Annotated in this window: 216 protein-coding genes, 5 pseudogenes and 1 other annotated feature (2 of these 222 only partly in view); of the genes and pseudogenes, 32 read left to right on the forward strand and 189 right to left on the reverse strand. The window is 48.7% G+C overall.

Annotation, left to right across the window (positions count from 1 at the left end; translation table 11 throughout):
• The 29 genes and pseudogenes from L6442_RS20800 to L6442_RS20940 all read right to left on the reverse strand — a co-directional run.
• Window positions 1-204 carry the 5' end (the start) of a glycosyl hydrolase family 8 gene (locus L6442_RS20800; protein WP_237100023.1) on the reverse strand. 4,059 nt of this gene lie to the left of the window's left edge, so 204 of the gene's 4,263 nt are visible here — the first part of the coding sequence; its start codon is at window positions 202-204; its stop codon lies beyond the left edge, outside the window.
• 1,116 nt (window positions 205-1,320) lie between these two features.
• Window positions 1,321-1,845, reverse strand: coding sequence for a DUF6886 family protein (locus L6442_RS20805; RefSeq protein WP_212980860.1), 525 nt, complete (start codon window positions 1,843-1,845; stop codon window positions 1,321-1,323).
• Window positions 1,842-2,333 (reverse strand): GNAT family N-acetyltransferase, encoded by a 492-nt coding sequence (locus L6442_RS20810; protein WP_373871855.1) that lies wholly within the window; start codon window positions 2,331-2,333, stop codon window positions 1,842-1,844. Before L6442_RS20810 ends, L6442_RS20805 begins: the two co-directional genes overlap by 4 nt.
• Window positions 2,334-2,397: 64 nt before the next feature.
• Window positions 2,398-2,796 carry a GNAT family N-acetyltransferase gene (locus L6442_RS20815; RefSeq protein ID WP_212980893.1) on the reverse strand — a complete coding sequence of 133 codons (399 nt, stop codon included), beginning with the start codon at window positions 2,794-2,796 and terminating at the stop codon, window positions 2,398-2,400.
• Between the two features lie 261 nt (window positions 2,797-3,057).
• Window positions 3,058-3,375, reverse strand: a pseudogene (locus L6442_RS32865) (NUDIX hydrolase); the annotation flags it as partial.
• Between the two features lie 48 nt (window positions 3,376-3,423).
• Window positions 3,424-3,729: pseudogene (locus L6442_RS20825) on the reverse strand (antibiotic biosynthesis monooxygenase family protein).
• A 13-nt stretch (window positions 3,730-3,742) separates the two neighbouring features.
• Window positions 3,743-4,198 (reverse strand): DUF4830 domain-containing protein, encoded by a 456-nt coding sequence (locus L6442_RS20830; protein ID WP_212980861.1) that lies wholly within the window; start codon window positions 4,196-4,198, stop codon window positions 3,743-3,745.
• Between the two features lie 299 nt (window positions 4,199-4,497).
• On the reverse strand, window positions 4,498-5,499 hold the full coding sequence (locus L6442_RS20835; protein WP_212980862.1) for a homoserine kinase: 1,002 nt from the start codon (window positions 5,497-5,499) through the stop codon (window positions 4,498-4,500).
• A gap of 176 nt (window positions 5,500-5,675) precedes the next feature.
• Window positions 5,676-6,104 (reverse strand): VanZ family protein, encoded by a 429-nt coding sequence (locus L6442_RS20840; protein ID WP_212980863.1) that lies wholly within the window; start codon window positions 6,102-6,104, stop codon window positions 5,676-5,678.
• 17 nt (window positions 6,105-6,121) lie between these two features.
• Window positions 6,122-6,382 (reverse strand): DUF2164 domain-containing protein, encoded by a 261-nt coding sequence (locus tag L6442_RS20845; protein ID WP_212980864.1) that lies wholly within the window; start codon window positions 6,380-6,382, stop codon window positions 6,122-6,124.
• A 64-nt stretch (window positions 6,383-6,446) separates the two neighbouring features.
• On the reverse strand, window positions 6,447-7,451 hold the full coding sequence (locus L6442_RS20850) for a serine hydrolase domain-containing protein (protein ID WP_212980865.1): 1,005 nt from the start codon (window positions 7,449-7,451) through the stop codon (window positions 6,447-6,449).
• Between the two features lie 48 nt (window positions 7,452-7,499).
• On the reverse strand, window positions 7,500-7,988 hold the full coding sequence (locus L6442_RS20855; protein ID WP_212980866.1) for a GNAT family N-acetyltransferase: 489 nt from the start codon (window positions 7,986-7,988) through the stop codon (window positions 7,500-7,502).
• A gap of 35 nt (window positions 7,989-8,023) precedes the next feature.
• Window positions 8,024-8,455 carry an NUDIX hydrolase gene (locus tag L6442_RS20860; protein WP_194235018.1) on the reverse strand — a complete coding sequence of 144 codons (432 nt, stop codon included), beginning with the start codon at window positions 8,453-8,455 and terminating at the stop codon, window positions 8,024-8,026.
• 174 nt (window positions 8,456-8,629) lie between these two features.
• Window positions 8,630-8,794, reverse strand: a complete 165-nt coding sequence (locus tag L6442_RS20865; protein ID WP_237100024.1) for a hypothetical protein — start codon at window positions 8,792-8,794, stop codon at window positions 8,630-8,632.
• 24 nt (window positions 8,795-8,818) lie between these two features.
• The gene (locus tag L6442_RS20870) at window positions 8,819-9,127 is read right to left on the reverse strand and encodes a hypothetical protein (protein ID WP_237100025.1); all 309 of its coding nucleotides are present in this window, start codon (window positions 9,125-9,127) and stop codon (window positions 8,819-8,821) included.
• Window positions 9,128-9,301: 174 nt separating this feature from the next.
• A complete protein-coding gene (locus tag L6442_RS20875) occupies window positions 9,302-9,739 on the reverse strand; it encodes a GNAT family N-acetyltransferase (RefSeq protein WP_212980867.1) in 438 nt (145 codons plus the stop codon).
• A 48-nt stretch (window positions 9,740-9,787) separates the two neighbouring features.
• Entirely contained in the window at window positions 9,788-10,336 is a 549-nt protein-coding gene (locus L6442_RS20880; RefSeq protein ID WP_212980868.1) for a 2'-5' RNA ligase family protein, read from the reverse strand.
• A gap of 50 nt (window positions 10,337-10,386) precedes the next feature.
• The gene (locus tag L6442_RS20885) at window positions 10,387-10,788 is read right to left on the reverse strand and encodes a DUF6508 domain-containing protein (RefSeq protein WP_212980869.1); all 402 of its coding nucleotides are present in this window, start codon (window positions 10,786-10,788) and stop codon (window positions 10,387-10,389) included.
• A gap of 182 nt (window positions 10,789-10,970) precedes the next feature.
• Window positions 10,971-11,495, reverse strand: coding sequence for a GNAT family N-acetyltransferase (locus L6442_RS20890; protein WP_212980870.1), 525 nt, complete (start codon window positions 11,493-11,495; stop codon window positions 10,971-10,973).
• A gap of 75 nt (window positions 11,496-11,570) precedes the next feature.
• Window positions 11,571-11,740: pseudogene (locus tag L6442_RS20895) on the reverse strand (alpha/beta fold hydrolase); the annotation flags it as partial.
• Window positions 11,741-11,753: 13 nt separating this feature from the next.
• Window positions 11,754-12,287, reverse strand: coding sequence for a histidine phosphatase family protein (locus tag L6442_RS20900; protein WP_212980871.1), 534 nt, complete (start codon window positions 12,285-12,287; stop codon window positions 11,754-11,756).
• Between the two features lie 90 nt (window positions 12,288-12,377).
• On the reverse strand, window positions 12,378-12,851 hold the full coding sequence (locus tag L6442_RS20905) for an SRPBCC family protein (RefSeq protein ID WP_212980872.1): 474 nt from the start codon (window positions 12,849-12,851) through the stop codon (window positions 12,378-12,380).
• 102 nt (window positions 12,852-12,953) lie between these two features.
• A complete protein-coding gene (locus L6442_RS20910) occupies window positions 12,954-13,262 on the reverse strand; it encodes a hypothetical protein (RefSeq protein WP_237100026.1) in 309 nt (102 codons plus the stop codon).
• Window positions 13,263-13,354: 92 nt separating this feature from the next.
• Window positions 13,355-14,404: a sensor histidine kinase gene (locus tag L6442_RS20915; RefSeq protein ID WP_212980873.1), complete on the reverse strand. Its 1,050-nt coding sequence runs from the start codon at window positions 14,402-14,404 to the stop codon at window positions 13,355-13,357.
• Window positions 14,401-15,075 (reverse strand): response regulator transcription factor, encoded by a 675-nt coding sequence (locus tag L6442_RS20920; protein ID WP_212980874.1) that lies wholly within the window; start codon window positions 15,073-15,075, stop codon window positions 14,401-14,403. Before L6442_RS20920 ends, L6442_RS20915 begins: the two co-directional genes overlap by 4 nt.
• 78 nt (window positions 15,076-15,153) lie before the next feature.
• Window positions 15,154-16,716 (reverse strand): MDR family MFS transporter, encoded by a 1,563-nt coding sequence (locus L6442_RS20925; RefSeq protein WP_212980875.1) that lies wholly within the window; start codon window positions 16,714-16,716, stop codon window positions 15,154-15,156.
• 353 nt (window positions 16,717-17,069) lie between these two features.
• The gene (locus tag L6442_RS20930; protein WP_212980876.1) at window positions 17,070-17,654 is read right to left on the reverse strand and encodes a GNAT family N-acetyltransferase; all 585 of its coding nucleotides are present in this window, start codon (window positions 17,652-17,654) and stop codon (window positions 17,070-17,072) included.
• A 113-nt stretch (window positions 17,655-17,767) separates the two neighbouring features.
• The gene (locus L6442_RS20935; RefSeq protein WP_212980877.1) at window positions 17,768-18,136 is read right to left on the reverse strand and encodes a glyoxalase superfamily protein; all 369 of its coding nucleotides are present in this window, start codon (window positions 18,134-18,136) and stop codon (window positions 17,768-17,770) included.
• A gap of 170 nt (window positions 18,137-18,306) precedes the next feature.
• A complete protein-coding gene (locus tag L6442_RS20940; RefSeq protein ID WP_237100402.1) occupies window positions 18,307-19,473 on the reverse strand; it encodes an MFS transporter in 1,167 nt (388 codons plus the stop codon).
• Window positions 19,474-19,818: 345 nt separating this feature from the next.
• On the opposite strand from L6442_RS20940, the gene L6442_RS20945 reads away from it, so the two are divergent.
• The 3 genes from L6442_RS20945 to L6442_RS20955 all read left to right on the forward strand — a co-directional run bounded on the left by L6442_RS20945 (window position 19,819) and on the right by L6442_RS20955 (window position 22,410).
• Window positions 19,819-20,400, forward strand: a complete 582-nt coding sequence (locus tag L6442_RS20945; RefSeq protein ID WP_212980879.1) for a TetR/AcrR family transcriptional regulator — start codon at window positions 19,819-19,821, stop codon at window positions 20,398-20,400.
• Between the two features lie 245 nt (window positions 20,401-20,645).
• Entirely contained in the window at window positions 20,646-21,563 is a 918-nt protein-coding gene (locus L6442_RS20950; RefSeq protein ID WP_212980880.1) for an aldo/keto reductase, read from the forward strand.
• Window positions 21,564-21,864: 301 nt separating this feature from the next.
• Window positions 21,865-22,410 carry a 50S ribosomal protein L25 gene (locus L6442_RS20955; protein WP_212980881.1) on the forward strand — a complete coding sequence of 182 codons (546 nt, stop codon included), beginning with the start codon at window positions 21,865-21,867 and terminating at the stop codon, window positions 22,408-22,410.
• A 122-nt stretch (window positions 22,411-22,532) separates the two neighbouring features.
• Here L6442_RS20955 and L6442_RS20960 read toward each other — a convergent pair whose 3' ends face one another.
• The 3 genes from L6442_RS20960 to L6442_RS20970 form a co-directional block, all read right to left on the reverse strand.
• Entirely contained in the window at window positions 22,533-23,015 is a 483-nt protein-coding gene (locus L6442_RS20960) for an SAM-dependent methyltransferase (RefSeq protein ID WP_212980882.1), read from the reverse strand.
• 170 nt (window positions 23,016-23,185) lie between these two features.
• Window positions 23,186-23,728 carry a hypothetical protein gene (locus L6442_RS20965; protein ID WP_212980883.1) on the reverse strand — a complete coding sequence of 181 codons (543 nt, stop codon included), beginning with the start codon at window positions 23,726-23,728 and terminating at the stop codon, window positions 23,186-23,188.
• A 165-nt stretch (window positions 23,729-23,893) separates the two neighbouring features.
• Window positions 23,894-25,252 carry a DUF6138 family protein gene (locus tag L6442_RS20970; RefSeq protein ID WP_237100027.1) on the reverse strand — a complete coding sequence of 453 codons (1,359 nt, stop codon included), beginning with the start codon at window positions 25,250-25,252 and terminating at the stop codon, window positions 23,894-23,896.
• Between the two features lie 80 nt (window positions 25,253-25,332).
• Here L6442_RS20970 and L6442_RS20975 point away from each other — a divergent pair, with 80 nt between their 5' ends.
• Both L6442_RS20975 and L6442_RS20980 read left to right on the forward strand, forming a co-directional pair.
• Complete coding sequence (locus L6442_RS20975; protein ID WP_237100028.1) at window positions 25,333-26,010, forward strand: helix-turn-helix domain-containing protein; 678 nt, start codon at window positions 25,333-25,335, stop codon at window positions 26,008-26,010.
• Window positions 25,989-26,888 (forward strand): IS3 family transposase, encoded by a 900-nt coding sequence (locus tag L6442_RS20980; protein ID WP_272880345.1) that lies wholly within the window; start codon window positions 25,989-25,991, stop codon window positions 26,886-26,888. Before L6442_RS20975 ends, L6442_RS20980 begins: the two co-directional genes overlap by 22 nt.
• A 42-nt stretch (window positions 26,889-26,930) precedes the next feature.
• Here L6442_RS20980 and L6442_RS20985 read toward each other — a convergent pair whose 3' ends face one another.
• The 8 genes from L6442_RS20985 to L6442_RS21020 form a co-directional block, all read right to left on the reverse strand.
• A complete protein-coding gene (locus L6442_RS20985) occupies window positions 26,931-27,239 on the reverse strand; it encodes a DUF6138 family protein (protein WP_237100029.1) in 309 nt (102 codons plus the stop codon).
• Between the two features lie 287 nt (window positions 27,240-27,526).
• Complete coding sequence (locus L6442_RS20990) at window positions 27,527-28,762, reverse strand: MFS transporter (RefSeq protein WP_212981310.1); 1,236 nt, start codon at window positions 28,760-28,762, stop codon at window positions 27,527-27,529.
• Window positions 28,763-28,930: 168 nt separating this feature from the next.
• On the reverse strand, window positions 28,931-29,398 hold the full coding sequence (locus L6442_RS20995) for a MarR family transcriptional regulator (RefSeq protein ID WP_194235038.1): 468 nt from the start codon (window positions 29,396-29,398) through the stop codon (window positions 28,931-28,933).
• Window positions 29,399-29,536: 138 nt separating this feature from the next.
• The gene (gene secA2, locus L6442_RS21000; RefSeq protein ID WP_212981311.1) at window positions 29,537-31,819 is read right to left on the reverse strand and encodes an accessory Sec system translocase SecA2; all 2,283 of its coding nucleotides are present in this window, start codon (window positions 31,817-31,819) and stop codon (window positions 29,537-29,539) included.
• 541 nt (window positions 31,820-32,360) lie between these two features.
• Complete coding sequence (locus L6442_RS21005) at window positions 32,361-34,067, reverse strand: S41 family peptidase (protein ID WP_212981312.1); 1,707 nt, start codon at window positions 34,065-34,067, stop codon at window positions 32,361-32,363.
• An 89-nt stretch (window positions 34,068-34,156) separates the two neighbouring features.
• Window positions 34,157-35,524 carry a HAMP domain-containing sensor histidine kinase gene (locus tag L6442_RS21010; protein ID WP_212981313.1) on the reverse strand — a complete coding sequence of 456 codons (1,368 nt, stop codon included), beginning with the start codon at window positions 35,522-35,524 and terminating at the stop codon, window positions 34,157-34,159.
• Window positions 35,521-36,198, reverse strand: coding sequence for a response regulator transcription factor (locus L6442_RS21015; protein WP_212981314.1), 678 nt, complete (start codon window positions 36,196-36,198; stop codon window positions 35,521-35,523). The genes L6442_RS21010 and L6442_RS21015 overlap by 4 nt, the downstream gene beginning before the upstream one ends.
• Before the next feature lie 262 nt (window positions 36,199-36,460).
• Window positions 36,461-37,405, reverse strand: a complete 945-nt coding sequence (locus L6442_RS21020) for an MBL fold metallo-hydrolase (protein WP_212981315.1) — start codon at window positions 37,403-37,405, stop codon at window positions 36,461-36,463.
• A 190-nt stretch (window positions 37,406-37,595) separates the two neighbouring features.
• Between L6442_RS21020 and L6442_RS21025 the strand changes: the two genes are divergently transcribed.
• Window positions 37,596-38,009, forward strand: a complete 414-nt coding sequence (locus L6442_RS21025; RefSeq protein ID WP_212981316.1) for a MerR family transcriptional regulator — start codon at window positions 37,596-37,598, stop codon at window positions 38,007-38,009.
• 244 nt (window positions 38,010-38,253) lie between these two features.
• Here L6442_RS21025 and L6442_RS21030 read toward each other — a convergent pair whose 3' ends face one another.
• On the reverse strand, window positions 38,254-38,970 hold the full coding sequence (locus L6442_RS21030) for a DUF4386 domain-containing protein (RefSeq protein ID WP_194235044.1): 717 nt from the start codon (window positions 38,968-38,970) through the stop codon (window positions 38,254-38,256).
• A 94-nt stretch (window positions 38,971-39,064) separates the two neighbouring features.
• Between L6442_RS21030 and L6442_RS21035 the strand changes: the two genes are divergently transcribed.
• Window positions 39,065-39,934, forward strand: a complete 870-nt coding sequence (locus L6442_RS21035) for a helix-turn-helix transcriptional regulator (RefSeq protein ID WP_212981317.1) — start codon at window positions 39,065-39,067, stop codon at window positions 39,932-39,934.
• A gap of 279 nt (window positions 39,935-40,213) precedes the next feature.
• Here L6442_RS21035 and L6442_RS21040 read toward each other — a convergent pair whose 3' ends face one another.
• The 7 genes and pseudogenes from L6442_RS21040 to L6442_RS21070 form a co-directional block, all read right to left on the reverse strand.
• Window positions 40,214-40,876, reverse strand: coding sequence for a TetR/AcrR family transcriptional regulator (locus L6442_RS21040; RefSeq protein ID WP_212981318.1), 663 nt, complete (start codon window positions 40,874-40,876; stop codon window positions 40,214-40,216).
• A 480-nt stretch (window positions 40,877-41,356) separates the two neighbouring features.
• Window positions 41,357-42,346, reverse strand: a complete 990-nt coding sequence (locus L6442_RS21045) for a hypothetical protein (protein WP_212981319.1) — start codon at window positions 42,344-42,346, stop codon at window positions 41,357-41,359.
• 868 nt (window positions 42,347-43,214) lie between these two features.
• Entirely contained in the window at window positions 43,215-43,832 is a 618-nt protein-coding gene (locus L6442_RS21050; protein ID WP_212981320.1) for an FMN-binding negative transcriptional regulator, read from the reverse strand.
• A gap of 350 nt (window positions 43,833-44,182) precedes the next feature.
• Window positions 44,183-45,376: a winged helix-turn-helix domain-containing protein gene (locus L6442_RS21055; protein WP_212981321.1), complete on the reverse strand. Its 1,194-nt coding sequence runs from the start codon at window positions 45,374-45,376 to the stop codon at window positions 44,183-44,185.
• A gap of 192 nt (window positions 45,377-45,568) precedes the next feature.
• On the reverse strand, window positions 45,569-46,036 hold the full coding sequence (locus L6442_RS21060; RefSeq protein ID WP_212981333.1) for a DinB family protein: 468 nt from the start codon (window positions 46,034-46,036) through the stop codon (window positions 45,569-45,571).
• Window positions 46,037-46,399: 363 nt separating this feature from the next.
• A pseudogene (locus tag L6442_RS21065) lies at window positions 46,400-46,612 on the reverse strand (GNAT family N-acetyltransferase); the annotation flags it as partial.
• Complete coding sequence (locus L6442_RS21070; protein ID WP_237100030.1) at window positions 46,512-46,949, reverse strand: hypothetical protein; 438 nt, start codon at window positions 46,947-46,949, stop codon at window positions 46,512-46,514. The pseudogene L6442_RS21065 and the gene L6442_RS21070, both read right to left, overlap by 101 nt.
• A 654-nt stretch (window positions 46,950-47,603) precedes the next feature.
• On the opposite strand from L6442_RS21070, the gene L6442_RS21075 reads away from it, so the two are divergent.
• From L6442_RS21075 to L6442_RS21090, 4 genes are read left to right on the forward strand one after another with little or no spacing between them, the layout of a single operon-like run.
• Window positions 47,604-48,701, forward strand: coding sequence for a FecCD family ABC transporter permease (locus L6442_RS21075; protein ID WP_212981323.1), 1,098 nt, complete (start codon window positions 47,604-47,606; stop codon window positions 48,699-48,701).
• 2 nt (window positions 48,702-48,703) lie between these two features.
• Window positions 48,704-49,519: a heme ABC transporter ATP-binding protein gene (locus L6442_RS21080; RefSeq protein ID WP_212981334.1), complete on the forward strand. Its 816-nt coding sequence runs from the start codon at window positions 48,704-48,706 to the stop codon at window positions 49,517-49,519.
• A gap of 31 nt (window positions 49,520-49,550) precedes the next feature.
• Window positions 49,551-50,573: an ABC transporter substrate-binding protein gene (locus L6442_RS21085; protein ID WP_194230357.1), complete on the forward strand. Its 1,023-nt coding sequence runs from the start codon at window positions 49,551-49,553 to the stop codon at window positions 50,571-50,573.
• A 40-nt stretch (window positions 50,574-50,613) separates the two neighbouring features.
• A complete protein-coding gene (locus L6442_RS21090; protein ID WP_237100031.1) occupies window positions 50,614-51,543 on the forward strand; it encodes a ferrochelatase in 930 nt (309 codons plus the stop codon).
• A 171-nt stretch (window positions 51,544-51,714) separates the two neighbouring features.
• Here the strand turns inward: L6442_RS21090 and L6442_RS21095 are convergent, their stop codons facing one another.
• Entirely contained in the window at window positions 51,715-52,878 is a 1,164-nt protein-coding gene (locus tag L6442_RS21095) for a YhgE/Pip domain-containing protein (protein WP_212981324.1), read from the reverse strand.
• A gap of 292 nt (window positions 52,879-53,170) precedes the next feature.
• On the opposite strand from L6442_RS21095, the gene L6442_RS21100 reads away from it, so the two are divergent.
• Entirely contained in the window at window positions 53,171-54,238 is a 1,068-nt protein-coding gene (locus L6442_RS21100) for a helix-turn-helix transcriptional regulator (RefSeq protein WP_212981325.1), read from the forward strand.
• Between the two features lie 225 nt (window positions 54,239-54,463).
• Here L6442_RS21100 and L6442_RS21105 read toward each other — a convergent pair whose 3' ends face one another.
• From L6442_RS21105 to L6442_RS21135, 7 genes are all read right to left on the reverse strand, one after another.
• Window positions 54,464-54,991 (reverse strand): HAD-IIIA family hydrolase, encoded by a 528-nt coding sequence (locus L6442_RS21105; protein ID WP_212981326.1) that lies wholly within the window; start codon window positions 54,989-54,991, stop codon window positions 54,464-54,466.
• 130 nt (window positions 54,992-55,121) lie between these two features.
• Complete coding sequence (locus L6442_RS21110) at window positions 55,122-56,093, reverse strand: phosphotransferase family protein (RefSeq protein WP_212981327.1); 972 nt, start codon at window positions 56,091-56,093, stop codon at window positions 55,122-55,124.
• A gap of 169 nt (window positions 56,094-56,262) precedes the next feature.
• Complete coding sequence (locus L6442_RS21115) at window positions 56,263-57,144, reverse strand: glycosyltransferase family 2 protein (RefSeq protein WP_212981328.1); 882 nt, start codon at window positions 57,142-57,144, stop codon at window positions 56,263-56,265.
• 363 nt (window positions 57,145-57,507) lie between these two features.
• Window positions 57,508-58,905: a Fe-S cluster assembly protein SufB gene (gene sufB / locus L6442_RS21120; RefSeq protein ID WP_194230363.1), complete on the reverse strand. Its 1,398-nt coding sequence runs from the start codon at window positions 58,903-58,905 to the stop codon at window positions 57,508-57,510.
• A 109-nt stretch (window positions 58,906-59,014) separates the two neighbouring features.
• Window positions 59,015-60,325, reverse strand: a complete 1,311-nt coding sequence (sufD, locus tag L6442_RS21125) for a Fe-S cluster assembly protein SufD (RefSeq protein ID WP_212981329.1) — start codon at window positions 60,323-60,325, stop codon at window positions 59,015-59,017.
• A gap of 17 nt (window positions 60,326-60,342) precedes the next feature.
• Entirely contained in the window at window positions 60,343-61,122 is a 780-nt protein-coding gene (sufC, locus tag L6442_RS21130; RefSeq protein WP_212981330.1) for a Fe-S cluster assembly ATPase SufC, read from the reverse strand.
• An 84-nt stretch (window positions 61,123-61,206) separates the two neighbouring features.
• A complete protein-coding gene (locus L6442_RS21135; RefSeq protein WP_212981331.1) occupies window positions 61,207-61,668 on the reverse strand; it encodes a CBS domain-containing protein in 462 nt (153 codons plus the stop codon).
• 344 nt (window positions 61,669-62,012) lie between these two features.
• Between L6442_RS21135 and ilvD the strand changes: the two genes are divergently transcribed.
• Entirely contained in the window at window positions 62,013-63,707 is a 1,695-nt protein-coding gene (gene ilvD, locus L6442_RS21140; protein ID WP_212981332.1) for a dihydroxy-acid dehydratase, read from the forward strand.
• Window positions 63,708-63,906: 199 nt separating this feature from the next.
• Here the strand turns inward: ilvD and ltrA are convergent, their stop codons facing one another.
• Both ltrA and L6442_RS21150 read right to left on the reverse strand, forming a co-directional pair.
• Window positions 63,907-65,298 (reverse strand): group II intron reverse transcriptase/maturase, encoded by a 1,392-nt coding sequence (ltrA, locus tag L6442_RS21145; RefSeq protein ID WP_237100032.1) that lies wholly within the window; start codon window positions 65,296-65,298, stop codon window positions 63,907-63,909.
• Between the two features lie 472 nt (window positions 65,299-65,770).
• Window positions 65,771-67,312, reverse strand: a complete 1,542-nt coding sequence (locus L6442_RS21150; RefSeq protein ID WP_212980154.1) for a 2-isopropylmalate synthase — start codon at window positions 67,310-67,312, stop codon at window positions 65,771-65,773.
• A gap of 876 nt (window positions 67,313-68,188) precedes the next feature.
• On the opposite strand from L6442_RS21150, the gene L6442_RS21155 reads away from it, so the two are divergent.
• Window positions 68,189-68,854, forward strand: a complete 666-nt coding sequence (locus L6442_RS21155; protein ID WP_212980155.1) for a GntR family transcriptional regulator — start codon at window positions 68,189-68,191, stop codon at window positions 68,852-68,854.
• Window positions 68,855-69,066: 212 nt separating this feature from the next.
• Here L6442_RS21155 and L6442_RS21160 read toward each other — a convergent pair whose 3' ends face one another.
• Entirely contained in the window at window positions 69,067-70,491 is a 1,425-nt protein-coding gene (locus L6442_RS21160) for an aminotransferase-like domain-containing protein (protein ID WP_212980156.1), read from the reverse strand.
• Window positions 70,492-70,715: 224 nt separating this feature from the next.
• Between L6442_RS21160 and L6442_RS21165 the strand changes: the two genes are divergently transcribed.
• The 3 genes from L6442_RS21165 (at window position 70,716) to L6442_RS21175 (ending at window position 73,374) form a co-directional block, all read left to right on the forward strand.
• Entirely contained in the window at window positions 70,716-71,645 is a 930-nt protein-coding gene (locus tag L6442_RS21165) for a DMT family transporter (RefSeq protein WP_212980157.1), read from the forward strand.
• A gap of 654 nt (window positions 71,646-72,299) precedes the next feature.
• Window positions 72,300-72,857: a helix-turn-helix domain-containing protein gene (locus tag L6442_RS21170; protein WP_194230372.1), complete on the forward strand. Its 558-nt coding sequence runs from the start codon at window positions 72,300-72,302 to the stop codon at window positions 72,855-72,857.
• A gap of 40 nt (window positions 72,858-72,897) precedes the next feature.
• A complete protein-coding gene (locus L6442_RS21175; protein ID WP_212980158.1) occupies window positions 72,898-73,374 on the forward strand; it encodes a YbaK/EbsC family protein in 477 nt (158 codons plus the stop codon).
• Between the two features lie 107 nt (window positions 73,375-73,481).
• Here the strand turns inward: L6442_RS21175 and L6442_RS21180 are convergent, their stop codons facing one another.
• The 5 genes from L6442_RS21180 to L6442_RS21200 form a co-directional block, all read right to left on the reverse strand.
• Entirely contained in the window at window positions 73,482-73,928 is a 447-nt protein-coding gene (locus L6442_RS21180) for a GNAT family N-acetyltransferase (RefSeq protein WP_212980159.1), read from the reverse strand.
• A 230-nt stretch (window positions 73,929-74,158) separates the two neighbouring features.
• Window positions 74,159-74,917: a class I SAM-dependent methyltransferase gene (locus L6442_RS21185; protein ID WP_212980160.1), complete on the reverse strand. Its 759-nt coding sequence runs from the start codon at window positions 74,915-74,917 to the stop codon at window positions 74,159-74,161.
• A 631-nt stretch (window positions 74,918-75,548) separates the two neighbouring features.
• Entirely contained in the window at window positions 75,549-76,412 is an 864-nt protein-coding gene (gene erm / locus L6442_RS21190; protein WP_212980161.1) for a 23S ribosomal RNA methyltransferase Erm, read from the reverse strand.
• 299 nt (window positions 76,413-76,711) lie between these two features.
• Window positions 76,712-77,194, reverse strand: coding sequence for an NUDIX hydrolase (locus L6442_RS21195; RefSeq protein ID WP_212980162.1), 483 nt, complete (start codon window positions 77,192-77,194; stop codon window positions 76,712-76,714).
• A gap of 27 nt (window positions 77,195-77,221) precedes the next feature.
• Window positions 77,222-77,707 carry a GRAM domain-containing protein gene (locus L6442_RS21200; protein ID WP_212980163.1) on the reverse strand — a complete coding sequence of 162 codons (486 nt, stop codon included), beginning with the start codon at window positions 77,705-77,707 and terminating at the stop codon, window positions 77,222-77,224.
• A gap of 238 nt (window positions 77,708-77,945) precedes the next feature.
• Between L6442_RS21200 and L6442_RS21205 the strand changes: the two genes are divergently transcribed.
• A complete protein-coding gene (locus tag L6442_RS21205; RefSeq protein WP_212980164.1) occupies window positions 77,946-78,440 on the forward strand; it encodes a nitroreductase in 495 nt (164 codons plus the stop codon).
• 99 nt (window positions 78,441-78,539) lie between these two features.
• Here L6442_RS21205 and L6442_RS21210 read toward each other — a convergent pair whose 3' ends face one another.
• From L6442_RS21210 to L6442_RS21300, 19 genes and pseudogenes are all read right to left on the reverse strand, one after another.
• Window positions 78,540-79,589 carry a hypothetical protein gene (locus L6442_RS21210; RefSeq protein WP_212980165.1) on the reverse strand — a complete coding sequence of 350 codons (1,050 nt, stop codon included), beginning with the start codon at window positions 79,587-79,589 and terminating at the stop codon, window positions 78,540-78,542.
• Window positions 79,590-79,662: 73 nt separating this feature from the next.
• Window positions 79,663-80,046, reverse strand: coding sequence for a hypothetical protein (locus L6442_RS21215; RefSeq protein ID WP_212980166.1), 384 nt, complete (start codon window positions 80,044-80,046; stop codon window positions 79,663-79,665).
• Between the two features lie 31 nt (window positions 80,047-80,077).
• Entirely contained in the window at window positions 80,078-80,518 is a 441-nt protein-coding gene (locus tag L6442_RS21220; protein WP_212980167.1) for a helix-hairpin-helix domain-containing protein, read from the reverse strand.
• 167 nt (window positions 80,519-80,685) lie between these two features.
• The gene (locus L6442_RS21225; protein ID WP_212980168.1) at window positions 80,686-81,642 is read right to left on the reverse strand and encodes a phosphotransferase enzyme family protein; all 957 of its coding nucleotides are present in this window, start codon (window positions 81,640-81,642) and stop codon (window positions 80,686-80,688) included.
• A 236-nt stretch (window positions 81,643-81,878) separates the two neighbouring features.
• Window positions 81,879-82,421, reverse strand: a pseudogene (locus tag L6442_RS21230) (AAA family ATPase).
• Window positions 82,422-83,114 (reverse strand): HAD family hydrolase, encoded by a 693-nt coding sequence (locus L6442_RS21235; protein WP_212980169.1) that lies wholly within the window; start codon window positions 83,112-83,114, stop codon window positions 82,422-82,424. It abuts the pseudogene before it with no gap.
• 292 nt (window positions 83,115-83,406) lie between these two features.
• On the reverse strand, window positions 83,407-84,471 hold the full coding sequence (locus L6442_RS21240) for an ABC transporter permease (protein WP_212980170.1): 1,065 nt from the start codon (window positions 84,469-84,471) through the stop codon (window positions 83,407-83,409).
• Window positions 84,472-84,496: 25 nt separating this feature from the next.
• The gene (locus L6442_RS21245; protein ID WP_212980171.1) at window positions 84,497-85,495 is read right to left on the reverse strand and encodes an ABC transporter permease; all 999 of its coding nucleotides are present in this window, start codon (window positions 85,493-85,495) and stop codon (window positions 84,497-84,499) included.
• Window positions 85,492-87,039 (reverse strand): sugar ABC transporter ATP-binding protein, encoded by a 1,548-nt coding sequence (locus L6442_RS21250; protein ID WP_212980172.1) that lies wholly within the window; start codon window positions 87,037-87,039, stop codon window positions 85,492-85,494. Before L6442_RS21250 ends, L6442_RS21245 begins: the two co-directional genes overlap by 4 nt.
• 18 nt (window positions 87,040-87,057) lie before the next feature.
• Entirely contained in the window at window positions 87,058-88,116 is a 1,059-nt protein-coding gene (locus L6442_RS21255) for an autoinducer 2 ABC transporter substrate-binding protein (protein ID WP_212980173.1), read from the reverse strand.
• Window positions 88,117-88,169: 53 nt separating this feature from the next.
• Window positions 88,170-88,991 carry a BtpA/SgcQ family protein gene (locus L6442_RS21260; RefSeq protein ID WP_212980174.1) on the reverse strand — a complete coding sequence of 274 codons (822 nt, stop codon included), beginning with the start codon at window positions 88,989-88,991 and terminating at the stop codon, window positions 88,170-88,172.
• A gap of 80 nt (window positions 88,992-89,071) precedes the next feature.
• Window positions 89,072-90,172 (reverse strand): M42 family metallopeptidase, encoded by a 1,101-nt coding sequence (locus L6442_RS21265; protein WP_212980175.1) that lies wholly within the window; start codon window positions 90,170-90,172, stop codon window positions 89,072-89,074.
• 49 nt (window positions 90,173-90,221) lie between these two features.
• Window positions 90,222-91,751 (reverse strand): FGGY-family carbohydrate kinase, encoded by a 1,530-nt coding sequence (locus L6442_RS21270; protein WP_212980176.1) that lies wholly within the window; start codon window positions 91,749-91,751, stop codon window positions 90,222-90,224.
• Between the two features lie 57 nt (window positions 91,752-91,808).
• Entirely contained in the window at window positions 91,809-92,561 is a 753-nt protein-coding gene (locus tag L6442_RS21275; RefSeq protein ID WP_194230389.1) for a DeoR/GlpR family DNA-binding transcription regulator, read from the reverse strand.
• A 544-nt stretch (window positions 92,562-93,105) separates the two neighbouring features.
• Window positions 93,106-93,483 carry a DivIVA domain-containing protein gene (locus tag L6442_RS21280; RefSeq protein WP_212980177.1) on the reverse strand — a complete coding sequence of 126 codons (378 nt, stop codon included), beginning with the start codon at window positions 93,481-93,483 and terminating at the stop codon, window positions 93,106-93,108.
• Between the two features lie 218 nt (window positions 93,484-93,701).
• The gene (locus tag L6442_RS21285) at window positions 93,702-94,061 is read right to left on the reverse strand and encodes a replication termination protein (protein ID WP_194230391.1); all 360 of its coding nucleotides are present in this window, start codon (window positions 94,059-94,061) and stop codon (window positions 93,702-93,704) included.
• A 1,036-nt stretch (window positions 94,062-95,097) separates the two neighbouring features.
• Complete coding sequence (locus tag L6442_RS21290) at window positions 95,098-96,297, reverse strand: acyltransferase (protein ID WP_212980178.1); 1,200 nt, start codon at window positions 96,295-96,297, stop codon at window positions 95,098-95,100.
• 123 nt (window positions 96,298-96,420) lie between these two features.
• Window positions 96,421-97,194 carry a pirin family protein gene (locus tag L6442_RS21295; protein ID WP_212980179.1) on the reverse strand — a complete coding sequence of 258 codons (774 nt, stop codon included), beginning with the start codon at window positions 97,192-97,194 and terminating at the stop codon, window positions 96,421-96,423.
• A gap of 163 nt (window positions 97,195-97,357) precedes the next feature.
• Entirely contained in the window at window positions 97,358-97,744 is a 387-nt protein-coding gene (locus L6442_RS21300) for a DoxX family protein (RefSeq protein ID WP_212980180.1), read from the reverse strand.
• 251 nt (window positions 97,745-97,995) lie between these two features.
• On the opposite strand from L6442_RS21300, the gene L6442_RS21305 reads away from it, so the two are divergent.
• A complete protein-coding gene (locus L6442_RS21305) occupies window positions 97,996-98,223 on the forward strand; it encodes a hypothetical protein (RefSeq protein WP_212980181.1) in 228 nt (75 codons plus the stop codon).
• 24 nt (window positions 98,224-98,247) lie between these two features.
• Window positions 98,248-98,544, forward strand: a complete 297-nt coding sequence (locus tag L6442_RS21310; protein ID WP_212980182.1) for a hypothetical protein — start codon at window positions 98,248-98,250, stop codon at window positions 98,542-98,544.
• Between the two features lie 86 nt (window positions 98,545-98,630).
• Here the strand turns inward: L6442_RS21310 and hrpB are convergent, their stop codons facing one another.
• Entirely contained in the window at window positions 98,631-101,120 is a 2,490-nt protein-coding gene (gene hrpB / locus L6442_RS21315) for an ATP-dependent helicase HrpB (RefSeq protein WP_212980183.1), read from the reverse strand.
• A gap of 181 nt (window positions 101,121-101,301) precedes the next feature.
• Here hrpB and gluQRS point away from each other — a divergent pair, with 181 nt between their 5' ends.
• Window positions 101,302-102,258: a tRNA glutamyl-Q(34) synthetase GluQRS gene (gluQRS, locus tag L6442_RS21320; RefSeq protein WP_212980227.1), complete on the forward strand. Its 957-nt coding sequence runs from the start codon at window positions 101,302-101,304 to the stop codon at window positions 102,256-102,258.
• Between the two features lie 159 nt (window positions 102,259-102,417).
• Here the strand turns inward: gluQRS and L6442_RS21325 are convergent, their stop codons facing one another.
• The 12 genes from L6442_RS21325 to L6442_RS21380 all read right to left on the reverse strand — a co-directional run bounded on the left by L6442_RS21325 (window position 102,418) and on the right by L6442_RS21380 (window position 115,990).
• The gene (locus tag L6442_RS21325; RefSeq protein WP_194230397.1) at window positions 102,418-102,795 is read right to left on the reverse strand and encodes a DnaJ family domain-containing protein; all 378 of its coding nucleotides are present in this window, start codon (window positions 102,793-102,795) and stop codon (window positions 102,418-102,420) included.
• Between the two features lie 123 nt (window positions 102,796-102,918).
• The gene (locus tag L6442_RS21330) at window positions 102,919-103,725 is read right to left on the reverse strand and encodes an SDR family oxidoreductase (protein WP_194230398.1); all 807 of its coding nucleotides are present in this window, start codon (window positions 103,723-103,725) and stop codon (window positions 102,919-102,921) included.
• Window positions 103,726-104,247: 522 nt separating this feature from the next.
• Window positions 104,248-105,054: a hypothetical protein gene (locus L6442_RS21335; RefSeq protein ID WP_237100033.1), complete on the reverse strand. Its 807-nt coding sequence runs from the start codon at window positions 105,052-105,054 to the stop codon at window positions 104,248-104,250.
• 12 nt (window positions 105,055-105,066) lie between these two features.
• Window positions 105,067-105,822 (reverse strand): vWA domain-containing protein, encoded by a 756-nt coding sequence (locus L6442_RS21340; protein WP_194230399.1) that lies wholly within the window; start codon window positions 105,820-105,822, stop codon window positions 105,067-105,069.
• A 38-nt stretch (window positions 105,823-105,860) separates the two neighbouring features.
• Window positions 105,861-107,918, reverse strand: coding sequence for a hypothetical protein (locus tag L6442_RS21345; protein WP_212980184.1), 2,058 nt, complete (start codon window positions 107,916-107,918; stop codon window positions 105,861-105,863).
• 159 nt (window positions 107,919-108,077) lie between these two features.
• Window positions 108,078-108,353 carry a WXG100 family type VII secretion target gene (locus L6442_RS21350; RefSeq protein WP_194230401.1) on the reverse strand — a complete coding sequence of 92 codons (276 nt, stop codon included), beginning with the start codon at window positions 108,351-108,353 and terminating at the stop codon, window positions 108,078-108,080.
• A gap of 98 nt (window positions 108,354-108,451) precedes the next feature.
• On the reverse strand, window positions 108,452-108,733 hold the full coding sequence (locus L6442_RS21355; RefSeq protein WP_194230402.1) for a DUF4176 domain-containing protein: 282 nt from the start codon (window positions 108,731-108,733) through the stop codon (window positions 108,452-108,454).
• 136 nt (window positions 108,734-108,869) lie between these two features.
• Window positions 108,870-109,538: a hypothetical protein gene (locus L6442_RS21360; RefSeq protein ID WP_212980185.1), complete on the reverse strand. Its 669-nt coding sequence runs from the start codon at window positions 109,536-109,538 to the stop codon at window positions 108,870-108,872.
• A 20-nt stretch (window positions 109,539-109,558) separates the two neighbouring features.
• Window positions 109,559-110,749 carry a WXG100 family type VII secretion target gene (locus tag L6442_RS21365; RefSeq protein WP_212980186.1) on the reverse strand — a complete coding sequence of 397 codons (1,191 nt, stop codon included), beginning with the start codon at window positions 110,747-110,749 and terminating at the stop codon, window positions 109,559-109,561.
• Window positions 110,750-110,771: 22 nt separating this feature from the next.
• Window positions 110,772-111,584, reverse strand: coding sequence for a hypothetical protein (locus L6442_RS21370; protein ID WP_212980187.1), 813 nt, complete (start codon window positions 111,582-111,584; stop codon window positions 110,772-110,774).
• A gap of 16 nt (window positions 111,585-111,600) precedes the next feature.
• Complete coding sequence (gene essC / locus L6442_RS21375) at window positions 111,601-115,587, reverse strand: type VII secretion protein EssC (protein ID WP_212980188.1); 3,987 nt, start codon at window positions 115,585-115,587, stop codon at window positions 111,601-111,603.
• Window positions 115,588-115,657: 70 nt separating this feature from the next.
• The gene (locus L6442_RS21380) at window positions 115,658-115,990 is read right to left on the reverse strand and encodes a hypothetical protein (RefSeq protein WP_194230407.1); all 333 of its coding nucleotides are present in this window, start codon (window positions 115,988-115,990) and stop codon (window positions 115,658-115,660) included.
• A gap of 362 nt (window positions 115,991-116,352) precedes the next feature.
• On the opposite strand from L6442_RS21380, the gene L6442_RS21385 reads away from it, so the two are divergent.
• On the forward strand, window positions 116,353-116,592 hold the full coding sequence (locus tag L6442_RS21385) for a hypothetical protein (protein ID WP_194230408.1): 240 nt from the start codon (window positions 116,353-116,355) through the stop codon (window positions 116,590-116,592).
• 246 nt (window positions 116,593-116,838) lie between these two features.
• Here L6442_RS21385 and L6442_RS32870 read toward each other — a convergent pair whose 3' ends face one another.
• From L6442_RS32870 to rsgA, 3 genes are all read right to left on the reverse strand, one after another.
• Entirely contained in the window at window positions 116,839-116,970 is a 132-nt protein-coding gene (locus L6442_RS32870) for a hypothetical protein (protein WP_265589731.1), read from the reverse strand.
• Between the two features lie 92 nt (window positions 116,971-117,062).
• Window positions 117,063-117,590, reverse strand: a complete 528-nt coding sequence (locus tag L6442_RS21390) for a hypothetical protein (RefSeq protein ID WP_212980189.1) — start codon at window positions 117,588-117,590, stop codon at window positions 117,063-117,065.
• Window positions 117,591-117,709: 119 nt separating this feature from the next.
• On the reverse strand, window positions 117,710-118,801 hold the full coding sequence (gene rsgA, locus L6442_RS21395; RefSeq protein ID WP_228100913.1) for a ribosome small subunit-dependent GTPase A: 1,092 nt from the start codon (window positions 118,799-118,801) through the stop codon (window positions 117,710-117,712).
• Window positions 118,802-119,464: 663 nt separating this feature from the next.
• Between rsgA and L6442_RS21400 the strand changes: the two genes are divergently transcribed.
• On the forward strand, window positions 119,465-120,460 hold the full coding sequence (locus tag L6442_RS21400) for a YpdA family putative bacillithiol disulfide reductase (RefSeq protein WP_212980190.1): 996 nt from the start codon (window positions 119,465-119,467) through the stop codon (window positions 120,458-120,460).
• A 54-nt stretch (window positions 120,461-120,514) separates the two neighbouring features.
• Window positions 120,515-120,958, forward strand: a complete 444-nt coding sequence (locus L6442_RS21405) for a DUF441 domain-containing protein (RefSeq protein WP_212980191.1) — start codon at window positions 120,515-120,517, stop codon at window positions 120,956-120,958.
• Between the two features lie 129 nt (window positions 120,959-121,087).
• On the opposite strand, the gene L6442_RS21410 is transcribed toward L6442_RS21405, so the two are convergent.
• On the reverse strand, window positions 121,088-121,261 hold the full coding sequence (locus L6442_RS21410; RefSeq protein WP_194230412.1) for a hypothetical protein: 174 nt from the start codon (window positions 121,259-121,261) through the stop codon (window positions 121,088-121,090).
• A gap of 322 nt (window positions 121,262-121,583) precedes the next feature.
• Here L6442_RS21410 and ytaF point away from each other — a divergent pair, with 322 nt between their 5' ends.
• Window positions 121,584-122,216, forward strand: a complete 633-nt coding sequence (gene ytaF, locus L6442_RS21415) for a sporulation membrane protein YtaF (protein ID WP_194230413.1) — start codon at window positions 121,584-121,586, stop codon at window positions 122,214-122,216.
• Window positions 122,217-122,526: 310 nt separating this feature from the next.
• Here ytaF and L6442_RS21420 read toward each other — a convergent pair whose 3' ends face one another.
• The gene (locus tag L6442_RS21420; RefSeq protein ID WP_212980192.1) at window positions 122,527-124,275 is read right to left on the reverse strand and encodes an ABC transporter ATP-binding protein; all 1,749 of its coding nucleotides are present in this window, start codon (window positions 124,273-124,275) and stop codon (window positions 122,527-122,529) included.
• A 214-nt stretch (window positions 124,276-124,489) separates the two neighbouring features.
• Between L6442_RS21420 and L6442_RS21425 the strand changes: the two genes are divergently transcribed.
• On the forward strand, window positions 124,490-125,005 hold the full coding sequence (locus L6442_RS21425; RefSeq protein WP_194230414.1) for an ADP-heptose synthase: 516 nt from the start codon (window positions 124,490-124,492) through the stop codon (window positions 125,003-125,005).
• A gap of 323 nt (window positions 125,006-125,328) precedes the next feature.
• On the opposite strand, the gene L6442_RS21430 is transcribed toward L6442_RS21425, so the two are convergent.
• Together L6442_RS21430 and L6442_RS21435 are read right to left on the reverse strand one after the other, a co-directional pair.
• Entirely contained in the window at window positions 125,329-125,793 is a 465-nt protein-coding gene (locus L6442_RS21430; RefSeq protein WP_194230415.1) for an NUDIX domain-containing protein, read from the reverse strand.
• 36 nt (window positions 125,794-125,829) lie between these two features.
• The gene (locus tag L6442_RS21435; protein WP_212980229.1) at window positions 125,830-126,150 is read right to left on the reverse strand and encodes a HesB/YadR/YfhF family protein; all 321 of its coding nucleotides are present in this window, start codon (window positions 126,148-126,150) and stop codon (window positions 125,830-125,832) included.
• Between the two features lie 710 nt (window positions 126,151-126,860).
• Here L6442_RS21435 and L6442_RS21440 point away from each other — a divergent pair.
• The 4 genes from L6442_RS21440 (at window position 126,861) to L6442_RS21455 (ending at window position 133,134) form a co-directional block, all read left to right on the forward strand.
• Window positions 126,861-128,630, forward strand: coding sequence for an ABC transporter ATP-binding protein (locus L6442_RS21440; RefSeq protein WP_212980230.1), 1,770 nt, complete (start codon window positions 126,861-126,863; stop codon window positions 128,628-128,630).
• The gene (locus L6442_RS21445) at window positions 128,620-130,686 is read left to right on the forward strand and encodes an ABC transporter ATP-binding protein (RefSeq protein WP_212980193.1); all 2,067 of its coding nucleotides are present in this window, start codon (window positions 128,620-128,622) and stop codon (window positions 130,684-130,686) included. Before L6442_RS21440 ends, L6442_RS21445 begins: the two co-directional genes overlap by 11 nt.
• Before the next feature lie 418 nt (window positions 130,687-131,104).
• Window positions 131,105-132,103 (forward strand): Gfo/Idh/MocA family protein, encoded by a 999-nt coding sequence (locus L6442_RS21450; RefSeq protein WP_212980194.1) that lies wholly within the window; start codon window positions 131,105-131,107, stop codon window positions 132,101-132,103.
• An 86-nt stretch (window positions 132,104-132,189) separates the two neighbouring features.
• The gene (locus L6442_RS21455; protein ID WP_212980195.1) at window positions 132,190-133,134 is read left to right on the forward strand and encodes an aldo/keto reductase; all 945 of its coding nucleotides are present in this window, start codon (window positions 132,190-132,192) and stop codon (window positions 133,132-133,134) included.
• Window positions 133,135-133,284: 150 nt separating this feature from the next.
• On the opposite strand, the gene L6442_RS21460 is transcribed toward L6442_RS21455, so the two are convergent.
• From L6442_RS21460 to L6442_RS21510, 11 genes are all read right to left on the reverse strand, one after another.
• Entirely contained in the window at window positions 133,285-135,126 is a 1,842-nt protein-coding gene (locus tag L6442_RS21460; protein WP_212980196.1) for a cache domain-containing sensor histidine kinase, read from the reverse strand.
• Between the two features lie 2 nt (window positions 135,127-135,128).
• Window positions 135,129-136,691, reverse strand: a complete 1,563-nt coding sequence (locus L6442_RS21465) for a response regulator (protein ID WP_212980197.1) — start codon at window positions 136,689-136,691, stop codon at window positions 135,129-135,131.
• Window positions 136,692-136,815: 124 nt separating this feature from the next.
• On the reverse strand, window positions 136,816-138,498 hold the full coding sequence (locus L6442_RS21470; protein WP_212980198.1) for an extracellular solute-binding protein: 1,683 nt from the start codon (window positions 138,496-138,498) through the stop codon (window positions 136,816-136,818).
• Window positions 138,499-138,582: 84 nt separating this feature from the next.
• Entirely contained in the window at window positions 138,583-139,479 is an 897-nt protein-coding gene (locus tag L6442_RS21475; protein WP_212980199.1) for a carbohydrate ABC transporter permease, read from the reverse strand.
• A 48-nt stretch (window positions 139,480-139,527) separates the two neighbouring features.
• Window positions 139,528-140,418 carry an ABC transporter permease gene (locus L6442_RS21480; protein ID WP_373871839.1) on the reverse strand — a complete coding sequence of 297 codons (891 nt, stop codon included), beginning with the start codon at window positions 140,416-140,418 and terminating at the stop codon, window positions 139,528-139,530.
• Between the two features lie 378 nt (window positions 140,419-140,796).
• Window positions 140,797-141,747 (reverse strand): protease complex subunit PrcB family protein, encoded by a 951-nt coding sequence (locus L6442_RS21485; protein ID WP_212980201.1) that lies wholly within the window; start codon window positions 141,745-141,747, stop codon window positions 140,797-140,799.
• 138 nt (window positions 141,748-141,885) lie between these two features.
• Window positions 141,886-142,374, reverse strand: a complete 489-nt coding sequence (locus L6442_RS21490) for a hypothetical protein (protein ID WP_212980202.1) — start codon at window positions 142,372-142,374, stop codon at window positions 141,886-141,888.
• Between the two features lie 119 nt (window positions 142,375-142,493).
• Window positions 142,494-143,204, reverse strand: a complete 711-nt coding sequence (locus L6442_RS21495) for a hypothetical protein (RefSeq protein ID WP_212980203.1) — start codon at window positions 143,202-143,204, stop codon at window positions 142,494-142,496.
• Window positions 143,205-143,228: 24 nt separating this feature from the next.
• The gene (locus L6442_RS21500; protein WP_237100403.1) at window positions 143,229-144,131 is read right to left on the reverse strand and encodes an ATP-binding cassette domain-containing protein; all 903 of its coding nucleotides are present in this window, start codon (window positions 144,129-144,131) and stop codon (window positions 143,229-143,231) included.
• A gap of 32 nt (window positions 144,132-144,163) precedes the next feature.
• Entirely contained in the window at window positions 144,164-145,858 is a 1,695-nt protein-coding gene (gene argS, locus L6442_RS21505) for an arginine--tRNA ligase (protein ID WP_212980205.1), read from the reverse strand.
• Between the two features lie 118 nt (window positions 145,859-145,976).
• Window positions 145,977-146,232, reverse strand: a binding site (T-box leader).
• Between the two features lie 81 nt (window positions 146,233-146,313).
• Entirely contained in the window at window positions 146,314-147,330 is a 1,017-nt protein-coding gene (locus L6442_RS21510; RefSeq protein ID WP_212980206.1) for a CobW family GTP-binding protein, read from the reverse strand.
• A 164-nt stretch (window positions 147,331-147,494) separates the two neighbouring features.
• On the opposite strand from L6442_RS21510, the gene L6442_RS21515 reads away from it, so the two are divergent.
• On the forward strand, window positions 147,495-148,007 hold the full coding sequence (locus tag L6442_RS21515; protein WP_194230431.1) for a MogA/MoaB family molybdenum cofactor biosynthesis protein: 513 nt from the start codon (window positions 147,495-147,497) through the stop codon (window positions 148,005-148,007).
• Between the two features lie 305 nt (window positions 148,008-148,312).
• Here the strand turns inward: L6442_RS21515 and L6442_RS21520 are convergent, their stop codons facing one another.
• From L6442_RS21520 to L6442_RS21660, 29 genes are all read right to left on the reverse strand, one after another.
• On the reverse strand, window positions 148,313-148,819 hold the full coding sequence (locus L6442_RS21520) for a hypothetical protein (RefSeq protein ID WP_212980207.1): 507 nt from the start codon (window positions 148,817-148,819) through the stop codon (window positions 148,313-148,315).
• Window positions 148,820-148,925: 106 nt separating this feature from the next.
• Window positions 148,926-149,921 carry an acrylyl-CoA reductase family protein gene (locus L6442_RS21525; protein ID WP_212980208.1) on the reverse strand — a complete coding sequence of 332 codons (996 nt, stop codon included), beginning with the start codon at window positions 149,919-149,921 and terminating at the stop codon, window positions 148,926-148,928.
• 233 nt (window positions 149,922-150,154) lie between these two features.
• Complete coding sequence (locus tag L6442_RS21530) at window positions 150,155-151,606, reverse strand: nicotinate phosphoribosyltransferase (protein WP_212980209.1); 1,452 nt, start codon at window positions 151,604-151,606, stop codon at window positions 150,155-150,157.
• 30 nt (window positions 151,607-151,636) lie between these two features.
• A complete protein-coding gene (locus tag L6442_RS21535; protein WP_228100914.1) occupies window positions 151,637-152,434 on the reverse strand; it encodes an NUDIX domain-containing protein in 798 nt (265 codons plus the stop codon).
• A gap of 97 nt (window positions 152,435-152,531) precedes the next feature.
• Window positions 152,532-152,933 carry a PaaI family thioesterase gene (locus L6442_RS21540; RefSeq protein WP_212980210.1) on the reverse strand — a complete coding sequence of 134 codons (402 nt, stop codon included), beginning with the start codon at window positions 152,931-152,933 and terminating at the stop codon, window positions 152,532-152,534.
• A 36-nt stretch (window positions 152,934-152,969) separates the two neighbouring features.
• Entirely contained in the window at window positions 152,970-153,440 is a 471-nt protein-coding gene (locus L6442_RS21545) for a GNAT family N-acetyltransferase (protein WP_212980211.1), read from the reverse strand.
• A gap of 168 nt (window positions 153,441-153,608) precedes the next feature.
• Window positions 153,609-154,022 carry a YlbF/YmcA family competence regulator gene (locus L6442_RS21550; RefSeq protein ID WP_194230545.1) on the reverse strand — a complete coding sequence of 138 codons (414 nt, stop codon included), beginning with the start codon at window positions 154,020-154,022 and terminating at the stop codon, window positions 153,609-153,611.
• 65 nt (window positions 154,023-154,087) lie between these two features.
• Complete coding sequence (miaB, locus tag L6442_RS21555) at window positions 154,088-155,650, reverse strand: tRNA (N6-isopentenyl adenosine(37)-C2)-methylthiotransferase MiaB (RefSeq protein ID WP_194230436.1); 1,563 nt, start codon at window positions 155,648-155,650, stop codon at window positions 154,088-154,090.
• Between the two features lie 493 nt (window positions 155,651-156,143).
• Window positions 156,144-156,716, reverse strand: coding sequence for a phosphate propanoyltransferase (gene pduL / locus L6442_RS21560; protein ID WP_212980212.1), 573 nt, complete (start codon window positions 156,714-156,716; stop codon window positions 156,144-156,146).
• Window positions 156,717-156,829: 113 nt separating this feature from the next.
• Window positions 156,830-157,696 carry a 2-oxoacid:ferredoxin oxidoreductase subunit beta gene (locus tag L6442_RS21565; protein ID WP_212980213.1) on the reverse strand — a complete coding sequence of 289 codons (867 nt, stop codon included), beginning with the start codon at window positions 157,694-157,696 and terminating at the stop codon, window positions 156,830-156,832.
• 2 nt (window positions 157,697-157,698) lie between these two features.
• On the reverse strand, window positions 157,699-159,453 hold the full coding sequence (locus L6442_RS21570; protein ID WP_212980214.1) for a 2-oxoacid:acceptor oxidoreductase subunit alpha: 1,755 nt from the start codon (window positions 159,451-159,453) through the stop codon (window positions 157,699-157,701).
• 202 nt (window positions 159,454-159,655) lie between these two features.
• Window positions 159,656-160,660 (reverse strand): dipeptidase, encoded by a 1,005-nt coding sequence (locus tag L6442_RS21575; protein ID WP_237100404.1) that lies wholly within the window; start codon window positions 160,658-160,660, stop codon window positions 159,656-159,658.
• A 420-nt stretch (window positions 160,661-161,080) separates the two neighbouring features.
• Window positions 161,081-161,341, reverse strand: a complete 261-nt coding sequence (locus L6442_RS21580; protein ID WP_006286829.1) for a stage V sporulation protein S — start codon at window positions 161,339-161,341, stop codon at window positions 161,081-161,083.
• Window positions 161,342-161,547: 206 nt separating this feature from the next.
• Window positions 161,548-162,342, reverse strand: a complete 795-nt coding sequence (locus L6442_RS21585; protein ID WP_212980231.1) for a TIGR00282 family metallophosphoesterase — start codon at window positions 162,340-162,342, stop codon at window positions 161,548-161,550.
• Window positions 162,343-162,495: 153 nt separating this feature from the next.
• Window positions 162,496-164,037 (reverse strand): ribonuclease Y, encoded by a 1,542-nt coding sequence (rny, locus tag L6442_RS21590; protein WP_212980216.1) that lies wholly within the window; start codon window positions 164,035-164,037, stop codon window positions 162,496-162,498.
• 276 nt (window positions 164,038-164,313) lie between these two features.
• Window positions 164,314-165,042 (reverse strand): regulatory protein RecX, encoded by a 729-nt coding sequence (locus L6442_RS21595; protein WP_212980217.1) that lies wholly within the window; start codon window positions 165,040-165,042, stop codon window positions 164,314-164,316.
• A 231-nt stretch (window positions 165,043-165,273) separates the two neighbouring features.
• Entirely contained in the window at window positions 165,274-166,335 is a 1,062-nt protein-coding gene (recA, locus tag L6442_RS21600) for a recombinase RecA (RefSeq protein WP_212980218.1), read from the reverse strand.
• A 265-nt stretch (window positions 166,336-166,600) separates the two neighbouring features.
• Window positions 166,601-167,851: a competence/damage-inducible protein A gene (locus L6442_RS21605; RefSeq protein WP_212980219.1), complete on the reverse strand. Its 1,251-nt coding sequence runs from the start codon at window positions 167,849-167,851 to the stop codon at window positions 166,601-166,603.
• A gap of 131 nt (window positions 167,852-167,982) precedes the next feature.
• Complete coding sequence (gene pgsA / locus L6442_RS21610) at window positions 167,983-168,570, reverse strand: CDP-diacylglycerol--glycerol-3-phosphate 3-phosphatidyltransferase (protein WP_194230444.1); 588 nt, start codon at window positions 168,568-168,570, stop codon at window positions 167,983-167,985.
• A 182-nt stretch (window positions 168,571-168,752) separates the two neighbouring features.
• A complete protein-coding gene (locus L6442_RS21615; protein ID WP_194230445.1) occupies window positions 168,753-169,244 on the reverse strand; it encodes a YajQ family cyclic di-GMP-binding protein in 492 nt (163 codons plus the stop codon).
• 165 nt (window positions 169,245-169,409) lie between these two features.
• Window positions 169,410-169,571: a hypothetical protein gene (locus L6442_RS21620; RefSeq protein WP_194230446.1), complete on the reverse strand. Its 162-nt coding sequence runs from the start codon at window positions 169,569-169,571 to the stop codon at window positions 169,410-169,412.
• A 428-nt stretch (window positions 169,572-169,999) separates the two neighbouring features.
• A complete protein-coding gene (locus L6442_RS21625) occupies window positions 170,000-171,076 on the reverse strand; it encodes a helix-turn-helix domain-containing protein (protein ID WP_212980220.1) in 1,077 nt (358 codons plus the stop codon).
• A 27-nt stretch (window positions 171,077-171,103) separates the two neighbouring features.
• Window positions 171,104-171,850: a DUF3388 domain-containing protein gene (locus L6442_RS21630; RefSeq protein WP_194230548.1), complete on the reverse strand. Its 747-nt coding sequence runs from the start codon at window positions 171,848-171,850 to the stop codon at window positions 171,104-171,106.
• A gap of 275 nt (window positions 171,851-172,125) precedes the next feature.
• Window positions 172,126-172,377: a DUF3243 domain-containing protein gene (locus L6442_RS21635; protein WP_212980221.1), complete on the reverse strand. Its 252-nt coding sequence runs from the start codon at window positions 172,375-172,377 to the stop codon at window positions 172,126-172,128.
• Between the two features lie 106 nt (window positions 172,378-172,483).
• Window positions 172,484-173,257, reverse strand: a complete 774-nt coding sequence (ymfI, locus tag L6442_RS21640) for an elongation factor P 5-aminopentanone reductase (protein WP_212980222.1) — start codon at window positions 173,255-173,257, stop codon at window positions 172,484-172,486.
• Window positions 173,257-174,537 carry an EF-P 5-aminopentanol modification-associated protein YfmH gene (gene yfmH, locus L6442_RS21645; RefSeq protein ID WP_212980223.1) on the reverse strand — a complete coding sequence of 427 codons (1,281 nt, stop codon included), beginning with the start codon at window positions 174,535-174,537 and terminating at the stop codon, window positions 173,257-173,259. Before yfmH ends, ymfI begins: the two co-directional genes overlap by 1 nt.
• Before the next feature lie 3 nt (window positions 174,538-174,540).
• Complete coding sequence (gene yfmF / locus L6442_RS21650) at window positions 174,541-175,824, reverse strand: EF-P 5-aminopentanol modification-associated protein YfmF (RefSeq protein ID WP_212980224.1); 1,284 nt, start codon at window positions 175,822-175,824, stop codon at window positions 174,541-174,543.
• A 132-nt stretch (window positions 175,825-175,956) separates the two neighbouring features.
• On the reverse strand, window positions 175,957-176,760 hold the full coding sequence (sleB, locus tag L6442_RS21655; RefSeq protein ID WP_212980225.1) for a spore cortex-lytic enzyme: 804 nt from the start codon (window positions 176,758-176,760) through the stop codon (window positions 175,957-175,959).
• Between the two features lie 373 nt (window positions 176,761-177,133).
• The gene (locus L6442_RS21660; RefSeq protein WP_194230453.1) at window positions 177,134-177,529 is read right to left on the reverse strand and encodes a winged helix-turn-helix transcriptional regulator; all 396 of its coding nucleotides are present in this window, start codon (window positions 177,527-177,529) and stop codon (window positions 177,134-177,136) included.
• Window positions 177,530-177,662: 133 nt separating this feature from the next.
• Between L6442_RS21660 and L6442_RS21665 the strand changes: the two genes are divergently transcribed.
• A complete protein-coding gene (locus L6442_RS21665; RefSeq protein ID WP_212980226.1) occupies window positions 177,663-178,928 on the forward strand; it encodes an MFS transporter in 1,266 nt (421 codons plus the stop codon).
• Between the two features lie 486 nt (window positions 178,929-179,414).
• Here the strand turns inward: L6442_RS21665 and L6442_RS21670 are convergent, their stop codons facing one another.
• From L6442_RS21670 to L6442_RS21895, 46 genes are all read right to left on the reverse strand, one after another.
• Window positions 179,415-180,635: an IS110 family RNA-guided transposase gene (locus tag L6442_RS21670; protein ID WP_237100035.1), complete on the reverse strand. Its 1,221-nt coding sequence runs from the start codon at window positions 180,633-180,635 to the stop codon at window positions 179,415-179,417.
• Between the two features lie 313 nt (window positions 180,636-180,948).
• The gene (locus L6442_RS21675; RefSeq protein WP_237100036.1) at window positions 180,949-183,582 is read right to left on the reverse strand and encodes an FtsK/SpoIIIE family DNA translocase; all 2,634 of its coding nucleotides are present in this window, start codon (window positions 183,580-183,582) and stop codon (window positions 180,949-180,951) included.
• Window positions 183,583-183,660: 78 nt separating this feature from the next.
• Window positions 183,661-183,879 carry a YlzJ-like family protein gene (locus L6442_RS21680; RefSeq protein ID WP_212980603.1) on the reverse strand — a complete coding sequence of 73 codons (219 nt, stop codon included), beginning with the start codon at window positions 183,877-183,879 and terminating at the stop codon, window positions 183,661-183,663.
• Entirely contained in the window at window positions 183,876-184,613 is a 738-nt protein-coding gene (locus L6442_RS21685; protein WP_272880357.1) for a ClpP family protease, read from the reverse strand. The genes L6442_RS21680 and L6442_RS21685 overlap by 4 nt, the downstream gene beginning before the upstream one ends.
• 212 nt (window positions 184,614-184,825) lie before the next feature.
• The gene (locus L6442_RS21690) at window positions 184,826-185,251 is read right to left on the reverse strand and encodes a CBS domain-containing protein (RefSeq protein ID WP_212980601.1); all 426 of its coding nucleotides are present in this window, start codon (window positions 185,249-185,251) and stop codon (window positions 184,826-184,828) included.
• Between the two features lie 576 nt (window positions 185,252-185,827).
• On the reverse strand, window positions 185,828-187,507 hold the full coding sequence (locus tag L6442_RS21695) for a ribonuclease J (protein ID WP_194230459.1): 1,680 nt from the start codon (window positions 187,505-187,507) through the stop codon (window positions 185,828-185,830).
• A 385-nt stretch (window positions 187,508-187,892) separates the two neighbouring features.
• On the reverse strand, window positions 187,893-188,774 hold the full coding sequence (dapA, locus tag L6442_RS21700) for a 4-hydroxy-tetrahydrodipicolinate synthase (protein WP_194230460.1): 882 nt from the start codon (window positions 188,772-188,774) through the stop codon (window positions 187,893-187,895).
• A 55-nt stretch (window positions 188,775-188,829) separates the two neighbouring features.
• Window positions 188,830-190,047 (reverse strand): aspartate kinase, encoded by a 1,218-nt coding sequence (gene dapG, locus L6442_RS21705; protein ID WP_194230461.1) that lies wholly within the window; start codon window positions 190,045-190,047, stop codon window positions 188,830-188,832.
• A gap of 411 nt (window positions 190,048-190,458) precedes the next feature.
• The gene (locus L6442_RS21710; RefSeq protein ID WP_194230462.1) at window positions 190,459-191,055 is read right to left on the reverse strand and encodes a dipicolinate synthase subunit B; all 597 of its coding nucleotides are present in this window, start codon (window positions 191,053-191,055) and stop codon (window positions 190,459-190,461) included.
• Complete coding sequence (dpsA, locus tag L6442_RS21715; RefSeq protein ID WP_194230463.1) at window positions 191,052-191,951, reverse strand: dipicolinate synthase subunit DpsA; 900 nt, start codon at window positions 191,949-191,951, stop codon at window positions 191,052-191,054. The genes L6442_RS21710 and dpsA overlap by 4 nt, the downstream gene beginning before the upstream one ends.
• Window positions 191,952-192,097: 146 nt before the next feature.
• Complete coding sequence (gene dut / locus L6442_RS21720; protein ID WP_194230464.1) at window positions 192,098-192,541, reverse strand: dUTP diphosphatase; 444 nt, start codon at window positions 192,539-192,541, stop codon at window positions 192,098-192,100.
• On the reverse strand, window positions 192,519-193,787 hold the full coding sequence (locus tag L6442_RS21725) for a M16 family metallopeptidase (RefSeq protein WP_212980600.1): 1,269 nt from the start codon (window positions 193,785-193,787) through the stop codon (window positions 192,519-192,521). The genes dut and L6442_RS21725 overlap by 23 nt, the downstream gene beginning before the upstream one ends.
• 77 nt (window positions 193,788-193,864) lie before the next feature.
• Window positions 193,865-194,854, reverse strand: coding sequence for a polysaccharide deacetylase family protein (locus tag L6442_RS21730; protein WP_212980599.1), 990 nt, complete (start codon window positions 194,852-194,854; stop codon window positions 193,865-193,867).
• A gap of 199 nt (window positions 194,855-195,053) precedes the next feature.
• Complete coding sequence (gene pnp, locus L6442_RS21735) at window positions 195,054-197,150, reverse strand: polyribonucleotide nucleotidyltransferase (protein ID WP_212980598.1); 2,097 nt, start codon at window positions 197,148-197,150, stop codon at window positions 195,054-195,056.
• Window positions 197,151-197,407: 257 nt separating this feature from the next.
• Window positions 197,408-197,677 (reverse strand): 30S ribosomal protein S15, encoded by a 270-nt coding sequence (gene rpsO, locus L6442_RS21740; protein ID WP_036706983.1) that lies wholly within the window; start codon window positions 197,675-197,677, stop codon window positions 197,408-197,410.
• Between the two features lie 152 nt (window positions 197,678-197,829).
• Entirely contained in the window at window positions 197,830-198,777 is a 948-nt protein-coding gene (locus tag L6442_RS21745; protein WP_212980597.1) for a bifunctional riboflavin kinase/FAD synthetase, read from the reverse strand.
• A 226-nt stretch (window positions 198,778-199,003) separates the two neighbouring features.
• Window positions 199,004-199,921: a tRNA pseudouridine(55) synthase TruB gene (gene truB / locus L6442_RS21750; RefSeq protein WP_212980596.1), complete on the reverse strand. Its 918-nt coding sequence runs from the start codon at window positions 199,919-199,921 to the stop codon at window positions 199,004-199,006.
• Entirely contained in the window at window positions 199,918-200,895 is a 978-nt protein-coding gene (locus tag L6442_RS21755; protein WP_194230470.1) for a DHH family phosphoesterase, read from the reverse strand. The genes truB and L6442_RS21755 overlap by 4 nt, the downstream gene beginning before the upstream one ends.
• 23 nt (window positions 200,896-200,918) lie before the next feature.
• Entirely contained in the window at window positions 200,919-201,272 is a 354-nt protein-coding gene (rbfA, locus tag L6442_RS21760; protein WP_194230471.1) for a 30S ribosome-binding factor RbfA, read from the reverse strand.
• A gap of 18 nt (window positions 201,273-201,290) precedes the next feature.
• Entirely contained in the window at window positions 201,291-203,918 is a 2,628-nt protein-coding gene (infB, locus tag L6442_RS21765) for a translation initiation factor IF-2 (RefSeq protein WP_212980595.1), read from the reverse strand.
• A complete protein-coding gene (locus L6442_RS21770; RefSeq protein ID WP_194230473.1) occupies window positions 203,911-204,234 on the reverse strand; it encodes a YlxQ family RNA-binding protein in 324 nt (107 codons plus the stop codon). The genes infB and L6442_RS21770 overlap by 8 nt, the downstream gene beginning before the upstream one ends.
• Window positions 204,227-204,535, reverse strand: coding sequence for an RNase P modulator RnpM (gene rnpM, locus L6442_RS21775; RefSeq protein ID WP_194230474.1), 309 nt, complete (start codon window positions 204,533-204,535; stop codon window positions 204,227-204,229). Before rnpM ends, L6442_RS21770 begins: the two co-directional genes overlap by 8 nt.
• 28 nt (window positions 204,536-204,563) lie before the next feature.
• A complete protein-coding gene (gene nusA, locus L6442_RS21780) occupies window positions 204,564-205,661 on the reverse strand; it encodes a transcription termination factor NusA (RefSeq protein ID WP_194230475.1) in 1,098 nt (365 codons plus the stop codon).
• A gap of 249 nt (window positions 205,662-205,910) precedes the next feature.
• Complete coding sequence (rimP, locus tag L6442_RS21785; RefSeq protein WP_194230476.1) at window positions 205,911-206,372, reverse strand: ribosome maturation factor RimP; 462 nt, start codon at window positions 206,370-206,372, stop codon at window positions 205,911-205,913.
• Between the two features lie 221 nt (window positions 206,373-206,593).
• Entirely contained in the window at window positions 206,594-210,910 is a 4,317-nt protein-coding gene (locus L6442_RS21790) for a PolC-type DNA polymerase III (RefSeq protein WP_212980594.1), read from the reverse strand.
• A gap of 176 nt (window positions 210,911-211,086) precedes the next feature.
• Window positions 211,087-212,535, reverse strand: coding sequence for a proline--tRNA ligase (gene proS / locus L6442_RS21795; RefSeq protein ID WP_212980593.1), 1,449 nt, complete (start codon window positions 212,533-212,535; stop codon window positions 211,087-211,089).
• Window positions 212,536-212,596: 61 nt separating this feature from the next.
• Entirely contained in the window at window positions 212,597-213,868 is a 1,272-nt protein-coding gene (rseP, locus tag L6442_RS21800) for an RIP metalloprotease RseP (RefSeq protein ID WP_212980607.1), read from the reverse strand.
• Window positions 213,869-214,147: 279 nt separating this feature from the next.
• Window positions 214,148-215,287 carry a 1-deoxy-D-xylulose-5-phosphate reductoisomerase gene (locus L6442_RS21805; protein ID WP_212980592.1) on the reverse strand — a complete coding sequence of 380 codons (1,140 nt, stop codon included), beginning with the start codon at window positions 215,285-215,287 and terminating at the stop codon, window positions 214,148-214,150.
• A 20-nt stretch (window positions 215,288-215,307) separates the two neighbouring features.
• On the reverse strand, window positions 215,308-216,108 hold the full coding sequence (locus tag L6442_RS21810) for a phosphatidate cytidylyltransferase (protein WP_194230480.1): 801 nt from the start codon (window positions 216,106-216,108) through the stop codon (window positions 215,308-215,310).
• Window positions 216,109-216,128: 20 nt separating this feature from the next.
• Window positions 216,129-216,896: an undecaprenyl pyrophosphate synthase gene (locus L6442_RS21815; RefSeq protein WP_194230481.1), complete on the reverse strand. Its 768-nt coding sequence runs from the start codon at window positions 216,894-216,896 to the stop codon at window positions 216,129-216,131.
• 72 nt (window positions 216,897-216,968) lie between these two features.
• Entirely contained in the window at window positions 216,969-217,523 is a 555-nt protein-coding gene (gene frr / locus L6442_RS21820) for a ribosome recycling factor (RefSeq protein ID WP_212980591.1), read from the reverse strand.
• Window positions 217,523-218,251 carry a UMP kinase gene (gene pyrH, locus L6442_RS21825; RefSeq protein ID WP_194230483.1) on the reverse strand — a complete coding sequence of 243 codons (729 nt, stop codon included), beginning with the start codon at window positions 218,249-218,251 and terminating at the stop codon, window positions 217,523-217,525. The genes frr and pyrH overlap by 1 nt, the downstream gene beginning before the upstream one ends.
• A gap of 316 nt (window positions 218,252-218,567) precedes the next feature.
• Window positions 218,568-219,218, reverse strand: coding sequence for a translation elongation factor Ts (gene tsf, locus L6442_RS21830; RefSeq protein ID WP_194230484.1), 651 nt, complete (start codon window positions 219,216-219,218; stop codon window positions 218,568-218,570).
• 201 nt (window positions 219,219-219,419) lie between these two features.
• Window positions 219,420-220,118: a 30S ribosomal protein S2 gene (gene rpsB, locus L6442_RS21835; protein ID WP_160497016.1), complete on the reverse strand. Its 699-nt coding sequence runs from the start codon at window positions 220,116-220,118 to the stop codon at window positions 219,420-219,422.
• A 303-nt stretch (window positions 220,119-220,421) separates the two neighbouring features.
• Window positions 220,422-221,039: an endolytic transglycosylase MltG gene (locus tag L6442_RS21840; protein WP_212980590.1), complete on the reverse strand. Its 618-nt coding sequence runs from the start codon at window positions 221,037-221,039 to the stop codon at window positions 220,422-220,424.
• Window positions 221,036-221,623 carry a DUF6115 domain-containing protein gene (locus L6442_RS21845; protein ID WP_212980589.1) on the reverse strand — a complete coding sequence of 196 codons (588 nt, stop codon included), beginning with the start codon at window positions 221,621-221,623 and terminating at the stop codon, window positions 221,036-221,038. Before L6442_RS21845 ends, L6442_RS21840 begins: the two co-directional genes overlap by 4 nt.
• A gap of 79 nt (window positions 221,624-221,702) precedes the next feature.
• The gene (locus tag L6442_RS21850) at window positions 221,703-222,014 is read right to left on the reverse strand and encodes a hypothetical protein (protein WP_228100928.1); all 312 of its coding nucleotides are present in this window, start codon (window positions 222,012-222,014) and stop codon (window positions 221,703-221,705) included.
• A 65-nt stretch (window positions 222,015-222,079) separates the two neighbouring features.
• On the reverse strand, window positions 222,080-223,489 hold the full coding sequence (locus L6442_RS21855; RefSeq protein WP_212980588.1) for a FapA family protein: 1,410 nt from the start codon (window positions 223,487-223,489) through the stop codon (window positions 222,080-222,082).
• A gap of 31 nt (window positions 223,490-223,520) precedes the next feature.
• On the reverse strand, window positions 223,521-224,309 hold the full coding sequence (locus L6442_RS21860; RefSeq protein WP_194230489.1) for a FliA/WhiG family RNA polymerase sigma factor: 789 nt from the start codon (window positions 224,307-224,309) through the stop codon (window positions 223,521-223,523).
• 14 nt (window positions 224,310-224,323) lie between these two features.
• Window positions 224,324-224,731: a hypothetical protein gene (locus L6442_RS21865; RefSeq protein WP_194230490.1), complete on the reverse strand. Its 408-nt coding sequence runs from the start codon at window positions 224,729-224,731 to the stop codon at window positions 224,324-224,326.
• 2 nt (window positions 224,732-224,733) lie between these two features.
• The gene (locus L6442_RS21870; RefSeq protein WP_212980587.1) at window positions 224,734-225,231 is read right to left on the reverse strand and encodes a chemotaxis protein CheD; all 498 of its coding nucleotides are present in this window, start codon (window positions 225,229-225,231) and stop codon (window positions 224,734-224,736) included.
• The gene (locus L6442_RS21875) at window positions 225,224-225,817 is read right to left on the reverse strand and encodes a chemotaxis protein CheC (RefSeq protein ID WP_373871849.1); all 594 of its coding nucleotides are present in this window, start codon (window positions 225,815-225,817) and stop codon (window positions 225,224-225,226) included. The genes L6442_RS21870 and L6442_RS21875 overlap by 8 nt, the downstream gene beginning before the upstream one ends.
• A gap of 36 nt (window positions 225,818-225,853) precedes the next feature.
• Entirely contained in the window at window positions 225,854-226,315 is a 462-nt protein-coding gene (locus tag L6442_RS21880) for a chemotaxis protein CheW (RefSeq protein ID WP_194230493.1), read from the reverse strand.
• A 39-nt stretch (window positions 226,316-226,354) separates the two neighbouring features.
• Window positions 226,355-228,439: a chemotaxis protein CheA gene (locus L6442_RS21885; RefSeq protein ID WP_212980585.1), complete on the reverse strand. Its 2,085-nt coding sequence runs from the start codon at window positions 228,437-228,439 to the stop codon at window positions 226,355-226,357.
• A 33-nt stretch (window positions 228,440-228,472) separates the two neighbouring features.
• On the reverse strand, window positions 228,473-229,783 hold the full coding sequence (locus L6442_RS21890; RefSeq protein WP_212980584.1) for a protein-glutamate methylesterase/protein-glutamine glutaminase: 1,311 nt from the start codon (window positions 229,781-229,783) through the stop codon (window positions 228,473-228,475).
• Window positions 229,784-229,817: 34 nt separating this feature from the next.
• Window positions 229,818-230,686: the 3' portion of a MinD/ParA family protein gene (locus tag L6442_RS21895; protein WP_212980583.1), read on the reverse strand. The gene runs 28 nt beyond the window's last position; 869 of the gene's 897 nt are visible here — the last part of the coding sequence; its start codon lies off the right edge, out of view; the stop codon is at window positions 229,818-229,820.

Raw genomic sequence — 230,686 nt, forward strand, 5'->3', positions numbered from 1 at the left:
GGCAAGATGAACGCCTTGCTCTCCCTTGTCCGTAAACTTCCACTCGGCTAAAACTACGGCATTTTGCTTTACCGTGCCGCTCCCATTTTTATCCGCCGCGCCTGCATGGATATTCCCCTGAAGCGGCCAGGCAAGCAGCGCCAAAGCAGTCATGAATATAGCCGCTTTGCTCCACATGGTTCTGCTTCTATTCCTTGTCCTCATTTTGTTACCCCTTCCTCCCAATAATTAAAGCGCTTTAATTTTCAGTCAAAAAGGATCCGTATCTACCGATAAGCGACACTCCCTTCCGGTGGCAGGACGGCAAACATCCCGTATCATTAATATAGCGCATGTATTCCTCCCGATTCTCGATATATCTTTTTCAGTTACAGAACTTTTCTACGTTTATTGTCTTTATTTCTGAAAAATGAAGATTTTGTAAAAATCCAAAAACACGTTATAGCGCACAAGGTAAACTCCGCACTCATAATGAGGTGCAATTCGCACTCATTGACGCGATGCTGTTCGCACTCATAACACGAGCATAGGCCATCAAAAGGACGTGATGCTATTCGCACAAAACTCTAACGGACACAGCAGCCGCTATTGATGGCATTTTCGAGCATTTTGATTTTTAACGGACACAGATGCAGCTATTTGGTGATAAAACCTCGTTTGGCGCTGGTTTGGGGGCAATTAAGCGCTGTGGTGTCCGTTACATTTTCAAAATGGCTATTTTTAGCCAATTAGCGGCCGTGGTGTCCGTTAGAATCAAATACGGAGGGGTTGTCGCTTTTCGTATGTTCATCATAGCTAGAATGTAGCTGAAGTAATTTTCAGGAGGGAAGTTACATTTTAAAAACCGTACTTATAGCGAAATTACCTCTATGATGTCCGTTAAATATTCTCGCACGATTCCCCAAAGGCCAAAAATATCAGCATAGAGCAGGCGCAAATGGTGGCAGCGATTTGAGGCCATCGGACGCTCCGGAGGTGGAATAATAACCAAAACTCATGCCATCGTAAATGCACAGCGCCTGGAATCGTACCTCAGATAATCCTGAAAAAAAAGCTGCGACAATACAGCCGCTAGGCAATACAACCGCTGGGCAGTAGAGCCACTAGTCAGTACAGCCACTAGTCAGTACAGCCACTAGGCAATACAGCCACTAGGCAATACAGCCACTAGGCAATACAGCCGCTAGGCAGTAGAGCCACTAGGCAATACAACCGCCAAACAATACAGCCGCTAGGCAATACAACCGCTAAGCAGTACAGTGCTAGACAATACAGCCGCTAGCTTTCCTTCATAATCTGACCACGGAAACTGGCACAACTTTAAAACTCTGCTGCGCCTATCGCATATTCAAAACGGTGAATGCCAAAATCCTTAAGCGATGATCTCAGGATTGCGTCCTTTAACGGATGAAGATCCGGCGTAAACCGGAAATCGATCCCCAAGCTTAATAAACGCTGCAAAGAATCGCGTATTTCCGTTTTTCCGACCGGCTCTACCATTTCCCTGGAAATATAATAACCGGCGATCTCATCAAAACATTCAAAAGATTCCGGCGGCAGCTCATACCGGTATAAAGGTGTTTCAATCATTTTGTTGTACCAGCGGGTTTCCATCGTCATAACGATATCAGCCGAAGTATGCCCGAAAAAACGGATCTCATCTTCCTCCGACATCCCCTCATGTCTTGTATATACAATTCGCGGACAATTCCTCGGCACAAAAAACGTAAACTGATGCTCTTCATCAATCGCCCAGACGACAGGCGACATATCCGTCCGGTTGGCTTTAACGCGCGGATGGAATACTTCGATCCGGGCTTCCTCGCTAAAATGATAAAGTTTCATGTTCCCTCACCCTGGCTTTCCACTGTACGATTGAATTCCATGCTGATGAAGTCGTAATGCCCTCCGTTCGTTTCCTGAATAAACTCCCTTACTTTATGAAACCCCGCACGCTCATATACCCGAATCGCTCTTTGATTAAAAGCCGCTACGGATAAAACAAATCGTTTGGGGGCATATATTTTGTCCGCAAACTCAAGTCCAGATTGAAGAAAAAGGATTCCTTCCCCTTGACCGGTCCTGCCCGGCTTCATTCCCAACCCAAGCGCAACCGTTCCGTCCTCTTTCGCGTCGAATGAAAAGAATCCGACTAAATCCCCTTCTATGAACACGCTAAAATGGGAATCGCCCCGCTCTAGCGGGTCCAGGAACTCTTTCAGATCTTCCTCATCCGCCGTTATATCGTAAAATGCGTATTCGCCCTCGTAATGCCAATGATAGGCAATCTCTTCCGCCTGCTCTTGGGTCATCGGCATAAATTCGTATCCCACGAACTTCGTCCCCTTTTTCCACATTTGATCATAATCCGTTTGCTGCGGCTTCTTTTTCTATCATCTACCAGATCTTTCCGACATGCACCACGCCGAACATCCCGGTCATGCCTTCATGCCGGTTAAAGCCGAACTTTCGGTAAAAATCCTCTTTTCCGTGGGAAGCAAACAGACCGACAAATGCTTTATCCGGCGCATGCCCGCGTATATATCCGGTGATCGATTCCAAAATGGCCCTGCCCAACCCTTTGTTCTGGTGTTCAGGCACAACGATGATATCCTGTATATAAAAATAGATCGCCCCGTCTCCGACAATCCTTCCCATACCCGCTAATTCGTTTCCGTGCAGCAGAGTTACCCCGTAAAGTGACTGCCGAAGGGATTGTTCCGCTGCAGCAAAGTTCATCACTTCTTCCCACCCCACCGCGGTACAAAGGTGAATGTATTCCTCTAAAGTCGGCATTTTTTCCACAAGCGTATAACCCTCAGGCAGCACGATATTTTCTCCCCCATATGTATGCCAAGATCCGCTCTTTGAACAGGATAGATCGGTCATGTTTTCAATATCCGGTTCGATTCGAACGGATTCATGTTTCAGTAATTCACCGTTTTTATAGGTGCAGATATGTTCATAGCAATGTTCATCAAACAAAATTGTCTCGATGCTCTTCGGGATATTATAAGCAACACCCCGGTTTTCCGGATGCAAAATCCATGAAAGCTCTTTCCAGTCCAAAATCCCCTCGTCCGTTGGGAGAGGCGCCGGATACTCGGCATCCGCGGGCAATTCAGCAGCATACACGTACATACCGCCTGTTTTGACACCGTCCGTTACCCAAGTGACCACGCCTTTAAAATAAAGCCGTTCAGGCACAACGCCCGTCTCTTCCTTCAGCTCTCTCAGCATGGAATCCCTGGGCGTTTCCCCGGGCTCCAGCTTGCCGCCGACGCCGTTCCACGCGCCCATCCAGCTCGGCTTATTCCGGTTCAACAAAAGCACCCGGTCCCCTTGGCGGATAAAACAAATATTATACTTAATCATACGTTGCGCACTCCCATAGTTGATAGAATGATTTTGTAAAAAGCTAGATCACAAAATGCTATTTTCATCGACAAGCTCATAATGCTCAACCGCCGGAAAAGGGTCGTAATAATGATCCAGCAGAGCTTTCCATTCCTGGTATTCCGCCGATCCCCTGAAATCAACGGTGTGAGCCTCCAACGTCTCCCATTTCACCAGCAACACATATTTATTAGCTTCCTCGATGCATTTTGGAGCTTATCCCCGATATATCCCTTTATGCCGGAGATGATTGCTGAGGCCTTGGCGAAGCTTTTTTTCGAAATCGGTCTCCCGTCCGGGAATCACTTGTAAAATAGCAACTTCGAATATCATTTTATTATCACCTCTAGTCTTTCTCGGGAATACCGGATTGCAAATTTTGAACCATTTCATCCGTAAAACCGTCACCGATCTGATAGACTCCACTTTTATCCATTGATAGCTGATTGTTTACCAAGTAGCTTCCAACAATGCTGCCACCGCTTTCAAAGATGTATGCGATAATCTGATTGTAATCGGGCTTGAACTCCCGGAGAACATAACCTGTTTCGATGATTTCCTGGTCGGTATAAGAACCTAAATCAACCTTGCCTTTCGTCTTCACTTCTTGCATATGGCGAGAAAAAGACTGGAAAGTCCCTGAAGCATATTTGGTCTCCGATGCGAAGCGGTCGATACTCCAGCCGTACCGTTTCAAAAAATCGACGTGACTTTGTTTATAAATTACCACTTCTTTCGGTTTGTCATCGCTGCAGCCCATCACTAGAACCAAAAGAATTATACCAATCCATTTGATCTTCATAAGCCCTCCAGTTTTCCATTAAATGGCCTGTATACGATAAACCTAATACCACTTTGGGGCCAACTATAAGCCATAATGCTTCCTCAATTAACCCATAAACACCTCAGGATATCTTAGCTCCCCTTGAATGCGGTTTAGTGCGGCGCCTGAAGCTCGTATACCATAAACACATCATCCGGCACATTGAACTAGGTACATTTTAGTCCATAGGACCGGCAGGCTCGAATCCAAATTTCGGATAATATTCTGGATGGCCGATCCAATTTCATCAGCTTTATACGCTATAACGATCTTAGGTTTTATGCGCTGATATCATCCTTTAAGATCGATAAGCTTTTAAAATAGTCCAACTTCTCGTCAATAAAGTCATCGCCGCTATCGATGCTGCCCATAATATGCGGGTCCATCATGCATAATCCAAATAACCACAGCTGACGGATCGCGACAAACACCGGTACGGCCCGAAGATCATTTTCACTCAAAGTGCGGACGGATTGGTAGCCTTTAAGAAAAGCGTTCCAAAGCAGCTCCAGCTGCTGCGGATCATGCCCCAGCCTCACTTCCCTGGCCAGCCGGAATTCCGCGATATCATAAGCACGCCAGCCATATCCGCACAGATCGAAGTCATAATGCGTCATTGAACCGTCATCCCTGTAGCTGACATTCGTATTTCCGTGAAGATCCCTGTGGCAGACGCCCCAATCCAATGTATCCAGCCCGATATCATGCAGCAATTCTTCCAACTTGCCTGCAAGCCCTTGCAGCTCCCGGAAATCCTGTTCGCGATGAGTCATGCGCGGGTGGATGAAGTCCAAAGCCTGGCTGATTAAATAATCCAGATTTAGTTCCTGCCTGGTGTTGCTGCTGTGGAAAGAGGCGCTATGCAAGTGAATGCCGGCAACGTCCTTACCGAAACGTTCGCTTATCTCTTCCGAATCGATTCCCCGCTCTTCCCCTTCCGCAAAAGTGAAAAGCACGGCAAACCGCGTTCCTTCCGGCGCTTGCAGCTTTTGGATGATGTTTCCCTGCCGGTCCGGAATCGGCAACGATACAGAAATCCCCTGCTTGTCCAAATGCTGCAGCAGTTCCATCTCAAAAACAATTTCCGACTCGTTTGTCCGCCAATCTCCGCGATACACCCGGAACACGTATTTCTGCCCGGCTGTCGTGACCAAATATGTATCATTCATGCCTCTAAGGAGATACCCCGTACGCGCAGTGCCGTCAAGACCATACTGATTTTTTAAAAATTCATTGATTGCTTGATCTGATAAGGTTGAATAAGAAACCGGAAAAAACAATTATGCACACCCCTTTTTAAATGTCGATAACCTTGCTGCTTCCAAGTCAGGATGATCACTCGATTGACTACTGCTAAGCCCAACAAAGATAATTGCAAAAGTTGCGCCAATAATTCTTACATTTTTTATGCCCTACCAGATCACTTCCACTAAGCCAAGTCTGATATAGCGTGCGTTCAAGCTTTGGATGCAAAAAAGCGGTACGAAATAAATCCGGCGGATGCGCCAATCACATTTAAAATGGCGTCATCGATGTCGCCCGTACCTACCTTAAGGACTATCTGCAAAATTTCCAGAACCACGATGGAACCGGTAAAGAATGCAATAAATAGACCATAACTTTGGAGCCTTTGAAACAGATAGGGAAGCACCATCCCAAATGGAATAAAAACCCCAACGTTGCCTACTAGATTAATGATCGTCGTTCCTATATTTTGCTGGTTCATGTTGAATATATAACCGAAGATGGTTTTGAACGGCACCGGATTCGCCCGGAATTCCGTCTGCGTGGTCCGGCCGAATCCCCGAAACATCCAATACAATATACAAATGCCGTATCCGATTAAAAATATCCAGGCGAGGATTTTGAGCCTTTTGCGGTTCATGTTCATTCCGCTCAGCGTTATCTTCTCGGATGCTGCACAGGCTTCTCCAGCGTGTACAGTTCATCATCGATTTGTGCCATTTTTTCCGTTATTAAAGCTCTGGCATCGGCAACCGCCTGGTTATAAATATGCGGGCCCAGCTCCGTGATCATAAAATCAATCAGCTGCTCCGCCCCCAGCTGTCCGATGCTTTCGGAGCGTTCCTCCTCAAAAAAGGCCTGAACATGCTGTGCGATTTCGGCTTTTTGTTCTCTGGATAATTTTATGGACATGTACATCGGTCAAATCCTCCTATGGGTAATGCCAGGTTATTAATAAAATACGAATTGCATCTTTCAAAATTTACTTAGAAGCTAAAACCGCCTCGTGTAAAATAGGCCGCAGTTCTCTAAAGACATTAAGGCTCTCTCTGCCGTAATGCACCGCATTGGTCAGGAATACGACGCTCATTTTGTCTACAGGATTAATCCAAAGACTGGTTCCTGTATATCCCGTATGCCCAAAGCTTCCCGCCGGCCAATGCGGACCGCAGGAAAGCGTTACGCCAGGACTCCCCTGCACCTGCCAGCCGAGACCTCTCCCGTCAAAAACCGATGTGATGCAAGTTTCTACCGTCTCCTTGGTTAATAGCGAACATTGCTCGGGATACAGCCAAGCCCCTGCATACTCGGACAAATCCTCAGCCGTGGTAAATAGTCCGGCACTGCCTACCGCGCCTCCCAAGCGATAACTTGTTTCATCATGCACCTCTCCCAGGATATACTTGCTTCCATCCCATTCCGTAGGCGCAATGCGTTTATGTAAAGCCTGAGACGGATTAAAACAACTATCCTTCATACCAAGCGGCGTAAAAATCGCATCCTGCGCGAATGAATCGAGACTTTGGCCGGTAAGGCGGGAAATGATCCAGCCGAGCAGGATAAACCCGAGATCGCTGTAATTCACCCGTTCGCCCGGAGCCGCTTCAAGGTCCACTTCAAAAATCTGCTGCATCGCATCGACAGTGCTGTACCGTTCCTCGAAATCCGGAATCCCGGCAGGAAGGCCGGAGATATGTTTTAAACAATGTTCAATTGTCACTCCGCCGTGACGGAACTCCGGAATATATTTTTGCACCGGATCTTGGAGCGATAATTTGGACGATTCTACCAGCATCATGATTCCCGGCAAGGTTACGGCAACTTTCGTTAGCGAAGCAACGTCAAAAATCGTATCAAGCGCGGCCGTGCCGTAAGCGGCTTGCCATTTCATCCGATCGCCGATCCGGACGTCTACAACGGCTCCAGGTATTTTTTTCTCAGCAACCCAGCTCTCGAGCAATTGATGAGCCTTTTCGATTCCTCTCAAATCAGCCACCATCTTTCTCATAAATTGTCGTTAGGAGATTTGCCTGTTCTACTTCGTGCTGAAGAACTGAAAGTACATCTTTCTATCATCCCGATAGTTTTCTGTGTATTTGCCATTTGTGATATCATGAATCACTTTTCTCCAAAAGGAAATGGCGCCCTTATTCGCCTCCATCTGTGCAAGCTTCCAATTAGCCTGATAAAGCTCAAACGTCTTGCATGCGGCGGTGTATCCGATTCCTTGTCTTCTATATTTTTTCAAAATCATAAAATCATAGACAACATGGTCCGGATCCGGATTCAAATCCATATCTTCCAGAAGTACAACAACGAAACCTGCCACGTTTTCAGATACTTTAATGAAATATGGCCTCCACCTGCCATCGCCTTCCCAATAATAATCGATGCTCACCGCATACCTGCCATCTTTATCGATATCAAGTTTCGTATATTCGCTGAAATCATACTCATACAGCTGGTACAAATTTTCCAAAATATGTTTTTCGCTTCGCTTCACTTGAACTAATTCGATGCTCATCATATCTCCTCGCCCAACAGCTCATTTTACATGCCTTATATTTTGCCTTCGTAAAAATAGTTTATCTCAATGTTATTTCTCGCAATGGAGGAAATCCCGTCGATGTAATAAGGCATCCGCTTATCCGCTTGTTCCAACTCGACCCATGCCACTTCGGATATTTCGTCCGGTCTGACAATCTCCTCGCGCCCCCCGGTAATTTCAGCCCTAAACGTAACCAGAACGAGATGTTCATCCGATTCCTCAATAAAAAGCTCGTTTACGGCTACGATGCCATGCACCTTGATATCCAACCCCGTTTCTTCCTTGGCTTCTCTAACCGCCGCTATTTCAAGCGTCTCGCCTTCTTCAACGGCACCGCCCGGCAAGGTCCAGCGCCCCTGATCCTTGTCCTTGTTATTAACCATCAATACTTTGGTCCTGTCTTCATTTGTTATTAAGGAATAAACGATGTCTACGCGCCGCATCTAAAATCCTCCTTTATATGAGTACACATTGTCACGCCCCAAGGCTTGGCTGATCCGGGCCATATGGCGCCGGTTATGCCAATCAATCTTTGAAGCGCCTGCATCCAAAGTGATCTCTCCCAGTACACATCCTCCGTTAGCGCCATTTTGAATCTTATGTATGCGTTCATGTCATTATCGGCCATGTGATGGATTGCTTGTATCGTATTCCGCGAAAAAGAAATCCCCTTCCAATTCAAGCCGCGTATCTGGCTTACTGCCGTCATAATAATTCACGTCCATCGTCAGCCCGCTCCAGCGGACATGGAAAAAACCGTTCCCCTTGTATTCGATTCTCACCTTGTTATGGTAAACTTCCTGATGTTAAAAATAATACAGCCTTGCATCCAAACTGGTACCATCTTCGTTGTACCCTGATTCAATCTCGAATTCCCGGACTCCAAAACATTCCAGGTCCAACTGATCGAGATAAACCGTAATTTCGGCGCTGGGGTTATTTTGCAATTCATCCGGGTCGGGCAAACGGACCAGTGGCTCCGGATCGGTTTCCGTTTCAAACCATAACATGATTTTCCGCTCATCGCCCTCTCCTTTGCGGGTTGCATAAGCCTGGGCTTCAGCCAGCTTGTGAGTCTCCGTACCGTTAAAACGAAATAATGTCAGCGTACCCAAAACATCTTCCCCTTTTCATGTATATCCTCACCTACAGATTGCGCCGGCCTTTTCGAAGGTTCATTGTCCAATTGATGCGGGCCTTTCCATATTTTTCTCATTTATTATATTGACGCCGCTTGTCCCCGGATAGTTGCGAAATCCTGTCGATTGATGACTGAATTTTCCATATTCCTAATGCAAATGCTTGCGGAATCCCTCAACCTTTTCATCCCGGTAGCCCAGCTGTTCATAAAATACATGCGCTTCCTTGCGCTGCTCTCCGGATACGAGAATGATATAGCCGCAGCCGTTCTCCCGCGCGATTTTCTCGATTTCTTCCATCAGCTTCTTTCCAATGCCTTGTCTGCGGATCCGGTCCGATACAATGACATTTTCAATCACCATAAACGGCTTGCAAGCGCCGATAAAATCAAGACATACGATACCCAAAAGCGATCCAGCCAGTTCTCCTTCGTAAAAAGCTCCTATTAGATGATAATTTCCGCTGCGCTCCGCAGATTTGAATACCTGCCGCATCTGATCCACGTTGGTGTGGATTTCCATTAATTCCTCATACAAACGGCCAAGCGCCGGAAGCTCTTTTTCTTGGATGTGTCTGATGGTAACCATAACAACCCTGCTTTCTAATCGATTTTGTTTCGAATCCGGTACCCGGTCTCATAATAGTTTTTGCGAAAAAATTGCGGGAGCGCTAACGCATTGATTATCTTTATATAGCAGCTTAATGATAGAGATTTCAACTACTTCCGCAGTCAAAACCTGCAATTTGCCCGTACAGTACTGCAAACCTTCCGCCAGCTTCTGCCCATTCAGCCTGTTTGCGATGGTGCAATGCGGAATCCACATTCCGGGTGCATACAACGAGTTGGAGAATCCGGTATATTCTTTGAAATGATCGTGATGATCTGCATGTAACTCGATGAGCTCCAGCGTTGGAGTCGGCGCAAGAAACAATGTCCCTGATTGAAGAAATGTACCCAGCACCCCGAGTGTCAGTGTGAATTTCGTTTTTGAGGAATAAAAAGCACGAAACATCTCTGTAAAAGTCTTCTCGTCCAGCTCCGAATAATCCGCTAAAGTAATATGCGGTCTCCGATCCGGGATTTCTTCCGCATAATGGGAGATTTCTAGTCCGTCAAGTTCCTTCCACAGTTTGACAATCTTCTGTTCCGCATCCGAATCCAAATGGAGCACAACTCCATACATGATACCGCTCCTTTCCTTATTTGCGTTTGGCCATTCAACTAGGGTAATAGCTATTCCGGCAATGAACTTCGAAGCTCCTTTAATCTTTCCAGAATCTGAACGACCTTGCCGTTTGTGACGACTTCGACAAATAGCCCCTCCGAAAAACGGTCTCCACGAACATAACTTGTCAGCAGTTTCCTTAACGTCTCCACATCGGAACTCATGATGTGCGGTTGAATATTTTGGCGGACATCTTTATACATTTCATGTTCCCTGATCCATGACTTCCAATCGAACACCATTAAGAAACCCGTTTCCTCCAGCTCTTTTCTGAAAGCCCCAATAGGCTCCGCTTCACAAATATAACCGTTCACTTGCGTATACAAGGTTTGGCCGGGATCTTGAAAGATCTCCAGGTAAGGAAGTAAACGATCCGCCTCTTTTTGGGTGATCACTGCATCATAAGGCAACGGCATTGCCTCCTTTTTCTATTTTATTAGCTTGCCACTTTGACCATCGCATTTTTTTGCAAAAAAATGGCTGCCGATTACGATCTATCGATCAAACTTTCCACATGCGTTTTTATGTGATTCTGACGCCAAATTCGATTGCCGAATAAAAAGAACGCCTGTATGTTTTGTAATCTCATTTACTAACGTTCGAGCATTTGACGCTGCTTATATTCACTGGCGAGCATCCCCATAATAACTAAAGACTCATATACCCCGTTGGTATGAATGCACTCTCTTAATGTCCCTTCCATAGTAAAACCGGCGGATTCATATACATGCCTTGCCCGGGCATTGTCCTCCTTCACATCCAACCACAGACGGTGTGCATTCAGCCTATTGAAAACAAAGTCTTGTATCAAGCTGATGGTTTCTTTTCCATACCCTTTATTTTTGCTCACCATGTTGATTCTCGTTAATTCAATGCAATGATGTTCATTGCGCAGCCCCGCCAAAATGATATATCCGAGCTTTTCGCCGGCCATATTTTCAATGATGATATGTAATTGGTCATCGTTGTCCATGGCGAATTCATGCTTTTCTCTTGGCCATGTAAACACAAACCGGCGGCTGTCTTCAACCGCTTCCGTGTCGAGCACGAAATCCAGATCTTCCGCTTGGGTGCGGCGCAGCAAAATTTGATCGGATTTGATGATGTTCCCTGACATTCAACCATCCCCCAAAAATCAATAAATTGTGTTGCCACCTGAGACTTTGATTCGTTCACACTTTTGATTCATTCCGATTAATTTGATTAATTCTTCCGCGCTCCCTTTATTGAAAAATTCATTTCATCATTGTTTAGCCCATGTTCAGGCAGATCCGGAACAATGCAATGATAATGGGTGAAGGATTGAATTTGTTTATCCCACATCCAACCGCTCACTCCGCCACCGTGTAAAAATAATATCAGGGGAGGAGTCCTATCACCCTCTTACTTTGTTCAGCTCGATAATATGAGCATGTGGAATTTCCTCTATCGGATACTGGGTGCGGAAAAGCATACCATGCCCAGCTACGATCACATGCTCATAATACAGGTATTTGCTGATAACCCCTTCCATCCGGGCCTTCATCATTGGTTGGGATTCCCATAAACGCGTCTCCCCTTCGGGATAAATCCCGTTATGCAGATCATAATCCGCACCCAACTCTTGCAGCTGCTTCATTGTATCGTATTGAAACGACAAATCTGGTTGCCACTCTCTGAGATCAAATTCCACCTGAATTTCAAGCTGTAATTCTTTGGATAAAATAGCCGCGGTTTGCAAGGCCCTAGTGTATGGCGAGGATATGATCAATTGGGCATTCTTTAATCTGTCATCTCTGGAAGCTTCATAAACTTGCTTTATTCCGAGTGGCGTAAGCGGAACTAAATCCCGCCCGTGTCCCCGCAGCTTATATCTTTCATTAATCGTCCATTCCGGTTCACCGTGACGGATTAGATAAAAGGTGGTCATGGGCCCTCACTCCAGTCTTTAATAATTTCACTTCGTGTAAAAAAACGCCGGGCAGCCATGCTCCCAGCGTCTTATATTTCCATGCGTCGGTCAAGCTTCTGTTCCCATCATGCGCTGATCCAGCTGTTCAAGCACAAACGGCCATGCCTGCTCATGCCCTTGTTTGGATTCTTCATCCGGGAACCCGGCATGCGTCAGCTTGAGGAGCGTTCCGCTTCCATGAGGTTCCAGAGTAACCGTAACCACCGTTTCCGCGCCTTTCGTTCCCCCTTCGCCCGTTACCCAAGTCAGTTCAACGAGACGATCCTGTTCCATTTTTAAAAACCTGCCGTAATGCGGATGACGTTTCTCTTCACGATCGGGACTTGGCTTAAACACCGTTTCGAAAAAGAAAGGCGTATTAACTTTCCCCTCCATCAAAACCGTCCCCGGCGCCGCAAACCAACGATCGAACTGCCTTGTCCAAGCTTGATAAAGAACCTCCGGCGAGGTTTGCATTTCACGCTCCACGCGCAAAGATAACGGTCTTGCCGACAGATCCGGAATACGAATAGGCTTTTCCATCTCGTATGCATCCCTTCATTTCGTTTTTAATCTTGATTTATGAATCTTACCTTTATTCTTTCCATTATAGTCATTGGGTAATGGGCTGCATCGTATTCAAAGTTAATCCCGGTCCGAATTCTTCCGCCGGAAAATGGAGATGCTTCCAAATCCGCTAATAATTGCAATATAAAAACCCAAATCATACCACCATCCGGAATTATTCATCTCATATACCCGGATGTGAGACTTAAAAAGGCCGATAATCAATGAAATCGGCGCAATCCAACCATGCCAGATCCCCCAAAAAAATCCGGCTTCATGTTCAGGCGTATTCGTGCCGTCGCCGGGGACGCAGCCGGACAAAAGACTCATTGCGAAGCATAATAACAGGAAGGCCCAAACGTATTTCATTTTCGTTTTCCTTTTCATTTTCAAACACCACCCTCATTAATAATTTCGCGCTCATATTATTCTATACACAAATATACCATTACCTGCACAATCAGGTAATGGTATATTTGTTACGATGATATTGGAAGCGTGACGGTAAAAACCGCCCCTTCTCCTATGCTGCTGTTCACAGTAATGCCGCCATGATGCATATCGATGATTTTTTTGACGATCGACAGTCCCAGGCCGCTGCCGCCAGCCTCGCGATTGCGGGATTTATCGGCTTTATAAAAACGGTCAAACACGTATGGTATATCTGCCTTGCCAATTCCACACCCGTTATCCCGGAAAATGACGACCGATCCTCTTTTCCGCTGCTGCAGCGAAATCGATATGGTGCCTCCCGCCGGAGTAAATTTGATGCTGTTGTTTAATAAATTAATCCAAACCTGATTGAGCGTATCTTCGTCGGCAAAGACGGTGACGCTAGCAAGCTCGATATCCATGTTCAGTTTTTTTTCGACCCATTGCGGCTCACATGCTAGTACAACCGCGCGTAATTGACGATCTAACCGGTAACGTTTCGGCTCAAACGGATATTGCTCTGATTCGAGCGATGTCAGCCTAAGCAAATTGCGGCTCAGTTTGGAGATACGTTTGCTTTCCAGTTCAATAATCTCCAGAATTTCCTTACGTTCTTTATCATCCAGCGTATCATTATCGAGCAGCTCACGCGAAAATCCGCTGATAGACGTTAATGGAGACTGGATTTCATGTGACACGTTGGAGATGAATTCCTGCCTCATCCGCTCCAGCCGGCCAAGATCCTCTGCCATTTGATTAATGCTGCTGGCCACCGGTTCATAAGGTCCGATTCTTTTCGGATCCGTATCAACTTGAACCTTGTAATCACCCTTGCCGATTTGCTGAAGCACCTCCGTCATATTTTGAAAAAAAAGCCGGTGGGTTTTGGGTTTAAGCTTGAAGTAGATAAGCAACACAATGAATTCCAACAGGCCGCCAATAACAAGCGCCAAGCCCTGCCGGACATAATCATTCGCCAAAGATGAAGTTCCGGCTCCACCGTTCAGCCAAAACACCAAAAGAAAACCCATGCTCCAGCATAACAAAAAAACAATAATCAGCGCCAATATCCGCCAAGCTTTTTGCCAGAACATCATTCCAATAGCTCCAATCGGTAACCAAGGCCGCGGATCGTTTGAATCCGGAAACCGGAGTCTTCCGCCGGAAAACGCTCACGAAGGCGATTGATATGCACATCGACCGTCCGTTCATTCCCTTCGTAATCGTAACCCCAGATCCATTCGATGAGCTGCTCTCTGGCAAAGGTTTTTCCAGGGTAACTCGCCAGTTTAAACAATAGCTCAAATTCTTTTAACGGCAAAGTGATTCCATGCCCATCCACTACAGCTTCGAAAGAAGCTTTGTCAAGCGTAAGCCGGCCGACCTGAACAATCCTGGAAACGGCAATCCGGTAACGTTTAAGCAGCGCCTTCACCCGGGCCAGAAGCTCTGCCGCTTCAAACGACTTTACGATATAATCGTCGGTGCCAAGCTCAAAACCTTTGACCTTCTGCTCCGTTTCGCCGATCGCCGTTAACATGAGCAGAGGAACGTCGTAATGCCTGCGCAGTTCCCTGCACAAATCCCATCCGTCCATAGCCGGCATCATAATATCCAAAATGAGCATATCCGGTCTTACCGATTCCAGCATATCCAAGGCATCCGCCCCATTGCCTGCCTCAAGCACATCAAAACCTTCGCCGCGCAAGATCATTTTTACAAGCCTGCGGATATAGGGATCATCGTCAACGATCATGATTTTTGCCATTTCTGCCGCCTCCTCTCTTCAAGAACTTGCCTCTATTATAATGGATACTTGGAATGGCGGGTGTTTTGAAAACTTAGATTAACCACGCGCTTGCGAATCCGGCGATCCTCCTGCCGGCGCCGACGGGCTGGGGACGGACGACTCCATCATTCTCGCATTGCCCATCCAAGCTGCCACGATAAATCCTGCTGCCGCAATCGCGCTGCCGATCACGAATACCAGCCCTGTTCCCTGGGAGAACAAATGCTGAAGCTCATGCAGCAGCCCGGTCGGGAGCGTGGCCCGGATGCTTTCATCAAGCATGATCTGCGGGTCGGTTAATGTTTTGAGCTGATCTGCAGGCAAAGCAGCAAACCTTTCGCTTTGATCCGATATCCCCGATGCCATCCTGCTTGTCATGAGAATCCCCAAAATACTCACTCCCATCGTGCCGCCGATCGAGCGGAAAAACTGAACCAATGACGTCGCAATCCCCCGCCGCTCTTTGCCGATCGCCCCAATAGCTGAAGTATTCAGTGTCGGTATGATCAAACCGATGCCAACGCCGACAAAAATCATATAAATAATGACATTTATCATCGCAGTATCCACGCCCATGGTAGCCAGCAGGCCAAAGCCAATCCCCATAAACGCCATGCCCAGCATATTAAATGTGCGGTAGGCATATTTATGCATCAAACGCCCGCCGATGGTTACGGATATCCCCAAAGCTACCATCATCGGCGTTAAAATATATCCGGCGACGGCAGGGCTTACCCCTATAACTCCCTGAACGTACAGCGGGATGTACGTAACAGCCGCAAACATGCCTGCGCTCATCAAAAAAGCAACTATAAATGCAACGGATAAAATCCGGTTCTTGAACAATTGCAGCGGAACGATCGGTTCCTTGGCTTTGCTCTCGATCCAGAGAAACAAGCCCAATAGGACAGCTCCTGCAGCAAATAACCCAATGACCTGCGGCGAACCCCATTGGTATTTCGAATCGCCTCCCAGAACAAGCGCAAGCAGAATCGCAACAATCGCTCCGCTCATTGACAATGCTCCAAACCAGTCGATGGAGCGCTTGACGGTAAGCTTGCTTTCATTAAGCGCCGCCAAGATAATGATGAGTGCCGCCAACCCGATCGGCAGATTGATATAAAACACCCACTGCCAGTTTAAATATTCGACAAATAAACCGCCTGCGGCAGGCCCGATAATATTGGCCAGCGTTGTCAGAGCAGCGAACATGCCCTGCATCTTCCCCCGTTTCTCCAGCGGAACCAGGTCGCCGATAATCGTCACGGCAAGGGGAATCAATGCGCCGGCCCCAAGTCCTTGAAAACCACGAAAAATAACCAGCTCCGTCATATTTGTCGACAGACTGCATAATACGGAACCAAGCAAAAACAGTACCATACCGGACACGTATACCTTTTTTCTGCCATACAGATCAGCCAGCTTGCCGAATATTGGCATGCTGGTCGTCGAGGTCAACATATAGATGGAGAATACCCAGCTATATAAGGACAAGCCCCCCAATTCACGGGCAACCGTCGGCATTGCCGTCGCCATGATGGTTTGGTCCAGGGTGCTGATCAGCATGCCCAACATCAAGCCGACAAGCACCAATGTTACATTCGTCTTTTGATTTGCCATCTTTACCACTCCTTTGAACCCAACAGTACTCCGGATATATAGACTGAATGTAAACGGAGTGTTAAGAAGAAGCGAGCAAGAGGTAAGAACCTTTAATGCAACAAATAACCCCACAAAGTGTATCGGAAAGAAGTCCGACGACTCTCACAGAGAGGCGCTTTTGCTAAGCAAAAGCACTGAGTGACGCATGACCTTCGAAGCTTTTTCCGATTACTTTGCAGGGACCCCGGAAGTTTTGATATGTCAAAAAAAAAAAGCGGAGTATATCCCCCGCCGTCCATAAACTATTGAAATGACACTTTCTCTTTTGTTTTACCGGATCAATGTTCTATGCCTCTTTCTTTGCTGGTGTCTTATTCGCCTTCTCCTTCCAGCAGTTTAAGGTTACCATCATGAATCATGGAATACAGCTTCAAATCTTCAAATTTTCCTTTTACAAATAAATGTTTTCGCAAAATGCCCTCAAACTCCATTCCGCATTTTTCCATCACCCGGCTGGATCCAATGTTGGGAAGCAGGCACCTCGCCTCGATCCGAACTAATTTCATCGCTTCAAATCCATACTGCATGACTGTTTTGGCGGCTTCACTCATCAATCCCTTATTCCAATGCGCTCTTCCGAGCGCATAAGCCAACTCGGCTCTCGCTTGCTTCGGATGCCAATAGACAAAACCAACCGTGCCGATGATCTTTCCGGTTTCCATGTCCTCAATGCCCCACGGCGCTACGCTGTTTTCTTCATATAACCGGATGACATGATCCACAAACTGTTTCGATTCTTCAAGGGTTTGATGCGGATACCAGCTGACATACCTCGGTACTTCTTCATCGGAGCAGTAATCAAAGACGTCGCCGACATCGTTTGCCGTCAATTTTCTTAAAATCAGCCGTTCCGTTTCCATAACAGGATTGCCGGGATTACGGGTTTCTGGGTCCATATTTATCCCCTTCCTACGCCTTTTCAATAATCTCATGATTTCAGCCAGGCCGCCGGCTTGTTCCTGTCAACATTCATATGTCAGCTCGGTTTCGATCGTGAATTCTTTTAACTTTATTCATCCAGATTCTCATAAAATACGATTCTATTGCTGAAAGGATCGATAACGCAGCATTCCCTTGCATGCCACGGCGTTTCTTCCAATCCAGGTCTGGAATAGTTGTACTGTTTAGCGAGCAGCTTCCGATGGAATGGTTCGAGACCTTTCATTTCGATTCGTATGGCAGCACCCGGACTGCAATCCCCGTAATGTTCGCTGAGATGGATCTGGATGTCATGCATGGAGATTTGAAAATAGAGCGGCAGATCCGGTTCGAAACGATGTTCCCAATCCAGCTTGAACCCGAGGTAATTGAGATAAAACTCTTTTGCTTTCTTCTCGTCGAAGATGCGAAAAATCGGAATGATTCCTTGTGCCGTCATGCGAACCGCCTCCTAGCTCCACAGATTTAATTAAAACTTTATACAAGTGAACCACATTTTTCTAATGATCTCAATTACAATTTCGGATATCTTGGCGTCTATTTATTTACAAACAAAAAAATCCCCGTCAGTTCAAATGAACAATTTCGACGGGGGGTAAATTTACTTCCTCACAAACGGCGGGTGCATGCCCAGAACAAAAGCGCCAGCGCGCTTACGGCTGCCCCAAGCAGGCAGACCCCGTTCCAGCCGAAAGAGGCATATACCGACGTGGAAGCTATGGAACCGGCAGCACTGCCAATCGAATAAAAGATCATGTAACCTCCGGTCAATCGGCTCCTTGCCTCGGGACGAACGTTAAAGATCAAACTTTGATTCGTAACATGCACCGCTTGTACGGCCATATCGAGCAAAATAATGCCTAAAACCAATGCAAGCAAAGAATGCCGCAAAAATCCGATCGGCAGCCAAGAAAGCAGCAATAAAGCAAGCGCGATGCCGGTGGTTTTTTGTCCGAATCCCTGGTCCGCCAGACGCCCGGCCCTTGCCGCAGCAAGCGCTCCCGCGGCGCCTGCAAGACCGAAAGAACCGATTGCCGTATGGGAAAGAGATAGGGGCGCACTGCTTAAAGGCAGCACAAGCGAAGTCCATAAAATGCTGAATGAAGCGAAAATAAGCAGCGCTAAAATGGCCCTGATCCGCAGAATCCGTTCCTGCACGAATAGGGCTAGCACCGATTGCAGCAGCTGCGGATAGCTGAGCGGGGGCTTTTCCCTGTTTTCTGAAGGCATCATCCGCAGTAGAATACAAGCCACGACTAGCAGCAACGCGCCGGAAAAAAGATACACGGAACGCCAACCTGCAATATCGGTGAGTACCCCGGCAAAGGTTCGGGCCAGCAAGATCCCGATCACCACGCCGCTTGTCACCAAGCCGACAATACGCCCCCGCTCGGTGGGCGCTGCCAAACTGGACGCATACGCTACAAGCGCCTGAGTTACGACAGCAAGCAGTCCGACCACAGCCAAACCGGCAAACAAAACGATACTGCTGACTGCCGTACCGACAGCAATCAAAGCCAATACGGATAACAGCATCATGCCCGGAATCAGTCTTCGCCGATTTACTAAATCACCGAGCGGGACAAGGAGGAACAGTCCGAGCGCATAACAAATCTGGGTTACTGTAATGACGATGCCTATGGATGAATGAGGTAGGCCAAATTCATTGGCCAAAGCATCCAGCAGCGGCTGCGCATAGTAGATGTTGGCGACGGATAAACCGCAGGCAACCGCAAACAGCAAAGCCATGCGGCGAGAAATTGAAAATTCAGGCATTTTCGCGCCGGCTGCTTCTCCCCCATCTATTCCAAGCGTTTGAACTGCCGCAGCTGCCTTTTGTTCTTCAAAAATCTCCATGATGTATAAAACTCCTCCCTTATCCACATATTTTACCGATGAGTATATTATACCGATTGGTATGTTATGATGGGAATAAACATAACTCTGTTTGCGCAAAACTGTCAAGAGGATAGTGAATTAAATATTTCGCCAAATAAAAAACATCACTTTTTTCATTGTTCATCCGCCATTTCAACACAATCCAATCTCTTGATTTTGACAATCATAACAATATTCGAATAAAATCATATTATACTGATCGATAAGAAATGAGGTGCCATAATGGTTCGACAGCGGGAATTTGATGTGGAACAAGCATTGGATGCGGCCATGCAGTTATTTTGGGAAAAAGGATACGAAGCAACCTCATTAAGCGATTTAACCTCAGCCATGGGGATACAGCGGCCAAGCATCTATGCAACGTTCGGGGATAAGAAAGAGCTTTTTGAAGCGGCCTTGCGGAGATACACTTCAGCTCACGCCGCCAGTATCCGCACCAAGCTGCAGCGTCATCCGTCGGCGAAAGAAGCCATTCGCGGTTTTTTTGAGGGAATGGTGGAAGAAGAGTATTCAGGTGGGGGCAGCCGGGGTTGTTTTTGCATTAATACAATCGTCGAGCTGGCGCCGCATGATAAGAAATTCGAAATACTTACCAGAGAACATGAGATGTATCTCGCGGCCATTTTTCAGGAAACCATCGAAAAGGGCCAGCGCTCAGGCGAGCTTCAAAAAAGTATGGATGCCATAGCCTTGGCGCAAACGCTTGTCGTTTCATTAATCGGGCTTACCGTCATGATGAAGGCCCGGCCCGAGCGTTCCTTTGTCGATCAATCCGTCCAAGTGATCTTGTCATTGCTGCATTGAGAAATTTTTGCCTGGTACTAATCATTTGGTATTTTCCGCATTAAAGTTCGGCGGTCATTCAATCTATTTTTCGGGCAGATCAATTTCGACTTGAATCCTGTCCACTGACGTGTAAAAATGGATGTGTGACTGTCTGCTTTCCCTATTCATCCATCGTGAACGCACACAAGATCGCAAACTCCCATGCGGATATCCCGCCGCGGAGCAGAAACATCATCCTAATATGAGTCTGGAGGACAGCATTCATGAAAACAATCAAGCTGGGAAGCAGCACGCTGGAGGTCCCTGTTATCGCAGTCGGCTGCATGCGTATCAATTCCCTCGATAAAAACGGCGCGGAGCGGTTCGTGCAAACGGCGCTCGAGGAAGGCGCGAATTTCTTCGACCATGCCGATATTTATGGCGGCGGAAATTGCGAGGAAATTTTTGCGGATGCCATACATATGAACAGTGAAATCCGCGAAAAAATCATTCTTCAATCCAAATGCGGCATCCGTCCGGGGATGTTCGACTTTTCCAAAGAGCATATTTTGAATTCGGTCGACGGCATTTTGCAAAGACTGAAAACCGATTATCTGGATGTGCTGCTGCTGCACCGTCCGGATACGCTGGTTGAACCGGAAGAGGTGGCCGAAGCCTTCGATCAACTGGAAACCTCCGGTAAAGTGCGCCATTTCGGCGTATCAAACCAAAATCCAATGCAAATCCAGCTGCTGAAAAAAGCGGTGAAACAGCCGATCGTTGCTAACCAGCTGCAGCTCAGCATCACGAATTCCACCATGATCTCAAGCGGCTTTAACGTCAACATGGAAAATGCAGCCGCCGTAAACCGTGACGGCAGCATTCTCGATTTCTGCAGATTAAACGACATTACGATCCAGCCATGGTCTCCATTCCAATATGGATTTTTTGAAGGCGTGTTCCTCGGTAACGATAAGTTCCCTGAACTCAATCAAAAAATCGATGAAATCGCCGCCAAATACGGCGTTACGAACACTACGATCGCTATCGCTTGGCTTCTCCGCCATCCGGCAAACATGCAGCCGATCATCGGCACGATGAATATCGGGCGCTTGAAGGATTGCATCAAAGCAAGCGAAATCACATTGACCCGCGAAGAATGGTATGAAATCTTCCGTTCTGCAGGCAATATTCTTCCATAAACAAAAGGCATGACCACGTAAGAATGCTTGTACGTCCGGCTTTTATATCAACACCCTATATCAACACCCTATATCAATATCCGCCAATCTATGATATGGTAGATGAAACCCATAGGCATTCCACTCCTTCAGAGTGGGGTGCCTTCGTCTGTATTTGCGGGTTTTTTACATTTAATGTATTACTATCTATCTGAAAGGATGGAGGGCTGGATGCTATGTTTCTCTATTGATCCCCGTTCAGGGGAGGTTCGACGGCCGCTGTTACAGCGCTAAGATCACTCATGTAAAGGAGAGGTAGAGCATGGCTACATGCATTCATACAGAAAGACGTCCGCGATTAAAATCTTCGGGACTACGCAATTTACGTCAGGAGGGGCGTTTGCCGGGGGTTGTGTTCGGTAAAAACGTAGATAACGAAATTATTCATATTTCCACTAAGCAATTTGAAAAATGGCTGAAACAAGGGGCATCTGGCTTTATTGAGCTAGAGATGCAAGGCGGGCGAACCATGACGGTGCTGCTGGAGGAACTTCAGCGGCATCCGGTAACCGGCGCGCTGGTACATGTCGACTTCCAGCTCGTCCAGACGGGTGAGATCATTCGTACAAAACTCGGGGTGAAATTCATAGGTACTCCGATCGGAACAAAGACGGGAGGAGTTGTGCAAATCCAGGACCCGTATGTTGAAGTAGAAGCTTTCCCGAAAGATCTGCCATCTACCGTTGAGATGGACATCAGCGCGATGGAAATCGGGGATACACGCTACGTGAAAGACCTAAATCTACCGCCTGAAGTGACGGTCATCTCTGGGGATAACGAGCTTCTCGTATCGGTGTCGACGCCTTAATGATATAGGGGCTGTTCCATCTGTGAAGTGACCCTAAATAGCCATACGTCACACCTTTCTTAACACAATTCGTATTAAAAGGGGCCGCTCCCCAGATTCATGAATCTGGGGGCGGCCCCTTTTTATCCGTTGAGCCAGGAAAGATCCAGTGCAGCGAATTCCGGTCCGGGCTGTAGATCCAGCTTCGCAACGGCTCCAATGTTTGTCTTCTCCATGTTCACGACCCGTGGATCAAGCCTTAACTTTCCTGCCAGTTGGCCAAATCCGACATCGATCGCATAAACTTTCGCAGCGCCATGTTGCAATAGGCAATCGGTAAATCCCCCTGTGGAGGCTCCCGTATCTAAAGTTGTTTTACCGGATACATCGATTTGAAAACGGTCCAAAGCGCCTTCCAGCTTGAGGCCGCCTTTTCCGACATATTTCTGTCCATAACCCTTAACGGTTATCTCAACATCTTCTGCAACCTGTTCCCCTTCATAAACAGCGGGTCTTCCGTCTATCGTCACCTTGTTCGACATGATCCAACTGGCTGCTTGCTTCCGGTTCTCAAAATATCCCCGGTCCAGCAGCAAACGCCACAAAGGCAATTTTCGTTTTTTCAATCCATTCCGCTCCTCTTCTTCTGTCCAGACTTTGAAGAAGGCGGAGCTCTTATAGATCGGTAATAACGTTATATTTCAACTAATAAATGATACATCCAGCATCTAACCCCTTTTTTCTATATTATAACAAAATAATTAAATGCGGCTAAAGCTTGTTATTTACTAACTCGTTACGGAAAATCCAGCTCATCATCGATGATACGGAACATCTCCTTATTCTGCACCGGATACTGGGCATCCAGTTCCTCCCACCGCTGATTCGGTAAAATCAAAAATTCGTGGGTATCGGAAAGATATGAGAACTCAAACAGACGAATTTGGTATTTGTCCTTGATGATCTCCTGGAATCCGCGAATCGTAATATAGCGATCTTTACCAGTAAAGGAAAGTTCAATCGAATGCACTTGTCCATTGTATGTAACGTCCATCCCCTTGTCAGTAGACTCCACCTCGACCGTCCCATCCGGAAGCATTTCACCGAAGTATCGGATAATGTCCTCGTCATACTCACGCCAATCTACGGCGACGCCGTATACAAAAGAGAACACAACCGGAACTTGCTCCTCGACCGTAAGCTCGTCCGCTAGTTCTTTCACATCATCCATCACTTGATAGCTCTCGAAAAAATCATGGTGTTTTTCAATAAATTGTTGAAGTTGTCGCTCGTCTCCTTCGAATAAAAATCTCAGTTCGCTATCGCTTGGCGTTCTCATCCCAATATCCTCCTTATGTCCACCCAATCGCCAGAATCACCTTCTTTAACCTATTCCGGCACAATCGAGATCGGCAATGACCTGTAAATTAAGATTGATAATGTAAAAACTTCATCCTTCGGCTGCTTTATGTAATATTTTGTAATTTCTACTTCTTGCGTACCATCAGGCATCCTCCATCGTCTTTAGCAGACGAAGCAGCAGTTCCTTACGCGGTTCCTGCGCCTTGCGCGCTAATGCAGCCAGCTTCTCCGCCTTGCCCCAGATCGGGTACAGCGCCTGCTCGGCCTCGTCATCCGATAGAGCCTCTATATGCTGTACAAATAGCGACAGCTTGTCTTCGTTCTCCAGCTCCGGCAGAAGCTTCAGCTTTAACGAATCGTGGCAGCGCAGCAGGCAGGCGATCAAGACAGGAGTCGAACGTTCCGTTACGCCGTAGGTTTCGGCAAAAACGGCTGTGAACTTGTCATGTACTAACTGATGTTCATTGTCCACAATAGCCATGTAAGCTTCGACGAGCGGAAAATACCGCTCGGATGAAAGTCCCAGCCCGAACACGGCATAACTGCCCGGCATGACGCTTTTTTCGTCATCCGTATCTTCATACCATTCAAATTCTACCATCGCCTCACGAGCGTATTTCTCCAATAACGGATGCAGCTCGGAATAAGCCAGCGCATTTGCAAAAAAACGGTGCGTGTCCGATTTGGCCAGCCCCTTGATGGGTAAATACTCTCTCACGCTGGATTTCAACTTGATTTTGTAGCTCTTAGGGAAGTCCTTTCGGAGCAGGGAGAGAATAAACGAAATTGCCCGCTCGTAAGCCCCGGCTTCTTCCTTGCGAATAGCGATTGTGAATAGAGAAAAAACATCGTTAGCCTTGCATTCGACCAATTCATGTCGCAAGTGGACGTCTTCTTGCGAGAAGCTGTCGCTGCCCTCCTTCAGCATACGCGCAGCTTTGCCGCTGCCAAGCCGCTTCGCCAGCTCCAGAAAATTCTGGCCCTTGATTTTGTTGAAGTTCGGCTCGTAACGAATAATCATTACCGCTCCGTACAACAGAAGGTCGATGGGCTGATATGGCTCATCCAGATTCTCAGGAACAGCATCCGGCTTGATTACATATTCATTGAATCTGTATTCGGAACCGGTAAGGTCGTAATAATGCGGCAGGAATACATTCTCGGCCCAACTGGTCAAAGCCCGAATGATATCTCTTCGATGCTCCGCGAGAGCCTCCCTCCGTTCTTTATTCAACTCCTGAATCCGGTCAAATAAAGCGATCGTTCTTGCGGCTTCCGGTTCAGGAAACAAATGCGGGTCCAGCAGATGACGCGCCAAAAAGAAGGTTTCCAGCCGCTTTGTCGGGTAAGTGCCCTGCTCCAGTTTTTTCTCAATATAGGACTGAATTTGCTCCAGAAGCTGCCGCTTTTTCTCTACATATACAGTTTCCAGCACTGTTAATTCCACAAGCCCGTCCGTCGTTGCGAAGGCTCCTTGGAAGGTAAACCGGTAGTCGATCAAAGGCGACGTTGCCAGTGATATGCTCCCCTTACGGTAGACAGGTGAAATAATAAAACCTGCTACTGTAAGGGGGCTTTTTTATGCCTAATAAAAAATATGATGCGTCAGAGAAACTCGTTATTATTGGTGAAATCGAAAGCGGGGAAATTGGCGTTAAAGCTGCAGCCGAGAAATACGGTATCACCAAAACGACTTTGGCGAAATGGCGGCGTCGTTACAAGGTGTATGGTTATGAAGGGCTAGAGAAACGCACTCATAATCGAAATTATAGCGCTGAGCTTAAGCTCCAAGCGGTGAAGGATTACATAGAGGGAGGATTGTCTCAATATCAGATCATCGATAAATACAAGATTGCAAGCAGAACGCAGCTTTCCAACTGGATTAAGGAGTATAATCGTCATAGCAGCTTAAAAGCTTACTCAGGAGGAGCGAAAGCAATGACGAAGGGGCGTTCGACGACTTGGCAGGAACGGATCGATATTGTGCAATACTGTCTTGCTCATCAGTATGACTACCGTAAGACAGCGGACCATTTTCAGGTCTCCTACCAGCAAGTCTACCAATGGGTGAATAAGTTTGAGAATGGCGGTCAGGATGCGTTAAAGGATGGCCGGGGGAGAAAGAAAGCGCCGGAGGAACTAACAGAGGCCGATCGCCAAAAACTCGAGATGAAAAAGATGGAGTATGAAATCGAGCGGCTTCGGGCGGAGAATGCATTTCTAAAAAAGTTACGGGAATTCCAAAGGAGGCGAAGCTAAGCCAATACCGTCATGAGAACGTCTATCTTACTATTCAAGCGCTTCAGGAAGAAGCGTTGTTCAGCGTTCAGCTGCTGTGTGACATTGCAGACATTTCACGTTCAAGCTATTACAAGTGGCTAAATCGCAAGCCCAGTTCCCATGAGCAGGAGAATGCAGAGTTAACGCATGTCATGATGTCCATTTATGAGAAAGTCGAGCGTACCTTTGGATACCGTCAATTAACGTTGCACATGCGCCGCCAAACGGGAAAAACGATTAACCAAAAGCGCGTGTACCGGCTGATGAAGATACAAGGAATTCAATCTGTCATCCGGAGGAAGAAAAAGAGATATGCGAGATCCACCCCACAGCAGGTGGCAGAGAACGTGCTGAACCGCAAATTCACTGCAGATGCGCCAAATGAAAAGTGGGTTACGGATGTGACGGAATTCAAGTACGGCAATGGCCAAAAAGCGTATCTAAGCGCTATTCTCGACCTTTATGATAAATCCATCGTTTCCTATGTATTCGGGCATTCCAATAACAAACCTCTTGTATTTCAGACGTTGAAACGGGCCTTGCAAGAAGTACCAGGAAGCAAGCCCATGCTTCATAGCGACCGGGGTTTCCAATATACCTCTCTGGATTTCAAGAAGCTCTTGGACGATGACGAAATGACTCAGAGTATGTCACGTGTTGGACGATGCATCGATAACGGTCCAATGGAATCTTTCTGGGGAACCCTAAAATGCGAGAAGTATTATTTACACACCTACCATACCTTTGAGGAGCTCGAAAAAGACCTCCAGGCCTATATCCACTTTTACAATTACGAACGATTACAAGCAAAACTAAACGGCCTCAGTCCGATGGAATTCAGGACAAAGGCCGCTTAATTGATTTTTATTTTTTGTACTGTCTACTTGACGGGGTGCAGTTCACAGCTTGTCCAGCCTCTCCTTTATGATTTCTGCCAGCAGGGGCTGAACCTCATGCAATATTTGCTCCCGCGTAAAGGGTGAAGCTTTCATCGACTTTTTGCCTGCGGCACTCCCCACAGATTTCGAACTATCCACCCTGGTCCTCCCAGGCCGATAATCCAGCATAACAAAGTTAAAGATGCCTGCTTGCAGCGTGGTACGTTTGCCCAACCTCTCTATATCCATTCGATTTTCCTGTTCGTCAAACCATTTATGGATGGCTGTTTGCATCTCTTCGAACGCTTCTTCCTGGAATTGATCCATCATCTCCCGCCTTTCTGTGTGTTTCATCAGCTGATGTCGTCACGTTCGGAACGTATTCCTTTCAAAAGCACACAATTTTCGAATCCCTCTATTATTTTACACGCCAGCACGCGCCCATAACAGAAAATAAATAGAAAAAGGCAATATAAGAAAAACGTCTATCGACGTACTTTCACAGAAGACAGACCGCGATTAGCGGATGTTTTTCTTGCGATTATAGGATTTCTTAAGCTCCGCTTAAAATTTATAAATTCTATAATCTTAAAATAAATAAAGAACATCAAGTTAATTTACATATTTACATGCGTCCCCTTATTCAAAACTGCTATTGCCGCTGCTATAAGGATCATACCCATAAAAGCGGGAGCGGCATGACCAATGGATACATAGATTTGACCTCCAATGATCGGCCCGACCATTCTTGCTAAAGCCTGAACAGATTGGCTGCCTCCTTGAATCCTTCCTTGTTCGCTGGAATCGACAGACTTGGAGAGCATCCCGTTGAATGAAGGCCCAAAGATCGAATCGCCAAAACCAAATATAAACATTCCAGCGATTACAAGAGGATAGAATGAGAACAAAGCGGATAGCGCAATAAGACTGTAACCTATAATCTCCGAAGCCATTCCAAGAATTGCTATCTGTTTATCGCTAAGTTTTTTCAAAAGCTTTGGCATGACGAAACCTTGTGAAATGATGTCTTGAATGCCCATTATGGAAAACATCAGCCCGATTAGTGCAGGCTTCCAATGGAAAGTATCCATTGTAAATTGTGAAAAAACTGCCTGTAAAGATCCGTTGGGTATCCAAAGCAAGAACGCTGAGACAAGCAGCCTTTTTAAGTTTTTCATGGAAAGTATGTTTGCAAGCTGTGTAAATGGATTCAGTCTGACAAAAGCAATCTCTTTCAGTCTATTATTCTTGTTAAGGCTCTCAGGCATAAAAAAGAATCCATAAACAACATTCAATAAAGTTATGACCGCTCCAAAATACATGGGTGCAGAATAACCAAACTTGGCAAGCAATCCGCCTAGTGTCGGGCCAATGACAGTGCCTACACCTACAACCGCACTCACCCATCCAAAGTATCTGGTTCTCTGTTCCGGAGGAATGATGTCTGCAAAATATGCGAAGATCGTGCTTATGCTCCCGCCTGTTATCCCTTCGATGATGCGCCCGGTAAATAGTACCCATAGAGCTCCTCCTATGCCAAAAACAAAGTACCCGATTGCGGAACCCAAAAGGCATACTAAGAGCAATGGACGACGGCCATATTTATCGCTCAAAGCTCCAAGTACGGGGGCCGCAAAAAACACGCAGACTGCATAAACAGAGGTCAGCAGCGTAACAACTACAGCTTGTTCTCCCGGATTGCTTGTATAAGGCTGCACTAGGAATGGAACGACAGGCGTTATGATACTGAAGCCTATTCCACAAAGAAACACAGAGATAAGACCGAATATTAAAGCGTGTTTATCTACGGTCTGTTCTGTATTCTGTTCATTTTGTGATCTAAATTTGAACACTTAAATGCTCCCTTCAAAAAGTTATGATTTTGATTCCCGGGAAACATTATTCATTGTATCGTCATTTTGTTTCCTAGTCAACAAAATCATAGCAATAAAAATGCAGCCTGCACTCAATAGAGATCGGCTGCCTGTGGTTTCATTTTCGCTATTCAAATTTATTCCGGCTTAATTCATATCTATACCCTGTTTCTTAATTTCCGCATCCAAATGCCTGCTATACTTTTCCATGAAACTAAGCATCATGTCAAATTGTTCCTCGGTTACCTGCTCAAATACGGCTTTATCCCGCTCTTTAAACTCATTGTGCAGTTCCTCATGGATTTTATAAATTACTTTCCCTTGCTCAGTAAGCCTAAAATAGACTTCTTTCTTGTTATCCGGCTTCTGGTAGCTTTCGATCAGGCCTTTTTCCATGAGCTTCTTAGTTATTTTACTTATGGCACCTCTAGTCATATATAAGGATTCCGCAAGTTTAGTCACGTTGGAATCTGCATTTCTTCCGATGCATTCGATACAATGTACTTCAGAAGGTTTATGACCCTTAAGACTGTCTTCCATCTTATTCTTATTAAGCCAAGCCATCTTGTTAAATAAGTCCCTGAAATCCATTATGACCTGTTCTTGTTTGTTCATCGCCTGACCTCCCACCCGTTGGTGCCTTAACATTATTATATTACTTTATGTTTCTATTTCAACAATAGTGTGCAGCGCGGCCGAATTGCCATTCGGCCATCCTGGGGGAAACGGAGGACTTGCAGATGTTATCCTCTATCAAAATTTTGACCACCCGAATACCGGCCTCAAAATCTTGCGCAGCCAATAAGCGATGATCGTTCCTGAGCTCCATGAACTGGGATTCTGCAAGTACTCCTTGTATTGATCATTGATGATATAAGTCCGAGTGGAGGTAGGGTTCTTCAGACCGAACTTTTCCCACATCGCCGGATCATTCGAACCTCGAAGCTTTTCAAGCATCTTCGCCGACTCTCTATTTATTTTAGCCGGAATTTGCTCGTATGCTTGGATGATTTGCGCATGAAATTCGTCGATCGGATTGCGGTTAACAAGGCTTGTTAAATGGATGCCTTCGCGAATGTAAGAAACGTATGCCAGATGGTCAGCCCAGAACTTGTCGATATAATAAAGCCGTACCCGCTGCTCCGAAGGACTCATCGGCGTTTCGCCTTTCAAAATTCCGAGCCGCTCCTCGTATAGCATGCGCCTCTGTTCCTCCACCATATCCGAATAACAGTTCAGTTCCTGGTGGATATCGAAGTTTTGGCCCATAATAACGCGCTGGATATGCGCAATTTTGCTGCGGAGCATCGGATTTTCAAGAGCCTCATCCTGTCTAGGAGCGCGAATCGCTTTTTCGATGCCGAACCGAAGCAATAACTCGTCCTCCAAGCTTACGAAAAATACGGAAGCCCCCGGGTCGCCTTGGCGGCCGGAACGCCCGCGAAGTTGGTTGTCGATCCGCACGCTTTGGTGCATATGCGTACCAATCACGTACAACCCCCCCAGCTTGGCAACAGCTTCCGCTTGCGTGGGGTTGCCGCCGCCGAGCCGAATGTCGACGCCGCGTCCCGCCATATTCGTAGACACCGTTACGGCGCCGATTTCTCCCGCTTTGGCGATGAGCTCGGCTTCTTTTGCGTCATTTTTCGCATTCAGAACATGGCAAGGTACGCCGGCAACCGCTAGCGCCTCCGCCAGCATGTCAGACTCCTCGACGCTTGACGTACCAATGAGAATTGGGCGTCCCGTCCTATGGACGGACGAGATTTCTTGTACAAGCGCCTTAAGTTTGGCTTCTTTATGGGCATAAATCCGGTGCGGGTGGTCGATCCGTATGTTTGGCCGGTTCGGCGGGATTTGCACGACCTGCAGCGCATAAATAGCTTCGAATTCCATTGCGGAAGCTTGCGCGGTCGCCGTCATTCCGCAAATCTTCGGATATAGGCTAAGGAAGTGTTGAAGGGTGATCGTACCGAGTATGATCCCGCCGGATAAGGGCTGCAGCCCTTCTTTGGCCGCAAGCGCAGCTTGCAGCCCGTCCGGCAAATGCCTGTTCTCCGCCACCCGACCGGTATATTCGTCGATCAGCTCGATTTTTCCGTTCCGGACGATGTAATCGACGTCTTTTTTCAATAATAATTCCGCATGCAGCGCGCAATTTAACGACATCAACAAATGACTATTATGGCTTTCGTACAAATTGCCGCATCCCAGCAGCGATTCGGCTTTCGCTGATCCCGCTTCATTTAAATAAACGTTCCGCTTGAATTCATCGAAGTCGTAATCCTCATCTTGCTCGAGCTGCCTAGCCACTTCTGCGAAATCAATGCCGTCGCTCTTGGAAGAGCCCGGCTCGCCGGCGATGACCAGCGGCACCCGCGCTTCGTCGAGAAGCAGCGAATCCGCTTCGTCGACGATGACGTAATGGAAAGGACGATGTACGGTATCGGCTTCGTCCAATGCGATCGTGTCGCGCAAATAATCGAATCCCGCCTCTTTGGCCGTAACATAGGTTATATCCGCGGCGTACGCTTCCCGTTTCTCGGACAAGCTCATGCCCGCTTGAACCAATTTTACCGTTAACCCGAGGTAACGATAGATCGGGCCCATCCACTCCGCATCTCGATTTGCCAAATAATCGTTAAAAGTCAGCACATGAACGCCTTCGCCGGTCAGCGCATTTAGATAAGCAGGCATAACAGCAGAGAGCGTTTTTCCTTCGCCGGTATGCTGTTCGATCAAAAATCCCTCATGCAGAGCGATGGCAGCCATGATCTGGACATCGTAAGGCTGTAATCCGAGCGTTCTCTTCGCTGCTTCGCAAACTAGCGCATAAGCATCGACAAGGAGCTCGTCCAATGGCATTCCCCCTTTTGCTTCATTTCTCAGCCGGAGAGATTCCGCTTGCAGCCGCTGATCGTCCCAACCTTCCAAATTCCGCTTCCTGATAAGCTCCGCTTTGTCCCGATAGCCTTTCAGCTTATGCCGGGTATCGCGGTCTTTGAATTCTCGCAGCAACTTGACGGCTAAATTCATCGTGTGATCCCTCCTCGGTCATTCTTCTTGTCATCGGGCAAGTTACTGGGGTGTTGATGCTTAGCAATTTGATTATGTTTATAGCAGGTTTCGCGATATTGCTATTAGACTGGTTTCTAATTAAACGAATTTCTTCAACGTTTGTTCCAGAAAAATTAATATAGCGCTTGCTTATTGTTCAAAATTCAATGTGAAAATCAGCGGATGCTTCTTTGGTGGGTGCTTTTCAAGTGGCAGCATTTTGGGGTTATCGGCGAAAAATGCAGAAAGGAGTTGCGCGGTGCATGATTACTAACGTTTTTATATCCGATTCAAAGGGATATGATCTTCATAACATGCACAGAAGGCCACCGAAGTAATCTACCCAGAAATAATATGGCATTTCTCACCGACAATTGATGAAGCCGTTACTTATGATACGGTTCACCGTAACATTTGCAGGGCGAAATGAAGAACGCCCTGATTGAGCGTCCTTCATTGTCAGGACAGAGGTTTGAAGCGGTATCGCTAACGGCCAAGGCCAACCACCCGGTCGTCTAGTCTAATATTTCTTCATCGCTTCGATTGCATACTTCAACTCGACGTCTTGCCCGTCTATCACGCTTGCTTTGAACGTATCTTCATTTAGGGGGATTTTGATATCGGGAACCGCGCCCCCCACTCCGGTTTGGTCGGCGTCTCCCTGGACCGTTTTGTCCTGATTGAGCGACCTTCCATCTGGGAATTGGATGACGTAGCCTTCCGGCATCTTGATCTCGATCGGGCTGCTCATGACTCCGAACGAGCCGGCTGTTGAGGTGAACCCTACGATCTTGACATTGGGCACACCTTTTAGAACAAGGGGCATTCCTTCTCCCGAGCTGCCGGTTCTGCTGTTGATCAAGATGGCCACATTGCCGTCGAAGTAAGGCTTTGCAGGTTTGACCTTGACGACTTCATTCCGGTTCAGTTCAAACTTTCCCGTGTATCTGTTGTAATAACTGACATATTCGTAGTGTTTCATCTCCTTGACGAAGAAACCGGCCAGATTGGCGGCAAGCTGGTCGTCCCCGCCGGGATTGTTTCGCAGATCGATAATCAAGCCTTTCGCGTGCTTGTCCTGGAACATTTCCAATAGGCTCGCCAGGCTTTTTTCAGGTGAGACGACATTTGAATTGGGGAGAAAATGCTTGATTTTCACATATCCATAGCCGCTGCCGAGAATTTCCCCTTCAATGGGGGAAGCATCCAGATCGGCTTGGGTGAGTTTGATTTTCGTCTTCTTCAACGTCTCGAATTGATCATCATAAGCCGTCAGCTTCGTTCGGGTAATTTCAGACTCTCCCCAATTGCGAAATTCGACTTGTATTTCCTTGCCGATGGGCGCACGTACCATAAATCGTCCCTGATTGAACCTCTTCGCCTCATCCGTAGCCATGTTGTTCTCGCTCCAAGTCGTCTGCTCGAAGGCTTCCTTCCCCGTTTTTCCGTCCCATGCGACGATTTCCGCACCCAGCTTCATTCCGCTCTTGGCCGCCGGGCTATTCTTCAAAACCAGACTAACAAGAACTTTGCCGTTATCCAATTGAACGGTGCTTAATCCGAAGCCGCCGCCAACTTCCTTTTTAAATACCCTGTTCCCATCGTACACATGATCGTTAACGATTTTGATATGTCCGTCCCGCAGGGAGAACAGATATTCTCTTAACGTTTTATAATACAAATCGAAGTTTTTGCCTTGCTCGGCCTGTTTGAATATAGGTTCGTACTTGCTTCGACGCTCGTTCCAGTCGATTTGCTTCCATTCCCCGAACGGATACTCCCGCGATAATCTCTCGTTCATTGCCACGAAAGCTTTGGAGTAGCTCATTTCGCTAAAATCGCTTACCGGGTTGTACCGCAAATTTCCCGCATACGCCAACGCAAACACGATGGGAACAACTCCGCATACGCAGATTACGCTTCTAACGATCCTGATTACTTTCTTCTTCGGAGCCGTCCATACTCTAGGCTTAAACAATCTCTTAATCGTGCATAAAAACACGAGCAGCGTCAGCGAATCGATGATCAGAGCCGGAAGGGTCGTGTCCCCGGACAGGAGACTTGCAATGGCTGCAAGCATACCCACACTGGGTAAAAAATCAAACCCTCTATAATATTTCTTAATAGGTACTGCGTAAACCGTCAATACGAATAAACTGATGATGCACATAACCAACTCATAAACCGTCAGCCATTTTACCGAATCGATCATGCCGATAACGCTCATTTTTCGTCTCCTCCAATTCCTTTTCTCCTGTAATTGTTGCGATACATTTAGAAGAGTATGGGAGAAATATGAACGGAGCGTGAACTGGTTTATGCTTTGACAGGCGGAATGGCGGGCAGATGAACGACGACTTTCGTACCTTGTCCGACTTTGCTTTCTATACGAACATCGCCCTGGTGAAGAGCGACAATTTTTTTGACGATAGCGAGTCCAAGGCCATTGCCGCCGCTGCGATTCCGGGACCGGTCCGTCTTGTAAAAACGCTCGAAAACGCGGCCCAGTTGTTCTGGTTCAATACCGATCCCGGAATCGCATATCGTCACGGTATATCCATCCATGCGAGTCCTTATTTGAATATGGATGAGTCCGCCTTCTGGCGTAAACTTGATGCTGTTGCCAAGCAGGTTCATCCATACTTGATTGATCTGATCCATATCAGCCGTTATTTCGGCAGCCTGAGGCAGATCCAGATCAATATCCATGTTTTTTTCTGACCATAGAGGTTCGCAGTTTACGACAACCTGCCTGATTTGTTCGTCAAGATGAAACGTGGCGTACTCCAGAGGATGGTGATTGGAATCGAGAGACGCGAGCTTGAGTAAATTATCGCTGAGCCTGGATAATCGGCCGCTTTCCGCCAAGATGATATCCAGGTACTGAGCGCGCTCGTCTTCGCTAATCGAATTCATGTCCTTCAGCGCTTTCGCAAAACCGGAAATGGACGTTAAAGGGGACTGAATCTCGTGCGACACATTCGAGACAAAGTCCTGACGCATCTGCTCCAATTGTTTAAGCCCAACTGCCATCTCGTTAAAGCTCTGAGCCAAAGTTCCCAGCTCGTCCTTGCGCTTCACTCCCAGTTCCACGTCGAAATCGCCCCTCGCAAGTCGTCTAGTCGCGGCAGTAAGCGTCTTGATCGGTTTTACAACATAGATGGCGGCTATGAGAATGCAGGCGCTTCCCGTAACCAGAACTAATAAAAGGATGGTAAGCATCAAATGAATGATGGTCGATTCGTTTCTGGATGAGGGCCGCAAAAATAAAGCTTGACGCTCGCCGCCGATTTGGAAAGGCAGCCCGATGAACGTCTCCTTATCATTGGAGGTTGACCGGTATATCGTCCCCTCCCTTACTTTACGAATAGATTCCTGCGAAATTGCAAGATCATCCGTTCCGGTGCTGAACTTGAATGATTTCATGGCTTCAGAGCCGCCGTATAGTTGAACGGAGTAGGAGGTCAGCTTCACCATGCTTTGCATGAACCGATCCAAATTTGCCGGCTCCGTCTGTTCGTAGACGCGAATGATCTCCTCGCCCGCGGCTATCAAATCATTTTGCCCGATTCGGTCTATTTTTTCCTCGAATAGGGCGAGCCCCGCCAGAACGGAGACAATCAGGCCTATTCCCATGGCAGCCAAAAACGTTAGCACGACGCGAACGTATAAAGACCTTGTCATTTCTTCACCTCTAGCCGGTATCCGAGACTGCGGACCGTCTCGATTCGGAAATGCCCGGCATCCTCGGCGAAACGCTCCCTAATCCGCTTGATATGGACATCGACGGTTCGGTCGTCGCCTTCGTAATCCATCCCCCATATTTGCATGATCAGCTGTTCTCTGGTTAATATTTGTCCAGGGTGACAGGCCAGTTTGAATAGAAGCTCAAACTCCTTTAACGGTAATAGAAGCTCTTCGCCTTCGCGGATCACTTTGTGGGCCCTCCGGTCCAACACGATTCCACCTAATTGAACGATCTGGGAGGAAACGATTCGATAACGCTTCAGCAGCGCTTTCACTCTCATCACAAGCTCCAAGGGATCGAAAGGCTTGGTCACATAATCATCCGTGCCGAGCTGAAAGCCTTTCACCTTTTGCCCCGATTCTCCTTTGGCTGTTACCATAAGCAGCGGAATTTCCGGATATAGGCGACGGATCTCCCTGCACAACTCCCATCCGTCCATATGCGGCATCATAATATCGAGAATAACGATATCGACAGTCGAATTCTCCATGATGGAGAGCGCCTCGATACCGTCTGCCGCTTCGACAGTATCGAACCCTTCGTTCCGCAAATACAAGGTTATGAGCTTGCGAATATGGGCATCGTCGTCTGCGACAAGAATTTTGGTCATTCTTCTGTTGGCCCCCCTTAGAAAATTCACCTAAACTTATTAGCCCGAAGGATTTATCTCTGAGCCTTGGCATCATCATCAGCCGCAAGCTCATCTCGAAACAATTCCATAGGTGACACTTGTAATTTTTCGCCGTCACTTATGGTATGGTTCACCGTATTATCTACAGAGCGAATTTTGGTGCAGATGATTCCGCAGTATGACTTCATTACTGGAATGGCTCTTTTCTATATTTATTTTACCAACAGTGCTGCGTGCTGTCTCATCTGTTGTTTTGAACAAGCATACTGTTAAAGAGCCAGCGAAAGTTCCATCTGAAATACTGGGGCAGATGCCAATCCTCATAGCCTTTTAATACTCCTTGTTCCAACCAGTAAGACTCTGATTCCCCGCTTGTTACAGCTCTAGAAACATAAGCGATCGTTTTCTCCAAAAAGCGTATAACATCCGTGATTCGATCTGAATTAGACACATCTCCGTGTCCCGGGATGACAGTATCGACCTTGAAGTCTTTTTGAATGCGTTTAAGAATGCGTATCCAAGCGTATGGATTACCGTATGGCATGACCGGAATGGTCTTCGTCGTTATTAAATCGCCTGCGATTAAAGTTTGCTCTTCTGGAACGTACACAACAGCATCACTTAAAGAATGACCGCCTCCGTAAGATAAAACTTCGATAGTTCGCTTTGTTCCTTGAATAACGAGTTTATCTTCAAAAGTTATCGTGGGTATCACCCTGCAAAGGGAAGGGATGGCATCATACAGGGCTCGCTGTACGGAAAGATCATAGTCGATTTCGGTTAGCATGTGGGGATCTTTTTGCTGTGAACGTACATGATTTAGGCTAGATATTAACTTTTGAATGTTTTGTTGTATGAGATCAATATTCACTTCGCCCATATCAGATAGCAAATCTCTTGTCCAAACGGTAGATATAAATTCGCTTTTCATAAATTCCTGATTGCCGTTGACATGATCTCCATGAAAATGTGTATTCACTACATATTTAACCGGTTTATTGGTTAATTGTTCAGCAGTATGACGTAACAAAGCACCCGAATGCGGTAGGTTGGTTGTGTCCACTACAACGGTTAAATCCCCAAGATCAATAATTGCTGCATTCCCCAGAGAACCGCTGCCTGGAACCGAAATAGCTCCCCAGATACCTTCCGATGCTTGTTGAATCGTGAAATATTCGTTGTTCATTGTTATCCCCCTTTAGTGTTCGTTGTTTCCTGTATTGCCATTAGTAACTTCAACTTACAAGTTAGAGTCAACTAGAAGTCAAGAGGTTTTTTAGGGCGAAGTTAGGGGCGATTGTAAATATTGACTTAGAGTTAACTGCAAGCTGTATAATAGTTTTCAATATCAGCATAAAAAAGGGGGCAGAAATCGGATGCTTACGATAAGTCAAGTGTCAGAAAAAACGGGATTAACTCCTTATACGATTCGTTATTATGAAAAAATTGGGGTGCTACATGAACCCAAGCGTAGAAATGGAGGGGCACGTGTCTACAAAGAAAGCGAGGTTTCCTACATTCAATGTCTAAATAAGCTTAAAAAATTGGGCTTATCGCTTGAGGAGATTACGGAATTTACTCGTGAGGGCTGTGTAATGGATAAAATTCAACAAGGGGAGAATCTTTCTAATTATACTCCTACATTAACAAAACGGATTGAAATCCTTGAGAAGCATCTGATGGGACTGGAAGCCAAGCGGCAAGAAATTGATTACATTATTTCTCTCGCCGAAGAGAAACTTGCCCTATACCAAGAACTTACGAAAGAAGACATAGTAAATACTAGATAATAGCGGCGTGATCCTACACGAACACTGTGGGGTGCCTGATGTGGAAAATCAGACACCCTATGTCAGTTTTGCGCATGGGACTGGGCTAGACAGATTCAAACCTATAAAGGAATTCCAGAATCGAATCGGGTTGACTCGATGCGATTCGAGTCGCCTCGCACTTATCCTTTCAGCGGCCTCACACTTCTGTCGCGATCGTCAATTTCTCCATAATACGATGTGTCATCGTTTTATATAAAATGAACTAAAGTTTCGAAGAAGCTACTTCTGCTCTTAATTTTGCAAGGTTCTCCCTATGAAATCCCTTCACAATTAACCAGACTGCCAAGCTCATCTCGTAAACACCCACAGGCAGCGCCATCAATCCTTTTACCGCCGAATAGGGTCCGATGATCCCAAACATTTGCAGCAAACCAGCTATAAAAACCATAACCGCCGTAATCATTCCGAATATCGCCAACGGTTTAGGCACGTATCCTGTTCGATAAAGCAAATAACTATATAGACTCGTATTTATGCCTAACATGAAATTTGGACCCAACATAGCCGCCCAGCGGTAAATCGCCTGCAGCAGCAGCCCTATAGGCGCAAAACCGGTTTTACTTGCTAAGTCAGCTGTATCATAATACGAACTAATTTGTAACAAACCCAATATACTTACGAGACCCATCGCAATAAAAACAGCTTCCATAAATCGAAAACACAGATACCCTAATGCAAGATGCTCATTCCAATGCCGAACGTAGGGAAACAGCATGACTGCTGTACCAACAGCCGTCACAACAAGCAAGAGGTCATTTAATACACCGATTAAGACCTTCGTTTCCGATCCATTTGCCACGGCCATCTGCCATTGTTCTGACAAAACCGGCCCATACAAAACAACCGCTATGATTGACGTCACTGCAGCAAGGATATAAAAAATCCCCAGTATCCTTGCATTCCTTCGGTCTCGCTTCATTTTTCTCCTCCTAAGACAATAAATTTATTTGCTGATGGACGTATGGTATACTCAGAATAAAATGACCTGCAATCACTTGATATCAGGAGGTATCATGGACCATAACAAAGTCATCGAGCGTGCTTTGATCCATATCGAGGACCATTTGCAACAGTCCTTAACCGTAGAATCCGTTGCCAATACCTTCAACATGTCTAAATACTATTTTCATCGACTGTTTTCTGCTATGATGGGCTGTTCGTTAAACCAATACATCCTATCCAGAAGATTGAATGCATCTTTAACCTTTATTCAAAACCAAAACAGTTCTCTAACCGATATTGCTTATCAGCTGGGCTTCGGTACGCAAGCCTCCTTCACTCGTGCTTTCAAACGACAATACGGTGTAGCTCCAAGTTCTTTAAAAACAGGAATTACAACCATCTCTCCGGTTCCCATACCTACTGTAGTGAAAAGACCCATAAAAAACATCAACGGCGATATCGTCACAGCTTTCACCCTGACCGAATTCAAGGAGACCCGTATCAGCGGGATCGCCTTTGAAGTGGATTTAGCCCATGATGATTACAAGGAGAAGATTCGCGCACATTCAGAAAAGCTGTTGAGTCACATTGATGAAACCATAAATGATCCCTGTTATGTCATTTATTCAAACTGTCAACCCGATTCAACTCGGTTTAAGGTTCTGTTCGGGATCCCAAGCAGCATTGAAATTGATAAGCCTTATTATTTCACGGTTGATGTGCCGCAGATTTTTTGTGCAATGTTCAACTATTGCGGTGAACTACTTGACATTGGGGATGTACTGAAAAGCGACTATGCCAGATTTTTAAAGATCTCCAGGCAGGAAACGGCAGAAACCGATATTGAGCTCATTCAAGCTTTCGATGATGTCCACCATCTTGATTCGACCTACCATATCTATGCACCTATCAAAAAACTCCCTGCCGATTCTGATTTGTAATACGCGCCCGCCTGTCATTTTGTCTGCTCCTTTCTTTTCTCGATGTTGATCATTCTTTTTCTGCAAAAAGAATAACATAACTGGTTTCGCTCGACTTTCCATATCTTGCTGTAATTAAGAACGAAAAAATGCACCTCTCTCGAGATGCATCCTGGTCATTTTTAGGGCCATCCTTTGCGAGACAGCCCTTCCTTTGATCTCACTCTATCCACCTACCGGGTAACGCCACGATAGTAAATCTTCCTTTTGGCGCCGTTCGGGCATAACCCCAGCGCCGCCTTAGTTGCCTTGTTCATTTGCCATCACCCTCTTCTCTATTCCATCAAGCAATAAATCGATGCCGGAATAAAACAGCTCATCCGATCCAATCAGCTTAAACAAATCCGCTTCGTGCATACGTTGCAGCAGTTCAAATTGAGACAGATCCAAACTGCTTTCCTCGCTATTCTCCTCGATTAACGTCACTGCTAACATGCGTTGCTCATACTCATCAATCACGTAATTAATTACAAAGTTAAACAAGTGGGAGGTGTAGGAAAATTTTTGTTCATCTGTCAAAGGAGCCGGTTCTATCATCTTCAATAGAGACTCGAACAATTGCAGATAATCTGCCTCAGGCCTTGTCTTCATCAGAATTTGAGCAGAGCATGGGAATTGCTGGAGCTTGCTCCGAATAACAGTAGCGCTTAATTGCAACCTTTCCCTCCAGTTTCCGTTCTTTGGAAGATCATTTATGATCTCCCTGGAAACCAAATTGGCCAACGTCTGAAACAGCGATTGTTTGTTCTTAAAATACCAATAGATCGTCGGAGCCTGAACATTTAACTCCTTGGCAAGGTTTCTCATTGTGAAATTCCCAATTCCTTGATTTTCGAGAAGCTTCCATGAGGCAGTAGTAATTTTCTCTTCACTTATGTGAGGTCTGCGATTGGGTGTATTCATCTTTCCATCTCCAATTCCAAATTACTTACACGATCTATTATATCCTATTTGGTTTGGAGCTTGGTTAGGAATAAGCTCAGTATCAAAGCAACTACAGACAACCCTAATGGAATAGAGAAAGTATGCCCAAATGCGCGACTCATAGCTTCATAATCCGGAGGCACAGAAATGCCCCTCGTCTGATTGGACAAATAGGCTGTCAGAATGGTAATCGAGAACGAAGTGAAAATTTGCTGTGCCGACGTGGTAATAGGGGTAATTCTGCTAACGAATTCTCTTGGAGCGGCTTGTCGCGCTTATCTGGCGGTGCGACAAGGAAACTCATCGCGATTCCAATCGGTCCGACCATTCCATTTATAAAACTGATCCCTCAGCTCTCGGCCATACTCATCACCTTTCTTTTTCCGGCCTTGGGCCCGCCCGAAATCCTGCCTGATGGCGCACAAAATGAATTGAATGAATAGATATCTTTGACTTAAGTCACGCTTTCTTCAATGAAAATAGAATATAGATCGTATCAATTTCATGGGATTCTTCCAAAACCCACGAGGTTTGGGTTAAAATTCGCTGCAATCCTTCCAGCCCAAGATATCGGATTTGTACGCCAATAAACTCTGTAAATCCCAGGTATCCCGGATTTACATGCGCCCGGTCGAAAATCAATGAACCCGTGACCCGGGCATCCGCCGGGGAGCCCGCAAAGAAATGGTTTAAATTCTCGATGATATCTGAATCCGAACCGTACTCAAAAAGACCGCCCTCCGATGAACAGAGCTGAATCCAGCCGGAACGTTCCAAACTCATTTTTCGTAATGCCTCCGGCCCGCTCCAGTCATAATGAATGATATTGAGGGTAATGTCCAGGCCATGGAAGCGTTCCCCCGGCTGCTTCAAAACATCGATGCACCGTTTTGCGAAATTGGGTCCGTAGTTATCGATATCTAAAATGTTGATCTCAATCTTCCGTCCCTTGAGTAATTCCGGGTCCGATTCCTGAATTAGAATCAGGGTGTTGATACTGTCGGTTGCGGCCCCCCCAGCGATATTGAAGAAACAAAGATTCCGTTCAGGGAATTGCTTGAGCTGGGGCAGCAAAATTCCCGACTGGCGCCGGCAAAGATCCCTTAGCCTGATCCGAAGTCCCATGAAAGAGGTTTGCTTCACCGCCCACTTGTCCCGGAAACCTAATTTTATCCCCCGGCTTAAGTCGGGGCCAAGTTTGTACAGCAAGGTACGCATGCCGCTAAGATAGGAATTGTCAACATTCGACATTTTCACAAAGATGTTCCGGATAAAGCCAGGCATCTTCTTTAATGATTCAATGCTCCGGGCTGACTTGAGACAGCTCAAATGATACGCCTGTTCATCAATACTTGCGTTGAAAAGGGGATGAGTAATATCCAGGATCGGTAATTGAACTTCATTCTCGAAAACCGCATAGGGAATTGGCTGATTTTGATTTGCATTCATGGTTCTCAACTCCACCTCACTTGAACGATTATTTTTGATGTAACTTAAACCCAATTCCGGATAATCCCTTAACCGATACTTCCCCCGTTCCGCCAGATAAGATCACTATACCTGCAAGGACAGATACGTTTACGTTCGTTTCTTCCGGCACATGGATTTCAGTCAACAATTTTACGCCAATATTTTAAGACGAATACCGTTCGCAGGAATTTTTATGTCAATCTCTCTATTGGTAATCCGACCTACTGGATATTCAGCTAAAGATTCTGGCACTTTAAGCAACATAGCACCGCCCCCCTTATCTGGTACCCTTTATCCGTAGTATAAAGGGTATTGGCAGATTCATTTATCAGTCTGATGATGGATTTATTCCTCCATCCCGAGACCGAGAAATGATTACTAACTGCTAGTCGTACACTCGGAGAGGGGGAAGTTTCCGCGCCTGACATGCGGTTGTTACTAGACCCGGACCCGACCCTCCCTGAGCACTAGGGAATCTCTAAACACACAGTAGAAATTGATGGAAACGCAGAAACAACAAAAATCGGGGGATTTCTCCCCCGACGAAGCTGTCTGTAACGGCCATTTTAAGCCAAAAATTTGCTCTACTTATGATACGGTTCCCCGTAACATATATAGAGCGAATTAAAAAGGCGCCCGAATGGCTTATGATAGGGTTCACCTTAACGGATCTATCGGCGAAAAATGCGGAAGGAACTTGTCGCGGCACAGGATTGCCGACAGTTTTTGCTCATTAAAAATTAAACAAAGCTCAATTCAAGGCAATGATCGAACTTTCATAAATATACACAGAAGGCCACCGAAGTAATCGGCGGCCTTATTCTCGGTGATTTAACTATCGTCTCCGTTAGCTTAATGACTTAAGATTTTGTTTCATAAGAGAGGAGATTTTTTGCTCGTCTGTATTTTTGATTTTCTCTAGCTGTTGAATAATCAATTCCTGTCGTTGTATTGGATGATTTTGGCTTAACTTTGCTTTCCCTTCTATTCTGTTTATTTTCATTTTAAAGCCTTGAACTCCTTTGTTCAAATCACTTAGAAAGTCAGGGTCTACATCCCCCAACCTGTAGGAACTATTAGGGGTTTCGTACTTTAATACCATATCATTAAAGGAATCCATTAACTCATTTTCCTCATCTATAAGTTCGACTTCCCCGTATACGTGAACGGTCACATAGTTCCATGTTGGAGCTGCCTTATTCGTCTCATACCAAGAAGGAGAGATATAACAATGAGGACCATGAAAAACTGCTAACACAATTTGATTCTTAATATCCTTCCATTGAGGATTGGGACGAGCAAAATGCCCGAATAGGTACATATGATTTTTATCGAGAATTAATGGCAAATGGGTAGCATATGGTGTCCCATCATGTTGAGAAAACAAAGTAGCAAAACTATTTTCTCTCATAATCTTGTAGGCTATTGATGTATCCGTAATTTTAAAATGCGTAGGTATATACATATGGTCTTCTCCTCTCAAAAATTTTATCTTTTAACAAAAAATAAGCAAAAGAGCGGACTGGTAGAAGAACCAATTTTAACAATTTTTATTGTACCATTCTATCATGTCTTTTGTATAAATTGTTAAAATATCCTGCCCTCTAGCTTAATAAAATGAACAAGCGCTCTTTCAATAATAGCCGCCTTGTTAGCCTGGGTTAAGCAGCGAAACTTGTACCTAAGTGTGCTGCCACGCGGCGGCATTGCTGGCCACTAAAGTAACTTGCATTTTGCTGCCCTAAAGCCCCTCAACGTGAAGCTTACCGAACTACTCAGCTACCCCTCTGAAAATTCCTGCGCGAAGGGTAAATATCAGTTCAAATACTCTGCCGAAATCGTTTCACACCCGTTGAATAACGCAAATTTTTGGAAGCAACTGTTCAAGGCTGTTCGCAATTGCGTGGTTTGCTTCACACCGTTCTCGTACCAGATGTTTTTAACAACGAGAGTTTCCGTTTTTCGCTCTACGATGATCTCAGCTCGTCCAATAAAGCTCTCTCCATATAATAGAGGTAGCACATAATAGCCGAATTTTCGTTTGATTGCAGGCGTGTAAATCTCCCAGGTGTAATCGAAGCCAAACAATTCGTTGATAAGTTTTCTGTCCCATATCAAATTGTCCAGCGGGGCAATCAGCTCGCAGCGAAATTTCGGCTCCGGATTTTGCAGGACGGCTTCAATAAGCGGCAAGTCCTCCGCCCGGCAGTACAGCGTATCCTTCATTTGTTCCACGGCAACAGCAACTATACGAGCTTCATGTAATAGCTGGCGAAAAACCTCGTTGCGCTGTGCTGCTTTTAACCCCCATATATTCAGCCATGCATCTGACGCACGATTCCATAAGAGGCCAACAGAGCCGATTCGACGCAGTACCCGCCACTTATGATGTTCAAGCTCATCCTCCAGCGGCTCTGATGCATTCAGCAGATTTGGTTGTATGTACTTCTTGGCTATATCGTAGTATTTACGCGTTCCTTTTTTATGATGGATAATCAACTCACCCGTCGAATACATCTGTTCCAGCACCGACCTGGATGAATTGTTTCCACCGCTCCAGTGGATGGCCGATCGCCATGAGAAATCTCCATCCAATTTTAAATCATCCGAACTTAGGGCACCGTGATTTTGGATATGAGTCCGTACTTGCGCTGTCAACGCTTCCATTTCGGGATAGCGTTCGGCATGTTGCCTAGCGGCTTGCCTGTATCGCTCAAAATACGGCCAGTCCTCGACAGAGATAATAGCCAGGTTCTTGTCAGGATAATCGACAAGGCTTCTATCCTCATACAGCAACTCGGCGAGCATTCCCTTGGTAAATCCCTTGATTCGCGACTGTAGCACCAATTCGGCGTTTTTCCCGCAAACATCGATGGGGTCGTATTGAATACAGCTGACCTGCCGAACGAAGTCCAGTACGCCCTGCTTCTCACTAAATTTGTATTCGCCCAAGAGTCCATGCTTCAACAACAGAAATTGCCGTGCCTGGCGGTTTGTTAATTGGATCATGTTCGCACCTACCTTAGTACAGAATAAAAACGAAGGCGTAACGGTGAATTGGTTCACGTACGCTGAGGGTGATTCTTGTAATTTCTATTGGCTAGCCAAGTCTAATGCAATCCCGAACTCAACTCAAACCAACCAATCGGCCGCTAAAATCTCTAACCTTAAGGAGATACTACCAAGGAAGGGACTTATTCATTATTGCATTTCTTTTGTTGGACCCATCACAGGCGGTACTGGTAAGCCTGCTTGACGTAATAGCACCACCATTTGGCCGCAGTGATGTGTTTGGTGGTCAATTAAGAAACGTAATACTGCGCCTTTTGTTGTAAGACTCGCAATGCCTGTTTCCGTTAGCAAGTCCTCATCGGTTAGCTTGGCTGCCTCTTTCTTGACCGCCTCTGCTTCTTTTTCGTAAGCTGCTACAATTTCTCCTGCTGTCGCTGGAACAGGTTCATCTTGACCAATCATAGGTACAGTTAAACCCGCCAAATGACTAAAATAACCTGTTGTTTCCGTTAAATTCCAGCCTAACCAACCTAGTGTACTATGCCCCTCCAAGATACTTTGTCCTAATTTGTCATCTGTTACGGCTTGTAATACTTGCAATGTCCTTTTCGTAGCCACTGCCCATTCCTTTAAAAAATCATCCACCTGTCGATACAGAAACAATATGATTAGGATAGGGATATTCCCCAGCTCACCTTAACCCGTTTTACGTTATTCGTATATATAATAATTAGCCGTCAAATCTACTGATTCTATTTATCGTTGCTGATGAGTGGAGAGTAACCCCTCTGAGAGTTTGGGGGCTGTTACGGCACTTCACGTCTCTTTTCACTACCACGGATTAATAAATTTTTCGCGTTACTTATGATACGGATCACCCCGATTCATCTTCACCGCTCGAAAATCTGCCCAACCAGCACCAAGCGCATTAATTGGTATGATTAGGGTCCATACGCGAAGCTAAAGTATTGCTGAACCCGTCGTAGAACCCCTTTTTGCAATTTGGTATCCCATGACAAACTAGCTGTTCTCAATCCAAAATCTCTTAACGACATTTCCGTTCTCTTCAATATAATCTTGATCCGGAATCCCGCCATGATGAATAATTGTTTTTGCGGAAGCGATATTGTCTTCATCGCACACTACAAGCACCTTTTGAATGCCAAGCTCCGCGGCTTTTTCGAGCGCCAGTGTTAACATTTGAATCGCATATCCCTTTCTTCTTTCGGACGGAGATCCGGGCCGAAGCATTCCTAACCTCCAAAACCGCTTCGTCCTGCACCTCATAGCTTACCCGCAGCAAAGTCCTGCGCAGACCGTGGTCCGACTCCAAAATCGGATTCAGCCGGCATGCCGGCCCCTTGATCCCAACCTCACCGCTGCCATCCAGGGATAAAAAGCACTCCTTGCCTTTGCCTCCAAAAAAGTGGATTAACGGGGAAGCCAGCCGCGCGGCCCAATCCTTTTCCAGATGCCCCGCTCCGGGTTCATTCAGGTACAGCAGTTTATGATCCGGTTCATATCCGGCATCCGCCAGTTTCTCCGCGACTTCGCGCACATGCTTTTCCATCACCAAAATCCCTTCAGAGCTGCCCAAATCGATCCAGATGCGGGAAACCGGCTTCAAGCCAGTAAACGTATGGAACTGCGGCTATTCGTTCAATGTTACTGGGTCCACGCATTAAAAATACGGGGAAATGATGCCCATCATGCATGTAAAGCACGGGGGTACCACTTGCCAAGATTCTGATGATACCCGGGGGGCAGGTAGACGAATAGATCCCGTTCATTATCCAGATAGGCGGAATAGAATTTTTCGATGGTTAAAATGCTCGACCGGTTGTTCATGAACACACCCCGTTTTCAAGCGGGCAATAATGTCAACCCCTTGATGAATCACTTCGGATCTCAACACGCGGAATTCAAGTTTCGCATGATTGCTCGCAATGATTAGCTTCTATTAACGGTAGGTTCCATTTTTATTTGCCATCACCAACAGGACCTTTTCGGGGTTGGTACAGGTACAGAGAAAATATGTTGCATTCAGTCAATTCTTTTGATGAAAAGAGTTATTCGGTTAATAAATTCTTATACATCCATGTTGAATGAAATTATAAACGGGATTGCAAAAACATGAATACCTGTTGTAGAATGTCATCGTACATATTTTTGCCCTAGGGAAAAAATTTTACACAAGGTAAAATCACAAAGAAAGGAACATCATATGAACCCTTTTCGCATGTCCCGCGCTTCAGCCGAGACAGCGGCTCACGTTTCTGTAGCTCCACCCAGGTTACGGCGTTTCCTTGTTTCGATCGCCGGACTATCGCTGACGCTGCTTGCTGCGATCGTATTCGCCAGTTCCGTTGGTCCGGTACATATTCCTTTTGAACGGACGATCGCTATCATCCTCGGTAAGCTCCATATCTATGTGGGCAGCGATTTTAGCGAGCGAGAACTGCTGATCGTCTCCCAGATCAGGCTGCCGCGTGTTTTATGCGGAGCCTTGATTGGTGCCGCATTGGGGATATCGGGAGCGGCCATGCAAGGCGTGTTTCGGAATCCGCTTGTTGAACCCGGCTACATCGGCGTATCCAGCGGAGCCGCACTCGGCGCCGTGTGCGCCCTGTTCTTCGGCTGGACGCAAATCGGCAGATGGGCTCTGCCCGCTTCCGCTTTTACCGGGGCCGTCATTGCTGTTGCCGTCATTCTGGCGGTATGGCGCGGCAGCCGGAGCCGTTCGATAGCAACCTTGCTCCTGCTCGGAATCGGCATCAACGCGCTTTTGTCCGCATTGATCAACATTATGGTCGCCAGCTCCAATAACGACCAGGAGCTGCGAAGCATCATCTTCTGGCTGCAGGGCGGCCTGGAAGCGCGAACCTGGGAACATGTTCAGCTCGTCGCCGTCCCAATTCTGGCTGGATGTCTGATCATGATATCCTTCGGCCGCCACCTGAATATAATGCTGCTTGGCGACGATCAGGCTGCTGCCTCCGGCGTAAACGTCCGCAGTACACGTTATATCCTGCTTGCGCTTGCTTCCCTGATGACGGGTTCTGCAGTTGCCATCAGCGGAATCATCGGCTTTGTGGGACTGGTTGTCCCCCATATCATCCGGCTTGCGACCGGTCCGGATCACCGTTTCCTGCTGCCTGCAAGCGCTTTGGGAGGAGCTATCTTCCTCGTTCTCGCGGATGTCGTCTCACGCATGGTTCTGCAGCCGGTCACATTGCAAGTAGGGGTTGTGTGTGCATGCATTGGTGCGCCGCTGTTCATCGCGTTGATATTACGATCACGTCAAGGAGGTAAAGCTCAGTGAACATGCTCGAAGGCGAAAACATATCCGTCCGGATCAATCGGCTCCCCATTTTGCGGGATATTAGCTTCCAAGTTGGTGCGGGCGAATTTATCGGTCTAATCGGACCGAACGGCAGCGGCAAATCAACGCTGCTGCGTATATTGGCCGGGTTATCGCAGCCTGCATCCGGAAGATTGCGAATTGCCGGCAAACCGCTGAAAGATTACAAAAGCAAGGAGCTCGCCCGCATGATCGGATATGTTCCTCAAGACACATCCATCGAATTCGATTTTCAAGTACGGGATATAGTCATGATGGGCAGGCATCCCCATTTATCCCGGTTCAGATCCGAGAGCCACCATGACAGGATCATGGCGCAGACAGCCATGGAGCAAACGGCGACCCTGCATTTAGCGGACCGGACAGCGTCCTGCCTGTCAGGCGGCCAGATGCAGATGGTATTCATCGCCAAAGCACTTGCGCAGGAGCCCGAACTGCTTTTGCTTGATGAACCGATTTCCGCCTTGGACATACGTTACCAGCTGCATGTGCTTGAATTGATGCGGAACCTGAGCGAAAAAGGCCTGACTGTTATTGCTGCTTTGCATGACCTTAATCTGGCCGCGCGTTTCTGCGATCGGCTTGCACTGCTCAACAGAGGCGAAATGGTCAACATCGGCGAACCTGAAGAGGTGCTGACCGCCGATTCTATTTTTAAAACTTACGGAGTCTATGCAAGAGTGACTGCCGATCCATGGCTCGGCTGCCCTTCTGTCACGGCACTGGGCGGATCGACCCATTCGTCACGTTTGAACAAACCTGACTTCGCCATCACATAACACGGATTTATACGAACAGGAGAGATAATCAATGCACCTATCATCCAGAACACCGAAAAAACAATATAAAATGTGCGCAATGCTGTTAGCAGCTGCTGTATGGATAGCCGGATGCGGAAACGAAAAACAAACCGCAGCGGATTCCGGCTCGGAAAATTCCGTACCCGCGTCCAGTCAAAATAACGCCGCCTCGTATCCTAAAACGATTTCCGTTGCCGGTAAAGATGTTACGATCCCCAAAAAACCCGAAAAAATTGCAGCCATTTCGCTGGATAGCGCCGATGCCGCTTTGGAACTGGTTGACCCGGAACGAATGGCGCTGGTTTCAACAAGCATTACCAACAGTTCGCTTGCTTACCGTACTGCCGAAGGAGAGAAGGTGAAAAATAAAATTGCCGGAGCCACCTCTCTCGATCCAGAACAAGTGCTCTCAAGCAATGCCGATTTGCTGATTATGACCAAGCTTCACGATAAAGAGAAGGAAGCTAATGCGATTTTGGAACAATCCGGTATTCCCATCATTACGCTTGAGTCATGGAGTACACTGGAATCCGTCATGAACAATATTATGGTTATCGGCCAAGCCGTTGGTGAGGAAGCCAAAGCCGAATCGATCGTCGCAGATATGCAAACTAAGCTTGAAAAAACAACCAAAGCCATTGAAGGTGCGAGCCGCCCTTCCGTACTGGTTGTATCGCCTCTTGGTCCGGGAACTGGTCCTTATTTAATAGGTTCTTCCAATATCTCCTATGATTTGGTGCGCCTTGCAGGCGCTGAACATGCAGCCGAAAACCTCGGTTTAAAACGCACGACCAAGGCAAGCATCGAGCAGATAATTAAAGCGGACCCGGAATACATTTTGCTCGTCGAATGGCAGGCAGGAAAAACGGATGATATGAATGAAATAATGCAGACTCCCGGCTGGTCCACATTAAAAGCCGTGAAAAACAATCATGTCTTGAGCATGCCAGCCAAAAAACTGCTGAATCCTAATCGTTATAATGTTGACACACTGGAGGAAATCGCCAAATGGCTTCACCCTGACAAGTTTTGATCAGAGATAACCAGATGTAGGCTTCAAAGGAGTTGTCATTTTGAAAATAGCTTTGTTGATGTTAACCTATGCCTCTTTGCATTCGATTGATGAATTGCCGCCTTTTTATACACATCTGTTTCATGGCCTGAACCCATCGCCCGAATATATGGAGCATGCGGCGGCACGCTTCCGCGCAATCGGCACCGCCGATCCCCTCGGGGCTGTTACGGCCAGGCAGGCGGCTGCTTTAGAGCAACGTTTAAATACCGATCCAAACGCTGAAATCAAAATATACCTCGCGTCAAAACATACGCCGCCGTTTATCGATGACGCGGTTCGGCAAATGATTGCGGACGGGGTTGACCAGATTTATTCGTTTCCCACCTCTCCGTTGTACTCGCGGACAGGCACCGCAGCATACCATTTCAGTGTCCGTAAAGCACTTGCCGCTGCTGGCGTGGATATACCGGTCATTGAAATCAACCACTGGCATAAGTATCCGGGCGTAACCGAAGCCATCAGCCTGCGGCTTCGTACCGCCTTGGCATGGGTTTCTGCGGCCAATCGCCCCTATACCAAAGTATTGTTTACGGCGCACAGTCAGCCCGGACTGCCAAAGGCCAATATGGAATTTATCCAAACCTTTTCGGAATTGGCCGAATCGGTTGCGGACAAAGCGAACTGTTCCCGTTGGTCGCTTGCTTACCGCAGTGCGGGACCGCCCCCGCAAAAATGGCTGTCCCCGGATGTACTTGACATCATTGAAAAAGTGGCACATGAAGGCTATAAAGCCGTCATTGTATGTGATTTGTTATCCCTCACAGAAAATGTGGAAGCCATTTACGATTGCAAAATCGATTGCCAAGACAAAGCAGCAGCTTGCGGACTTGAATTTGTCGCAACCGAATTTCTGAATGACTCGGCAGACTATATCGACGCGCTTGCTTCACTGATTCGTGATAGGATTCAGCTAAACGGCGCTCAATGAAGAATAAAGGAGCGGATTCCCGCTCCTTTTCCAATTGGGCCTGCCTAGCTGCTGCAAACCCAATCACAAACCCATCAATTGTGCATTATTCCGCTACATGGAGAGATGATTGATTTGCAAAATCATTGCCGCTGCCTCATTAGTGAGACACCGTGCGAAGGGTGAATACCTTTAGGATATCGGCTGCGGTTCTCCCGACTTTTGGACGACTGGTTGGGTCCGGCCCTTGCGTAAGCCGGTGACAAGTCCGCTTAACCCCGCAGTAAGGACAATAAACAAAAGCAGGATTAGAGATGCTGCGCCAGCCCCGCTGCCGCCGAAGAGAATGTCCATGCTTCCTTCCACCGCATAGGAAGCCGGCAGCGCTCCGCCGAGCCGATGGTAAAACGTCGATAAAAGCTCGCGAGGCAGCATCGCGCCGGACGTAACAAGCTGGATCGACAGCAGCAAAATATTCATCAGCATACCACCCATACCGAGCAAAATCAGGCAAAACTGCGAAAGCAGGATGAAAGACAGCACGAACAGGGACTGGAATCCCCACATCAGCAGGAAACCGTGTTTTACCTGCCCCCCAAGGAGCATCAGCAGTGTAGAGCCGATCAAAGAAACGAATACTGCTGCGAACACGTTGATGGTATTCCGGGCCGCAAACAACTTCCAGCGGCCCATCCCCGCCGCAGCCAGCGCCATCGAAGATTGGGCAATGTTCATGCTCATGATCATCGTACCGACATACGAGGCGAGCAGCAGCATCATAGGCGCCATTTGATTATTCATTCCGTGAATTTCATTCACATTCACAAACTCGGAGGTTATCCGTTCAGACAAAGGTTCAGCTGCCGCTGCCGGCAGATTCCCTTGAACAAATGCGGCTTTGAGTCCCCGCGCGACCGCCTCCTTGTTGGCTGTGGCAGTCGTCTTCGCGGCGATCGAATTCATCAGATTGGCCGTCAGCGCCGGATTCGATTCATTGATGCTGTATTGAATGACCGCGGCACGCTGCGGCTCCTTTAAAGAATCGCTGAAATTCCCGGGGATGGTGATGACCATCTGCAGCTTGCGTTCGTTCAGGAGCTGCTCCGCCTCCGCTCCGCTTGCGACAAGCCTTGTGCCGACGGGCAGTTCTTTCGCCAGCTTGTCGGCAATCTCACGCCCCGCCGTTTGATCCGACACGACAATGCCCACTTTTAGCTGCTTTAACCGGTCAGCCTCTGTCGCTCCATCGTAAGCTGTCATCCAAACGATAGCAAAAATAATCTGGAACATGACCGCGGTCACCAATCCGATGATCGTCGTCGGTCGTTTCCAAAAAGCCTTTAATGCGTGTAACATCAATTCCACTCCTTTTTCCGGGCCGCAGCCCGGGCATTTTTAAGATAAAAAATGAAAGCGACCACTCAAACCCGCCTCAGCCAGCAGTTCCGGAATCCGCTATGCCTAGACCGGGAAACGGAATCACAGCCACCGAATCTTGCGATTCCCTCTTCCCAACTCCCTGCTAATCTTTTATAATGAGAATCATTATCAATTATAAAGAGAAACCGCGTCAGTTCTATCCCTCAAATCTGGGATTTGTTGATGCAGCAACACCATACAAAATACGGAAGGCGTCAGGAGGGTAAATATGCCTACTACAATGGAATCCATCAGAATTAGGCTGCTGCAGCTTTCCGAAGGCATAAGTTGCTCCCATGTTTATAGGAAAAAGATGATGGCAATGCTGCGGCAGGCTGTCCCGTTCGATGCTGCATGCTGCACGACCGTTGATCCCGAAACATTGCTGTCCACGGGTTCTGTGGCAGATGAAGAGGTTGAACTCATTCACAATGATTTGTTCGAATATGATTTTATGAGGGAAGATTACATTCCTTATCACCAATTGGTGAAATCAGCGGACCCGACCGCAACATTAAGCCAAGCTACGGGCGGACAATTGGAGAAAAGCGCGCGTTACAGACATGTGCTTGCCCCCGCCGGCTTTCAAGACGAGCTCCGGGCAGCACTGCTCTACAAAGGAGCTTGCTGGGGATATTTAACGTTATTCCGCTGTTCCGGCCGGCCGTTGTTCACCGAGAAGGAGCGAAGCTTCATCGCCTCGCTTGTACCATTCATCGCTATACGTTTGCGCAGGTCCAGCTTCATTATGCCTGCAGAGATGAAGGCGGAACTCGAAGCCGAACCCGGCATCCTGGTGCTGGACAATCAACTTCGAATTATATCAACCAGCGAAGTTGCAGAGCGGTGGTTGTCCCGGCTGCGCGAATGGGAAGCAATCGGGGACGGCATCCTTCCCCGCCCCGTCAGAACAGCTTGCTTCCGGGCATTGTCAGCGACTTCAGTGCCTTCCCCGGCCAAGTCATGCATCCATCTTCCCGGATATCCTTATTTGACGATCCGTGCAAGCAAATTAAACGGACCTGCACACGGACCCCAGCTTGCCGTTTCGTTCGAGCAGGCCGGACCCGCAGACACACTACGACTGATGGCCGAAGCTTGCGAACTGAGCGAACGCGAGAAGCAAATCCTTGACGCGCTCATCAGGGGTATGTCCACTAAAGAGCTTGCACTCGCGCTCCATATTTCCGTCTATACCGCTCAGGACCATATCAAATCCATATTCTCCAAAACTGGGGTGACCAGCCGCGGCGAGCTGATATGGCATTTGTTCTCCCGATTCGGCGTCGGTTCATAACATCTTCTCCCGTTATGATGACCGTTTAAGTATCCGGATTGTGACAAAAAGAATGTGATAAAAAAATCGGCCGTCGCAGGAACTCCTGCACAGCCGATTTTTTATCACATTTTTAAAACCCGAAATGACATGAAATTGGGATGTAAGCCGTTTGACGAACCATCGCCTCTTAATGCAGGTCCAATACTTTGCAGCGCATCGGGTCGGATCGCAAGCTTATTTGGATTATTCCAATATCCATCTAACCGCTTCCAGGATATCATCCGCAATAAAATCCGGTTCCGTCTCCCTCCACTTGTCCCGGTACTGTGTCAAGGCCCCTTCGCCCCATCCCGTTTTGACAAGAATCTTCCGGGCTCCGACCCGATGCGCCGCCAGCATGTCCGTGTCTCCGACATCTCCAATAACGATACATTCGGTTAAATCCAGCCGATGCTCTTCAGCAGCTTTCAGCAGCATGCCTGCTTTGGGTTTGCGGCAGCCGCAATTTTCGCTTAATTCATGCGGACAAATGTATGCTGCATCAAAGCCGTAAGTTTTGAACTGTGTTTCGAATTCCCCAATCGTCGCTTGTCCCTTGGATATTCTGTGTTGGTTCGTAAATGCAAACACTTTAATTCCTTGTTCCTTTAACATCTGAATGGCTTTTTGCGCATTAGGAAACAGCTCGAAATCATTGGGATGGATAAAATGGCCATTGCCGCCAATCGTCCCGTCCCGGTCAATAAATACGGCTTGTACATTTTGCTTCATGCTTGCTGCTTCACATCCTTTGATAAAATCATGCATAATATCCGCCTTTTTTCAAATATTGCCCATGAACGAGATAATGGTGATGATTTCCAATTCAAACTCGATGCAAATAGCCATCTTCAGCGTCTCCTTAGTCCTTTCCTATGCTAAAAGAATGTCCCAGCGCTTCGCATTCCAGATACCATTCGGGAGGTCCGTTATTTTCAAAATCATGGGTATCGACCGTATGTTTGATCTTGTGGAGCGTCTCTCGTATTTTATGATTTTGGGCTCCGCCGATTAACGTCGCATGCTGATTCAACGCAACGAACAGATTATATTTCGCCCAGAACGTATCGGGAATTTTGCCGTTAAAATAACCCAGAATCTGTCCGTACGCAAAATACTTGCTAATGTCGCAGGTGTACTTCGGCAGCTTAAAAAATTCTTCCCAAGGATCTCCCCAGTCGAATCTGCTGAAATCAATGATTCCAGCCAGTTCGCCATGCCTGAAGATCAGATTTGAAGGATGAAAATCATCATGCTGAAAACAAACCGATGAATTGTTCAATAAGCCGAAATGGCTTTCAATAAAGTTCTCAATAAAATCCTGCTTATAAAAAGAAATGCCCAGCTCCTGTACGGTCGTTTTTTTGCGAATGTATTTGTCATATCTTTGTTCTGTCCAGTTGATTGGTGTTTTGGGAACAACTTGGTGAATTTTCTTCAATTCTCTTCCCGCTTCCCAACCTTGTAAAAATTGAGATTCCGGAGGCAAACGCGGCAAAACTTCTTCCCCGCTTGTTCCTTCGATATATGCAGCCAACAAATAGCAAAGTTCCAAATCGTCAAAGCATTCCGCAAAAATCGGCTGCGGGCAGCGAACACCATGCTGGATATGCTGCTTCAGGTATTGAAACTCTTCCACTCGCCGCGCAAAAGAATCCGCTACGTGCACGCGTAGTAAATATAATGGTTGATCCGCTTGATACAAAATAAACTTTCTCGCGTCAGAGTAGCCTTTATCAAGCCATTCGGCATGATCAAAGCCGACCTTTTGCCGTAAGCGGCTTAAAAGCTTCTGGAGTTTGTCATCGGATTCGTTCCATTCATCCGTTTCCATGCTGTCTCCCGCCTCCTTTTATATCTATGGAATACATCTTAAGGATATCGTTTGCCAGCAAACAAAGGAAGGTTATTTTACGCTATAACTCCGTTATTTCTCAAAAAGGCATTCCCCGAGGATCATCAAAAAAAAGAACCCCTACAGGGATCCCTAACACCTCTGAACTTCAATAAGGAAGAACGGATATACATCTGGAGAAAACCATATTCAGCATCTCTTGATTATAAACTTGATGTATCCGATTTTGCTCCAGCACCCAATTCGCGAATCCAAGGGCTCTCGTATAACTATTATAATCCATATGATTGACTCTAAAATGTATTAAATCATGCATGATTTGATTTTCCTCAGCTGATAACTGCAAACCTAACCGCGAAAATTGTCTCTGATGAATCTTGTCGACAGAATAAGCTTGCATAACTTTGTGCTGATTGGATACTTGTCCGTCATGTAAGCGGTAATAATGCAAATTTATGGGGAGGTTAGTCATTTGAATTTGCGAAGCTAATCGGTCCCACAACTCATAGTCTTCGGCATGGGGATAATTCACATCATATCTAATTCCTAGCCGATTAATCATGCGATTTCGCATCATCACTGTTGGGTGACAGATACAGCAATGAAACAATAACCAGGCTTTGATTTCTTCATGATGGACCGGATTAATTTTAGCATTTCTTCCTATGGAGTAGGTAATAGCAGATCCGCATAAGTCAATTGATGGATTATCATCCATATAAGATACTTGTATGCTTAGCCTTTCGGGGACAGAATGATCATCACTGTCCATTCGAGCGATGTAATCTCCGGTTGCCATATCTAGGCCTTCATTAAGTGTGAATACCAATCCCTTGTTTTCTTGATGGAACACTTTTTTGACTCTAGGATCTGTAACTAGTGAAACGAGGTAAGCAGATCCGTCCGTTGAACCATCATCAATAATAATCAGTTCAAAATCTGTGTAAGTCTGATTTAGTATGCTCTGTATTGCTTCCTGAACATATGCGGCATTATTATAAACGGGCATAATAACTGAGACTCTCGGCACAAAATCCCCTCCTAATAAGAAATCAATTTCATAATGGGTTCATTCGAGTGCATTGAAGCTAGATATAGCACAATCCAAATCGTACGGGATCTATACCTAACCTGAATCAGCAACCAGGGGCAATTTGAAATTGATTAATAACTAATCTGATTTACCATATGAGAATAAGACTTGTAGAGATTGGACTTTTTAATGATTCTCCAAAAAAATAAAGCGCCAAGAAGGAAGCCTTGTTGGGGACAACCCGCCTGCGTACTAAGGGGTATTCTCTTCATATAAAACTAGATCGGGGTAGGCCAAAGCTAAAGGCGCTGCGCTTCAAAAAAAATCCGCAGAATTTAATCTGCGGATTCGCAAATGAGGTTACCCAATACTCCCCTCCATCTCGAATTTGATCAATCGGTTCATCTCAACCGCATATTCCATCGGCAGCTCTTTCGTGAACGGCTCGATAAAGCCCATCACGATCATCTGCGTCGCTTCCGCTTCGCTCAGCCCCCGGCTCATCAAATAGAACAGCTGATCCTCGGATACCTTTGACACGGTGGCTTCATGTTCAAGCGTTATGTTATCGTTTTTCACTTCGTTATACGGGATCGTGTCGCTTGTCGACTGGTTGTCCAAAATCAGCGTATCGCATTTGACGTTCGCTTTCGCTCCAACCGCGCCCCGCCCAAATGAGGCGATGCCCCGGTATGTGACTTTGCCGCCATGTTTGGAAATCGACTTCGACACGATCGTCGACGTGGTGTCGGGCGCCAGGTGCAGCATTTTCGCCCCGGCGTCCTGGAGCTGCCCTTTGCCTGCTACCGCAATTGACAGCACCATTCCCTTCGCACCGCGCCCTTTCAAGATAACCGCCGGATATTTCATCGTCAGCTTGGAGCCGATGTTCCCGTCCACCCATTCCATCGTCGCATTCTCTTCCGCTACCGCCCGTTTCGTAACCAGATTATAAATATTGGGCGCCCAGTTTTGAATTGTCGTGTACCGCACCCGGGCATCCTTTTTCACGATGATCTCCACCACCGCGCTGTGCAGGGAATGCGTGCTGTAAATCGGCGCCGTACAGCCTTCAACGTAATGCACAAAGCTTCCTTCGTCGGCGATGATCAGCGTCCGTTCGAATTGGCCCATATTCTCCGAGTTGATCCGGAAATACGCCTGCACCGGGATTTCGCATTTGACCCCTTTCGGCACGTAGATGAAGCTGCCTCCAGACCACACCGCGCTGTTCAGCGCCGCAAACTTATTGTCCGTCGGCGGCACGACAGTACTGAAATACTCCTTGAACAGATGCGGATATTCGCGCAGCGCCGAGTCGGTATCCAGGAAGATCACCCCCTGCCTCTCCAGGTCTTCGCGCATATGATGATAAACTACTTCCGATTCGTATTGAGCCGAAACCCCGGCCAGATACTTCTGTTCCGCTTCCGGAATGCCCAGCTTGTCGAATGTCGCCTTGATCTCTGCGGGCACTTCTTCCCATGTCCTGCCTTGTTTCTCTGCGGGTTTAACATAGTACTGGATATCGTTAAAATCCAGGCCGGACAAGTCCCCGCCCCAGCGCGGCAGGGCCATCTTGTTAAATTGCTCCAGCGACTTCAAGCGGAACTCCAGCATCCATTCCGGCTCGCCTTTCATTTGCGAAATCGTGCGCACGATTTCCGGCGTCAAACCTTTCCCCGATTGGAATACCGCCTGATGTTCGTCGCGGAAACCGTATTTATATTCTTCCAGTTCAGGCATTTGCTTCGCCATGATCATCTGCCTCCTTGTTTATATATTCCGATTCATTTTTCGAAAAGTGTTCCCTTCGGCATGTCATCCATTTCACTATCTACAAACCGCCGGCTGCAATTTCTATGCGTTATCCCAGCTTCCGTTCCAAAATTTGCTGCAGCCGCTTGCGCACTGCTTCGACCGGTATTTCGGAAACGACAGGGTCCAGGAAACCGTAGATGATCAGCCTTTCCGCAGCCGACCGCGCGATGCCGCGCGACATCAGGTAATATACCTGCTCTGCGTTTACTTGTCCCACGCTTGCCGCATGGCCTGCCATAACATCGTCTTCGTCGATCAGCAGAATCGGGTTCGCATCCCCGCGCGCCTTCGGGCTCAGCATCAGCACGCGCTCCGTCTGCTGGCCGTTCGCTTTCGCCGAACCCTTTTCGATTTTCGTGATCCCGTTAATGATCACGGTCGCTTCGTCAGTTATGACCGCCCGGGTGACCATATCGCTTTCCGAGCTGCGGCCGATATGAACCGCTCCCGTCGTCAGGCTCATTCGCTGCGACCCCGTACCGACAGTAATTACTTTCGCGTCTGATGTCGAGCCTGTTCCTTTCAGGATCGTCTTCGTATCCGACAAGGTGTTGCCCTCATGCAGATCGCCGATAAGCCATTCGATCCGTGCGTCGTCCGCAAGCACGGCGCGGCGGAACGAAATATCAATCGCGGTATCGTCCATATGATGCACGGCAGCATATTGAACCCGCGCCCCCCTTTTAGCGAAGACTTCAACGGCTCCGTTATGGAACAGGGTGGTCTCCGTTTCACCCAACGAGGCAGCTGCATTCTCCATGAAGCAGACGCGGCTGCCCTCATCAGCGATCACCAGCAGATGCGGCACAAACGCTGCTTCCGCGTCGTCGGCATAAAGCACGGCCTGCACGGGCTCCGCAATTTCCACTCCCCGCGGCACGTACAGGAACACGCTCCCGTTCCACATGGCTGCATGCATCGCCGACAACTTATGCTCGTCCCGGGCGTAAGCCGTCATGAGATGCGTCCGTACCAGCTCTTCATGCGTACGGGCCGCTTCCTCAAGGCTCGACAGCACGACGCCCTGGGCCTTCAACTCCTCCGGCAAACGGCTGTATACAACAGAGGAATTATGCTGTACGATAACTGCTCCGCCTACCTGCTCATCCAGCAAGGCGAGGACCTCTGACGGCAGCTCCGAAAGTAGGGAAACGGTCTGTCCGGGACGATATTCTCCTTGGGCATCCAGCATCCAACGATCGATTGGAGTTTTCTCCGGTTTCGGAAGTTCCAGGGCCGCTGCCCATTCGCCCGCTTCCTCCCGCCAAGCGACAAGCCAGGACGGCTCTTGTTTGCTGCGGGCGATGGCAGCGGCGGCTTTACGGTCAAAAAAAGCGGTTGATTTGCTCATGCTCATGTTGGCACACCCCCTTCTCAGGCCCGGCCCGTCGTCTCATCGACGATGCCCAGCTCTTCCTTGATCCAGTCGTAACCTTCCGCCTCCAGCCGTTCCGCCAGCTCCGGTCCTCCGGATTTCACGATCCGACCCTGCATCATGACATGAACGAAATCCGGACGGATATAATTCAACAAACGCTGGTAATGGGTAATAATAAGGAAACTGCGCTTTGCATCGCGCATGGCGTTGACCCCTGCTGCGACGATTTTGAGCGCATCGATGTCGAGTCCGGAGTCGATCTCGTCCAAAATAGACAGCTGCGGCTCAATCATCAACATCTGCAAAATTTCGTTTCGTTTCTTTTCGCCGCCGGAAAAACCTTCGTTCAAATAGCGGTGCATAAACTCGGGATCCATCTCGAGCTCCTTCATTTTGCCTTCCATCAGGCGAATGAATTTGATCAAGGAGATTTCATCGCCTTCCGGCCGCCGTGCGTTGATCGCGCTGCGCAGGAAATCGGCGTTGGTAACGCCCGTAATTTCGCTTGGATATTGCATCGCCAGAAACAAACCGGCACGCGCCCGTTCATCGACGCCCATTTCCAGCACGTCTTCCCCTTCAAGATAAACCTCGCCTTCGGTCACTTCATATTTCGGGTGCCCCATGATAGAGGAAGCCAGCGTGCTTTTGCCAGTGCCGTTCGGGCCCATGATGGCATGTACTTCTCCCTTTTGGATGGAAAGATCGAATCCTTTTAATATTTCCTTGCCTTCAATTACTGAGTTCAGCCCCCGAATTTCAAACAAGTTAGCCATATTGTTACTCCTCCTGTTCTTTGCTACGAATATAAATTTGATGATTAAAGAAATGCATCCGATGCGATTGCCCATGATTCGGCTTTATTCCACTGGATATAGCTGCTTGCGAAATAGGCCGCGGATCAACTCATGAGAGCTGATCATTCCTTTGAGTACGCCGTTCCCCTCCACGAGGACGCATCCGGCATGTTTCTTGCACAGGAGCGAAGCTACCTCGCCTGCTTCCTCTTCCATGGGTACGATCACCGTTTTCCGGTTGGCGATTTCAATGGGGCTGTGCTGCAGAAGCCTGTTGATTTTGGATTCCAGCGGTTCCTGATCGAGCCACACGCCGGAAGCGTAAAAAATATTATAAAAAACATGATGCCTTCCCAGCCAATGCAAAATGTCCTTCACGCTGATGCTTCCGAGAATTTCATTTCCCTCGTTAACGACAGGCAGCGTGTTCACACGATGGTGGACCATTTTGTCAATCACGTCCAAAAAGGAGTCATCCTCTTTGACTTTAACGGCATGCTGCATCATAACGTCTAATGCCCGCATCCTTCTCTTCCCCTCTTTCCATGAATTGATTTTCATTTCGTCTCTCGGATCGTCATACAAAGGGTCTCCCCGTTTTGTTTCCGGATTCTTTTTCTCCTTTACTCTATAATATAACGATAATGATTATCATTATCAATTATAAAGAAATAAAAAAACCTCCTTCCAGGTTTATATGGATCGCCTTAACGGCAATCGATGTCTGCAATCTAACGCTTGCGGACAATATATATATGCGATATATTACATACTAGTGGAGCGACTATGACGTGTCAACTGTTTCTTGCAAAACATTTTCAAACTGCGGGAACGTACCCACTTTTATTGAACGGAGAGGAGAAATTTTGATGTCAGATCCAAAAGACTTGCGAATCCGCAGCAAAATCATCAGCGAAGGCGTAAACCGCGTACCCAATCGGGCGATGCTCAGAGCCGTCGGCTTCAAGGATGAAGATTTTTTAAAACCGATGATCGGCGTGGCCAGTACATGGAGTGAAGTCACCCCCTGCAATATGCATATTGACAAATTGGGCATGAAGGTCAAGGAAGGCGCGCAGCTTGACGGAGGAGCGCCGCTTATTTTTAATACCATTACTGTGTCCGACGGGATCGCCATGGGCCATGAAGGCATGCGTTTCTCGCTGCCAAGCCGGGAAATCATTGCCGACTCGATCGAAACGGTAGCCAATGCCGAACGCTTCGACGGCTTGGTCGCGATTGGCGGCTGCGATAAAAATACGCCCGCCTGCCTCATGGCGATCGGGAGATTGAACATTCCGGCGGTTTATGTCTATGGAGGCACGATTCAACCGGGGAAATGGAACGGAAAGGATTTGAATATCGTTTCGGCCTTCGAAGCGGTGGGTCAATATCATGAGGGGATCATAGACGAGCATGAGCTTCATCAAGTCGAATGCCACGCCTGTCCGGGAGCCGGAGCCTGCGGCGGCATGTATACGGCCAATACCATGGCTGCCGCAGCGGAAGCCCTCGGGATGACGCTGCCGGGTTCTTCCTCGATCCCTGCCGTCTCCGCGGAAAAAGCCTCGGAATGCATCCAGGCCGGTAAAACGGTTCTCGGGCTTTTAAGAAAAGGCTTGTATCCAAGCGATATCATGACCTTAAAAGCGTTCGAAAACGCAATTACCGTTGTGATGGCTCTCGGCGGTTCTACGAATGCCCTGCTCCATTTAATCGCTATCGCCCATTCGGTCCGGGTTAAACTAACGCTGGACGATTTCGAAAGAATCCGGGTTCGCGTCCCCCATATCGCCAATTTGAAACCAAGCGGCAAATACGTGATGCAGGATTTGAATGACGTGGGCGGCGTTCCCGGAGTCATGAAACTGTTGCTGGAACACGGACTTCTTCATGGGGATTGCATGACGGTGACAGGCCAAACCCTGTCCGAAAATTTGCGGAACTGCCCGCCCCTGCATCCCGGTCAGGATGTGATCCTGCCACTGGAAGCCCCCTTGAAATCAAGCGGCCCGCTTGTCGTATTGAAAGGGAATCTCGCTCCGGATGGCTCCGTAGCCAAAATGTCCGGCCTTAGCGTTCATTGTTTTTCCGGTCCGGCACGGGTTTACGACAGCGAAGAAGAAGCAACGCAGGCCATCATGGATAATCAGATCCGCAAAGGGGATGTCGTCGTGATCCGTTATGTCGGACCGAAAGGAGGACCGGGAATGCCGGAAATGCTGTCCGTGACGTCGATGATTACAGGCAAAGGTCTCGGAGGGAAAGTTGCGCTTGTAACGGACGGGAGGTTTTCCGGCGGCTCGCACGGCTTCGTTATCGGGCATGTGGCGCCAGAAGCCCAGGATGGCGGCCCGATCGCCCTGCTGCGGGAAGGGGATATGATTACGATTGACAGTGACGCGCAGTCGATTACCTTTCATGTGGCGCCGGATGAGATCGAGGCCAGAAGCAAAGCTTGGAAGCGGCCAGAACTTAAAGCCATGACAGGCACGCTTGCCAAATATGCCCGCCTAGTTTCCTCCGCTTCGACCGGCGCCGTCACCGACGGCACGAATTTTTGAAAAATATCGCCCATAGGAAGGGCATGTACGGATCCAGTTACATCCGCTCTAAGCATGCAATATCTGGACGTGCCAGTATGCCCGACATCCGGAGCTTAAGTTGAAGCTCCGGATTTTCAAATCGAGTAGGAGGGGGTGACGAACCCCCGTCCTCTCACACCACCGTACATGCGGGTCCGCATACGGCGGTTCCAAAAGGTTAACAAAGTTCCAAATAACGAGAAAGCAGACTTTTCAGCCCTTTCGCTTCCCAATAGGATGTCGGAAGGGCGTTATTCATGTTTCGGGACATTTCCCAAGCTCCTCTGCGGGAGTTGGCCATGATGAAAGTGGCCCAGTCTGGCACGCCCAAGGCCCGGAGTTCTCGGATACGCGTACGTACTCGCTTCCATTGTTTCCATAGGCACATGCGCAATCTTCTTCGGATCCATTTGTCCAATCTCTCGTAGTGTTTCTGGGCTGAGGCCAGACGAAAGTAGCCCAGCCAGCCCATCAGATAGCGATTGAGACGAGCAATCCTCTCTTCCATCGCTATCGGGCGGGTGCGGCTTGTGAGCTCCCGGATCTTCTCCTTCAATCGGTGTATCGTCTTGGGGGCTAGTCGAATCGTAGCCTTCTTGTTCGACAGAAAACTAAAGCCAAGAAACTTACGGTTCCATGGCCGGTCCACCGCGCTCTTCTCCCGATTCACTTTCAGTTTTAGCTTTCCTTCTACATAGCGTGTCACCGACTCCATCACACGCTCTCCTGCTCGTTTACTCGCGACGAAGATATTACAGTCGTCCGCGTAGCGGACAAACCGCAATCCTCTCCGGTGAAGCTCTCGATCCAGATCGTCCAGCAGGATGTTGGCCAAGAGTGGACTGAGCGGACCACCTTGCGGCGTTCCTTCCTCGGTCTTTTGGCAAACTCCGTTTTCCATCGCTCCGGCACTCAGGTAAGCTCGGATCAGCTTCAACACTCGCTTGTCCTTCACCTTCCGTGCCACCTTGGCCATGAGCATATCATGATTCACCTGGTCAAAGAACTTCTCCAGGTCCAGATCTACGACCCATCTTCGGCCGCTTTGGATATAGTGCTGCGCTTGCTTCACTGCGTCATGAGCCCGCTTTCCGGGTCTAAAGCCGTAGCTGTACCACGAAAAGTGAGCATCAAACATCGGATTCATCACTTGTAGAAGCGCTTGCTGGAGGAAGCGGTCCATTACGGTCGGGATACCGAGCAGCCGTACGCCGCCTCCGGGTTTGGGGATTTCCACCCGTTTGACTGGCGCCGGCCGGTAGGTTCCCGCCAGAAGTTCGGCTTTCACCGTTTCCCAGTGAGTTTTCAGGTAAGCTTGTAGCTCGGCTACCGTTACACCGTCCACACCAGGACCTCCTCCGTTTTGGACCACCCGCTTGTAAGCGAGCCGAAGGTTATCTCCTTCGAGCATGTTCTCCAGCAGGTCGTTTTGGTCTTCGCGAGAGGAAGGGGCGACTTGTGCCGGTGAAGAGCTCGGCGCTCCAACATACCCTTGCGGCTTCACCGCTTCTCTCTGCTGGAAGCTCCCTTGCGGGATATTCGGCTGTCTTCGCTTTTCACTCGAACGCATCGGTTTCCTCTCTCCTTTCGGTTCGGCCCTTCCGTTTTCCGGTGTCCCGTACTCGCGTACTATGGCCTCTCCTGACTCCTGCGGGTTCAGCACAGCCGGAAGGCTGTGGTTACGAAGTGACTTCGCATTTTTTTTTCTCCCGCAGGTCTCCCCAGATAAGAACGTCATCTTTCCGCCCGCGACCACTGGAGTTTACAGGAATAGCCTTTGGCGGCTTGGGATTTCGTTGTGTGAAGGCAACTCATCCGGCTATCCCTGCCTCGAATCCAGTTCGTGTACCTTGGCCCGTGCTTTTGCCTCCGGCTTCCTTCAGATTCTGCCTCGCGACAGACACCCTTGCCCTTGGCTAACGGTAGGCGCTCGCCAGCCCCCGTTCAGGACTTTCACCCTAGAGATGACGCCCATGCTGGGCGTACCTCAAAAAGAAGCTATCACCCGGCAAATCAGGTGATAGCTTCTTTTGCGGTTACGATTAAGATATCGAAATATTGCCTCTGAGACGGCGGTTTTTTTGACTGATTAACCGGTTCAAAGCGTCCACATAAGCCTTCGCGCTCGCTTCCAAAATATCCGTGCTCATCCCGCGGCCTTGTACGGTTTCCTCATGCTGTTTCAGAACGACATGCACCTCGCCTTGAGCATCCTTTCCATGGGTTACCGATTTGATCATATAATCCTCTAGTTCAACCTGCTCCCCGGTTGCTTGATCGATGGCATTGTATATCGCGTCAACCGAACCGTTGCCCTCGGCGGATTGCTCCAGCACATTCCCGTCCCCTTTGACCATTCGTACAAGAGCAGTAGGAGCCGAATGATTGTCATAATTCACCCGGACAAACTCAAGTTTGTAGATCCCTGATGACGGTGAAATCTTATTAGTCATCAAGGCATGGATATCTTCATCCAGCACATTCTTTTTCTTGTCGGCCAAGGCTTTGAACTTGGCAAAGGCCTCGCCCAGTTCTTCTTCGCTCAAAAGATACCCCATATCGATCAATCTTTCTTTGAAAGCATGCCGCCCGGAATGCTTGCCGAGCACCAGCTTGCTTTCTTTTAAACCGATCGTTTCCGGCGTAATGATCTCATATGTGGTCCGTTCCTTCAGCATCCCGTCCTGATGAATACCCGATTCATGCACAAAAGCGTTGGCGCCGACGATCGCTTTGTTGCCGGGCACGGCCATCCCCGTGTATTTGCTCACCATGCGGCTGGTGCGGTAAATTTCGTTTAATACCAGGCCGGTTTTGGCGTTCATATAATCGCCTCTTGTTTCCAGCGCAAGGGCCACCTCTTCGGTCGAGGTATTGCCTGCGCGTTCGCCGATGCCATTGATCGTGCCTTCGATTTGATCGGCACCGTTGTACACAGCAGCAAGCGTATTGGCTGTCGCCATTCCCAAATCATCATGACAGTGGGTGCTGAGCTGGATTTTTTCAATGCCCGGCACCGTCTCTTTCACCGTCTTGAATATATTCCCGTACTGCTCAGGCATGGCAAACCCGACCGTATCCGGCAAATTGACGACCGAAGCCCCGGCTTTGATAGCCATATCAACGACTTCGCAAATAAAATCGAGTTCCGTCCGGCTCGAATCCTCCGCCGAAAACTCCACCCTGTCAAAATATTTTCTGCCATACCGGATCGCGGCGGCAGCCGTCTCAAGCACCTTGGCTTTATCCATGTGGAGCTTGTATTTGCGGTGGATCGGCGAAATCGCCAAAAACAAATGGAGACAAGGGTCCTGCGCACTCTTCAGCGCTTCTCTGATCGCATCGATGTCCCGTTCGTGGCAGCGCCCAAAAGCCGTGACGGTTGCGTTTTTAATGGCTGCCGCCACCTGCTGCACGCTTTCGACTTCGCCAAGCGATGTTGCCGGAAATCCGGCTTCGATCCGGTCGATGCCAAGCTTTTCGAGCTGCAGAGCGATTTCCACCTTCTCCTGTGCGGTCAGGCTGACGCCTGGCGCTTGCTCGCCGTCTCTTAATGTCGTATCCAAAACGTAGATTTTTCTCATGTTTATCCCGCCTCTCTTGTTTTTGGTTAAGTTTGCTTCATTGACCCAAGGCATCCCGCATCGGATATGCGTTCCGGCTGGCACTATTCTTGACTCCGCTTCTGTTATCCCCCTGTTTGATTCCCCCCTTTGGTTTCACTTAATTTACCGCCGCGTTTCACTTTGACCCCCGGCTTGCAGGACAAAGCTATTAAGCGGAGGGTTCAGGAGATCAGCCCGGAAGTGATCGTGAATTTTCCCCTCATCCCCTCAACCTTCTGCTCAATAACACGAAAAAACTCCTTCCATCCCCTACGCGTTCATGCGTATCTTAGGGACGAAAGGAGCCTGGAAGCTCTTTACGTGGTACCACCCATTTTCACTGCATTACAACCTGTGCAGCCTCAAGACCAGCTCACGGCCGGACGCCGCACGATAACGTGTGCCAATCCGATCTCCCCTACCAACAAACACCGATTCAGGGAAATAGCTCAGAGGCGAGTCGGCTGTCGGGATTACGACGGTGCTTCCAGCTGCTGCACCGCTCTCTGGACATAAGAGCCCCTGCCTGCTCCTCTTCATAGCTTGTGTTTATGTTCATTCATTACCACATTAAAGCACTGAGGAATGCAATATATTGCATATTATATTATGGTGAATGGAGTAGCGCAACCATTATTTTGGAATTCGAAAGTCATGAGCTGGATTGAATGCCTAAGAAAGGAAGAGTGTGATGCGTAAGTTGTTGCTGATGAAAAAAAATATGGATATAACTGTAAAGTGACACTGTGACTGATATTAAGTTTATTTGCATTGCGTACAAAAAATGCGATATATTATATACTGATAAACTGGCAGCATTTTTACGATATATTGCCTGCAAAGAGGTGAATTCATATGCCGATTCCAACCGATTACTCCACTCCCGTCCGACTATCTGCCAAAGACAGGGCCCTGTCCCAAATTCAAAGGTGGATTATCGAAGGAACGCTGCAGCCTGAGGAAAAATTAAACGATGCGGAATTAGCATCAGCTTTGGGCGTCAGCCGGACTCCCGTAAGAGAAGCGCTGCAGATTTTAGAGATGAAAGGGCTTGTCCAGATGTCTCCCGGCAAAGATACGAGGGTCACGAAAATCGAAGAAGCGGATATTGTGAAGCTATATGCTCCTCTTGCCGCTCTGCATGCGTTGGCCGCGGAAACTGCCGCTCCGCTCATTCAGCCCGAGCATATCCGGAAGCTGCATGAACTAAACGACAAGTTCGCCAAGTTTATGGACGAAGAGGATTTATATCAGGCGATTGAATATGACGAAAAGTTTCATAATTTAATCGTGGATATTTCGGATAATCCCCACATTGCTTCCTTCAGTTCTTCCTTACAGATGCATATCCGCAGATACAAATATATCTTTCTGAAGAAGCCTTTAGGGGAGTCGCAAACCGCGGCCCAGGAGCACCGGGAAATTATTCATGCTCTCGAAGCGCATGATGCTGAAGGAGCCGCACGCTGTATGAAAAGAAATTTCCTTGGACCGTTGGAAGAAGTCAAACGCCTGCTTTGAGAGTAACGTCTATTGACGTGCTTTATGACAACAGATTGCTTTTAGACGATAGTTTGTCTGAGATCAGGTTGCATATCCATGAAGTTTATACTTTCAGGTACCGAAAAAAATAAACGGCTGAGCAATTGCATTGCTTCGCCGTTTATTTTTTATAACTTGTTTTTTTTACCTGCAGCCGATCAAAAGACATTAACCGCATCGAAGATATGACGTTACTCTCCAAATAACTCCCGAAAGAGACTTACGAATCTCCGCAGTCCCTCCCGCAGCTGTTGTTCGTTCAAATATGAATAGCTCATCCGAATCCACGAATTCAACTCCCGGAGCGGGTCGCAAATTGTGCCTGGCACAAAAGTGATGGATTGCTCCATGCTTTTGCCCAAAAGCTCATCCATCAGGACCGATTCCGGCAGCTTGATCCATAAATTAAATCCGCCGGCCGGGCTTCTCCACTGCCAGCCTGTGCCGGACAATTCCTCTTCCATAATGTCCTTGCGGATCGCCAGCGCCGTCCGCAGCTTCTCCATATGCTGCTGCATGCGTTCCGAAAAGAAGTAATGCAAAAAGATCTTTTGGTTGAGCAGCGGCGTCCCGTTATCGGATAAGGATTTTGCCTTGATCAAATAGTTCATGATGCCCTGCCGGCATGCCACCATGGCTATGCTTAAGCCCGGGGAAATATATTTGCTGAAGCTGCGGATATATATGACGTATCCGGATGTATCGTAGGCAAAAAAAGGCGAAGGCGGCGCTTTTCCGAAATAAATATCCGGACAGGGATCGTCTTCCACCAACAAACAATGATATTCAGCCGCCAGATCGACCAGCCGCTTCCTTTGTTCCGCAGGAACGGTGTATCCCGTTGGATTATGGAAGGTAGGATTCATATAAAAAAGACGGGGTTTGTGATTTTGCATCATCTCTTCTATCTGTTCCAGGCAATAACCGTCCGGGGTGATCTCGATCGGAATAATGCTCGCCCCCTGTCTCCTGAACACGTCAATCGCCGGACTATAAGTAGGCCGTTCCAACAATACAACGTCCCGCGGTTTGACCAAAACTCTTGCGATGAGATCGATGGCTTCCTGCGAACCGGAGGTAATCAGAATTTCATCTTTGGTCAAATCAAAGCGATACCGATCCGTAAAATATCGGCTTAAAGCTTCCCGAAGCTCCGCATCTCCCTGCGTGGTGGAGTAGGTTCCCAGCACCTTCGGATAGAGATCAAACACCTTTTTTACATATTCGGAAAAATACCGGTTGGGCAAAAGATTAGGATCTAAAAGCGCTTTGGAAAACTGATAAACGGCCTCCACCTGATGGATTTCGGAAAGATGGCTTTCATGAACGTAAGCGGAGACGATTGGGTCCTGCTGCACGGCAGGCGGCAGCACACTCCCCGGCTGCACGTAATATCCGGATTTATCCTTCACGTACACTTTGTTATTTTCTTTTAACAGTTGATAAGCTTTGAAGACGGTTAGTCGGTGCACTTCGAATTCCGCTGCCAAAACGCGAACGGAAGGGAGCTTATCGTGAGCTTTCCATTCCCCGCGCCTGATCCGCTCCAAAAGATAGTCGTAAACCTGTTCAAAAAGTTTATCCGAATAAGCATTCGGGAAAAGTTCTTTTTTCATGGCTCCCCTCCCTTTCTCCACATTATATATCATTCGCCGGAAATCTGTTCTGTCATTCTTAATCTGTTCTATTTCTATCCCTATAAAATAAGAAAAGCGTCAATCATCGAACTTTCATGGAAGACAGACCGCTCTTAGCAGATGTTTTCTCGCGATGATAGAAATGTTCAGCTTCGCTGAAAACTTTTAATTCTATCATCTTAATCATACAAGGAGGAGTAGACATGATATTTGTGAATTATTTACTGATGTGCCTGGTGTTCGGGACGACCTTTTTGGCTATTAAAGTGGGGATCGACGCGGGAACGCCGCCTTTATTCTCGGCCGGCATCCGCTTTCTGGCTGCAGGGGGCATTTTATTGTTATGGATGGTTGCCAAAAGAAAAGCAAAATTCTCCCTATTGCTTCGCAAGGAGATGTTTTTGACGGGAATAGGACTAACTTTCGGCGTGTTTGCGCCGCTTTATTGGGCCGAGCAGTATTTGAGCTCCGGGATTGCGGCTATTTTATCGGCGACGGCGCCTCTCATGATTCTGCTGCTTCAAACCGCGATTGCCCGGCAGCGGCTGTCGCTCAGTTCTTTGGCAGGTTGTCTTATAGGTTCTGCCGGCGTCGTTTTGCTGCTTTTGCCCGGCCTTACCGTCAGCTTCAGCAAGTTATGGATGCTTGGGTGCATCGCGGTTTTATTGGGCCAAGTTTTTTATTCCGCCGGTACCGTATATTCGCGCCGTGTCGTGCAGCGGTTTCAAGATACATCTCCCATCGCCTTGAATGCGGCCCAAATGATGTATGGTGGCGTACTGCTGCTCGCTTTATCCCTATTTACGGAAAATACTCGCTTAGAGAATCTGCTGGCGCCAAACGCGGCTATGTCGCTTTTATATTTAATCATTGTCGGTTCCATGACGGGACATACCATTTTCTACTGGCTGATCGCCAAAACCAACCCGGTGTTTCCATCCACCTGGCTTTATATCTCGCCGCTTATTGCCCTTTGTCTTGGCGCTGTTTTGTACGGGGAGCAAGTTTCGGTTGTATCGGTATTCGGCGGAATCACGATTATCATCGGAATTATCGTCATCAACCTGGATAATTTGAAAGCACTAGTGTTCAAAAACAAATCTGAGGTAAAGAAAGCCGGTGAGGCGGTATGAGCGGTCGATATATACAATATGAGCAGACAGTAACGGTATGGCTGGTATGTGCGGTCGGTATAACAGTATGAGCAGGCCGTTACACTATGGCTGGTATGAGCTGGCCGGTATAGCCGTTATAGCGGGTATAAGCGTTGGTATAGCGTTATGAGCCGCCGGTAAGGCGGAGCATTCAACCATGTTGGTGATCCAACGAAACTGCGAAGGCTGCTCGATTCTAACGAAACTACGAATCGCTATTTGAGAAAAATTAGGCTGTTAAAAATTTTAACGAAACTACGAATCGTTATTTGGCTAAAAAAGAAGGTGTTGAAGCCATTTTTCGCCTGAATAACGATCCTGTGTTTCGTTAGATTTTTTTTGGCCCCGTTTTTGTGGCTATAACGCTTCTCAGTTTCGTTAGCCGATTGAGCGACTGCAGTCGAGTGTTTCGACCACGTCTCTCAGTTTTGTTAACTGATTCAGCAACCCCAGAAGGTACAGTTAGTTACTAGCATCCGAGTCATTGGCTCTTCCGTTCGGGTTATACATCAAACTAGAACCCCGGTATGAGTTATCGAGTCATCTCCTCTAAATCAAATTGACTTGAATGTATTTTATAATATAATAAATGTATAATATAACATACAGACATAAAGGAGATGAACCTTTTCGATGGACTCCATCCATATCCGGATCGGAAATAATTTGGGACGGATTCGAAAGCAAAGAAACCTCAGTCTGGATAAAATGGCGGAGCTGACGGGCGTCAGCAAAGGCATGCTTCATCAAATCGAGCGGGGGAATACGCAGCCTACGGTCACGACGTTATGGAAAATTGCCACCGGACTGCAAATTTCTTTTTCTTCGCTGCTGAAGGATGACCAGGCATCCGTCTCCATCTCAGTACGCAAAGACATCCCTGATGTCACGGAAGACGACGGCAGATGCAGCGTGTACATGCTCTTTCCGTTTGATCCGCACACCCGCATGGAGCTGTTTACCATCGTGCTGAATCCGGGAGGCAATTATATATCATCCCCGCATAATGACGGCGTCCAGGAGTATATTACCGTCACTTCGGGTATTTTCAAGCTTCAGGTTGGCGATGAGGTATACAACTTGCAGGAGGGAAGCGCCGTCCGTTTTGCCGGCAATGTGCAGCACCGTTACATGAATCCGTCGGATGAGGACACAACCATCCAGGTCATTATGTATTATGCAGAAACCTGATTTTTTTCGCCGTGAATGAAACCAAGGAGGGAATCATGCTGTGAATCCGTTAAAAGAAAGCGCACAACGCATACAAGATAAACTGTCGGAATTGGGTTATACCCATCAAGTGGTGGAATTGCCTGAAAGCACACGCACGGCCCAGGAGGCCGCGGCTGCAATCGGCTGCGAAGTTGCGCAAATCGCCAAATCGATTATTTTCCGCCTCCAGCCTTCGGATAAGGCACTGCTCGTCGTTACCAGCGGCGTCAACCGCGTCAATGAAAAACATCTCGCCAACACACTGCATGAAAAGCTCGGCAAGGCCGATGCGGACTTCGTGCGCGAACGTACGGGATTTGTTATTGGCGGAGTTGCGCCGATAGGCCATCTTGACCCGATCAGGACCTTGATCGACGAAGACCTTTTGCAATTCGACACGATCTGGGCCGCAGCAGGGCATCCAAAAGCCGTATTTGAATTAACGCCGGATGAACTCGTCAATATGACCGGCGGACAAGTCTTATCCGTCAAATAGTTTTCCAAATCTAAAAAACCCCGGAGGATTCACCTTTCGAACCATCCGGGGTTTGCCGCTATATGTCCTTTTTATGTGCAGGTAAAAACCGATCGCAAGATCGAAAATTACGGGATTTCAAGTAGACGTATGATTTCTCCATCCACGAGTTCATCGCTGACTTTTTTGAATCCTAATGATTCATACAGTTCACCGGCAACTTCGTTGTTCGGCCTATGTCCAATCATGATTTTTTTACACTGCATCATACGCATTTCTTCAATCATTTTTTTCAAGCCAGCCTTTCCGAAACCTTTGCCTTGGTGCTTTTCGTCAATCATTAAGGCAGGAATCCAGAAGTTGCCGTTCTCATCCGGTTTCGTACAAAAAACGATAAATCCGACCAAATCGTCATTCCAATACACGCCGCGCAATTCCAACTCTTCCACATACTTCGATTCGGCGATCCAGAACACAACGGGAAACGGGAACACGTTCAGTTGTTCTTGTTTAACTTTGAGCTGAGCGCAATCATACCAGTTCTCATCAGACACCGGCTTTAGTGAAATTTCCATCGATCATTCCTCCTGAATTTGGATTCACGGAGGAAATATGCCGTTCCTCCGTGCCTAAAACATAACCTTCCTTACTGCAACCACCATTGTCTGAATATTTTCCATACCACATCACTCCCTTCAAATAATAAAGACGAACCGAAACGGATCGTTTAATGTCTATTTCAGTTCTGTGAGAATTTTGCAAAATCCTGATGTAAAAACAGCTTCAGCAAACCGCGCATGTATCACTAGCCTTCCCGCTCCCCGGGCTTGCTTCCCGTTACGATACGGACCGGGGGAAAGATCAGCCAATGCGGACCGACAACCCTTACATCAAGAGCGCCAAGCTTTACAAACACTTCCGCATATTCCCCCACATGCTGAAAATCAAGAATGGCGAACCTCCCGCCGGGTTTAAGCACGCGCATGATTTCCCCTAAAGCCCGGGAGCGATCAACCGAATTTTTAATGTTATGAATCGCCAAGCTGGAGACCACCACATCAAAATCGTTGTCCGTAAACGGCATATTTCGCGCATCGCCGCTAATGATCTCCACCCGATCCGCCACCCCTTCAATGCGGGCGTTTGCCCTTGTCACTTCGGGGTCATTTCCGGACTGATCCTGTTTGTTCCAGATATCAACGCCGACAGCTTTACCTGTCGTCAGTCTGCGGGCCGCCGCATTCAACACGAGCCCCCTGCCGCAGCCGACATCGAGCACTTTCTCATCCCCGCGGGGAGCAACGAGATCAAGCAGCCGCTCCCGTTCGCGAAACTTTCCCACTTTGCTGCTCCATACCATATACAGCGCTTCAACCGTCCCAATCAAACAGGTAAGCAAAAATACGACACCCATCGTTATTCCCAGCCACTGCAGCCGTGCCGGGAACACAAAAAAGGCAGCCACGCCAATCATTAGAAATCCGATTCCCATCAGCGACAGGTTACGGACAACGATCGGAGCATCAATACCATAGTTGCCTTTCTGTTTTGGAACTTGCTGCATTACCCTCACCTCCTGAATTTTCCTATCGACTTCTTATAAAATTGTATCATCCGCATGCATAAACATGCTTAAATCCTCTTCTGTTTGATCCACTAACACGAATTTCGAGTTCTACATTTTTTCATCAGGATTCGGGTATGCGCCTAGTACTCCAACTTGGATAATAGCGTCAAACTGATAGCCTATTCTGGTTCGCAAACAGTCTAAAACCCTAAGATATGAAATATTCTGCCGTGAATATCTCCTACGAATGCATTCTTCATAGTCTCCCCTTATCCGTTTAGCATACAACGTTAACCAATGCAAAATTACAGACACCGGATGATGTTCATCTTTTATATTATGCTATCGACTTGCTTTTAATATAGGACAAAAACAATTTAAAAAAATTTTCCTTTCAAGCTTACTATGACTAGGATTTAGAATAGTCTTATGGGTGAATTATGGTGCTGTGGTAATCACCTCCTAATTCCTATTTGTAACCATGGGAAAATCCACTTTCACAATAGCACCTGAAAACTATAATTTGATATAAAAAATAACCGCCCTTTACAGGGCAGCTATGAAGTTGCTTTGGATCTACTACAAAATCAATTATTTATCTTTTCTCTGATCAAAAGTCGCTGATCCTTTACCGCTTCTTCTTATGCGTTCTAAAGTTCTTCGGTATCTTCGGCCACCGGTAGGATTCAACGTGCTGAAGCATGGCAAGAAAGAGCTGGCCCCACTGCTCTTCCGTAAGATGACCGATTGGCTGATTCCGATCGATTCCGAACATCCTCGCCAACTTAGCGATTTGCGGAGGCGTGAAGACTTCTACCAGGGCTGCAACCAAGGGTAACTGCGGCAATCGGAGTCCATTCGCAGCCAGCGCCTTAAACCTGATATGATGATGCGGAGGAACCGCAGGTTTCTTCTTTCTGCTAACCGTTAAAATTGCTGATTCCACGCGGGGCGGCGGTGAGAAATGGCTTGACGATACCGATCGGACGAGCTTAAAATCAAACCACATTCTCCATGCGAGAATGCGCGGGTTCGTGATCGGAACTGCGGTAAAGCGTTTGGCCGCCCCTTTCTCAACGATGAGTGCTGCTCGCTGCAGGTGCACGGTTGGTACGTCTAACAGCTTTCCGAGGATCGGCGTGGTAATCGAGTACGGAATGTTGGCCACCACCGAGAACGGCTTCCGCGGCAAATTCAGCTGCAAAACATCCATCTGATGGATTCGGATATTCGTTTTATCTTGTATCTTACTCGCAAGCTTACGGACAAATCCGGGATCATTCTCAATAGCCAGTACGCTCGCGGCTATCTCTGCCAGCGGGAAGGTGATGGCTCCGGTCCCCGCCCCGATATCCAATACAGTGTCCGTTGAATTGATTTTCGCCAGATCAATCAAATCCTGGACTATACGATCATTGATTAACAAATGCTGTGATGAAAAGTTGGTCGATACCTTGGACTTTTCATGACGTTTTGGAACATTTTTGGACATAAAAAAGCACCTCGTTCATTCGTAATAAGAAATGAAAAAGGTACAGCACAAATAAACCTATGCCATTATCAAAATAATGACAGGTCTATAAGTTTCTGTACCTCTTATTTTCTTAAACGAGTGAATGAGATGCTGTGCATGAATTGGATGCACTGCATGCTTGTAATGCCTAGCATGAAAGAGTATCCTCCAAAAATGAAATGAGAATCGATAAGTTTAATATAACAGATACCTATGAAGCTTTACAATGGCGGTCTTTTGCATGCCAAGAATGCCTTAATTTATCGTTCACGAATAATTCAAGTCGTTCGCTTCCGTTTGATTTCTAACTCGGGTTTCGTAACGTATTCCATATAATGAACATGACCGTCAAGATCCAGATATGCTTGATACCGGGTCCGAATCGCAGGCGAAGTGATCATCTCCAACACTTTGTCCCTTGGAACCCAGCGGCTTTCCGACGTTTCATCCGATGTGCCCAGTTCTCCGCCCACAGGTCTGCATATATAATCCAACATAACCTTTGTAGGTATATCTGTCACTCTATCATGCCATTTATTAGTTCCCGTGTTGGAGTACACGCCAATCAAGATAGAAACCTCAGTCTCAATCCCGCTTTCCTCCTTTATCTCCCTGGCGAGCGCATCCATTAGGTTTTCTCCCGTTTCCACCTGCCCACCGGGAAATACCCATCCGCCATGGATTGTCTGCACCAATAAAATATTCCCCTGCCCATCTTCCACGATTCCGCCTGCCGCTACAATATGCGTTGGCATTGCCATTTTTCAAACCTCGCTTCAATCAGGCTTTCACAGATATTGCTGCTGGGATTCACGGATTCTTTCATTGACGTATTTAATAAAAGCTGTCCGTTTCCATATAACAAACTTGTATTCCCCCCCTGATTCTGTCGTGATTTTAATTCCGTTCGGCACCAGGTTTAACGTATTTCTTTTCTCGATCCCGATCATTTCTTTATAAGTCAGTACCAGCGGTTCTGTCTGAATATTGATGCGGTGAGGTTCAAAGATCAATCGTTGATCTGTCAAGGTTACCCATCCCCCGACTGCTTCTAAACCTCTAAATAAATTGGCGGCTTTTTTGAAGATGATAGTCTCGGATTCTTGCAGCATTATGCATACACCACTTTCTTTAACGTTTGATTTCGTTTCCGCATTTGGCGCAAAAACTATAAGATTGATCCAATATTTATTTACCGCAATAAGGGCAGTATTTAACCTCACCTTTGTCCATACGCTGTATTTTAGGCTGATCTTCGGCATATCTGTCATCATTCATATACCTATTCAACGGACCTTGGCCCCTTTTAAAACTTGTTTTAATTATATACCAAATTCTAGAACAATCGTGGCAAACTTTTAACATGAATTGGATTGATCTAGAAAATCTATTGATTCAATATAAGGGGAATATTTTTGCACCGAGTCAAATATTTGTTGTTGAGTAAAAACTTTTGAAATATACTGAATGTAACCTTTGTGCAAAAACGATATTACCGGAGGTGACATTGCATTGTTGGATGTTTCACGGATGATGTTTGAAGGCTTCATATTATCTGCCGTCTTTTTATTCATCGTACTTGTCTCGCTAGCATACAATCCGCGAATTTGGCTGCAGGATTATCCCAAGGATATTCAAAACCTAGCAGCTGTGCAGACCCCAAAGGAGCAAAAACAGTTTAAATTGATTGGAGCTGTCATCTTTGCTTTTGCTCTCGTTCCATTCATTCTGTCCTTGATGTTTGATGGAGAGCAGATTCCGTTCCGGGCAGCGTTTGGACACTTCTATGTTGTATTCACGATGGTAAGCCTGTCTGATCTGGTGGTTCTCGACTGGGTCATTTTTTGCCTGATTACGCCGCGCTTTATTATCATCCCGGGTACTCATGGAGCCAAAGGATATAAAGATGTTCTTTTTCATTTTATCGGATTCCTTAAAGGTCAAATCATATTTGGCGTTGTCTCCCTGATCCTCGCTGGATTGCGTGTTACCATCGCTTGGCTGTAGACAAGTCGGAATACGTCCACATGATCAAAAGCAAAATCGGCCGACCAAAAAAGAAACGGGACCGAGCAGCCTTGAAACAGTCTCTTGTCCCGTTTTTATTCAACCATGCTTGGTCAAGGCTTGCAGCTCCAACTCCTGCCTCATGCCCAGCTCCATTTTAAATCTTAGATGCATGAACTTATCCAGAAGCGGATGGTTGTATCCCAAACAAGAGCTAATCCTGCCCGGAACTGAATCATCCTTATGCTCGCTGCTCCACTGAAATACCTTCTGGTAAAGATCGGTGACCGACTCTGGATTGAGCGGAGAAAATCTCGCGGGATGCGGATCGCCTGCCAACTTTAATTCCAGCAAATCATGCAAAACTTCCAATTCGTATTCCATTGTCTGTTTATCCATCCCGGCATTCTCAGACCGACCCTTGAAATCCGCGACGAGTTCACCGAATGTCAGTCCGACCGTTTGCATGGACATATACCCCCACCAATGGCTTCCCGTCCCCGTGCTGTACATTTCCCAATGCGGATTCATTAATATGCGTTTGACCTGATCTTTTTGTGCCTCGCCAAACATCGAGATGCCGAATACCAGCCCCGCATTGCAATCCGTGGATGCCTGCTCGCCCCATGCAAGCAAACGGGGAATGATCCGCTCATCTGCAAACTTAAAACCCAGCGCCGGCAAAAATTCAGGAAAAAGCGCCTGCCCATATACCTTTTCCAACTCTTTTTCCAACTGCTCTTGATAGGATTCACATGGGAGATGCAGCAGGCCAAGGCAGGCGTTTTGCGATAGATCATAGTCGTTTGCGCCAATGCAATCCACCATATAGCCGGTATATTTTTCGTAACCCATGTAACCTAGCACATGCAAAAGCTCACTTGGCATATCTTCTTTAAGCATCCCATGCTCAAAGCAAAAATAACCGATTTCCTCTGCCAGTGCCAGATCGCCGCATCTCATGATCGGATCAAGCAGCATCGTACGCCGGTAATCCGAAGGCTGCTCCGCAAAAACGCGAAACAATGCCGCGGCATCATCGTTATCTCCGTATTTCGATGTCACGCGGCAATAAGCCGCAAGGATGCTGCCATCCATTCGCCGGTTCGATCTCAACAGCTGCACAAGTTTTTCAGTATTTTGATTCATTAATACACTCCTGTTTCATAACGTAGACCTGGCTTGTTGAAATTACTTGCTATATTCCTTTCGCGTTTCATTGTCATGAATCATGAACAAGCCATGTTTTTGCCTCTTCGGGATCTGCGTAATATGTGATATTTTTATGTATGCCTGATTTTTTGAGCTTTCTTTTTAGTCTCCAAATGTTAAATCCCGATAATCCAACCACGGATAATTTGTCGATGTATCGATCCAGATCCCGGATTTGACGGATGAGTTCATCCAGTATATTCTCAGTGATCGACGTTTTGTAAAAATCAACCCAAATCTTTAGTTTTTTATTCATTTGGATCATAAAATCTTCTTCTTGTTTCATTAGTTCCATGAGCTTGGCTTCATTTTTATATTTGCTTCCATACTTTAAGCAGTGTATTTCACCTCCTTTGTAATAATATGGGAATATTGAGCCTCCCGGAGATTTCACTGAATGATGCCTCCTCTCAGGCAATGTCTCTTCATCCTTTTCTTTCAAGCGCCTTTTGTTCTCTGTGCTTTTTCCGTTCTTCGGTAAAATCCCACCACTGTTTATTGCTGTCGCGGTAACTGGCATAATGCACGACCAACCGGAATTGGTCTTCAACGCAAGGGTCTATGCGGATTCCATGCAATTGTTCTAATTCTTCCATTAGAATCGCCCCGTCTTTCCCGATCAAATCATCCAACGAAAAATAGCCCAACTGCATGAGATCCTGCGCAAACTTTGGTCCAATCGAGGGGATGCTCTGAAATTCAGCCTGCGCCTTTAGTTCTTTGGCCCGCTGAACGGAAATGCCGAGCAGCGAACACAGTTGATCGACGGAATGATGGATAATCTCACTGATTTTTATTTTGCGCTTCCTTAGGGCTGTTTTCTCGGCTGCAGTCAAATCCAGCTTTGGCGCTTTTGCATTTGGCATCAATATACCACCTTATTTGCGAGATACGGGTCCGGGAAAATTGAAACTTAGGAACCCCTTCTACTAATGTAGCACTCTCCATTCCCGTATCACAAATCGAGTTGACTTTCCATTTTTACATATAATTAAGCTTATATATTGATGGACCAAAAGCATATCCCCGCCATCTAAACTGTCTTTTCAGCGGCTAAAGATATGCCTAAAAACGAATCCTGCTCCAGCAAGGAGTTTTTCATATTTTCCAAATATTGATGCTGGGCTTCGGTTAAATTTTCCTTATCTAAATATTGATTATGATACACACAGGAGTATAAATGCCTGAAATTAATAAAATAATCGATTTGATTAATAATGGAGTCCGCCACATTTTCCGTCACGTAGCCATCCATAAACGACTCATAGAACCGGGCCGCAAATTGAGCACGCTCGGACGAATCCCTAACCGGCAAAGAAGCATGATAGATAACGATGGCGATGTCGTAAGCAAACCAATTCCACTCGCTATCCCCAAAATCAATAAACGTCAACTTCCCCTCGTCGTAAAACAAATTATGATGATGCAAATCGCCATGAATAATTCCAAAGGAATCTTTTGTCTGCTCCATCGCCTTCATTTCATTCAAATAATGGTTCCATTTCCTCTGAATCCCGAAGTCAAACTGATCCATGTTCATATGGTAAAGCTTATGTTCATGCCACTTCGGACGGTTATGTCTTGGGTTATATTGCCTGGAGAGCGAGTGCATTTTCCCCATGCTTTTTCCCCAGTCGTAAAACAATTGGTTATTCCACACGTTCTCGTTGCGGATATCGACATGGCTGCCCGCCACTTTAGGGTAGGCCACAAAAAACATGCCTTCCGGCAAGCTGTTGATATACGATCCTTCAACCAGCAGTGGAGCGCTTACATTTAATCCATGTTCATGCAGGAATTGAACCCACTCGATCTCGGATAACACAAGTTCTTCGGGATCATCCTCACGCTTAAAAAGCTTGGCAATGATCGGAGTGCCTGAAACATAGATCTCATAAACATTGTTGAAGTACCCTCCCAATAACTTGGCATCCGCAGAAGGATCGCCTAATAACTTGATGACTTGATCCAATATTTGCTGATTAATCATATAAAAATAATCTCCTTTACAAATAAAATGGACTTTTCATTTAGCCGGATAATCCCTACTCCTAATGTAACATTTTCCATTTCTCAATCTCAAATCTAGTAAAATATCCCATGTTAACAAACCGGAAAGAGCTTTCTTCCACATAGTCTTCACTTATATTTCAACTGTTCGTGCTTACTTTTCCGCAAGCAAAAAAAGCCGCTCCCCGGCCGCATTGACCGGAAATCGGCATTCGTTCATATCCTCGCTTCAGTCCAAACGCGCTGCCAAATTTCTTCCGCCGTTTCTTCGGGCGACAGACTCGATGAGTCAAGCCACATCCCCATTTTTGGCGTTTCATCGCGCAGTTGGCGATCCAGTTCGCCAATTGACCATAATCCATAACCTTTTTTCGGCCGGGATGCCTCCCTTTTGGCGATTTCCTCCTGATTTGGCGTCAGCACGATAACATATAAAGGACGGTTTCGTATCAACTCTGCCATTTCCTGAAGCATCGGGCCGAGGATAACGTCCTGCAGCACCACATTGAACCCGGCCTCAAAGTACGCATCTGCCGTCGCTGCGGTCAATCGGTATTGCAGGCGCAGCTGCCTGAGCGCTTCTTCCCCGGCATTTGGGAACACTTCCTCTCTTCCGCTCACAATCATTTTTCTGAACATATCCCCGCGTACATGCACGCCTTTTGCAAATTTTTAAGCAAGCAGCTGCGCGACCGTGGATTTGCCGGATGCCATCACTCCAGTAATCAGAAAAATTCCCCTTTCAGCTTGAGTTTGCATTTAAATAACCTCCAATAGCTCATGTAATTGGCTTACCACATATTTGGGCTGATGTTCCTCCGTTAGCGTTAAAACATTTCTGTTATAGAAACAAAAATCGATCCCTGCATTCTTGGCCCCTTGATAATCATCAGTTATCGAGTCGCCAACAAACAGCACCTCATGATTGGATAAGCCGAGTTCATTTAGCGATAGATCGAAAATCTCTTTTCTCGGCTTTCTGATTCCCGCTTCATCCGAAACAACGATCGATTCGAACATGTCATAGATATTACCGGCAGTCAATCTCTTCCGCTGCGCTACGCTGACTCCGTTTGAAATAACTCCCAGCTTGTAACTAGCGTTCAAGGAATGAAGCAGTTCCTCCGCTCCGTCTTCAAAATAACATGTATTGCAAAAATAATTCCAATAGGTATTGGAAAGCGATTCATTCTGGGCTGGACTAAGATGTAACGTGTCCCGGAAGGAACTGCTCAGAACCTCCTCAATGGATTGATTCGGCCCCTGCTTATTCACGAAATCTATCCAATATCTGAAGTTAATTGCCGTATATGCATCCCAGAACTTGCCCCAATTCTCATCTTCATTTATGAATAATTGATGATCCCGGAGAGTTCTTTTCATAGAATCCAGTTCGCTTAACGAGTAGTTTAAAAGTGTATTATCAAGGTCAAAAATAATCGCTTTATACATATGATCATCTCCACTCAGCCGTTGTTATAATAATCCCAGTCATAATCGTCGATTTTCACGAATGCTCCTGCATCGGGGTCACGTTCATATGAATCTATCTTTCTATAATCTGTAAATCCATCCTGTTTACATGCAATCATAATATTCCGTTTATGCGGAAGTCAACTTTCCGTTATGTATGGCTGTAAGATTTATAAATAATGAAAACCAGCCCACTTTGCATTGAATGCATTCCAGGCTGGCTTGGTTTAACTTCAACAAAAGAAGCAAGCAATCTGCTTCGCTAATTTTTTTATGTGATCCTGTGCCTTCTTCGTCCCCACTTGATCTTTGGGCTAAGCACATTGATAACCATAACCAGGATCAGCACGATTCCCCATATGAAATCCTTGAAGAAATTACCGACATGCAGGGCATTCAGGCCGCTCGAGAGGAATTGCAGGGTCAGAACGGCCATGACAATTCCTGCGATTTTGCCGAAGCCGCCGTTTGGGTTCACCCCGCCCATGACCGCAATGAGAATAGCTTGAAGAATGTAGGAGGTTCCGTAATCGGCTTTGGCCGAATTCGTATGCGCGATGATCACTAGTCCGGCGATCGCTGCCAATAAACCGCTGATAGCATAAGTTTTAAGCAATACGTTAGTGTTGTTGATGCCGCTGTAGCGGGAAGCGGTCCGGTTGGTGCCAAGCAGCTGCAGCTTGATGCCGTATGGTCTGCGGTTAAGCAGGATATACATCAAGGCGATGCAAACGGCAAAAAGGATGAGCGGCACCGGGATGCCCGCCAAACTGCCATTGCCTATGCCGGAGAACGCTGCAGGCAGACCGGTAATTGCCTGGCCTTTGGTAAGCACGACCGCCAGCCCCATATACAGCTGCATGCTGCCAAGCGTGACCAAGATCGGGGGGATTCCGATTTTGCCAACCGCAAATCCGTTCAGCAGGCCGCAAATCATTCCGGTAACCATGGAAACGATGACAGCCAGCATCGTCCATAGAATGCTGATCCCGGCAGAAGCATCCGGCGGTATAAACTTGACCATCACCATCGCCGCTAAAATGGAGGTCAAATTGGCCGTGCCCACGATGGAAAGGTCGATGCCGCCGGAAATCATCGTCAGCATCATGGCTAATGCAAGAATGCCGATCTCCGGAAACTGAAAAGCCATCGAGCTGAAGCTGTCAATGGATAGAAACGTATGCGGGCTGAGAATCGACATCATGATAAAGACAAAAACCATGATGATAAACAGACGCGTCAAATTTCCATCCGATTTCAGAAATCGGCTGAATGAGAAAGAGAGATCATGATGGGACAAATCGGGCTCCGTACGCTTTAAGGCGTTGTTGGACATAAAATACCTCCTTCAAAGACAATCCTCAGATAAGGATTGACGTTTGTTTGGCTGTTGACCGTTTCATTTGAAATGCCGCAATCGCGGTGCCGACAAGAATCAGGGCGCCGATGACAAAACGCTGCCAATACGAAGGTATACCGATCAGGATCAAGCTGTTTTGGATCGTTACAATCAGCAGCAATCCAAGCAGCGCACCCAGCACCGTGCCGTGACCTCCTGTAATGCGCACCCCGCCGAGCACGACGGCTGCAATGATCAACAGCTCGCTCCCCAGCAGATCGACCGGATTGGAACTGCGCATCATCGTCGTTTGAATCATGCCGGCGATCCCGGAGAGCAGCCCCACGAATCCGTAGACAAAACATTGCAGAAACGGAAGTGAAAATCCGATGCGTTCGGCGGAAACCGGATCGCCCCCAAGCGCGTAGATGCCGCGTCCAATCATCGTATATTTCATCATAACGGCGACCAGAATGACAACCGCCACTGTAATGAGTACGGACATAGGCAGTCCAATCACAATACCGTCGCTATCGGTGAACTTGATAAACTGCATTTTCCCGAATTCTTCTAGCGGTTTGGGCAAATTGCTGATTTGACGGCTGCCAACGAAGGTTAACAGAAAACCGCTGAAAATCGAGGACGTCCCTAATGTCACAATCAAAGTGGGCAGCTTAAAAAAGGCAATGAGCAGCCCATTGATCAGACCGAGGCATAAACCGATCAAACCTGCCAAAATGAACGGAACCACAACAGGCCCCTCAAAATGCAGCAGCATTAGTATTTTCGTAGCCGTAAACATGCTGAATGTGGCAATGGCGGGAAAAGATACGTCAATGCCGCCTGAAATGATCACCATCATCGTACAAATGACAAAGATGCCTGGCACGATACTGCTTCTAATCAGATCGAACATGTTGGCAGAGCTGAAAAATGCGCCATTTTGAGAGCCAATGACGGTAAATAAAATCAAAATGATGATCGCAACATAAAACTCAGTGGTCTTGAATCTTTTTCTCATGCGGTGTTCCCCCTGTCATGGTCTGGCCCAGGATTCGTACTGCCTGATTCGGAATCTGCCTTGTCATGCATTTCAGCCCATTTCTCTTGCGTGAAAGACCTTCCTTCCGCCTCGCCGACGAGCCGGCCCCGTTTCATCACCAGCACGCGGCTGCAATTTTGTTTGAGTTCGGGCAGGTCATCAGAGATCATCAGGACACCAATGCCTTCCTGGGCCAGTTCCCGAATGACCTGGTGAATATCCTCCTTGGAACCGATATCTACGCCAACGGATGGCCCGTTTAAAATCAGCACTTTGGGAGCGTTAGCCAACCATCGCGCGAGAAGGACACGCTGCTGATTGCCTCCTGACAGCGTCTTCACCGGAGCGAGCGGCGAATGAAGCGCGATCCCCAGCTTTTCGATCCAGCCGCGAACCGTCTGTCTGACTTGGCGGTTATCAATCATACCCAATCGGCCGGTCTGTTTATCAATGACGCTAACGATCAGATTGCGTTCAATGGATTGATTCAGGAACAGCCCTTCCGTTAAGCGGTCTTCCGGCACATAAGCGATATGATGTTTTTCTGCGGCCTGAACGGAATCGATTCGCACCGGTTTGCCTTCCAGATAGATTTGGCCGGAGGTTGCGGGACAAAGACCAAACAGGGACTCCGCGAATTCAGTCCTTCCGGAACCCAAGAGCCCGGTCAAGCCAACAATCTCACCCGGATAAATTTCCATTGATATGTTGTCAAAGCAGCCTTTGAGCGACAGTCGTTCGGTCCTTAGCAAAGGCGTGCCTGTTTGCTTTCGGAAATCGAAATAACTCTCGTCAATTTGACGACCGGTCATATGGAAAACCAGCTTCTCGCGGTCAAGCAGGCCTGCCTGGTCGGAGATGACATTCCTTCCGTTTCGCATTACCGTAATCCGCTCGGAGAGCGCAGACACTTCTTCAAGTTTATGGCTGACAAACAAGATGGATATGCCGTCTTGCTTTAATCCTTCAATCACATGAAATAAAGACCGTACTTCTTTCTGGGTAAGAGCTGTTGTCGGCTCATCCATCACGATTAGCTTGGCCTCCTGCATAAGCGCGCGCGAAATCGCAATCAGCTGCTTATCGGCTACGGACAGGTTTTCTGCTTTTTCGTTCAGATCGAGATCGACGCCGACTTTTTCAAGCGCCAGTTTCGCTGTTTGGCGCATTTTGTTCCAGCTGATCCATCTTCTTCGCTGCGCCAATTCGCCATTCAGAGCGATGTTCTCCGCAACCGTCAGATTGGGGAAAATCGAAAAATCCTGATAAATGACCTGGATGCCGGCATGGATCGCATCAATGGGAGTAAGATGGGGGCGCAATTCCCCATCGATATAGATCTCGCCGCTGTCCGGCGCATACACGCCGGACAGGACTTTGATCAATGTGGATTTCCCGCAGCCGTTTTCCCCGGCCAAACAATGGATCTCGCCGCGTTCGATGCGCAAGGACACGTCCTTTAAAGCTTGAACGCCGGCAAAAGATTTGCTGATTTGACTCAGCTCAATGAGGGCTTGAGGCATGATGGGGTCATCCTTTCCTTAGAAATCATAATCTTTCACGTTATCTTTGGTCACGCCAACCCATGCGCTGCCGTACAGATATTTGCCGTCCACGACTTTTAATTTCTCATATCCGGGAACACCCAGATTGTATCCATCCTTAATTTCCCCTGATTTGCCTTCAAGCACCTTCACAGCCAGCGTGTTCATCGCTTTCGCCGCTTCCGCCGGATCCCAAAAGCCGATCATGGACATCGCGCCGCTTTCCAAATATTTTTGCGATACGGAAGGCACGCTTGTTCCGACGACATGGATTTTCCCGATGAGACCCGATTCTTCGACGGCCAAAGCCGCGCCTGCGGCATCATTGCCGGACGCCCCTTGGAACCCTTTCAGATTCGGATATGCTTTTAATGTTTCACGAAGCTTTTCGCTCGCTATTTTCTGATCATCACTTGTTTCGAGTTGTCTCGCAACCGCTTTCATATTCGGGTATTTTTCCAGCTGACGCTTGTAAGCCCCTTCCTCCCATTGCATATGAGACTTGGTGGTCAGGCTCCCTACCGTCGTCATGTATTCTCCGGTTTCGCCCATCGCTTTGGCCAGATTATCCATCAAAAAAGCGCCGTATTCCAGATTGTCGAATGCTTCGATGTTAAAATCGGTGTTTGCCATGCCGTCCGCTTCATGCGTTATAACAACGATGCCTTTGTCGCGCGCTTTTTTAAGCACGGGCTCCAGCGCTTCGGCCGAGAACGGAACAACCGTGATAGCATCCACTTTCTGCGCGATCAAATCTTCGATAATTTGTACCTGCAGCGCCGCGTCCGCTTTCTGCGGACCTTGCATGAAAGTCTCATGGCCTGTGGTTTGGCCGAATTCCTTCACGCCTTCTTCCATGCGGTCGAACCATGCCACGCCTGTCAACTTGACTACCGTTGCGATTTTATACTTTTTGCCGCTAGCAGGATTCCCTTGGCCCGTTCCTTTTCCTTCCTTGCTGCTTCCTGGTGCGCTCTCACCGCAAGCGGTGAGAACGATGACGCTGAAGATAAGCAGCATGGCGACTGCAGACATTAAGCGTTTTTTTAACATCATTCGCTTCCTCCCCAAATTGTTTTTTAGAGAAATATTGCAAAATCCTGAAGTCTTTATACGGCCACTTTCGGCTTTCTGAATGTGTTCACATCATCCATGAATTCTTTTACACGCGCCTGATCCACATGATTTTCAAACTTGCCGTCAATCTTAAAAGCGGTTCCAACCACGGCCCCGTCAGCGATCGTCAGCTGCTCGATCAGGTTGTCGCGGCGGACGCCTGTATTGGCAAGCACAACGGTATCCGGCACTGAGTCCTTCACGCGTTTCAAAATCTGGGAATCCGTCCGCGATCCGGCCGTAAGACCGGAGACGCATAACGCATCCGGACGGTTATTAAATACGGTCGATCTCGCCACGCTTTCGATATCTCGCTCCGCCACGTATTTAGCCGCTTCGGGCACGATATTGAACAACAGCTTCACATGCTCGGCTCCGATCCGCTGCTGATGGCGTACCGTTTCGCCTACATTGGTGTTCCATAAGCCGAAATCGCTGGCATACACCCCAGTAAAAATTTCGCGAATGAAAAGCGCGCCCGTAGCAGCCGCCAGGTCCAATGATTTTTTGGCATCCCAAAGCACATTGACTCCGAAAGGAACCTTAATTTCCGACTTAAGTTCACCAATCACCCTTCCCATTGCGGCAACGGTTTCCGTCTTCACATTTGTCAGATAAGGCAGGCTGAATTCATTGGAGAACATCACGGCATCCACGCCGCCATCCTGCAGCGCGTGCAGATCCTTCCGGGCCATTTCGACGACATAATCCATTCCCTTTTCCTTATCAAAATAAGGATCTCCCGGCAAAGCCATCAAGTGGCACATCGCAATAACCGCTTTCTCTGTCCCCAACACTTCCTTTAACCATGTCATATGAACTCATCCTCTCCCAAATAGTAGTGTACACGAATATTTTTCATTCATTGCATCAATGCAGTATTATCGCATTAAAGTTAACCGCGGCTAAAATCAATGCTTCCGTCAAACGTATAAACAAGCCGTTCCAAAAGCAGCACCAGTTTATGAACATCCTCCAAATCCACGGACTCGACGGGGGCGTGAGTATAACGGGCAGGGTATCCAAGATCCACCATCGGCAGTCCCTCATTCTCCAACTGGCTGAAAGAGGCGTCGGTCAATATCCCCATAAAGACAGCCGGCTGAAGAGGGATATGATGCGCTGCGGCAATCTTTTTGATATGTTGAACCAGCTTTGGATTGGGAATCAGCCCGCCAAGCGTGCCGCGGCCATGGAAGGTATACATTCCGATGCTTGGTCCGCCTCCCAGATAAATGTTTCCCTTGTTAAGCAAGTCGGGTGTATCCGTGGCAATGGTTATATCGAGCGTAATGGCCAGCTGCGGGTTGATGCGCCTCACTGCAGGCAGAACGCCGCGTAAATTGAATTCCTCCTGAACCGAAAACACCAAATACAGCTCGCATGAGAGTTCCTTGTCTTTCACCAGGTCTGCTAATTCCAGCAGCGCTAAACATCCGGCCCGATTATCGAGCGCATTGGAGAATACTCGGGACCCGTTGGTAAAAAATTGCCGTTGATACATGATGGGCGTGCCTGCATCAATTCCGGCCATTTCTGCTTCCTGCCGCGATTTGAAGCCGAAATCCGCAAACACTTCACTTACCGGTAGGACCCGGTATTTCTCATCGCTTGGCGTAACATGATGGGACTTGGTACCGATCACCCCGTTCCAAGTCTTCCCGCCGGCTTCGATGATCACCGATTGCCCGGCCAAGCTTTTCTCAGGTATGCCGCCAAGGCGCTCCACGCGAAGAAAACCGCTCTCCTCGATTTTATTGACCATAAGCCCTAACTCATCCATATGTGCAAATACCATAACCCGGTAAGGTTCGGGAACCGCAGATCTGTTCATTTTGACCGTCACATTGCCTAGAGCATCCACATGAACTTCTTGAGCGCAATCCTTGAATTGTGCCCGCACATACCGGATGACCGGATCTTCATAACCGGAAACTGCCGGAAGCGATGTCAGCTCCCGCAATCTATTTTTCATTTTTTCTAATTTTTGCTCCATCCGCTTACCTCCTCTGCCTGTAACCGCTTTCCGAAAATGCTGTTTTCAGTCATAAAACCTTCATCAAGCTTTGGGTTTGCTCATACAACCGTCGGTAAACATCGTAATAACGTTCATACAGCTCCAAATGCTCACGCCGAGGGTCAACGGAGCGGTCAATCTCCACCCAATGGCCAACATCGCTTAAGTTATGATGCCAGCCAAGCGCCATTGCACAAATGTAAGCGTTTCCATATGAAGCCCCAACCGTCACCTTCGGGATTGTCTGGCGAACCTGGCATATATCGCTGACGCTTTGCAGCCACAGCGGACTTTTGACGCCGCCGCCGACGGCGACCACCCGGTTGATGGATGCGCCCAACTGGTTCATCGCCTCGAAATTATGCCGGATCGAATAGGAGATTCCTTCCACTAAAGAACGATATAGATCTGCCGTCGTATGATTCAGTGACAGACCAAATATCATTCCTTTGGCAAAAGCGTCATGTACAGGGGTTCTTTCGCCGCTGAAATAGGGCAGCGTGATCAATCCGTTAGCTCCCGGAGGGCTAAGCCCGGCCTGTTCGGTCATGTAAGCGTAAGCCTCTTCAACGGTCATGCCTGCTGACGCTCCGCTTGAATCCCGGCCCAAACATTGGTCGACGAACCAGCGCGTAAGCGAACCTGCCGTCGCTGTTCCGCCTGTCAATGTATGTTTGCCTGGGATGACATGCAGATTGGGCCACAGCTGTTTCGTTTTGGGTATTTGGTCGGTTGTCAGGATAAAAAATGTAGAGCTTCCATACATCATCATCAGATCGCCTTCATGTACGGCCCCGATGCTGATTGCCTCGGACATGGCGTCGGCCGTGCCGGCAATGACTTTCGTTCCCGGGGCAAGCCCTGTTTCAATAGAGGCATTCAGTGTGACTTTTCCTACGATGTCGGTACTCCATGCTGGGGGCGGAAGCTTGTCGGCATCCGTGATTAACGATACCATATCCGGGTTCCATGTTTGGGAACGGATATCGAATAGTGGGGCATAGTTGATGGCGGTATATCGGTCTATGACGCATTCATTCGTTAACTTATAAACGAGATAACCTGAACCGCATAAAAATTGATAGGTCTTGGAGTAAATTTCGGGTTCATGTTTGCGGATCCACAAAATTTTAGGGCCGGCAGCCTGAGAAGATAAGGACTGTCCAGCAATTTCAAAGATTTTTTCTTCCCCGCCGAGCTGGTTCAGTTCCGTGATTTCCTGCTCGGACCGGGTATCGATTCCATAGAGAATCGCTTTGCGCAGCGGTATCCCGTTCTTGTCAATCGGCAAAAGCGCGGGAGCGATGGTGCTCACTCCTACTGCCTTCACGTCTTCGGAACGTATGCCGTACCTGGATCGGGCATCCTTCAGAAGCTTATTGGACAGCCATTTAAAATCATGCCACCAGGTGAGCTCGGCATCATGCTCTGCCCATCCCCGATTGGGAATGTCAAGCCGGTGAGCAACCGCATGCTGAGTCAGGATTCGACCCCGCGGATCTACCAGCACCCCTTTGGATTCGTATGTCCCGATGTCGATCCCCATTACATATGACATATTTTTGAAATCCCCCCGCTTAAAAGGCTTCATCAAATCCGGAAAGCGGGCCCAGCACTATACCAATGTGATTTTCCCCTTAAACCCCAAGTCAAAAACCGGATGATGTTCGCCATCGCTGCGATTGGTGATGATCTCGCTTACCTGATCGTATTCGCATACCTTGAGAAGCGATGAAGTCCCCATTTTAGTCTTATCTGCCAGGGCAATCACTTGCTTGGATTGTGAGATAAAGGCCTGCTTGACTTCAACCTCTTCCACGCTGTAATCCGTTAATCCGAGTTCCCTGTTTAATGAAGCGAGTCCGAGATAATAACGGTCAAAATTGAACTTTTTGATCGTTTCGATCGCAATACTGCCCACCATCGACATTTCATTAAAACGAATAAGCCCGCCAATCATATATACTTGGAGATTGCTTTTGGATAAAATCGATGCGACCTGAAAGGATGAAGTAAATACCGTAATGCCTCTGCGCTTGACTAGCGCTTTGGCAACCTCCGCCGTCGTGGTCCCCACATCAAGAGCGATAACCTCCCCTTCGCGTATTTGACTCGCTGCATATTGGCCGATTTGCCGCTTGAAGTCATGGTTTTTCTTCTCACGTTGGATGAACAGCGGTTCGTTGTCCTGATCGGGAAGGGCAGCCCCTCCTCTACGTCTTGAAATCAGCTCCTTCTTTTCCATCGCTGCAAGATCCCGCCTAACCGTGACTTCAGACACGTCCAATTGCTGAGCCAGTTCTTCAACGGACAAAGGTGAATTTTCATGCAATAAATCCAAAATGAGCTTCTCTCTTTCAGTTGACATTTCCCATCAATCTCCTTGTTTGAATATTAACATAATGATCATTTTACAATCAATAAAAATCATAAATTGATCAAAATAAATATTAAACCGATCATAGTCTACATAAATCTGCTTGTAAACAACTAATTTAATCACAGACAACCTTATGTATTTGCAATAATTTAGCATATAACACGTACATCTCATATAAATTTAACAATGATCAATCTATGATCATAAAAAAACTTCATTTGATCTATGTTTGCGCGTATGCTTATCTTACCATACACCATCAAAAGGATTTTTGAAGAAAAACTAAAAAAATCGCGCCAGGCGCGGTAAGGATATTGGCTTCTTGAAATTTTTACTTTCTTATATCAGGATTTTGCAAAATTCGGTTCCAACCGCTCCCGGGTACAATATATAGACGAACTAAACCGTTTCGCTCTATTTATTGCTAGATTGAAAGCCGCTCCTTGGATTTTTGCCAAATGCTCATATGTAAAAAAACTCCCCCAAAAACTTTGTTTCCGGAGGAGTTTCTTGCTTGATTTATGTAGCTGTATCAATCCACGAAAAAATCAGGTTCGGGTCTGATCTTGGTCTTGAGCTGTCTGAGGTTGTACTCCATTTTGAGCACGATGTCCTCGATTTGCTTCGGATCAATGGTGAAACGTTCAGGTTCGGAACGGGAGCCTGATTTCATATCGCGCAAGGCGACCTGCTGCTCCTGCCATTTATCCATCAAATCGGAAATCGTTGCGTAAAATCGTTCATAATCGCTAATAATTTCATCCAGGTAGGAGTCCACTTCTTCCGGATCATACCCTCTGAGTTTGGTATTAAAGACCTTTTCGTGAATCGAAAGAGCATCCAAATGTATACCCAGCTGCTTAAACAGCTTTCTCTGCTTATCCAGTCGGCGCTGCATATGTTCATCCATTGCCATTACCTCCAAATCGGTTGCTACTCAAACGGGTGATCATTTCATTATATACATCCCCTCTATTTTTTATATCATAACCAGAGCCAAGATGAAAATGTTTCATCGTTATTTTTGGAAAATGTGCCATTTCAAGCGCCTATCCCCCTATTTAGAGCAAACAAAATTTTGATTATAAAATCATTGATGCCGCTTCTAATACCTTCGCACTTCACTCATCAATAATTATCCTTAACCGCCTTGTTCAACATGCCCAGACAGCGGTCCAAATCGGTTTTCACCTGTTTTTTATACAGCTTGGCTTTTTCATGGCCGTCTTCGGTAAAGTGATATAACACAATCTCCTGAAAATCAACGCGTGGGTCATTGCCCTTAAGCTGCTTGGTCCGGTAAAAAATCCCCTCTTGGACCAATTCATGCAGCGCCCGATAAATTTCGCTTTGCGGCGGGGCGTAACCGAAGCTCTTAAATTCCGCTCTCATCTCCTCCAGCATCTGATAGCCATATCCCCGGTGCTGTTCAACCATCGTGATCAGATACGTTTTAATAAAAGCACGCTGGGCAATCATAAAAGCCACATCATTTCCCCCTTTGCATTTCCTTCATTAACCAATTTACTTTCCATTATAAACAACTATTTTTCAATATGCATATTATGAAATCTTCAACTGAAATTCACTGCGGCTTTCCGGAAGAAATTCCTCAGGTTGGGAAGCGAAAGCCAATAAGGAATCGGTACCTCAAATATGTTCCAGCTATGATGACGTACGAAAAACACGCAGGCAATATATGCGGTCACCAACCCACGGATAAGCTTAAAAACCAGCCCACGGATAAGCTTAAAAACCAGCCCACGGATAAGCTTAAAAACCAGCCCACGGATAAGCTTAAAAACCAGCTGTCGCTCGCATATTTACTCTCGTCCTAGTGCTCAGGCTGTAAAAGTTCATAGTAACGGACATCACGGCCGCTAATTGGCTAAAAACAGCCATTTTTAAATTTTAACGGACACCACAGCGCTTAATTGCTCCGAAACACCGCCAAAAGAGGTTTTTTCACCAAATAGCTGCATCTGTGTCCGTTAAAAATCATAATGCTCAAAATTGACCTCAATAGCGGCCGCTGTGTCCGTTAAATTTTTCTGCGAATCGCATCATGAGTACGAACCGCATCGTAGGCAAATCGCATCGCATCATGAGCGCGAATCACATCATAGCAGATCGCATCGCATCATGAGCTCCGAATCTGCATTGCATCATGAGATCCGAACCACTTCATAAGGGGCAGATCTGCACCGCGTCATTTGTGCGGCTCTGAGAAGCGAATAAATGATGCCTGTTTTCTTAGGTTGCTAATATTTATCCACATTCCGCTTTGTTCTAATGCTTGAAATGATGTTAGCAGCAATAAAGTCCCTTTGAAGCAGGTTGTATGCAAAATCGCCATTTTCCCTACTATGAATTTTTCATATGATGCAATTATCGAATAAAAACCTAGGCGAGCTCCATGCTACTTAACCAATTTGAATGATGAAAATGACTCCACTAACAAAAAAGACCCGCTACTGCTTTCGATCTCGAAAACAGAGCGGGCCTAACAGTACATCACGTAAAATCAGCCGCCTTCAACCGACCGGGACGGGACTGAAGACTGCGCAGGGAACCTGCCTCGTTTGTTGGCACGCAGCGACGACACGCCGATCATCCATTTCCCAAAGGGCAGATATGAGAGCGCCATCGCCACCGCATACGATAATACGACGCAAACCAGAAAAGAAATCATCATCCGTACGGTCACATTCCACCCTGCAAACAGCCAGTGATCCAAATTGTAGCTATTCCTCAACATTAATGCATGCGCCAGATACGCTCCATAAGAATAACGGCCTAACGCATTCATCACCTTTAAGCTGCCTGGCCCTGACTTTTCAGTCCATTTTTTCGCGCTAGCATAAAACACAAAAATAGAGCTGACAAGAAATAACGTAATAAGCGGGCGCAATAATGCAAGCATGTTAAACGAGACATGATATTCAGGTGGCGTTCCGAAGCTTTGCACCGTAATATATGCATAATACCCGAACAAAAGCAGGAATGCTGGCCAGTAAACGTATTTTCCTTTCAGCAGCAGCCGCTTCCAACGGTCCGGATTCATCCCTGCCGCAGCGCCGAGAATAAAATAAAACGCAAAATACAAGAAGTTGCGATCCGCATACGTCGTAAAAAACGGGGTCAAAACCGGAATATCCGCCTCCGCCATCCATCCGCTTATTCGGAATAAATTATAAAGCAGCATTAGGCAAACAAGGCCGAAACCGGCCAGCGTCCAGGCATGCCAGCGGAATGAAGTACGCCGGGCGCACTCGCGCATGATATACCTGAGCAGCGGAAACAGCAAATAAAACTGAAAAATCATAACGATGTACCATAAGTGGTAGCTGCTTTTCCCGGTGATCAGCATCATGGCCCATTTCCCGAACTGAGGCCAAAACGGATGGCCCAAACCTTGGTTTACTATAAAATAAATCAGCGACCAAAATATATAGGGGACCAGAATATCTTTAAACCGTTTGCCTATAAACGATCCATACCGGAGTGAACCGTCATAATTGTAAAACAGAACCAATCCCGTAATAAAAATAAAGACAGGAACGGCAAACTTGGCTGCAAGCACCAAAAGGGTCATCCATAACCCATCCGCCGGCCCAATTCCATCCACTGCGGCATAGTGGGCAATCGAATGCTGCAGCGCTACGGCCAGAAAGGCCAGACCGCGCAGTAGTTCGATTTCACCGATCCGCTCCTTTTTGGGCATTCGCCTCATCTCCAGTCCACAAAAATCTTTTATTATTGTATATACCACTCCGCTATGCGCGAAAAACAAAAAAGAGCGCCAGCCAGAATAGTATCATCTGACGCGCTCCTTTGACAAATCATTTTAATATTTTTTGGGGATTAGCCCATAGTTTACACGATCTGGCACTTCGATAAGCAGCATCCGGACGGGTTCATGATCCGCGCGAAGCAAAATGTTCTTTTCGGCATCGGCGGTGGTTAGAAGCATGAAATCACGTTCCCGGAAGGCTTCGTGCCGCCCTTCACCTGACTCCCAGTTTCCCGCCCCCCGGACAGCAAGCGCCGCAACCGTGGTTCCCTCGGACAATGTATGACGGTATGCGCTATGCGGCTGTACTTCAACGTCCCGCATTTTCGCTTCGGCCGTCAAACGGATCGGCGAACCATTGCCGAGAATATCGACCGCACGCACACCATCCTGTTCGGACACTGGGAACTCCCCAGACTCATACTGTTCGTATGCGGGCGACTTCCGGGATTCCGCCTGCAGGTCGGGCTCGAACCAGATCTGGAATGCCTCCATATCCGGTCCAAGGAACCGTTCCTCATGACTGACGCCGCTGCCTGCTTTGATGACCTGAACTCCCCCGGCGCCTACAGTGCTTCGCGTTCCCAAAGAATCGCCATGCTCCGCCGTTCCGCTCAATACATACGTCATAATCTCAAACCCGTAGTGAGGGTGTGAGGGAATATACCCTTGCGAAGGCGTATGGGCCCATGCCCAATAAAACAATGGTCCGACACGGTTGATAACAGAACCTTCCCCAGAAAAGCCGATTGGCTTCTGTTCGGTGATTTTTCCGTGATCAAAAACCCCTTTTCCTTGCATTGCCGGTGTATACAGACGAATTTTCATCGGGTCATCCCTCCCCTTGAATTGGAATAAGAAAAACGTCTATCGACGTACTTTCACAGAAGACAGACCGCTATTAGCGGATGTTTTTCTTGCGATTATAGAATGACTTAAGCTCTGCTTAAAACTTATACATTCTATAATCTTCAAAAAAGCGGCTGAAAATTTAAAACAAGTGATATGCCCCAGGCCCAGTTAATGCGACCCCGACCACAACCGCAAGCAAAATGAGGTTGAATTCATACCCGTTTTGCGTGGCCCAAAAGCCGTTTTTGCCGTGAACGGTCACGATTGCGCCGATCATGGTCACCGCGATCATCGCTGCCGCAAGAGGCGTCAACACGCCTGCCGCAAACAGCAGTCCGCCTGCAAACTCGAACAAGCCAATCACAATTGCCGCTAAAACGCCAGGTTTCACATGAATCGACTCAAACCAACCCGCCGTTCCTTTAATGCCATAGCCTCCAAACCAGCCAAACAGTTTTTGGGCTCCATGCCCTACAAATGTCAATCCTACAATCAATCTGATAATTAGCAAACCCCATGCAACCATATTTATCTTCCTCCATTTTATTATTCTCAATTTTGTTTAGCTTTATTTAAAGATATTTATCAAAAAAAAATTTTTTCTAATATTTCGTTAATCTTATCATGATTCTCTCTCCCATGTGTTTCGTTATTTATCTTGATATAAAGATATATGATTTTTAGACTTTAGTCAATACTTTTTTTCATTTTTTGTTTGAATGGATAGGTTATTACCTTCCCGCTTATAATATTTTGAAAAGAAATGGAGTGCCGTATATGGAAATCATCCGTCCCGAACCAAGCGCCGTCCCTGAGGCTAATCTTTTGAACTGGCAAATGCTTATAAGACATGAAACGTTACGTTTAATTAAATCCGGTACCTTCATGCAGTTGGTCTCCAGCCCTGAACTTGCGGATATTGCAAAAGAATGCTCCGCATTAAACCGACAGCTGCTAAAGCTTGCGCATAAACGATTTACGCACTCCTCGGACCATCAATCGTAGATATTCGCCTAAGAGGTGACAGCATTGAACCCCATGATGGAAAGCTTGCTGGGCATGAAAGCCTTTAATGACCAATTCATCGCCGAAGACCTGCTTCAGGATAATCTTCTTCGCCTGCAAATGCTGGCACAATGTTTGGAGTCGGCTAATAGCCGGGAACTAATCCATGAACTGCTGCCGCAGCTGACCGCTTCCATTCAACTTGAACAGCGCCTGCTTCAGCTTTGCCTGGACAAAGACTGGCTGCATCAAGATGCTGCCGAACAATTCTCCAGGGATGTCAAATGGGCGCACAAGGCATTGGCGATGTTACCGGAGTAAACTTGGTAAATGATAATGTTTGTTTTCGATATTAAAAAGGCCTCTGCCGATGGCAGAAGCCTATATTATTCACCCCGAAGCATTGATCATGTTTGAGGCCGGGTTCGTCTGGTCGGAATAGCCTCAAGCGGATCATCCGGCCAATAATGCTTGGGGTACCGGCCTTTCAAGTCCTTTTTCACGTCAAAATATCCATTCGCCCAAAAGCTTGCCAGATCCGACGTGATTTGAACCGGCCGCTGTGCCGGAGACAACAGATGCAGCGTCAGCGGAATTCTGCCGCGGCCGATCCGCGGCGTTTCACGCAGGCCGAACATTTCCTGCAGTTTCACTGCAAGCACGGGTTGCATAGGATTGCTGTAATCAACGATTATTCTGGAGCCGCTTGGTACCGTGATATGCGTAGGCGCTTCCTCATCAAGGCGCGTTTTCTTATCCCAACCCAGCGTCTGTTCCAGGATGGCCGCTAACTGCAGCTTTTGCAAATCCGTGCGGCTTTTGGCGCCATAAAGATATGGAAGCAGCCATTCCTCCAGACTCCCAAGCAAAGCGGCATCTTTCATATCCGGCCACTCTGGATCCGCATGGTGCATCATCTGCAAACGCTGGCGCAGCTGCTTGGCATGTTTGGTCCAGGGGAGGATGCCGAGCCCCTCGGTCCGAATCCCCTCCAGCAAGGCCAAGACTACCCGTTCCGGGGACGGCTGCTCCGCAGGTGATTCGCGGAGAATAACGGCGCCGAGGCTGGTCTGTTTGCGCGCTTTTACGCTCCCTAACGTCCGATCCCACTCCACTACCGTGTCATCCACGATCTCGTCCCCATGATAGCGCTGAATATCCTCAAGATTTAGCGGTGCTGCCAGCAAAATTTTACCTTCAGCTCCTTTTCGGTCATCGACTGCGGCTGCAGTGATATAGGCTGAACGGCTCAAGAGCTGGGCTCCCGGCAGTTCGACACCCCGCCCGGAAGTAAGCAAAAACTTCCCATTTCCGCGGTTCTGACCGATACGGTCCGGATAAGCAAATGAAAGCAGCAAACCGCATTTTTCAAGATCGACCTTTTCACTGGCAGCTATTCCAGTTTGTTTCCTAATATGCTTGCTTTCTTGGGCGATCCGTTTCAAAGCGGACTCATCGGCATCCCTGACAGCTCCCCCTTGTTCCCACATGCAAACAGCCTGAGCTCTGCTCCGGATATCCGCGTCACGCTCCGCCCCACGGAATAGATCTCTTTCCTGAAGAACAGCTGCAAGCGTGGATCCAAGCCGCCCATGCCCCAGATAAGCAGCTTGAAGCATCATTACCGCCAGCCGGGGATGCATGCCAAGCTCAGCCATTCGTTTCCCTTTATCCGTAATCATTCCGTCCTTCGTCACGGCTCCAAGCCGCTGCAAAAGTTCCCGGCCCCGCTCATAGGCTTGGGCTGGAGGCGGATCGAGCCACAACAGCTTGTCCGCATCCCGTACTCCCCACGTCGTCAGTTCGAGAACAAGCGGCGCCAGATCCGTTTCGAGGATTTCCGGAGCATTCCGCTCACGCAAATGATCCTGGGCTTCGCGGCTCCACAGCCGGTAAGCTACCCCGGGAGCGGTCCGCCCTGCACGGCCTCTGCGCTGATCAGCAGATGCCCGGGATACCTGGCCCGTGGCCAAATAAGGCATGCCGGTCCGCGCAGAGAACAGCTGCGTACGCATGAGCCCGCTGTCCACGACGATGCGGACCCCGTCAATCGTCAAACTTGTCTCCGCAATCGACGTCGCCAATATCCATTTACGCCTGCTTGCCGGATCCGGACGCACGGCCGCGTCCTGTTCCTGCTGCGGCAGCTGGCCGTACAGCGGCCGGATGACGCAACCAGCCGGGATGCCTCCTCGCTCAAGTTCCGCCTGTACTTTGCGGATTTCTCCGGCTCCGGGCAAAAACGCAAGCACATCCCCGGGATGGTCCGCTGCAGCTTCGCGTATAACCGCAGCCATATGCTGCTCGGGTTTGATTCCGGCAGCAGGCGGCTTGTATACCGTTTCTACCGGAAACTGGCGTCCGGGACAGTTCACCACGGCTGCATCGCCGAGCAAAGCCGCCACCGGTTCCGCTTCGAGTGTGGCGGACATGACAAGAATCCGCAAATCCTCCCGAAGCACAGCTCTGGATTCCAAAGCAAGCGCCAGCCCCAGATCTCCCTGCAAATTGCGTTCATGGAATTCATCAAAAATAATCATGCCTACATCCGCAAGCTCCGGATCGCTTTGCAGCATCCGAGTTAGGATACCCTCTGTCACGACTTCGATTTTTGTCTTTTTGCCGGTCCGGCTTTCCATTCTTACGCGATATCCGACCGTTTCCCCCGTCTGCTCGCCTAAATTTCCGGCCATGTATTCAGCCGCGGCACGCGCTGCCAGACGGCGTGGTTCGAGCATAATAATCTTGCGGCCTGACAACCAGTCCTCTTCCAAAAAAGCAGGCGGAACCTGCGTCGTTTTCCCCGCGCCCGGTTCGGCCACAAGCACTGCGGATGTGGCTGTACGCAGTTTTTCCTTGAGCTCGGGAAGCACCTTCTGAATCGGCAACTCATTCATTCGTTTCTCACCATGTCTTTCGGTTGTATAGTTCAGGGATGTTAGGCCCGTTTTTTCGTCTCTTTTGTCTCTATCATTATAGGGCCCCACAGGGCTGGATATCCACGCCGGTTTGCTATAAAATGTACGAAGTTATTGTGCAAGGAGACGATTTAACGTGAGCCAAAATAACAAACGTCCAATGCGGGGCAGATTCGCGCCCACGCCTTCCGGCGAGCTGCATATCGGCAACGCCTGGGCAGCACTCCTCTCTTGGCTGCAAGTTCGCAGCTCAAGCGGCATCTTCGTGCTGCGGATGGAGGACATCGACACCCAGCGATCCAGACCCCACCTGGCAAGGCAAATACTTGACGATCTGTATTGGCTTGGGCTGGATTGGGATGAGGGACCGGATGTCGGCGGCCCCTTTGGCCCCTATACCCAAAGCGAATGTTTGGAATATTACATGGAGGCCCTGAATCAGCTGGGCGGCATGGGCTGCCTCTATCCTTGTTTCTGCAGCCGGGCCGACCTGATGGCAGCCGCTCGCGCACCCCACGGCCTTTCTTCCGAAGGACCGGCATATCCGGGAACATGCCGCAATTTAACGGCTGAGGAGGCTGCGCGCAAATCGCTGGACAAGCAGCCCTCCCTACGGTTCAAGGTCCCGCACGAGATCATTTCTTTCCAAGACGGCGTAGCCGGATTGCAAGTTTTCGATGCGGCTGCAGGCGGCGATTTCATCGTTCGCAGAGCCGACGGGATGATATCCTATCAGCTCGCCGTCGTCGTCGACGATCATCGGATGCAAATCACGGATATCCTGCGCGGAGCCGATCTGCTGGATTCCGTCCCGCGCCAGCTCATGCTTTATAAGGCGCTTGGGATGGAAGCTCCCTCCTTCGCTCATGTTCCGCTGTTTATGGGACCTGACGGCAAACGGCTGGCCAAGCGGCATGGTGGGACAAGCCTCGCCGCGATTCGCGAAACGGGAACGGCGCCTGAACGGCTGCTCGGCTGGCTGATGTGGGTCGCAGGATTGATCGGGAAACCGGAGCCTTTATCCGCCTATGACTGTATCCCGCTTTTCCAAATGGATAAACTGCCTGCCATGCCTATCATCATAACCGATGAAATATTATCCCGTCTGCATGGATAGGAAATAGCAGCAAATAACCCCACAAAGTGACGCATGGCCTTCGAAGCTTATTCCGATTACTTTGCGGGGACCCCGGAAGTCTATACTTGATATGTCAAAAAACCTCTATCAATTCCTGCTGAACATTCAGGAAAGATGGAGGTTTTTAAAATCGGCTTTTTACGAATCTTGCAGACGCTCGCGCATTTTTTGCCCATATTCCTGAAAGACCGCACTGCCGCTTAAACCTCTCTGCTCCATCAGCAATTGAAAGCGCAGCTTCTTTTCGGTCAGACTTTTTCTCAGCTTTTCTTTTTCGCCGGCATTTTCGCATGCATGGATTAAATCCTGCAGCTTTAAAAGTTCGCCTTTGAGCTGCATTTCTTCAGGGATGCAACCCGCGTTTTTCATGATTTTATAGGACATCCGCAGGTCTTCGGGAATATGCGACAGTTCTTCAAGCTCAAGCGGTTTGCCTTTGCCGGCCAGCTGTTCGAATTCTCCCCGGTTCATTGCTTCGTTTATTCTTTGTTCAGCAAGCCATGACATAATGCTCATGTAAAGGGGCCTCCCCTTCTTAAAAATTTCCATACTTCTCTATGAAAACATGACGGCAAGATCCTGTCAAATGCACAAAAACCGCTTCCGCCGCAAGCGGAAACGGTTTTCTTACAAGCACTGTTATCGCAGAAGCGATTCCGCTCCGTCAATGATGATTTGCGCCCCCGTAACGTGGATGGACTCGTCTGAACCGAGAAATGCGACCAGGTCGGCTACATTTTCGGGTGATCCGGGCCCTTCCCTTAGCGGCTGGCTGCCCTCAGGGTATTGAACCGGAATGACGATTTCTTTGAGCTCATCCGTTTTTTCCGTGCTTTGATCGATGTTGGTCGAAATTGCACCCGGGCAGATGACATTCACGCGGATTTTGAATTTGGCCAGCTCCAGCGCCGCCATTTTGGCAAAAGCAACCTGGCCCGCCTTGGAAGTACTGTAAGCTGACATGCCGAAGTTGGAGAATACCCGACTGCCGTTAATCGAACTCGTGATAATGATGCTTCCGCCACGCTTTTTGAGATGTGGAATCGCATATTTTACCGTCAAAAACGTACCGTTCAGGTTGACGCTTAACGTATGCTGCCAATCCTCCAACTTCATGTCCTCAATCGGGGATAAAACGCCGTTAATGCCGGCATTGGCAAACACGACATCGACCGTTCCAAACAGCTCCGCGGTTTCGAGAACCGCTTTTTCGACCCTGGCGGCATCCGAAGTATCCACATCAAAAGCACGCGCGGCGCCGGGCCGGATGGCGTTAATTTCCGCTTCCGTTTGCTCCGTGCGGTCATCCAGCAAATCGAATAATGCCACATTGGCCCCTTCCGTGGCCATTTTAACGGCAGCTGCCTTGCCGATTCCGGAACCGGCGCCGGTGATAATCGCGGTTTTTCCGGCAAAACGCAGTTTGTTTATTTGCTCCTGGCTCATGCAGATCTCTCCTTTGGTATCCTGGTTCTATTAGAGGTTGTTCAAAAAGTCCGCTTTTGATCACGAAGTGAATCAGGAAGTGAACTCGGCATCGAATCTTGAATTCAGCCGGGCCTTCCGGTGCTCACGTACCCAAATCGTACGCTCCGCTCCTCAGTCCCTATCTTCATTCAACCTTCTCGGTGCTGAAAACCGGCCTTTTTCAACACGCACTATTATGCTGCTTTTTTCTCAAGATTACCCAAAAAAGGTTTCTGCATATCATGAGCCAGGAAATTTCCTCTCAAACCCGCAAAATAACCCCACTTATTCCGATTACTTTGCGGGGACCCCGGAAATTTTTAATAACCCCACAAAGTGACGTGTAGCCTTTGAGGCGTATTCCGATTACTTTGTGGGGACCCCGGAAGTTTTAAAAAAACGCCATACGTTTTCTTTAATGCAGAAAGCGCATAGCGTTTGAGTCGATTTAGTGCTAGAGTCTCACTATTTGAGTCGATTTAGTGCTAGAGTCTCACTATTTTACCAGTACAGTTCCAGAAAGGCCGCATCATCCTGCAGCCCGCCGGTATGCGGTGCGTTCAGCAGCACCTGGATTTGCTCGTCTGGCAGTACCTCACGGATCGGGTCCAAGTCATCGAGCCCGTCCGTATACAGTTGAAGTCTCATCGGTATATCATATTCGAGCCGCGTCTGATACACATGCGGCGGTCCGCCGACAGGCCCTGTCAAAGTAGACCAGCGCTGATTCGTCTGCATCGTCGCGCGAAAATACTCGCTGATCTCCTCATTCTTTTTCCAAAAACGCAGACGGGAATCCCCCTGCCACGCCATCCAGATTCGGCCTTGTTTTTTGCGGGATGACGGCAGTTCTATACGCCCGCAAATATACATCGTCTGGCTGCCCAGCCGCTGCTTGTCCTCCAGCACCTCGCGCAGCAATGACGGCGCTTCTCCAGGTGGCGTAAGCTGCCTCAACTGCTCGGAGGCCGTTTCCGTAATCTCGCGCATGAAACCCGCGAATCCCGCCGAAGACCAATCCCGGGTCGTCCCCAGCCAATCGAGCAGCGTATGGCCCAGAAATCTCGCGGCAAAATCCCCTCGGTAACTCATGCCGACCCCGTCGCATAGCACAAAATTGCAGGCATCCCCATCAATATGTATTCCCACGAAATCCTGCCCTTTTTCCCCCTGAACCAGGCTTTCCATCGCACGTCCGTACGCATAGCGGCAAATAAACCGGCCTTCATACGTGGAAAGGTTTTGCTCGGAGGACTGAGAACTGATAAAAGTAAACTTGTCATGTGTTGAGGCTGTATTCATTTTCATAGACTCCCCTCCCTACGCTCTAACAGGCGTCGCTGCCGACATCTGGAATCCGATGGACACCAGCTCCGCGCAATTCCCCGGCAGCATCATCAGCGCCCCGGGCGCAAGCAGATAATCCGCCTCAGCAAGCATTTCTCTATAGCTTTCCGGCAAAGGCGAAGACATATTGCGAAGCTTGACCGCATGTTCGTCCTGCAGCGCGGTTTCAGGATGGATTCCTTTCCAGCGCCGCGGCTGCGGAATCGGCTGGTCTAAAATGTGATCGGAAATAAAAATATTTTCCACCAGCACGTTGCCGTCTGGAACGCTCATGCTCATAATCCGTTTGGCGATCGGCTCCGGATCATCCCCTGTGGAAACCCCGTCGGTCATATGGCATACGAGCGGAGCCGGACAATCCTGCATATGCGGCAATTCAGACTGTAAAATACGTTCTGCCTGAAGAAAAGCTTTGGCCGAGTCCGAAAATCGTTTCGGGGTCAAATCCGGCAGCGAACCAACCGCCGCAATCTCGTCAATGCCCTTAATCCCGTTCAGCAGATCGTAAACATCGTCGCTATAGGCCAAAATCGCAATCCGATAACGCGGCGTAAGCCGGTTGCCTTTGGTTGACCGGAATACCATCTGCCGGATGGCCAAAGACAAAGCTTCGTATACCACGTCGATCCGCCGCTTTTGATCCATCAGCATATTCATGGACGCGCTGATGTCGATCAAATAAATAATGAGCGCCGGCGTACGTTGGGAAGCCTGAATGGTATAATTCATCTTTGTGTCTAACTCCCCTTTTTGATGTTGATTATAACTCAGATGTTTGGCAGATCATAATTATAATTGGACAAAAATTTATAAATCGCGTTTGCGCGCGTACCTACTTTTCCCACTTTTTTAAAATATTGCGCATCTTTCTCATACAAACTTGTAAATTGTATGGAGTATGTTCTGGCTTTGTCCATTTTTCCGCCAATTTGCGCGTTATATGCCTGATTATAGTAAGAGATTAGCAGAACCACCTGTTTTGCCCTTCTCTTTTCCAGTTCCCTGGCTTTGACTGCAGCTTCTTTGCGGGCGGCTTCTTTCTTCGCCAGCTCGATTTGCTTTCGCTTCTGCTCCGCCTCATATTTGGCCTGTTTGTCCTGCAGCTCCTGCAGACGTTTCCTTTCCGCTTCCTTTTTCTTTTCTTCAATCAGCTTTTGCTGGGCAAGATATGCTTCGTATTTCGCCTGCTGATTATATTTTTCCTGAAGTTTTTGCTTCTCGGCTTTTTGTTGCGCCAGCTTTTGGGCTTCTTCTTGCTGCCGCTTTTTCTCCGCTTGCGCCTGCTGCAGCTTCTTCTCGTCATTTTCTTTTTTCAGCGCCGCCTGTTTGGCTTCTTCCTGCCGCTCTGCTTCCTCCTGCCGCTTTGCCTCTTGTTGTTTCGCCTCTTCCTGCTGTTTGAGCAGCGCTTCAGCGGCCGCCTTCCGGTTTTCAGTTCGGTCTGCCAAGATTTGATTGACGGCGATGCCCGAACCCCCGATCAAAAGCAATACAGCGGCTCCAACGGCCAGCCATTTGGGAGAACGGTAAAACGGAACCTTTCTTGCATTGTCTACCGGCCCGGTGTTCAGCGTCTCCTCCAGCCCGCGGATGGCAGCTTCCAACTCAATCTGCAGCGGCGAGCCGGCCGGGACAAAATGGTGCGCAGACTTGTAAAGTTCAAGTGCCCCTCCAAGATTCCCCTTTCCCTCCAACTCCCGCGCCTGCAAAAACAAACGGCGAACGATCTTGTCATCCTGTTTGTCTGGCGACGACCCGTCATGCGTTTCCTTCGCTTCCGGATCGACTGCCGGCAAGGCTGCGGCCGCTTCGGCAGCTCCTGCTCCAATTCCGGATTGCTCTTCACCCTCCTGCTGCACAGCGAATATTTCGATCTCCTCCTGGAGAATCTGTTCTCCGTCTATGGAACTAAGAGTAACGAGCCATTCGCCAAAGGTTGGGCAACTGCTGACATCCTGGCTTTCCCAGGCGCGCGAGAAGAGATCGGCAATAGGGGCGCCCCAATTCCGTTCCAGCGATTTTTTAAGCACAAAATACCGTTCACACGCATTTTGCATTTCATGCTGATCAAAATAACTTTCGCCCCATGCCTTTTCAACGACATGCGGATCGCACCATCCAAGCATTTCACTCAGAATAATCGCGCCTGCAAACCTGTCGGCGTAAGCGCTCCAAAGCCCGCTTTGCACCGTACGGTGCGCAGCATATCCCGGCGACCCGGATAACAGCACATCAGGCCGGTCCATCTTCGGGCTGTACATTTGTTCCACGTCCACAAGTTCGACTGCAGAGCTGTTGTCCGGCAAATCGACTTCAGAAAAAAACGGAAGCATCACATTAGGGGCGGACAAATCGCAATGGGCCAAGCGGCGTTGTTCCATCCCCGAACCGATGCCGGAAAGCGCCTTGGCAAGCGACAGGCTTTCTGTCCGCTTCAGCTGCCGTTGATCCGCGATCATGTCAAACCACGTTACCCCGAATACCCAGGGCATCAACACGGCATACAGCAGATCCGGATGTTCGGCAATCAATTCTCCGTTTCTTTCCGGAGTGAGCACGTCTCGTTTGCAGACCTGCAAACCCGGGCATTCGCTATAGATCTCCATCGTTTCAGATTGATATACCATCGCAGGAACGCGATATTTCGGAAAAAAAACTTTTAAAGCCTTAGCCTCATGCATTCCGCCTTCCACAGGAAGCAGCTGGTACACGATCCCCTGCCTGCCGGCTTGAGCGTATGCCAAACCGGGTGCCGCCGGATGTTGGCCTACCGTATAGGTTTTGCCGTTAATTCGGATGGAATCTCCCGGATTAGGCTGGAAAGACATAGACATCCCCTCTCTCTTTATCTTAAAGTGCGTGTAACCTCTTAAAACAGTAATAGACTGCAAGAAAACCGGGAGTCATCTAAACACCCGGTCTCTTCGCATATATTCAATTCATAAATCTGGATTGCTTCGAACATCTTAATCCTATCATGCAACAATTTATCGGGATTCGTCAACCGTCCGGAATTTCTGGGCAATCGCAGTCAATTCCTGACTGATATTGTTCAGAATCTGTACGAAAGACTGCATTTGTTTGCTGGCTTCCTGAAATTCCTGGAAGAAACGCTGTTTGGTCATCCCTTCCCATTGTCCTTCCATGCCATTGATCGCCTGCTGCAAGCCGGTAACGATCGAATTGCTTTGTTCTCCGCCTTGTTTGAATTGATTTGCTACCGATTCGACCTGCTCGGGGGTAATTAAAATACGTCCTGCCATATTATCCTCCTAAAAGTTCGATTATTGTCGTAATAGACTATACTATATTTTCCCAGTCATAACAAAAGCCCCTGGTCCCAGAGACCTTTTACCCCTTTTTACCCTATCGAGACCTCTTCCAGAAGCTTGTGGAATCTCTCTTCCTCATCATTGGAGAACCCGATAAACTCGATCTTGTCGATATCCTCATGATTGAACAAAAAAGTATAGTTAGGGTCAATATATCCTTCCGGAAAAACTACGCCCAAATAATCAAACAAGGTGCCGCTTTCCATCTGAATCTGTTTGCGCCCATAAATCATCAATTTTTTCTGGGCGTTTTTGAGCAGAACGACCGATCCGAGCGGAAGCAATGATTTCGTGTGTTCCCTTTCCTTCATCGTTTGTTCAACCTTCCTCTCTATTGACGTTATGTATGTGTCCCTTTCAGCATTAGGTGAAGACCTGCAAGGGCTTCGTCTTTTTCCCGGCTGATACTAAGCCAAAAGATACAAATTTCTCAGATCCAAAGAGCAGCTAACGTCTTCTTATGAACAACAAATATTTATGAAGATTGCCGACAAGCATCATGTAGGCTAACGCAATTAAAAAAAGCAGCGCGATAATGAGTATCATTTTGATGCTGTAATCTCCGAATGTTTTAATCAGGAGACTTCCGATCAGCACGCCGGCGCCGGAGCAGGCCAATATGACGCCTTGCGATTTTCTCAGCTTCCGGCCTTCCCGGGTTTCATTCCCGCTTTCTTCCCTGCTGTAATGCCCGCTGTGCAAAAGCCTGATATGTATGCTGTAAAGCAGCACAAAAACGATCACATACCCTGAGCCGGACAAAATTCCAAACCATGGCGAAGACATGCCAAGCGTCGCATAAGCCAGTTTGTTCGCCGCTGCCGTAAAGGCAGCTGAACCCAATATTCCGAGCATCCCTAGAAAAAGCAGATGGAATACTTGCATTCTTCCGGGGGAAATCAATACGATGAGTCCCAGCAGATCGACAATCGCCAGCGGAATCAGAAGCAGCCAGGCCCACATCGGTATGAAAGGATCCGCAAATGCAAGGACAAGCAGCAGCAAATTGGGCAGAATCAGCAGACTAACCGTCTGCGACCGTATGATCCGAAGCGGATAAACATGGGTAAAATCATCTATAAAACTTTGCTTTTGCCGAGCGTCGCTGCCGTTCACTTCAGACCTCACTCCTTGATTTACGAAAACCATTTCCCCAATTTCCCGAGTTTATTTTTCACTTCATCCGCAAGTTCGCTGGCCCCGTGCGAGACGGCCTTTACCGAGTCCGAAACCGCATGGAATGTCTCCTCCGCTGCATGTCCGATTCCCTCAGCGGCAGCCTTTACGCCATCAACGCTACCGTCAATCGCCGCATTCACACCGTCCACCGCATAGGTTTTCAGCGATTTTCCATTGATTTCGATATCGGTCACAGCCGAGATAACGACGCCTGAGGCCAATCCGACCACCGCTCCCACGGCCGTTCCCGCTACAGGTACCGCAGAACCGACGGCAGCCCCGATCGCTGCGCTGCTGGCCATCGTCCCCAGCCCCAAACCGCCGTTTACGATCACGCTTGCCGCTGCACGGCTAGCGCCTCCGCGTTTATAATCCTCGAAACCGGAGACGCCGGTGTCAAAAAGAAGTCCCGCATACCCCAGTTTGCCGCCCAATCCTTTGATGGAGAGAGCCTCTTTGGCGGCGATTTTCGGATCTACGAATTTCCAGACTTGAGGATTCTTCTCCGCATTATTAAGCGTATAACGAGTTCCCCGAATGCCTTCATTTAGAGCAAAAGGGGAACGAGCTCCCTTAATCGTTGCGACTGTACCGTTATTCCTCATATTAACATTAAATCCGCTTTTGACCATCGTGCCGACCATCAATGCGCCGTATCCGAGCGAAGCCCAGCCTGCCGGTGTCGGTCCTTGATAACCCCAGCCGACGTCCAGCCCTTCATCGCTTCCGTTTTGACCTTGTACCGCAAGGACAGCCGACGACGGGTTCGAGATCGGAACGCTCCGACCGCCGTAACCTGGAAGAATGGAAGCTTCTCCCGGAAGGGCCGCAGCCCGGAACATCGCGACGGGAGAAGCATAAAATGCGGAGCTGCCCAATATGGAATGCTGCTGCTCATCCGCAGTTTGAAACTGCCCGGCTTTGCTCTGCACATGTCTTCCCATTTCACTTAACAGCGAATGGATCTGCTCTCCCTGCTGGTTAGCGGCCTGCCACTGATTCAAGATAGATTGCCGGATAGAGGTTTCCCAAATCAAAGATCCCAATGCCTGATTTAATGAAGCGGTAATTTGCCTGATTTGTTCACCGCTCTGCTCCAATTGACGACTTAATGCCCGGAGTGCCTCCGGATCAACAGAAATACGCACGGATCATCACCTTCCATCTGTTTTACGCAGACTGCTTTAACCAAAGAAGCAGCATATCTTGAAATTGTTGTTTACTGGCAGGACTGGCCGTTAACCAGTCTTGGTCTCCGCTTATGCTCATGCGGACAAGCCAGTTCATGGAATCATTCACCACAAACGCGGCACTTTGCGTCTCCCAGCCGCTCCCCGTCCAGGTTGACAAGTGCAGCTCTCCTTCCACCGTGCGGAATTTCAAACATCTGGCCAGCGCAATGGATCCTTCCAAATCATTCGTGGCCGCGGCCAACTCGTCGCCAAGCTCTTCAAGCGAAAGCTCGGAAGCGAGGCTGTATAATTCACCGAACTTCCTTTTGGAAAGCAGCAGCGCCGGCGTATCGACAGTAACATACTCTTTCAAATCCATGTCCTCAGCCAATCTGCTGCATGCCTCTTCCACGGTTCCAAGCTCATCCAAGTCATATTGAAAATCCTTATCGGATTTGCATACTTGCACGACACGTTCATTTGTCGCATGCAGGTAACCTTCAAATATTTCATCATTTCGCCTATACCTGATCCAGCAGGAACGTTCCGCCAAACTCGCAATAGCCACACGCGAAAAAACCTTTGGCGGCATAGCAAGTTCAACCCCGTTTTCTTCCTCAATAAGGTAGCCCTTTTCCAGAAGGGATTGTTTGACAACGCCCCATTCGTCGGAAATCTCTTCCGCCAGATACCCTCGAAACGGATCCTCCACACCCAGCAGACGGTCCGATCCTAATATGCCGGCCAGAAAAAAGAACTCTTTATTATCAAGCGTAATAATATCCTGTTTGGAAGCATGAATCGTCAACATTATGAGCCACCTCCCCTCAAACAACAACATGCCATCGGTCGCGAATTTCCGTGACCCAGCGATTGCCGCTCCACTCGGCGTCGAACGGCATAGCGGCTTTTACCCGGGTGAATTTGCGTTTAATATAGTACCCTTGACCCGGAGGCAGAAGTTTTAAGCCCCCCGAGGCATTTCCCGATTCCGAGAAAGGGATTCGAAAGAATGATAAATCATTAGGGTCCAAAGTCCCGAATAAAAATCCGCTTTGACATGCCTTCACATCGTTGAACCAGTCAACCCCGAACGTCGGGAAATCAGCTGGCACTCCCGAAAGCAGAACATGCACATTCCGGTCGCGACCGAGACGAACGATCGTACCCAACTGTTCTTTTATCATAAAGTCATTTAGCTGTTTAGCCAATATGTCTGCATCGTCAATCGCCAAAAGAATAGCCGGGTTCCCCTCTCCGCTGCCGCGCTGCTGTACCTGATCGTAAACGCGGCCGATCAACAGCGCAAGCTCTTCTTCTTTGGATGCGCTGCCCTGCACATGGGGAAGCTCCCTCAATTCCGCGAGCCCCCGGCTGCCATATCGGGAATCAATTGTATACATATGCAGATGGTCCGGAGAATAATGGTAAGCCAGCGACAGCATCCACGTCAGTAAAAAGGAGGTTTTCCCGCCTTCCATCGGGCTCGCTACGATAAAATGCGGTCCTTCCCGCAGATCCAGTTCAAACGGCTCCAGATCATCCGTAAACAAACCGACGGGAACCTTAAATGCCGCATTCAACCCCCGCTCCGGCCTGTAGCTTTCCGCATGAGGCATCAATTCGGGCAGCATGATCCGTTCAGGCAGCTTTTTGATCAGCGGCGCATGAACATCGGGATATCTTACGGTTATGCCCTGAATCAGACTCCGGAGCGCAAGCGAACGCTCGGCTTCGTCGTTTCCGGCCGCGGGCAGCGCGGCCTGGAATTCAAGCGGAGGGACATTCCCTTTAACCAGCCCCCGCCCCGGAGGCATGGAGCCCGGATTCCGCGCCGGCCGGCCGACGGCGTAATAATAATCCGATGGATCCGCCAATTCAAAGGTGACCGCACTCGCGATATTGCTCCGTACTTTTTCAAATATATCCGAAATGCGATTGGATGTGATCACGAAAGTGATTCCCAAGTTTCCGCCTTCACGCAATATAAACTCCAGCATTTCGTTCTCATCCGGATAAGAGTTCCGAAAATTTAAATAACCGTCAATAACGATGAGCATCTCCGGAAGGGGCCCGGCTTGCGAGCGGCGATAAGCCGCAGCCGTTTTGACGCCCGTTTCGGCGAACATTTCCTTGCGAACAGACACCGTCTTCATCAGAAAACGGAACAAGCGCTTGATCCGGTCATCTTCCTCTGCCATCATCACACCGCCGATATGCGGCAGTCCGGCAAAATCACGCATCATGCGCCCCATATCCACGATATAGCCATACCAAGCCTGAGGAGGGTAGCGCAGGGCAAGCGACATCAGCAGCGTTTGAACGAAAGTCGTTTTCCCAAGCCCCGGCATGCCGTATACCGCCCAGTGTCCCTGCTGCAACGGGATATGAAGCGGCCTTTGGCTTTGATTGGGCAGATCGTCGATGATTCCGACAAGGCCTTCGAGCTCTTCGGCAGCAGGATGAATATGTATTCCAGGCAAAACCTCCAGCTCCAGCCTATCCGGAAGCGGCGGAAGCCATGGCCCCTGCAGACGCGGGATTCCTTCTTCCTTCGCGGCTTCGGCCAGTTTGTCGATAAACACCTGAAGCTGTTTGGGCGGCTGTTCCATCTGTAAATTCGCGGCCGACATGCTGGTTGTCAGTAAATTTTCGCGTTTTCCATTTAACGCAATTTCGGTCGGAACAATCCGGCCCGGAGAATCGGTCTGCTCCACATACGGCGCGCCGCTCCATGCAAACTGCACTTCCTCGAAAAGCTCGTCGCTGCCCACCTGGAAATAACCGCGGCCCGGCTTATTGATCCAGGCGGCATTCGGTATTTTGAGCATATCCCGGCTATCGCCCTCGTCCTGTACGCGCAGGCAGATGCGGAACCTGCTGTTGCTCCATATTTTATCGTCGACGACGCCCGCGGGCTTTTGTGTCGCTAGAATCAGATGAACGCCAAGCGTACGGCCGATGGCCGCAATGCTGATCAGTTCATCCATAAATTCCGGCTGATCCTTTTTGAGCTGCGCAAACTCGTCGATAATGATCACCAAATGCGGAAGCGGCTGACCGCCCTCGCGCCGGAGCAGCTTGTAATATTCGTCAATGTGCTGTAAATTGCCGGCGTCATTTAATATTTTTTGCCGTCTGACCAGCTCCGCCTTTAATGAAACCTTGGCCCTCTCCATCAGACTGCTGCTCAGGTTGGTGATCGTCGCTACCACATGCGGCAAATGAACAAACGTATTGGACATGCCCCCGCCCTTGTAATCGATCAGCATAAAAGCCAGATCATGCGGATGGAATTCCGCGGCCAGGGAGGCGACGATCGACTGGATTACCTCGCTTTTGCCTGATCCGGTCGTCCCGGCGATCAAACCATGAGGTCCATGTCCCTGCCGTTCTATTTTATCATGAATGTTCAAATTAACGTTTTTTCCACCCGCGCGCACGCCGAACGGAACCGGAAGACTTTCAGGATATCGGTTGTTTCTCCAGCGCCGTTCAACGTCCAGATCCGCCGCCGTTTTGATGTTGAGCATTTCGAACAGAGTCAATACCTCCGGTATGTCCGATGCCAAAGAACGTTTGAGGCGTATTGGAGCCATGTAACGCGATAAAGCATCCACCTTATCCAGTCCCAGATTATCGGGTACAAAACTCATTTGCTCGAAAGTTCCATCCTCCCGTTTCAATGAATAATGTCCCTTTTCCTTGCCCACATCCACTATCAAATGGCATTGCATCGGAAGCGTTTCCTTGCGTTCCGACAAAATGATCGTGCAAGCATCGATCTCTGCGGCGTCCTCCAGCAGGAGCGGAAGCAGCGGCTCCTCTTCAATCAGCTGGCCGCTGGACAGCAGGACCACCTGCACCGGAAGCTCGACCGTTTTTTTACGCTGCTCATGACGCGCAGTTTTGCGGCGGCTCAGCCGTTGTAAAAGTTCATCCGCCAGCTGATGCGCGCTGCTGCGGCGATCCGACATGTAGCGCTGGCTCCGGTGCTCGTCCCAAGTATGCGGCAGCCATCGCATCCAGTCCCAATCTTCAGCATCCTTTTCCTCATAAAACGCGGCGAGTTTGACTTCATCCGGAGAGTGGCGCACCGCCAACTGGGCGATCATCACCCGCAGCGAATTCATGACGGCTTCCTTATCTCCGACAATCCCGATCACCTTCGCTTGGAACAGGGGCAGTGCCACGGGCGCATCCGCAACCGTTTGAAACTCGCCTGCCAGCTCTTGCGCCGCTTCGATCAGCGAATCTTTGACATAGCCTTCCGGCCGGGGCGCTTTCACCTCAATGTAAAAAGGAAGATTTCCGGTGCCAATGCGTGTATGCAGAAAATCATCATCATGAGCGGAACGTTCCCAAAGCACGCTGCTCCGGTTTTTGACAACCTGAAAACAGACATCCGGATCGCCGTGAACTTCAAAAAGAACGTCCACCTGCTCCTTATGCCCTGCAATCAGTTGTTCCCTATATTTGTCCAGTTCCTCATGATAAAGTCTGACCCGCTGCTTAAGCTGCTCTTTATATTTTTTCTTGTTCCCCAAATAGACAAAAAACGGTATCGTATAGGATGTCAGCATCATCATTACGGAAACCATTTGAAACATCATGTAACTGCTGTTGCCCGTTTTGCCGGTCAAATTCATGTATATATAAAACCCGATGCTAAAGATCGTCATAACGGCGGGAAGCAAAATCGAGATTAATGAAAAAGACGGCTTGCTCGGCTCGTTTTGAGGTTTCGGAATCTCGATACTGTCTTCCTTCAGCGTCGGCTTGATTCTTGGTGAGCGTTGATACAACACATTCATGATGCGTCAGCTCCTCCCCTTTTCCCACACATTGCTATGTATTTTGTAAATTGATAGAAACCACCCGGTGTTACTCCCCTATCCCTTCAATCGTACCATCCTGAAACAGGTTCCTTCTCCCATAGACTGGAGCCTCTTCGTCAGTCGTGGAAAAAGCGCGCTGAAGCCGCACCAGACAGCCTTCCCTCAAACCCGCTTCCGCTATATTTTGCTGGTCACGGATCGTAAACCACAGCCCGTCCGGAAATTTCCCTTCCAATATATATTGCTGACCCGCCCGCGGCGCCTCTCCATAAACCCTCATGCCCAGCATCTCTTTCAATTGAAGCACGGGATAGTCATCCGGAGCGTCTATATCAAACCAGTCTCTCTCCTGACGGCTTTTGATAACGGTAAGAATCAATATTTTACACCTCTGGTCACTTCAAAATCTATACTTCTTAAGATACAATAACTACTAAGATAATGTAACACCCATACATAATTATGTCAATTTGTGACAAAATAACTATTTTAAATCATTGAAAACAAAAAAAGAATAGGTTTATAGAACCATTTATCCAATTTGATATTCCTTATCATGAAATAAAAACCATTTTCAAGAAAAAATAATACGATGATATTCTATGTTTAGACAGCAGCTCATTCGTTATGAATCTTTGAAAAATTTTGCACAATTTAAGAAACTATAAGCTTTCTTTAAGGTATTTTTAATAATCGGGGTTTACAATGCAACTATGGAATAACACGAATGAGGTGATTTCTATGAGAATGTTAATTAATTTTCAGAACAAGCTGGTCCCAGTTTACTTTACTACCGAAAACAAACAATCCATTCAAAAAATACTTAAGCTGCTCAGCGGCACCTTGGAAAATAAAATTCAAAACGGTAAAAGAGCACTGAAACAGTGCTTAAGTTCACTGATCAGCATCGAAATCGAAGGCTCCGAAGCGATCCTTCACAGCAAAAGCGAAAACGACACTTTGGCATTGTCCCTCTATTAAGAGGGATTTTTTCTTGCCTGAAAATAGCCCCACAAAGAGTATCGGAAAGAAGTCCGACGCCTGAAAGGCGCTTTTGCGAAGCAAAAGTACTCAGTGACGAGAGTAGCCTTTGAAGCTTATTCCGATTACTTTGCGGGGACCCCGGATATATGTCAAAAAAGGAGCTTCACCTCGAAGCCCCTTGCAGTTAGCATACTTATATTATGAGCATATCCTGGTTTTCAGAGGATGCCCTGTCCTTATTGGCTAAATCCATTTCACTGCTTCCTGTGCCTTGCGGATGCGGAGTTGGAACAGCTTCAGCAAATTGGCGCGCGTGTTCGTGTTCTCTTCCATGCAGGCGTCCAGTTTTCTCAAAATAAACCGGTCAATGGACATGCCGATCATCTCCTTTTCATATCACCCAGGAATATTTTTCCTCTCCATCTTATTTACCCGTACCGCCGTTTTCGAATCATTCAGGATTGGTCTCATCGATGCAGCACGCGCTCCGCCTCCCAGGTTAACATCATCATCAAAATGTGAATGACAATGGAGGCCAGAATCAGCATGATGGCGAGAAATACAGCCAGCAGCGGAACGAACGGGGCGACCAACACCACGATAAACGTTGCGGTTGCGATAACAAAATACCATCTCCAGCGCTGGATTGCTTTGGTTTGAAATGCATGGAAACCTTTGCGACCCGCCAATTCGCTGATGCCATTACACATTTGAAATATAAGATACAGCTTCAGGAAGTAGAGCACGACGTTAAGCAGGAAGTAAAACAGCCATGATTGGGGCGGCATCCAGGTGAAAATCAACATTAGAGCCGAAAAGAAGATCAAGATTACCGACATGTTTTTCGCCTTGCGGAAATGCTCCGATTTGCCCTCCAACTTGAGGAAACCGACAAAAAATAGAACATACCCGATCACATCCGGGAGCACGTCAAAACCGTTAATGCGGATGTCGATCAAAAACAGAAACCCCCAAAACAAGTGCAAAAAGCCCATACCTCCACCTCCCGCAGCTTCCTTCATTTTATATATGGAGGAGGCAAGCCCGATTATAACCTCACTGGAAAACCCTTTCATTCAAAATATTCTATTTTTGTCCCCGCTTCCGCGCTTTCTCAGCCTTCGTCATGCATTCGTTTATTCCAATACGAAGACTTGCGACGAACCGGCTCCTTTACGGAGCGGTCCATCCGGTTCATTTTGCGCTGTGCCCGCGCTTCCTTTTTCATTTGGAACATAAGCTCCCGCTGGGTTTTACGGTAGTTTTGCAGCCTTTTTTCATCCAGTTCACCGTTCTCTACCGCCTGGCGAACCGCACAATCTGCCTCGTCCTCGTGCCGGCAATCGGCGAACCTGCAGCCTTCGGCAATCGCCTCGATATCTGTAAACACCTGTTCCAAGCCGCCGTCATCATCATACAGCTGAAGTTCCCGCATTCCCGGCGTGTCGACCATCAGGCCGCCTTGCGGCAGCAGGAACAACTCCCGATGGGTCGTTGTATGACGTCCCCGACTGTCCCCTTCGCGGATGTCCTGCGTCTTTTGGCTTGCGCTTTCCGCTATCCAATTGACAATCGTTGATTTCCCGCAACCGGATGAACCCGTGAGCGCCACCGTTACCCCATCCTTTAGATAAGCCGTTACCATCTCTTTTCCCATGTTTTCCAGCGCGCTGACCACATGTACGGGCACACCCGGCGCAATCAGCTCCATTTCCGCGGCTTTGAGGTCCGCATCATCGCATAAATCCGCTTTGCTGAGCAAAATAACCGGATTGACGCCGCTGTTCCAGGCCATAATGAGATAACGCTCCATCCTTCTTGGATTGTAGTCGTCATTAAGCGAAGTAACGAGGAACAAAATATCGACGTTAGCGGCAATAAGCTGCTCTTGCGCCGACTTCATCCCCGCCTTTTGCCTGGAGATGCTCGTTTTCCGCTCCATTACGCCATGAATAATGCCGCGCTCTTCCCCTTCAAGCCGCTGCAGCTCAACCCAATCGCCAACTGCAGGATAAGCGCCTCCGCTCTGAAGGGCATGTTTCATTTTGCCCGACATTTCGCCCCAGATCTCTCCTTCCTCTGTCATCACCTTGTACTTCTGGCCGAAATCCGCAGTGATTCTCCCCGGATTGTGAAGCCCGCGATCTTCCTTGCTCCATGCTTGGTCCCAATTGGCACTCCAGCCGTATTGCATCAATTTGTTCAAATAAAATCCCCCTAATCAGGTATTGATATATTTAGAAAACGTCTGTCGACGTACTTCCCGAGAGCCAAACCGCATTTGAGCGGTTATGTTTCTTTCGCATTCCCCATCCGTTCAATCCAACGATTCAATGCCAAAAAAACTAAAATAACCCCGGAGCAAACGGCTCCGGGGTACCATGCATGCGTGCATGCAAGCATTAAAAAACCGCGGAGAACGATGGTCTCCGCGGCATATTGAAACAGGGTTCCATCATGTCCATATCAGAACATGAGAACCTGCTTAGCCCGATGAAAGGAGACCGATTGACAATCCAAACGTACGATGGTAACAAGCAATGTTTTGTTTTTCATGTTTTATCGTCTCCTTTCCTGTCATATGCTGACATCATAACCATATGAGCAAAGCATTGTCAAGCCTTTTTTTCTCCCGATTGGAATTTCAAAGCGGATCCATTTCATAAATTTTCGATTTTGGGCAAAATAAACCGGAATTATAAGTCCAGCCAGCAAGGCGGCCTGCTGTCTAACTTAGCCCTGCCCTCTCTTCATAAAGGAATCCGCCGCCGATTTGTCATGGCTTCATCCTTGTATAATACGTGTGAATTGCGATACGATGAATGATGAATATAGAATTGCCTTAAAGAACAAGAGGAGGAAGCAAACCATGCAAGACGTTATTATTATCGGGGCCGGACCATGCGGTCTGTCAGCAGCGATTGAATGCGAACGCCGCGGCCTTTCTACACATATCATCGAAAAGCATAGTCTGGTGCATTCCATCTATTTGTACCCGACCCATATGCAGTTCTTCAGCACGGCAGAGCTGCTCGAAATCGGGGATATTCCTTTCCCTTCTCCAAATGAAAAGCCTTTCCGCTATGAAGCGTTATCCTACTATCGGAAGGTAGCGGATCATTACAATTTGTCCATCTCCCAATATGAAGAAGCTGTTTCCGTGGAAAGCCTGGCGGATCAGACCTTTATCGTACATACGGTAGACCGCTCCGGTCAGAAGCAGCGATACGAAGCACGCAATGTGGTCATTTCCACAGGATATTTTGACCATCCGAATTATATTGGCGTTCCGGGGGAAGACCTCGACAAGGTTACGCATTACTTCCGTGAAGCCCATCCTTACACAGGAATGAAGGTCGCCATCATCGGCGGCAGCAATTCGGCAGTCGACGCAGCTATGGAGCTGATTCGCGTCGGCGCGCAGATCGATATGATTTACCGCGGCGAAGAGGTATCCGAAAACATTAAACCTTGGGTTCGACCGGTATTTGAAGCGATGGTGCAAAAGGAAAAAATCGAGGTCCACGTTCAATCCACCGTAACGGAAATCCGTCAGAATAGCATTTCGATCCGCAATCATGATGGGCAGATCACCGAAATCGAGAACGATTTCGTCCTTGCCCTGACCGGATTCCGTCCTGACCGCAAGCTCCTTACATCCTGCGGAGTCGAACTTGACGGCGATATGGAGAAACCGGTATTTAATCCTGAGACCATGGAAAGCAATGTGCCGGGACTGTACGTTGCCGGGGTTATCGCTTCCGGCCGGAACGCAAACGAGGTGTTTATTGAAACCGGACGCCGGCACGGCCTGGCGATTGCAGAGCATATTTCGGCTTCGCGCCGAACCGCTCAGACGGATTGATATGCCTGGTTCGCTTGGGATTTACGATTACGGACGGATAGGAGCTGAAGCCGCATGGATATGACTTCGCTAATCCTGCTGCTGCTTGCGGCACTTGGAATCATCAGCAGCAACACTCCCATTACGGTTGCCATGATTGTTTTGCTGCTGCTTAGGGTGCTGCATTTGAATCAGGCTTTCCCCTGGCTCGAAAAATACGGCCTTACGCTCGGCATCATCATTCTGACCATCGGCGTCATGACCCCCGTAGCAAGCGGCAAAATGAGCCTGCAGATGCTCGGCGAATCCTTCTTGAACTGGAAGTCGCTGCTTGCCATCGCTATTGGGATGCTGGTAGCTTATTTAGGCGGGCGCGGCGCTTCGCTTATGGCTGCCAATCCTACGATTGTCGCCGGCTTACTGGTCGGCACCGTTCTCGGCGTAGCCTTCTTCAAAGGCGTCCCGGTTGGTCCGTTGATTGCCGCTGGCATTCTGTCGCTGCTTATCGGCAGGAGCTGACAAGCAGCTTGTCCCACCTGAAGCTCAGCTGTCGTGTCAAACGCCCATACTGCAAACCGGCGTCGATTCTTCAAATCGACGCCGGTTTGTTTTTGCTTTCACCTGGTTCGCGCGATTCTTCATTGCAATTTATATCGGTTCGTAACCGTCCTTCAGCTTTTCTTTCTTTGTTTCAGCAATATTGCCCATTGAGCGGGGAAACTCCCTATTTTCATTTATCGATTTAAAAATAAGAAACGGCAGGGCAATCACCGCAATCAATCCCAATAACAGTCCGAAAAGAAGTGCTTTCAAGTTATGCATTTCGTCTACCTCCAGCTGCTTTTTTCTACACTGTATTCGGCTGCAATAAAAAGGTGCAGGAAATGCAACAAAGCATTGAGCAAATCTCAACAATAACCGTCCAGATCATTAATATGATTCTCGGTGAAAGACAGCCGCCTAAAGCATTTCTCCCCGTCTGCCGGGAATGGGGACGGTCAGAGCAAATGCATTTTTGGCTCTGCGGAAATGAAGTGTCTTGTTGCAATATTTTCAACAATTTAAAATCGGAAAAGCACTTTTTCTCAACGCCCCTATATACTGTCGTATGAACTGAATTTGCATGAGAGAGGAGCTTTTGCACATGGTTTGGCTTATGGTCCTTGGCTTAGCGATTTCATCCAGCATCGACAATCTGGGAGTAGGGATTACTTACGGCATTCGGGGGATTCGGATACGTTTTCTATCCAATGTAGTCATATCCGTCATTTGTTTCTTATTCAGCGCGGCCGGCATCTATTTCGGTCAATGGGTCTCCAAGGTTCTTCCGGGAATTTTTCCGATACTGCTCGGGGCTTTTCTGCTTGCGATCATCGGTATTCGCATCATTTTGCTGGCGGTTCCACGCCGTCCGAAAAATGTACAGCAGCCTGAAAACGGCGAAACAACCAAGAAAGGATGGCGCGGAATACTTAAAAACCCCGAGCGGGTGGATTGGGATCAATCCGGAGACATCGGCTGGGCGGAAACCATTGTTCTCGGGATCGCCCTCTCCGCCAATGCGCTTACCAGCGGGCTCGGGGCAGGACTGCTCGGATTGCCGCCGCTTTATATCGCCATTACCGCTTCGATTGCCAGTTTCGTAACGGTGTGGCTCGGAGTTATCCTTGGCGCCAAGGTAGCCCATATCCGGATCGGCTCCTTTTCGGTCGGGCAGTTCGGTACGCTGATCAGCGGGGTTTTGCTGCTCGTTATCGCTGTGAACACATTCTTTTAAGAACGGGATTAAATAACCCCACAAAGAGTATCGGAAAGAAGTAAGGGCGCCTCTCACAGAGGGGCGCTTTTGCGAAGCAAAAGTACTGAGTGGAGCCTATGCTTCGATGCTTGTTCCAAATACTTTGCGGGGATTCCAAACAACCATAAATTCTATCATCTAAAAAACAAAAGAGGTCGGCAGGGAACAACGCAAACTTACGCGTTTCCCGCCAACCTCTTTTTTATTGATATCATTGCTCAATCCAGTTTCAAATAATAAATTCAATGGCTTGATTGGACGCTCTTCAATTGGATCGCTCTACTCCAAGTCATACTTCGAGATGCTGAACGTTAAACAATCTGGCATAGCTGCCGTCCATTGCCATCAGCTCGGCGTGAGTCCCCTGCTCGGTGATCATGCCATGTTCCATGACCACAATCTGGTCCGCATGGGTAATGGTCGATAAACGATGGGCTATAATCAGGGTCGTCCGGTTTGCGGACAACGACTGCAGCGCCTGCTGAATCAAATGTTCCGACTCCAGGTCAAGCGCCGAGGTTGCCTCATCCAGGACGAGGATATCCGGATTCTTGAGAAAGACGCGGGCAATCGCGACCCGCTGCTTTTGGCCGCCTGAAAGTTTGACGCCCCTTTCCCCTACTTCCGTCTCGTAACCTTGCGGGAGGCCTATGATAAATTCATGGGCATTGGCTGCCATCGCCGCTTTCTCAACCTCTGCATCCGTTGCTCCCGGGTTGCCTATCAGAATATTTTCCTTAACGGAACCGCTGAAAAGAAAGTTGTCCTGCAATACCATGCCGATCGAACCGCGGACACTTTCCAGCGTCAGTTTCCGCACGTCCATGCCGTTGATGGACACGCTGCCCTGCTGGATATCATAAAACCGGGGAATGAGCGAAACCAGACTGGATTTCCCGCCGCCGCTCATGCCGACAAAAGCCACGGTCTGGCCGTGCTTGATCTCCAGATTCACATCTTTTAGCACCCATTCCGCCTGGTCATTGTATTTAAACCATACTCCGTCAAACGTGATGCTTCGTGCCGGCGCATTCAGCTTCTTGGCATCCTGCGCATCAGTGATATCGTACGGCTCGTTCATGAGTTCCAGCACCCGCTCCAGTGACGCGCTGGCCTGGGTCAGCGATGTCGAGGAGTTAATCAGTCGTTTGAGCGGCGCATACAACCTGTCCAGATAACCGAAAAAGGCTACAAACGTGCCCAATGTAAGACTGTGATGAATAACCCGGTATCCGCCGTAGCCGATAACCAAAAGCGGAGCAATATCAGTTAATGTATTGATAATTGAAAATGTCAGCGCATTCCAGCGGGTCTGGGCCAGCGCTTTATTCAGGAAATTCCCGTTGATTTGTTTGAACTTTTCATGATCATGACGCTCAAGCGTAAAGCTGCGGATGACGGAGATACCTTGAATCCGTTCATGCAGGTAAGCCTGAATGCCGGCGAGAGCCTGGGAACGATCTTTGGTCAGCTTTTTCAGCCTTTTGTACAGCATCTTGACGGCGATGCCGTATAAAGGCAGAACCGCAATCGACACCAGCGTCAACACCGGATTCAAATACAGCATCGCACCCAGCACAAACAGCAGCGTAAACATATCCAGCCAGATGTTCATCATGCCGACTTCCACAATATTTTTCGTTTGCTCGACATCGTTGATAAAACGGGATATAACTTCCCCGACTTTGGTATTCTGATAATACCGCAGCGACAGACGCTGCAAATGGGCATAAAGCTTGTTCCGCATATCAAACAGAATCCGGCTGGTAATCAGCTGCGCAAAATATTGCCTTAAATATTCAACCGGTCCACGGATAACGACGAATAAAATAAGCGCTCCGCCCAGAATGAGAAACAGCCGCGATACCTGCTCCGAAACCGTCATAGCCGGATTCAGCAGCAGATCATCGACGACATATTTCAGAATCATCGGCAGCGTAAGCGGGATTCCGAATTTCACCATGCCGATGATAAGCGTTAACACGATCCATTTAGCATAAGGTTTTACGAATTGAAAATAAGCTTTCCACTGATTCAAATGATTGCTACTCCCCTTTTTCAAGTTGTACACATGCGGATAATCCGCCCGCTCTTCCCTTCCGGCGAAAGAAGCGGCCCGGTTCACCCGGTTGACATTTCCCCTTTACAATGATTAGATAATTTTAAGTTGCAAGAAAATTGAATCTTGGACCCAAAACTACTGAAACCAAAAGTCCTGCCTCAAAGTGGCATGGATCTTTAGGAGGCCCCAAATGTCAAGACAATTCGTTACGGAAGCGGTCATGCTGGCCATATACGGAGAACTGCTGCTGACTCCCGTGCCGGTTGAATATATGGTACCGTATACCAGTCTGCTTGAGCTTTATGATTTTATATCAAGCGACGAGCCATTGATGAGCAATCCCGAAGATGACCAGCACGTAAAAGAAAAAGTTCGGGAACTGATCGACTATCTCGAAGAGCCGCTGAATAAGAAAAAAATCCAGAAGGCTCTGAACATGCCATGGGCAAAAAGCTCTTACATCCTCATCGGAGAAACGACGCGGGTCACAGTCGTTAATGCGATGGACACCGCTCCATACGGCGAATTTTTCGATCCGGTCGAAACCGAACTGCTGCTCGTTTCCCAGCGGGAGCAAGTGCCGCTTCTGACGGACCAGCCTGAGCTGATCCACCGCATTATCGACGCTTCGGTGCCGGTACATGTATTTGATATCGATGACTTTCAATTCGCCGTCGAATCAGGCCCATTCTCGCACCATGTTTAAGACGGGGCCGCGGCGGTTTTTAGCAGTAAGAAAAACGTCTATCGACGTACATTCTAAGAAGACAGACCGCATTTAGCGAATGTTTTCCTTAATAAATTTTTTGGTCCCCGCAAAGTATTTGGAATAAGCATCGAAGGATAGGTTCCACTCAGTAATTTTCCTTCGCAAAAGTACCCCCCTTTGAGAGGCGCCCTTACTTCTTTCCGATACTCTTTGCGGGGTTATTTTACGATTATAGAATGACTTAAGCTCCGCTTAAAACTAATGAATTCTATAATCTTAAAAAACTCCTTTCCTGCGGAAAGGAGTTTTTTGCGGCATACCTACATTTTGAACTTTATTCCGCCATCGTTCGGGAGACGCTCCAGCAAAATCCGCGAAACGGAATCCACGGGAGGCGACGGTTCACCGAAGAAACGCAGCGCCTTGTTCACGTCTGCCTTGAAGTTCAGCTCGCTTTGCAGCCCTGCGGCTTCATACAGTGCAATCACAAAAAACTCTTCATCTTCGCCTTGGGTCACCTTTTTAAATTCCGGACCGGAAAACATGCTGAGCAGAGTCATGTCCTTTGCGGTTAGAGACGTCTCCTCCCAGAGCTCCCGGCGGGCCGCGTCTTCCAGCGACTCACCGGGTGTCAAGCTGCCGAAGGGAAGCCCCCATTCTTTTGCTCCCGCCCGCTGCTGCAGCAATATTTCCCCGGCTTTATTTTTGACCAGAATGGCTACCTGAACGGTAATTTTGGACTTTTTCTTGATATACTGGCGGAAATCCCGATTCAAATGAGACAAGCTTCTCCTCCTTTACGCAAACTTCTTCTCTTCTCATTACCCGGCGTTTGAAGTCGTATTCTCGGTGTTCTCTTCATAAATATATTCAATATCATCCTGGGATTCCAGGTAATGAACAACCAGGTCATAACCGCTCAAATACCAGCCGTCCTGCTCTTCCATAAAAAAGACGATCCCTTCCCGTTCTTCCTTAAGCAGCGGCCGATCCGGCGCTTCTACCGAGATCCCGAGGGAGAAGCCGGGATGGAGTCCCCCTCCCGAACTGTAACGGGGAAAGAAGCGCAATGCGCTGCCGCTTTGCAGCCCCAGTTCCCTGATGTACCATTTTGCCGCGTCATTACTGATCCGGAGTTTCATGAGCTTCATTCCCTTCATTCTTTTTTTGCGATATTCATGCCTACATACAATATATCATAACATTAAGTACCTGATTCCTGAAAATATAAATTGACAGAGTTGTGATGGCGGTGATAAAATTCTCAGCATACGAGGTTGAAATTCAATTTATTACCAAGGAAAGGGTGAGCAACATGTTTAATATGATTGATGCGCATCAACTGCAAATGACAATTAAATATTTGCGCAGCCCTGCTGGTGGAACCGACTTTTGAGATTTGGAAACGAATTTCAGGGAGTCATTGAATAATTTCGCCATTCTTTCAGGCATGGTTGCGACTTTAACCGTGCACATGATACTGGATAGGATTGCCAGGCATATCGTCCGTATACGGATGATATGCCTTTTCTGTTCTGGGGCCCCCGCAAAGTAATCGGAGTCAACTTCGAAGGCCACACGTCACTCAGTACTTTTGCTCCGCAAAAGCGCCCCTCTTCGAGAGGCGTCGGACGTCTTTCCGATACTCTCAGTACTTTTGCTCCGCAAAAGCGCCCCTCTTCGAGAGGCGTCGGACGTCTTTCCGATACTCTCAGTACTTTTGCTCCGCAAAAGCGCCCCTCTTCGAGAGGCGTCGGACGTCTTTCCGATACTCTTTGTGGGGTAATTTTATTTCTTTGCACTCCATAGTGACTTGCCGGCAGTGACTTAAGCATGAGAGGAAGTGAAAGATTTGTTTTCCGTTCTTAAAAACCTGGGTTGGTTTTTTCGCCAGGAAAAGAAACGTTATTTGATCGGTTTGTTTATGCTGATCATTTGCGGCGTCGGCGAGCTGTTTCCGCCGAGGCTGCTTGGAGCTGCGATCGATGAAATTGTCCGCGGTTCGATTACCTTGGCTTCGCTTGCGAAGTACATCGTTCTTATGGTCGTGACTGTGGCACTGATTTATATTTTCACGTACATATGGATGCACAAGTTGTTTGGCGGAGCCAATCTCGTGGAACGTATCCTGCGTTCCCGCTACATGAACCATCTGCTGCGCATGACTCCCCCGTTCTTTGAACGGAACCGCACAGGCGACCTGATGGCCCGGGCGACCAATGACCTTCGCGCCGTAGCCAACACCGCCGGATTCGGCATGCTGGTGATGACCGATTCGACAGCTTATCTGCTCGTAATCCTGTTCGCCATGGGATTTTTGATCAGCTGGAAGCTGACGCTTGCGGCTATTCTTCCGCTGCCGTTCATTGCGCTGGCCATGAAAATCTACGGCAAGATGGTTCATGAACGTTATACGGAAGCGCAGGACGCTTTTGGCGACATGAATGACCAGGTGCTGGAATCGGTGGCCGGTGTGCGCGTCATCCGCGCTTATGTGCAGGAAAGATCGGATGAAGGCCGTTTTCGGGACATCGCTGCCGATGTGTACCGTAAAAATATGCGCGTTGCCAAAATGGACGCTCTCTTCGAACCTACGATCCGCCTATGCGTTGGTCTCAGCTATGTCATCGGTCTGGCTTTTGGCATTTACCTCGTATTCAAAAACCAAATCACTCTGGGCGATCTCGTATCCTTTAATATGTACCTGGGGATGATGATTTGGCCGATGTTCGCCATCGGCGAGCTGATTAACGTCATGCAGCGCGGCAGCGCTTCTTTGGATCGCGTTGAAGAAACCTTGTCGGTCGCTCCCGATGTGCAGGATGTTCCCCATCCTTCACATGTTGACTCGCCGGAGTCGATCAAATTCCGGAATGTCACCTTCCGTTACCCCACCTCTACGGTGGATAATCTGAAGCATGTCGATTTGACGCTCCGCCGCGGGCAAACCCTTGGCGTTGTCGGACGTACGGGAAGCGGCAAATCCACGCTTCTTAAACAGCTGCTGCATGAGTACCCGACGGGTACCGGCGAAATCCTGATTTCGGATACCCCGATCGAACTGATTGCCAAGCAGCAGCTGCACGGTTGGATTGGATACGTGCCGCAGGAGCAAATCCTGTTCTCCAAGTCCGTCCGCGAAAACATCCAGTTTGGCAAACACCAGGCGGATGATGAAACGATTATGGAAGCGATCGCTACGGCCGCATTCGATAAAGACCTGCATACGCTCTCCGACGGACTCGACACTCTTGTCGGCGAAAAAGGCGTTTCCCTCTCCGGCGGACAAAAGCAGCGCGTATCGTTGGCGCGAGCCTTTATATCCGATCCTGAAATTCTGATTCTGGATGACGCCCTTTCGGCGGTTGACGCCCGCACGGAAGCACGGATTGTCGAAAATATCCGCAACCAGCGCTCCGGCAAAACGACGCTGATTTCGACCCATCGTCTTTCCGCCATTGAACATGCCGACTGGATTGTCGTATTGGACGACGGAGACATCATCGAAGAAGGAACCCACAGCGAGCTTCTGGCTAGAGGGGGATGGTACCGCGAGCAGTATGAACGCCAGCAGGTCGAAAACAATTTGACTAACGAGGAGGAAGCATCTCATGACTCCTAATCCCGGAACGGGAAGGCGATTATTACAATATGCCCTGACCGCAAAAGGCATCTTCATCGCCGCCTTTATCGCCCTCGCTATCGGCGTCGGGGCGGAGCTGGCCGGGCCGTTTATCGCCAAAACGATGATCGATGATCATATGCTGGGCATTGAACGCCCCTATTACGAAACGACGGCGGCTTCTCAAGCCGCCGAATATAAAGGACATTATTACAAACGGGAAGACCGCTTCGCGCCTGGCGAGACGAAAGGCGCCGAAATACGGGTGCTGCAGTCCGGCCGCAGTTTTTATATCATCAACCAGCCGGTGGCGTCAACGCAAGGCGAACGCAGCTTCGAGAACGGCCGGATGAAGATTAAATACGGCGATAAAATATCGCAGTATCCGGCCGAAAAGCTGTCCGCCGCCGAGCTGTTTTCCTTTTATAAACCCGAAATTCCCAGCATCATGAAGCTGGTCGGATTATACGGCATTTTCCTGCTCATCAGCATCCTAACGGAATTCGGAAAAACTTACTGGCTTCAGTCTTCAGCCAATAAAGTCATACAAAAGCTGCGCAACGATGTGTATGCGCATATGCAGCGTTTGCCGGTTTATTTCTTCGATACGCTGCCTGCGGGGAAAGTCGTGTCCAGAATAACCAATGACACGGAAGCGGTCAAGGATCTGTTCGTGGCTGTACTGGCCAACTTCAGCTCCGGCGTCATTTATATCACTGGCGTTTATATTGCCCTCTTCCTGCTGGATGTGCGGCTGGGGCTGATCTGCCTGTTCGTCATTCCGCTCCTGATCGCCTGGATCATTTTGTACCGGAAGCTCGCTACCAAATACAATACGGTCATCCGGAGCCGTCTGAGCGAAATCAACGCCATTATTAACGAATCGATCCAAGGCATGGCCATTATCCGCATCTTCCGGCGCCAGAAGCAAACGCGTGATGAATTCGAAGCTCTGAACGATGATTATATGAAGCATCAAAACAAAATGCTGAATTTGAACGCTTTTACATCACATAATCTGGTTAACGTATTGCGCAATGTATCCTTTGTGGTCGTGCTCGCCTACTTCGGCTTCGGTTCCCTTTCGGGCGGAACAGCCGTGTCGATCGGCGTGCTGTATGCGTTCGTGGATGTTCTCGGCCGCCTGTTCCAGCCGATTACCGGCATGGTGAACCAGCTGGCAGCGCTCGACTCCTCCATGGTGTCAGCCGGCCGCGTCTTCGCGCTGATGGATGAACCCGGCGAGGACGTTACGGACGGCACGATGCCCCGTTACAAAGGAAATGTCGAGTTTAAAAACGTGTCTTTTGCATATAAAAAAGAAAACTACGTGCTGAAAAATATCAATTTCGAAGCGATGCAGGGGCAAACCGTCGCGCTGGTAGGCCACACGGGTTCGGGCAAAAGCTCGATCATCAATCTCCTGTTCCGTTTTTACGATCCGCAAAAGGGTACCATTACCATTGACGGGCAGGACGTCAAAGATCTGCCCAAACAATGGATCCGCCAGCATATGGGAATCGTACTGCAGGACCCTTACCTGTTTACCGGAACCATCGCTTCCAATGTAAGCCTCGGCGATGAGAAAATATCACGCAAGCAAATCGAAAAAGCGCTGCGCGATGTCGGTGCCGAACGTATTTTGGCCCATCTGCCGAAAGGCTTCGATGAACCGGTCGTCGAAAAGGGAAGCACCTTGTCCGCAGGCCAGCGGCAGCTGATTTCCTTCGCCCGCGCGCTTGCCTATGACCCGGCCATATTGATCCTTGACGAGGCTACGGCGAATATCGATACGGAAACGGAAAGTTTGATCCAATCGGCGCTGGAAGTGCTCAAAAAAGGCCGGACAACGTTTATTATCGCGCATCGGCTGTCAACGATCCGCAGCGCGGACCAGATCCTTGTCCTGCACCGCGGAGAAGTCGTCGAGCGCGGTACGCATGATGATCTTATGCAGTTGGGCGGGCGCTACTTCCAAATGTATCAGCTTCAGCAAGGAGGAGCCCCGGCAAACGACGGCACGCAAGCCAAGCCGGCTGCCCCTTCGCTCGCGTAAAACCGATACGCCCAGCGACCCTCAAGTGCATCGGCAATAACAGCAAGATACCCGCGGGGGAAAGCTCATTGAAGCCTTCCGCGGGTTTTATTTTTCATCTTGCAGATCTTATTCGTTGTTCAAGCAGCTATTGCTATTTCTTGATCATTCGATGCCGGTATCAGGTAATAAAAGTGAATTTATAACCGCATGTCTGCTCCCCGCTGACAATATAATGATATCGAATGATATGATGTTCATTGCAAATCGGATCATTTATAATCACAATATAGCAATAGCAATATTTTTCCTAATGCTGCAGTTCCCGCCATACCTTGACCGCTTTAACCTATCGTTTATCCCCACCCATCATGGAATCATTCAACTTTGCCGCTTTTCGAAAAATCTAATCGTAAACACGAAGGAGATGATGAAGCCGATGAGCCAAAAATTAAAATGGGGTATCCTCGGTTGCGCGAGCATTGCCAGAAGATCCGTCATTCCCGGCATACAGCAGTCGGAGTTGAATGAAGTTGCCGCCGTCGCAAGCCGCGATATCGGCAAAGCCGAACAAACGGCGGATGAGCTGAACATTCCCCTTGCTTATGGAAGTTATGAGGATATGCTTGCAGACCCCGCAATCGACGTCATATACATTCCCCTTCCTAACCATCTCCATAAGGAATGGACGATTCTTGCCGCCGAAGCCGGCAAACATATTTTATGCGAGAAACCTCTCGCATTAAACGAGGCAGAAGCGGCAGAAATGGCTGAAGCCGCCGCTAAGAATGGCGTATATTTGGCGGAAGCGTTTATGTACCGTTATCATCCGCGCTACGACCGGATCAAGGAACTCATCCATACCGGCGCCATCGGAGACATTCGGGGGATTCGAAGCGCTTTTACCTTCAATAATGCGGGGGATAAAGGAAATGTCCGCTACAAAAAAGAATGGGGAGGCGGCTCGATTTATGATATAGGCTGTTATCCCATCAGCGCCGCACGTTTGCTGCTCGATCAAGAGCCGGTTGCCGTTACGGTCCAAGCCTTTTTCTCCGAGGAGCATGGCGGCGTCGATATGATGGCTTCCGGCCTGATCGAATTCGATGGTCCGGCTGCCCTTACCTTTGACTGCGGAATGTGGACGGCGTTCCGGAACCCGCTTGAGATCGTCGGGACGGAGGGCATCATTGAAGTTCCTTCCGCTTTCGTTACGCCAAGTGCCGGCACCGGAAACTTCTATTTGATCACAGGCGGTGAGCGTCAAGAGATTGAAGTCCCCCATCTCAATGCATACTCGCTGCAAGCGGACCATCTGGCCGATGCCATCATAAACGGAAGCCCGCTCCGTTTCGAGCCGGCGGATGCCGTTCGGAATATGCGGGTCATCGACGCCTGCCTGCTGTCGGCCAGAGAACGCATCAGGGTAACATTGTAACAAAAATCAAAACGTAAACCTTCAAGAATGCTTTGGCTTATCTCATATTTCTATCATGCGGAAGCGCAGATTCAAGGAGGAAATCCATGGAATATCTATCCGTGCAAGGCGTAAAAAAACCTGTGTCCCGGCTTATGAAAGGTACGGACTACTTTTTTCACCGCAGCTATGAGAAAGCCGCTGCGAATATGGATGCTTTTCTGGCCGGAGGCGGCAATTCTTTAGATACGGCGCATATTTATTGCGGGGGCGAAAGCGAGGAAGTCATCGGGCGCTACATGAAGGAACGGAATAACCGGGATCAATGGGTGATCCTGACCAAAGGCGCCCATCACGACCAGCATGGCCCGCGTGTCGACGAGGAGTCGATCCGCCATGACATCACAACGAGCCTGGCGCGCCTGCAAACCGATTTTATCGACATGTACGCGCTCCACCGCGATGACCCTTCCGTGCCTGCGGGCGAGGTTATCGAAATCTTAAACGAATATGTCAAATCCGGAATCGTCGGCGCGATCGGCGTGTCCAATTGGACTTGGAAGCGGATTCAGGAAGCCAATGATTACGCGGACGACAAAGGTCTGTCGGGCTTCACCTTCAGCAGTCCTAACTTGAGCCTGGCCAAAGCAAACGAACCGTTCTGGCCGGGCTGTGTCTCAGCGGATGATGAAACCTGCGCCTGGCATGAAAGCAAGCAATTCCCGCTGTTCTCCTGGTCTTCCCAGGCAAGAGGTTTTTTTACCGGCAGATTTACGCCTGAAATCCGCGATAATGCCGACCTGGTCAGAGTCTTTTACAATGACGACAACTGGGAAAGGCTTGAGCGGGCGAAACGGCTGGCGACAAAGCGCGGCGTCACGGTGATCCAGATTGCGCTCGCATACGTCCTGAATCAACCGTTTCCGACCTGTGCCCTCATCGGCGCCCAATCCGCCGACGAGCTTCATTCCTGCCTAGAAGGCTCGCGTATCAGGCTCACCCGTGAGGAACTGGACTGGCTGGATCTTTCCTCGGATTCCCAAAAGGGCTGAGCCGCATTTCTTCACGGATTCCGCTTACTGCTGCACGAAAATACAAGGCCCAACATGACGGAACGCCCCGTCATCCCGGAATATCCATCCGGGGTGACGGGGCCGTCCTTTTATTGTCGATATCGGCTTATCTCTCAAATATCCCAAACATTATCCGGTCCATCTCGTATCCGGCGGCTCGGTAGATTGCTGCTGCTGGACATGCCGGAGCGGAATCCGGATGCGGACCGTTGTCCCGATACCTAGCCTGCTGAACAGCTGCACTCCGTATTCCTTGCCGAAATACAGCTTGATGCGTTCGTTTACGTTGCGGATTCCGTATCCCCTGCCTCTGCCGGAGCTGCGCACCGCCCCGGCGGAATCCATGGCGGAGTTGACCTGTTGCAGCGTATCCTTGCTCATGCCGTTGCCATCGTCCATAATTTCGAATTCGATCGAATCGGTCTCCGCATCGTGCCATCCGCTGACCCGGATATAAATCCGGTCTCCACGCCAAGCATGCTGCAGAGCATTTTCCAAAAACGGCTGCAAAATCAGCTTTACGGTCACAAACTTCACGATTTGCGGCTCAATTTGAAATTCGACCTCCATCCGTTCCCCGTACTTCACCTTTTGAATGTCCAGGTAAGCTTGCGTTTGCTCCAGTTCTTTATGGATGGCGATAATCGTCTGCCCTTCATTCAGGGACAAACGGTAAAATTTCGCCAGATTCATCACCATCTGATGCTGCTTGTCCACTTGTCCGAACTTGGCCAACCGGCTGATCGAAGACAGCGTATTATACAGGAAATGCGGATTGATTTGCGCCTGCAGCGTCTCCAGCTCGGCTTCTTTTTTCTTCAGGTTCGTCGCGTATACTTCTTTGATCAAATGCTCCGTTTGCTCGCCCAGCTTATTCAGCGAAGCCGCGATCATCGTAAATTCATCATTGCCTTTGTAATGGAACCGTTTGTGGAAATCCCCCTGCTGAAACAGATTTAATATCGAAACCACTTTGGATACCCGCTTGGAAAAAAACCGCGATACGCCTAAAGCCACCAACGAAATGACCACGAAACTGGCCAAACAAATCACGAGCGTCAGCAAGTTGACCCTCCGGGTTTCATGCTGAATGATCGTATCAGGCACCAGCGCCGTCAGTTTCCAATTCAGTTTGGGCACTTGTTCGCCGAGCACCGTAAACCGCGACGTATCCATCAGCCTGTAATCGGAATGCAAATCCGGGACATGATCGCCGGAACCATAAACAATCCGGTTGTCCTCATCCAGAATAAGCAGCATGCTGCCGCTGCCGATTTTGCGCGTATCTACGCTTTCGAATATTTCGGACAGATATACGCTGATCCGCATAAATCCGATCGTCTCGAGCTTGGTCGGGTTCCGCGTATCTACCAGTCTGCGCAGCAAAGAGATTCTGCCGAACCTGCTGTCATCCTCCACCTGCTGCCATATAACCGTTTTCCCATAATCCTCTTGCGGGAACTGCTTATACCAAGGTTTGTTCTCAATTCGCCGTAAATGAAACAGCTCCCAGTGTTTCCCTTTGGCAAGAACATCTGTATCCGGTTCATCATTGTTATAGATTTCCGGCAGCGTTTCATTTTTCAAATACACGCTTAACCAAATTTTCCGGTTGGTCGAATCCACCGTTTGCCGAAATTTAGGAATGAGCATCTTTTTTGTGGTCTGGTAGCTGACCCAACCTTCTTCATATCTCATAATTTCAAGCGGCATATTCTCGTCAAAATAAAGGATATCCGACAGACGCTGGGTATCAGCAAGCTTGTAGTTGATGTTGTCGCGGATTTGTGCCAAAGTTCCGCTCAGATTGGAATTCATCTGCTTTTCGTACATATCTAACAGGATCGTATTGGCCATATATCCAAAAATAAAAATCGGAACCATAATCAGAACCAAATAGGAGATGAACAGCTTCATGCCAAATGGCAAAAACATTTTCTTGCTCAGGCCAGTTCGGTTGTCATTGTCCATATTTACATCTTTCTCCTGAATTCGCCCGGAGTCATTCCGAACACCTCTTTGAATTGGCGGCTAAAATACGGCATGTAGCGGTACCCTACCCGATCCGCCACTTCATAAATTTTAATCCGCGGGTCCTTCAGCAGCTCTCCCGCCTTTTCCATCCGCAACTGGATGACATATTCGCTAAAATTCGTGCCTGTAACCTCTTTAAACAACATGCCTAAATAGTTGGGGGAAAAGGACAGATGATCGGCTACTTCCTTTAACGTGATATTATCATGGATCTGCTGCTTGACGTAACGGATCATTTCCTCAACGATCTTCGCGCTTTTCTTTTGTTTTTTATTTTGGATGATTTCGGCGGCGCTGAACAACCTGTATCTTAACCACGAACGGATGTCATCCAATGTTTCATACTGCAGCATGATATCGGGTTTGCTTAATCCATCATGCTGAAGTGCCTGGAACATATTGTCGCTGATCGATTTGAGCTGGCCCTCCAGCCTCATCCAAATATCCAAAACAAAAAACTGGATCTGTACCTTTGACCTCATCCCGGCGGCCACCGTAAACAGCTGGTCCACTTCATCGCTGATTTTGACCAGGTCGTAATGAAGAACAGCGTTCACAAGCGGTTCAAGCGGTAGTTCCGTCGTTTGTGTTTCCGTCTCGCCCTCGAACTCCAGCCGGCTGTGGTCAATAACCTTGCCCTTACCGACAATCAGTTTATACTCCAGTGCGGTAAGAGCCTCGCTGTAGGATTCGCGCAGCTTAAGCAGATGATCCGCTTTGCACCCCAGGCCAACGGTTACGGAGAACGGATGCAGCTCGTGCAGGCGCTGAATTACCGATTCAAGATTCTGCTCATTCATTCCGTTTTCGATTAATAAAAATATCCGTTGTTTGGAGGTTCTGCAAATATGCTCAATGCCTTCGGCCTTAAATACTGTTTGCGCCGATTCGTAAAACCGGTTTATCCAATCCTGCTTCAAATGTTCGGGCAGAGGGTCCAGTTTCCAGGCCCAATCGTCGATTTCGAGCGCAGCGGCGCGGATCGGCCAATTCACATGTTTCAATCCGTAATTTTCCAATAAAATTGAAGCCGTCTCTTCCGAGATTATTCCCTCAAGCAGCAGCAGCAGATATTCATTTTTGGCAATTTGCCTGTATGCCTGCTCAGTTCGCTCGCGCTGTTTTTCAAGATCAAGCTCTTTGACCACTTTTTTTAAAGCTTCAATCAGTTCCATATCGTCCATCGGCTTCAAGACATAACTGTACGCATTTAGCGATAACGCCTGCTTTACATAATTAAAATCCTGGTATCCGCTCACAAAAATCACTTTGATGCGCCCGTACAATTCTTTGGCCTTCTTGACGAGTTCAAGTCCGGTCATGCTGGGCATATGTACGTCCGTAACCAGGACATCGATCTTTTCTCTTTCCATGACATTCATCGCTTCGAAGCCATTATTGACGGCACCCACGACCTCCATGCCCAGCTCATTCCAAGGTATGAAGGTCCGCATCCCCTCCAAATCGAGGATTTCATCATCGACAATTAAAGTTTTATACATGAAATCATCTCCTGACCTCAAAAATGTGAATTGCCAATGTACATGGATTTCGCCGCATAAACGCATGAGCCGCCCCTAGGGACGGCTTGCATGCTTGGTTTCATAACAATTATACCATTTTTTTCTATTTCGCGCCGATCTTTTTCAAGTTCTCCTGCCATCTTTCGGTTTTAAACGCCAGCAGTTTATCGTAACCTACGGCCATTGCGTCTTTTTCCGCTTTATCCAAAATGGCCAGCACTTCTTCATCGCTTTGCGCGTACAATGCTTTGGCTCTTGCTTCAGAGTAAACCTCATCTACGCTTTGCTGGATAATGCCTTCTTCGGAATCCGGCATCGGGTTCAGGTTGACGAATGCCGTTGCGTTATATTGCGTTTTCCAAGTGATTTCCGATTGATAACGGCTTTCCCAGTTTTGTTTTTCCGGCGGGAGCGTCTTTTCGAATTTCATTTTGGATTTGTCGATATAGACCGTGTTGCCGTTCCACTGCAGGTTAACCGTTGCGTCCATAATTTTCGCGCGTCTTTCAATGTCGTTCGTATACGTATCCGTAAAGATTGGATATCCCTCTTCGTCCGTTCCTTTCCAGAGGATTCCTTCCGGTCCCCACATAATAACGCGGCTTCCTTCCTCGCCTGTCAGCCAGTCAAGGAATGCGAAGATTTTCTCAGGGTCTTTGGCCGACTTGGTAATCAAAGCGACGTTCCAGCCGAGCTGATTGTAGCTGCCCGTCCAAATCTTGTTTTTGTCCAGGCCTTCCTTATGCACCGGCCAGATCATTTCATAACCGGCGGTCGGATCTTTTTTCTTCAGCTCCACATCGCCTTTGCTTCCGTATTCGGTCGGGCTGGCGGCGGCGGCGATCGCAAACCGTCCCGTATATGCTTTTTCGAGCACCTGGTCTTTCGTTTGCGTCAGCGCGTCTTGCGCCATCAGCTTCTCGCGGAACAGCTTCGATGCAAACTGCATCGACTCGCGGAATGCCGAATCCTGGAAAATCGAAGTCAATTTATCGCCATTCGGTATCGCTCTTTCTCTTAAGAATACCGGAGGATGGTCTTCGCCAAATGCGCTGTAAAGAACATCGAGTCCTTGTCCGTCCTTGGCCAAATCCGGTTCAAACGGCACGACATTCGGATATTTGGCCTTTACGGCCTTCAAATAGTTGTATAAATCATCGGTTGTTTCAAGCTTCGGCGAGCCAAGCTCTTTATACATTTTACTATTCATCAGGTAACCCGCATTGCCTGCCGGCTGGGAAGTATACCAGTTCGGGAACTGATAAAGCTTGCCGTCGCTTGAGCGAAGCATGTTCAGCGTGGAATCGCCTGCCCATTTTTTCAAATTCGGATATTTATCCAAATACTCGTCGTATGATACCAGCATCCCTGCCGCGCGCAGCCGTTCGACATCGGTGCCGCGGTCCGTCCAAATCACGTCCGGAAGCTCTTTCGAAGCAATCATCGTGTTCAATTTTTGGGCTGCATTCCCCCCGGAATTGACGGCCGTAATATTCACCTTCTTGTTTTCCTTAATCCACTTGCTCGCTTCATCAGCGCCCCATGACGGCATCGTATACCAGTCGTAATGGCCGTAGAAGGTGAAATCAAGAGGTTCGCTGCCCAGCTCGAATTTGGAACCGGAGCCTTCTTTGTTTTCCGCTTTTTCTTCTGCTTTCACGTTATTGTTATTTGTCTCCCCGGCTGTTTTGTTCTCTTCTGTTTTACTGCCACAACCCGAAAGCGCGGCGGCCGTTGTACACAAGAAGACCAGTGTCACAATCAGCGATCGTCTCCAACTTTTCATCCAATCTAACCCCTTTTCCCTTAAATTTCGATCTATGTCAGAATTCTAGCGAATCCTGATGTTTAAAGCGCAAGGCTCTAAACCCTATTCTTTAAGTGATCCTACCAGCACGCCTTTGACAAAATACTTCTGCACGAATGGATACACCGCAATAATCGGCAGCGTCGCCACCATCATCGTCGCCATGGACAAGGATTTGGTCGTCACGCTTTTCATCGCTGTCATCCGGCTCTGGGCCGCCGAATCCAATTTGGACATCTGCTCGGTCATGATATTGGTGCTGAGAATTTGCTGCAGCATGGACTGGATCGGCAGCAGCTTCTCATTCGTAATATAAATGCTTGGCAGAAACCACTCGTTCCAGTGCGCCACGGCCGTAAACAGCCCAAGCGTGGCGATAACCGGACCCGACAATGGCAAAATGATTCTGAAAAAAGTCGACCAGTTGCCGCAGCCGTCGATTTTGGCCGATTCTTCCAGCCCGTCCGGCAGCCCCATAAAGAAAGTCCGGAAAATAATCATGTTCCATACGCTGATCAAACCGGGAATGATGAACACCCAGAAGGTATTCATCAGCCCGAGGCCTCTGATCACCAGAAATGTCGGAATCAGTCCGCCGCCGAAATACATCGTGACAATGCACATCACCATGTAGAACTTGCGGCCGACCAGCTCCTTTTTCGTCATGCCGTATGCGAAAATCGCGGTACAAAGCACGGACAAGATGGTCCCGAGCGCCGTTCTCGCGACACTGACCATAAAAGCGTTCATAATCCGATTATCCCGGAAAACGACGTAATAGTTTTCAAGCGACCACTTCCGCGGCCAAAAGGTAATGCCCCCAAGCGCGGTATCCATGCCGTCGTTCAGCGATATCACCAGCCCGTTCCAAAACGGATAAAAGGTGCTGAAACCCAGCAGGATCAAAAAACCGTATACAAACACATCGAGCATCCTGTCGCCAAAGCTTTTACTATGCATTTGCTTGCAGCCTCCCTGTCATCTGCCATATCTTCGAAATCATGAGTCTTACCACAGACTGTTGCCGGATCTCCGGGCAAACATATTGGCGAAAGTCAGCATTCCGACGCTGATAACGGCTTTAAACAGACCGACGGCCGTCGCGTACGAGTATCGCTGATTCGTAATCCCCACCCTATAAACATAGGTATCGATTACGTTGGCCACATCCCGCAGCACCGGATTCGATCCGAGCAAGAGGATGTCTTCAAAACCTGCGCTGAGCAGATTTCCGATCGCCAAAATCATGAAGATGGAAATGACAGGTATGATCGAAGGGATGGTGATCATGAATATTTGCTTGATCCGCCCCGCCCCGTCCATTGCCGCCGCTTCATACAAGCTCGGGTTGATCCCCGCGATGGCGGCCAAATATACAATGGAACCAAAGCCGATCTCTTTCCACACGTTCGTGGAAACCAGAATGCCCCAGAAATATTCGGCTTTGCCGAGGAAGCCGACCGGCTCGTTGATCAGATGCAGCTTTTGCAGCAAAATGTTCAAGCTCCCGTTATCTGTTGACAGGATCGACATCGTAAAACCTGCGACGATAACCCAGGACAGGAAATGCGGAAGATAGCTGACGGTTTGGATCACCCGTTTAAACGCCATATGCCGCACTTCATTCAAAACCAGTGCCAAAAAAATCGGCGCCGGAAATCCGATGACGAACTTCAATAAGCTGATGATAATCGTATTGCGGATGATGGACCAAAACTCCGGCGAGTGAAAAAACATGCTGAAATGCTTAAAACCTACCCATGGACTCGCCCAAAAACCTTCAAACAGGTTATAATCTTGAAACGCCATTAAAACACCGTACATCGGTATGTAGGAAAAAACAAAAATCAATAACAGTGCCGGAATGACCATGAGCTGAATATCCCATTGTTTGATCATCCGGTAAGCGACTCCCCGCTTTTTTTTGACGGCTTTTTCTTTTGTAATCGCTGCGAGCTGCGCCATATGCTCCCCTCCTTGCTAAACATTGTAATCGTTTGCAAGGAGAAAAAACTATTTGCTTCGTCAACGAAATCTGATACATTTAACAGATTTTATAACATCGGATGGCCAAAACGGGACTTCAGCCTCAAAATAGCCCCACAAAGAGTATCGGAAAGAAGTAAGGGCGCCTCTCAAAGAGGGGCGCTTTTGCGGAGCAAAAGTACTGAATGAGGCCTATACTTCGATTGTTTATTCCAAATATTTTTGGGGGACCCCAAAGCTCAAAAAAAGACCCGTTCCCCGCAACCGGAGAAAGGGTCTCTTGCCCGTATGTTATTTGGAATTTATCGGATTGATCCCCGGAATGGATATTTGCGATCCATCCGGCCCGGAACTCTTTTTCACGCTGACTTTGAACTGGCTGTCCACATAAAATGAAGCTTTGGCGGTAGATATGACCTGCGGATACATCGTTCCCGGTTTGGGCGTCGTAAAATGATAATAAGCTATCGCTTTTTGCCCGGGCAAAAATTCGATGCGGTCAATCATGATCCCGTAACCCGGATTAGGCATGTCGGATTTGAACAACACGATTTTATTGACTTGATCGTTAACCTTTTCCACCTGAACGGAAACATCGTCGTCCTGGCTTTCCGAGCCCTGCCCATCATCGGAGCCATGATAATACTTGATCGCATTGTACGTCATTTCGGCAGCCTCCATACGCGTAATATACCGTTTCGGTTGGAAACGGTCCTGCTCATCCGTCGCTGCGATTTGGGCCAGGAGCAGAGATTGAACCGCATTCCGGTATTCGGGGGCAATTTGGCTTTCATCCGCCACAGCTGCAGATTTGTGGGCGACCGGGGATATTCCGGCTGCCGAAAGCGCCTGTTCCAGCAACCCGGCAAATTGCTCCCGCGTCAGCTTCATGTTCCAGTCGCGAATAGATTCGACAGTAAGGCCGTTGTCAGCGGCAATCCCCGCAGCTTCGGCATACCAGGCTTTCGGGGCTTCATGGCCGGAGGATACGGACGAGCTTTTATGTTTGGCCTGCAGGTTCATCGCATTGACGAGCATCTGAATCCCCTGTGCAGCCGTTAGCGAATCCGACGGGGCAAATTTATCCTCGGATACACCGTGAATAATGCCTTTCGTTTGCAGGTATGTTGCGATTTGGTCCTGATTCGGGTCCAAAATATCCGAAAACGCATCGGCGTATGATGCTGCCGTCAAGGAACCAACCGCAATCAGAAACGCCGCCCATTTCTTCTTGCTTCCCATACTCACTCACCTCCATCCTCTCAGACGGGGATTATCTCGCAAAGGTTTCGTATGTTTGAGGATTTTGTAAAAATCAAATAAGCCACTCGAGAATCAATTTCATAATGTCACTGTTCAACTACCCGTGTGCCGCCCCCTTCAGACATCCGGCTGTTTGCCTGTCATATCCTCCGCTTCCTGATCGAGTCCGAGCTTGGCATACAATTCATTCGTGTATTTTTGCAGCTTGCGCTCCAAATCCTGGGCCTGCCGCTTGAAACTGCTCAATTCGCGGATCATTCTCGACCGTCCTGCGGGACTGAAAGTTTCCTGAATCCGCTCCTTGAAATAATCATGGACGATATAATTCCGCTGCTTCCATACATCTTTCAACTGTGCCGTCTCTTCCGGAGTAAAAGGGAAATGATGTTGTATTTCTTGGACCAGCTGCCCCAGTGAATTGCTTAACTTCCGGTAATATATATCGACAAGGTCTTCCTCGGTAGGAATATCGCCTTGCGAAATTTTCATCAGTACCAGTAAATTGACCAACTGCTGCTCAAGCGCCTGCGAATAATACACCGCAAGTCCAAAATAGGCAAATAATTCTTTCGAATGATCGCTGTCCAAAATTCGCGTCTGTTTCATATACCCCTCCCGTCCATCACAACGTGACAATCTTCTACTTCCATGTTAATGGATGCACCGTAAATCATCAACCGTTAAAGGCCGGAAGAGTCTCTGGTTTCAGCAGTTCCCTTAAAAACCTAAGTTCTAGCATCTCTGCGAACGGAAATTGCAGTATAAACAAGAACCAGGACCGCAAAGTAGAACAATCCGTAACCAAGCGTCCCCCAAACTTCATAAGTCGGAATGGATTTTCTGTTCATTAAACCGTTCATCATCAGCGATACCGGAGGCAAAATCCAGCGCAGCCATGCCAGCGCTTCCGGAAGCAAACCGGTAAGGGATTTCGCCGCGATCGACACAATAATCAGGATCAGCAAAATCGATGTCGCCCTCGTTCCGTTAGCCATCAGCCCCTTTTGGCAAAAAAGCGCCAGCGCAAAACCAAGGATCCCCATCACCAGATGTCCGCATATCGCAAGCATAAGCTCGTGAAAACGGACCGGCTCGCCAAACATCCGAAAAACAATAGGATACAATATGAAAATGAAGGTAAGTAAAATAACGGGAATGATCAAAGCCGTAATCTGGCTGAGCAAATACTTTCTCATGCTTCCGATATGTATCATGTGCAGCTGTTCCTGCTGCGGACCGGCATGATTCAGAAAACTGAGCGCAATCCAAGCAGAACCGATAAACAAAAATACGGAAGTCACGGCATAACTGTCCATAACCGGATTCGGCTTATAGCTATAAAGCAGGCCCATGGAGATCAAGGTTGCCGCAAATGCTGCGAAATAAGCATGCTTCCGCGTATAACTTTGCAGTAAAAAACGGGTTAAAGCGAACAATTAGTATTCCTCCTTCAGCTTGCCTCATTCGTTAGCCACTTCCGCCAGATGCACATCCATGCCTCCGGCGGGAATGACCGAAATCACAGAGCCGCCGCTGTCCAAAATCCGGCGCAGCACCTCATCAACCGCATCGGACAAAACCTCTATCTCACATGTATCCAGATGTGCCGTGTAATGGATAATGCCGGGATGCTCTGCAAGAAGTGCGGCCGCGCCGGGGTCGGGCCCAATCATAACGATTCGCGTAATGGTCACCTTTATATCCTGATCCCCGCGATTTTCCCTTATAACCTGACCGTCTTTCATCAACAACACTCTGTCCGCAATCTCTTCGATCAACTTCGACTCATGGACCGACATCACGATCGCGGTACCCTTTCGTTTCAAGGCTGCAAGCAAATAGAGCAGTTTCTCCTGCGCTTTCACATCCAAACCGGACAACGGTTCATCCAGCAGCAGCAAATCCGGACGTTGTAGCATCGCCTGGATCAGGTTGATCTTTTGCAGCATGCCTTTAGAAAACCGGTTCATCCGCACATCCGCATATTGTTCCATATCAAGCTGCTGCAGCAAGCCTGATACCTTTTGCTCGGCCGATGGCTTGTCCATTCCCCCTACCGCGGCCGCACTCATTAGAAACTCTCGAGGAGTAAAGGGTAGTTGGGGAAATCTTTCAGGCACATAGCCGGTCGAAAGGTTCCCCTTTCGAACCGACCGAATGCCCGATGTCGGATGGGCAAGGCCTCCCAGCAGCCGCAGCAGCGTGCTTTTGCCGGACCCGTTTTTGCCCACGAGCGCGATGCACTCCCCGCTGCCTACCGTCAGTGAAATATCCTTCAGAACCTTGCGCCGTCCATATACTTTATCCGCATTTTGGATTGTTACCAAACCTTCGGGTTTTTGAGGTTTGACCTCTTCAAGCACCAATGAAGACTCCCCTTCCGTTATTCGTTCTCTTACATACGTTCCGGCGTCCCGATTCCAAGCAATTGCATCGTCCGCGACAGGGACAATCCTGCCAGACGCGTCAAATTCAATCTTGCGGATCTGACTTGATCTTCGTCTGTTACAATTCTTTCCTTATTATAAAATTGATTGAAAGATTGTGCCACATCCAGCGCATAACGCGCCAAAACGGAAGGCTCATGGTTGCGGAGGCCACGCTGAAGCTGCTCCTGGAACCGGGTCAGCAACTTCAACAATTCCCAGCCTGAATCCCCGAGCACATCCGATCCGGGCAGGGCTGAATTCGCTGTGATGCCCGCCGTTCCAGCCATTGCCGCCCCCTTGGTCAGCACGCTTTGTGTTCTCGCATAGGTGTACTGCACATAGGGGCCTGTTTCCCCTTCAAAACTCAAAGCCTCCTCCAATGAGAAATCCACTTCGTTCAGACGGTGGTTTTTGAGGTCGCCGAAAATAATCGCGCCGATCCCTACGGCATTCGCCACCTGTTCCTTATTTTCCAGATCCGGATTTTTTTCATTTATAATCGCCAGCGCCCGGGCCACCGCTTCATCAAGCACTGTTTCAAGCACAACGATTTTGCCGCGCCGCGTGGACATCTTTTTGCCTTCGAATTTCATGAGTCCAAAAGACACATGGATGCAGCTGTCGGCCCAGTCCATCCCCATCTTCCGCAATACCGAGAACACTTGCTGAAAATGCAGCTTTTGCTCATTTCCAACCACGTACAGCAGGCGTTCTCCCTCCATCACATCATGTCTGTAGATCGCGGTAGCCAGATCCCTTGTCGGATAAATAGTGGTTCCGTCCTTCTTCAGGATCAGGCATGGCGGCATGCCTTCATCATCCAGACGGACCACCAGAGCGCCGTCGCTTTCCTCCAGCAATCCTTTTTCTTTCAAGCTTTCTACGACGGGCTGCATTTTATCATTGTAAAAGCTCTCCCCAAGCGTATAATCAAAGCTCACATTCAGCCGCTTATACATCCGGTTAAATTCTTTCAAACTGACTTCCACAAAAAATGCCCACAGTCTCCGTGCCTCTTCGTCACCGGCTTCCAGCTTGCGGAACCACTCTCTTGCCTCCGGCTCCAACGTCTCGTCTTCAGCGGCTTCCTCATGAAAACGAACATATAATTTAAGGGACTCTCCAATCGGGTCTTCGGAAATAGCGTTGTCATCCCCCCATCTCTTATAGGCGGCAATTTGCTTGCCGAACTGTGTCCCCCAATCGCCGAGATGGTTAACGCTGACAACATCGTAACCGGCGAGCTTATACATATTGTATATGGCCGCTCCAATCACGGTCGAGCGGAGGTGGCCGATGCCGAACGGCTTGGCGATATTCGGGGAAGACATATCGATGACGATCTTCCTCCCCTTTCCGGTATCCGGAATGTTTTCCGTGGCCAGTTCATCCATGATCAGCGGAATGTAATGGGCACGATCAAATTTCAAATTGATGTACGGGCCTGCGGCCTCGGCTGTAATCGCAGGATGGCTGAAAGATCCGGCAATGTCTTTGGCTACTTCCTGCGGGGCTTTTCGAAACTGTTTGGCAAGCATAAAACATGGAAAAGCGATATCCCCCATTTGCGCGGAAGGCGGAATCTCCAGCAGCCCCATAATTTGATCGGCTTCCAGCGGTACATAAGTTTTGAGCGCATCTGCGGCCCATTGTTGCAGCATTATGATCATCCTCTCTGTCTATTTTGAAAAATAAGCGGTCTTACCCTGACTCAATACTGAAATTAGTCCTGGACAGTTGAGCCCTTTCCCTTACACAAAAAAGCCCCCGTCTCAATATTATAGAGACGAGAGCTTATATTCCCGCGGTACCACTCTAAGTAAACGAAACAAAGACCACATCAGTCCTTATTAGCATTTCCCTCAATAACCTGTAACGGGGTTATCCGGACGAACCTACCGACTTTTATGCAACAAAAGTTTTGGACCCGCCATCTCCCGGGTGCGCTTCACGAAGGAAACATGTACCGGCTTCCACCAGCCCCGGCTCGCTGTTCATGTTCGCCCTTCCTTACTCTCCCGATCCCAGACATTCAATTTTCAATATTATACACATCCCATGCTCTATAAATCAAGCCATGTTTTCGCGAAGAAAAACCCGAAAGCGGCTGGTCCTCTTACTGCTCCCTTTGTTCAAGTACCCGCATGCCCTCTTCCAGCTCCGATCTGGAAAAATGCTCCCCGATAAAAACAACCACGTCCGGCACGTTTCCTTGCGGCGTAATCCGCAAAAAATCAGGTTCCCGAAAGGCGTATTGGAACAAAAAGCGGCTTGCGGTGTCGCTGAACGTCAACACGCCTTTGGCCCGGTAAACCTCCCGTGGAAGCTTCGCAATGAAGTTCTCAAATTCTCCGCTATCGACAGGACCATTTAAATAATGGGTATAGACCATAACATGGTCATGCGTATGATGGTGCGTATGATCATGCGCCGGATGATGATGTTCTGCAGCGTTCTGCTCCAAACCATCCTCAGGGATCGAAAATGCGCCGGAGTTATTCCCAGCCGGGTTTTCTGCTTCAAGCGCCTCCAAAACCGCAGACAGATCGACATCGCAGCGGACGGCCGGAAGCACAGACGCATAGGCATTCCACTGCGAAACGACGGTTCCGAGCAGCTGTTTATTTTCCGGGCTGACCAGATCGGTTTTATTTAATATAAGACAGGACGCGGTGCGGATCTGCTCCTGCATCAAGCGGAAGGTTTTTCCTTTCTGCTGTTGATACAATTCCAAAAGATGAGCCGAATCGACGACCGTAATAACGCCCTTGAGATCAATTTTCAAGTACAAAGCCGCTTCGGTCACCCCATCCAAAATTTCCATCGGATTTGCGATTCCCGTCGCTTCGACGACGATCACATCCGGATCTTCCCTCTCAATCAGGCCGGCAATCTCCATGCTCAAATCGCCGCGGATCGAGCAGCAAATGCACCCGCTAAGCATTTCCGTCATGGGTACCTGCTCCTGAACAAGCAGCCCGTCCAGATTGACGTCCCCAACTTCGTTCATAATTACGGCCGGAAGCAGCCCCTGAGCCTGCCAATGGGATACCAGCTGCTGAAGCAGGGTGGTTTTCCCGCTCCCCAAAAAACCGGATAATATGTAAATGGGCGTTGTCTTTTGCTTCGTCATATCGTTCTCCTCTAGATCGCTTTGATGAATCATCTGTTTTTAGCAAAGTGTACTACACCCCCGGCTTCGCCGCAACAGCAGCGGTTCAGGACCTGCCATTTGCATGATGGCGTGCAAAGGACTATCCTAAAAAGACACACTCAAAGGGAGAGGAGTATAACAAGATGAGATCAGTAGACCAGCACCGCAGCGAAGCGCCTGACACCGTATCCTGCATGGTGATCACCGTATCGGATACACGCACCCCGGAGACCGATACCGGAGGCCGGTTGGCTAAATCCCTATTGGAAGAAGCCGGTTACCGGATTGCCGGTTATACCATCGTCAAAGACGATTATGAAGGCATCAGGGAGCTGATTCATGAAGCTGCGGGAAATCCGGAAGTAGAAGCTGTCATATTAACGGGAGGAACCGGTATTTCCCCTAGAGATACCACCTACGAAGCCGTTTCTTCGCTGCTGGACAAGCATCTGCCGGGGTTCGGGGAAATTTTCAGATACCTGAGTTTTACGGAAGATATCGGACCTGCCGCGATCCTCAGCCGTGCTATTGCCGGAACATCCGGCAGCACTGCGGTTTTCTCCATACCGGGCTCCACGGGAGCGGTTAGACTGGCAATGGAGCGGCTCATCATACCCGAGCTGCGCCACGTGATGCGGGAGATCTACAAAAAATAACCCGAGAAAGTGACGCTCCAACACCCACTGAAAATCGGCAAGATCTTCCCCACAGAGCAGCACCATTTTATTTTTTTGTTAATAAGAAAAACGTCTATCGACGTACTTTCTAGGAAGACAGACCGCATTTAGCGGATGTTTTTCTTGCGATTATAGAATTGTTCAGCGTAGCAAGAAAATTTATAAATTCTATAATCTTAAGAAAATAGCGGCGCAGGGTTCATTCCCTGTGCCGCTATTTCTTTACAGGAGCATATTCGAGTGTCACATGAGACTTCCATTCTAGATATAACCTCATTGGGCAGTTACTGCATGCGACCAATCAAGGAATTAAACACCTCGTGAACCTGTTTTTCGTAGATACCTTTGTCTTTTCCCGATGACGTATAAATCAAGGACGCCCGACTGTGGCTATAAATGGTCGTGCGGGATTTCGGCGTATCTATCCGATGCTCTCCTCCATACCAGTTACGAATACGCGCGATCCGTTCCTCTTTACTGCTAAACACATGAAGGGTAATATACTGCCGGGGATTGCCCTTGAGATAAAAAATGTAGCTGATATTGCCGCGCCCGTCCTCGGCATAGGTTTCATGGGTCAGCGGAATTTTTTTGTCCCTGAATATCTGCTTCATCTCGTTGATCAGCTGCCCGTTCAGACCTTTACCCTGGGACTTCGCACGGATATTGCCTTCGGAATAAGAATCGAAATTATACAGTTTGGTTTCTTTCTTGATGACGGTATGTTTGTTACAGCCGGCCGTGGCAGCCAGCAGCACGCAAGCCAGCAGCAGCGCTAACCGTTTGTTCATGTTGGTTCATCCCTTCCCCTCACGCCGCTTCAAGCGGAAGACAGTATGATATGGGGTTAGAATACCAACATTACAAACGCTTTATGCAGCAGACGGATATGCCGCTTTATGCCAGGCGAATAACCGTTCTGCCCACTGCTTTCCCCTGCAGGATGGTCTCAAGCACCTCCGGCAGGTCTTGCAGGGCGGCTTCATGGATCCCTTTGGCCAAAGCACGCTCAGGCTTCCAATCCCGCCCCAGTTTGCTCCAAATACGCTGCCTCCGCTCCTTCGGACAATACACCGAATCAATCCCAAGCAGCTCCACGCCGCGTAAAATAAACGGAAAGACGGTGCCTTCAAAGCCCGTGCCGCCAGTGAGCCCGGAAAGCGCAAGCGCGCCCCCGTACCGGATGCTTTTGAACAACTGTGCCAGATGCGGCCCGCCAACCGGATCAATGACACCGGCCCAGCGTTGTTTGCCGAGCGGACCTGCGATGGCGGCTTGGATTTCGTCCCGGCCAATTACGTCAGCGGCACCAAGGCTCAGCAGCCAGTCTTTTTGTTGTTCCAATTTGCCGCTGCTGGCCGTAACACTGTACCCTGCCTTGGACAAAATATCGACCGCAAAGCTGCCAACGCCGCCTGTCGCACCGGTAACCAATACGGGACCAAACTCCGGCGAAACGCCGGAGTGCAGCAATCTATCGACGGAAAGCGCAGCTGTGAACCCGGCCGTACCGATCCCCATCGCTTCGCGCGGGTTTAAACCTTCCGGCAGCGGAAGGAGCCAATCAGCAGGAATACGCGCATATTCGCTAAAACCGCCGTCATGGGAAACGCCAAGGCCGTAGCCCGTACATACGACCAAATCCCCTTCCCGAAAATCGGGATGATCGGATTTGGCCACTTCGCCTGCAAGATCGATCCCCGGCACGATCGGGTAATCCTTAACAACTTTCCCTTCCGGCGAAACGGCAAGCCCGTCCTTGTAATTGACGCCGGAGTAAAGGACTTTAACCAATACATCGCCCTCCGGCAAATCATCAAGCGTTCTTTTCTCAATCTGACCCGTTAACTCCGCTCCGTCGCGGCGAACCATATATGCTAAAAATTGTTCCATTTGTAGACTGCTCCTCTCATGCATCGGATTTATGCTTATTATACAAAACAAAATGAATAAAGACTGTTAAAAACCGCAGACATGAACGTTTTTCTGACGGGTTCGAGTTCTGGCTTTTTTGCGCTTTCCCGGGAAATAATAAGTGCCTTCAGCTTTCCATAGGATTTGAATCATCCAAGCAAAAAGAGACCCGGATGAAGAAGTCCATGCTCTCCATAACCGGATCTCTTATTCTATTCCTCAACCTGCATGTATTCGGCCATCAGCTTTTGCTTTAGCTCCCATACTTTTTCGCTGATATTAATGCGATATATTTCCGGGTTGAGCTTGCGCAAATATTCCGGCCAAAAAAGATTCATCTGTTCACGATGGTAGCTGCGGATTTCTCCCAAGGATGGCAGCGAGTAAACCTGCAGCCCGTTTTTGAAAATAGGCTCCAGCATCGGAATGGCGTCGTAATTTTTTACGTATTTATGCAAATATGGATGCTGCGGATGAAACAGCTTTAACCGCATACCGTCATGCGGACGTTCTTCGTCCGGGAACATCACGTAGTCGGCGATCGCTTTCCCGCTGATGCGGTCCACGATACGGTAAACGTCTTTTTTGCCTGGCGTGGATACCTTCTCCGGATTGCCGGAAATTTTGATCGTGGGAATCATCTCGCCGTCAACCTCGCGTTCGACGAGTTTGTATACTCCCCCGAGAGCGGGCTGGTCCGCTGCCGTAATTAGCTGGGTGCCGACGCCCCAAGTATCGATTTTCGCGCCCTGGGCTTTCAGGTCCAAAATCGTATTTTCATCCAAATCATTGGAAGCAACGATTTTGACATACGGCAAACCGGCTTCGTCAAGCATTTTCCGCGACTGTATGGACAGATATGCAAGATCGCCGCTGTCCAGACGTATAGCCGACATTTTCTTGCCTGCCTTCTCCAGCTTTTTCGCCGTAACAATCGCATGGGGGACGCCGCTTTTCAGCGTGTCGAACGTATCAACCAGCAGCGTTACGCCATCGGGCATCACTTTGGCATACGTATCGAACGCTTCCTGTTCTGAAGGAAAACTTTGCACCCAGGAATGGGCATGGGTCCCCTTCGTAGGAATCCCGAACATCTGTCCCGCTAGCATATTGGATGTGGCGTCAAAGCCGGCAATATAGGCCGCACGCGCGCCCCATACCGCAGCATCTTCTTCTTGAGCCCGCCGGGTGCCGAATTCCAGCAGCGTATCTCCAACCGCCACCTGCTTCACGCGCGAAGCCTTGGTTGCAATCAAAGTTTGGAAGTTCATGAAATTCAAAAGTGCGGTTTCGACCAGCTGCGTTTCCATGATCGTTCCTTCCACGCGGATTAAAGGTTCATTCGGAAAAACAAGGGCGCCTTCTTTCATGGAGTAGAGATTGCCGCAGAACCGGAATTGTTTTAATTCCTCCAGAAAAGCCGTGTCATAATTCTCTTCCTGCTCGGAAAGATACTTCAGATCCTCGTCCGTAAACCGCAAACTTGCGATATAATGCACAATACGCTCGAGCCCCGCAAATACGGCATAACCGTTGCCAAACGGAAGCTTGCGGAAATAGGCTTCAAAAACCGCTTTTTTGTGATGCGACCGGTTGACCCAATGCGCATACATCATATTGATCTGATATTTGTCGGTATGTAATGCCAGTCCTGCTGTCTGCATTGGCAGGCTTCCTCCTTTGTAGTTCAGCCCTTACGTGTAGATCGATAGAAGGGGCGCATAATCCGTGAAGCGGTACAATTGAGCCGGACGCTGGGAATATTGATTCGAGCTGAGCGGCTTGCCTTCCTCATCCCGTACCTCTTCCAGAATTCCTTGTCTGCTGCGCGTCGATGTTATTTTACGAATAAAGTTGGGCTCGCTGAATTCAGGCACAACCGTCTGGATAACCTGGTACAGCTCACTAAGCGTAAATTGTTCCGGCAAAAACTGGCGGGCGATCGTGGAATGAAGCATCTGCTTCTGAATCTGGTGATAGGCATCCCGGATGATCTCCCTATGGTCAAATGCCAGCTCCAATCCGTTTAACACTTCCTCGATTCCAAACAGCCCTACTTCTCCCGCGTCATCCGCAGCTTGTCTGCTCTCAAGCATCCATTCTTCAACAAGGGCAAAAAACGCATGACTGATAATCCAGCCGCGCGGATCTCTTCCCGGCTTGCTGTATACGCCCAGGTATTCCAAATGGCCCCCATCGACGCCGGTCTCTTCTTTCAGTTCGCGTTTGGCGGCATCATAAATCGATTCGCTCTCTTGGCAAAACCCTCCGGGCAGCGCCCACATTCCAGCAAACGGCCAGGATTTGCGCCTGATAAGCATCACTTTCAGCTCGCGGATCGGAAGCGTTTTGGTCACCGTTTTCCGTTCTTTTTTGGTCAACGTAAACATGACGATATCCGCCGGCACCCCATCCGGTGTACGATATTTTTTAGCCTTAGCCGAATATGCCATCGCTTCGGAACGTTCACCTTGTTTCTCTTGTTCGTCCATATCATCACCACATAGTATCTTTTTGATACTTTCATTATGAATTATTGATAATAAATGTCAAGCATTTTTGCAAAAATAACAGACGAAAATTTCCCTTTTATTTACGCTTTACGACTCTGAACGTGGCCGTCGCCAAACAGCCGAGTATCCCCTCGCCATTATGGATTCGCGCCTCCGTCGTCAATGATCGGCCCGCCATATGCAGAACCCGTGCGGTAACGATCAGCCTGCCTGTCGTCATCGGCGACATAAAGTGAACATTGATATTGGTTGTCACGCAGTTGTCCTGATCTTTGGCCGCAGTCGCCGCCATCCCCATTGCCTGATCCATCAGCGATGTCAAAACGCCGCCGTGTATGATTCCCATCGAATTGGTGTGGTGCTCCTTGGCATCGAGCGCAATCACGACTTCCTTTTCGTCAGCAGATACAAATTCACAGCCCAGATAAGACCAAAACGTGTTTTCGCCCCGGGCAATCATCTCTTCCAATGCATTCAATTCTCTTCCCCCCAAAGCTGTCGTCATATGTCAGTTTTAAATATTAAAAGTACATTCCAAAATCACCTGGTCCCGGCACTGAATCCCGTTTTCAAAAATCGGTTCAGGATAGTTATTCACAAAATAATCCCGCTCAATCCGGATCATCCGAAATCCGCATTTTTGATACAAGCCCAACTGATCCAAGCTGGAGTTCCCTGTACGAACAATAACCTTCTTATACCCATCCGTTCTTGCCTGTTCCAAAGCGCTTAGAATCAACCGTTTGCCGTAACCTTTGCCTTGATACGCCGGATCAACCGCAGCGTTCATGATTTCGGCTACCGCTGGCTCCAAAGGCATCAAACCGCAAACGCCAATGATCATCCCATCAAGTTCCGCAACCGTCCAGCTTGATTGGTCCAAATATTTCCCGATTTGCTCCCAGTCCGGATCGGCCAGCAGCAGCAATTCTTTCGGAAGCTCCTCTTGGGGATGCTTCAGTCTGAGCACTGCACTCTCTCCCATTCTTTATCTCCCTCTCTACCTCTTCGTATTCACAAAATAATCCCACAAAGCGATGCCTATGCTTCGATACTTCATTCCAAATACTTTGCGGGGACCCCAAAAAATTATAAATTCTATAATCACAAAAAAAGGCGCGGATACATGATCCACCGCCTTGAATGTTTCATTTTATCCACAGCTTGAAGGAGGTTCATCCGCTCCCGCTACCACGTTAATTTTTTCCGATACGGTGTCACGAATCACCGACATCACCAGCTGCAGCAAATAGTTGATATCGCTTTGGGTTTGCTGGAATTCGGTGACGAGCGGAATGCTGTCGATTTCATCCTGAATGGCTTCCATTTCTTTCTCAATCTTCGCTACCATTTGCGGATTTTGAAAAGACTCAAACGCAACAATCTCTTTTTGCCGCTTCTTAAGCGTGGCAATCAGGCTTTGAACATGCTCATGGTCGCGGATTTTTTCTTCCGCCTTTTGATATTGCTGAACTTCTTCGCTGCTTGAAATCAGCTCCGCCAGTTCTTTGGCTTTTGCCATAATGTCGTCACGGATGATTAGATCCTTTGTGTCGTAAGACATCATGCCCAAACTGTTGATACGACCCTTTTCTCTCACTATACATTACCCCTATTTTCGTTTAATTGGTTCTAATGAGTTAGTGCATGAGCTTCATTTTCTTCCTTAACGATCTCGCCTTTGATATACCAGGTCATCGCATCGGTTATTCTGACTTTTACGAAAGAGCCGATCAGCTCTTTACCGCCTTCAAAATGAACCAGCTTATTGGTGCGCGTCCGTCCTGCCAGCACAGAGGCGTTATTTTTGCTTTCGCCTTCGACCAGCACTTCGACGATTTGTCCGCGCATTTGTTCATGGCTCTTGCGGCTATGTTCCTCAATCGCCCGGTTGAGGCGCTGCAACCGCCGGCTTTTGGCTTCCATCGGCACGTTGTCCTCCATAACCGCAGCCGGCGTTCCCTCGCGCGGAGAATAGATGAAGGTGTACGCCGAATCAAATCCGACTTCATTTACAAGCGCCAGCGTTTCTTCGAACTGTTCTTCCGTCTCGCCCGGGAAACCAACGATAATATCCGTGGTCAGTACAACGTCCGGAATAGCGGCCTTAATTTTGCGGACAAGTTCCAGATAGGTTTCTCTTGTATATTTTCTGCCCATGATTTTCAGTATTTCATTGCTACCCGACTGCACAGGCAGATGGATATGCTCAACCAAATTTCCGCCTTTGCCGAGAACTTCGACCAAATGATCATCAAAATCTCTCGGGTGGGATGTCGTGAAGCGAACACGCGGAATATCGATTTTGCGGATATCATCCATCAAATCGCCAAAGCCGTACGAAATATCCGTAAAATCTTTGCCGTAAGCATTGACGTTTTGGCCAAGCAGCGTAATTTCCTTAAATCCTTGCCGTGCCAGTTCGCGCACTTCCGCAATGACGTCCTCAGGGCGGCGGCTGCGTTCTTTGCCCCGGGTCACCGGAACGATGCAATAGGTGCAGAACTTGTCGCAGCCGTACATGATGTTCACCCATGCCCGCAGGCCTTCACGCTTCTTCGGCAAGTTCTCGATGATATCGCCTTCTTTGGACCAGACTTCAACCACCATTTCCTTGCTGAACAAGGCTTCTTTAATCAAATGCGGCAATCTGTGCACATTATGAGTACCGAAGACCAAATCCACAAAACCATGTTTGCGCATAATGCGGTTGACCACATTTTCTTCCTGGGACATACAGCCGCATACGCCGAGCAGCATGTCGGGTTTTTCCTTCTTGAGATGTTTCAAGTGCCCAAGTTCGCCAAATACCTTGTCTTCCGCATTTTCACGGATCGCGCAGGTGTTCAGCAAAATAATATCGGCTTGCTTCCGGTCTTCTGTTGGCATATAACCCATCTGTTCCAGCATGCCCTTGATCGTTTCCGAATCATGTTCGTTCATCTGGCAGCCGTACGTATAAACAATATAGTGTTTTCCTTTTCCGATCTCACGCAGTTCCGCTGGAATTTCGGTATCATACAGAACCTGTATGTCCTCCCGCCGGCGTTTTTTGCTTTGTCTATGGTTAGGCTCCGAAATAATATGAATCTCCCGGCCACGAATACGTATGGTCTTGCCGTTCTCATCTTCGGACAAAACCTTGGCATCGGAAAAATCAAAATATTTGGAGTAATCCTTTGTTTCCTTCGCCATGCTTGCTGATCACTCCTTCAATTCCCTTAGGACAAACCTAAGCCTAAAAAGGCATTTCCAATAAATTATAACATGAACTACTTATGTTTAGCTACTTTCCTTGCTGGCTGAATACTCCAAATTAGTCCTTGACATTATGCGAGGTGACCGCTGCGGTTACGGATCGTTCTTCCGATCGCTGCCCGCCTCCAAATTTCTTGAATATAGCCTTTCATAAAGGTAGCAATTCGGAGACTGCTTTTGCTTCCGATGCTAGCTTTCCTTCGGAAAGCTTTTAGGCGAGCGCTGCCGCTTCTACAGATCGATTCCGTCCCCTCCGCTACTTTCGCTTTTTGTCAATCACTAATTATGATGTTAAGCCTACTTGCTGTACAAAAAAATGAGAAAACTCTATCGGAAATCCTCTCACAGAAGACAGCATTCTGATATGTAAACTAAAACGGGAGAATTCCTTTTGGAATTCTCCCGCTCTATGGAACGTTTGCAAAACGTATTAGTCGATGATCTCGGCGGTATCTCCGGTTTTAACCCCGGATGCATTTGCTTCATCCGTATCGATATGCATGTCCAGCGCAAAGGAATCCGAGACTCGGGCGATGACGTTTTCGAAAACAACGCCGCGTTCTCCGCCAACACGGACTTTCAGCTTTTGCTGATCGGCAATTCCCCATTTTTCTGCGTCGGAAGTGTGGAAGTGGATGTGGCGCGCAGCAACGATCACTCCCTGCTCAAGTTCGATTTCGCCTTTAGGTCCTGTTACCTTGATGCCTGGCGTTCCTTCGATGTTGCCGGATTCGCGAACCGGTGCTTTGACGCCGATGGCGAATGAGTCGGTGCGGGAAATTTCCAGCTGGCTTGCTTTGCGGGCTGGGCCCAAAATTCTCACCTTATCGAATTGTCCTTTCGAACCGATCACGGCAACCGTTTCATTGGCTGCAAATTGGCCCGGCTGGGACAGTGGTTTAAATTCGGTTAATTGATAACCTTCTCCAAACAAAGCCTCAATATGTTCCTGGGTAAGATGGATATGTCTAGCCGACACGCCTACAGGTACAGTTTTACTCACGTGGATCACTCCTTATTTTTTCTCTATGATCTATCTGTACGCCAAACCATTATACATCCTTTCACCTCAAAATTAAAAGGCGCTGCCGCATTTGCGGGCGCCTTTCAAAGCATTTATTTAAATTCCGCTACAAGATTGTCAAAATGTTCACGCGATAATGACATTTCCTGCCGGACAAGCGCCTCTTTGCGGAAGCCCGGCACCGAATCTTCATAACTCTTTTTCGTTTTGTCCTGATAGATGAGGCCGGTAACCATGCCGCTTGTTTCCATCAGCGTCGTCATTGCCGCGATCCGGTTCGACGGATCATACTCCGGAAAGGAACTAAGCGGAATAATGTTGTCTTTAAACCATTCATAGGTATTCACCTTATTAAACGTTACGCAAGGGCTGAATACATTGATAAAGGAAAACCCCTCATGCTTGATCGCTTCCTCCACCAGCGTCGTCAGTTCTTTGATATCGCTGGAGAACGACTGCGCGACAAAGGTCGCGCCGGCAGACAAAGCCAGCTCTAGCGGCGAAAGCGTCGTTTCCACGGAGCCTTGCGGCGTGCTTTTGGTCACGAACCCTTCCGCGCTCCGCGGGGAGGTCTGTCCTTTGGTCAATCCGTAAATCTGATTGTCCATTACGATATAGGTAATGTTGATATTTCTGCGGATGGCATGGATGGTATGGCCCAGACCGATGGCAAAACCGTCTCCGTCGCCCCCGGTCGCAATGACCGTCAGATCGCGGTTCGCCAGCTTGACGCCTTGCGCAATAGGCAAGGAACGGCCGTGAATGCCGTGAAATCCGTATGCATGGATATAACCGGAAATCCGGCCCGAGCAGCCAATTCCCGAAATAACGGCCAACTGCTCGGGTTCAAGCCCCGAATTGGCGGCAGCGCGCTGGATAGCAGCCTGAATGGAGAAATCTCCGCAGCCCGGACACCAGTTGGGTTTGATTTGATTGCGAAAATCTTTAAATGTTGCCATGATTACACCAGCTCCTTACTTGCCTGACAGACTTTTCTGCATTCATCGGCCACGATGGACGGCAGGAACGGGTTGCCGTCGTATTTGAGCACGCTCGATATTTTCTCTTTGCCGCCGACATGCAGCTTGATCAGATTCGCCAGTTGACCGGTTGCGTTATGTTCAAGCACAACCACCCGTTTCGCCTGTTCAACATAAGGCTTCACAGCCTCCGCCGAGAACGGATGCAGCAATCTTACCATCATCTGGCCTGTCGTAATGCCTTCCCGCTCAAGCTGTTCACGAGCCTGCGCAATCGTACCGCCCGTTGATCCCATGCTGATAATCAATAGATCCGGATGCTCATGCGGCATTTCGGCATGAATCGGATGTTCCACCGTAATTTGCTCCATTTTGGAAAGGCGTTTATCCATCATCCGCTTGCGGTTTGCCGCATTTTCCGACGGGCGGCCGCTTTCGTCATGTTCAACGCCGGTAACATGATGGATACCATGTTTCTGGCCAGGCAGGACTCTAGGCGATACGCCGTCCTCCGAAAGTTCATAACGCTTGAACAATCCCCCTGCCTCGATTTCGGGAGCTTCTTCCACCAGCTTGCCGCGATCGATGCTGATCCGGTCATAATCAAGCTGCTCGCAGGATTGCTTGCCAAGGGACAGCTGCAGATCCGTTACGACAATAACCGGCAGCTGATATTTATCCGCCAGATTAAAAGCTTCAATCATATCGTAGAAGCATTCTTCTATCGAGCTTGGAGCCAGCACGATCTTCGGAATTTCCCCATGCGTACCGTGAATCAGCGCATTAATATCGCTTTGCTCCTGCTTGGTCGGCAGGCCGGTGCTTGGCCCGCCGCGCTGCGTATCGACGATGACGACCGGCGTTTCCGTCATCCCGGAGAGTCCGATGGCCTCCATCATCAGCGATAGACCCGGGCCGGCGGAAGCCGTCATCGAACGGACGCCCGCATAGTTCGCGCCAACCGCCATCGTAATGGCGGCAATTTCATCTTCGGTCTGCACGACAGTACCGCCGAATTTCGGCAGCTTTTTGATCAAATATTCCATGATCTCCGAAGCCGGCGTAATTGGATAGGCGCTCATAATGCGGCAGCCGGCGGCTATTGCCCCGAGTCCGATGGCGTCATTGCCAATCATAAACAGCTTCTGCTTGCCGTCCGCCGGTTCCAGTTTAAAATCTTCAAGCGGTCCGCCGGCCAGTTCCAGCACATAATCGGCTCCACGTTGTACAGCTTCGATATTTTTGGCTACAACGGCAGCGCCTTTGCGTCCGAATTCCTCTTCAACCGCCTTGTTGAATACTTCCATCGGCAAGCCGAGCAGCGCCCAAGACGCGCCGGAAGCAACCATATTTTTCATCAACGACGTTCCGAGTTCTTCCGCAATGGATGTAATTGGAACCGGAAAAAGCCGCGCATCAACATGATCCGGCAGCATCGGTCCGAATTTGGCATCGGCAACGACGACTCCTCCCCGGCGCAATTCATGTGCGTTCAAATCGATGCTTTCCTGGTCAAACGCAACCAGAATATCCAAATCATCCGCAATCGCGCGAATAGGCTGCGTGCTGATCCGGATTTTATTATTTGTATGTCCACCCTTAATTCGTGAAGAAAAATGGCGGTAACCGTAGAGGTAGTACCCAAGCCGGTTCAGAGCCGTCGAAAAGATCCGGTCCGTGCTTTCTACGCCTTCCCCTTGTTGCCCGCCTATTTTCCATGACAATTGACTGATCAAAAAGGCCCACTCCTTCTCCCACTCATCGTGCCAGTGATTTGCTCTGGCATCACATTGACATTTAACGGCTTTATAGTCATGTAAAGTTTATGAGCAACCGGGACAAATAGCAAGCGTTTTTTATGATACAAAAAAAGTATAAACTTCAAGAAACCTGTATCCTTACATTCCAAGAAAAATTACCACGTAAACGTTCCATCGATTATATCTGCCCGGCACCTGAAGTCCCTTTTTCCGGCAGATGGGTATTCAGATAGGACAATGCATTGCCCGCAAACCATTTCCGTACCGATGTTTCCGCATAATGTTTGCACAGCAGTTCCGCAAAAGCCGGATAACGGCCGGGATGCTCCAAATGTTCTATCCATGAATCGATCCCGTCGAAATCGGAGCCAAGCATCAGGTGATCTTCCCCGCCCAACGAGCAAACATGCTCGATATGCGGCAGCAGATCTTCCGGCCGTACAGCTGTCCCTTTGCCTTCCCTTACAAACCATGGTACAAAAGTTAATCCGATTCGTCCGTTCATAGCCACAATCGCCCGGATCTGATCGTCCGTCAAATTCCGCGGATGCGGGCAAATCGCTTTGGCATTGGAATGAGATGCGATAAAAGGGCGAGCGGTCCGTTCCGTCAATTCCCAAAATCCCGCCTCGGATAAATGGGAAACATCCAGCAAAAGCCCGATTTCATTGCATAAATCGATCAGCTTTTTGCCTTTTTCGGTAAAACCGCCATTTCGGCTCTCCAGCGCCCCGTCCGCCGCCCAGTTTGCGTAATTCCAGGTAATGCCCAGAAAACGGACACCCAGTTCATGACACATCCGCACATAATACAAATTGCCCTCAAAACCATCCGCGCCTTCGACCGAAAGCAGTCCCCAAGGACGCCGACGGGGCATAGTTGCTTGGTTAGCGTTCTCTATCGCCTGTCGGAGCTCCGCAGCGTCTTCTTTCCATCTCAGCCAACGGACGCCTTCTCCGGCCGTCATCACCCGCGATTTAAATGCGTCGATCTGATCCAAAATATATTCGTAACGCGGGATGCCCCAGTGCTCGGACAAATAAATAGCAAAACACTGCAGCGATACTTCTCCCTGCCGCAGCCGTTCATAGGTTACATCAAGCTTTGGATCATTTTGAAAGGATATCCTCGAATCCTCCCTCATTTTACTTAACACGTCACAATGAAAGTCAATCACAGGTATGCTCACTTTGGATCCTCCCTCTTTTGAACATCCGATGCCCACGAAAACCTTAAAATTAAGCTTCACTTCCGTAAAGGATGCAAAATAACCCCGCAAAGTGTATCGGAAAGAAGTCCGACGCCTGAAGGGCGCTTTTGCAAAGCAAAAGTACTGAGTGGATCGGAAAGAAGTAAGGACGCCTCTCACAGAGGGGCGCTTTTGCGAAGCAAAAGTACTGAGTGCAGCCTGTGCTTCGATGCTTACTTCAAATACTTTGCGGGACCCCAAAAAACTCATGAATTTAATAATGTCAAAAAAACCTGTCTATCCCATATAAACTGAATGCAAGCCCAAGGACAATCGCTGCCCCGAAAATCCCGGCTTTATTCAGCTTATATCAATAAACAGGTTTCAACAACAAGTGCTTTTCCGAAAATCATATCATCTTGGTTCCACAATCAATTTGATTGCGGTTCGGTCCTCCCCATCAATCACGATATCCGTAAAAGCGGGGATACAAATCAGATCAACTCCGCTTGGCGCAACGAATCCCCGGGCAATGGCAACCGCTTTAATGGCTTGGTTCAGCGCACCCGCTCCGATCGCCTGCAGTTCAGCAGCACCACGTTCGCGAAGCACGCCAGCTAGAGCACCGGCAACAGAGTTTGGATTGGACTTTGCTGAAACTTTTAATACTTCCATAGTAAGTACCTCCCCTGGGAATGGTGATGGATAGCTTCCACATACTAGATGTTATTCGGGAGTGGCAAAATAATTCCTTCTTTTTGTCAATTTCGCCCTTAAAAACAGATCGATAGTCTTACGCTTCCCCATCTCATTCCCTATAAGAGGTTGTTCAAATAGTCCGCTTTCGAAGTATAGATTTCTATAATCTCAAAGAAGTTTCCTCAGTTCATAATCCAATCGTCCTCGAGCAGACGAATTTTCTCCATCTTTTTCGCTTTGCCTGTGGCATCATCCAATTGGACAAACAGTCCATGAAACTGCCATTTTCCTTTATCCACCTGGAACCGTACAGGCAGTTGCGTTTTGAATTTGCGCAGCACCGCTTCCCGCTCCATGCCGAGAATCCCTTCCCTGGGACCAACCATGCCGGCATCGGTCAAATAAGCGGTTCCTCCAGGCAAAATCGTATCGTCATTGCTTTGAACATGCGTATGCGTGCCTACAACGATGGAAGCTCTGCCATCCAAATGCCAGCCCATGGCGATTTTTTCGGAAGTGGCTTCCGCATGAAAGTCGACCAGAATGAATTTATGCTTTTTGCGCAACTGATCGACGATTTCATCGCTTATGCGGAACGGGCAGTCGATGGCCGGCAAAAACGTACGTCCTTGCAAATTGACGATCGCCAGTTCCTTGCCACCCGCTTTGATTACCGTATGCCCGAGCCCCGGTGTCCCCGGAGGAAAATTCGCCGGACGAACCATACGCGGTTCATCGTCGATAAAATCAAAGATTTCCTTGTTATCCCAAGTATGGTTGCCCATCGTAATGCCGTGAACGCCCCATTCAAAAAAATCCTTGGCGATCGACTCGGTAATGCCCCGGCCGGATGCGGCATTTTCTCCATTTACGATGATGATGTGGGGATCATACTTCGATTTGAGAGAAGGCAGCGTATCCTTTAACGCTTTTCTGCCTACGCTTCCTACGATGTCTCCAATAAATAAAACGTTAATAACGTTCCCCTCCTTGTATTCAAAACGTCGAATGACGTATATCTCCGCTTGTTGTGTATGAATTTCTTATTGGCCAAGCTCTTGAAGAAAGCACTCTATTCGTATATCCGAAAAGATGAAAAGTGGCCCTTATTCCGGCCACTTTTCAAATCATTATTTAGCGTATTCAACAGCTCGGGTCTCACGAATGACGGTAACTTTAATATGTCCCGGATAATCCAGTTCATTTTCGATCGTCTTCGTAATATCCCGTGCCAAACGGAAAGCTTCCGCGTCATCAATCTTCTCAGGCTGCACCATAACGCGAACCTCGCGTCCGGCTTGAATCGCAAACGATTTTTCCACGCCTTCGAAGGACTCGGAGATTTCCTCCAGTTTCTCCAGACGTTTGATGTACGTTTCAAGCGTCTCGCGGCGTGCTCCAGGTCTTGCTGCAGATAACGCGTCAGCCGCGCCAACCAGCATCGCGATAACCGAAGTCGCCTCGACATCCCCGTGGTGCGACGCAATACTGTTAATAACCACCGGATGTTCCTTGTATTTCTTCGCCAGTTCCACGCCGATTTCAACATGCGATCCTTCCACTTCATGATCCAGCGCTTTGCCGATGTCATGCAACAATCCGGCACGTTTGGCGAGAACAATGTCTTCTCCAAGTTCCCCGGCCATCAGACCGGTGAGATACGCAACCTCCATGGAATGCTTCAGCACGTTCTGACCATAGCTGGTACGGAATTTCAGGCGGCCCAGGATCTTGATCAGATCCGGATGCAGTCCGTGAACTCCCACCTCGAAAGTCGCTTGTTCGCCATACTCGCGAATCCGTTCATCGACTTCTTTGCGTGATTTTTCCACCATTTCTTCAATCCGAGCCGGATGAATTCGGCCATCCGACACAAGTTTTTCCAATGCGGAACGGGCAATTTCCCTGCGAATCGGATCGAAACCTGACAGAATAACAGCTTCAGGCGTATCATCAATAATGAGATCAATACCAGTAAGGGTTTCCAGCGCGCGAATATTCCGGCCTTCACGGCCGATAATCCGCCCTTTCATTTCCTCATTTGGCAATGTGACTACAGATACCGTGGTTTCAGCGACATGGTCGGCAGCGCAGCGCTGAATGGCAAGAGTGACGATTTCCCGCGCCTTCTTGTCCGCTTCTTCTTTGGCCTGCTGCTCAATGTCCTTGATCATTTGTGCGGTTTCATGTCTTACTTCCTGTTCCACGTTGCTCAAAATGATGCTTCTTGCATCTTCCATCGTGAGGTTGGAGATCCGCTCCAATTCGGCGACCTGAGTCTTGTAAATCAAATCAATCTGCTGTTGTGTCTCTTCAATGCGTTTCTCTTTGTTAGCCACCTGTTCTTCTTTGCGTTCCAGCGATTCAATCTTTTTATCCAGCGACTCTTCTTTCTGCAACAATCGTCTTTCCTGCCGTTGAATTTCATTTCGACGCTCACGAGTGTCTTTTTCAGCTTCGGTACGGATTCTGTGGACTTCATCCTTCGCTTCCAGTACCGTTTCCTTTTTCAGTGCTTCAGCTTCTTTCTTCGCATTTTCAACTATTTGTAATGCAGCGTGTTCAGCACTAGAAATTTTAGCTTCTGCAAGAGATTTGCGAATAAAATATCCAATCACGAACCCCAAGAACAATCCGGCAACAACGAGAATGACCGATAGCCACCAAGGCATCTTTTCACCCCCTCGTTGGTTCCTCCAAGGTATTCCTTGGGATTTTTTACTGTTCATTCAACACGTTCATCATCATACACAAATCGCAAATCAACGATTCTAATCACCCGTGAAAAACGGGCATTATCCATATGAATTGGCGCTCATGAATCTTATGGAAATGAGGCTTTTTTGGAAGGAAAAAGGGACTCTTTTCAATACAAGATTCATATTCCATTTTAGTATTTGTGAAAAGATATTGTCAAGAGAATCCCTTTCATAATATGTTAACTTCTCTCAATCGAACGGATAAGGTTCCTCATTCTCCTGCGCCTCATTGTTTTCCCGTATGCATTCGTTAATGACCTTCCTGGCCATTTCGCCGGAAAAGCCTCTTCTCATTAAAAAAGCCCCGGTTTTTCTTTTTCTGTCCATGATTTCGCCGCGTGTCTGATGCCATTTTTTTCTTCCGACAATCAAACAGCTCTCAAATTCCTGCTCCCGGCTCACTTCCGCCAGCGCTTCACCGATCAGCAGGTTGTCCACGCCTTTTTGGCGCAGTTCCTGCTTGACCCAGGCTCTTCCCTTGCGCTGGCCCGAAATGCGCTGCTCCGCCCACTGCTTTGCGTACAGTTCATCATTAACCAGCCCCTCCTGCTCGAGCCGCTGCAGGGCCTGCTCTATAACAGCATACCCGAATTCCTTTTGCCGCAGTCGGTCTTCCAGTTCCTTTCTTGTGCGCTGTTTCCTTTCCAAATATTTAAGTGCCTGGACATAAGCCCGCTGCTTTTCGTCTGCAAGCACGATCTCCTCCAGCTCCTGCTTCGTAAAGACTTGACCTTTCATCATGCGGAATTTGATCATCACGTCCTCATGAACAGACAGCTTATATTCACCAAAAGAAATAAGATACCGCCCTTTTTGCTTAGGCTCCCGCTCCACGGCCGTTATTGTCAGGTCTATGCCGCCTGGGAAAAGCGAAATATCCGTTAATTGATCCTGCTTCCGTACATCTTCCTCCTGCATGTCTGCACACTCCTGGCAATCAGCTTATATAGTTGTGTTTCAATAATATTTCAACGCTCTATTTAATTGGATATCTTCATCTTCTGATATGCTTATTGCGGTTGTGATTTTCATCGGAAATGCGGCGCGGAACAAACCTTCCATTACGAAATCCCCTCACAAACCTGCAATCCTCACAAAAAAGACGCCCCTGTCCGGTTCACCAGGGCGCCTTCATCATTAGGCTAATGATTATTCAAGCTCCAACAATTCCTGCTCTTCCTGCTGCTCGGCTTCCAGCTCGCTGGCTGTAGGAGAAGGAACTAAAGTCGTAAGATTGCTTGCTTCCCGAATCTTGTTTTCAATCGTTTCGGAAATTTGCGTGTTTTCTTTCAAAAACTGCTTGGCATTTTCACGTCCTTGACCCAGACGCTCGCCTTCATAGGAATACCAGGCGCCACTTTTATTGACGATATCGAGTTCAGTACCAATATCGATAATGCTGCCTTCCTTGGAAATGCCTTCTCCATACATGATATCAATTTCAGCTTGTTTGAACGGAGGAGCGACCTTGTTCTTTACAACCTTGATCCGTGTCCGGTTGCCTACCACGTCATTGCCCATCTTAATGCTTTCAACGCGGCGCACATCAAGGCGCACAGAAGAATAGAATTTCAGGGCGCGGCCGCCAGGCGTCGTTTCCGGATTGCCGAACATAACGCCCACCTTCTCGCGAAGCTGGTTGATGAAGATGGCAATTGTCTTGGATTTGGCAATGGCGCCGGACAGCTTACGCAATGCTTGAGACATCAAGCGTGCTTGAAGGCCCACGTGGGAATCACCCATTTCGCCTTCGATCTCCGCTTTAGGAACGAGCGCCGCTACTGAGTCCACAACGATAATGTCCACGGCACCGCTGCGCACAAGCGCCTCGGCGATTTCCAGCGCCTGTTCGCCTGTGTCCGGCTGTGAAAGCAGCAGTTCGTCAATATTAACGCCCAGCTTGCTGGCATAAAGCGGATCCAGCGCGTGCTCCGCATCAATAAACGCTGCTTGTCCGCCAACTTTCTGCACTTCCGCAATGGCGTGAAGAGCCACTGTCGTTTTACCGGATGATTCCGGACCATATACTTCGATTACACGGCCTCTTGGCAGGCCGCCAATACCTAATGCTATATCTAAAGCCAAGGAACCGCTGGGAACAACTTCCACCTGCATGTGAGTGGACTCACCCAGTTTCATGATTGAACCTTTACCGAATTGTTTCTCTATCTGACGAAGCGCGACTTCCAGCGCAGCACGACGATCTGACAATAAACTCACATCCTTCACCGTTTATAAGAGGTTGAACTTTCATTACTAGTATCATACCTTGTTTTGGAACGTTTGCCAAGCATTTTTTCGAACATACATTCGTTTTTTTATTCCGTTCATTCTCCTCCCCCACAGGCTGCCGCAGTTCCATGGGAAAAGAAAAGAACCGCAGCAAATCCAGATTTGCACGGTTCTTCCGCATATCTATAATTATACCTTTTTCAGAGTTGCAGCACAACTTCGCCCGGGTGAAAGCCCGAAAGGCCTATGCGGCAAGTCTCTGCCAGAGACGGTAAAGCAGCGTTTTAACCGTCCGGATCCGGATCGCATCCCGGTTTCCGCTTAATCTAAGCTCGAACACTTCGGTTTGCTTCCCGCGTTCCGCGAGTCCGATATAAACCAGACCGACAGGCTTGCGTTCGGAATGCGCCGGACCCGCAACGCCAGTTACGGAGAGCCCGAAATCGCTGTCCGCAATCATTCGGACGTGTTCGGCCAGAACCTCCGCCACTTCATGGCTGACAGCCCCCGGAGCCCCCTCGCCTTCAAGCAGGGCGTGAGGCACATGGAGAAGCTTTTCTTTCATTTGATTCGAATAGCATACGATACCTCCAAGGAACATCGAGGAGCTGCCGGGTATCGCCGTGATGCTTTCCATCAGCAGTCCGCCCGTGCAGCTTTCAGCCGCGCTGAGCGTCAGCCCGCGGCTTGCCATCATATCCACGATCACTTTCTCGATCGGCACATCCGTGCTGGCATACATATTTTGGGAAAGCCGCTTTTGGATTTGCTCTTCGAGCGCGTCAAGCTTTCGCATGGCTTCGGATTCGCTTTTGGCTTTCGTTGAAATGCGGACCGAAACCTCTCCTTCTTTGGCATACGGCGCGATCGTCGGGTCGTTTTGCGCCTGAATTAAATCAAGCAGCTTATCCTCCAGAAGCGATTCGCCGATCCCCGCAAATTTCAGCATTTTGGAGTAAATCGGCAATTCGTTCGTCAAGGCATGCAGCTGCAGCCACGGTTTCGCCTGCGCTTCAAACATCGGCTTCATTTCTTTGGGCGGCCCCGGAAGAACGATGTAAAATCTATCGTTTTGGGCAATCGCGATGCCTACCGCCAGGCCGGTTTCATTCGGAAGCGGCGTGCTTCCGTCGATGACAAGCGCTTGGCGGCGGTTGTTTTCGGTCATGACGACGCCGCGGCCCGCAAAAAACTTCTCCACTTGGTCCATAGCCTGCTGGTCAATATGCAAAGAGCGGCCCAGAACGGCCCCAAGCGCGTCTTTGGTCAGGTCATCCTGGGTTGGACCTATGCCGCCGGTCAAAAGCAATATATCCGCCCTTTGAGCCGCATGCTCGATGGCATGCCGAAGCCGCTCCATATTATCGCCGACAACGGTTTGAAAATAAACGTCAATCCCCATGCCGGCAAGCTCCTGGGATAAATACTGCGCATTCGTGTTCAAGATTTGGCCCAGCAGCAGTTCGGTCCCCACTGCGATGATTTCCGCTTTCATGCTGTTATTCCCCCTCAAATTAGCCCACTTTATTCGCTTTGTGTACGCGTTATATAACCTGTTTCAAACTTGGCACAGCCAAAAACACTAATAATGGAAAGAAAAGGCAATAGGATTAATCCTATTGCCGTTCATGCATTGGATAGCCGAAGCAAATGCTTGTTTTTTACGAAATAGTCGATTCCAGAGTAGATCGTTATCAAAGCGGCCGCCCATGTTGCAATCGTATCAAGCGGAAGCCCGATCAGTTCAAACGGGAAGTTGTTAAGCAGCATCAACACAATGGCGATAATTTGAACCACCGTTTTGGCTTTCCCCCATTTGCTGGCTGCTACTACGGATCCGTCAAGAAGCGCAATTTGACGAAGCCCGGTAACCGCAAATTCGCGACTGATAATAACGACTGCGATCCAAGAATCGCATTTGCCCATCTCGACAAGCGAAATCAGGACCGCCGCCACCAGAAGTTTATCCGCCAAGGGGTCCAGCAGCTTTCCTAAATTGGTTACCATGTTGTTCTTGCGTGCCAAATAACCGTCTATACCGTCCGTACTGGCTGCCAAAATAAAAACGATCGCCGCAATCAGCTGGTTCAGTGGCAGCTGGTAAGAATTCCAAACCAAAGGTTCCGGATAGAAGCTAAAGTCCACCAGCAGAAACACCATCATGATTGGAATCAGACATATTCTTGCAATGGTAATACGGTTGGGCAAATTCAATGTACACCCTCCCCGGTGAAAACAAACTTGAAGTATAAAATCATATGATTAGTACATTGTATCGGAACATACATATGTAAGCAACGTTCTTCCCATACTTCTTCACAAGTATAATATAACGTTTTATTTTCTGTCAAAAACATGCATGCAGCCGTTTCAGCGGAAAATCCCCCGGCAAAACGTCATTTGAAATTGGTAAATTGCAGATCAAGCGGAAGATCGGCTTTGCGCAAAAGCTGCATAACCGCCTGCAGGTCATCTTTGCTTTTGCCTACTACCCGGATTTGATCTCCTTGAATCTGGCTCTTCACCTTCAACTTGGAATCACGGATCAGCACGTTTATTTTTTTGGCGTTATCCTGATCGATCCCCTGTTTCAGCCCAATGCGCTGGCGGACCGTTCCCATAGAGGCAGGTTCGATTTTGCCATAATCCACGTTTTTAAGCGATAAACCCCTTTTAACCATTTTGCCCTGCAGAATATCAATAACCGATTTCAGCTTGTATTCATCGTCTGAAACGATGATCAGCGCTTCCTTTTCGAGCTTCAGGCTGCTTTTGCTGCCCTTGAAGTCAAAGCGGTTAGCAATCTCCTTCTCTGCCTGATTGATCGCATTATTCATTTCCTGCAAATCAAATTTAGAAACGATATCGAATGAGTTTTCCGAACTCATTGCCTCACGTCCTTTCCTTAAAAAACTTCATGTCATATTATATGAAAATGTTGCAGACAAGTCTAATCGATTTTGCGAAGCGCGAATAAGGGCACCAAAAAAGACATTCCTGACCGAAGCTCGGCTTTTCAGGAATGTCTCTTATGGGCAAATAAATTCTCCGTGTTATTGTTCATGTACAGGTTGTCTGAACATGTTCACAATTCCCAGTACGATACATGCCAGTCCAAAGCCCAATATTCCGTATCCCCATGGATTAGGGGTCAGATAGTACCCGAGAAGGCTGACAACGACGCCGAGACCGGTTACGATCCAGCTGATTGCCATCTTCCATGCACCTCATTTCATTGAGATTCATAAGACCGAGTTGCAATAAAACTAGTCCTATTATCTCCGCAAGGCTGCAGGTTTATTCACCTTCTAACAGTCTGAACACGGCGGATAAATGGATGGACTTTTTCTAACGGACACCTTTGCGGTTATTTCGCTAAAAACGGCAACTTTTAAAATGTAACGGTCACCACAGCGCTTATCTGCTCCCAAAACAACCTCAATAGGGGATTTTCCGCAAAATAGCCGCATTGTGTCCGTTAGAATTCAAAACGCTCGTTTTTACTCTCTATAACAGCCGCTGTGTCCGTTAGAAGCTCACATGACCTCACGGTCACCACCAACGATGAAAATGTTATGGGTTTTGTCTCAAAACGCAAAAGCACATTTTCGTATAAATTCAGACGCTCGGTGCACGGCGGAAATCAGCCGTTATTGTTGGTGGAACCGTCGGTATTCGTACCGTTAGCATCGGAGCCGCCGGATGATTCTCCGCTGGTGCTCATACTGCCGGGATCGGCGAGCTTCAGTCGGATGCGGGACGTTGATTTTCCATCTTCAACCGTCTGACCGCCTACCGTAATTTTCGTGGCCGGAGAATACCCGGATTTAATGTACAGACCTGTAGAATCAAGCGGGAAGCTTAGAGTATCGCCTTCTTTGGTGTTTCCGAAAGAAAGCTTCTCCCCATGGATATTTTCGCCTTTGTACACTTCAAGCCAGCTTTTGCCGGTCGCTTTGATTTCCACGTTAACCGTCGTACCTTGAGGAGCGGAAACCTTAAAGATTGTATCTTTGCCTTTTTTGCCGTCCTGCTGAACCGCAACGGATTGATTGTCCGCAGGAGTGGTAGTCGTTGTGGTTGTACCGTTATCCGTCGTATTGCCGGATGTGTTATCGGTCGTTTCACTGCTCGTACCGTCTTTCGCTGGAGGAGTCGCGGTCTGATTGCCGCCTGCATTCCCTCCGGCCGTATCTTTTTGATCCGGCTTGTTGGTATTGCCTTCGGCGGTTTTGTTCGTATTATCCGTTGGCGGAGTGGTCTCAGCCGTCTTTTGCGTCGGATCCTGCTGTTTCTCGGTAACCTTCGACGAATCAACCTTTTCCGACTTCGGATGACTCGCATTGTTCGCATACAGATAAATAACCGCGATAATCAAAATCGGGAAAATCCACATGAGCGTGGTCGACAACCATTTGACATTGCGCTCCGAGGAACGCGCGCTGCTCCGTTTCTGGATAACCGGTTCCATCGTCGGTTCGGGTTCGGCCGGCGCTTCCTGCTTATGGTCTTCAAGCAGAAGATCCGGGTCCAGACCTACCGTTTCAGCATATGTTTTAATAAAAGCCCTCACATAAAAGCTCCCGGGGAGCACCTTGTAATCCCCTGCTTCGATGGCTTCCAAGTATCTTTTGCGGATTTTTGTCATTTCTTGTACGTCGTCCAGACTCATGCCCTTTTGCAGTCTGGCTTCTTTTAGCTGTTGCCCCAGTTCGGACATGCCATCACCTCCTCATCCAAAGTTATATTATATGTCGTCATTATAAGAAGTGGTAAAATTATCATATATGATTTCTTCATTCGGGTTATTGCGGAGCTCGACTATGATGTTGAAATCATCGTACGTGTATTCCGATTCCTGCACAAATACGTCCGGATGTTCGATGACCTTCGTGCAAGGCATTCCCATAATCTCCTGAAGCAAATTATAGTGGCGCTCATTGGAGCGGATCGTGCTGACAATGCCGTCGATGATAAACACGTTGCCAGGATTCATTTCATCCTCGGAGAGCTGGCTTCTTACCGTCTGGCGAAGCAGCGTCGAAGAGACGAAAGTCCATCGTTTCATGGCGCATACGCTACCGGCAATAATGGACTCGGTTTTTCCGACCCGCGGCATTCCGCGAAGTCCGATCACCTGATTACCGCTCTTCTTAAATAATTCACCCAAAAAATCGACAAGCAATCCGAGCTCGTCTCTGGTAAAGCGGAATGTTTTGCGATCATCCGAATCCCTGTCGATGTAGCGCCCGTGGCGAACGGCCAAAATATCGACAAGTTTAGGTTCACGCAGCGCACAAACCGTAATGTTGTCCACCTTTTTCAGCATGGCGCCCATGAGGGCGATCTTTTCGTCGTCATCCGTTTCCAGCAGCATGCCGCGCGTTTTGCCCTCGACACCGTTAATCGTTAATATGTTAACCTCCAGCATACCAAGCAGGGAGGCAATATCCCCGAGCAGCCCCGGACGATTTTTATGTATCCGGTACTCCATATACCACTGTTTCGTTTGCTTCTTCTGATTTGCTTCCACCTTGACACCCCATCTGAGCTTTTCCCCTGCATTTCGACAAAATAAACCTGCTGCCCTTTCGGGAGAGGCTTGAATTGAAAACTGCCGTAATGTTGGGTCACGTTAATGATATATAAAATGTCGGTGAAAAACAAGTTCAATACTGTAACCATTGGAGAAAAGCCCCCGATTGGGGGCTTTTTCCTGAATCATTCAGACTTCTTGCGAATGGTTCGTTCTTCGGGAAATTGAACCGGCTATACGTTTTTCTTGGCCAGTTTTATCATCAGGCGGGCAATGGTGCGCCGCTCTTCCTTGTTCCCGACGTCCCATAACTCTTTAAGAGCGCGATTTGACGAGTTTTGCGGATCGACCTTGGCCTCAAGGAAATCACCGATCTCATAAGCGAGGTTCGTGATCGTCTCTTCGCTCATCCCCATCTTTTCAGCCTGTACAACGCGTTCCCCAAGAAACTTTTTCCAGGTATCGAAATTTTTGATTACGGTCATTGATGAATCCTCCCTTGGCTATGGCGCATGAGATTAATGATCAACATCTGTAATATAACCTCAGGTGCCTAAGCCTATACAAGGCGGATTCCTCCAGCTTTAGCCTTCAGGTAATCCAACCGCCGTTAGGGCTGATCACCTGACCGTTGATATATCCGGATTCAGGCAGTGCCAGGAAATAGACCAGGGAGGATATCTCATCCGGGGTCGCAAGCCTTCCGGCAGGGATTTCATCTTCAAGCATCCGCTTCTCCTCCGCGTCGAGATGCTCAAGCATTTGCGTGTCCACCGCGCCCGGCGCAACCGCGTTAACCGTAACGCCCGACCGGGCCAATTCCTTGGCCAATGCTTTGGTAAATGCGTTGATGCCTCCTTTGGTCGTGGAATACAACACTTCACATGAAGCGCCGGATATTCCCCATACGGAGGAAATATTGATAATGCGGCCGTACCGCTGGGAAATCATGTGCGGCATAAACACCTGGGTGCAAAGAAACGCACCTTTGAGATTAACGGCCATCACTTCATCCCACTGCTCCTCCGACACATCCGCGAGCATTCCGTAATGGGATATGCCGGCGTTATTGATCAGGATGTCAGGCATCAACCCATGGCTTTCCAGTTTTTCATACATACGGATAATCTGCTGTTTGTCTTTGAGATCCGCCGCAACCGTCAGCACTTTGGCGCCATGCTGCATGCAGCGGCGGGCCACGTCATTGGCAGCCTCATGCGAGAAGCCGTAATGGATAATGACATTCATCCCGGCCAATGCAAAACGCTCGGCAATCGCCGCACCGATCCCCCTGCTGGCGCCTGTAACCAAAACCGTTGTGTCGCTTAAAGCTTTTTCGAAACGTTCCTCTCCCGTTATGGTCATTAAGGATTCACCACAATCGATACTGCCAGTTGATTCCAATCCACATGTTCCTTAAGGCGGTCATTGACCTCCTGCAGCGTAATGGCTTCGTATACCTGAACCACGGAGAAGAAATCGCAGCCGCGGAATTGGTAACGGGTAAACTCATGAGCGATATTTTCCGGCGAATTCAGCAGACGAAGATAACCGCCGATTTTCTTTTTACGCGCACGTTCAAAGTCATTTTCATTAAATCCGGTTTGCAAGATCCGGTCGACTTCCTCCCGCACTCTGGCCAGCAGCTTATCGGGATCCGGCGTATCGCCGCCTGCGGCCGAAAATGCATACTGACCCGAGCTGTTGTATTCATGGGAGAAGCTGTCAGAAATCAGATCCTCGTCATACAGCTTCTGATAAAGCTCCGTACTGGAACCAAAAAGCAGGTCCAACATCAATTTAGTGGTCAGATCGCGGCGCAGCAAATCGCAACCGGCGGCTCCAACCTGCTTTTCCTTAAAGCCGAACAGGCATTTTGGCATGGAAACGGCCAGCTTGGCAATGCGGCGCTTCTCGGCAACCTCCACCGGCTCGGGAGCGAAAATACGCTCGATATTCCCCTGTGGCTTATAGTTTTTGGCTGCCTGGTTAGCGCGGACCAAATCAAATACTTCTTGCGGATCAACGCCACCCACCACAAACAAGAGCATGTTGCTCGGATGGTAAAATGCGTTATAGCAGGTATAAAGCGTTTCCTTGGTAATCGTGCCGATCGACTCCACGGTGCCAGCGATATCGATATGAACCGGATGAATTTTGTACATCGCTTCAATCAAGCCGAAATAAACCCGCCAATCCGCATTATCGAGATACATATTGATCTCTTGGCCGATGATGCCCTTTTCTTTTTCTACATTCTGATCCGTAAAATAAGGATTTTGCACGAAATTGATCAATGTTTCCAAATTCTTTTTTACATGTTCCGTAGCCGAAAACAGATAAACCGTCTGCTCAAAGCTGGTAAACGCATTGGCGGACGCTCCGTTCGAGGCAAAAGTCGCGAAAATATCGCCCTCCGGTTCTTCGAACATTTTGTGCTCAAGAAAATGGGCGATTCCGTCAGGTACGGTAATCTCTTCCTGCCCTTCGACGCGAAAATGATTATCCACCGATCCGTATTTCGTTGCAAATGTGGCATACGTCTTCTGAAACCCCGGTTTAGGCAGCACATACACATGAAGTCCGTTGTCCATGACTTCCTTGTAAAGGGTCTCCTGCAAGTTGTCGAACTGAAGTTTTTCCACCGGTTATTCCTCCTTCTGGCCCTTCAGGAAATAGATCGTGTCCAGCTCAAATGTTTCTGCAGCCGCTTGAACATCCTCGATCCGGATCGTCTCCACCTGCTTAAGCAGCTCCGCGCGCGAACGGTCCTTGCCGGAAAATTGGCGGTTAAAATCATATGCGATCATTTCAAATGCGGAATCATCGATTTCAAGCAGCAGATTGCGGATCATCGCCTTGGTCTGCGACATTTCGAGATCGGTAATATTGCCCGCACGCATTTCTTCAAGCTGCTTTTTGATGATCTCCAGCGCTTTTTCATAATTTTGGATCTCGATGCCGGATTGGATCGTGCCGATACCTTTATGGCCGTCATAACGGGAAGAAGCATAATACGCCAGGCTTTCTTTTTCGCGAACGTTCATGAACAGCTTGGAATGCGGATAACCGCCCAAAATTCCATTGTAAACAAGCGCAGCCGCATATTGCTCATCTGCATATCGAATGGAAGTGCGGAGCCCCATGTTAAGCTTGCCTTGGCTAACCTCCATTTTTTCGACTACCGTGCGGACCTCATCCACAGTGCGTGTTGATTTTTCCTGCACATACATAACCTCGGCAGCATCAGGATTCAGATCAAAATACTTATTAACAAGTTCTTCCACTTCTGCAAGACTCGTGTCCCCTACAACATAAAGATCCATGCCGGCCTGGCTCAGCCAATCCCGATACGAGCTGTACAGACTTTCCGGCGTAATGCCGTCCAAATCGCCGCGTTGTCCAAGCGGATGCAAACGGTACGGTTCATTGCGGCACATTTCCTCAATGCATCGCTCTGAAGCATATCTGATTTTATCGTTTACGATGGCATCCATCTTTTTACGCACATTTTCTTTCTCAGCCTGAACGTAGCTGCTCCGAAATTGCCCGCCTTGAAGTGCAGGGCGCGTCACGACTTCGCCTAGGAAAGCAAAGGAAGACTCCAGCAGGCTTTCCTGGCTTTTCACAAAAGAATCATTGATCGTGTCCATGCGGAATTGAACGATCTGATAGTTGCCTCTTTTATATACGTCAAAACCAAAACCGGCTCCGTACATTTGCTCCAACCGTTCCCGGAATTGCCTTGTTTCGGGATGAGATGCGGTTCCGCGTCTCAGAACGAACGGAGTTAAAGCTGTTGCCGTTACGGTTTCCTCCGCAAGCGGAATCCCCGCATAAAGCGCTACGGCAAACGTCTTAAAGCGTCTCGAAGGCAATACGTGAATCCGCATACGCCCGGCTTTACCATGTTGGAATGCTGTTTTATTCAAGGTCCAAAACTCCTTTAGCCATGAATTTATATAACGATGCAACGTGAATATGTTCCATTCTATACCATTACAAAGTGAAGAAGCAACCGAAGACAAACCCTCCGGTTGCTGTTTGGCGGACCAGGAAAAAGCCTACATACAGAAGATGTGCTGTCCGATGGTTTTTACTTGCGGGCGCGACCAAATCCATTTCGAGGTGGCCGTTTTCGGGTTGAAATAATACAGGCAGCCACCCGACGGATCCCAGCCGTTTAAAGCCTGCTGAACCGCTTTCCGGGATTGTTCGTTCGGAGTGAGCCAGATTTGTCCGTCGGCAACCGCCGTGAAAGCGCCCGGCTGGAAAATAACGCCGTGCACCGTGTTCGGAAAACTTGGCGATTTAACCCTGTTCAGGATAACGGCAGCCACCGCCACCTGACCCTCAAAAGGTTCGCCGCGCGATTCCCCATACACCGCATTAGCCATAATTTTCAAGTCGTTCTCCGACAATCCCATCGTGTTGGCCGATGCCATAGGCTCGCTTTTGTTCGCTGCAGCGCCGCCGGCAGCCGCCTGTCCGGCTGTTTCTGACGGCTGCCAGTTCTTCGTGGCATTATACAATTTGAGTTTGGTTTTAGCGCCAACCGTACCGTCGGCTTCCATGCCAAATTCCTTTTGAAACCCTTTCACGGACTTTAATGTGCCCCAGCCATATTGGCCGTCGATTTTGCCGCCATAAAAGCCGAGAAATTTCAAGCGTCCCTGCAGCTCGTACACATCCTGACCCGAGGAACCGTATTTCAGAATGCTTGTTCCAAATGTCGGAACAATCTCTTCGGCAGTTTTTGCCGGCTTTTCGGATGCCTTTTCCTCGGTTCGGGACTGAAGCCCGGCAAATAATGCAGCTAACAAAAGGACCGGAAGTCCTAACATAATCCACAGTTTTGCTTTTTTCATATGGCAGCTCTACCTTTCTCTTGTGAGTTTGACTAGGATGGCTACGGTTATTATGACTAGAGCCACCAATAACTATGCACATTTCAAAAGAAAGGCTTGAGACTGCAGGCAAAGCCGCAGAGAAGTCCTTTTTCGGCCGAAACGGGTCTCTAAGCATGCAAAATAACCCCACAAAGTGACGTGTATCCTTTGAAGCTTATTCCGATTACTTTGCGGGGACCCCGGAAGTTTTTAATACCCCCACAAAGTGATGCATTACCTTGCGGGGACCCCGGAAGTTTATTCTTGATATGTCAAAAAACCGGCCCCAGTACAAAGGATGGTGTACGTGAGGCCGGCTTCTTCATCTTTTTAAGCTGGCTTATATTCAATTCTATTCATCATATGCTCGCGTTGATGCAACCGGTTCCTCGGGTCTATTCAGAATGTTATCCTCAAGGACCAAATATTTGTCCCCATACTCCCGGATGATATGCTGCTCCCCCCAAGAACACAGAGAATCCAAGATCGTCTGCAAACTCCAACCGTATTCGGTAAGCTCATATTCAACCTTAGGCGGGACTTGGTTATAAACAATGCGGTTGACTATTCCATCTTCCTCGAGTTCTCTCAACTGCTGCGTGAGCATTTTCTGGGTGATGGCCGGCATCAGTCTGCGCAAATCGCTTGTCCGCTTTTTGCCGTGTGTCAAATGGCATAGGATGACGCATTTCCACTTTCCACCGATGACTTCAAGCGTTGCTTCTACGGAAATATTGTATTTCTTCATCCAATTTGCCTCCCAAATGTTCTATAGGTACTTTTTAGTGCCAATAGTACTTTAAAGTACGTACTGTTCATTTTGTCGTTCCGCCTTCATAATAGCATTTACCGGCCGGGATGACTAGAACAGAGGTGAAAAAATGCCGCAAAATAACAGAAAAAGCATATTTGCGCTTCTGGCTTTAGCCATCAGTGCATTTGCAATCGGAACGACCGAATTTATCAGTGTAGGATTGTTACCGCTCATCGCAAGGGATTTGCATATATCTGTTACGCTTACGGGTTTGACAGTTACTTTGTATGCCCTCGGGGTCACGATCGGCGCTCCCGTCTTGACCTCGCTTACAATAAATATGTCCCGCAAAAAACTGCTGCTCGGAATCATGCTTGTATTTATTGCAGGCAACAGCACAGCCGCTCTGGCAGGAGGAATCGCCATGCTGCTGGCGGGACGGGTTATATCGGCGTTTGCGCACGGCGTGTTTATGTCCATCGGCACCACGATTGCCGCCGACATCGTTCCAGAGAACCGGCGGGCAAGCGCGATCGCCATTTTGTTCTCAGGTTTGACCATAGCTACCGTGACCGGCGTGCCTCTAGGCACTTTTATTGGTCAGCAATTGAGCTGGCGTACCGCATTTTTATCGATCGCATTGATCGGCGTAATTGCATTCATCGCCAACATGATATTGATTCCTTCCCATCTAAGAAAGGGAAAGAAGACGCCGGTACGGGAACAAATCAAACTTGTCACCAATGGGCGGCTGCTGCTTGCCTTCCTCATGACAGCACTGGGGTACGGGGGAACTTTCGTCGTCTTTACTTATTTATCCCCGCTCCTATATCATGTTACAGGTTTCAAGGAATCAACCGCCGCGTTCATATTGCTTCTTTATGGCATCGCCATCGCAATCGGCAATATTATTGGCGGAAAAACAGCCAATCGAAATCCTTTGTCGGCACTGCTCGTGATGTTTTCGCTGCAAGCCGTCGTACTGCTGCTGCTGACCTTTACGGCTCCCTATAAGACGGCAGCACTGATAACCGTTTTTCTGATGGGACTGCTCGCTTTTATGAATGTGCCCGGGCTGCAGGCTTATGTCCTCGTCCTTGCGGAACGCTTTGTTCCCAAAGCCGTAGATGTCGCTTCAGCCGTCAATATCGCTGCTTTTAATGCCGGCATTGCGCTGGGTGCTTATTTGGGCGGAGTCGTTACGGAGACAATAGGCCTTGTTCATACCGGATGGGTCGGGGCCGTCATGGTCACAGCCGCTGCCTTGCTTACAGTCCGGAGCCAGTTATTGCAGAGAAAAGAATCCATCTCACCGGAACAAAATAACAAGATGCCAACTCAGGGAGAAAAAGTTCATGACATTGCATCTGCAAAACGCAACCAGGCTTGCTAACGGAGTAGAAATCAGCTTGAAGCATTCCTGCTAATCACGATGCGGAAGAACTGCATGATAAGAAAAACGTCTATCGACGTACTCTCATAGAAGACAGACCGCGTTTAGCGGTAATTTTTCTTGCGATATAAGGATGCGAGATCTCCGAAGTTTATACTTTCTTATATCTTAAGAAAAACGTCTATCGACGTACTCTCATAGAAGACAGACCGCGTTTAGCGGTAATTTTTCTTGCGATATAAGGATGCGAGATCTCCGAAGTTTATACTTTCTTATATCTTAAGAAAAACGTCTATCGACGTACTCTCATAGAAGACAGACCGCATTTAGCGGTAATTTTTCTTGCGATATAAGGATGCGAGATCTCCGAAGTTTATACTTTCTGCCCTGAAAATTATCAGCTCGTAGTATCGTTAGAAAAGCCGTTTTTGGCAATACGAAACTAACCCCAGTAACTTGCTTTTTTAAAAAATGGGTTTGAACCGCTTAAGCCGTTTGTTCTTGAATGCTGACTGTAAGTCCAAGGGACTCTAGTCTCTTAATCGAGTTGTTAATCAAGATGTCACGCTTTCGCTTATCAAAGTAATCAAAGCCAAGCTCCACATATTCTTGTTTTCGCGTTAACAAGATATGTACGATCGTTAGAATGGTATGTCCTACGGCGACTGCGGCTCTATTTTTTCCGCGTCGTGCAGCAATACGATGATACTGGGCTGCCAGGTACGAATTTTTTTTACGTGTCACCGCCCGCGCCGCCTCAGTTAGGGCACTTCGCAGTTTTTTGTTTCCTTTTCGTGTTTTGGCTGACCTTTTCTTCCCCGCGCTTTCATCGTGACCTGGAGTCATCCCTGCCCAGGAACATAAATGGCCAGGGGTTGGAAACCGCGACATGTCCGTACCGATCTCTGCCAAGATTTGTTCGGCAGTTCGTTTACCGACACCGGGGATCGAATCCAATAACTTCAGGTCCTCAGCAAAAGGGGCCATACGTTTATCGATCTCTGTATCCAATTCGGTGATCAATTCGTTCAGATAATCGATATGGGCGAGCTGCTTCTCGATCATGAGCAGTTGATGAGGGCCAAGTCGCCCTTCCAGCGCCAGTTTCAACTGTTCTTTCTTCAGCTTTAGTTTCTTTTGGGCGAAATCGGCCAAGACAGAAACATCGGTTTCACCGTTAATTATGGCTCCCAACATGTTTCGTCCGGAAACCCCGAGTACGTTGGAAGCGACTGAGGATAGCTTGATGTTGCCGCCTTCGAGCACCTTTTGAAGCCGATTCGCTTCACGCGTTCGTTCTTCAATAATGCTTCGCCGGTAACGAATCACCTCTCGCAGTTCCCTTTGATCTCGGTCCGGAATATAGCTTCCTTGCACCAAACCATGCCGCAGCAGCTTGGCAATCCATTCAGCATCCTTGACATCCGTTTTACGTCCAGGGACAGATTTAATATGTTGCGCATTCACGACCATGGGCTTGAGTTCTTCCAATTCCAACAGGTTATATATCGGTTTCCAGTAGTCTCCGGTGCTTTCCATCGCGACATGGGTGCAACGGTGTTGTTTGACCCAGTCTACCAATTCAATCAGGTTTCGGGTCATTGTAGCAAATGTTCGAATCTCCTTTCCTTGAGGGGTGATAATGCAGGCGGTGATGCTCTTCTTGTGAACATCCAGACCGCAGCAACGTTCGATTAACACTTCCATACGTACTTCTCCTTACGACTGGGTGATTTTAAGGCTGGTGCAACTACCAAAAAGGGTTATTCTGCCCTGCGTGCTTCCCGAAGGAGCAACAATCTGCGATGCACCGGGTCGTTGTGGTCCGTCTTATATACGGGTTCGAGACACCAAGAAAGTACGACCTACCTTCGCCAGCCATAGTAGCAGTATGGACAAAATTTTCATCCATCAGTGGTGCCGCGAAGCGGCATGGAAGTCTTATATCTTAAGAGAAAACGGGCAGCTTGGGATTTAACCAATCCCTCGCTGCCCGTTTTTTATGTTCCTCCGTTGCATTTCAAGAACTGATTCGGTTCTGCTGATACTGCTCAAGCGAAACCAAAACCTCACGCGGCTTGCTGCCTTCATAGGGACCGATAATACCTCTGGCCTCCATGGAATCAATCAGACGCGCCGCACGCGTATATCCGACCCTCATCCTGCGCTGCAGCAGTGACACCGAGGCCTGCTTGCCTTCCAGTACAATCTGAACCGCCTGATCATACAATTCGTCAAGCTCCTCATCGCCGCCCGTCTGGCTTTCGTCAACTTCAGGCACAAGTGTTTCATCATATTTGGCCTCGCCCTGATCGCGCACATAATTGACGATCGTTTCTACTTCTTGATCGGTCATAAAAGCGCCTTGCACGCGAATCGGCTTGGATGAACCCATTGGCATAAACAGCATATCGCCGCGTCCAAGCAGCTTCTCCGCCCCGGCCATATCCAAAATGGTTCTGGAGTCCACCTGGGACGATACGCCGAAGGCAATACGCGAAGGAATATTGGCCTTGATGACCCCGGTAATGACGTCAACCGAAGGCCGCTGAGTCGCGATAATCAAGTGGATGCCCGCGGCACGCGCCATCTGCGCAAGCCTTGTGATTGCTTCTTCCACGTCATGGGCCGCAACCATCATCAAATCAGCCAACTCGTCCACGATGACGACAACATACGGCAGTACGGCTGCAGGGTTGTCCTTCATCAAATTGTTGTAGCCTTCAATATTTCTCGTGCCTGATTTGGAAAACAGCTCATATCTTTTTTCCATTTCAACGACGATTTTTTTGAGGGCGAGCGATGCCCGTTTCGGGTCGGTCACTACCGGAGCCATCAGATGCGGTATACCATTGTAGACATTCAGTTCGACCATCTTCGGATCGACCATCAGGAATTTAACCTCATCCGGCTTGGCTTTATACAAGATGCTCGTAATAATCCCGTTAATGCATACCGACTTACCCGAGCCAGTCGCCCCCGCAACAAGCAAATGGGGCATTTTGGCCAGATTGCCGACGATGGTCTGCCCGGAAATATCCCTGCCGAACGCGATCGACAATTTGGACTTTGCATCCTGAAATATCGGAGTCTCCATAACTTCCCGCATCGTTACGAGCGATACTTCATTATTAGGAACCTCGATCCCGATTGCGGATTTCCCCGGAATCGGCGCTTCCATGCGAATATCTTTGGCCGCAAGCGCCAAAGCAATATCATCGGTCAAGCTGACAATCCGGCTGACCTTCACGCCGATATCCGGCTGGATTTCATACCGCGTAACCGCTGGCCCCCGGACAACCTCCAACACCTTTGCCCGGACGCCGAAACTTTCGAGCGTCGCCTCAAGTTTGCGGGCCGTCTGCATATAATCATTTTGATCTCCGGCTTTTCCGCCGTTTTGCGGTTTAGACAGCAGTTTGAATGGCGGCAGCTTATAAGGTTTGGGCGGCGGAGCAGGCGGGGCCTGTTGCGCCGTATCGACCACTCCTCCGTTTGAAGTTGTCTCGTCTGCCGCTCCGTCATGCGTTATACCATCGCTGTGAGCACCGATGCTGCTCCGAACCTCATCCGCGGACATGCCGGGAAGCGAATCCGCTGCGGTTTCATGCTCATCCCATTCCTCTTCATCGCTTCTTTCTTCAGACTTTACCTGCTCGAAGAAATCGCGGATAATCGGCGATGGCGCATCAGACCCGCTGTGCTCCCGTTGCTCTGCCTCCAATTGAAGCTCTTCATGCTCATCATCATGCCTATAAACCGTCTGAAGAGCTTCATTTCCGGAGTGCCTGTCCGTCGGCTCCAAGATATCGCTTCCATCAGGCTCATCCCCGGCGTATGCCGGATCATGTGCCGGTTTGGCGAATTTGCTGCCGAACAGCTGAAAGAAAACCGGTGCAGAACGTTTCGCTTTGGGCGGTGCAAAATCTTCAAGATCGTCCTCTTCATCTTCATCCGGCAGCATCGTGCGCTGGCGTCTGCGTCCGGCCGCTTTGGATGCGGATGCAGGCTGCTGCTTCGGGCCCGCCATTCTTTTTTGTACTTGGCTTCCCGCCTGAACCATCCGCTTGCGCACGATCCGCATCAAATCCACATAAGAAAGATTGGTAATCAGCATAAAGCTGATAATGAACATCACGATCATAAGCAGCTTCGTTCCAAGGTTTCCGAACAACCAAAATAAAACCGCATATTGCAGCGCCCCGATATAACCTCCGCTGATATCCTTATTCAGCATAGAACGATCTTTGGAACCCTCGGATGAAAGGAGCGATCCCTCCAAGTCGTTATGTACCTGCGTAACGATGTGTCCGGCGCTTGCACCAGGCACATGAGCCAATTTTTTCTCCAATGACGAGACGCTGCTCATCAAGGTCAGAGCCAGTACCAGCAGCACGATCCCGCTTTTGCGCGCGTTCCAGCGGCTAGGCCATTTCCGCTGAATCATGACGCTGAGTCCCAGATAAATGCCGATCAATGGAATGACGAAGTAAAATCGTCCGAGCAAAAGCCCGGACATTTTGGATAAAGACCATCCTACCGCCGCTTCACCGGATAAAGCAATGACGGACAGGGTGATCAAAATAATACCGTATATTTCGTATTTGAGAACATTGGTCAGCGAAGCCTTTTTCCTTTTTTTGCGTTTAGCCAAAAACGTCACCCCCGCATGCCCCATTATACCATATAATACCGTGGGGTACCTATGTTCTCTTTTTCTATTTTCTGTTTTTTACATCACCGGAACGAAACGAATAATCTGGCCCGGGGCAAAGGCCGGATTCAAATAGCAATCGAGCGGCCCGTTTAGCAAACGGACAATTTCTACCCGGTTATTCTCCAGCGTCTTGACCTCCATCAGCACGCCCTGAATCTGCATCTCCTGTGTAGGGCTTGCTTCCTCCCGCTGCTCCCATACGAACTCCAAAGGCATTACCGTATACAAAGTCATTGCTTGATCCCCTCCGTCTCAGTTATGCCTTTGCGTTCGTCAATCAGTTTGTTGAGCTTGCCCAGCGCCTGCCCAATACCGCCCACTTCATCCATCAAGCCATACTTCACGGCATCAATTCCTCCGACCGCCGTGCCGATATCGCGATTCAGCTCGCCTGTACGGAACATCAACTCTTTAAATTGCTCTTCGGTAATACGCGAATGGGAGATGACGAAACGAACGACCCTCTCCTGCATTTTTTCCATGTATTCAAAGGTTTGCGGCACCCCGATAACCAGCCCCGTCAAACGGATCGGATGAATCGTCATCGTCGCGCTCTCGGCGATGATCGAGTAGGTTGAAGATACGGCGATCGGCACGCCGATGCTATGCCCGCCACCGACCACCACCGTTACCGTAGGTTTGGTCAGGGAAGCGATCATTTCTGCGATGGCCAGCCCCGCTTCTACATCCCCCCCAACCGTGTTCAAAATAATCAGGATACCGTCGATATTTTTATTCTGCTCCGCAGCCACCAGCGTCGGAATGATATGTTCGTATTTTGTCGTTTTATTTTGCGGCGGGAGCACCATATGTCCTTCGATTTGGCCGACGATCGTTAAGCAGAAAATGTTGGATTCATTCGCTGCCGGAACGTTCATTTGCCCAAACTGCTGAATCGCTTCGATTGCGGCTTTGGTTTGATTTTCCGGCTGCTGTTCCGGCTGCTGTTCCGGCGTCTGTTCTTCCATGCGGAATTGTTCCCGTTCATGCGTCATGCGGTAATCCTTCCTTTCCTTTTTAGCAAGAATGTTTTCATTCCCTTTAGTATGGCGGTTCGCAGAGTGGTATTATTCGGTATGGAATTTTTAATTGCGCATGAGCTTCTATAATCGGTAAAAAAGCACCCGGAAGGGGTGCTTTTTCACATTCTCATAAAATGCGCAGAATAGGCTTGGGTGAATTAATGAAGCTGTTGTTCAGAGATGCGGCTTAAGGCTTCCCCGGCTTCATTCACATGGATGTTGATCGTAGCAAGATCGCCAATCGCACACATGCCAACCAATTCTCCCGAATCGACAACCGGAATGCGGCGGATTTGGTGATCAGCCATCATTTTGGCGCATTCATGCGCATCTGTGTCGGAAGAGCAAGTGATGACATTCGTGGTCATGCAGTCATGGCAATGAACCTCGCCCGGATTTTTCCCAGCCGCAACGCAATCAAGCACAATGTCACGATCCGTGATCATACCTACAACTTTTTTGCCTTCACAGATCGGAACCGATCCGCAGTTGATATCACGCATGATCTTGGCAGCCGCAGTTACCGAATCATGGGGTGCGCATATCTTTACATCCTTTGTCATCACATCGCGAACAATCGTCATGTTTCCAGCCTCCTCATAGGATTAATCCCCCGTATTGTTCCCGGGTGGTTTCCGGGTTATACCAAAGGTGAACCGGCGTCAGCCGAACATGATATGCAACATAATAACCCCACAAAGAGTATCGGAAAGAAGTAAGGGCGCCTCTCGCAGAGGGGCGCTTTTGCGAAGCAAAAGTACGGAGTGACGTGTAGCCTTTGAACCTTATTCCGAATACTTTGCGGGGACCCCCGGAAGTTTTTTATACTGTCTGATATGTCAAAAAAACGGCACTTTCGAATTCACGAAAGCACCGCTTCTTTGGTACAGAGTTATAGTTTACGCTTTGGCATGCTGGATAAATCAGCTCTTGAAGAACCCCATAGGGCATTTCGAACAGAGTGTTTTGTGCAGCATACAAAACCGATTGAATTTATATCTCATGTTTTGCCTGACATGCAAGAAAGTCTCGTCCATAACCTTGACTTGCATTGAAGGAAAACAGATGAGTGAACGTGGTCAAATTTTGTCAAGTGACGAACGCGGCAAAAGAAAGTGCTGGTATATAAATCATTTGCCACTTCATTTGGTTATTTTGGTTTACACTTCCATAATGATTGGTAAAATCATTGGTCTGCGGCGGGTTTGTTCATACAGGAACCGTCCCAGCGCGTCCTTGACTCCCGTCTTCAGGGAAGCCCATTCATTGACGTTTTCACTCATCAGTTTCTGCAATGTGCTTGAAACGATCCGGTTCGCTTCATCCAGCAAACCTTCGGATTCCCGCACGTATACAAAGCCTCTTGAAATAATATCCGGACCGGACATGATTGTACCGTCCTGCTTGCTAAGCGTCACAACAACGACCAGAATACCGTCCTGCGAAAGGAGTTTGCGGTCGCGCAATACAATATTGCCGACGTCGCCAACGCCCAAACCATCGATAAGCACGTTGCCGGCAGTGACTTTTCCGGCCTTGCGCGCTGCTCCGTTTTGGATTTCAACCACTTCGCCGATATCCACGATGAAGATGTCATCAGGATCGATTCCTACCGCTTCGCCAAGCAGCGCGTGTTTGCGCTGCATACGGTATTCACCGTGAATCGGAAGGAAGAATTTAGGCTTCATCAGATTAAGCATTAGCTTGAGCTCTTCCTGGCTACCGTGCCCGGATACGTGAACGCCCGAATTCGAACCGCTATAGATGACCTCTGCACCCAAACGGAACAATTCATCAATGGTCCGTCCTACATATTTCTCGTTGCCCGGTACCGGAGTAGCCGCGATGATAACGGTGTCACCCGGCAAAATATCAACTTTGCGGTGAGTAGAACGAGCCATGCGCGTTAATGCAGACATCGGTTCGCCCTGACTGCCCGTGCATAATACAACAACGCGGTCGGCAGCCATTTTATTCACTTCTTCTGGCTCAATCAGCATGCCGTCCGGAACGTGCAAGTATCCAAGTTCGGCTGCAATGGTTACTACATTGACCATGCTGCGGCCAATAACTGTAATTTTGCGTCCCGTCGATTCGGCTGCGTTAACCACCTGCTGAATCCGGTGCACGTTGGAAGCAAATGTCGCGATGACCACGCGTTGGGATGCTTTCCGGAAAATATCCTCAAGGACGATCCCCACATTTTTTTCCGATGGCGTAAAACCAGGTTTCTCGGCATTGGTGCTATCCGAGAGAAGCGCCAAAACCCCTTCTTCGCCGATGGCGGCCATCCGCTGCAAATTGGCATATTGTCCATTTACCGGGGTATGATCGAATTTGAAGTCTCCCGTATGAACAACATTGCCTTCCGGTGTCGCAATGCAAATGCCGACCGAATCAGGGATACTGTGGTTAGTTCTGAAGAATGTCGCCTTCAGCGTGCCCCCCAGTTGAACTTCGGAATCCTCGTTGATCAAAATACGCTTGGTTTCGCCAAGCAGGTTAGCTTCCTTGAGCTTGTTCTCAACAAGTCCGAGCGTAAGCTTCGTTCCATAGACAGGAACATTCAAATGCTTCAGAACGTAAGGCAATCCGCCGATATGATCCTCGTGGCCATGTGTCAGCAAAATGCCTCTCACTTTGTCGCGGTTCTCCGTCAAATAGCTGATATCAGGAATGACAATATCGATGCCGAGCATGTCCTCTTCTGGAAATTTCAAGCCCGCGTCTACAACAACAATATCATTCGCATATTGAATGACATACATATTTTTCCCGATTTCACCGACGCCGCCCAATGCAAATATCGTCAATTTATCGTTATTCATTTTTTTAGACAAATGTATCTAAACCTCCTATGGTGTTGGACGTCGTACCATTTTATAGTATTTAAATTTCAAAAATATACCGCACCCAGTCACTTGACATCATTATACATGATAAAAAACGAAAAACACAAGTCACCCATCAGTTAAGTGTTAACCTGCCCCGAAAATGAAGGCGTTATTTTGCATTAAAATAACCCCGCAAAGTGTATCGGAAAGAAGTCCGACGCCTCTTACGGAGGTGCGCTTTTGCGAAGCAAAAGTACGGAGCGGCGTCTGGCCTTCGAAGCTTAATCCGATTGCTTTGCGGGGACCCCGGAACTTTTTTTTAAATTTCTATTGGCATAAAAACAGCGTCCGGATTGGACGCTGCTTGGTAATTTTTCAAGTTAAAAATTTATTATATTGTGGCTACCAGCTCACGAATAAATGCCGCTTCCGCTTCATCCGGATCCGCAAGCGGCAGCCGGACTCCGCCTACCGGATGTCCCAGCAGATTCAGCGCATATTTCAGGGCGGAAGGATTAGGTACAGGCGTCGGGCATTCAAACAATCCTTTGAACACCGGGAACAGCTTCTGATGCAGCTTCGCCGCCTTGACTACATCCCCTTTCAAATATGACTCGATCATATCCTTCATCGAAGCTCCGATCACGTGGCTCGCCACGCTGACGATCCCGTGAGCTCCAACGGCAAGCGCCGGCAGCGTTGCCGAATCATCGCCTGAATAAACACGAAAACCTTCAGGCGCGCCGGAAACGATTTGCGTTACTTGTTCCAAAGACGCGCATTCCTTAGTGGCGACGATGTTCGGAATCGCGGCGAGACGGATCGTCGTTTGCGCGCTGATGCTGGCGACCGTGCGGCTCGGAACATTATAAAGCATAATGGGCAGGCTTGTGCTGCGGGCAATAGCTTCAAAATGCCGATACATGCCTTCCTGGCTGGGCTTATTATAATAAGGCACAACCAGCAAAGCCCCATCGACACCCAGCTTTTCGGCCTCCTGCGTCAGATGAATGGAATGTTCCGTACTGTTGCTGCCGGTTCCGGCAATAATTTTGGCGCGGCCTCTCGCCTGTTTCACCGCAAACGCAAACAACTCCAGCTTTTCCTCTTCGCGGAGTGTGGGCGATTCCCCTGTCGTCCCGCAAATGACAAGAGAATCCGTTTTTTGTTCCTCGATCAAATATTCGATCATATTCGATGTTTCCGACCAGTCGATATTTCCCTGCTCGTCAAATGGGGTGACCATGGCTGTAATCAGTCTTCCGAAATCCACTGTTTTTTACCTCCTCAACCGTTTGGGACGGCGCTCATTAGATAAAAGTCGGCTATTAACGATTAAGCTCGAATTTTGTATGAAGGGCGCGTAATGCTTGCACCATATCTTCTTTTTTCACAAGCACCCAAATCGTTGTATTTGAATCCGCTGATTGCAGAATCTGTATATTTTGTTCACTAAGCGATTCTACGATTTTGGCCATGATGCCGGGCACTCCGTTAATGCCGCCGCCAATGACCGAAACCTTCGCGCAGCCCGAAAGCGCTTTGGGATTGAACCCTAGGTCGCGCAGAACCGTGATGGCCCGTTCGGAATCAAAATCGAATACGGTATAGACCGCCCCCGTAGGGGTTACATTAATAAAGTCGACGCTGATGGAATTTTCAGCCATCGCTTTAAATACCTGCAGTTGGAGATTATGTCTGCCCTCTTCACAATCAACCGTAATCTGAGTCACGTTGCTTACATAGGCAATACCTGTCACGAAGCGGTCCATGATTCCCTGCTGCACGTCTTTAAAGCCCTCAGGCTGGGTAACAAGCGTTCCCTCATCTTCGGAGAAGGTTGAACGTACCCGAACCGGGATTTGGGCCTGCATGGCGATTTCGACGGCCCGTGGATGAATCACCTTGGCTCCATATTGCGCCATGTTGCAAATCTCCGCATAGCTGACAAACGGCAGCGGCTTGGCGTCTTCAACAATTCTTGGATCCGCGGTCAAAATGCCGTTGACGTCGGTGTATATATCCACCATTTCCGCATGCAGCGCCGCACCCAGCGCAGTTGCCGACGTATCGCTGCCGCCTCTTCCCAAAGTCGTAAAGTCGCCGAATTCCGTCTGGCCTTGAAAGCCGGTCACGATAACAACCTGATGCGTTTCCAGTTCAGTCGTAATCCTATTCGGACGCACGTCCTTAATTCGTGCATTGCCATAGTGATCATCGGTAAGGAAACCAGCTTGAGCTCCCGTCAGCACCGTTGATCTGACTCCTTCACGCTCAAGCAAGCTGCAAAGCGTTGCCGCGGAAATAATTTCACCGCAGCACAGCAGTAAATCCTTCTCGCGTGCAGGCAGAGCGTCACCGTTCTGGGCTGCCCAGTCCAAAAGCGTGTCCGTGGCGTAAGGTTCGCCCTTGCGTCCCATCGCGGACACGACGACAACGAGTTGATATCCGGAGGACAGCTCCCGCTTAATGTGGTTGATGACATGTTCTCTTGCCTGCGGCGTCGAAAGTGACGTACCGCCAAATTTCTGAACCAAAATGCTCATTTCTATTCCTCCATACGACTAAGAACGCGCGGAAGCGTTCGCCGCAAGCGATCTTGGGCGGTGCCTTTGATCAGATAACAATCTGGTTTTTAGGCTTTGCGCAAAGCTAAGATCCGCGGCGGGAAGCCTCCTGCAATAAGGTTATCCTGCGGCATCCGTCGCAGGGCGGATAGGTTCGAAAAAGCGGGATGATCTTTGACGGAAACGTCTGGCGTTTCCGTCAAAAGCTTTCTAACGTCTTCCAAGTTCATAGTCTCTCTTAGGTTCGATATAACCGTAAGTCCAGGCGGACCGCATACGAAAGAAAATACGCACGCAGAGGCCTGGCGTTACATCGATCAATATACTGGTTTTATGGTTTATGCGGCATGCGGTCTGATGTATTGCATCGCTGACTGAACCAGCATTATTTTATGCCGAAAAAATCCGCTGAAGAAGCATCGGTTGAAGCTGTCTTCCTTCCAATGCGGCATAGCAGGCTTCGGGAATCAAGTCCATCTGAGCTACAAGCGAATTCGGCTTCTGGTGAGGATTATCCTGGCCAAAAGGCACAAAATAAATATTTTTGGCCACCAAAAGCTTGGCGATATTGGCAGCATTGAGACCAAGTCCGTCATTGGTCGAAATCGCCAGCACAAGCGGACGCAGGTTTCTCATCTGGGCCTTGGCCGCCATAAGAACCGGACTGTCAGTTATCGCGTTTGCGAGCTTGCTGGTCGTATTCCCCGTGCACGGCGCAATGACCAGCACATCGAGCAGTTTCGACGGTCCCAACGGCTCGGCTTCAACGATGGTTGAAATGAGCTCACTGCCCGTAATATCCTTCAACCGCTGCAGCCAATTATGAGCCGTCCCGAAACGGGTATCGGTCACCTGCACCGTATTGGATACGATCGGCACCACCTTGGCTCCCTCGTCGACAAACCGCTTTACTTGCGGCATGATTTCTTCAAGCGTGCAATGAGATCCTGTGATCGCATAACCTACCGTTTTTCCCTGCCAATTCATTCTCCATCCCCCCGAGTCTTGAACTCATCCGAAATCATCTGCACCAGCGAATTCGCAATGATCGAACCAGCTGTTTTGGGAGCCACGATTCCGGGCAAACCGGGGGCAAGCAACGCCTTGATGCCCCGCTTCTCCGCATACCGGAAGTCGCATCCTCCAGGAGCGGAAGCAAGGTCAATAATGACGGTGTTTTGAGGCATTCTCGACAGGATTTGTGCTGTGACTATCATAGTCGGAATCGTATTAAAAATCAAGTCGATACTTCGCACGTAATCCGCCAAATCCCTTGTCAGAAAAGGCTCCCAGCCCATGACCTCCGCCCGGGCGAAATCCCTTTCAGAACGGACTCCCACCTTGACTCTGGCTCCCAACCCCTGCAAACTTTTAGCCATTGTAAAACCGGTCCGGCCCAATCCAAGTACCATGCAGTCCGATCCATGTATCGTAAAATCCGTATTCTGAATAGCCATAACCAGCGCGCCTTCCGCCGTGGGAATGGAATTGCTGATCGCCACCTCATCCCGGTCCAGCAGTTCGACCAGCCTGATCTCGTGATGCGCGCATAAACTTCGTAAATAAGGTTTAGCCATGCCGGTATAAACTTTGCAGCCTCTGCGAAGTGACGCCATATGCTCATCTTGCAGCTTTAGCGACTCATTCGAGAATTGCGTATGGATGATGCCATTGTCATCACAACCCACGACAGGAAGGACCAGGACATCCGCACCGGCGAGCAACTCGCCCGTCAGTTGATCCCTGGTCACTCCCTGGAGCTTCTCCTTCAGATTGTCAAAACCGACAACGCTGACGGTGGCATCCATTTCCGAACATTTGCGGATCACCTCAATCTGACGCGCATCCCCGCCTAGGAATACGATTTGGACTCCTGTCAGCATAAGGATGTCACTCCTTTCAAAAACACTGTTATGGAGCATCTTATGCGGGAGCCTAACATTCGGTGAAAACGACCCCGGAAGTTTATACAAAAAAAAGGTCCGCCGGCTCTTTCGCTTTCGCGTCAGTCCGGCAGACCTTGATATTTTTATTTACCTGTATGTCCAAACCCTCCGGCCCCGCGGACGGTTTCGGAAAGGCTATCTACTTCTTGTAGCTTAATTTGGGGAACTTCCTGGAACACCATTTGGGCGATCCGTTCATTGCGGGCGATGACAAAAGGCTCCTGCCCCAAATTGATGAGCAAAACCTTGACTTCCCCACGGTAATCGGCATCAATCGTCCCTGGCGTATTCAAGCTTGTAATGCCATGCTTCAAAGCCAGCCCGCTGCGCGGACGGATCTGCGCCTCGAGTCCTTCCGGCATCGCCAAGGCAAACCCTGTGGGAATCAACTTGCGCTCGCCAGGCTGCAGCACAACTTCTTCGTCGACAGCCGCATACAAGTCGTAACCCGAAGCTCCGGAGGACATTTTCTCCGGCAGCTTGACATCGTCATGTCCCGGAAGCTTAAGAATTTGTACGTAATGCAATCAAATCATCCCTTCTAAGTCCAACAATCGCTTTATCCGATGCCCCGACCATAGCCAATGCGAAAGGCACGCTGAACATGCGGTCCAGTACGGCGTCGACATCCTTCATGCTGACATTCTCAATTTTTTCGATCATTTCATCCAAAGAATAATGTTTTCCAAGCATAAGCTCGTTTTTGCCCAAACGATTCATCCGGCTCCCGGTTCCCTCCAGGCTCAAAATCAAGCTGCCCTTCAGCTGCTCTTTCCCCTTCCGAAGTTCATCTTCCGAAATGCCGCATCTAGCGATATCGGCCAAAACCTCTTTGCTCAAATCAAGCACTTCTTTGGTTTGTTTTGGCGCCGTTCCAGCATATACCGTAAACAAGCCGCTATCTTCATTGGAGCTGTGATAGGAATATACGGAATAGGCGAGCCCTTTCTTTTCACGGATTTCCTGGAATAGTCTCGAACTCATGCCCCCGCCGATGGCGTTGTTCAACAATATCATGGCGTATTGAAGCGGATCATGGATCGAACACCCCGGCAAAGACAGACAGATGTGATTTTGCTCCGTCTTCTTTTTATGGTAAAGCAGGTCACTGTGGAAGCCTGGAGCCGCTATTTCCTTGACTTCTTTATGGTTCGCAAAATGGCCGAAGTGGCGCTCCAACAGGTCGACTATCGAGTCGTCGATATTGCCCGCCACGCTGATCACCGTATTCTCAACCGTATAATGCTCATCCATATATGCCCGAAGCTCTGCCGGCCCCATCGGATCAAGCTGCTGTCTTGTCCCCAAAATCGGGTATGCAAGCGGATGGCCCCCGTAAACTGCTTTTGCCATCAAATCATGCACCAGATCATCCGGCGTGTCTTCGTACATGGATATTTCCTCGAGAATTACATTTTTCTCTTTGGCCAATTCGCCTTCATCCATCGCCGAACGGAAGAACATATCGGACAGCACATCCACCGCAATCGGCAAATGCTCATCCAGCACCTTGGCATAAAAACATGTATATTCCTTCGACGTAAATGCATTGACATTGCCGCCGATGGCGTCGAACTGCTCCGCTATGTCTTTGGCGTCAAACCGCTCCGTGCCTTTAAAGAGCATATGCTCGATAAAATGCGAGACGCCATTATTATCTTCCGTTTCATGCCGCGACCCCGTTTTTACCCAAATACCAAAAGAAACCGACCGGCACGTCGGTATTTTTTCCATTACTACTCTTAGGCCATTGGTTAGCTTTATTTTTTTCACACGAAAGGCCCTCCTAAAATGATATCAATCCACTGGCTTTAACGCATCCCCTATCCTACCAAAAAACAGAGTGCCACTCAACCGTTTGGCGGAATTATTCGTTCGGGGGACAGCGTTTGCCCGACCGTTCCCGGGATCAGCCCTTTTTCCTTGATTGTCTGGATCATGCCCTGCAGCGCTTTGGAAGAGGAAGCGGTCGGATGCATCAAAATAAGCGAGCCCGCCGAAACCCTCTTCGATATTTTAGTTATGACGGACTCTGGAGGAGGGTTCTTCCAATCCACCGTATCCAATGTCCAAAGAACGGTTTTCAGACCAAGACTATGGGCGATTTGAACCGTTTGCCGGTTAAAGTCGCCCGAAGGCGGCGCAAACCATTTATTGTGGACGCCCAGACTTTCTTTGAGCAGCTTCTGCGTCTTGCTGATCTCCAATGAGGCTCTATATTCGCTAAGCTGGCTCATGTTCGGATGCGTGTAGGCATGATTTTCAAGTTCGTGACCGCGTTTTTGGATTTCCTTCGCGAGTTCGGGATTTTTCTTCAACCAGCTGCCATCAAAAAAGAAGGTAGCCTTTACCTTCTCTTTATCCAAAACATCCAGCATGGGAACGATGAATTCATTCCCCCAAGCGACATTAATCATCAATGCAACCATGGGCTTTTTGGGATTTCCCCGGTAAATAGGCTCCGCCCCCAGGTCATCCAGTTTCACTTTAGGCGGAATTTGCCTGTAAACATATGTAATCGGATTCGAGACTCCAGCCGCTTTCGCTTGCTTATAAGTCTCCTCCACATCGATTTCCAATCCATTATAACCCGGAATCGCCTTCCACACCCGGTCAAGGACCGCATCTACCGGCTGAATCCGGGTCTCTTCCCTTTTCTGCAAAATTTGTTTATAAAGAGGATCCTGCGTTGGATCGTCCGATAAGGTTCCCATCGTAGCCACGGCCATAACAGGCTGCTTTCCGGCTTCACGAAAATATTCTCCGACAGCGCCGGTTCGGGCGATTCCTATTACGATCGCAACACACGCCAGCAATACCGCAATCTTTCTTCCATTCATAACCCGCTCAACTCCTTACCCACTTTGTCCCATCATATGAACAAGTCCAATGGAATATGAATACGAGGAAGCTGAAGCTCGGCAAAGAAGATTCCGCGATATTTGAAAAAAAAGAGCCAGAAGTGATTACGTTCTGCCTCTTTCACAAAGACCAACCCGGCCCTCGTTTGCTTGTTATAAAATTGAATGCCAAACAGCCTTACGCCTTGGATTCTGCCGTCAATACCGCTTTGCGGGACAAATTAATCCGGCCCTGTTGGTCGATTTCGGTTACCTTTACGGTAATCGAGTCTCCGATCGCTACGACGTCTTCAACCTTAGCTACACGCTCTGTGGACAATTGGGAAATATGAACAAGGCCTTCCTTGTTTGGCAAAATTTCCACGAATGCCCCGAATTTTTCGATCCGTTTTACGGTACCGACATAAATTTCGCCAACCTGTACCTCGCGAACGATGCCTTCGATAATCGAACGAGCCTTTTGATTCATTTCTTCATTGGAAGAGGCAATGAATACGCGGCCATCCTGCTCAATATCAATTTTAACGCCTGTTTCCTCAATGATTTTGTTAATGATTTTGCCGCCCGCGCCAATGACATCACGAATTTTATCCGGATTGATGTTCATCACGATAATTTTAGGCGCATAAGGAGACAAGGTTTCCCTTGGCTTCTGGATGGTTTCCATCATCTTGCCCAGAATGAACATGCGTCCTTCTCTGGCCTGTTTCAATGCATCCTGCAAAATTTGGCGGTCAATGCCGTCAATTTTGATGTCCATTTGAATAGCCGTTACGCCTTCGGAAGTGCCAGCCACCTTGAAGTCCATATCGCCGAGATGGTCTTCCATCCCCTGGATATCCGTCAAAATGGATACATGTTCACCATCTTTGATCAGACCCATGGCAACGCCTGCAACCGGAGCTTTGATCGGTACGCCGGCATCCATCATAGCCAGCGTGCTTGCGCAAATACTTGCTTGGGAAGTCGAACCGTTGGATTCCAGAACTTCGGATACCAGACGAATTGTATACGGGAATTCCGTTTCCGAAGGAATCACTTTCGACAACGCTCTTTCTCCAAGCGCGCCATGACCGATTTCGCGGCGTCCCGGAGCACGAAGCGGACGAGCTTCGCCTACGCTGAAAGGCGGGAAATTGTAGTGGTGCATAAAGCGTTTGGTTTCCTGCAAGTCGATTCCGTCCAGAATTTGTACGTCGCCAAGCGCTCCAAGCGTACATACGCTAAGCGCCTGCGTTTGTCCACGCGTGAACAGACCGGTGCCATGTGTCCGCGGCAAAATGCTTGTATCGCATTCGATTGGACGGATCTCATCCAGTTTGCGGCCGTCAGGACGGACTTTGTCATGCGTAATCAAACGTCTAACTTCTTCTTTTACAATATCATGCAGCACTTCTTTGACATCGCTCAAGAGCTCTGGCGTCTCTATGTATTGCTGTTCAAAGTAAGATACCGTTTCATCGTTAATGGCATCAATCGCATCCTGGCGGGCATGCTTTTCGGCAATGCGGACTGCTTCAACCAAACGGGATTCTGCATATGCGCGAACCTGTTTGTTTACTTCAGCATCAACCGCATGGAGTTTGACTTCCATTTTAGGTTTGCCGGCTTTTCCGACCAGTTCTTCGATAACCGTAACAATCTTCTTGATTTCCTCATGACCGAACATGATCGCTTCGAGCATGACTTCTTCAGGCACTTCATTCGCTTCGGCTTCGACCATCATAATCGCGTCTTTTGTACCGGCGACCACAACGTACACGTCGCTGATTTCCTGCTGCGCAATGTTCGGGTTGATGATGAATTGTCCGTCCACGCGGCCAACCACCACGCCTCCGATCGGTCCATTAAACGGCACGTCGGAGATGCTTAGTGCTGCCGAGGTTCCGATCATCGCCGCAATTTCCGGGGAGCAGTCCTGATCCACGCTCATAACGAGATTAAGGACTTGTACATCATTGCGGAATCCTTCCGGGAAAAGCGGGCGGATCGGGCGGTCGGTAAGACGGCTCGCGAGAATGGCTTTTTCGCTCGGGCGTCCTTCACGTTTGATGAAACCTCCCGGAATTTTGCCTACCGCATACAATCTTTCCTCGTAATTTACTGTCAACGGGAAGAAATCCAAATCTTTAGGTTCACTGGAAGCAGTCACAGTACAAAGAACAGCGGTTTCCCCATAACGGACCATTACGGCTGCATTGGCCTGCTTGGCGAGTCGTCCGGTTTCAAGAATCAAGGTTCTTCCGCCTAACTGCATTTCGACACGACTTTCCATGAAATCCCTCCTTTTCATTACACATTATTCCCATGTTTGGGTGAATTCATTTAAGAGGTTGTTCAAAAAGTCTTAGCTTCATCCCATTCAAGCGTTTTGAAAAAACGCACTTCAGAAGCATTGCTTCGGTGCTGAAAACCGACCTTTTTGAACATGTACTTTAAGGCCTGCATAAAAAGCAACCCGGTTGCACCGCTGTCACTCCTAAAAGGACAAACGGTGAACAACCAGGCTGCTTTAAGTAGACCATACGGATATTAACGACGCAATCCGAGTTTTTCAATCAGAGCGCTGTAGCGTTTAACATCTTTGTTTTTCAAGTATGCCAACAGCTTACGGCGTTGGCCGACCATTTTCAGCAATCCGCGGCGGGAATGATGATCTTTCTTGTGCGTACGCAAGTGGTCAGTCAGGTTCGTAATGTTCTCCGTAAGGATAGCAATTTGCACCTCTGGGGATCCTGTATCGGACTCATGAGTTTTGTGCTCTTCAATCAGTTGTTGTTTGCGTTCTTGAGTCAATGCCATCCTGTTCACCTCCTTAAAAATAGATAATCGCCGTTAGCCTCGTTACCGTCGGTGAGATCGCGTAACCAAGCCAAGGTTATTGGCCGCTGTCTCCAGCGACGTTTATCAGTATAGCATACTTCGCGGCAAAAAGTAAATGTTAGCAAGGCCGATTATTGGGACGAGTATAAAATCTCTCTGGCCTTCCCTGCATCGGCCTGAATTTGAGCGACCAGCTCCTGGATGGAAGGGAATTTCCGTTCCGACCGGATATAGGAAACCAAATCTACCGTTAGCTCCTCGCCGTAAATATCACGGTCAAAATCCAAGAGATGAACCTCAAAGCTAGGTAAAGTTACACCCTCCTGAAACGTCGGCTTGACCCCCAAGTTCATAACGCCAGACAGCCACTGCCCCTGGACCAGCGTGCGGACGGCATATACGCCTTTTGCCGGAACGACGTATTTATCGATCAATCGAAGATTTGCTGTTGGAAAACCGATGGTTCTCCCCCGCTTGTCGCCATCAACCACTACGCCGCGCAAACGATAAGGACGTCCGAGCAAACGGTTCGCTTCTTCCACCTCGCCGCTTTGCAGGGCTTTGCGGATTGCGGAACTGCTCACCTTTTCGCCTCCCTGCTCGAAGGGCGGGATAACTTCCACATCCATGCTGCCCCCGCCGAGCTCACGCAGCGTTTCGGCGTGGCCAGCGCCCTTGTAGCCGAAGCGGAAGTCAAAACCGACGATAGCCGTTTTGACTTTCAGCGCAAGCAGCATTCCGTCCACAAAAGTTTGCGGACTCAGCTCGGAAAAAACTTCGCTGAATTCCACTATATAGAGAAGGTCTACGCCCAATCGAGCCATCATTTCCTGTTTTTCCTTCAGAGGCGTCAAATTCCCTTCGTAATTCCCTTTCTTCATCACATCCTTGGGATGCGGATGAAAAGTCATTACCGCGCACGGAAGCCCTTGCTGCTTCGCCAGCCTGACAGCTGAGGAAATGACGCTTGCATGTCCCTGATGCACGCCGTCGAATTGTCCGATAGCCACAACTTGCGGTTCCGCATACTCTTGGGTAATGCCGACGGACAGGGGATAGGATAAATTGATAGTCTTCACAGCGTTCTCACCTGCAATTCGATTTTGTTATCCATATAGAGGTTGTTCAAAAAGTCCGCTTTTGATCACGAAGTGAATCAGGAAGCGGGCTCGGCATCGAATCTTGAATTCAGCCGGGCCTTCCGGTGCTCACGTACCTAAACGTACGCTCCGCTCCTCAGTCCCTAGCTTCATTCAACCTTCTCGGTGCTGAAAACCGACCTTTTTGAACACGCACTTATAGAAATTATATCTCCGGCAAAAACACTTTGACCGGAGCGATCGCTCCCGTTTCTTCCTGTTTCTCGAAGATTCCCAAAAAAACGCCTGCGCTATTATACAGCCGGATATGACCCGCAGTCTTGACCTCCGGCGACACCGCCCTGCCTGAAAGCCTTTGGCCCTGAAGAGCCGCAGCCGCTTTGTCATCCGCTACGGTATGGGCCGGCAGATGCCTGATGGCGTGATCCACCTTGATTAGACGGCTTTGCAATTCACCGGCCTGCATGAGCCGTTCGATCTCTTCCAGCGACAGGCAGTCCGCAGACGTTATGCCGGCAGACATCGTGCGGGTCAGCTTAACCATGGTCGCCGGAAGCCCGAGGGCACGTCCGATATCCACGCACAGCGTTCGGATATATGTCCCTTTGGAGCAAAGCGCTCTAAAGGATATATCCAAGAACGGGCCGTTTCGTTTCAAATCTTTCATTTCGATTTCATATATCGTGACTTCACGGCTTTTGCGCTCTACCGTTTTGCCTTCACGCGCAAGTTCATACAGCCGTTTGCCATCGACTTTAACTGCAGAATACATGGGAGGAACCTGGGAAATAGTGCCTACAAACGACTTGAGGACTTTTTCAGCCTCCTCAGACGTAACCGAGACATAATCCACCTGCTCGATAACACTGCCTGTAAGATCTTCCGTATCTGTAGCCATTCCAAGCCGCAGCGTCGCTTCATATTCCTTGGGCAGTTCCTGCATATACTCTACGACTCGTGTCGCTCTGCCAAGACAAAGCGGCAGCACGCCTGTCACTTCCGGGTCCAGCGTACCCGTGTGGCCAATGCGCTTCATTTTCAAAATCCGGCGCGTTCTGGCGACGACATCATGCGAAGTCATTCCTGCCGGTTTATCGACGGCCAAAACTCCCTCAAGACTCATAAATATGATTTCACCCGCTCTACTACCTGCTCAATGATGGATTCCAAAGAACCCTCCACGCGGCATCCCGCCGCACGAACATGCCCGCCGCCGCCAAAGCTTTGCGCAAGGGCCGCCACGTCGACTTTACCTGCTGAACGAAGGCTCACTTTCACCGCATTGTCATGGATAACTTTAAATAAAATGCCGACTTCCACCCCATGAATGTTGCGAGGATAGTTGACGATTCCTTCGAGATCCTCATTGGCTGCTCCGGTTTCCTGCATATGCTCCGGTGTAACGTATACCCAGCAAATTTTGCCGTCAGGCGTCATTTCAAGCGTGTTCAGCGCCTTGACAAGCACCTTCATTTGCGGCAGTGTCATCGCTTCAAGCAGATTCTCGGATAATTCCGGGCCGTTGACGCCATATCCCAGCAGTTCGGAGGCAATTCGCATCACTTTCGGCGAGGTATTGGAATAACGGAAGCCGCCGGTATCCGTCAGCAGTCCGGTATATATCGCCGAAGCGATATCGGTCGTCCACTCGAAGTCAAAGCGATGGATCAGATCATACAAAATTTCGGCGGTTGCAGCAGCTTCCGGCTGAATCAGCGCAACGTTCCCGTAACGGTTGTTGGTTGGATGATGATCGATATTGAGAATGAAAGCACCCTCTTCAAAATAGCGGGATGTCTGCCCGACTCTGCCGAAATCAGCGCAATCCACACATATCACATGCTTAAAGGTGCGGTCAAGCGGCGTTTGTTCCATATTGACAATCCGGTCGGACAAAAGCAAAAAACGCATCCGTTCCGGAATCGGGCCTTCATTGATCAAAGTGAATTTTTTGCCCAGACATGAGAGAAGCCAGCCCACGGCTACGGTGGAACTGACTGCATCTCCATCTGGCTGAATATGCGACACTACTAGAAAATCATCATGCTTTTGCAGAAACTCTTTCGCCTGCTCAAGCAACTGTTCATAGGTCTGCATTGCCGTCTCCTTTAAAACTGGATTTAGTTCGTATCGTTTTTGCTTATCTCGCCGAGCAGCTTTTCGATATGGCTGCCATAAGCAATGGATTCATCGAACTTAAAAATCAGCTCGGGTATGTGGCGAAGCCGGATCCGCTTGCCAAGCTCCGAACGGAGAAAGCCGTTTGCTTTCTCCAGAGCTTTCAGCGAATTCGCCTTCTGTTCTTCGTCTCCAAGCACGCTGAGATAAATTTTGGCTTGGGATAGATCATTCGTTACATCCACGCCGGTTACCGTCAGGAAACCGATGCGCGGGTCCTTAAGTTCACTCTGGATGAGTTGGCTCAGTTCCTTTTTGATCTGTTCGCCGACCCGCCCAACACGTATTTTGGCCATGCCTGCTCACCTCTTTACTTACTTGCGCTCGACGGCCTCCATGATGAATGCCTCGATGATGTCGCCCTCTTTAAGGTCATTATAACCTTCAATGGTGATCCCGCATTCATATCCTTGGGCAACTTCTTTGGCTTCATCTTTGTAGCGTTTGAGCGTATCGATTTTGCCTTCGTGAATAACAATGCCTTCCCGGATCAAACGCACTTCCGCATTCCGCGCGATTTTGCCCTGCGTAACCATGCAACCGGCAATCGTGCCCACTTTGCTGATTTTAAACAGGTTGCGGACCTCGGCATGACCGATGACCACTTCTTTATATTCAGGATCCAGCATTCCCTTCATAGCCTGTTCAATTTCTTCAATCGCTTTGTAAATGACGCGGTGCAGACGGATGTCAACCTTCTCTTGTTCCGCCGTTGCCCCGGCTTGCGGATCCGGACGAACGTTAAAGCCGATGACGATCGCGTTCGAAGCTGCAGCCAAAATGATATCGGATTCCGTGATAGCGCCAGCGCCGCTGTGGATGATTTTTACGCGTACGCCTTCCACTTCGATTTTGGCCAGGGAACCTTTCAGCGCTTCAACCGAACCTTGAACGTCGCCTTTGATAATGACATTCAGATCCTTGATTTCTCCGTCTTTGATATGTTGGAACAGATCATCCAACGTAACGCGAACGTTGCTGCCGAGATCGGACTGGCGCTGGGTGATGGCCCGTTTTTCAGCGATCGAACGCGCTTTGCGCTCGTCTTCAAATACCATAAGCGGATCTCCCGCCAATGGAACTTCAGTCAAACCGGTAATTTCAACCGGAGTGGAAGGTCCTGCTTCTTTCAGGCGGCGTCCTTTGTCGTTCACCATGGCGCGAACGCGTCCAAAACAGTTGCCTGCAACGAAAGCATCGCCGACTTTAAGAGTGCCATGTTGAACAAGGACACGTGCAACCGGACCGCGGCCTTTATCCAGCTCGGCTTCAATAACCGCGCCGCGCGCGCGTTTATCCGGATTTGCTTTATATTCGTTCACTTCGGCAACCAGCAGGATCATTTCGAGCAGATCTTCCAGGCCGATTTTTTGCTTCGCCGAAACGTTGACAAAAATCGTATCCCCGCCCCATTCTTCAGGAACCAGGCCGTATTCGGTCAGCTCTTGCTTCACCCGGTCCGGATTGGCCGCCGGCTTGTCGATTTTATTTACAGCTACGATAATCGGCAGTTCCGCCGCCTTCGCATGGTTGATTGCTTCTACTGTTTGCGGCATTACGCCGTCATCTGCCGCAACAACGATAATGGTAATATCCGTAATCTGTGCACCGCGTGCGCGCATTGCCGTAAAAGCTTCGTGGCCCGGGGTATCCAGGAACGTAATCTTCTTGTTATTGATTTCAACTTGGTAAGCACCGATATGCTGCGTGATGCCGCCCGCTTCTCCGCCGGTTACATTCGTGGAGCGAATGGCGTCGAGCAAAGTCGTTTTACCGTGGTCAACGTGACCCATGATCGTAACCACCGGCGGACGTGTTCTCAGATCCGCCGGATCATCGTTTTCCTCGGTGTTCTCGAAGCGGTCGTCTTCAACAACGATCTTCACTTCAACCTCAACGCCGAACTCTCCGGCAAGAAGGAGAATGGTATCGATATCAAGCTCTTGGTTAATCGTAGCCATAACGCCCATCAATATCAGCTTTTTGATAACCTCGGAAGCGTCTTTATGAAGCAGTTTGGCCGTTTCGCCTACGGTCATATTGCCGCGGACGATGATTTTCTTCGGCGTGTTGTCGATTTTCTCGCGCGGTGGCTGATTCTGCTGCTGTCTGCCTCTGTTGTTCTTGCCGCCGCGGTTGTTCCGGTTAAAAGAACCGGATTTATTGTTGCCGTCTTCAAACCGTCTGGAATTTCCGCCCTTGCCGCGGTTCTGGTTCTGGCCTTGATTGCGGTTGCCGCCGCGGTTGTCATTTTGTCTGGAGAAGTTATCGCTCGAGCCGCCTTCTTGGGAAGGACGGGATCCCGACTGCTGCGGACGACCTCCGGATTGCTGTGGACGGCCTTGGTTCGTACGCTGTCCACCGGATTGTTGTCCGCCGGGACCGCGGTTTGCTCCTCCCTGATTCGCTCCTTGCGGTCGTCCGCCTTGGGAAGATCCCTGATTGCGGTTGCCCGCATTTGGGCCTGCGTTTTGGCTGCGCCCGCCTGTTCCGTTATGCTGTCCTTGCGGCCGGCCGTTTGACTGTCCGCCTTGACCGGAATAATTTCTGCGGGAATCTTGCCCGCCTTGGGTTCGCTGGGAACTGTTTTGTGTGGTTTGATTCGATTTATTATTCATACTTACCTGCTTTTCCTGTTGTTTTTGGCCTTGGCCGGTTTGCCGGCTGCCTTGATTTTTCTCCGTCCGACTATCGTTTTTTACAGAAGATGTATTAGCTGTCGTTTGTAATTCCCCGCTTTCTCTTTTCGCAGCGGCATTCGATTTGATATCTCGAAAAAATTGTTCCACTTTTGAGACCGTATCATTCTCCATCACGCTCATATGATTATTGACGGGAATGTTCAATCGTTTCAAAATGGTAATAATTTCTTTGCTGCTCATATTTAATGATTTTGCATATTCGTATACACGCAGTTTGTCTTTACTGTCTTGTTTACTCAATATACTCCACCTCCGACATTATCTCCAGACTTTTGGAGATCATTTCTGCGAATCCTTGATCCGTAATTGCGAGCACAACTCTTTCGGGTTTACCGATGCTTGTGCCCAAACGTTCGCGGTCAAATCCGATCACCAGAGGGATGTTGTACGTTCCGCATTTATCGCGGAACTTTTTCTGTGTATTTGCTGAGGCGTCTCCCGCAAGGATAACAAGCTTTGCTTCTGAAGACCGTATCGCTTTCAGCACAATCTCGTCACCGGTCAGCACCTTCCCTGCACGCATGGCAAGACCCAGACGGGAAAAGAATTTATTCATTGTCCAACCTTTCTTTACCCGCTAAAAATTCATCCTCCACCGAGATAAAATCCTCGGCCAGCTGCTCATAAATTTCCGGTTTGACATGATGCTTGAGGGCGCGATCCAATGATTTGTTTTTTTGTGCCAGCTTGAAACAGGAAACTTTACCGCACAGGTAAGCCCCCCGGCCCGACTTCTTGCCGGTCAGGTCGATCAGCACCTCGTCATCAGGCGTTTTCACAATGCGGATCAGTTCTTTTTTCGGCATCATTTCCTGGCACGCCACGCATTTGCGCAAGGGCACTTTTCTTTGCTTCATTATGGCACCGACCCCCGTCTATCAGAGTTTAATCGACGGACACGGAATCCTGATGCATCTCAGCCGAAGAAGTTTTCGGTCTGCCGAATTCCTGTTCCGCCTGACTTTCGCTTTTGATGTCGATTTTCCAGCCTGTCAGCTTGGCCGCAAGCCGCGCGTTTTGGCCCTTAATGCCAATCGCCAGGGACAGCTGGTAGTCAGGCACGATCACGCGTGCCATTTTTTCTTCTTCAAACACGATCACTTCGAGAACTTTGGAAGGACTCAAGGCGTTAGCCACATATTCCTCAACCTGTTCCGAGTAGCGAACGATGTCAATTTTTTCTCCGCGCAGCTCATTGACAATGGTCTGCACACGCAAACCCTTAGGCCCCACGCAGGAACCGACAGGATCCACTTCCGGATTGCGGGAATACACCGCGATTTTGGAACGGAACCCAGCTTCGCGGGCTACGGAACGGATTTCAACCACGCCGTCGAAAATTTCCGGCACTTCAAGCTCGAACAGACGCTTCAAGAGCCCCGGATGCGTGCGGGACAGCAGGATTTGCGGACCCTTCGTCGTATTTTCAACCTTGGTGATATACGCTTTAATCCGGTCGCCATGCTTGAATTTTTCATTCGGCATCAATTCGCTGAGCGGAAGCACGGCTTCGATTTTGCCGAGATCCACATAGAAATTGCGCAGATCCTGACGCTGAACGGTACCTGTTACGATATCTTCCTCTTTATCGATAAAGGCGTTGTAGATTAGTCCTCTTTCCGCTTCGCGGATGCGCTGTGTTACGACTTGCTTCGCCGTTTGTGCGGCGATGCGGCCGAAATCGCGTGGCGTCACTTCAATCTCGGCGATATCGTCGATCTGGAAGTGCGGATTGATCTCCCTTGCCGCCGGCAAGGAAATTTCAGTGCGCGGATCCAGAACCTCTTCCACAACCAGTTTGCGCGCATATACCTTAATAACCCCCGAATTACGGTTCATATCGACGCGCACATTTTGTGCTGTATTAAAATTACGTTTGTAGCTGGAGATCAGCGCGGCCTCAATGGCCTCGAACAAAATATCCTTGCTAATCCCTTTCTCTCTTTCCAGTTCGTTCATTGCCTCAATAAAATCCATACTCATTGGAAATCGATTCCCCCTTTCATCACATGCACTAAAGGCGTAGACGGCTTTGCCGTCTTTAACAGGTGAAGCTTGCATTTCGCGACATAAATCCAGAAATTCGTACTCGGTGCCCAGTCTTATCAATTCCTGGATTTTAAGAAAAACGTCTATCGACGTAATCTCTCTGAAGACAGACCGCGTCTAGATGAAGCTTTTCTTGCGATTATAGAATTGTTCAGCGTAAGAAAACTTATATATTCTATAATCTTAAAAAATAATGGCCAGTCGAGCACTGGCAACTTTCGCATACGGTACGGTATATTGCTTCTTTCCCGCAGAGATGACAAGCTCATCATTCTCAAAAGACAGAAGCCGGCCTTCAAATTCTTTCAGGCCATCAATCGCTTCGTACACGGTAACAAACACATCTTTGCCGACGGCTTTGGCAACATCTTCGCTTTTTTTCAGCGGACGTTCGGCTCCAGGGGAAGATACCTCCAGAAAATAAGCGGTTGGAATCGGATCATTCTCATCCAGCTTCTGGCTTAGGTATTCACTGATCATGCCGCAATCGTCAATGTCGATACCGCCCTCCTTGTCGACGTACACGCGCAGGAAATAGTTGCTGCCTTCCTTCACGTATTCCACGTCAACAAGCTCAAAGTTATGCTCATCCAGAAAGGTGTGGACCATTTCTTCAACAATTCCCTTGATCTTCGGTGTGCTCAAAGATTATTACCTCCAAGACTTTCAATATCCTATATACCAAAGAGTAAAGAGTGGGTCGCCCCACTCTTTAAACAACGGTTTTATCTCCATGATTGCCAAAAAAATTATAACATAGTCTGGCAGCACTGACAAGTATCTCTCCTTGACTCCCGCCAAGCTGCAGCAAGGCGTCCACGATTTAAGCGGATTGTCAAGTCCGGATAATCATCCATTCATTGTCTTTAGAATAAAGATAACTGGTTGCTTTCCGGAAGGCCGCGGAAGCAGCCCATTTGTGTCAGCAGTTCAATAATCGACTTACTCGCTTTGGACTTCTGTTGGAAATCCTCGATCGACAGGAATTCCCCCTGTTCGCGGGCGGCCGCAATGTTGCGCGCCGCGTTTTCCCCGATCCCCTGCATCGCCGAAAACGGAGGAATCAAGGAATCTTCATCAACGATAAATCGGGTTGCCTCCGAGCGGTATAGATCCAGGTTCTTGAAGCTGAAGCCGCGTGCGGTCATTTCAAGCGCCATTTCCAGCACCGAAAGCATGCTTTTCTCTTTGGTGGTAGCTTGGAATCCCTTCTGCTCGATTTCTTCAATCTGGCGGTAAATCGCATCGTAACCCTGGCAGCAAAGTTCGATATCAAAATCCTCGGCGCGAACCGAGAAATAGGTCGCATAATAATGGATCGGATAATACAGTTTGAAAAATGCCGTCCGCACCGCTGAAATAACATATGCGGCAGCGTGTGCTTTCGGGAACATGTACTGGATCTTCAGGCATGAATCAATGTACCATTGCGGCACTTTGCATTTTTTCATCTCCTCGATCCATTCCGGCGTCAGCCCCTTGCCCTTCCGCACGCTTTCCGTAATTTTAAAGGCCAGACTGGCATCCATTCCCGCTTTGTAAATCAGAAAGAGCATAATATCATCACGACAACCGATTACCGTTTTGATGTTGCAGGTTCCGTTTTTGATCAGTTCCTGAGCGTTGCCCAGCCAAACTCCCGTTCCGTGGGACAAACCCGATATTTGCAGCAAATCGGCAAAAGAAGAAGGTTTCGATTCGATCAGCATCTGGCGGACGAACTTCGTCCCCATCTCCGGCACGCCGTATGTGGCGACCGGAGTCCTGATCTGCTCGGGCGTCACTCCGAGCGCCTCGGTCGAGTTAAACATGCTCATCACTTTCGGGTCATTCATTGGAATGGTGGTCGGATCGACCCCCGTCAAGTCCTGCAGCATCCGCATCATCGTCGGATCATCATGCCCCAGAATATCGAGTTTGAGCAAGTTCGCATCGAAAGCGTGATAATCGAAGTGGGTCGTCTTCCATTCCGCGCTGGTATCATCCGCCGGATACTGGACAGGAGTAATATCCTCAACCTCCATGTAATCCGGAACGACGACGATACCACCTGGATGCTGGCCCGTGCTGCGTTTAACGCCTGTACAGCCTGCAGCCAGGCGGCTCAGCTCGGCTCCGCGCCATTTCTTATGGTGGTCTTCTTCATACTTTTTCGCATAACCAAAGGCCGTTTTCTCGGCTACCGTACCGATCGTTCCGGCACGGAACACGCATTTCTCGCCGAATATCTCCTTAGTATAGTTATGAGCATGAGGCTGATATTCACCCGAAAAGTTAAGGTCGATATCGGGAACCTTGTCGCCCTTAAAGCCGAGGAAGGTCTCAAATGGAATATCCTGGCCTTCCCCCTTTAGATGGCCTCCGCATTTCGGACAGGTTTTGTCTGGAAGGTCAAATCCGCTCGGTACGCTGCCGTCAAGGAACCACTCGCTGTACTTGCAATCCTCGTTCTTGCATATATAATGCGCCGGGAGCGGGTTAACTTCGGAAATGCCGAGGAACGTAGCAACGACAGAGGAGCCGACGGAACCACGGGAACCGACCAGATAACCGTCTCGATTCGATTTCTTAACCAAACGTTCCGAGATCAGGTAGTTGGCCGAGAAGCCGTATTTAATAATCGGTTCAAGCTCTTTTTCCAGACGTGCAACAACCACCTCCGGCAGCTCTTCCCCATAAATCGATCTTGCCGTTTCATAGCAGGTATTGCGGATTTCTTCATCCGCGCCTTCGATAATCGGCGTAAATAGCTTGTCAGGGAACAATTCCAGCTCTTCAAAACGATCAGCCAGATCATTGGTATTCTTGACCACGACCTCCATGGCCTTCTCCTTGCCCAGGAACTCAAATTCTTCCAGCATTTCATCTGTTGTACGCAAATGGGCATCCGGTTTACGGATATCCTTCAGCGGACTGAATCCGGTAATGCCATGGATCGTAATATCACGGAACAGCTTGTCCCCCGGATTAAGGTAGTGCACATTGCCTGTTGCAATGACAGGCTTGTTCAGCTTCTCGCCTATATCGCAGATCGTTTTGATGGCCGCCTTCAGCTCTGTCGGGCTGCCTACCAATCCTTTGTCCACCAGATGCATGTACATGGTCAGCGGCTGGATTTCAAGAATATCGTAGAATTGAGCCACTTCAATGGCTTCCTCTACCGTCTTGTTCAGCACCGTTTCAAAAAACTCGCCTTTCTCACAGCCGGATATAATGAGGAGACCTTCCCGCATTTCCTCCAGCTTGGATTTCGGAAGGCAAGGTACCCGCTTAAAGTATTCGGTATGGGACATCGAAATAAGTTTAAATAAGTTCTTCTTGCCCGTCATATTCAACGCGTAAATACCGCAGTGAAATGGACGGGTGTTGGACAAGTCCGTGCCGACATAATCATTCAGACGGTCGAGCATGGTCAGTCCCTTGATTTTCTCAGCATCAGCCAAAAGGCCGTTCAAAATGCCGGCCAGCGCAATGGTATCATCAATGGCCCGGTGATGGCTTTCCAGCAGCACCTTGTATTTATCTGCCAGGGTATTCAGCCGGTGATTCTTCATGGTCGGATGAAGCAAACGGGCCAGCTCCAGCGTATCCAAGGCCGGATTGTCCAGCTGCGGCATACCGTACTCTTTCAGGGAAGCTTGAATGAAGCCAACGTCAAAACGTGCGTTATGGGCCACAAGAATGCCGTCGCCTACAAACTTAACGAATTCCTTCAGAACCGGTTCCAGATCAGGCGCATCCTTGACCATCTCATCCGTAATATTGGTCAGCTGCTGGATATGATACGGGATCTTTTCATGCGGATTGACGAAGGTGGCATACCTGCCGATTTCCTGTCCTTCATGCATTTTGACGGCGGCAAGCTCCGTAATTTTACTGTTCGTAATCGACAGACCGGTGGTCTCGATATCAAATACGATATAGGTGGCCGATTTCAGCTCGATCGGCTGCGGCTGCAGCACGACCGGTACGGAGTCATTCACCACATTGGCCTCTACGCCGTAGATCATTTTGATACCGTTCTTTTTCGCTGCTTTGGCTGCGTCGGGATAGCACTGCACACCTCCATGATCGGTAATGGCAATCGCTTTATGTCCCCATTTGGCCGCTGTTTTGATATATTGGTCGACCGGCGTTACCGCATCCATCGTACTCATAGTCGAATGCAAATGAAATTCCACGCGCTTCTCGGGGGCATTGTCTTTGCGTGCAGGCGGTGCCTGTACCTCCACCAAATCCGAAGGGATCATCACAAGCTCGGGAATCTGCATAAAGCGGTCATATTCAACGCGCCCGCGCGCTTTAACCCACTTGCCGTTCGCCAGCAAACTCATAATTTTAAGATCTTCCTTCGTCTTTGCAAACATCTTCATTTGCAAAGAGTCACTGAAGTCGGTGAGATTAAACATAAACAAGGTGCTGCCATTGCGAAGTTCCTTGCTGTCCAACCCGAAGATGGTGCCCTGAATCGTAATTTTCTTTTCTTCATCCTGAATCTCCTGGATCGGCACGGGCTGATCCTTGATATCGTAGCCGACCTGTAGGCGGACCTCTTCGCCATCTTCCTCTTCGCTGCGCGCTTCGGCTTCCAGGCTGGACATCATCTGCTGGATGACTTCGCGTTCCTCCTGAAGTTTCTTCTGCTCAAATTCTTCATAAGCGTCCCTGCTGATTTCTCCAACCTGAACTTTGACATGAAGCGAAAGCGCAAAATATTGCTGATAAAACCGGATAATGGCCTGATCGATTTTCTTTTTGCGGGCCAGCTCCAGCGAGGTGTTGTCAGACATGGTGACGAGCAGCGTGTCCCCGTCGAGTTCATGCCCGGCTCTCGCCATCCAGCCGTTCACAGAAGGGACCTCCCTGTGAACCCACTCCAAGAACAAATTCCAATATGTGTTTACAATCTCTTCGGGATCCACGGAAGAATGATATTTGAAAACAAACGATATTTTAGCGATATGCTGCAGTTTATCCCGAAGCTTCAGGCAAAAATTCCGGTATGCTTCCGCAGGCACCAAACTTTCCTTGGAGATGAAAATGACCCACTCCTGATTGGTCCGGCTGATTTCAACCCGCTCAATGCATCCGTCCAAAAAATAAGGATCGATCAGTCCGGGGGGGATTTCACCCTGCTTCATCAGAAGCTCAAACCGTTTTCTCTTCTCGTCAGACTTGTCCATTTTCTCTTCCCCCTTGCTCCCTCACTTGCTAAAAACGAAAAGCTTCTGAATCCAGCATATAATACCGGGTTTCATCACCTGGCCTATTTCTGGCAGAAGCTCCTCATTTATTTTATTCCAAGCCATCCGTTTTCGTAAGCAAATACCGAAGCGGATGGCATCATATAATGCAGAACTTAATACGCTCTGGCAAAAACGACCGTATGTTTGGCAGGTTGCCCGCAAACCAGGCAGGTATGCTTTTCTTCGGAAGGGTTAAACGGAATGTTCCGGCTCGTCGCGCCAGTTTCCTCCTTCACCTTGCTTTCGCATGCTTCCGAGCCGCACCAGCCGGCCAGGGAGAAACCGCGTTTTTCTTCCATGCTTGCCTTCATTTCTTCCAGCGTATCAACGGAATAAAAATTATTGTTCATAAACTGCTTCGCACGTTCGAACATTTCGCGCTGTACCTGATCCAGCATCGTTTGAACCTCTTCGACAAGGTTGGCCTGCTGCACCACTTTTTTCTCGCCGCTAATCCGTGATACAAGCACGCAGACGCCGTTCTCCATGTCGCGGGGTCCGATTTCGAGACGCACAGGCACTCCGCGCATTTCGTATTCGTTAAATTTCCAGCCTGGACGCAAATCGGTACGGTCGTCAACACGTACGCGAATGCCTGCTTTTTTCAGTTCAGCAAACAATTCGTCCGTACGTCCCACGACGGCATCCCATGTTTTGGGCGGTCCGATCGGAACCATGATTACCTGGGTAGGAGCCACTTTTGGCGGCAACGCCAGTCCGCGGTCATCCCCATGCACCATGATCATGGAGCCGATTAAGCGCGTGCTTGATCCCCAAGAGGTCGTATGAACATACTCCTGTTTGTTTTCGCGGCTTAAAAATTGAATGTCGAAAGCCACCGCGAAATTGGTTCCAAGATAATGGGATGTTCCGGCCTGCACGGCACGTCCATCCTTCATCATCGCTTCGATCGAGTAGGTTTCCACCGCGCCCGCAAATTTCTCGGACGGCGTTTTTTGCCCTGTAATGACCGGAATTGCCAAATATTCTTCCACGAAGTCGCGATAAACCTCGAGCATTTTCATCGTTTCTTCGCGCGCTTCTTCTTCCGTCTCGTGAGCCGTATGGCCTTCCTGCCATAAAAACTCGCTGGTACGGAGGAACGGCAGCGTCCGTTTCTCCCATCTAACGACGTTAGCCCACTGGTTGATCAAAACGGGCAGATCGCGGTAGGATTGGATCCATTTTGCATACATATGCCCAAACATCGTTTCGGAGGTTGGACGGATCGCCAGACGCTCCTCGAGTTTGTCGCCGCCCGCTTCGGTTACCCAAGGCAGCTCCGGATTAAAGCCTTCGACATGCTCTTTTTCCTTTTGGAAGAAGCTCTCCGGTATAAAGAGCGGGAAATAGGCGTTGCGGTGTCCCGTTTCTTTGAAACGGCGATCCAGCTCTCTTTGAATATGTTCCCAAATTTCATAACCGTCCGGACGGAACACGATACAGCCGCGGACCGGCGAGTAATCCATAAGATCTGCTTTTTTAATCACATCGATATACCAGCGCGAGAAATCTTCCTCCTGCGGCGTAATCTCAGTCACAAATTGTTTATCGTTTGCCATAAAGATGGATTTCCTCCCAAAAATGTTCTCTTTCGCAAACTGCGTAAGAAGTTCATCTCAATTATCCGTTGATTAATCTTAGAATATCATTATAGGTGACCGCAATCATTAATAGGAAGAGCATCGCAAAGCCCACAAAGTGGACCATCCCTTCCCGGCCCGGATCAATCGGCTTTCCTCGCACCGCCTCGACGCCAAGAAATACAAGACGGCTTCCATCCATTGCCGGAATGGGCAGCAGATTGAAAATTCCGAGATACAAACTCAGGATTGCAGCCCAATACGTAAGCTGGACGATACCTTGCTTGGCAATCTGGCCCGTCACTTCAAAAGTCCGCACCGGACCGCCGATGTCGTTCATATTGAACTTTTTGATCAACTTGCCGAAACTCTGGAAAGTGATTTTGGTCCAATCAACCATAGCGGCTCCTGCTCCGGTAAAGGTCTCGCCGATGCCTGCCTTGCGGGTTGGAAGCTGAGTGGTAATCCCCACTTTCCCACCTTCCTGCCCTTCTAATGTACGCGGCGTCATCGTCACGTTAAACACTTCATCTCCGCGGCGGATCGTCCACTTCATCGGTTTACCTTTGGACTTGGCCGTCATATCGATCATTTTCTGAGAATCGGTACCGATTCTGACACCATTGACCGTGTCGATAATGTCGCCTTTTTTCAAATGGGCTTCATCCGCCGGCATCCCTTTCGAGACTTCCCCGATGACGATGTACGTCGGATTCTCAAGCGGAATTCCAGCCATTTGTAAATGAACTCCGAACAAAATAAACGCCAATATAAAGTTCATCAGAGGTCCCGCAAAAATGGACAACGCCCGTTGGCCGACCGACTTGCTGGCAAACTGGCGATCCCGCGGAGCGATTTGCGTTTCCTGGGATTTTGCCACCAGCATCGCCTGCGGATGGACCGGGTACTGCTGGATTTCACCATCCACGTCCAGACGGATTTTCAAGCTGTCCGTCAAATCGATGAACTCCACTTCCCCGCGGATTACGTTTTTGCGGTTGTCCAATTGATCCAAATAGATCTTTTTAACTTCATCGTCCTTGACCCGAATCGCGACCGTTTGCCCCGGATGGATCTCCACGAGCTCCGGATCTTCACCGGCCATGCGGGCATAACCTCCAAACGGCAGTAAACGAAGCGTAAATTGGGTCTCGCCGCGTTTATAAGAAAAAAGCTTCGGACCAAAGCCGATCGCAAACTCCCGCACCAAAATGCCGGCGCGTTTAGCGAAATAATAATGTCCCCACTCATGCACGGTTACAATGACGAAAAACATGAGCACTGTCAAAAAAACTACCTGCACCATTTCCAATTCATCGCATCCCCCTTCTTTGTCTGAGACCGAAGCTGCATAATCCATAAATCAATGGCATCCATGGATTCTAAGGCAGATTCATTATCCATCACGGCGGACTAATGCAGTCCCCTGATTTATACGGATGAAAGCATCCAGGCTCGTCTGCGTTTTTAGTCTTTATAGATTATCATTATTCTCCGGCCCCGCACAAGAGAATCACTAATCGCTATTGAGCCATTTTTTAGATAAGGGAGAAGAGTGGGTTGCCTGCGGTTAAGAAATTCCAGCCGCATATTACAGCTTGGCCGCAATTTCCCGGGTGAGCTTGTCGCAAGCTTCAATTTCCGCAAGTTCAGGTTCCGGAATGTTGCTATGCTGATCAAGCACTCTTTCGATGATATCCTCAATTTGCAAAAATGAAATCTCTTTGCGCAGAAACCGCGCAACCGCCACCTCGTTTGCGGCGTTGAATGCAGTGGTGGCTGTACCACCCATTTTACCACAATCATAAGCCGCTCTTAAACACGGGAAGCGCCCGAAGTCCATTTCGCGAAAATGAAGTTTTCCTACCTCAGCCAACGACAGGCGTTTTGAAGGGGATTCCCAACGTTCGGGATACGTGAGCGCATATTGAATCGGCACCCGCATATCCGGATTGCCGAGCTGGGCAATAATGCTTGTATCCTTGAATTCCACGAAGGAGTGGATAATGCTTTCGGGATGCATAAGCACATTGATTTTCTCATACGGCAGGTCAAACAACCAGTGGGCTTCGATTACTTCCAACCCTTTGTTCACCATGGTGGCGGAATCGATCGTGATTTTGGCTCCCATGGACCAGTTCGGATGCTTAAGGGCGTCTTCGACGGTGACATCCTTAAGCTCTTCGCGCGTCCGGTCACGGAAGGAACCGCCTGAAGCGGTCAGCGTTATGCTCGCCAGATCCTGACGGCGTTCACCGTTCAAACATTGAAATATGGCCGAATGCTCGCTGTCGATCGGCAGGACTGAGACGCCTTTTTTACGCGCTAGCGCCGTTACGATATGTCCCGCCGTGATCAGCGTCTCCTTATTGGCCAGTCCAATCGTTTTTCCCGCTTCGATTGCCGCAAGCGTAGACGGAAGCCCCACACTGCCCATCACTGCGGTAACGACCAGATCGGCGTCCGTACCTGCGGCAATTTCAATCAGGCCCTGGTCTCCGTAATATACCTTCGTTCCCGCAGGCACTTCCGTTTGAATTCGCTCCGCCTGCTCGCGTGTTGCCACCGAGACCTTCCGGGGATTGAACTTGCGTACTTGCTCCAAAAGCAAGCCGGCATTATTCCCGGCCGCGAGGCCTTCGATTTGAAAATGTTCGGCATGCTTCGCCACCACATCTAGGGTCTGCGTTCCAATCGAACCCGTGGATCCCAGCACACTAATTTTTTTCATAATGAAACCTTCTCTCTATTTTAATAAGGCATCAGCATCATGATATGTACGAACGGAAAGACGATAATCCAACTGTCGCACCGGTCCAAAATACCGCCATGCCCCGGCAGGAGCGTGCCCGAGTCTTTGATCCCGTAAACGCGTTTGTATGCGGATTGGATTAAATCTCCCAACTGTCCGACCACGGCGCAAGCAAGCCCGATGGCAAGGGCTCGTCCTAAGCCGAGAATGCCTCCAGAAAACAGAGAAAAGACCATTGCGGTGGCCATCGATATCACGACGCCTCCAAGCGCGCCTTCAATGGTCTTATTCGGGCTGATCGCCGGCCAAAGTTTGTTTCTGCCGATCCATTTCCCTACAAAATAAGCTCCTGCGTCACTGGCCCATATCGAGCAAAGCAGCAGGAACGTCCAGAACAGGCCGTAGCCGTCGGGAGTGCTGCGGGAAGCGGCAATATATGAAAAGCCGGTTCCGACATAAACAACGCCCAAAAACAGCATGGCCGCTTGTTGGATTCCAATTTTATTTTTCGTGATGACGGTCACCAGCATAAACAAGAACATCAGCAGCCAGACGGTATGATCCCATGAAAGAGGAAAGTCGATATTCAGCAGCTCCCACGGAAACATAAACGTCAAAACTCCCAAATATCCAAGCAAGGCTGTGCCGCCAAAGGGAGATACCTTGGTCATCCGCACGAATTCATAGTATCCGATCATTGCCATCGCCAAAACGATGAGATGGAACGGAAGCCCTCCAAGCAGGCAAAATCCCAAAAAAACAACTCCAGCAATGACTCCGGTAATCAGTCGTTGTTTCAACGATTCTCTCCTCCATCAGGCTAAGTCAGTCCGCCATATCTCCGCGTCCTGCGCTGGTATTCGGCAACAGCTTCATATAAATAATGCTCATTGAAATCAGGCCAATAAACATCGGTAAACCACATTTCGCTGTACGCCATCTGCCACAGCATAAAATTGCTGATTCGCATCTCTCCGCTGGTTCGTATGATCAAATCCGGATCCGGAATTCCGCTGGAGAGCATATACTGATCCAGCATTTCCTCCGTAATGTCTTCCGGCTTCAAAGTCCCCGCTTCGATTTTCCGCCCCAATTCTCGCATGCAATCAGTAATTTCTTTCCTGCTGCCATAATTAAGCGCGAAATTAAGCACCAGCCCGTCATTGTCCGCCGTGCGGCGAACAGCTTCCTCCATGGCGTTTATCGTGTAGGAAGGCAAACCTTCGCGATCTCCCATCATCCGAACCTGTACATTATTCTCGATCAGTTCTTCCAGCTCTATAGCCAGGAATTCCTGGGGCAGACGCATGAGAAAGTCGACTTCGTCTTTTGGACGCTTCCAATTTTCAGTCGAGAAGGCGTACAATGTCAAATATTTGATTCCCAGTTTATCCGCGGCGATCGTCGTCCGTTTCACGGCCTTCATTCCGCTTCGGTGCCCGATAAAACGGGGAAGCCCTTGCCTTTTCGCCCAGCGACCGTTGCCATCCATAATAATCGCGACATGTTCAGGAACATTGTCTATAGATGGCGCAGACGGCTCCATTTTGTCTTCCCGTGTCCACCACGATCGAACTCGTTTGATCATTCTAGTTCCTCCATGCGGGTTTCTGCAAAAAAAGACACAAACCCCACCATTATAGGAGGGGCCGCAAGTCTCTTATACTTCCATGATCTCTTTTTCTTTAGCTACGAGCACTTTGTCGACTTCCGCGACGAATTTATCCGTCGTTTTCTGGATATCTTCCTGGTGACGGCGAGATTCATCTTCAGATATATCGGTTTTTTCCATTTTTTTAATGTCGTCGTTCGCGTCGCGGCGGATATTGCGAATGGCCACTTTGGCTTCCTCGCCGAACTTCTTGGTCATTTTCACCAATTCCATGCGGCGTTCTTCCGTCAGCGGCGGAATGACAAGGCGGATCGTATTCCCGTCGTTTGCAGGCGTCAGTCCAAGATCGGATTTCAGGATAGCTTTCTCAACGTCGGCCAGCGAAGATTTATCCCATGGCTGAATCATAAGCGTGCGCGAATCCGGCGTGCTGATGTTGGCCAGCTGATTTAGCGGGGTCATCGCTCCATAATATTCGACTTGAATCCGGTCCAGAAGCGCTGGAGTCGCGCGTCCGGCACGAAGGGTCGCCAAATCTCTTTTCAAAGCGGAGATCGCCTTATCCATGCGCTCCTCCGCGTGTTTTTTCACCGTTTGAGGCATTAATCTACACTCCCTTTAACGATCGTTCCGATTTTCTCGCCTTGAACGACCCGTTTAATGTTTCCTTGCTCGGTAATTGCAAATACGATCAGTGGAATGTTATTGTCCATGCAGAGGGAAGATGCTGTGGAGTCCATCACACCCAGGTTTTTATTCAATACATCAAGATAAGTCAGCTGTTCATATTTCTGTGCCGTGCTGTCTTTGAAAGGATCAGCGGAATAGACGCCATCCACTTTGTTTTTGGCCATCAGAATCACTTCGGCTTCAATCTCAGCTGCGCGCAGCGCGGCTGTCGTATCTGTCGAGAAGAACGGGTTGCCTGTGCCAGCCGCGAAAATAACGACACGGCCTTTTTCCAGATGGCGGATGGCTCTGCGGCGGATGTAAGGCTCGGCAATCTGCTGCATGGCGATGGAAGTCTGCACTCGCGTCGGAACCTCAATTTGTTCCAGTGCATCCTGCAGTGCAAGCGAGTTCATCACCGTAGCCAGCATCCCCATGTAGTCAGCCGTTGCGCGATCGATGCCGCTGGAGCTGCCTGCGATGCCGCGCCAGATATTGCCGCCGCCGCATACAATTGCGACCTGAACGCCCAGTTCCACAACTTCTTTCACTTGTTCAGCGATCGATGAAATCGTCGCCGCATCAATGCCATAACCATTTTGGCCTGCCAGAGATTCCCCACTAACTTTCAAGACAACTCGTTTAAATATAGGCTCTTTCAAAATGTTTACCCTCCACTTTAAGACAGCACCTGTCTGGTGCCCGTTTAAGAAACCGTCTTTGCTACCTGCCCTATTAGTGGTTTGAACAACCTCTATATACAGAGCATACCAGAACTGATGTCACTTCACATACTCTAAAGAAAAACTTCCGATGTCGGCTTTCTTGCCTTGCAGCGGATGTTTTTCTTACGAGATCAGGTGGTATTTCACGCAAAGCTTTTGTTTTTCTGATCTCTGAAAAAAGAGGGAACACTGGCGTGTTCCGCTCTTTATTGTACAATATTCCCTCTAAAGCATAAACCGTTGCTTATGGAGTTTAGTTTTTCACTTGCGCCATAACTTCTTCTGCGAAGTTTTCCACTTTTTTCTCCATGCCTTCGCCCAGTTCGTAACGAACGAAACGGCGGATCGAGATATTTTCACCGATCGTGCTGATTTTTTCTTTCAGCAAAGTAGCGATGGTTTTATCCGGATCTTTGATGAAGGACTGCTCGAGCAAGCAGAATTCTTCGTAGTATTTGCCAATGCGGCCTTCAACCATTTTTTCAACGATTTTTTCAGGCTTGCCTTCATTCAGAGCTTGAGCCTTCAAAATTTCTTTTTCTTTTTCAATTTCCTCTTGTGGCACCTCTTCACGCGCTACATAACGAGGGCTGGAAGCCGCGATATGCATAGCGATGTCACGTGCAAACTCTTTGAATTGATCGGTTTTGCCGACAAAGTCGGTTTCGCAGTTGATTTCAACGAGGACCCCGATGCGGCCTCCACCGTGAATATAAGATTCCACAACGCCTTCTGTTGCAACGCGTCCAGCTTTATTCGCTGCCGCAGCAAGACCTTTTTCGCGAAGAAGTTCAACCGCTTTCGTGATGTCGCCGTTTGCTTCTTCCAGCGCTTTTTTACAATCCAACATACCTGCGCCTGTTTTTTCACGAAGCTCTTTTACCGCACTAGCACTAACTGCCATAGATATTCCCTCCAAAAGTTTTGTTCATTAGTTTGTTCAATGCCCGTTTTTCTTATATAACGGACTGTTTTCTTGCGACATAAGAAACGGACGCCCCGTAAGCCTTCAGCCCTTATATCTCAAAAAAAGGGCAGTGAGAGGTTATACACCTACCAACCACCCTTTTCATTTAATTCATGTCTGGACTTGCTATGCGCCGAATTAGGCAGTCGTCTCTTCGCCTTGGTGAGCTTCCACCACAGCGTCAGCCATTTTGCCAGTCAGCAATTTAACGGCACGAATCGCATCGTCATTACCAGGAATTACGTAGTCAATTTCGTCCGGATCACAGTTTGTATCAACGATACCAACAATTGGGATACCCAATTTGCGAGCTTCGGCAACTGCGATGCGTTCTTTGCGAGGATCAATGATGAACAAGGCGCTAGGCAGGCCTTTCATGTTCTTGATTCCGCCGAGGAATTTTTCAAGACGATCTTTCTCTTTGCGGAGAAGGATGACTTCTTTTTTAGGGAGAACAGCAAATGTGCCGTCTTCTTCCCATTTTTCGAGTTCTTTCAAACGATTGATACGTTTTTGGATGGTTTCGAAGTTCGTCAAAGTTCCGCCGAGCCAACGTTGGTTGATGTAGTACATGCCGCAACGTTCAGCTTCTTCTTTGACGGAGTCTTGAGCTTGTTTTTTCGTGCCGACGAACAGGATTGTTCCGTTCTCTTCAGCAACGCTTTTAACGAAGTTAAAAGCTTCTTCGACCTTTTTAACTGTTTTTTGCAGGTCAATAATGTAAATTCCGTTTCTTTCAGTGAAGATATATTTATCCATTTTCGGGTTCCAACGACGTGTTTGGTGACCGAAGTGAACACCAGCTTCGAGAAGCTGTTTCATGGAGATAACTGCCATCTTCACACACCTCCTAAGTTTGGTTTTTTGTGTCCTCCGCTGTTTTCATTTCTCGTCAAGACTCTCCCTGAGGAAAGCACCCTTTACGAAATCCGACAGCGTGTGTTTTAACACCGTCATTTAATATACCATAAGTGAATGACCGATGCAACGCCTATTCACGGGATTTTCACGATTCGCCAGCAGCAAAATCCCCCACAAGGTGGAGCCTATGCTTCGATGCATATCCCACATACTTTGCGGGACCCCAAAAAACTTATTCATTCTATAATCTCAAAAAAACCGTCCGGCTGCAATGTAGCGTCAGCGGGGCGGTTTTGATGTGATTTTGCCGATAATGCTGTCGAAATCCTCGCCCGGCGCGAACTCATACGAACCGGAACGGATTTTGGTGCTCATCTTCTGGCCCCTTCCTTTTTGTACAAAAGCGGACGCGTCTGAAATAACCCCCGCCTTCTTCAATTGGTCGGCAACATCGGTCAAATTGCTGCCGTTCGCAATCTTCACGCTTACTGAAGGATCTGCCGGAGCGTTCGGAGTTTTGCCTTCTGACGGCCCCTCCGTTTTAGGTTTCCCCTTTTCGGCTTGCTGCTTCGGAGCTTCTGGCTGCTGCGGGGTCTGTGGCGCTTTAGCCGCATTTCCCGCTGCCGGAGCTTTGACGCCGTTTCCTTGCGGTTTCGAACTTTTGTCAATCATGCGCTGCTTCCATTCTTCCTCTGTCATCCGCTTGTCACCTGGGTCCACGACTTTCAGCTTCATAGCTTCGGCCTCTTCTTGCAGTTTTTCCTTTGTCAGCTGCCGGGCTTCCGGAACGATGGACGCTGCTTGATGTTCCGTCCCCGCATTCATTAACTGCAGCAAAAGAGCCCCGGCTAATAAACCGCTGCCGAGTCCGATCATAAAAGAGCGATTTTTAATCACAGCGATCCCTCCTGCTTGGCGAGCTGCAGTATGAGCTGTACCTCGCCCTTCTGCATTCCTACCCGTTTGGCAATCCCTTCTATTGATTTGCCTTGGGCGTGAAGTTCAAACAGTTCCGGATAACGCTCGCGGATCGAAGGCTCCAAGCCTTCCTCGGCAGAAGCTTCCGATTCGTTATGATCAGACTCATCCCCGGCACGGCTACCTTGGGTCCCCAGCGTTTCGGGAACGCTCTGCGGAGGCTGTGACGCGGCGTGTTTGCTCCCCTCTTCCAAAGCCGCCATCCTTGCTTCATATTGAGCTTGCTGTTGTTCCAGCTGAATCATCCGCTGCCTCATTTCGACAAGCTGCTCCTGCTGTGCCAGCTGCTTTGAGGATGCTTCCTGCTTCATTTGGGCGATGAGCCCAACCAGTTCTTCATTTTCCCGTTCGATATCTGCGAAATATTGCTCCAGCGTCGCTTCTACTTCTTGCACGATTTTGTCTTTGTCCGAAGAAGACTTATCTGCTTTCCGCTTAGGCAGCATAAGAGCATATACGATGGCGGCTGCGCCCAATATGGCGACTATAATCCATGGTTTCAAACCCGTTGTTCTCCTTTAAGTCAATATGTTCTGATTAATTGATCGTAATCATAAGGGCTAACTTCTGGACAGCCATAAATCAAAGAGAAACATCAAAACGGTGTCCCTTGTATGGGTGCTCCGCATCCTGATGATCTCCCTTTTCCTGCTTTGACTTTTGCGGGGAAGAACCATGCTTTGGGGAATTCCCCTTGTCCTTGCCTTCATCCCGCACGGCAGCATTCGCCGTTTCATCAACGCCCGTACTGCGCTGGCGGAGATTCTGCGTTTCCTTGAGCTGCTCTCCCGCCAGAAATTGCTGTTCTTGCGCAGTTCTGTGATGAACATCGGTTTGTATTTTCCCCGCCTCGGTCGTACGCGGAATAGCGATTTGCATCTCCACCGATTTCATGCTCACGGACATTCACCCTCCCGCAAATCAAATGTCAACCGTCTGAAAGCATTGATCCTGCTCGCTTAGATATATGGAATCATCGAAATATCGCCCTCGTGAATCAGGAAGGAAACGCGTTCCGCCGGATCTTTGATGAACCGGGTATATCTGCCGATGACGATTTTGGATCCTCCATAGATCATTCTTATGACATCCACCTGCGCTTTTACGATATCTTCAAGCGTTTTTTCGATTTCAAGAATCCGTTCTTTTGCTTCCGTCTCTTCCCGCTGGGTCGATTTCTTCGTCGCATTCAATTTGACGCGAAGAGCGACCTTATCAGGCGTTAGTTGTCCCACGGCAGCCAGCTGGTTCAATAGATACAGCGCCTTGTCCGTCTTGTCGATCGCTTCTTTCAGCTGTTTGACCCGCGTGCGAAGTTCGGTTAACTCGTTCCTCAGCTCAGGCTGTACGCCTACTTCAATGGATGTTGTCGTGGACATGCTGTTTCCAATCGTGCGGGCCGTTACCCTCTCTCCCGCCTGAATGCTGCCACCCACGATCAATCCTTTGGTACCGTTGCAAATGACATTTTTTCCGGCCCGGATATTGGAATGCATGATGCTTTGCGATACAATCACCTCTTCGCCGGCAATGACGTTACCATCCTGAATAAAAGAGCTTTTGACGATTTTCCCCGCCTTCACGCACCCCTTGTTGTAACCGATAATACCGCTTGTAATCTCGATGGAGCCTTCCGCTTCCAGTTCGGCGCCTTCAACGCCGCCGACAACGCGGATATCGCCAGCCGCTTTGATCCGAAAGCCCGTCAATACGTTCCCGCGGACCACGACCGTCCCTACAAAGTCAATGTTGCCGACGCTGTAATCTACGTCCCCATTCACTTCATAAACCGGAAAAACATTGATTTTTCCTTTTTCCGTAATGGTTATCAGACCATCGATAGCCGAATACATCGCGGTTTGTTCAGGGTCAAGCACCACATTTTTTCCTACTCTAAAATAGGCTTCTTTTCCCGGCTTAAAAGGGATCATCTCTCCGGTAACAGAAGTGCCGGGTATTCCTGGCTGCGGCGGGATCCGTTTGGCGATTAGCTGCCCTTTCTTTACGTTGTTGAGGCTTAGAAGTTCCTTATAATCCACCTTCCCGTCCGCCGTTTCCAGCGGTCTTTGCTCCCGTTCGTTCCGAAGCTTAAAAGCGTATTCAATATAACCATCCTGACCGCCCACCGGCTGTACACCCATGGCAATCGGCGTACGGCCAAACATATATTCCTGCGGATGGCTGGCAATCCGGCTGACGATATCCCTCTCGATCCCAAAAAGAATCTTATGACTGTGGAGGAACAACATTAGTTCGTCTTCTGTGCATTTGAAACCCTCATCGCGTTTCGAAAATTGGATATAGGCAACACTGTTGTCATCCGAAAACGTGACATTTAAAAATGTTTCTAACGCAAATTGAGCTGTCAACCCTTTTCCTCCCCTCTATTCCTACAACGGTTTAATCATTTTGCAGCAGCAAATCCCGGTGTTTTTCCAGCGTCCCACGCAGCCTCAGAATGGCTTTGGAATGCAGTTGAGAAATTCTCGAAGGCGAAAGAGACATCACTTCAGCAATCTCGCTGAGCGACAAATCTTCATAATACAGCAAGGACACAACGGTTCGTTCTTTTTCGGTAAGTTTCTCAAGGCCTTTGATTAAAGACTCTTTTAAATAAAACTCGTTCACTTTGTAGTCCGGATTTTTAGCCTTATCGTCCACCATGATGGAGAGCCTTGTTTCAGACTCTTCTTCCCTGATCGGATCCTCCAGTGAGCAAAGGGACATCACCGCCACCTCCTGCAGCATGTGTTGAAACTCTTTCTCGGAAACGTTCAGATAGTCGCTCATTTCGGCGTCCGTTACCGTACGCAGATGCTTCTGTTCCAGCTTTTGGTATGCTTCTTCTATTTTCTTGGCTTTTTCGCGGACGGAACGGGGTACCCAGTCGCCTTGGCGCAGGGAATCCAATATAGCCCCCCGCACCCGAAAGGAAGCATAGGTTTCAAACTGAAGTCCCCGTTTGTAATCAAACTTGTCAATCGCGTCAATCAGCCCCATAACGCCATTGCTCGCCAAATCATCCTTTGAGACATTTTTCGGCAGTCCGATCGCTAGTCGGCCGGACACATAATCGACGATATGCAAATATTTTTCGATCAATTGTTTTTTGGCTTCCAAACTCCCATGTTCTTTCCACTCTTCCCAAAGCTCGGCGTGATTCAGATGAGAAGTTTTACGATCGTTCACTACCCTCACCCTCCTTATTTTTCTGTCAGGTGACGAACCGCTTGGGCCAATTCTTCAGGATCTTTTTTCGTGACTAGTTTCGGCGGATTGAGCGGAGTAAAAGCATCTTCGCTTCCAGATGACTGCTCTGGCTTTTGCTTCAAAAGCTCATTCAGCTCGTCGCTCTCGTCAGGAGTTGTCACATCGAACCGGGTTCCGGTTTCGCCAGCTTCCTCTCCGCCCTCTAGTGCCGCTCCGGCTGCCGGGGTACTGATCGACGCCCATGCCCACCGAAGCAGAAACGCAAGCAAAAACCACGCTGCAAATGATATCAGTCCGCGTATAACGCTGGTCATAAACAAATTATTCGTCAAAGAAAACAGCAGGGTAAAAATAAACCCAATAATGCCAAACACCAGATTAAACAGCAGATTTCCTCTCATGGCTACATTTCCTTTACACCTGTTTGTACACTGCGGATATACAATATTCCCGTACTCGCATCCATTTCGATCGTACGTCCGTAGTTTCCGCCCGTGTCTTCAGCAATGAGCGGAATATGAAGTTCCGCCAGTTTCAACTTGCAGGATTCCACATTCCGCGGTCCAATCCTCATGGTGTCCCCGGTACCGGCAAATGCGAACATTTGCGATCCTCCTGCCATTTTGGCGACGATGCGCGAGGGGGAAGCACCTAGCTGCAAAAGCTTGTCCAAGAGCGCAGGCAGCGCCGTATCCGCATATTTTGCGGTATTAAGCTGGCCCTCGCGGGCGATGTCCGACGAAGGGAGCATTACATGAGCCATTCCCGCTAGATTCAGCTGAGAATCGTACATCGTCAGTCCAACGCAGGAGCCGAGCCCGACCGTCCGGATGACTCCGGAATGCTGGATAACATTCAAATCGGCCATGCCTACTTTTACAACGCTTTGCTCTTCAATCATGATCCACCGGTACTCCCAATGATCGGAAAATCTTGGCGAATGAGTCGGGATCAGGAATCAGAAAAAATTGGCCCTCCACCTCATGATTGCCCTCAAGGAATGTCGTATCGATCAAAAGGGCATCGTCTCCCATTTGTCCGAACTGCAGCAGGCCGTAACTAAGGATCGCCCCAGCCATGTCCATTGCAAGTGCAGGGACGGTCGGGGACATGGCCAATTTCGTGAAATCGGCTAATGAGGATAAATAGGATCCCGCCAAAATATTACCGATCTCGCATAAGGCTGACTGCTCCATTTCATTAAGGAAGCCGTCTGTTTCGGGATGCATGCCAACCAGCCTTTTCAACAGGCCTTTGGCAGCATCAGGGGAAAGGATGAAAAACAGATTCCCCGGCGCATCCCCCTCTACCCTCAGGAAAATGGCAATAACAATCTGCTCGGCCCCTCCTACCATCTCGGAGATTTCTTCAAATGGCAGAAGCTGCACCTTTGGCACCGCCATGTCAACGGGCTTGTTCAGGAGCCGGGACAACGCGGTAGCAGCGTTGCCGGCACCAATATTTCCAACTTCCCGCAAGACATCCATTTTGAACTCTTTAAAATGTTTAAAGACCTCCACAGGCTATTCCTCTAAGCTTTCCAATTGAATGATTTCGTTTTTGTTCAGCACCTCGGACAGATTCAACATAATCAGCAGGCGGTCATCGCCGATTTTCGCTACCCCGTCCAGGTACTTCGCTTTAATGCCTCCCACCACTTCAGGCGGCGTTTCGATTCGATCCTTCTGCAGATCAATAACGTCGTTCGCGGAGTCAACGATAAAGCCGACTTCCATGTCATTCACCGCAACGATAATGATCCGGGTCTGATCGCTATATTCGCTTTCTTCCAATCCAAAGCGCCCGCGCAGATCGATTACCGGAATAACCACTCCGCGCAAATTGATGACCCCTTTCACAAACGCATAGGTTTTGGGGACTCTCGTTATAGGAAGCATGCGTTCGATCGTCTGAACCTTGTCTACTTCTATTCCGTATTCTTCGCTGCCCAGTTTAAATACGATGACTTTGATTTCCTCACTCATGAGAAAAACCTCCTTATAATGAATACAGGCTCGGACACATTATTTGATAAATACATTCGGATCAAGTATTAGCGCAACCTGGCCGTCGCCAAGGATCGTAGCGCCCGAAATGCCTTTGATTGGCGGCAGGTATTTGCCCAGGCCTTTCAGAACGATTTCGTTCTGCCCGATAAATTCGTCAATCGCCAAAGCCGCAAGGCGTTCGCCTTTATGAATAACGATAATTTCGGTTTCGGCCTCTTCGTTTTCGTCAAAATCCTTGATATTGAAAATCCGGCTAAGCGATATTAAAGGAATCAGCATGCCCCGGAACTCTATCATTTTATTGCCGTGAACCTTGCGGATTTGTTCTTGCCGCACGATTCCGGTTTCCACGATCGATGAGAGCGGGATCGCATATTTCTCCGAACCCATTTTAACGAGCATCGCTGCAATAATCGAAAGAGTGAGCGGGAGCTGCACAGAGAAATTCGTTCCTTTGCCCGGAGTAGAGTAAATCGTCACTTGTCCTCCAAGCGATGTGATTTTCGCTTTGACCACATCCAATCCGACGCCGCGGCCGGATACGTCCGAAACTTTTTCCGCCGTACTGAATCCCGGTGCAAACAGAAGCTGATGCACTTCTTCATCGGACATGCCCGCAGCCTCTTCCTCCGTTACGACCCCTTTCTTGAGGGCGGTCTTCAGAATTTTATCGCGGTAAATGCCGCGGCCATCCTCTTCAATTTCAATGAAGACATGGTTGCCGCTGTGGAAAGCGCGAAGTTGAACGGTACCGGTCTCAGGCTTGCCTGCTGCTATCCGATCCGCAATCGGTTCAATGCCGTGGTCGACGGCGTTTCGAAGCAAATGGACAAGCGGGTCGCCGATTTCATCGATGACCGTGCGGTCAAGCTCGGTTTCGGCGCCGGTAATGACCAGATCGACCTTTTTATCCAAAGACTTGGCCAGATCACGCACCATGCGCGGGAAGCGGCTGAAGACCGTATCGACTGGCACCATCCGAAGTTTCATAACAATATCCTGCAGATCGGAGCTGACGCGGCTCATATGCTCCACCGTCTCCGTCAGTGCATGATTTTGAACCTCGCTGGCAAGCTGCTCCAGGCGTACACGGTCTATCAAAAGTTCGCTGAACAAGTTGATCAGCACGTCAAGACGTTCGATGTCCACGCGGATGGTTCGGTTAGGAGTATTCCCGCCGGTTTTGGCCGCTGTTTTGGCCGGCGCCTTTTTCTGGGTCTGCTCCTTGTCTGCAGCATGTTGAACGGCCCCTTCTGTAACCGGCGCCTCTGCCGTTGCAGCCGACTCGCGCGATGCCGCTCCAAGTTGACTCATTTGTTTTAATGTGTCTTCGTCAAGCTCTTTGACCGTCACCTTTTCGATCTCCGAAACATTCATAATTTGGCTTTCCAGTTCAGCCGGATCCTTAAGCGTTATGTAATAAAGGGAAAAGCTGTAATCAAAATTGTCCTGTTCGATGTCCTGGGCAGATGGTTCTGATTTGACAACCTCGCCTGATTTTTCAAGCAAATCAAATACCATATATGCACGCACCGCTTTAAGCTGACAGGTCTCATGGATATGCACATCCAAATAAAGCACTCGATGTCCGTCGGCAATGGATTGACTCAGGACCGAATATTGGAATTCGTCCAACTGGATGCCCGCACTGTCATTGGCATCGGTATCGGAAGCAGCCCCTGCACTTGCATCATTCCCGGACGGTTTCGCGGATAAATCCTCTCCTCTGACGATTGCCTGCAGCGCGGCCAAAAGGGCGGTGACATCGGCCTTTCCTTCGCCGCCTTCGGTGATATCCTGAACCATGGCCTCCAGGGCATCCAACCCTTTAAACAAGGTATCGAAAATAAAGTCCTGCATCGCAAGTTTTTCATTGCGGACCAGATCGAGCACATTTTCCATCTGGTGGGTAAGTGCTGCAAGATCTTCGAAGCCCATGGTCGCAGCCATCCCTTTTAAGGTGTGTGCCGAACGGAAAATCACTTGTACAATCGAGAGATCATTAGGGTTTTCTTCGAGCAGAAGCATATTTTCGTTAAGTGATTGCAGATGATCATTCGACTCATCAATAAACATGGAAAGATATTGGTTCATGTCCATTGTGAGACACCTCCTTTATAAGTTCACTTTCCGTTACTTCACAGCGCGGACCACGCCGGCTGCAATATCGTGAAGAGGTAAAACATGCCTTACGCAATTGAGTTCCACCGCCGAACGCGGCATGCCATACACAATGCAAGTTTCCTCGCTTTCGGCAAACGTGCTGCTCACGCCCGCTTCGTATAAACGCTTCATCATTCTGGCTCCGTCGCTGCCCATGCCCGTCATCAGCACGGCATGGCGCGTAAGTTTATTCAGAGGAAGCAGCGATTCGAAAAGCACGTCAACAGACGGCCGGTGTCCATTCACCGATTCATCATCGGAAAGCATCACCGTAAAACGGCCTCCTGGCTCCGAAGCAACCCTCATATGCCGTCCGCCTGGAGCAATGTATGCGCAGCCCGCTTGCAGCACCATTCCATGTTCTGCCTCAGTCACTTCCAGCTGGCTGAACGAGTCCAACCGCTGTGCGAGCGACTTCGTGAAATTCGGCGGCATATGCTGAACGATAACGACCGGAGCGGGGAAATCCGCCGGAAGCTTCTCCAGCACCACTTTCAGCGCTCTCGGCCCCCCTGTTGAACAGCCGATTGCTACTAGATGGGTAAATGTCTGCCGCTGTTCCGTAGGCTTGGAAGGCAGCACTGACGGAACGGTTTTTTCAGGGGCAGCCGCAATCTCACGCATAGCGGTATGCGGCTGGGGAGCTGATTTGGGTTTCTTCGGCTCCTTCTTTGGCTCTATGTTCCGGCGCTCTTGTTTCTGAATCGCCGCCCCCGTCTTTTTAACGTTTGGCGGCATTGGCGGCAGATCTCGCTTCAAAGGCTCACGTGCGCGCCCTCCTGTAGGCGGGGCGGCAGTCGGACTTTGGAACGCCTGCAGCGCCTCCGCTTTCTGCTGCCGCCTTTTCTCCTCTTCAGCCTTGAAAGCCGCTCTTCTTTCCCTCGCAGTCATAGCTGCTTTAAGCTGTCCCAAAAGCGTATCTCCGACCTGGTCAATATGCTGTGAATAGGTAAGGGAAGGCTTGCGGATAAAATCAAAAGCTCCGGATTCCAGAGCTATGATGGTTTCTTTCATCCCTTCCTCATTAATGGCTGATAGCATAATGACCGGCAGCGGGTTCTCCGCCATAATCAGCTTTAAAGCCTCGAGACCGTTCATTTCGGGCATTTCGACATCCATGGTGACGATATCAGGTTGCAACCCGGCTACCTTCTGAACGGCCTCGCGCCCGTTCGCCGCCGTGCCGATCACCTGAAACGCAGGATCTTTTTCAATTAGATCCGAAAAAATTTTCCGCATAAATGCTGAGTCATCAACGACTAGGACTTTATATGGCGTCATGCCATTTCCACCCCTGTTCCTTATTCCAGAAGAATCATTTTGTACGGCGAAGCCACTTTTGCATAAATCCTTTGATTCCTGTCAAGGTACCTGATTCCGTTGAAGCCGGGACAAGCATATAACTCCTTGCAATCCGCTGTACTTCCCTCGATGCGGTGCAGTTCGGAAAAGCGATGGAAAACGGGACCTGTTTCTTTACCGCCTGCACGACATGGCGGTCTTCACTGATATAGCCGAGCATGGAGATCTGTACCTTCAGGAATCGCTGCGCGGCCATCATGATTTTGTCCGCCGTTTGATCGGCCTCTCTCTCATCGCCGGCCCGGTTCACAATCAACTTGAATGCGGTATCGTTCCCCTTCGAACTCACCACCTTGATCAGAGCGTAGGCATCCGTAATGGAGGTGGGTTCGGGCGTGGTCACGACCAAACATTCATCCGACGAATAGATAAAATTGAAGTTTTCTTTGGACAAACCTGCACCGGTATCGAATATAATGTAGTCCATTTCGCCGGCGATCCTTTCGATTTCTTCCGTAAAATAATTCAGATCGCTTTGCGACAGGGAAAACAACTCGGACATCCCGGACCCTCCCGCGATAAACGACAGAAAGCCGGGACCACGCTCAATGATTTCATCGATGCGCTTCTCGCGCCGAAGCAGGTGGTACAGGTTATATTCGGCGGTGACGCCCATTAACACGTCGATATTGGCCATGCCGATATCCGCATCGAAGACCAACACCTTTTTGCCCATCGATTGTAGGGCAAGCGCAAAATTCAACGTGAAGTTCGATTTGCCTACGCCCCCCTTCCCGCTTGTTACGGTAATGAGTTTGGCAGTCCGCTGTCCGGCGTTTGACAATCGGGCTGTACGTTCTTGTTCCCGCTTCATGACCAGAT

It is taken from the genome of Paenibacillus azoreducens, assembly GCF_021654775.1.
Lineage (GTDB): Bacteria > Bacillota > Bacilli > Paenibacillales > Paenibacillaceae > Paenibacillus_AQ > Paenibacillus_AQ azoreducens.

Bases quoted from the DNA above. Each gene is read 5' to 3' on its own strand.
- L6442_RS21275 (WP_194230389.1), bottom strand. From the start codon at position 92,561: ATGTCAACTGAAAGAGAGAAGCTCATTTTGGATTTATTGCATGAAAAT.
- L6442_RS21195 (WP_212980162.1), bottom strand. From the start codon at position 77,194: ATGGCAATGCCAACGCATATTGTAGCGGCAGGCGGAATCGTGGAAGAT.
- L6442_RS21005 (WP_212981312.1), bottom strand. From the start codon at position 34,067: ATGAGCGTTATCGGCATGATCGATTCGGTAAAATGGCTGACGGTTTAT.
- L6442_RS20930 (WP_212980876.1), bottom strand. From the start codon at position 17,654: ATGGACCCAGAAACCCGTAATCCCGGCAATCCTGTTATGGAAACGGAA.
- L6442_RS20950 (WP_212980880.1), top strand. From the start codon at position 20,646: ATGAAAACAATCAAGCTGGGAAGCAGCACGCTGGAGGTCCCTGTTATC.
- L6442_RS20915 (WP_212980873.1), bottom strand. From the start codon at position 14,404: ATGATGTTCTGGCAAAAAGCTTGGCGGATATTGGCGCTGATTATTGTT.
- L6442_RS21020 (WP_212981315.1), bottom strand. From the start codon at position 37,405: ATGAACAACGAATATTTCACGATTCAACAAGCATCGGAAGGTATCTGG.
- L6442_RS20935 (WP_212980877.1), bottom strand. From the start codon at position 18,136: ATGACGGCACAAGGAATCATTCCGATTTTTCGCATCTTCGACGAGAAG.
- L6442_RS21815 (WP_194230481.1), bottom strand. From the start codon at position 216,896: ATGATCAAACGAGTTCGATCGTGGTGGACACGGGAAGACAAAATGGAG.
- L6442_RS20975 (WP_237100028.1), top strand. From the start codon at position 25,333: ATGCCTAATAAAAAATATGATGCGTCAGAGAAACTCGTTATTATTGGT.
- rnpM (WP_194230474.1), bottom strand. From the start codon at position 204,535: ATGAAGCAAAGAAAAGTGCCCTTGCGCAAATGCGTGGCGTGCCAGGAA.
- L6442_RS21235 (WP_212980169.1), bottom strand. From the start codon at position 83,114: ATGTATAAAGCGATTATTTTTGACCTTGATAATACACTTTTAAACTAC.
- L6442_RS21690 (WP_212980601.1), bottom strand. From the start codon at position 185,251: ATGACGATTGTTCGCGATGTGATGACAAAGGATGTAAAGATATGCGCA.
- L6442_RS21100 (WP_212981325.1), top strand. From the start codon at position 53,171: ATGCCTACTACAATGGAATCCATCAGAATTAGGCTGCTGCAGCTTTCC.
- L6442_RS21270 (WP_212980176.1), bottom strand. From the start codon at position 91,751: ATGTCATATGTAATGGGGATCGACATCGGGACATACGAATCCAAAGGG.
- L6442_RS20910 (WP_237100026.1), bottom strand. From the start codon at position 13,262: ATGAAAAGGAAAACGAAAATGAAATACGTTTGGGCCTTCCTGTTATTA.
- L6442_RS21470 (WP_212980198.1), bottom strand. From the start codon at position 138,498: ATGAAAAGTTGGAGACGATCGCTGATTGTGACACTGGTCTTCTTGTGT.
- L6442_RS21475 (WP_212980199.1), bottom strand. From the start codon at position 139,479: ATGCATAGTAAAAGCTTTGGCGACAGGATGCTCGATGTGTTTGTATAC.
- L6442_RS21280 (WP_212980177.1), bottom strand. From the start codon at position 93,483: ATGGATGAACATATGCAGCGCCGACTGGATAAGCAGAGAAAGCTGTTT.
- dapG (WP_194230461.1), bottom strand. From the start codon at position 190,047: ATGAGCATTTTGGTTCAGAAATTTGGCGGTACGTCACTTTCGACGCCG.
- L6442_RS21305 (WP_212980181.1), top strand. From the start codon at position 97,996: ATGGAAATCATCCGTCCCGAACCAAGCGCCGTCCCTGAGGCTAATCTT.
- L6442_RS21290 (WP_212980178.1), bottom strand. From the start codon at position 96,297: ATGCCCAAAAAGGAGCGGATCGGTGAAATCGAACTACTGCGCGGTCTG.
- rbfA (WP_194230471.1), bottom strand. From the start codon at position 201,272: ATGGCCAAAATACGTGTTGGGCGGGTCGGCGAACAGATCAAAAAGGAA.
- L6442_RS21325 (WP_194230397.1), bottom strand. From the start codon at position 102,795: ATGAGCATTATGTCATGGCTTGCTGAACAAAGAATAAACGAAGCAATG.
- L6442_RS21885 (WP_212980585.1), bottom strand. From the start codon at position 228,439: ATGGACATGAACCAATATCTTTCCATGTTTATTGATGAGTCGAATGAT.
- L6442_RS21660 (WP_194230453.1), bottom strand. From the start codon at position 177,529: ATGAAGAAATACAATATTTCCGTAGAAGCAACGCTTGAAGTCATCGGT.
- L6442_RS21530 (WP_212980209.1), bottom strand. From the start codon at position 151,606: ATGCAGACAGCAGGACTGGCATTACATACCGACAAATATCAGATCAAT.
- L6442_RS20860 (WP_194235018.1), bottom strand. From the start codon at position 8,455: ATGCGGCGCGTAGACATCGTTTATTCCTTAATAACAAATGAAGACAGG.
- L6442_RS21680 (WP_212980603.1), bottom strand. From the start codon at position 183,879: ATGACTTTGTATACGGTAATGCCTTTGGAGTTCGTATGGGAGCAGCGG.
- L6442_RS21535 (WP_228100914.1), bottom strand. From the start codon at position 152,434: ATGGACGAACAAGAGAAACAAGGTGAACGTTCCGAAGCGATGGCATAT.
- L6442_RS21455 (WP_212980195.1), top strand. From the start codon at position 132,190: ATGGAATATCTATCCGTGCAAGGCGTAAAAAAACCTGTGTCCCGGCTT.
- L6442_RS21030 (WP_194235044.1), bottom strand. From the start codon at position 38,970: ATGAAGCGAGACCGAAGGAATGCAAGGATACTGGGGATTTTTTATATC.
- L6442_RS21155 (WP_212980155.1), top strand. From the start codon at position 68,189: ATGCCGATTCCAACCGATTACTCCACTCCCGTCCGACTATCTGCCAAA.
- secA2 (WP_212981311.1), bottom strand. From the start codon at position 31,819: ATGAATTTAGCCGTCAAGTTGCTGCGAGAATTCAAAGACCGCGATACC.
- L6442_RS20880 (WP_212980868.1), bottom strand. From the start codon at position 10,336: ATGTATGGAGTTGTGCTCCATTTGGATTCGGATGCGGAACAGAAGATT.
- L6442_RS21545 (WP_212980211.1), bottom strand. From the start codon at position 153,440: ATGGGAGAGAGTGCAGTGCTCAGACTGAAGCATCCCCAAGAGGAGCTT.
- L6442_RS21870 (WP_212980587.1), bottom strand. From the start codon at position 225,231: ATGATTGAAGAGCAAAGCGTTGTAAAAGTAGGCATGGCCGATTTGAAT.
- ilvD (WP_212981332.1), top strand. From the start codon at position 62,013: ATGTCAGATCCAAAAGACTTGCGAATCCGCAGCAAAATCATCAGCGAA.
- ltrA (WP_237100032.1), bottom strand. From the start codon at position 65,298: ATGCGTTCGAGTGAAAAGCGAAGACAGCCGAATATCCCGCAAGGGAGC.
- L6442_RS21485 (WP_212980201.1), bottom strand. From the start codon at position 141,747: ATGGGAAGCAAGAAGAAATGGGCGGCGTTTCTGATTGCGGTTGGTTCC.
- ytaF (WP_194230413.1), top strand. From the start codon at position 121,584: ATGGTTTGGCTTATGGTCCTTGGCTTAGCGATTTCATCCAGCATCGAC.
- L6442_RS21445 (WP_212980193.1), top strand. From the start codon at position 128,620: ATGACTCCTAATCCCGGAACGGGAAGGCGATTATTACAATATGCCCTG.
- rpsO (WP_036706983.1), bottom strand. From the start codon at position 197,677: ATGGCATTGACTCAAGAACGCAAACAACAACTGATTGAAGAGCACAAA.
- L6442_RS21630 (WP_194230548.1), bottom strand. From the start codon at position 171,850: ATGGAGTACCGGATACATAAAAATCGTCCGGGGCTGCTCGGGGATATT.
- L6442_RS21400 (WP_212980190.1), top strand. From the start codon at position 119,465: ATGCAAGACGTTATTATTATCGGGGCCGGACCATGCGGTCTGTCAGCA.
- L6442_RS20965 (WP_212980883.1), bottom strand. From the start codon at position 23,728: ATGAGAACGCCAAGCGATAGCGAACTGAGATTTTTATTCGAAGGAGAC.
- L6442_RS20985 (WP_237100029.1), bottom strand. From the start codon at position 27,239: ATGATGGATCAATTCCAGGAAGAAGCGTTCGAAGAGATGCAAACAGCC.
- L6442_RS32870 (WP_265589731.1), bottom strand. From the start codon at position 116,970: ATGTCCATTGACCGGTTTATTTTGAGAAAACTGGACGCCTGCATGGAA.
- L6442_RS21460 (WP_212980196.1), bottom strand. From the start codon at position 135,126: ATGGACAATGACAACCGAACTGGCCTGAGCAAGAAAATGTTTTTGCCA.
- frr (WP_212980591.1), bottom strand. From the start codon at position 217,523: ATGCCTCAAACGGTGAAAAAACACGCGGAGGAGCGCATGGATAAGGCG.
- L6442_RS21730 (WP_212980599.1), bottom strand. From the start codon at position 194,854: ATGAATGGAAGAAAGATTGCGGTATTGCTGGCGTGTGTTGCGATCGTA.
- L6442_RS21185 (WP_212980160.1), bottom strand. From the start codon at position 74,917: ATGCAGCAAGTTCCAAAACAGAAAGGCAACTATGGTATTGATGCTCCG.
- L6442_RS21010 (WP_212981313.1), bottom strand. From the start codon at position 35,524: ATGACAAGGTCTTTATACGTTCGCGTCGTGCTAACGTTTTTGGCTGCC.
- L6442_RS20905 (WP_212980872.1), bottom strand. From the start codon at position 12,851: ATGGAAAAGCCTATTCGTATTCCGGATCTGTCGGCAAGACCGTTATCT.
- L6442_RS21015 (WP_212981314.1), bottom strand. From the start codon at position 36,198: ATGACCAAAATTCTTGTCGCAGACGACGATGCCCATATTCGCAAGCTC.
- L6442_RS21465 (WP_212980197.1), bottom strand. From the start codon at position 136,691: ATGTATAAAACTTTAATTGTCGATGATGAAATCCTCGATTTGGAGGGG.
- L6442_RS20945 (WP_212980879.1), top strand. From the start codon at position 19,819: ATGGTTCGACAGCGGGAATTTGATGTGGAACAAGCATTGGATGCGGCC.
- L6442_RS21525 (WP_212980208.1), bottom strand. From the start codon at position 149,921: ATGGAACAATTTTTAGCATATATGGTTCGCCGCGACGGAGCGGAGTTA.
- L6442_RS21220 (WP_212980167.1), bottom strand. From the start codon at position 80,518: ATGCCAAATGCAAAAGCGCCAAAGCTGGATTTGACTGCAGCCGAGAAA.
- L6442_RS21850 (WP_228100928.1), bottom strand. From the start codon at position 222,014: ATGAAATCGGTGGAGATGCAAATCGCTATTCCGCGTACGACCGAGGCG.
- L6442_RS21580 (WP_006286829.1), bottom strand. From the start codon at position 161,341: ATGGAAGTATTAAAAGTTTCAGCAAAGTCCAATCCAAACTCTGTTGCC.
- L6442_RS21890 (WP_212980584.1), bottom strand. From the start codon at position 229,783: ATGACGCCATATAAAGTCCTAGTCGTTGATGACTCAGCATTTATGCGG.
- L6442_RS21045 (WP_212981319.1), bottom strand. From the start codon at position 42,346: ATGAATGCAAATCAAAATCAGCCAATTCCCTATGCGGTTTTCGAGAAT.
- L6442_RS20875 (WP_212980867.1), bottom strand. From the start codon at position 9,739: ATGGTTACCATCAGACACATCCAAGAAAAAGAGCTTCCGGCGCTTGGC.
- L6442_RS21490 (WP_212980202.1), bottom strand. From the start codon at position 142,374: ATGAAACAGACGCGAATTTTGGACAGCGATCATTCGAAAGAATTATTT.
- L6442_RS21225 (WP_212980168.1), bottom strand. From the start codon at position 81,642: ATGATTAATCAGCAAATATTGGATCAAGTCATCAAGTTATTAGGCGAT.
- L6442_RS21265 (WP_212980175.1), bottom strand. From the start codon at position 90,172: ATGGAGCAAAAATTAGAAAAAATGAAAAATAGATTGCGGGAGCTGACA.
- L6442_RS21165 (WP_212980157.1), top strand. From the start codon at position 70,716: ATGATATTTGTGAATTATTTACTGATGTGCCTGGTGTTCGGGACGACC.
- L6442_RS21520 (WP_212980207.1), bottom strand. From the start codon at position 148,819: ATGAACAAACGGTTAGCGCTGCTGCTGGCTTGCGTGCTGCTGGCTGCC.
- L6442_RS21755 (WP_194230470.1), bottom strand. From the start codon at position 200,895: ATGCAGACCTATGAACAGTTGCTTGAGCAGGCGAAAGAGTTTCTGCAA.
- miaB (WP_194230436.1), bottom strand. From the start codon at position 155,650: ATGGCGAAGGAAACAAAGGATTACTCCAAATATTTTGATTTTTCCGAT.
- L6442_RS21210 (WP_212980165.1), bottom strand. From the start codon at position 79,589: ATGAATCAAAATACTGAAAAACTTGTGCAGCTGTTGAGATCGAACCGG.
- L6442_RS21050 (WP_212981320.1), bottom strand. From the start codon at position 43,832: ATGTATATACCTACGCATTTTAAAATTACGGATACATCAATAGCCTAC.
- gluQRS (WP_212980227.1), top strand. From the start codon at position 101,302: ATGCGGGGCAGATTCGCGCCCACGCCTTCCGGCGAGCTGCATATCGGC.
- L6442_RS21085 (WP_194230357.1), top strand. From the start codon at position 49,551: ATGCACCTATCATCCAGAACACCGAAAAAACAATATAAAATGTGCGCA.
- L6442_RS21515 (WP_194230431.1), top strand. From the start codon at position 147,495: ATGAGATCAGTAGACCAGCACCGCAGCGAAGCGCCTGACACCGTATCC.
- dpsA (WP_194230463.1), bottom strand. From the start codon at position 191,951: ATGCTGACAGGAGTCCAAATCGTATTCCTAGGCGGGGATGCGCGTCAG.
- L6442_RS21160 (WP_212980156.1), bottom strand. From the start codon at position 70,491: ATGAAAAAAGAACTTTTCCCGAATGCTTATTCGGATAAACTTTTTGAA.
- L6442_RS21595 (WP_212980217.1), bottom strand. From the start codon at position 165,042: ATGCAGGAGGAAGATGTACGGAAGCAGGATCAATTAACGGATATTTCG.
- L6442_RS21335 (WP_237100033.1), bottom strand. From the start codon at position 105,054: ATGAAAATGAATACAGCCTCAACACATGACAAGTTTACTTTTATCAGT.
- argS (WP_212980205.1), bottom strand. From the start codon at position 145,858: ATGCTGCAACAATGGGCCGCAGATGCGCTCAAAACTTATGTACCGCTG.
- L6442_RS21805 (WP_212980592.1), bottom strand. From the start codon at position 215,287: ATGAAAAAAATTAGTGTGCTGGGATCCACGGGTTCGATTGGAACGCAG.
- L6442_RS21240 (WP_212980170.1), bottom strand. From the start codon at position 84,471: ATGTCCAACAACGCCTTAAAGCGTACGGAGCCCGATTTGTCCCATCAT.
- sleB (WP_212980225.1), bottom strand. From the start codon at position 176,760: ATGAAAAAAGCAAAACTGTGGATTATGTTAGGACTTCCGGTCCTTTTG.
- L6442_RS21105 (WP_212981326.1), bottom strand. From the start codon at position 54,991: ATGAAGCAAAATGTACAAGCCGTATTTATTGACCGGGACGGGACGATT.
- L6442_RS21070 (WP_237100030.1), bottom strand. From the start codon at position 46,949: ATGGAAAAGCATGTGCGCGAAGTCGCGGAGAAACTGGCGGATGCCGGA.
- L6442_RS21385 (WP_194230408.1), top strand. From the start codon at position 116,353: ATGAGAATGTTAATTAATTTTCAGAACAAGCTGGTCCCAGTTTACTTT.
- L6442_RS21450 (WP_212980194.1), top strand. From the start codon at position 131,105: ATGAGCCAAAAATTAAAATGGGGTATCCTCGGTTGCGCGAGCATTGCC.
- sufB (WP_194230363.1), bottom strand. From the start codon at position 58,905: ATGGCGAAGCAAATGCCTGAACTGGAAGAATATAAATACGGTTTCCGC.
- L6442_RS21340 (WP_194230399.1), bottom strand. From the start codon at position 105,822: ATGAATTATACCATTCAGGCTTCCCAACGTACGCCGGCGCTCATTATT.
- hrpB (WP_212980183.1), bottom strand. From the start codon at position 101,120: ATGAATGAGTTGCCGATTCAGAAGGTGCTTCCCGAGCTCAAGGAAAAA.
- L6442_RS21180 (WP_212980159.1), bottom strand. From the start codon at position 73,928: ATGGAAATTTCACTAAAGCCGGTGTCTGATGAGAACTGGTATGATTGC.
- truB (WP_212980596.1), bottom strand. From the start codon at position 199,921: ATGAGTCTTGAGGGAGTTTTGGCCGTCGATAAACCGGCAGGAATGACT.
- L6442_RS21410 (WP_194230412.1), bottom strand. From the start codon at position 121,261: ATGCATAACTTGAAAGCACTTCTTTTCGGACTGTTATTGGGATTGATT.
- L6442_RS21245 (WP_212980171.1), bottom strand. From the start codon at position 85,495: ATGAGAAAAAGATTCAAGACCACTGAGTTTTATGTTGCGATCATCATT.
- L6442_RS21880 (WP_194230493.1), bottom strand. From the start codon at position 226,315: ATGAGTGAGGAAATCAAAGTCATCGTATTTAAACTGGGCAGCGAAGAA.
- rpsB (WP_160497016.1), bottom strand. From the start codon at position 220,118: ATGGCAGTTATCTCCATGAAACAGCTTCTCGAAGCTGGTGTTCACTTC.
- L6442_RS21685 (WP_272880357.1), bottom strand. From the start codon at position 184,613: ATGGAAGAACAGACGCCGGAACAGCAGCCGGAACAGCAGCCGGAAAAT.
- L6442_RS21875 (WP_373871849.1), bottom strand. From the start codon at position 225,817: ATGGATGTCTTGCGGGAAGTTGGAAATATTGGTGCCGGCAACGCTGCT.
- L6442_RS21480 (WP_373871839.1), bottom strand. From the start codon at position 140,418: ATGATCAAACAATGGGATATTCAGCTCATGGTCATTCCGGCACTGTTA.
- L6442_RS21435 (WP_212980229.1), bottom strand. From the start codon at position 126,150: ATGAAACTCCGGATCAGTAATGACGCGGCAAAATGGTACATCAGGGAA.
- L6442_RS20955 (WP_212980881.1), top strand. From the start codon at position 21,865: ATGGCTACATGCATTCATACAGAAAGACGTCCGCGATTAAAATCTTCG.
- L6442_RS21350 (WP_194230401.1), bottom strand. From the start codon at position 108,353: ATGGCAGGACGTATTTTAATTACCCCCGAGCAGGTCGAATCGGTAGCA.
- L6442_RS21300 (WP_212980180.1), bottom strand. From the start codon at position 97,744: ATGGTTGCATGGGGTTTGCTAATTATCAGATTGATTGTAGGATTGACA.
- L6442_RS21035 (WP_212981317.1), top strand. From the start codon at position 39,065: ATGGACCATAACAAAGTCATCGAGCGTGCTTTGATCCATATCGAGGAC.
- L6442_RS21635 (WP_212980221.1), bottom strand. From the start codon at position 172,377: ATGACCGTAATCAAAAATTTCGATACCTGGAAAAAGTTTCTTGGGGAA.
- L6442_RS20925 (WP_212980875.1), bottom strand. From the start codon at position 16,716: ATGGCAAATCAAAAGACGAATGTAACATTGGTGCTTGTCGGCTTGATG.
- L6442_RS20840 (WP_212980863.1), bottom strand. From the start codon at position 6,104: ATGAACCGCAAAAGGCTCAAAATCCTCGCCTGGATATTTTTAATCGGA.
- L6442_RS21710 (WP_194230462.1), bottom strand. From the start codon at position 191,055: ATGAATTGGCAGGGAAAAACGGTAGGTTATGCGATCACAGGATCTCAT.
- L6442_RS21425 (WP_194230414.1), top strand. From the start codon at position 124,490: ATGTCAAGACAATTCGTTACGGAAGCGGTCATGCTGGCCATATACGGA.
- L6442_RS20940 (WP_237100402.1), bottom strand. From the start codon at position 19,473: ATGCCTGAATTTTCAATTTCTCGCCGCATGGCTTTGCTGTTTGCGGTT.
- L6442_RS21620 (WP_194230446.1), bottom strand. From the start codon at position 169,571: ATGGCAATCAGCTGGATCGTAACCGGTCTCGGCGTCGTTGTCAGCCTT.
- L6442_RS20830 (WP_212980861.1), bottom strand. From the start codon at position 4,198: ATGAAGATCAAATGGATTGGTATAATTCTTTTGGTTCTAGTGATGGGC.
- L6442_RS21200 (WP_212980163.1), bottom strand. From the start codon at position 77,707: ATGATGACAGATATGCCGAAGATCAGCCTAAAATACAGCGTATGGACA.
- L6442_RS21770 (WP_194230473.1), bottom strand. From the start codon at position 204,234: ATGAATAAATTCTTTTCCCGTCTGGGTCTTGCCATGCGTGCAGGGAAG.
- L6442_RS21625 (WP_212980220.1), bottom strand. From the start codon at position 171,076: ATGTCCGAACTGGGGCAACAGCTAAAAGAAGCCAGACTGCAAAAGGGC.
- L6442_RS20805 (WP_212980860.1), bottom strand. From the start codon at position 1,845: ATGAAACTTTATCATTTTAGCGAGGAAGCCCGGATCGAAGTATTCCAT.
- L6442_RS21135 (WP_212981331.1), bottom strand. From the start codon at position 61,668: ATGCGGGCATTAGACGTTATGATGCAGCATGCCGTTAAAGTCAAAGAG.
- L6442_RS21170 (WP_194230372.1), top strand. From the start codon at position 72,300: ATGGACTCCATCCATATCCGGATCGGAAATAATTTGGGACGGATTCGA.
- L6442_RS20920 (WP_212980874.1), bottom strand. From the start codon at position 15,075: ATGGCAAAAATCATGATCGTTGACGATGATCCCTATATCCGCAGGCTT.
- L6442_RS20815 (WP_212980893.1), bottom strand. From the start codon at position 2,796: ATGCCGACTTTAGAGGAATACATTCACCTTTGTACCGCGGTGGGGTGG.
- L6442_RS21370 (WP_212980187.1), bottom strand. From the start codon at position 111,584: ATGTTGACGATTCATGCTTCCAAACAGGATATTATTACGCTTGATAAT.
- L6442_RS20855 (WP_212980866.1), bottom strand. From the start codon at position 7,988: ATGAGCATCGAATTAGTTCAAGTGAAGCGAAGCGAAAAACATATTTTG.
- L6442_RS21025 (WP_212981316.1), top strand. From the start codon at position 37,596: ATGCTTACGATAAGTCAAGTGTCAGAAAAAACGGGATTAACTCCTTAT.
- L6442_RS21355 (WP_194230402.1), bottom strand. From the start codon at position 108,733: ATGAAGGAAAGGGAACACACGAAATCATTGCTTCCGCTCGGATCGGTC.
- erm (WP_212980161.1), bottom strand. From the start codon at position 76,412: ATGTCCAAAAATGTTCCAAAACGTCATGAAAAGTCCAAGGTATCGACC.
- L6442_RS21550 (WP_194230545.1), bottom strand. From the start codon at position 154,022: ATGATGTCTTACGACACAAAGGATCTAATCATCCGTGACGACATTATG.
- L6442_RS21255 (WP_212980173.1), bottom strand. From the start codon at position 88,116: ATGATGTTAAAAAAACGCTTAATGTCTGCAGTCGCCATGCTGCTTATC.
- L6442_RS21665 (WP_212980226.1), top strand. From the start codon at position 177,663: ATGCCGCAAAATAACAGAAAAAGCATATTTGCGCTTCTGGCTTTAGCC.
- L6442_RS20845 (WP_212980864.1), bottom strand. From the start codon at position 6,382: ATGTACATGTCCATAAAATTATCCAGAGAACAAAAAGCCGAAATCGCA.
- L6442_RS21110 (WP_212981327.1), bottom strand. From the start codon at position 56,093: ATGGAAACGGATGAATGGAACGAATCCGATGACAAACTCCAGAAGCTT.
- L6442_RS21250 (WP_212980172.1), bottom strand. From the start codon at position 87,039: ATGCCTCAAGCCCTCATTGAGCTGAGTCAAATCAGCAAATCTTTTGCC.
- L6442_RS20890 (WP_212980870.1), bottom strand. From the start codon at position 11,495: ATGTCAGGGAACATCATCAAATCCGATCAAATTTTGCTGCGCCGCACC.
- L6442_RS21095 (WP_212981324.1), bottom strand. From the start codon at position 52,878: ATGTTACACGCATTAAAGGCTTTTTGGAAACGACCGACGACGATCATC.
- L6442_RS21330 (WP_194230398.1), bottom strand. From the start codon at position 103,725: ATGAGCCAGGAGCAAATAAACAAACTGCGTTTTGCCGGAAAAACCGCG.
- L6442_RS21150 (WP_212980154.1), bottom strand. From the start codon at position 67,312: ATGAGAAAAATCTACGTTTTGGATACGACATTAAGAGACGGCGAGCAA.
- L6442_RS21615 (WP_194230445.1), bottom strand. From the start codon at position 169,244: ATGAGTTCGGAAAACTCATTCGATATCGTTTCTAAATTTGATTTGCAG.
- ymfI (WP_212980222.1), bottom strand. From the start codon at position 173,257: ATGACCATAACGGGAGAGGAACGTTTCGAAAAAGCTTTAAGCGACACA.
- nusA (WP_194230475.1), bottom strand. From the start codon at position 205,661: ATGAGTATGGATTTTATTGAGGCAATGAACGAACTGGAAAGAGAGAAA.
- sufC (WP_212981330.1), bottom strand. From the start codon at position 61,122: ATGGCTAACTTGTTTGAAATTCGGGGGCTGAACTCAGTAATTGAAGGC.
- L6442_RS21605 (WP_212980219.1), bottom strand. From the start codon at position 167,851: ATGAAAGCGGAAATCATCGCAGTGGGGACCGAACTGCTGCTGGGCCAA.
- L6442_RS21295 (WP_212980179.1), bottom strand. From the start codon at position 97,194: ATGAAAATTCGTCTGTATACACCGGCAATGCAAGGAAAAGGGGTTTTT.
- L6442_RS21405 (WP_212980191.1), top strand. From the start codon at position 120,515: ATGGATATGACTTCGCTAATCCTGCTGCTGCTTGCGGCACTTGGAATC.
- L6442_RS21865 (WP_194230490.1), bottom strand. From the start codon at position 224,731: ATGAGAGGAAATCTGCTGTTTAATCTGGTGTTTGGCATTATTGGGTTT.
- L6442_RS21510 (WP_212980206.1), bottom strand. From the start codon at position 147,330: ATGACGAAGCAAAAGACAACGCCCATTTACATATTATCCGGTTTTTTG.
- proS (WP_212980593.1), bottom strand. From the start codon at position 212,535: ATGGCAAACGATAAACAATTTGTGACTGAGATTACGCCGCAGGAGGAA.
- L6442_RS21670 (WP_237100035.1), bottom strand. From the start codon at position 180,635: ATGGAAGTGTTAATCGAACGTTGCTGCGGTCTGGATGTTCACAAGAAG.
- L6442_RS21790 (WP_212980594.1), bottom strand. From the start codon at position 210,910: ATGGACAAGTCTGACGAGAAGAGAAAACGGTTTGAGCTTCTGATGAAG.
- tsf (WP_194230484.1), bottom strand. From the start codon at position 219,218: ATGGCAGTTAGTGCTAGTGCGGTAAAAGAGCTTCGTGAAAAAACAGGC.
- L6442_RS21040 (WP_212981318.1), bottom strand. From the start codon at position 40,876: ATGAATACACCCAATCGCAGACCTCACATAAGTGAAGAGAAAATTACT.
- L6442_RS21345 (WP_212980184.1), bottom strand. From the start codon at position 107,918: ATGTCTTTCCAGCCTAATCCGGGAGATTCCATCCGAATTAACGGCAAA.
- sufD (WP_212981329.1), bottom strand. From the start codon at position 60,325: ATGAGCATGAGCAAATCAACCGCTTTTTTTGACCGTAAAGCCGCCGCT.
- L6442_RS20900 (WP_212980871.1), bottom strand. From the start codon at position 12,287: ATGACCACCTTTTATCTAATCCGTCACGGTGAACCGGAATGGACGATT.
- L6442_RS21075 (WP_212981323.1), top strand. From the start codon at position 47,604: ATGAACCCTTTTCGCATGTCCCGCGCTTCAGCCGAGACAGCGGCTCAC.
- essC (WP_212980188.1), bottom strand. From the start codon at position 115,587: ATGAATGTGTTGTATCAACGCTCACCAAGAATCAAGCCGACGCTGAAG.
- pnp (WP_212980598.1), bottom strand. From the start codon at position 197,150: ATGGAAAGTCGTGTCGAAATGCAGTTAGGCGGAAGAACCTTGATTCTT.
- L6442_RS20995 (WP_194235038.1), bottom strand. From the start codon at position 29,398: ATGAACAAACAAGAACAGGTCATAATGGATTTCAGGGACTTATTTAAC.
- rny (WP_212980216.1), bottom strand. From the start codon at position 164,037: ATGCCTTGGTGGCTATCGGTCATTCTCGTTGTTGCCGGATTGTTCTTG.
- L6442_RS21260 (WP_212980174.1), bottom strand. From the start codon at position 88,991: ATGACATGGTTAAAGGAAGTGTTGGGGACAGAGAAAGCGGTTATTGCG.
- L6442_RS21080 (WP_212981334.1), top strand. From the start codon at position 48,704: ATGCTCGAAGGCGAAAACATATCCGTCCGGATCAATCGGCTCCCCATT.
- L6442_RS21390 (WP_212980189.1), bottom strand. From the start codon at position 117,590: ATGGGCTTTTTGCACTTGTTTTGGGGGTTTCTGTTTTTGATCGACATC.
- L6442_RS21565 (WP_212980213.1), bottom strand. From the start codon at position 157,696: ATGGCAACATTTAAAGATTTTCGCAATCAAATCAAACCCAACTGGTGT.
- L6442_RS21055 (WP_212981321.1), bottom strand. From the start codon at position 45,376: ATGATCCAATTAACAAACCGCCAGGCACGGCAATTTCTGTTGTTGAAG.